At 57.0% G+C, this 203,226-nt stretch carries 182 protein-coding genes, 1 pseudogene and 6 riboswitches; of the genes and pseudogenes, 125 read left to right on the top strand and 58 right to left on the bottom strand.

Annotated elements, in window-relative coordinates:
* Nucleotides 1-297 precede the first annotated feature (297 nt).
* From tsaE to tsaD, 4 genes are read left to right on the top strand one after another with little or no spacing between them, the layout of a single operon-like run.
* On the top strand, nt 298-750 hold the full coding sequence (tsaE, locus tag B0B07_RS13710) for a tRNA (adenosine(37)-N6)-threonylcarbamoyltransferase complex ATPase subunit type 1 TsaE (protein WP_076759800.1): 453 nt from the start codon (nt 298-300) through the stop codon (nt 748-750).
* Complete coding sequence (tsaB, locus tag B0B07_RS13715) at nt 747-1,463, top strand: tRNA (adenosine(37)-N6)-threonylcarbamoyltransferase complex dimerization subunit type 1 TsaB (protein ID WP_076759802.1); 717 nt, start codon at nt 747-749, stop codon at nt 1,461-1,463. Before tsaE ends, tsaB begins: the two co-directional genes overlap by 4 nt.
* Complete coding sequence (gene rimI, locus B0B07_RS13720; protein WP_076759803.1) at nt 1,453-1,920, top strand: ribosomal protein S18-alanine N-acetyltransferase; 468 nt, start codon at nt 1,453-1,455, stop codon at nt 1,918-1,920. The genes tsaB and rimI overlap by 11 nt, the downstream gene beginning before the upstream one ends.
* Complete coding sequence (tsaD, locus tag B0B07_RS13725; RefSeq protein WP_076759805.1) at nt 1,917-2,957, top strand: tRNA (adenosine(37)-N6)-threonylcarbamoyltransferase complex transferase subunit TsaD; 1,041 nt, start codon at nt 1,917-1,919, stop codon at nt 2,955-2,957. Before rimI ends, tsaD begins: the two co-directional genes overlap by 4 nt.
* Nucleotides 2,958-3,293: 336 nt before the next feature.
* Here tsaD and B0B07_RS13730 read toward each other — a convergent pair whose 3' ends face one another.
* The gene (locus tag B0B07_RS13730; RefSeq protein WP_076760074.1) at nt 3,294-5,237 is read right to left on the bottom strand and encodes an ABC-F family ATP-binding cassette domain-containing protein; all 1,944 of its coding nucleotides are present in this window, start codon (nt 5,235-5,237) and stop codon (nt 3,294-3,296) included.
* 129 nt (nt 5,238-5,366) lie between these two features.
* Here B0B07_RS13730 and B0B07_RS13735 point away from each other — a divergent pair, with 129 nt between their 5' ends.
* From B0B07_RS13735 to tatC, 3 genes are all read left to right on the top strand, one after another.
* A complete protein-coding gene (locus B0B07_RS13735) occupies nt 5,367-6,011 on the top strand; it encodes a redox-sensing transcriptional repressor Rex (RefSeq protein ID WP_076759808.1) in 645 nt (214 codons plus the stop codon).
* Between the two features lie 73 nt (nt 6,012-6,084).
* A complete protein-coding gene (locus tag B0B07_RS13740) occupies nt 6,085-6,276 on the top strand; it encodes a twin-arginine translocase TatA/TatE family subunit (RefSeq protein WP_076759809.1) in 192 nt (63 codons plus the stop codon).
* Between the two features lie 30 nt (nt 6,277-6,306).
* Nucleotides 6,307-7,110, top strand: a complete 804-nt coding sequence (gene tatC, locus B0B07_RS13745; RefSeq protein WP_076759811.1) for a twin-arginine translocase subunit TatC — start codon at nt 6,307-6,309, stop codon at nt 7,108-7,110.
* 24 nt (nt 7,111-7,134) lie between these two features.
* Here tatC and B0B07_RS13750 read toward each other — a convergent pair whose 3' ends face one another.
* Nucleotides 7,135-7,863, bottom strand: coding sequence for a CPBP family intramembrane glutamic endopeptidase (locus B0B07_RS13750; protein ID WP_076759813.1), 729 nt, complete (start codon nt 7,861-7,863; stop codon nt 7,135-7,137).
* Nucleotides 7,864-8,060: 197 nt separating this feature from the next.
* Between B0B07_RS13750 and groES the strand changes: the two genes are divergently transcribed.
* Nucleotides 8,061-8,345 carry a co-chaperone GroES gene (groES, locus tag B0B07_RS13755; RefSeq protein ID WP_076759815.1) on the top strand — a complete coding sequence of 95 codons (285 nt, stop codon included), beginning with the start codon at nt 8,061-8,063 and terminating at the stop codon, nt 8,343-8,345.
* Between the two features lie 61 nt (nt 8,346-8,406).
* Nucleotides 8,407-10,035, top strand: a complete 1,629-nt coding sequence (gene groL, locus B0B07_RS13760; protein ID WP_076759817.1) for a chaperonin GroEL — start codon at nt 8,407-8,409, stop codon at nt 10,033-10,035.
* Nucleotides 10,036-10,250: 215 nt separating this feature from the next.
* Here groL and B0B07_RS13765 read toward each other — a convergent pair whose 3' ends face one another.
* A complete protein-coding gene (locus B0B07_RS13765) occupies nt 10,251-11,006 on the bottom strand; it encodes a SurA N-terminal domain-containing protein (protein WP_076759818.1) in 756 nt (251 codons plus the stop codon).
* A 555-nt stretch (nt 11,007-11,561) separates the two neighbouring features.
* Here B0B07_RS13765 and B0B07_RS13770 point away from each other — a divergent pair.
* Nucleotides 11,562-15,740: a tetratricopeptide repeat protein gene (locus tag B0B07_RS13770; protein WP_076759820.1), complete on the top strand. Its 4,179-nt coding sequence runs from the start codon at nt 11,562-11,564 to the stop codon at nt 15,738-15,740.
* 68 nt (nt 15,741-15,808) lie between these two features.
* Here B0B07_RS13770 and B0B07_RS13775 read toward each other — a convergent pair whose 3' ends face one another.
* The gene (locus B0B07_RS13775) at nt 15,809-16,861 is read right to left on the bottom strand and encodes a YkvI family membrane protein (protein ID WP_076759821.1); all 1,053 of its coding nucleotides are present in this window, start codon (nt 16,859-16,861) and stop codon (nt 15,809-15,811) included.
* Nucleotides 16,862-17,183: 322 nt separating this feature from the next.
* Here B0B07_RS13775 and hpaB point away from each other — a divergent pair, with 322 nt between their 5' ends.
* The 6 genes from hpaB (at nt 17,184) to ahpF (ending at nt 24,426) form a co-directional block, all read left to right on the top strand.
* Nucleotides 17,184-18,635, top strand: a complete 1,452-nt coding sequence (hpaB, locus tag B0B07_RS13780; RefSeq protein WP_076760076.1) for a 4-hydroxyphenylacetate 3-monooxygenase, oxygenase component — start codon at nt 17,184-17,186, stop codon at nt 18,633-18,635.
* Between the two features lie 26 nt (nt 18,636-18,661).
* Nucleotides 18,662-19,165, top strand: coding sequence for a hypothetical protein (locus tag B0B07_RS13785; RefSeq protein ID WP_076759822.1), 504 nt, complete (start codon nt 18,662-18,664; stop codon nt 19,163-19,165).
* Between the two features lie 720 nt (nt 19,166-19,885).
* Nucleotides 19,886-21,331 (top strand): Msr family ABC-F type ribosomal protection protein, encoded by a 1,446-nt coding sequence (locus tag B0B07_RS13790; RefSeq protein WP_076759824.1) that lies wholly within the window; start codon nt 19,886-19,888, stop codon nt 21,329-21,331.
* 133 nt (nt 21,332-21,464) lie between these two features.
* On the top strand, nt 21,465-21,887 hold the full coding sequence (locus B0B07_RS13795) for a cupin domain-containing protein (RefSeq protein WP_076759826.1): 423 nt from the start codon (nt 21,465-21,467) through the stop codon (nt 21,885-21,887).
* A 404-nt stretch (nt 21,888-22,291) separates the two neighbouring features.
* Nucleotides 22,292-22,861, top strand: coding sequence for an alkyl hydroperoxide reductase subunit C (gene ahpC, locus B0B07_RS13800; RefSeq protein WP_076759828.1), 570 nt, complete (start codon nt 22,292-22,294; stop codon nt 22,859-22,861).
* 14 nt (nt 22,862-22,875) lie between these two features.
* Nucleotides 22,876-24,426 carry an alkyl hydroperoxide reductase subunit F gene (gene ahpF / locus B0B07_RS13805; protein ID WP_076759830.1) on the top strand — a complete coding sequence of 517 codons (1,551 nt, stop codon included), beginning with the start codon at nt 22,876-22,878 and terminating at the stop codon, nt 24,424-24,426.
* A 719-nt stretch (nt 24,427-25,145) separates the two neighbouring features.
* Here the strand turns inward: ahpF and B0B07_RS13815 are convergent.
* Both B0B07_RS13815 and B0B07_RS13820 read right to left on the bottom strand, forming a co-directional pair.
* Complete coding sequence (locus B0B07_RS13815) at nt 25,146-26,903, bottom strand: GMC family oxidoreductase (RefSeq protein WP_076759833.1); 1,758 nt, start codon at nt 26,901-26,903, stop codon at nt 25,146-25,148.
* A 17-nt stretch (nt 26,904-26,920) separates the two neighbouring features.
* The gene (locus tag B0B07_RS13820) at nt 26,921-27,775 is read right to left on the bottom strand and encodes a gluconate 2-dehydrogenase subunit 3 family protein (protein WP_076759835.1); all 855 of its coding nucleotides are present in this window, start codon (nt 27,773-27,775) and stop codon (nt 26,921-26,923) included.
* A 265-nt stretch (nt 27,776-28,040) separates the two neighbouring features.
* Here B0B07_RS13820 and B0B07_RS13825 point away from each other — a divergent pair, with 265 nt between their 5' ends.
* The 6 genes from B0B07_RS13825 to gltS all read left to right on the top strand — a co-directional run bounded on the left by B0B07_RS13825 (nt 28,041) and on the right by gltS (nt 36,335).
* Nucleotides 28,041-30,494, top strand: a complete 2,454-nt coding sequence (locus B0B07_RS13825) for a DUF2339 domain-containing protein (RefSeq protein WP_076759837.1) — start codon at nt 28,041-28,043, stop codon at nt 30,492-30,494.
* Nucleotides 30,491-31,192, top strand: a complete 702-nt coding sequence (locus B0B07_RS13830; RefSeq protein ID WP_076759838.1) for an SDR family oxidoreductase — start codon at nt 30,491-30,493, stop codon at nt 31,190-31,192. Before B0B07_RS13825 ends, B0B07_RS13830 begins: the two co-directional genes overlap by 4 nt.
* Before the next feature lie 195 nt (nt 31,193-31,387).
* Entirely contained in the window at nt 31,388-31,906 is a 519-nt protein-coding gene (locus B0B07_RS13835; protein WP_076759840.1) for a hypothetical protein, read from the top strand.
* A gap of 13 nt (nt 31,907-31,919) precedes the next feature.
* Nucleotides 31,920-32,900: an MBL fold metallo-hydrolase gene (locus B0B07_RS13840; RefSeq protein ID WP_144264369.1), complete on the top strand. Its 981-nt coding sequence runs from the start codon at nt 31,920-31,922 to the stop codon at nt 32,898-32,900.
* 208 nt (nt 32,901-33,108) lie between these two features.
* Nucleotides 33,109-34,743, top strand: coding sequence for a catalase (locus tag B0B07_RS13845; RefSeq protein ID WP_234982420.1), 1,635 nt, complete (start codon nt 33,109-33,111; stop codon nt 34,741-34,743).
* 407 nt (nt 34,744-35,150) lie between these two features.
* Nucleotides 35,151-36,335 (top strand): sodium/glutamate symporter, encoded by a 1,185-nt coding sequence (gene gltS, locus B0B07_RS13850; RefSeq protein WP_076759845.1) that lies wholly within the window; start codon nt 35,151-35,153, stop codon nt 36,333-36,335.
* A gap of 89 nt (nt 36,336-36,424) precedes the next feature.
* Here the strand turns inward: gltS and B0B07_RS13855 are convergent, their stop codons facing one another.
* Both B0B07_RS13855 and B0B07_RS13860 read right to left on the bottom strand, forming a co-directional pair.
* Nucleotides 36,425-36,991 carry an NADPH-dependent FMN reductase gene (locus B0B07_RS13855; RefSeq protein ID WP_076759847.1) on the bottom strand — a complete coding sequence of 189 codons (567 nt, stop codon included), beginning with the start codon at nt 36,989-36,991 and terminating at the stop codon, nt 36,425-36,427.
* Nucleotides 36,988-38,073 carry an LLM class flavin-dependent oxidoreductase gene (locus B0B07_RS13860; RefSeq protein ID WP_076759848.1) on the bottom strand — a complete coding sequence of 362 codons (1,086 nt, stop codon included), beginning with the start codon at nt 38,071-38,073 and terminating at the stop codon, nt 36,988-36,990. Before B0B07_RS13860 ends, B0B07_RS13855 begins: the two co-directional genes overlap by 4 nt.
* Nucleotides 38,074-38,213: 140 nt before the next feature.
* Between B0B07_RS13860 and B0B07_RS13865 the strand changes: the two genes are divergently transcribed.
* Nucleotides 38,214-39,113, top strand: a complete 900-nt coding sequence (locus tag B0B07_RS13865; RefSeq protein WP_076759850.1) for a 3-hydroxyacyl-CoA dehydrogenase — start codon at nt 38,214-38,216, stop codon at nt 39,111-39,113.
* Nucleotides 39,114-39,247: 134 nt separating this feature from the next.
* Here the strand turns inward: B0B07_RS13865 and B0B07_RS13870 are convergent, their stop codons facing one another.
* The 5 genes from B0B07_RS13870 to B0B07_RS13890 form a co-directional block, all read right to left on the bottom strand.
* On the bottom strand, nt 39,248-41,173 hold the full coding sequence (locus B0B07_RS13870; RefSeq protein WP_076759851.1) for a GTP-binding protein: 1,926 nt from the start codon (nt 41,171-41,173) through the stop codon (nt 39,248-39,250).
* Nucleotides 41,174-41,246: 73 nt separating this feature from the next.
* Nucleotides 41,247-42,314, bottom strand: a complete 1,068-nt coding sequence (locus B0B07_RS13875; RefSeq protein ID WP_076759853.1) for a DUF871 domain-containing protein — start codon at nt 42,312-42,314, stop codon at nt 41,247-41,249.
* A 97-nt stretch (nt 42,315-42,411) separates the two neighbouring features.
* On the bottom strand, nt 42,412-43,776 hold the full coding sequence (locus tag B0B07_RS13880; protein ID WP_076759854.1) for a PTS transporter subunit EIIC: 1,365 nt from the start codon (nt 43,774-43,776) through the stop codon (nt 42,412-42,414).
* Nucleotides 43,777-43,791: 15 nt separating this feature from the next.
* Nucleotides 43,792-44,676: an N-acetylmuramic acid 6-phosphate etherase gene (gene murQ / locus B0B07_RS13885; protein ID WP_076759856.1), complete on the bottom strand. Its 885-nt coding sequence runs from the start codon at nt 44,674-44,676 to the stop codon at nt 43,792-43,794.
* 578 nt (nt 44,677-45,254) lie between these two features.
* A complete protein-coding gene (locus tag B0B07_RS13890; RefSeq protein ID WP_076759858.1) occupies nt 45,255-46,103 on the bottom strand; it encodes a MurR/RpiR family transcriptional regulator in 849 nt (282 codons plus the stop codon).
* 204 nt (nt 46,104-46,307) lie between these two features.
* Here B0B07_RS13890 and B0B07_RS13895 point away from each other — a divergent pair, with 204 nt between their 5' ends.
* The gene (locus B0B07_RS13895; RefSeq protein ID WP_076760077.1) at nt 46,308-47,006 is read left to right on the top strand and encodes an RluA family pseudouridine synthase; all 699 of its coding nucleotides are present in this window, start codon (nt 46,308-46,310) and stop codon (nt 47,004-47,006) included.
* A 142-nt stretch (nt 47,007-47,148) separates the two neighbouring features.
* On the top strand, nt 47,149-48,330 hold the full coding sequence (locus B0B07_RS13900; RefSeq protein WP_076759860.1) for an MFS transporter: 1,182 nt from the start codon (nt 47,149-47,151) through the stop codon (nt 48,328-48,330).
* A gap of 241 nt (nt 48,331-48,571) precedes the next feature.
* Here B0B07_RS13900 and B0B07_RS13905 read toward each other — a convergent pair whose 3' ends face one another.
* The 3 genes from B0B07_RS13905 to B0B07_RS13915 are packed head-to-tail and all read right to left on the bottom strand — an operon-like array spanning nt 48,572 to nt 50,802.
* Complete coding sequence (locus B0B07_RS13905; protein WP_076759861.1) at nt 48,572-49,600, bottom strand: TolB-like translocation protein; 1,029 nt, start codon at nt 49,598-49,600, stop codon at nt 48,572-48,574.
* Between the two features lie 15 nt (nt 49,601-49,615).
* The gene (locus B0B07_RS13910) at nt 49,616-50,482 is read right to left on the bottom strand and encodes a permease prefix domain 1-containing protein (RefSeq protein ID WP_076759863.1); all 867 of its coding nucleotides are present in this window, start codon (nt 50,480-50,482) and stop codon (nt 49,616-49,618) included.
* On the bottom strand, nt 50,479-50,802 hold the full coding sequence (locus tag B0B07_RS13915) for a PadR family transcriptional regulator (protein WP_076759865.1): 324 nt from the start codon (nt 50,800-50,802) through the stop codon (nt 50,479-50,481). Before B0B07_RS13915 ends, B0B07_RS13910 begins: the two co-directional genes overlap by 4 nt.
* Nucleotides 50,803-50,989: 187 nt before the next feature.
* On the opposite strand from B0B07_RS13915, the gene B0B07_RS13920 reads away from it, so the two are divergent.
* Nucleotides 50,990-52,243, top strand: coding sequence for a dicarboxylate/amino acid:cation symporter (locus B0B07_RS13920; protein WP_076759866.1), 1,254 nt, complete (start codon nt 50,990-50,992; stop codon nt 52,241-52,243).
* A gap of 96 nt (nt 52,244-52,339) precedes the next feature.
* Here the strand turns inward: B0B07_RS13920 and B0B07_RS13925 are convergent, their stop codons facing one another.
* The 10 genes from B0B07_RS13925 to B0B07_RS13970 form a co-directional block, all read right to left on the bottom strand.
* Complete coding sequence (locus B0B07_RS13925; RefSeq protein ID WP_084186708.1) at nt 52,340-53,392, bottom strand: S1C family serine protease; 1,053 nt, start codon at nt 53,390-53,392, stop codon at nt 52,340-52,342.
* Between the two features lie 122 nt (nt 53,393-53,514).
* Nucleotides 53,515-53,730, bottom strand: coding sequence for a hypothetical protein (locus B0B07_RS13930; protein ID WP_076759868.1), 216 nt, complete (start codon nt 53,728-53,730; stop codon nt 53,515-53,517).
* A 208-nt stretch (nt 53,731-53,938) separates the two neighbouring features.
* Nucleotides 53,939-54,694, bottom strand: a complete 756-nt coding sequence (locus tag B0B07_RS13935) for an amino acid ABC transporter ATP-binding protein (protein WP_076759869.1) — start codon at nt 54,692-54,694, stop codon at nt 53,939-53,941.
* Nucleotides 54,695-54,707: 13 nt separating this feature from the next.
* A complete protein-coding gene (locus B0B07_RS13940; RefSeq protein ID WP_234982419.1) occupies nt 54,708-55,421 on the bottom strand; it encodes an amino acid ABC transporter permease in 714 nt (237 codons plus the stop codon).
* Between the two features lie 15 nt (nt 55,422-55,436).
* Nucleotides 55,437-56,147 (bottom strand): amino acid ABC transporter permease, encoded by a 711-nt coding sequence (locus B0B07_RS15185; protein WP_076759871.1) that lies wholly within the window; start codon nt 56,145-56,147, stop codon nt 55,437-55,439.
* Nucleotides 56,148-56,162: 15 nt separating this feature from the next.
* Entirely contained in the window at nt 56,163-57,014 is an 852-nt protein-coding gene (locus tag B0B07_RS15190; protein WP_076759872.1) for a transporter substrate-binding domain-containing protein, read from the bottom strand.
* 45 nt (nt 57,015-57,059) lie between these two features.
* A complete protein-coding gene (locus B0B07_RS13955) occupies nt 57,060-58,244 on the bottom strand; it encodes an acyl-CoA dehydrogenase family protein (RefSeq protein WP_076759875.1) in 1,185 nt (394 codons plus the stop codon).
* A gap of 215 nt (nt 58,245-58,459) precedes the next feature.
* Nucleotides 58,460-59,914, bottom strand: coding sequence for an MFS transporter (locus B0B07_RS13960; protein WP_076759876.1), 1,455 nt, complete (start codon nt 59,912-59,914; stop codon nt 58,460-58,462).
* An 82-nt stretch (nt 59,915-59,996) separates the two neighbouring features.
* Nucleotides 59,997-60,099, bottom strand: a riboswitch (SAM riboswitch).
* 74 nt (nt 60,100-60,173) lie between these two features.
* On the bottom strand, nt 60,174-61,313 hold the full coding sequence (locus B0B07_RS13965; protein WP_076759878.1) for a 5-methyltetrahydropteroyltriglutamate--homocysteine S-methyltransferase: 1,140 nt from the start codon (nt 61,311-61,313) through the stop codon (nt 60,174-60,176).
* Nucleotides 61,314-61,385: 72 nt separating this feature from the next.
* Nucleotides 61,386-62,534, bottom strand: a complete 1,149-nt coding sequence (locus B0B07_RS13970; RefSeq protein WP_076760082.1) for a PLP-dependent transferase — start codon at nt 62,532-62,534, stop codon at nt 61,386-61,388.
* 82 nt (nt 62,535-62,616) lie between these two features.
* Nucleotides 62,617-62,726, bottom strand: a riboswitch (SAM riboswitch).
* 196 nt (nt 62,727-62,922) lie between these two features.
* Between B0B07_RS13970 and B0B07_RS13975 the strand changes: the two genes are divergently transcribed.
* Entirely contained in the window at nt 62,923-63,483 is a 561-nt protein-coding gene (locus tag B0B07_RS13975; protein ID WP_084186709.1) for an NADPH-dependent FMN reductase, read from the top strand.
* A 370-nt stretch (nt 63,484-63,853) separates the two neighbouring features.
* Here the strand turns inward: B0B07_RS13975 and B0B07_RS13985 are convergent, their stop codons facing one another.
* The gene (locus tag B0B07_RS13985) at nt 63,854-65,308 is read right to left on the bottom strand and encodes a DHA2 family efflux MFS transporter permease subunit (RefSeq protein ID WP_076759882.1); all 1,455 of its coding nucleotides are present in this window, start codon (nt 65,306-65,308) and stop codon (nt 63,854-63,856) included.
* Nucleotides 65,309-65,619: 311 nt separating this feature from the next.
* Here B0B07_RS13985 and B0B07_RS13990 point away from each other — a divergent pair, with 311 nt between their 5' ends.
* The 8 genes from B0B07_RS13990 to guaA all read left to right on the top strand — a co-directional run bounded on the left by B0B07_RS13990 (nt 65,620) and on the right by guaA (nt 77,046).
* Complete coding sequence (locus tag B0B07_RS13990; RefSeq protein ID WP_076759883.1) at nt 65,620-67,077, top strand: carbon starvation CstA family protein; 1,458 nt, start codon at nt 65,620-65,622, stop codon at nt 67,075-67,077.
* A gap of 416 nt (nt 67,078-67,493) precedes the next feature.
* Nucleotides 67,494-68,198: a hypothetical protein gene (locus tag B0B07_RS13995; RefSeq protein WP_076759885.1), complete on the top strand. Its 705-nt coding sequence runs from the start codon at nt 67,494-67,496 to the stop codon at nt 68,196-68,198.
* Between the two features lie 216 nt (nt 68,199-68,414).
* Nucleotides 68,415-69,899, top strand: coding sequence for a nicotinate phosphoribosyltransferase (locus B0B07_RS14000; protein ID WP_076759886.1), 1,485 nt, complete (start codon nt 68,415-68,417; stop codon nt 69,897-69,899).
* A 59-nt stretch (nt 69,900-69,958) separates the two neighbouring features.
* Nucleotides 69,959-70,786: an ammonia-dependent NAD(+) synthetase gene (nadE, locus tag B0B07_RS14005; protein ID WP_076759888.1), complete on the top strand. Its 828-nt coding sequence runs from the start codon at nt 69,959-69,961 to the stop codon at nt 70,784-70,786.
* A gap of 150 nt (nt 70,787-70,936) precedes the next feature.
* Nucleotides 70,937-71,887: an AAA family ATPase gene (locus B0B07_RS14010; RefSeq protein WP_076759890.1), complete on the top strand. Its 951-nt coding sequence runs from the start codon at nt 70,937-70,939 to the stop codon at nt 71,885-71,887.
* Nucleotides 71,884-73,080, top strand: a complete 1,197-nt coding sequence (locus tag B0B07_RS14015; RefSeq protein WP_076759892.1) for a DUF58 domain-containing protein — start codon at nt 71,884-71,886, stop codon at nt 73,078-73,080. Before B0B07_RS14010 ends, B0B07_RS14015 begins: the two co-directional genes overlap by 4 nt.
* Nucleotides 73,077-75,251, top strand: a complete 2,175-nt coding sequence (locus B0B07_RS14020) for a DUF4129 domain-containing transglutaminase family protein (RefSeq protein WP_076759894.1) — start codon at nt 73,077-73,079, stop codon at nt 75,249-75,251. The genes B0B07_RS14015 and B0B07_RS14020 overlap by 4 nt, the downstream gene beginning before the upstream one ends.
* A gap of 35 nt (nt 75,252-75,286) precedes the next feature.
* A riboswitch (purine riboswitch) is annotated at nt 75,287-75,388 on the top strand.
* 104 nt (nt 75,389-75,492) lie between these two features.
* A complete protein-coding gene (guaA, locus tag B0B07_RS14025) occupies nt 75,493-77,046 on the top strand; it encodes a glutamine-hydrolyzing GMP synthase (protein WP_076759896.1) in 1,554 nt (517 codons plus the stop codon).
* Nucleotides 77,047-77,176: 130 nt separating this feature from the next.
* On the opposite strand, the gene B0B07_RS14030 is transcribed toward guaA, so the two are convergent.
* The gene (locus B0B07_RS14030) at nt 77,177-77,560 is read right to left on the bottom strand and encodes a multidrug DMT transporter permease (RefSeq protein ID WP_076759898.1); all 384 of its coding nucleotides are present in this window, start codon (nt 77,558-77,560) and stop codon (nt 77,177-77,179) included.
* A 364-nt stretch (nt 77,561-77,924) separates the two neighbouring features.
* Nucleotides 77,925-78,026: riboswitch (purine riboswitch) on the top strand.
* Nucleotides 78,027-78,117: 91 nt separating this feature from the next.
* On the opposite strand from B0B07_RS14030, the gene B0B07_RS14035 reads away from it, so the two are divergent.
* The 15 genes from B0B07_RS14035 to B0B07_RS14105 all read left to right on the top strand — a co-directional run bounded on the left by B0B07_RS14035 (nt 78,118) and on the right by B0B07_RS14105 (nt 94,560).
* A complete protein-coding gene (locus B0B07_RS14035; RefSeq protein ID WP_076759899.1) occupies nt 78,118-79,458 on the top strand; it encodes an NCS2 family permease in 1,341 nt (446 codons plus the stop codon).
* A 130-nt stretch (nt 79,459-79,588) separates the two neighbouring features.
* Nucleotides 79,589-80,110, top strand: a complete 522-nt coding sequence (locus tag B0B07_RS14040; RefSeq protein ID WP_076760085.1) for a DUF2179 domain-containing protein — start codon at nt 79,589-79,591, stop codon at nt 80,108-80,110.
* Entirely contained in the window at nt 80,107-80,298 is a 192-nt protein-coding gene (locus B0B07_RS14045) for an NETI motif-containing protein (RefSeq protein ID WP_076759901.1), read from the top strand. The genes B0B07_RS14040 and B0B07_RS14045 overlap by 4 nt, the downstream gene beginning before the upstream one ends.
* Before the next feature lie 425 nt (nt 80,299-80,723).
* Nucleotides 80,724-80,824, top strand: a riboswitch (purine riboswitch).
* 148 nt (nt 80,825-80,972) lie between these two features.
* Nucleotides 80,973-81,461, top strand: coding sequence for a 5-(carboxyamino)imidazole ribonucleotide mutase (gene purE, locus B0B07_RS14050; protein WP_076759903.1), 489 nt, complete (start codon nt 80,973-80,975; stop codon nt 81,459-81,461).
* Nucleotides 81,458-82,579, top strand: a complete 1,122-nt coding sequence (gene purK, locus B0B07_RS14055) for a 5-(carboxyamino)imidazole ribonucleotide synthase (RefSeq protein WP_076759905.1) — start codon at nt 81,458-81,460, stop codon at nt 82,577-82,579. The genes purE and purK overlap by 4 nt, the downstream gene beginning before the upstream one ends.
* An 8-nt stretch (nt 82,580-82,587) precedes the next feature.
* A complete protein-coding gene (gene purB / locus B0B07_RS14060; protein WP_076759908.1) occupies nt 82,588-83,886 on the top strand; it encodes an adenylosuccinate lyase in 1,299 nt (432 codons plus the stop codon).
* A 413-nt stretch (nt 83,887-84,299) separates the two neighbouring features.
* A complete protein-coding gene (gene purS, locus B0B07_RS14065) occupies nt 84,300-84,554 on the top strand; it encodes a phosphoribosylformylglycinamidine synthase subunit PurS (protein WP_076759909.1) in 255 nt (84 codons plus the stop codon).
* Nucleotides 84,551-85,237, top strand: a complete 687-nt coding sequence (purQ, locus tag B0B07_RS14070; RefSeq protein WP_076759911.1) for a phosphoribosylformylglycinamidine synthase subunit PurQ — start codon at nt 84,551-84,553, stop codon at nt 85,235-85,237. The genes purS and purQ overlap by 4 nt, the downstream gene beginning before the upstream one ends.
* A complete protein-coding gene (purL, locus tag B0B07_RS14075; protein WP_076759913.1) occupies nt 85,221-87,452 on the top strand; it encodes a phosphoribosylformylglycinamidine synthase subunit PurL in 2,232 nt (743 codons plus the stop codon). Before purQ ends, purL begins: the two co-directional genes overlap by 17 nt.
* On the top strand, nt 87,428-88,846 hold the full coding sequence (gene purF / locus B0B07_RS14080) for an amidophosphoribosyltransferase (protein ID WP_076760087.1): 1,419 nt from the start codon (nt 87,428-87,430) through the stop codon (nt 88,844-88,846). Before purL ends, purF begins: the two co-directional genes overlap by 25 nt.
* Before the next feature lie 15 nt (nt 88,847-88,861).
* Nucleotides 88,862-89,938 carry a phosphoribosylformylglycinamidine cyclo-ligase gene (purM, locus tag B0B07_RS14085; protein WP_076759915.1) on the top strand — a complete coding sequence of 359 codons (1,077 nt, stop codon included), beginning with the start codon at nt 88,862-88,864 and terminating at the stop codon, nt 89,936-89,938.
* Nucleotides 89,935-90,522: a phosphoribosylglycinamide formyltransferase gene (gene purN / locus B0B07_RS14090; RefSeq protein WP_076759917.1), complete on the top strand. Its 588-nt coding sequence runs from the start codon at nt 89,935-89,937 to the stop codon at nt 90,520-90,522. Before purM ends, purN begins: the two co-directional genes overlap by 4 nt.
* A gap of 104 nt (nt 90,523-90,626) precedes the next feature.
* A complete protein-coding gene (gene purH, locus B0B07_RS14095) occupies nt 90,627-92,162 on the top strand; it encodes a bifunctional phosphoribosylaminoimidazolecarboxamide formyltransferase/IMP cyclohydrolase (RefSeq protein WP_076759918.1) in 1,536 nt (511 codons plus the stop codon).
* A gap of 180 nt (nt 92,163-92,342) precedes the next feature.
* Nucleotides 92,343-93,602, top strand: coding sequence for a phosphoribosylamine--glycine ligase (gene purD / locus B0B07_RS14100; protein WP_076759920.1), 1,260 nt, complete (start codon nt 92,343-92,345; stop codon nt 93,600-93,602).
* A 172-nt stretch (nt 93,603-93,774) separates the two neighbouring features.
* Nucleotides 93,775-94,560 carry an HAD-IIB family hydrolase gene (locus B0B07_RS14105; protein ID WP_076760089.1) on the top strand — a complete coding sequence of 262 codons (786 nt, stop codon included), beginning with the start codon at nt 93,775-93,777 and terminating at the stop codon, nt 94,558-94,560.
* A gap of 87 nt (nt 94,561-94,647) precedes the next feature.
* On the opposite strand, the gene B0B07_RS14110 is transcribed toward B0B07_RS14105, so the two are convergent.
* Together B0B07_RS14110 and B0B07_RS14115 are read right to left on the bottom strand one after the other, a co-directional pair.
* The gene (locus B0B07_RS14110; protein ID WP_076759921.1) at nt 94,648-95,325 is read right to left on the bottom strand and encodes a GNAT family N-acetyltransferase; all 678 of its coding nucleotides are present in this window, start codon (nt 95,323-95,325) and stop codon (nt 94,648-94,650) included.
* A gap of 242 nt (nt 95,326-95,567) precedes the next feature.
* A complete protein-coding gene (locus B0B07_RS14115; protein WP_159438451.1) occupies nt 95,568-96,158 on the bottom strand; it encodes a YgaP-like transmembrane domain in 591 nt (196 codons plus the stop codon).
* A 102-nt stretch (nt 96,159-96,260) separates the two neighbouring features.
* Between B0B07_RS14115 and B0B07_RS14120 the strand changes: the two genes are divergently transcribed.
* The 16 genes from B0B07_RS14120 to B0B07_RS14195 all read left to right on the top strand — a co-directional run bounded on the left by B0B07_RS14120 (nt 96,261) and on the right by B0B07_RS14195 (nt 114,903).
* Nucleotides 96,261-97,991 carry an adenine deaminase C-terminal domain-containing protein gene (locus B0B07_RS14120; RefSeq protein WP_076759924.1) on the top strand — a complete coding sequence of 577 codons (1,731 nt, stop codon included), beginning with the start codon at nt 96,261-96,263 and terminating at the stop codon, nt 97,989-97,991.
* Nucleotides 97,992-98,047: 56 nt separating this feature from the next.
* Complete coding sequence (locus tag B0B07_RS14125; RefSeq protein ID WP_076759926.1) at nt 98,048-99,076, top strand: DUF3048 domain-containing protein; 1,029 nt, start codon at nt 98,048-98,050, stop codon at nt 99,074-99,076.
* A 35-nt stretch (nt 99,077-99,111) separates the two neighbouring features.
* The gene (locus B0B07_RS14130) at nt 99,112-99,414 is read left to right on the top strand and encodes a YerC/YecD family TrpR-related protein (protein WP_076759928.1); all 303 of its coding nucleotides are present in this window, start codon (nt 99,112-99,114) and stop codon (nt 99,412-99,414) included.
* Nucleotides 99,411-99,980 (top strand): DUF3885 domain-containing protein, encoded by a 570-nt coding sequence (locus B0B07_RS14135; RefSeq protein ID WP_076759930.1) that lies wholly within the window; start codon nt 99,411-99,413, stop codon nt 99,978-99,980. Before B0B07_RS14130 ends, B0B07_RS14135 begins: the two co-directional genes overlap by 4 nt.
* A 50-nt stretch (nt 99,981-100,030) precedes the next feature.
* The gene (locus B0B07_RS14140; RefSeq protein WP_076759931.1) at nt 100,031-100,882 is read left to right on the top strand and encodes an AraC family transcriptional regulator; all 852 of its coding nucleotides are present in this window, start codon (nt 100,031-100,033) and stop codon (nt 100,880-100,882) included.
* Between the two features lie 228 nt (nt 100,883-101,110).
* Nucleotides 101,111-101,860, top strand: a complete 750-nt coding sequence (locus tag B0B07_RS14145; protein WP_076759932.1) for an arylamine N-acetyltransferase family protein — start codon at nt 101,111-101,113, stop codon at nt 101,858-101,860.
* Between the two features lie 306 nt (nt 101,861-102,166).
* Nucleotides 102,167-102,868 carry a heptaprenylglyceryl phosphate synthase gene (gene pcrB / locus B0B07_RS14150; RefSeq protein WP_076759934.1) on the top strand — a complete coding sequence of 234 codons (702 nt, stop codon included), beginning with the start codon at nt 102,167-102,169 and terminating at the stop codon, nt 102,866-102,868.
* 224 nt (nt 102,869-103,092) lie between these two features.
* Nucleotides 103,093-105,345 (top strand): DNA helicase PcrA, encoded by a 2,253-nt coding sequence (pcrA, locus tag B0B07_RS14155; RefSeq protein WP_076759936.1) that lies wholly within the window; start codon nt 103,093-103,095, stop codon nt 105,343-105,345.
* Between the two features lie 267 nt (nt 105,346-105,612).
* Nucleotides 105,613-107,619 carry an NAD-dependent DNA ligase LigA gene (ligA, locus tag B0B07_RS14160; protein WP_076759938.1) on the top strand — a complete coding sequence of 669 codons (2,007 nt, stop codon included), beginning with the start codon at nt 105,613-105,615 and terminating at the stop codon, nt 107,617-107,619.
* A 15-nt stretch (nt 107,620-107,634) separates the two neighbouring features.
* The gene (locus tag B0B07_RS14165; protein ID WP_084186710.1) at nt 107,635-108,747 is read left to right on the top strand and encodes a CamS family sex pheromone protein; all 1,113 of its coding nucleotides are present in this window, start codon (nt 107,635-107,637) and stop codon (nt 108,745-108,747) included.
* Between the two features lie 176 nt (nt 108,748-108,923).
* Nucleotides 108,924-109,214 carry an Asp-tRNA(Asn)/Glu-tRNA(Gln) amidotransferase subunit GatC gene (gene gatC / locus B0B07_RS14170; RefSeq protein ID WP_076759940.1) on the top strand — a complete coding sequence of 97 codons (291 nt, stop codon included), beginning with the start codon at nt 108,924-108,926 and terminating at the stop codon, nt 109,212-109,214.
* A gap of 21 nt (nt 109,215-109,235) precedes the next feature.
* Complete coding sequence (gene gatA, locus B0B07_RS14175; RefSeq protein ID WP_076759941.1) at nt 109,236-110,702, top strand: Asp-tRNA(Asn)/Glu-tRNA(Gln) amidotransferase subunit GatA; 1,467 nt, start codon at nt 109,236-109,238, stop codon at nt 110,700-110,702.
* Entirely contained in the window at nt 110,699-112,132 is a 1,434-nt protein-coding gene (gene gatB / locus B0B07_RS14180; protein WP_076759942.1) for an Asp-tRNA(Asn)/Glu-tRNA(Gln) amidotransferase subunit GatB, read from the top strand. The genes gatA and gatB overlap by 4 nt, the downstream gene beginning before the upstream one ends.
* A gap of 269 nt (nt 112,133-112,401) precedes the next feature.
* Entirely contained in the window at nt 112,402-113,055 is a 654-nt protein-coding gene (locus tag B0B07_RS14185; RefSeq protein WP_076759944.1) for a superoxide dismutase family protein, read from the top strand.
* Nucleotides 113,056-113,165: 110 nt separating this feature from the next.
* Complete coding sequence (locus B0B07_RS14190) at nt 113,166-113,735, top strand: thioredoxin family protein (RefSeq protein ID WP_076759945.1); 570 nt, start codon at nt 113,166-113,168, stop codon at nt 113,733-113,735.
* Between the two features lie 229 nt (nt 113,736-113,964).
* On the top strand, nt 113,965-114,903 hold the full coding sequence (locus tag B0B07_RS14195; protein WP_076759947.1) for a diacylglycerol kinase: 939 nt from the start codon (nt 113,965-113,967) through the stop codon (nt 114,901-114,903).
* Between the two features lie 510 nt (nt 114,904-115,413).
* On the opposite strand, the gene B0B07_RS14200 is transcribed toward B0B07_RS14195, so the two are convergent.
* Nucleotides 115,414-115,842: an NUDIX hydrolase gene (locus tag B0B07_RS14200; protein WP_076759948.1), complete on the bottom strand. Its 429-nt coding sequence runs from the start codon at nt 115,840-115,842 to the stop codon at nt 115,414-115,416.
* A gap of 403 nt (nt 115,843-116,245) precedes the next feature.
* Between B0B07_RS14200 and B0B07_RS14205 the strand changes: the two genes are divergently transcribed.
* From B0B07_RS14205 to B0B07_RS14235, 8 genes are all read left to right on the top strand, one after another.
* Nucleotides 116,246-117,613, top strand: coding sequence for a cytochrome ubiquinol oxidase subunit I (locus tag B0B07_RS14205; RefSeq protein WP_076759950.1), 1,368 nt, complete (start codon nt 116,246-116,248; stop codon nt 117,611-117,613).
* The gene (locus tag B0B07_RS14210) at nt 117,610-118,638 is read left to right on the top strand and encodes a cytochrome d ubiquinol oxidase subunit II (protein WP_076759952.1); all 1,029 of its coding nucleotides are present in this window, start codon (nt 117,610-117,612) and stop codon (nt 118,636-118,638) included. The genes B0B07_RS14205 and B0B07_RS14210 overlap by 4 nt, the downstream gene beginning before the upstream one ends.
* Nucleotides 118,639-118,660: 22 nt before the next feature.
* On the top strand, nt 118,661-118,786 hold the full coding sequence (cydS, locus tag B0B07_RS15515) for a cytochrome bd oxidase small subunit CydS family protein (RefSeq protein WP_268753131.1): 126 nt from the start codon (nt 118,661-118,663) through the stop codon (nt 118,784-118,786).
* Between the two features lie 753 nt (nt 118,787-119,539).
* Nucleotides 119,540-120,070: a hypothetical protein gene (locus B0B07_RS14215; protein WP_076759953.1), complete on the top strand. Its 531-nt coding sequence runs from the start codon at nt 119,540-119,542 to the stop codon at nt 120,068-120,070.
* 53 nt (nt 120,071-120,123) lie between these two features.
* Nucleotides 120,124-120,660, top strand: coding sequence for a hypothetical protein (locus B0B07_RS14220; protein WP_076759955.1), 537 nt, complete (start codon nt 120,124-120,126; stop codon nt 120,658-120,660).
* 55 nt (nt 120,661-120,715) lie between these two features.
* Nucleotides 120,716-121,222: a hypothetical protein gene (locus B0B07_RS14225; protein WP_144264370.1), complete on the top strand. Its 507-nt coding sequence runs from the start codon at nt 120,716-120,718 to the stop codon at nt 121,220-121,222.
* Nucleotides 121,223-121,528: 306 nt separating this feature from the next.
* Entirely contained in the window at nt 121,529-122,893 is a 1,365-nt protein-coding gene (gene rlmD, locus B0B07_RS14230) for a 23S rRNA (uracil(1939)-C(5))-methyltransferase RlmD (protein ID WP_076759959.1), read from the top strand.
* Nucleotides 122,894-122,962: 69 nt separating this feature from the next.
* A complete protein-coding gene (locus tag B0B07_RS14235; RefSeq protein WP_144264371.1) occupies nt 122,963-123,376 on the top strand; it encodes a VOC family protein in 414 nt (137 codons plus the stop codon).
* A gap of 83 nt (nt 123,377-123,459) precedes the next feature.
* Here B0B07_RS14235 and B0B07_RS14240 read toward each other — a convergent pair whose 3' ends face one another.
* Complete coding sequence (locus B0B07_RS14240) at nt 123,460-124,332, bottom strand: LysR family transcriptional regulator (RefSeq protein ID WP_076759963.1); 873 nt, start codon at nt 124,330-124,332, stop codon at nt 123,460-123,462.
* A gap of 227 nt (nt 124,333-124,559) precedes the next feature.
* Here B0B07_RS14240 and B0B07_RS14245 point away from each other — a divergent pair, with 227 nt between their 5' ends.
* The 3 genes from B0B07_RS14245 to B0B07_RS14255 all read left to right on the top strand — a co-directional run bounded on the left by B0B07_RS14245 (nt 124,560) and on the right by B0B07_RS14255 (nt 127,692).
* On the top strand, nt 124,560-125,150 hold the full coding sequence (locus tag B0B07_RS14245; protein ID WP_076759965.1) for an ankyrin repeat domain-containing protein: 591 nt from the start codon (nt 124,560-124,562) through the stop codon (nt 125,148-125,150).
* Between the two features lie 70 nt (nt 125,151-125,220).
* A complete protein-coding gene (locus tag B0B07_RS14250) occupies nt 125,221-126,444 on the top strand; it encodes an amidohydrolase family protein (RefSeq protein ID WP_076759967.1) in 1,224 nt (407 codons plus the stop codon).
* 21 nt (nt 126,445-126,465) lie between these two features.
* Nucleotides 126,466-127,692: an amidohydrolase gene (locus tag B0B07_RS14255; protein ID WP_076759969.1), complete on the top strand. Its 1,227-nt coding sequence runs from the start codon at nt 126,466-126,468 to the stop codon at nt 127,690-127,692.
* 242 nt (nt 127,693-127,934) lie between these two features.
* On the opposite strand, the gene B0B07_RS14260 is transcribed toward B0B07_RS14255, so the two are convergent.
* Complete coding sequence (locus B0B07_RS14260) at nt 127,935-129,308, bottom strand: sensor histidine kinase (protein ID WP_076760092.1); 1,374 nt, start codon at nt 129,306-129,308, stop codon at nt 127,935-127,937.
* A gap of 8 nt (nt 129,309-129,316) precedes the next feature.
* Complete coding sequence (locus B0B07_RS14265) at nt 129,317-130,018, bottom strand: response regulator transcription factor (protein WP_076759970.1); 702 nt, start codon at nt 130,016-130,018, stop codon at nt 129,317-129,319.
* Between the two features lie 152 nt (nt 130,019-130,170).
* On the opposite strand from B0B07_RS14265, the gene B0B07_RS14270 reads away from it, so the two are divergent.
* Genes B0B07_RS14270 through B0B07_RS14280 form a run of 3 tightly spaced genes read left to right on the top strand, consistent with a single transcriptional unit; the run spans nt 130,171 to nt 133,131 of the window.
* Nucleotides 130,171-130,938, top strand: a complete 768-nt coding sequence (locus B0B07_RS14270) for an ABC transporter ATP-binding protein (RefSeq protein WP_076759971.1) — start codon at nt 130,171-130,173, stop codon at nt 130,936-130,938.
* The gene (locus tag B0B07_RS14275) at nt 130,925-132,778 is read left to right on the top strand and encodes an ABC transporter permease (protein ID WP_076759973.1); all 1,854 of its coding nucleotides are present in this window, start codon (nt 130,925-130,927) and stop codon (nt 132,776-132,778) included. Before B0B07_RS14270 ends, B0B07_RS14275 begins: the two co-directional genes overlap by 14 nt.
* A 2-nt stretch (nt 132,779-132,780) precedes the next feature.
* Nucleotides 132,781-133,131 carry a YxeA family protein gene (locus B0B07_RS14280; protein WP_076759975.1) on the top strand — a complete coding sequence of 117 codons (351 nt, stop codon included), beginning with the start codon at nt 132,781-132,783 and terminating at the stop codon, nt 133,129-133,131.
* A 111-nt stretch (nt 133,132-133,242) separates the two neighbouring features.
* Here the strand turns inward: B0B07_RS14280 and B0B07_RS14285 are convergent, their stop codons facing one another.
* Nucleotides 133,243-134,859: a thiamine pyrophosphate-binding protein gene (locus B0B07_RS14285; RefSeq protein ID WP_076759977.1), complete on the bottom strand. Its 1,617-nt coding sequence runs from the start codon at nt 134,857-134,859 to the stop codon at nt 133,243-133,245.
* A 193-nt stretch (nt 134,860-135,052) separates the two neighbouring features.
* Here B0B07_RS14285 and B0B07_RS14290 point away from each other — a divergent pair, with 193 nt between their 5' ends.
* The 7 genes and pseudogenes from B0B07_RS14290 to B0B07_RS14320 all read left to right on the top strand — a co-directional run bounded on the left by B0B07_RS14290 (nt 135,053) and on the right by B0B07_RS14320 (nt 142,756).
* The gene (locus B0B07_RS14290; protein WP_076759978.1) at nt 135,053-135,463 is read left to right on the top strand and encodes a DUF1259 domain-containing protein; all 411 of its coding nucleotides are present in this window, start codon (nt 135,053-135,055) and stop codon (nt 135,461-135,463) included.
* A gap of 109 nt (nt 135,464-135,572) precedes the next feature.
* Nucleotides 135,573-136,553 (top strand): tRNA dihydrouridine synthase, encoded by a 981-nt coding sequence (locus B0B07_RS14295; protein ID WP_076759980.1) that lies wholly within the window; start codon nt 135,573-135,575, stop codon nt 136,551-136,553.
* A gap of 67 nt (nt 136,554-136,620) precedes the next feature.
* Nucleotides 136,621-137,021: pseudogene (locus B0B07_RS14300) on the top strand (hypothetical protein).
* Between the two features lie 68 nt (nt 137,022-137,089).
* Nucleotides 137,090-137,509, top strand: a complete 420-nt coding sequence (locus tag B0B07_RS14305; RefSeq protein ID WP_076759982.1) for a hypothetical protein — start codon at nt 137,090-137,092, stop codon at nt 137,507-137,509.
* A 743-nt stretch (nt 137,510-138,252) separates the two neighbouring features.
* Nucleotides 138,253-139,542, top strand: coding sequence for an Nramp family divalent metal transporter (locus B0B07_RS14310; protein ID WP_076759983.1), 1,290 nt, complete (start codon nt 138,253-138,255; stop codon nt 139,540-139,542).
* 183 nt (nt 139,543-139,725) lie between these two features.
* On the top strand, nt 139,726-140,310 hold the full coding sequence (locus tag B0B07_RS14315) for a helix-turn-helix domain-containing protein (protein ID WP_076759985.1): 585 nt from the start codon (nt 139,726-139,728) through the stop codon (nt 140,308-140,310).
* Nucleotides 140,311-140,701: 391 nt separating this feature from the next.
* On the top strand, nt 140,702-142,756 hold the full coding sequence (locus B0B07_RS14320; RefSeq protein ID WP_076760094.1) for a catalase: 2,055 nt from the start codon (nt 140,702-140,704) through the stop codon (nt 142,754-142,756).
* Nucleotides 142,757-142,824: 68 nt separating this feature from the next.
* Here the strand turns inward: B0B07_RS14320 and B0B07_RS14325 are convergent, their stop codons facing one another.
* Nucleotides 142,825-143,505 carry a manganese efflux pump gene (locus B0B07_RS14325; protein ID WP_084186712.1) on the bottom strand — a complete coding sequence of 227 codons (681 nt, stop codon included), beginning with the start codon at nt 143,503-143,505 and terminating at the stop codon, nt 142,825-142,827.
* A 36-nt stretch (nt 143,506-143,541) separates the two neighbouring features.
* On the bottom strand, nt 143,542-143,733 hold the full coding sequence (locus tag B0B07_RS14330; protein ID WP_076759987.1) for a hypothetical protein: 192 nt from the start codon (nt 143,731-143,733) through the stop codon (nt 143,542-143,544).
* A gap of 298 nt (nt 143,734-144,031) precedes the next feature.
* Here B0B07_RS14330 and B0B07_RS14335 point away from each other — a divergent pair, with 298 nt between their 5' ends.
* On the top strand, nt 144,032-144,598 hold the full coding sequence (locus B0B07_RS14335; RefSeq protein WP_076759988.1) for an NADPH-dependent FMN reductase: 567 nt from the start codon (nt 144,032-144,034) through the stop codon (nt 144,596-144,598).
* A gap of 45 nt (nt 144,599-144,643) precedes the next feature.
* Here B0B07_RS14335 and B0B07_RS14340 read toward each other — a convergent pair whose 3' ends face one another.
* Entirely contained in the window at nt 144,644-145,405 is a 762-nt protein-coding gene (locus B0B07_RS14340; RefSeq protein WP_084186717.1) for a YtvA family blue-light photoreceptor, read from the bottom strand.
* A 150-nt stretch (nt 145,406-145,555) separates the two neighbouring features.
* Here B0B07_RS14340 and B0B07_RS14345 point away from each other — a divergent pair, with 150 nt between their 5' ends.
* On the top strand, nt 145,556-146,344 hold the full coding sequence (locus B0B07_RS14345; protein WP_076759990.1) for an HAD family hydrolase: 789 nt from the start codon (nt 145,556-145,558) through the stop codon (nt 146,342-146,344).
* A gap of 215 nt (nt 146,345-146,559) precedes the next feature.
* Here the strand turns inward: B0B07_RS14345 and serA are convergent, their stop codons facing one another.
* Together serA and B0B07_RS14355 are read right to left on the bottom strand one after the other, a co-directional pair.
* Nucleotides 146,560-148,179, bottom strand: coding sequence for a phosphoglycerate dehydrogenase (serA, locus tag B0B07_RS14350; RefSeq protein WP_076759992.1), 1,620 nt, complete (start codon nt 148,177-148,179; stop codon nt 146,560-146,562).
* On the bottom strand, nt 148,176-149,339 hold the full coding sequence (locus B0B07_RS14355) for a pyridoxal-phosphate-dependent aminotransferase family protein (protein WP_076760099.1): 1,164 nt from the start codon (nt 149,337-149,339) through the stop codon (nt 148,176-148,178). Before B0B07_RS14355 ends, serA begins: the two co-directional genes overlap by 4 nt.
* Before the next feature lie 622 nt (nt 149,340-149,961).
* Between B0B07_RS14355 and B0B07_RS14360 the strand changes: the two genes are divergently transcribed.
* Together B0B07_RS14360 and B0B07_RS14365 are read left to right on the top strand one after the other, a co-directional pair.
* Complete coding sequence (locus B0B07_RS14360) at nt 149,962-150,585, top strand: hypothetical protein (RefSeq protein ID WP_076759994.1); 624 nt, start codon at nt 149,962-149,964, stop codon at nt 150,583-150,585.
* A gap of 131 nt (nt 150,586-150,716) precedes the next feature.
* Nucleotides 150,717-151,757 carry a tellurite resistance/C4-dicarboxylate transporter family protein gene (locus B0B07_RS14365; protein ID WP_076760100.1) on the top strand — a complete coding sequence of 347 codons (1,041 nt, stop codon included), beginning with the start codon at nt 150,717-150,719 and terminating at the stop codon, nt 151,755-151,757.
* Between the two features lie 40 nt (nt 151,758-151,797).
* Here B0B07_RS14365 and B0B07_RS14370 read toward each other — a convergent pair whose 3' ends face one another.
* Nucleotides 151,798-152,292 (bottom strand): TspO/MBR family protein, encoded by a 495-nt coding sequence (locus B0B07_RS14370; protein ID WP_076759996.1) that lies wholly within the window; start codon nt 152,290-152,292, stop codon nt 151,798-151,800.
* Nucleotides 152,293-152,460: 168 nt separating this feature from the next.
* Here B0B07_RS14370 and B0B07_RS14375 point away from each other — a divergent pair, with 168 nt between their 5' ends.
* Nucleotides 152,461-153,309, top strand: a complete 849-nt coding sequence (locus B0B07_RS14375) for an STAS domain-containing protein (RefSeq protein ID WP_076759998.1) — start codon at nt 152,461-152,463, stop codon at nt 153,307-153,309.
* Nucleotides 153,310-153,492: 183 nt separating this feature from the next.
* Nucleotides 153,493-154,356, top strand: a complete 864-nt coding sequence (gene ypfJ, locus B0B07_RS14380; RefSeq protein WP_076760000.1) for a KPN_02809 family neutral zinc metallopeptidase — start codon at nt 153,493-153,495, stop codon at nt 154,354-154,356.
* Between the two features lie 58 nt (nt 154,357-154,414).
* On the opposite strand, the gene B0B07_RS14385 is transcribed toward ypfJ, so the two are convergent.
* Both B0B07_RS14385 and B0B07_RS14390 read right to left on the bottom strand, forming a co-directional pair.
* The gene (locus B0B07_RS14385; RefSeq protein ID WP_076760001.1) at nt 154,415-155,905 is read right to left on the bottom strand and encodes a peptide MFS transporter; all 1,491 of its coding nucleotides are present in this window, start codon (nt 155,903-155,905) and stop codon (nt 154,415-154,417) included.
* Between the two features lie 233 nt (nt 155,906-156,138).
* Entirely contained in the window at nt 156,139-157,428 is a 1,290-nt protein-coding gene (locus tag B0B07_RS14390) for a M48 family metallopeptidase (RefSeq protein WP_076760003.1), read from the bottom strand.
* A 227-nt stretch (nt 157,429-157,655) separates the two neighbouring features.
* Between B0B07_RS14390 and B0B07_RS14395 the strand changes: the two genes are divergently transcribed.
* The 8 genes from B0B07_RS14395 (at nt 157,656) to B0B07_RS14430 (ending at nt 166,448) form a co-directional block, all read left to right on the top strand.
* Complete coding sequence (locus tag B0B07_RS14395; protein WP_076760004.1) at nt 157,656-158,876, top strand: carboxylate--amine ligase; 1,221 nt, start codon at nt 157,656-157,658, stop codon at nt 158,874-158,876.
* Nucleotides 158,877-158,934: 58 nt separating this feature from the next.
* Nucleotides 158,935-159,975 (top strand): lipid II:glycine glycyltransferase FemX, encoded by a 1,041-nt coding sequence (locus B0B07_RS14400; protein WP_076760006.1) that lies wholly within the window; start codon nt 158,935-158,937, stop codon nt 159,973-159,975.
* Between the two features lie 149 nt (nt 159,976-160,124).
* Nucleotides 160,125-161,204 carry a calcium/proton exchanger gene (gene cax / locus B0B07_RS14405; RefSeq protein ID WP_076760008.1) on the top strand — a complete coding sequence of 360 codons (1,080 nt, stop codon included), beginning with the start codon at nt 160,125-160,127 and terminating at the stop codon, nt 161,202-161,204.
* A 106-nt stretch (nt 161,205-161,310) separates the two neighbouring features.
* A complete protein-coding gene (locus tag B0B07_RS14410; protein ID WP_076760010.1) occupies nt 161,311-161,466 on the top strand; it encodes a Fur-regulated basic protein FbpA in 156 nt (51 codons plus the stop codon).
* Nucleotides 161,467-161,550: 84 nt separating this feature from the next.
* The gene (locus B0B07_RS14415) at nt 161,551-163,008 is read left to right on the top strand and encodes an amidase family protein (RefSeq protein ID WP_076760012.1); all 1,458 of its coding nucleotides are present in this window, start codon (nt 161,551-161,553) and stop codon (nt 163,006-163,008) included.
* A 181-nt stretch (nt 163,009-163,189) separates the two neighbouring features.
* Nucleotides 163,190-163,891, top strand: coding sequence for a cysteate racemase (gene cuyB, locus B0B07_RS14420; protein ID WP_076760014.1), 702 nt, complete (start codon nt 163,190-163,192; stop codon nt 163,889-163,891).
* 245 nt (nt 163,892-164,136) lie between these two features.
* Nucleotides 164,137-165,387: a DEAD/DEAH box helicase gene (locus tag B0B07_RS14425; RefSeq protein ID WP_084186713.1), complete on the top strand. Its 1,251-nt coding sequence runs from the start codon at nt 164,137-164,139 to the stop codon at nt 165,385-165,387.
* On the top strand, nt 165,384-166,448 hold the full coding sequence (locus B0B07_RS14430) for an SGNH/GDSL hydrolase family protein (protein ID WP_076760016.1): 1,065 nt from the start codon (nt 165,384-165,386) through the stop codon (nt 166,446-166,448). Before B0B07_RS14425 ends, B0B07_RS14430 begins: the two co-directional genes overlap by 4 nt.
* A 435-nt stretch (nt 166,449-166,883) precedes the next feature.
* On the opposite strand, the gene thiT is transcribed toward B0B07_RS14430, so the two are convergent.
* Nucleotides 166,884-167,471, bottom strand: a complete 588-nt coding sequence (gene thiT, locus B0B07_RS14435; RefSeq protein ID WP_076760017.1) for an energy-coupled thiamine transporter ThiT — start codon at nt 167,469-167,471, stop codon at nt 166,884-166,886.
* An 85-nt stretch (nt 167,472-167,556) separates the two neighbouring features.
* Nucleotides 167,557-167,663: riboswitch (TPP riboswitch) on the bottom strand.
* A 178-nt stretch (nt 167,664-167,841) separates the two neighbouring features.
* On the opposite strand from thiT, the gene B0B07_RS14440 reads away from it, so the two are divergent.
* Both B0B07_RS14440 and map read left to right on the top strand, forming a co-directional pair.
* Nucleotides 167,842-168,183, top strand: coding sequence for a hypothetical protein (locus B0B07_RS14440; RefSeq protein ID WP_076760019.1), 342 nt, complete (start codon nt 167,842-167,844; stop codon nt 168,181-168,183).
* A gap of 67 nt (nt 168,184-168,250) precedes the next feature.
* Nucleotides 168,251-168,997, top strand: a complete 747-nt coding sequence (gene map / locus B0B07_RS14445; protein WP_076760020.1) for a type I methionyl aminopeptidase — start codon at nt 168,251-168,253, stop codon at nt 168,995-168,997.
* A 64-nt stretch (nt 168,998-169,061) separates the two neighbouring features.
* On the opposite strand, the gene B0B07_RS14450 is transcribed toward map, so the two are convergent.
* On the bottom strand, nt 169,062-169,808 hold the full coding sequence (locus B0B07_RS14450) for a hypothetical protein (RefSeq protein ID WP_076760022.1): 747 nt from the start codon (nt 169,806-169,808) through the stop codon (nt 169,062-169,064).
* Nucleotides 169,809-169,974: 166 nt separating this feature from the next.
* Here B0B07_RS14450 and B0B07_RS14455 point away from each other — a divergent pair, with 166 nt between their 5' ends.
* Entirely contained in the window at nt 169,975-171,777 is a 1,803-nt protein-coding gene (locus B0B07_RS14455) for a M3 family oligoendopeptidase (RefSeq protein ID WP_076760024.1), read from the top strand.
* Nucleotides 171,778-171,784: 7 nt separating this feature from the next.
* The gene (locus B0B07_RS14460) at nt 171,785-172,330 is read left to right on the top strand and encodes a GNAT family N-acetyltransferase (RefSeq protein ID WP_076760026.1); all 546 of its coding nucleotides are present in this window, start codon (nt 171,785-171,787) and stop codon (nt 172,328-172,330) included.
* A 239-nt stretch (nt 172,331-172,569) separates the two neighbouring features.
* Here B0B07_RS14460 and mreBH read toward each other — a convergent pair whose 3' ends face one another.
* From mreBH to B0B07_RS14480, 5 genes are all read right to left on the bottom strand, one after another.
* The gene (mreBH, locus tag B0B07_RS14465) at nt 172,570-173,574 is read right to left on the bottom strand and encodes a rod-share determining protein MreBH (RefSeq protein WP_076760027.1); all 1,005 of its coding nucleotides are present in this window, start codon (nt 173,572-173,574) and stop codon (nt 172,570-172,572) included.
* 240 nt (nt 173,575-173,814) lie between these two features.
* Nucleotides 173,815-173,967 carry a hypothetical protein gene (locus B0B07_RS15365; RefSeq protein WP_200805827.1) on the bottom strand — a complete coding sequence of 51 codons (153 nt, stop codon included), beginning with the start codon at nt 173,965-173,967 and terminating at the stop codon, nt 173,815-173,817.
* A 142-nt stretch (nt 173,968-174,109) separates the two neighbouring features.
* Nucleotides 174,110-175,342 (bottom strand): aminopeptidase, encoded by a 1,233-nt coding sequence (locus tag B0B07_RS14470; protein ID WP_076760102.1) that lies wholly within the window; start codon nt 175,340-175,342, stop codon nt 174,110-174,112.
* An 835-nt stretch (nt 175,343-176,177) separates the two neighbouring features.
* The gene (locus B0B07_RS14475; RefSeq protein ID WP_076760029.1) at nt 176,178-176,399 is read right to left on the bottom strand and encodes a DUF1128 domain-containing protein; all 222 of its coding nucleotides are present in this window, start codon (nt 176,397-176,399) and stop codon (nt 176,178-176,180) included.
* Nucleotides 176,400-176,476: 77 nt separating this feature from the next.
* On the bottom strand, nt 176,477-177,859 hold the full coding sequence (locus B0B07_RS14480; RefSeq protein ID WP_076760030.1) for an alanine/glycine:cation symporter family protein: 1,383 nt from the start codon (nt 177,857-177,859) through the stop codon (nt 176,477-176,479).
* Between the two features lie 211 nt (nt 177,860-178,070).
* On the opposite strand from B0B07_RS14480, the gene B0B07_RS14485 reads away from it, so the two are divergent.
* Entirely contained in the window at nt 178,071-178,520 is a 450-nt protein-coding gene (locus tag B0B07_RS14485) for a hypothetical protein (RefSeq protein ID WP_076760103.1), read from the top strand.
* A gap of 25 nt (nt 178,521-178,545) precedes the next feature.
* Nucleotides 178,546-179,523, top strand: coding sequence for a YihY/virulence factor BrkB family protein (locus B0B07_RS14490; protein ID WP_076760032.1), 978 nt, complete (start codon nt 178,546-178,548; stop codon nt 179,521-179,523).
* Between the two features lie 174 nt (nt 179,524-179,697).
* On the opposite strand, the gene B0B07_RS14495 is transcribed toward B0B07_RS14490, so the two are convergent.
* Nucleotides 179,698-179,877 carry an SE1561 family protein gene (locus B0B07_RS14495; protein ID WP_076760034.1) on the bottom strand — a complete coding sequence of 60 codons (180 nt, stop codon included), beginning with the start codon at nt 179,875-179,877 and terminating at the stop codon, nt 179,698-179,700.
* Between the two features lie 338 nt (nt 179,878-180,215).
* On the bottom strand, nt 180,216-180,599 hold the full coding sequence (locus tag B0B07_RS14500) for an OsmC family protein (RefSeq protein ID WP_076760036.1): 384 nt from the start codon (nt 180,597-180,599) through the stop codon (nt 180,216-180,218).
* A gap of 93 nt (nt 180,600-180,692) precedes the next feature.
* On the opposite strand from B0B07_RS14500, the gene B0B07_RS14505 reads away from it, so the two are divergent.
* On the top strand, nt 180,693-181,856 hold the full coding sequence (locus B0B07_RS14505) for an MFS transporter (RefSeq protein WP_407643882.1): 1,164 nt from the start codon (nt 180,693-180,695) through the stop codon (nt 181,854-181,856).
* 94 nt (nt 181,857-181,950) lie between these two features.
* On the opposite strand, the gene B0B07_RS14510 is transcribed toward B0B07_RS14505, so the two are convergent.
* Together B0B07_RS14510 and B0B07_RS14515 are read right to left on the bottom strand one after the other, a co-directional pair.
* Nucleotides 181,951-182,748, bottom strand: coding sequence for a polysaccharide deacetylase family protein (locus B0B07_RS14510; protein ID WP_076760039.1), 798 nt, complete (start codon nt 182,746-182,748; stop codon nt 181,951-181,953).
* A gap of 50 nt (nt 182,749-182,798) precedes the next feature.
* Nucleotides 182,799-183,698 carry a TIGR01777 family oxidoreductase gene (locus tag B0B07_RS14515; protein WP_076760041.1) on the bottom strand — a complete coding sequence of 300 codons (900 nt, stop codon included), beginning with the start codon at nt 183,696-183,698 and terminating at the stop codon, nt 182,799-182,801.
* Between the two features lie 114 nt (nt 183,699-183,812).
* Between B0B07_RS14515 and recX the strand changes: the two genes are divergently transcribed.
* Genes recX through B0B07_RS14530 form a run of 3 tightly spaced genes read left to right on the top strand, consistent with a single transcriptional unit; the run spans nt 183,813 to nt 185,225 of the window.
* Nucleotides 183,813-184,625 carry a recombination regulator RecX gene (gene recX, locus B0B07_RS14520; protein ID WP_076760042.1) on the top strand — a complete coding sequence of 271 codons (813 nt, stop codon included), beginning with the start codon at nt 183,813-183,815 and terminating at the stop codon, nt 184,623-184,625.
* Entirely contained in the window at nt 184,622-184,951 is a 330-nt protein-coding gene (locus tag B0B07_RS14525) for a YfhH family protein (protein WP_076760044.1), read from the top strand. The genes recX and B0B07_RS14525 overlap by 4 nt, the downstream gene beginning before the upstream one ends.
* 4 nt (nt 184,952-184,955) lie before the next feature.
* Nucleotides 184,956-185,225: a YfhJ family protein gene (locus B0B07_RS14530; protein ID WP_076760046.1), complete on the top strand. Its 270-nt coding sequence runs from the start codon at nt 184,956-184,958 to the stop codon at nt 185,223-185,225.
* A gap of 57 nt (nt 185,226-185,282) precedes the next feature.
* Here B0B07_RS14530 and B0B07_RS14535 read toward each other — a convergent pair whose 3' ends face one another.
* Nucleotides 185,283-186,269, bottom strand: a complete 987-nt coding sequence (locus tag B0B07_RS14535; protein ID WP_076760048.1) for a metal-dependent hydrolase — start codon at nt 186,267-186,269, stop codon at nt 185,283-185,285.
* A gap of 101 nt (nt 186,270-186,370) precedes the next feature.
* Between B0B07_RS14535 and mutY the strand changes: the two genes are divergently transcribed.
* The 9 genes from mutY to B0B07_RS14580 all read left to right on the top strand — a co-directional run bounded on the left by mutY (nt 186,371) and on the right by B0B07_RS14580 (nt 196,192).
* Complete coding sequence (gene mutY, locus B0B07_RS14540) at nt 186,371-187,426, top strand: A/G-specific adenine glycosylase (RefSeq protein WP_084186715.1); 1,056 nt, start codon at nt 186,371-186,373, stop codon at nt 187,424-187,426.
* Nucleotides 187,427-187,671: 245 nt separating this feature from the next.
* Nucleotides 187,672-187,842 carry a gamma-type small acid-soluble spore protein gene (locus B0B07_RS15580; protein WP_076760107.1) on the top strand — a complete coding sequence of 57 codons (171 nt, stop codon included), beginning with the start codon at nt 187,672-187,674 and terminating at the stop codon, nt 187,840-187,842.
* Nucleotides 187,843-187,977: 135 nt separating this feature from the next.
* The gene (ntdP, locus tag B0B07_RS14550; RefSeq protein WP_076760050.1) at nt 187,978-188,523 is read left to right on the top strand and encodes a nucleoside tri-diphosphate phosphatase; all 546 of its coding nucleotides are present in this window, start codon (nt 187,978-187,980) and stop codon (nt 188,521-188,523) included.
* A gap of 77 nt (nt 188,524-188,600) precedes the next feature.
* Nucleotides 188,601-190,337, top strand: a complete 1,737-nt coding sequence (locus B0B07_RS14555; RefSeq protein ID WP_200805828.1) for an ABC transporter ATP-binding protein — start codon at nt 188,601-188,603, stop codon at nt 190,335-190,337.
* A gap of 239 nt (nt 190,338-190,576) precedes the next feature.
* Nucleotides 190,577-191,593 carry an ABC transporter ATP-binding protein gene (locus tag B0B07_RS14560; RefSeq protein WP_076760054.1) on the top strand — a complete coding sequence of 339 codons (1,017 nt, stop codon included), beginning with the start codon at nt 190,577-190,579 and terminating at the stop codon, nt 191,591-191,593.
* On the top strand, nt 191,568-192,587 hold the full coding sequence (locus B0B07_RS14565) for an ABC transporter ATP-binding protein (protein ID WP_076760055.1): 1,020 nt from the start codon (nt 191,568-191,570) through the stop codon (nt 192,585-192,587). The genes B0B07_RS14560 and B0B07_RS14565 overlap by 26 nt, the downstream gene beginning before the upstream one ends.
* On the top strand, nt 192,584-194,200 hold the full coding sequence (locus B0B07_RS14570; protein WP_076760057.1) for an ABC transporter substrate-binding protein: 1,617 nt from the start codon (nt 192,584-192,586) through the stop codon (nt 194,198-194,200). Before B0B07_RS14565 ends, B0B07_RS14570 begins: the two co-directional genes overlap by 4 nt.
* Nucleotides 194,201-194,281: 81 nt before the next feature.
* Entirely contained in the window at nt 194,282-195,286 is a 1,005-nt protein-coding gene (locus B0B07_RS14575; protein WP_076760059.1) for an ABC transporter permease, read from the top strand.
* A gap of 15 nt (nt 195,287-195,301) precedes the next feature.
* Nucleotides 195,302-196,192 carry an ABC transporter permease gene (locus B0B07_RS14580; RefSeq protein ID WP_076760061.1) on the top strand — a complete coding sequence of 297 codons (891 nt, stop codon included), beginning with the start codon at nt 195,302-195,304 and terminating at the stop codon, nt 196,190-196,192.
* 92 nt (nt 196,193-196,284) lie between these two features.
* Here the strand turns inward: B0B07_RS14580 and B0B07_RS14585 are convergent, their stop codons facing one another.
* Complete coding sequence (locus B0B07_RS14585; protein WP_076760063.1) at nt 196,285-197,370, bottom strand: FUSC family protein; 1,086 nt, start codon at nt 197,368-197,370, stop codon at nt 196,285-196,287.
* A 93-nt stretch (nt 197,371-197,463) separates the two neighbouring features.
* Complete coding sequence (locus B0B07_RS14590) at nt 197,464-198,759, bottom strand: glutamate-1-semialdehyde 2,1-aminomutase (protein WP_076760109.1); 1,296 nt, start codon at nt 198,757-198,759, stop codon at nt 197,464-197,466.
* 125 nt (nt 198,760-198,884) lie between these two features.
* Here B0B07_RS14590 and bcp point away from each other — a divergent pair, with 125 nt between their 5' ends.
* The 4 genes from bcp to perR all read left to right on the top strand — a co-directional run bounded on the left by bcp (nt 198,885) and on the right by perR (nt 201,460).
* The gene (gene bcp, locus B0B07_RS14595) at nt 198,885-199,361 is read left to right on the top strand and encodes a thioredoxin-dependent thiol peroxidase (protein WP_076760065.1); all 477 of its coding nucleotides are present in this window, start codon (nt 198,885-198,887) and stop codon (nt 199,359-199,361) included.
* A gap of 23 nt (nt 199,362-199,384) precedes the next feature.
* On the top strand, nt 199,385-200,332 hold the full coding sequence (locus B0B07_RS14600) for a D-2-hydroxyacid dehydrogenase (RefSeq protein WP_076760066.1): 948 nt from the start codon (nt 199,385-199,387) through the stop codon (nt 200,330-200,332).
* Nucleotides 200,332-200,880: a cob(I)yrinic acid a,c-diamide adenosyltransferase gene (locus B0B07_RS14605; RefSeq protein WP_076760068.1), complete on the top strand. Its 549-nt coding sequence runs from the start codon at nt 200,332-200,334 to the stop codon at nt 200,878-200,880. Before B0B07_RS14600 ends, B0B07_RS14605 begins: the two co-directional genes overlap by 1 nt.
* A gap of 130 nt (nt 200,881-201,010) precedes the next feature.
* Complete coding sequence (perR, locus tag B0B07_RS14610; protein ID WP_200805830.1) at nt 201,011-201,460, top strand: peroxide-responsive transcriptional repressor PerR; 450 nt, start codon at nt 201,011-201,013, stop codon at nt 201,458-201,460.
* A 58-nt stretch (nt 201,461-201,518) separates the two neighbouring features.
* On the opposite strand, the gene B0B07_RS14615 is transcribed toward perR, so the two are convergent.
* The gene (locus tag B0B07_RS14615) at nt 201,519-201,881 is read right to left on the bottom strand and encodes a YgzB family protein (RefSeq protein ID WP_076760070.1); all 363 of its coding nucleotides are present in this window, start codon (nt 201,879-201,881) and stop codon (nt 201,519-201,521) included.
* A 157-nt stretch (nt 201,882-202,038) separates the two neighbouring features.
* Here B0B07_RS14615 and B0B07_RS14620 point away from each other — a divergent pair, with 157 nt between their 5' ends.
* A complete protein-coding gene (locus B0B07_RS14620; RefSeq protein ID WP_076760072.1) occupies nt 202,039-202,914 on the top strand; it encodes a nucleotidyltransferase-like protein in 876 nt (291 codons plus the stop codon).
* Nucleotides 202,915-203,226: the final 312 nt, after the last annotated feature.

The following is a 203,226-nucleotide window of genomic DNA, read 5'->3' on the forward strand; positions in this document are numbered from 1 at the left end:
TAAGCTCTTCAGCGCCGATGGTAGTCGGGGGCTTCCCCCTGCAAGAGTAGGACATCGCTGGGCACAAGGCCGTCTCCAACCGGAGACGGTTTTTTCATGTTTTATAAAGGTTCGGCGGGAGAAGAAGAGGATCGCACGGAACGTCCCCAGCGTTTTTTTCGACTGGGACGGAAGAATACTCTCCCTCCACTTCGCCGTTGATAGCAAATCAGTACAAAATCCCCGGCTGTTCCGGTACACTGGGTTCAGCAGAAACGACCAATTGCCGCCGGGCGGCCTGGAAGATGGAGTGAGAAGATGGAATGGACGATAGAAGTAACGGGACTCCGGGAGACGGAGCAGCTGGCTTTGCGTTTGGCTTCCCTGCTCAAGGGCGGTGAAGTGATCACGCTTGAAGGGGATCTGGGTGCCGGAAAGACGACATTCACGCAGGCCCTGGCGAAAGGGCTGGACATCCGGCGTACCGTCAACAGCCCGACCTTCACAATCCTCAAACAATATGAAGGGCGGCTGCCGCTGAATCATCTGGATGTCTACCGGCTGGCGGACAGCGATGAGGATCTCGGCTGGGACGAACTGTTCTTCGGAGACGCCGTGTCGGTCATTGAATGGGCGCGCTATATATCCGAGGAACTCCCGGACGAGCGGCTCGACATCGAAATCGCGCGTACCGGGGACGAGGGACGGCTATTCCGCTTCCGTCCGTCCGGGAGCCGCTATGAAGCATTGGTAAAGGAGATCGGATTATGATCTGGCTGGGTCTGGATACATCGAATCTGCCGCTTTCCGCCGCCCTTGTGCGGGACGGTGAGCTGCTTGTTGAATTGAATTCCGCTGTGGGCCTCAATCATTCCGAGGGAGCGATGCCGGCCGTGGACGAGCTGTTCGGACGGGCCGGGCTTGCCCCGTCGGACATCGATGCCATCGCGGTTGCCGAAGGCCCGGGATCCTATACCGGTGTCCGGATCGGCGTCACCATCGCGAAAACGCTCGCCTGGACGCTCGATAAGCCGCTGACCGGCGTCTCGAGCCTCCGGGTCCTCGCCGCCAATGTCCTTTCGCCGGACGTGACCATCTGTCCGCTGATCGATGCGCGCCGCGGCAATGTGTTTGCAGGTCTTTACAAAAGGACGCGGCAAGGAACGATCGAAGTGGTGGAGGAAGACCGCCATCAGGCCTTCTCCGACCTTCTTGACCGACTTGGAGAAGGGGAAGGCCCCGTCGTCTTTCTCGGTCCCGGCGCGAGCGTGCACTGGGAAACTGCCGGCGAGGCGCTCGGTCACCGGGCGGTCCGCGCACATGCCGGGCAGGACATCCCGCGTGCTTCCCTTCTGATCGATGAGGCGCAGAACCTGCCGCCTGTCGGGGATCTGCATTCGTTTACGCCGGAGTACCGCCGGATCCCTGAAGCCGTGTCAAACTGGCGCAAATCGCAGGAAGGGAATGTCCCGGATGGACGATAAGCCGCAAACCACGGTCACCTTCCGCAAAATGGTGCTTACTGACGTGCCGGCGGTCTACCGGGTGGAGACCGATGCCTTTACGGCACCCTGGTCGCTCGAGGCATTTGAGCAGGAGATGCTCCGGAACGAATATGCCTATTACGTGCTCGCTGAAAAGGAAGAGGAAGTCGTCGGGTATGCGGGGATGTGGCTGATCCTCGATGAGAGCCACATCACAAACGTGGCGGTGCTCGGTTCCTATAGAGGAACCGGCATCGGAGAGGCGCTCATGCGGGAGATTATGCGCCGGGCGTCCGGCCACGGTGCCCGGACGATGACGCTCGAAGTGCGGGTGTCCAATGAGCCGGCACGGAATCTTTACCGAAAGCTCGGTTTCCGTGAAGGCGGCATCCGCAGGGGTTATTACACAGACAACGGGGAAGATGCCCTCGTCATGTGGACGGAGTTGACAGCATGAAGGACATTTATATTCTTGGCATTGAGACAAGCTGTGATGAAACGGCGGCATCCGTCGTTCGGAACGGACGGGAGATCGTCTCCAACGTAGTGGCCTCCCAGATTGAGAGCCATAAGCGTTTCGGAGGCGTCGTGCCGGAAGTGGCTTCCCGCCACCATGTCGAGCAGATCACGCTTGTCATTGAACAGGCACTCCGCGAAGCCGGAATCACGCCCGGTGGATTAAACGCGGTGGCCGTCACCCAGGGACCCGGACTGGTCGGAGCCCTTCTGGTCGGAGTGAATGCCGCGAAGGCATTTGCGTTCGCCCACGGACTGCCGGTGATCGGTGTCCATCATATCGCGGGACATGTCTATGCCAACCGCCTCGCAGGCGGGATGGAGTTCCCATTGGTGGCGCTCATCATTTCAGGAGGGCACACCGAGCTTGTCTACATGGAACGGGACGGTTCCTTCGAACTGATCGGGGAGACGAGGGACGATGCGGCGGGCGAAGCCTATGATAAGGTTGCCCGCATCCTCGGACTGCCCTACCCGGGCGGACCGCATATCGACCGGCTCGCCCATGAGGCAGAGGAGTCGGTCAAGTTTCCGAGGGCATGGCTGGAAGACGGGTCGTATGATTTCAGTTTCAGCGGTCTGAAGTCGGCGGTCATCAATTATGTGCATAATGCCAATCAGAAGGGCGAGACCGTCGACCCGGCCAAAGTGGCCGCAGGATTCCAGGAGAGCGTCGTGGAAGTCGTGACGGGGAAGACGGTCCGGGCAGCGAAGGCGTTCGGTGTGCAGCAGGTGATCGCGGCCGGCGGTGTTGCGGCCAACCGGGGTCTCCGGGACTCTCTTGCCGAGGCACTCGGGAAGGAAGAGATCGAATTCCATGTTCCCCCGCTCAATCTCTGCACGGACAACGCGGCGATGATCGCAGCGGCAGGTTCGTCGATGTTTGAAGCAGGGGTGCGGGGCGATCTCCGGATGAACGGAAAGCCGGGGCTGGAACTGCTCGGCTGGACGGCTGAAAATGAACAGAAAAATAGGTGAACAGAGAGGAGCCTGTCATTCGACAAGCTCCTCTCTCGTTCTTCATAATCCTCAAAGTCTGTCAAGAGGGAACGTCTGTACTTATGCACATTTGTTGATAACTTGTTGATAAGTTGGGGATTTATGCGCCGGTTATCCTCTGCTTTTGAAAAAATAGTGTGCAAAACTCAGATGGTTTCTGTGGATATAGTGGATAACTGTGTGCATATCCCGTTTTCATGCGGTCGGCCGTGTGAATAAGTTTGTGGAAAATCTCATCGCCATGGCGAGATTCTGCAGGAAAATGAAAAGCTGCCGGCCTGTCTGCCCGGCAGCTTGCATCGTTGTTTTCATCAGTCAGGCTTCTTCCAGGGAGGCCTGCAGTTCCATCCACCGTTCCATGCAAGTTTCATGGAGTTCGTGCCGGCGGTCAAGATCCGCCTGGATTTCCGAAAGCTTTACATGGTCGTCGGAGTGCGCTGGATTGTTCAGTTCTTCCTCGAGTCTGCCGATTTCGGCTTCAAGAGATTCCATTTCCTGCTCCGCTTCCTCGAGGGCCCGCTGGAGCCGCCGGCGTTCCCGCTGCCGTTCCTTGCTCTCGGGCACCGGCTTCCCGGGGACCGGAGCGGCTTTCCGGGACTGGTTGGCCTGCTGCTCGGCAGCGAGCTCAAGCAGCAGCTCTTCCTGTTCTTTCTTCTTTTCCACATAATAATCGTAGTCGCCGAGGAATTCTTCGGATCCTTCCGGTGAGAGCTCGATCACCTTTGTCGCAATCCGGTTGATGAAATACCGGTCATGCGAGACGAACAGGAGCGTCCCGGGATAGTCCAGCAGCGCATTTTCCAGCACTTCTTTGCTGTCGAGGTCCAGATGGTTCGTCGGCTCGTCGAGGACGAGGGTGTTCGATTTCTCAAGGACCAGCTTGGCGAGCGCGAGACGCGCCTTCTCTCCCCCCGAAAGGGAAGCGACCGGTTTCGTCACATCATCCCCGCTGAACAGGAAGCGTCCGAGGAGTGTCCGGACGTCTTTTTCATTCATGAGCGGCCATTCATTCCAGATCTCCTGCAGGACCGTACCTGAGCCGGTGAGTTCGGCCTGCTCCTGGTCATAAAAGCCGTATTGGACATTCGTCCCCACTGCGATCTCTCCTCCGAGAACAGGCAGCCGGTCCGTCAATGTCTTCAGGAGGGTCGACTTGCCGACGCCGTTCGGCCCGATGAACGCAATCCGGTCTTGCCGGTAGACCCGGAAGTCCAGATGCTCGGAGACGGGCGTGCCGCCGTGTCCGATGGCTAGGTCATGGACGGCGAGGACATCGTTGCCGCTTTTGCGGTCGATGCCGAACGTGAAGGCGGCGGATTTTTCATTGCCGTCCGGTGCGTCCATCCAGTCGGTCTTCTCGAGCACTTTCCGTCTGCTCTGGGCCATTTTCGTCGTGGAGGCCCGGGCGATGTTCCGCTGGACGAATTCCTCGAGCTTTGCTTTCTCGTCCATCTGCTTTTCATACAGTTTGCGGTCCCGTTCATAGTTCTTCGCCTTCTGGTCGAGATAGGCGCTGTAGTTTCCGACGTATTTCGTCACTTTTCGACGGGATACTTCATAGACGATCGTCACGACCTGATCCAGGAAGTAGCGGTCGTGGGACACGATCAGGATGGCGCCCTCATAGCCCTGCAAGTATCGCTCAAGCCAGGACAGCGCTTCGATGTCCAGATGGTTTGTCGGCTCATCGAGGATCAGCAGGTCCGGCTTTGACAGCAGGAGCCGTGCAAGGGCGAGGCGGGTGCGCTGCCCGCCCGAAAGCGTGTGGATCTTCTTGTCCCGGTCTTCGGGATAAAAGCGCATGCCGTGCAGGACGGAGCGGGTTTCCGATTCATACTGATAGCCGCCGGCTTCCTGGAACCGGTGCTGCAGATCGTCGTAGGCTTCCATCACCTTCCGGTAGGACTCTTCGTCCCCGTAGACGGAGGGATCCGCCATCCGCTGTTCAAGTGTCCGGAGTTCATGCTCCATGTCATGGAGCGGCTGGAAGATGGTCATCATCTCTTCCCAGATCGTCCGGTCGGAGTCGAGTCCGGTATGCTGGTCGAGATAGCCGATCCGGACGTCTTTCGGCATGATGATATCTCCCTCATCCCGGCTCAGCTCCCCGGTGATGATTTTCAGGAGGGTCGATTTTCCGGCTCCGTTGCGGCCGACGAGCGCCACCCGGTCCCGGTGCTGCACTTCCAATTTGACGCCTGAAAGAATCTCTTCTCCGGCGAATGATTTTGTCACATTGTTCACTTGAAGGACGATCATGATTTCCACCTCTATTCCTCTCCAGTTTAATCGATGGGACCGCACGGCGCAACGGCTCGCCTTTACATGAGAAGGGGACTGCTGTAAGATGGAAGCGGTTCAAGAAGGAAGGTTCCACAGGAGGAAAACATGGACGAAAAAACTAATAAAGTCCCGCAGGCGACATCCAAGCGGCTTCCCCTCTATTACCGGTTCATCCAGAAGTTCGCCAACTCCGGCAAGGAGAGAGTTTCTTCCCAGGAACTGAGCGATGCGATGAAGATCGACTCTGCGACGATCCGCAGGGACTTCTCCTATTTCGGTGCGCTCGGGAAGAAGGGCTACGGATATGATGTCAGGACGCTGCTGGAGTTTTTCCGGAAGACGCTCGATCAGGACGAGGCGACGAATGTGGCGCTTGTCGGTGTGGGAAGCCTCGGGAACGCCTTTTTGAAATATAATTTCCACAAAAACCATAACACCCGGATTGTCGTGGCGTTCGATCCGAACGCAGGCGACGGCGGAACAATCGTCAATGACATTCCGATCTTCAGGCCGGACGAGCTGGAAAAGCGGCTCGGCGAATACCATGTCGAGATGGCGATCCTGACGGTACCGTCCAGGGCCGCACAGGAGATGGCCGACCGGCTGGCGGCACTCGGCGTCAAGGGCATCCTGAACTTCGCGCCGGTCCGGCTCTCCGTGCCCGAGGGAGTCAGGATCCACTCGATCGATCTGTCCGTCGAGATGCAGGCGCTCATCTATTCCATCCGCAATGACGAAAAATCGACATAAACCGGCTCCTGTATAAATGGAATTATGGGCTGGAATCATGTAGAATTGTGTTATTAACAAGGGAGGTGTCGGCATGTCACCAGGTCCAATGAGTCTTGTGCTGATTGCCATCGTCGCTTTGATCATCTTCGGTCCTAAAAAGCTTCCTGAATTCGGCAAGGCAGTCGGTTCATCACTGCGCGAGTTCAAGAATGCGACAAAAGGCCTCGTAGACGATGACGAGGACAGCAAAAAAGAAGCTGCCGAACAAAAAGACGTCAAATAAGACGCCTCATCAGTTAGGAAGTCATCTTTCATGAATGATAAACAACTGTCGATCATCGAACATATAGAGGAACTGAGAAAACGGCTGATGGTTATCGTCGTTTTCTTTGTTATTGCGATCATCGGCGGATTCTTTCTCGCGAGGCCGATCATCCAGTTCCTCCAGAACAGCGAAGAGGCCAAGCAGTTCCAGCTGAACGCATTCAGCGTGGCCGATCCGATGTTCATCTACCTGAAGGTGATCATCTTCATCGCCATCGTGATCATTTCCCCCGTCATCCTCTACCAGCTCTGGGCGTTCGTCTCTCCGGGGCTTTCGGAGACGGAGCGGCGGGTGACGCTGAGTTATATCCCGTTCGCCTTCGTGCTTTTCCTGGCGGGCATCTCGTTTTCTTATTTTGTCCTGTTTCCGTATCTGATCTCGTTCATGACAAACCTGTCCGACAACCTGGACATCCAGCAGACGATCGGGGTCAATGAATACTTCAACTTCCTGTTCCAGATCACCTGGCCGTTCGGTCTGGTGTTCCAGCTGCCGGTCGTCCTGCTGTTCTTTTCACGGCTCGGGGTCCTCGATCCGGCATTGCTCGTCAGGTTCCGGAAGTTTGCCTGGTTCGGCCTGTTCGTGCTGGCAGCGTTCATCACGCCGCCGGACCTGTTCTCCCATCTGTTCACGACCGTCCCGCTCATCATCCTTTATGAGATCAGCGTACTGATCTCGCGTGCGGGCTACCGGAAGTACCTGAAGGCCGAACAGCAACGGCAGCAGGAAGAGATGCAGGCGGAACGCGAGCGGATCCTGGAAGAACAACAAAAGCGCCTCCACGCGGACTGAGTTTCCGCGGGAGGCGTTTTTTGCTTATTGGATATTGGAAAGGCGTTCCATCGTCCGGATGAACTCCTGGATCTTGTCCATATTGAGCTGGACGATCATGACGAATCCGTTCAGCAGCATGTGGGCGATGATCGAGGTGGTGATCCGTTTCGTCCGGTGATAAAGGAATGCAAAGATGAATCCGGATGCGGCGTAAAGCAGGATGTGCGTGAACTCCATATGCATCGCGGCGAAGGCGATGGAGCTCACGGCCGCCGCCACAAAGAAGTTCGTCCGGTCGACGAGGCCGCCGAACACGATCCGCCTGAAGATGAACTCTTCCAGGATCGGGGCGAAGAAGACGATGGCGAAGATGGCGGGCTTCGCTGTATCCGCCACCGTCACGAGTGCGGCCGTGTTCTGTGATCCGGCTTCGACTCCGAGCATCTGCTCGATCATGCCGGCCAGCCCCTGGCCGAACAGGACCATGAAGAATCCGGCAACCCCGAGCAGGACGGACACGCCGACGGAGGCCTTTGGGCCCTTGGGCGTCCTTAGATAGGTTTTATCGGAGCGGACGAGAAGCAATGTCGCTGCCACGGCGACCCCGAACGAGATGAAGATCCACCATCCGGTCGCAAGAAGTGCGGCTTCCCGTTCCTCGTGGCCCGCTGCGACGAGCCGGGGGATGATCTGCTCAAGAACCGGTCCTCCGGAGAGCTGCGCCGCGGCATAAACGAGAAATATCCAAAGTGAAGTATGGCGTTTTTTCAAGGTCAGAATCCTTTCTTCCAGCAGGTCGTTATGATCTGATTGTAGAGGGAAGACCGTAAAACTTCAAAGCCCGGACCTTGCGCGTCCCGCTTGCAAAACCGGAACGGATTGATTATTATAATACTTGTGTTAGCACTCCTGGTTAGCGAGTGCTAACAAACGACAATCATCGACAGATCAAGAGGAGGGTGTTTCACGTGTTGAAACCATTGGGTGATCGCATCATCATTGAATTGATCGAAGCGGAGGAAACCACTTCGAGCGGCATCGTACTTCCTGATTCCGCAAAGGAAAAGCCGCAGGAAGGAAAGGTCATCGCAGTCGGAACCGGCCGCTACCTCGACAACGGCACGAAAGTGGACCTGGAAGTCAAAGAGGGCGACCACATCATCTTCTCGAAATATGCAGGCACAGAAGTCAAATACGGCGGGGAAGAGTACCTTATCCTCCGCGAAAACGACATTCTGGCCATCCTTGGCTGAATAAAAACCGGGTGGATTGAAACCACATCAGAACGAAACGATTATCAGGAGGGACTCATCGATGGCAAAGGAAATCAAGTTCAACGAAGACGCACGCAGCCTGATGCTGAAAGGCGTCGACAAGCTTGCAGATGCAGTTAAAGTTACACTTGGGCCTAAAGGCCGCAACGTTGTGCTCCAGAAGAGCTTCGGCTCGCCGCTCATCACGAACGACGGCGTGACGATCGCAAAGGAAATCGAACTCGAAGATCCGTTTGAAAACATGGGTGCCAAGCTCGTTTCCGAAGTTGCATCCAAGACAAATGACGTTGCCGGTGACGGCACGACGACTGCGACGGTCCTTGCACAGGCCATGATCCGTGAAGGCCTCAAGAACGTCACCGCAGGCGCCAATCCGGTCGGCATCCGCAAAGGCATCGAAAAAGCGGTTGACGCTGCAATTGATGAACTGAAGAACATCTCGACCGAAATCGAAGGCAAGGAATCGATTGCCCAGGTGGCAGCCATTTCTTCCGGCGACGACGAAGTCGGCGAACTGATTGCAGAAGCGATGGAACGTGTCGGAAACGACGGCGTCATCACGATCGAAGAATCCAAAGGCTTCGCGACGGAACTCGATGTCGTGGAAGGGATGCAATTCGACCGCGGCTATGCTTCGCCTTACATGGTGACGGATTCCGACAAGATGGAAGCTGTCCTTGAAAATCCGTACATCCTCATCACGGACAAGAAGATCTCCAATATCCAGGAAATGCTCCCGGTTCTCGAGCAGGTAGTCCAGCAGGGCCGTCCGCTTCTAATGATCGCTGAAGACGTGGAAGGCGAAGCCCTCGCAACGCTCGTCCTCAACAAGCTCCGCGGCACGTTCAACGTGGTTGCAGTCAAGGCACCTGGCTTCGGAGACCGCCGCAAGGCCATGCTCGAAGACATCGCCATCCTGACCGGCGGCCAGGTGATCACGGAAGACCTCGGCCTTGAGCTGAAGTCCGCTGACGTGACACAACTCGGCCGCGCTGCGAAAGTCGTCGTCTCCAAAGACAACACGACGATCGTGGAAGGCAGCGGGGATCAGGACAATATCGCAGCACGCGTGAACCAGATCCGTGCGCAAGTGGAAGAAACAACTTCCGAGTTCGACAAAGAGAAGCTCCAGGAACGCCTTGCGAAACTCGCCGGCGGCGTTGCGGTCATCAAAGTCGGTGCCGCTACGGAAACGGAACTCAAAGAACGCAAACTCCGCATCGAAGACGCGCTGAACGCGACACGCGCAGCCGTCGAAGAAGGCATCGTGTCGGGCGGCGGTACTGCGCTCGTCAACGTTTACAACAAAGTGGCCGAGATCCAGGAAGCTTCTGAAGGCGACGTCGCGACCGGCGTGAAGATCGTTCTTCGCGCACTCGAAGAGCCGGTACGCCAGATTGCCGAAAACGCCGGCCTCGAAGGCTCCATCGTGGTGGACCGTCTGAAGCGCGAAGAAGTCGGCATCGGCTTCAACGCAGCGGAAGGCACTTGGGTGAACATGACCGAAGCCGGCATCGTCGACCCGACGAAAGTGACGCGCTCCGCGCTTCAGAACGCCGCATCTGTCGCAGCCCTCTTCCTCACGACGGAAGCAGTCGTCGCAGACATTCCGGAACCGCCTGCAGCAGGCGGCGGCATGCCGGACATGGGCGGCATGGGAATGATGTAATCTTTTCTGACCCTTGGGCCGCGATGGGGTCGGTCATGTGACTGCTGCCCCATCATCATGCTCACAGTTAGAAATAGAAAGACCTCTTACATTTCATGTAAGAGGTCTTTTGCATTTTAAATAAGGTATACACGCTTAAAAGGGCAGAGGACGCGATAAGGCCAAGAAAAGAGGCCAACCATAGAAAAAATGGTTCACCTCTTTTGTATCATCTCTTATATCTTGATGTCGATCTTCGCATGTTCCTTCAGCTTTTCAACCTGCTGAACCAGTTGTTCCTGCTGTTTTTGCTGTTGAATAGACTGCTCGATCTGTGGTTTCATTTCATCAAGTTTCGGAACTTCCTGACCTGCACCCTTTGCTTGTTCCGCATATTGATCGTAGGCTTTTTGGATTTCTTCGTCGGAGATTTCACCTGCCGGCACTTCTTTCTCAACATACTGCTGAAATTTAAGGTCTTCGGCGATTTGAGTTTTAAGTGATTTCATGTCCATGCCGGATTCTTTAAGAGCGGCTTCGAATTCTTTTTCAGTTTTAAATTGCTTTTTCACTTCGTCCAGCCGCTGATCAATATCGGATTTTGTAGCCTGATAGCCTTTTTTATCGGCCTCTTGCAGAAGAAGAGTCTGTCCGACCAGGTTGTCGAGGGTTTGTTTTTTTAATTGCTCTGCCGCTTCTTTGGAAGTGGGGTCTTGTCCCATTTGCTGCATTTGTCCCTGTGATGAAGCCAATGCACCATTGTATTGGTTCCCGAGGATTTCTTGCTCATTCACGACGGCGACGGTTTTCTTCTCATCGATTTGCTGTGCTTCCAATTTCTTTTGCATGTCTTCCATTTGCTTCTGCTGATCGTTTTCCGCTGTCTTGGCTTTATCATCATTGTCCGTTCCACTGCTTTTTTCATTACCCCCACAAGCCGCTAAAGCAACAGCCAAAAAGCTGATCATTATAATAGACATCATTTTTTTCAAACATACCGATCTCCTTCCTTGGAAGTGTCTCATCTAGTGGCATTATAAAGGAAAACCTTTGGAAAAGGGCCGATATGAGCGATTCTTAATTTGATTGTAAACAGATTGCAATACCATGAATATCTGTAATGAATCTGACTACGGCGGGATAATTCGCCACCTGCACGGATGTACCCCATGCCAAATCCAGCTGTAGGTCATTCCGGAGGTTCTGACTTTGAACCGCCGACTTCACTTGGTCAGCAACTCAACTCGCCTTTCATTAATCGAACCGGCCTTTAATAAATTGAGACACAGGCAATCGGTGAATCCTCCGGTACCGGGGAAAGAATTGAAGTCTTGATCTGTTTTGAGGAGTCCGTTCTTGCTGCCGCTTGCCTGAGGTTTTAGCCGTTCGCCAGATGGCTGAAATCTTTTTGTGTAACGGCTGCAAAAAAAGAATGGCAGAGTCATAGAAATGGTTTATATTAGTTTTAATTCATATTCAATGAAGACGTATTGGCTGCCGGGATTGTGGAAAAGAGAGGGAACAGGGGACCTATGGAGACTACACGGATGATTCAAATGCTTGAAAGCCGGCAGTACACGGAAGCGCTGGCGCTTTTTTCAGAGTCTCTAAAACAGGAGGGGCTGAGCCGCCTCTCCGATGTCCGGAAATTCATGGACCGTCCGGAAGGGCAGATCCGCGATCTTCTGAAGATCATGGATACAGCGATGATGGACACCTGGAGCCGGATCGTCGCGCGCTTCAGCCACAGAAGGCTGAACAGCCCGAATACACTGGTCTGGCACTGCGAGGAACTGATCGATGATCAGAAGGTCGTCGAAGCGGAAATCCTCCTGAAGCGGCTGGAGGAAGACGAGCCGCCGGCAGAAACGGCCGAGAAGCTGTATTTCAACTTGGCGGTCCTGCTTGTCCGGATGCGCCGGTTCCATGAGGCGTGCACCTACATGGAGAAATGCGAAAGGATTTCCAAAGAACCCATGAATGTGAGATGGGCTTACTATTTCCTGCTTAAAGACGACTGGGAAAACGCCATCCGCCTGTTGGAGAGGGGGAAACAGGACAGGGAAGACGGGGTTTACGCCTATCTCCTGCTCGCCCAGCACTACAGCCTCCGCGGAATGCAGGATGCGGCGGAAGCTTGTGTGGCCGAAGGATTGCAGTCCCATCCGTCCTATCCGAAGCTGCTGGCCGAGAAGATCCGGATCCTCTATAACGGGAAACGATGGCCGGAAATGAGGGCCGGCATTGCCGAACTTCTCGCGGTTTCGCCTTTTCATGATCTCCGGGACATGTGTGATTATTATCAGGCGGTCAGTCTGTATGAGGAAGAACAATGGACAGAACTGGAAGAGCACCTGGCTGCCCATCCTGCCCTGAGAAAAATCCCCCGCTTCAAGAACTATTCGGGGGATGCGGGAAAACCGTGCAGAATGCTGGTCTACAAGCGGGTCATCCAGAAATATAATTACTGTCTGCCCGCCGGCTCGGAAATGCTGTTCAGCATGTTCTCAACGGAAATCGGCCAGGACGAGGTGGCGGAGAAGATATTTGAATCTGACGGCTCCCGGGTGTCCCGGGCGATCGATTTCTTCCGTGAGAACGGTTTCCATTGCGTGCTCTTCCACGGGGATGAAGCGCGTTATAAGCGGCTGATCGACGTGGAGGCGGGTGTCCTGATCACGCTTGACTATCCGACGGAGGCCCATGTCCAGTTGCTGGCCGGCTACGATGACCGCCTGGGCGTGTTCTTCATCCAGGATCCGAACCTCGGGGAACCGCATGCCGTCGAATACTCCGGCCTTGAAAGGGAGTTTGGAAACAACCGGGCTCTCTCGGTGGCGGTTGTGCCTGTTCAGAACCGGGACAAGCTCGCGTTCCTGGATGAACAGGAGCATGCGGTGCTCGCACGGATCCTGCATCTGACCGAAAACTGTGACCGGCCGCTGAGCCGCGAGGACACCGAGTTTCTCCGGACCCATCTTGATCGACCCGTCGTGTCGGTATACGGGGCCAAATATCTTGCCGGCATGTTGGAAGAAGACGTGCTGACCGAGATGGTCCGCACGGTGGACGGAACGATCTCCGACCCGCTCTACCGGGACCTGGCGGTTGCGCTCGCCTATACCCAGGCGGGCAAGGACGGGCTGGCGAACGCCCGCCTGGAAGGGATGTCATCCGGTTCCCGTTCGGCGGATTACTGGTACCTGAAGGGCCGGGTCAATCTGAATCTGGAAGAGTTCCGGCGTGCGGCCCGGGACTTTGAACAGGCGGTCTTGCTGGAACCCGACCGGGCCCATCTCTGGTCCTACCGGGGGCTCGCCCTGTCCGATGCCGGAGAATCGGAAGAGGGGCTGAAATTCTCGGAGATTGCGCTGGATATCCTGGCGGAAGATGATTTCACCCAGGCCAGCCACGGCCGCATCCTGTTTGATGCCGGACGTTACGGGCAGGCACGGGAATGCTTCACACGGGCGATCCGCCTGAAGAACGACCAGCCGCATTTCTGGTATGAACGCGCACGATGCGATATGCAGATTGGCCGGTTCCATCAGGCAGAGAGAGGATTTTCGGTGGCGATCCGCCTCGATCCTTCCCATCCTGTTCTGTATAAGCAGCTCGCGGATATCTGGGAATTTGTCCGCGGGGACACGGCTGCGGCTGAATCGGTACTGAAAAGGGGGCTGGCGGCAACGGAGGAATCCGGCATCCTCCTCGGTGAACTGGGGGAACTGCATGAACGGGCAGGAAACCTGAAGGAAGCCCAAATCTGGTACACCAAGGCATTGGAGAAAGAGCCTGAGAACCCCATCGCCGCCCTGAACGTGGTCTCCCTTCTGAAAGAAGTAGGGCAGACAGACGCATTCTTCCGGGAGATGGACGGTCTGGAGGCACGGTTCGGCGAAGACAGTGAGTTCCTGATCAACGGAGGGAAACTGATTTTTGAAGCAGCCGGAGATTCGGGCACGTCAGAGCACCGGGCTGCGCAGGGGCTTTCCTGGATGGAAAAGGGATTGCACATGGCCGGATCGGCATTGGAGGAAGCGCTTGAACTCTATGTTTCCCTCATCGGGGATACTCCCCACTACAGAAGGGGAGCGGCGTTTCTCGAGGAACAGCAGGACCGGACAGACGGGGGCATCTTCCTGTGTCATGCCGGCATTCTCCACGAGCAGAATGGGTACCCGGAGAAAGCGAAAGGGGCCTACGGGCGGGCGCTGGAGCGGAAAGAGGAGGTCCAGCCGCTGTACCTGCTCGGGGAACTCCATGTCAAAATGGAGGACATGGAGAAGGCAGCATCTTATTATGAGCGCGTCCTCCGCCTGAATCCGTCTCATGGGCCGGCGCTTCTGGATCTCGCCGGCATCTTCCGCGAGCGGGGGGAGGATGACAAGGCGCTTGAGCTCTTGCTGAAAGCCTTCAGGCTCAACCCCCGTGCCGTGGATGTGGAGGCGGCTGCCGAGCTCATGGACCGGGCGCAGCTCGAACACTTTTTGGAAGAGTTCCAATCACTGGACAAGAAAGGGAATGGCGCCGATTTCCTGTACAGCCGGATGGCGGTCCTCCACGGAAAACTCGGCTCCCCGGAGAAAGAGGACGAATACTTGGCCAAGGCCCTTAAAGCATCCCCGGAATCCCCGGAACTCCTCCACCAGCAGGCAAAGGCAATGTACCGTCGGGGTGAAGCGAAATCGGCCCGGAAGCTTCTGCTCGGACTGATGGAGGCCCACTATGATGACCGGGAGTACTATGACACGCTCATCGGGTTCCTCGGGAAATCCGCAGGCAAGATCAAGCCATCCCTGGACGGTCTGAAGCTGTCCAGGGAAGAAAAGAGCCGCGCCTTCATGTACGGGGCCGCAGCATTTGAAAAGGCGCTGCAGCCCACGCTGGAGGCGCACAGTCAGCGGGAGGAAAAAGGGCTGATCCGGAAGCTGAAGAACCTCACCCATGTCACCATCCAGATCGGTGTCCTGGTCGATTTATATGAATCGGCGATCAAGTGCGACCGGGAAAACATGGAGGCCGCCGTTTGGCTGGCCGATTTCTATATGGCCGTCTCCCTGCCCGAAGATGCCATCAAGACGCTTGTACAAACGCTCGGCCGACACTGGGATGACGAGATTGCGTATCGGCTTGCGTTGCTGTATATCAATGAGCGGGAACCCTTCAGCGAGAGAAAGCAGGCCATCCATATACAAAAGGCACAAGAGCTGCTGGAGAACCTGATGAACAGGCGCAACGATCCTGCAGATCTGCATCTGCTCGGTTACTCGCTTTTCCTTCAGGGAAGCTGGCCCGAGGCGGAAACGGCATTTCTGCAATGTCTGGAAGTAGAGCCGGAAATCGAAAACGGCTTCTTGCTGCTCGGAAAAACATATGCCGAGATGGAAAGGTACCGTGATGCGGAGCAGGCCATGAGAAAGGCGGTGGAACTGTTTCCGGACGACCCTGAAGGATGGGATGAGCTGGGCATCCTGTTCGGGAGGCAGGGCAAAAATGAAGAGGCACTGCGATATGCCGAACATGCCTTGGAGGCAGATCCCGCCCATCTGTTCGCCCGGTACAACCGGGCCTGCTATCTGTCGCAGCTCGGCCGGTTTGAAGAATGCGTACAAGAGCTGGAAAAGGTATTTGAACTGGATGAGGATGGCTTCTTCATTGAACTTGCCGGCGGGGACGAAGATCTGGATCCCCTCAGGCAGTCGGGTTATTTCGCCCATGCCTGAATAAATGAGCAATCAAAAAAGCCCCTCCTCCATGCGATATGGAGGAGGGGCCTCTTCGGAGTTCAGCTTTATTTCCCTTCCCGTTTCAGCTTGAACGGTGCGTAGATGAGGGCCACCATCAGGAACAGCCCCAGATAGCCGATCAGCGAATAAAACTTGGAAACCAGCGTGGTGAAGCCGACAAAGCTCAGGACGAATCCGGTGGCCACGGTGATGATCGTCGCCGTATGGGCTTTTTTCGTATCCATTTCAAAGAATCTGGCGACAAATCCGTAGAACATGCCAAGCGCCGTATTGAAAATCATCCCGAACAGGACGATGGACATCAGGATCGCCAGGACGGGTGAGATGTCCTCCACAATCTTCAGCAGCGGCAGGTCATACGACGCCACTTCTTCGATCTTGGCGAAGATGGCGAGGTGGGACAGGACGATCATCACGCCGATGGCAAGCCCGCCGAGCAGGCCGCCGAAGCCCGCGATCCGCGGATTCTTTTCCGATCCCCCTGTCACCAACGCCATTCCGGCACCGAGCGCAATATTGAAGGAGACATAGTTGATCGCAGAGACAAACCAGTTCGGAAACGACTTTTCCTGACTTTCCGCGACCGGGTTCAGTGCTGCAAAAGATGCGTCCATCGTGCTCAGGCTGTACACCGAAATGATGACGATGAACACGAGGAGGAACGGTGTGATGCTCGCAATCACCGCGATCACCTTATCAATCTTGAGCATCATGGCAAGGACGACAAGGACCGACATGATGATGCTGCCGACAAAAACAGGCAGTCCGAATTGCTGATTGACCGTCGCACCCGCACCCGCGATCATCACGACGCCGACGCCGAACAGGGTGAAGATGATGATCGCATCCACGATCACGCCGAGATAGCGTCCGCTGATCGCATAGATGGCGGATTTATGCGAATCTGCTTTCAGCCGGCTTCCGATATTCGTCAGGATCATGCCGAGATAGGCAAACAGCGCAGTCGCGACAACCGCTGCAATCGTCCCTTTGTAGCCAAAGCTGGTAAAGTACTGCAAAACCTCTTGTCCCGATGCAAAGCCTGCACCGACAATGACGCCGACAAAAGCTCCGGCGATTTTTAAAATCCTTAGCATCTTAAATCCCCATTTAACTGATTGATGTATGATCCGACGGATGGATCTCTTATCATAGTGTAACAATGAACAGCAACATTCCAATAGTTCAAATCTCTCAATCTTCATCAAATCGGTGCGGCCGTTGCATCCGGAGCACTTTGGACCAACCTCCAAAGTGGATGGATGCACAAAGCTGCAGGCGAGGGAAAGGACGAAGTTCAACACTGAATATCATTGTCTTCCTGATTTGCCAAGGTTCAGGAATAGCGGGCTGATGCATAGCATAGAAAGGGCGGCCATCCGGTGCTGTCGCCTCCAGACTTTAATTAGGAGTGACCAAGTGGGAGCCATCAACGGGAAGGCGTATATTGAGCGAATAGACAGCCTGGACAATGAAATCTGGCTCGACGGCAAAAGAGTGGAAGGGCCGATTTCCAGTCATCCTGTCTTCAAGGGAATCATCCAGGAAAAAGCGGCTCTCTACGACATGCAACTCGATCCCCGGTACAAAGATAAGATGACGTTTCGTTCGCCTGAAACGGGTGAGCCGATCGGTCTGTCGTATATGCAGCCAAAAAGCATGGAAGATCTGAAAAAAAGACGGGAAATGATGGAACACTGGGCTACCCGAAGCTTTGGGATGATGGGAAGAAGTCCTGATTATTTGAATTCTGTCTTAATGAGCTTTGCTTCTTGCGCGGGCTTTTTGGAGGGAAAGGAAAATAGTTATCCGCAAAATCTTGTCGCGTTTTATAAAATGGCCAGAGAAAAGGACTTATCGTTCACCCATACATTCGTCAGCCCGCAGATAAACCGTTCTCAAATCTATGTCGAAACGAGCAAAGAACCCATCGCAGCGAAAGTGGTGGATGTGAATCCGGACGGGATTGTCATCAAAGGTGCACGTTTACTTGCCACGCAGGGCGGATTGACCGATGAGGTCCTGGTTTTTAGTGTCGGCAAATTTCTATTCAATGAAGACGAGGCATTTGCATTCTCGATCCCGTCGAATACGAAGGGGTTGAAATTCATTTGCCGGGACACATTTATCGGAGGTGCCTCGCCGTTCAATCATCCCTTAAGCTCGCGATACGAGGAAATGGATTCTGTTGTCGTTTTCGACAATGTTTTGGTCCCTTGGGACCGGGTGTTCTATTACAATGATGGTGAAGTGGCCGAAGAATTCATCAAGCAAAGTTCTTTTCACGCATTTGCCAAGCATCAAGTCGTGACGAGGCAAATTGTGAAGACCGAATTTATTTTAGGGATCGCCCAGTTATTGACCGAAACCATCAAGGTGAATGGCTACCAGCATATACAGGAAAAAGTTTCAGAGATCATTGTAGGCCTGGAAACCATGAAGGCATTGCTCGAGAAGGCGGAAAATCATGCGTCCACAGATAAGCATGGAGTGATGCGTCCCGATGTGATCCCCCTGAACACAGCCAGTGCGGTGTACCCAAAATTGTATCCCCGCTTTACAGAAATCATCCAGATCATCGGTGCCAGCGGAATGATTACGATTCCGACGGAAAACGCCTTCCAATCCAGCATTCGGTCAGATCTGGATCAGTACCTTCAAGGCGCCACGAAGTCCGCAGAAGATCGGGTAAAGATTTTCCGGCTGGCATGGGATTTGACGATGAGTTCTTTCGGCATGCGGGGAATGCAATATGAGCGGTATTTTTTTGGTGATCCGATCCGGATTGCCAGTATTTTATACGATGAATATCCTAAAGAGCCGTATGTAAAGGCCGTCAAGGAATTCCTGCAGCTCAAAGAGGATCAGTAATCCATTATGGTTTTTGGAGGGACGGCATGACCAATTTTTATTCGTTTCATGGAACGGTCACTGCGATCAGTGACTTTGGCATTGGCCAGAGTCGTGAAAGTGAAGGCTGCTATCAACTGTTCACCGTTGAGAATGATTCCGGTTTGATCGTGAACTTCGTCGTCTCGCCTTCCACTTATTTCGTGAATCATGAAATCGTCCGTGTGGGGGACCGGGTAACCGGTTATTATGACGGGGATTTACCGGTGATCCTGATTTATCCGCCGCAATATCATGCGCTTGTCATGGTGAAAGATGACCCGGCACAAAACGTGAAAGTGGATCACTTCGACAATCAATTGGTGAGCAGCGATCAAATGCTGAAACTCAATTTATCCCCTACGACCGAATTGTTATCAACAAATGGGCAGCTCTTTACAAAGTATCCGGCAAACCGTGATTTGATCGTGCAGTATGGACCGTCCACGAGAAGCATCCCCGCCCAGACGGTCCCGTACCGCATCATTGTCTTATGTTCGGCACATCTATAGCCAAGTCATCGGCTGCTGGCGGCAGCCGCCCAAACCGGGTCTTTCACCAGTGCCGGAAGCTGATGAAGGACCTTGTTCAATCGTTTGGAATGTCGGTCATGAACTTGTCATGGAGGAATTCTTCAAACAGGGTCTACATATAAACATTTTGACTTTTCCGGAAAGCACTTGTACGAAGGACATAACAATCTGAACGTCAGGAGGACCATTAAAAATGACACACGCCATGAAACGCTGGATCCTATCTTTTTAACCAGTAACTGAATAAGGTTACAGGCTCTGTATATGATTGCAGGGTAAACGGGATCAGTCTGTTCATTTTTCAATGGTCTTCATTCGAAAAATCAATGATGCAAAATGGAGAAAGGGGATTGGAATGCCTTTCTTCTTTTTGTGCGCTCCTTTCCAACAGGATGATGTTGGGGCATAGATCAATTCAATCAAATAGGGATTCCCTTTTACTCCAGATCACAGCGGGACCGACTGTGGTCTTTTTTGTTTTTGAAAGGCAGGTGCATTGATCCATGCCGCGGGTGTGGCTGCGCTGTTTTCGGTTATGGGCATTTTAATCTTGATAAACGGGGTAGTTGCAGCGAAAACCGAATAGGAGGAAAAGCATGATGCAGATATTATTGTTCTTTTGATACGGGCTTGTTCCAGAAGCTCGTATCGATGGGTGGCTATCGATACGAAATGAACAAATTTCGGGAGGTAGCGAAGATGGAACAAGTATGTTTTGAATTAGAGAATGTGGAAGTGACCTTTCTTGACCGAAAAGTATTGGAGATCGATCGGCTGGCGGTCCATCAGTTTGACCGGATTGGGATCATCGGGAAAAACGGAGCAGGGAAGAGCACGTTGATAAAACTGCTCGCAGGAATTGTCCGACCCTCCAAGGGGGAAGTAAAACGCCATGTGAATGCAGGGTATCTTGAGCAAATGGAGGCGCCGGAAGCCGTTGAGGCGGATCCCCGGCTGCTCGGGAAATTGCATGTGCGGGATGCAGCCGACGGGATGAGCGGCGGTGAACAGACCAGGCTGAAGATCGCCCAATTGTTCACCCACTACAACGAATGTTTGTTGATCGATGAACCGACGACGCATCTGGATCAAGAGGGGATCTCCTTTTTGCTCGATGAGCTGAAGCATTACTATGGCTCGCTCGTTTTGATCAGCCACGACCGGTCTGTGCTGGACGAATTGGTCGGGACGATCTGGGAAGTGGATGAAGGAAAAGTAAACGTGTACGCCGGAAATTACAGTGCGTACATGGAACAGAAGAATCTCGAGCGGGAACAGCAAGGCAAGGCCCACGAACTCTACAGGAAGGAAAAGAACCGCCTAGAAAAAGCGGCCAGGGAAAAAATGAAGAAGGCCGAGAAAATAGCCAAGTCTTCGAAGAAGGAACCGAAGGCAAAGGCGAACCGAATGATCGAGACCAAGTCAAAGAGCACAAGTCAAAAAGCAATCCGGCGTGCCGCAAAATCTATCGAGCAAAGGGCAGAGAAACTGGAATTCGTGGAAGCTCCGAAGGAAGAAGGCGTCATCCGCTTCCGCCAATCCAAATCGCTGGAGCTGCACAATAAATTCCCGATCATGGCAGATCGGCTGACACTGACCGCAGGAGATAAACTGCTTCTGAGCGAAGCGAATTTTCAGTTCCCAGCGGGCCGGACGATTGCCATTACGGGGAATAACGGCACGGGCAAGACCACGCTTCTCCGGCATATTTTGACCAGCGGTGACGGGCTCACCGTTTCTCCCAAAGTGGTGTTTGGGTCCTATGAGCAGCTGGGCTACCAATTCACCCAGGATGAAACGGTCGTCGGGTACGTCAAGGACAGGAGTGACTATGAAGAGAGTGAGATCCGTTCTGCTATTCACTCCATGGGTTTTGCGGGAAACGACCTGAAAAAGAATGTCCGGCATCTGAGCGGCGGTGAAGCGATCCGCCTTGTGCTGTGCCGCTTATTTTTGGGCAGATACAATGTGCTGATTTTGGATGAACCGACCAACTTCCTCGATGTGTCTTGCATCGAGGCGCTGGAACAATTTCTTGGGGGATATGAGGGGACTGTTCTTCTCGTATCCCATGATCGGACTTTTGTAGACCGGGTTGCCGATGATGTGTATGTACTCGAGGAACAACAACTGAAGCTTCACTAACCTCCCGCAATACGAGAAAACTTCAGCAAAGCGCCGCCCCATCGGGGACGCGCTTTTGTTGATTGTCCTGAACGTGTTTAAGTTTAGTTTTTGCCCGGCAAGTGTATAGATAAGCATAGGGAGGGATTTATCCATGTCCATCGATTTCAAAGACCATGGGAAACAACCGTATGTACTCAATATCGAAGAAGCCACACGTCAGAACGAAAACTTCCGGACGACGATCTGGACGGGCGAAAAACTTCAGGTGACCTTGATGAACATCCCGCCGGGGGATGATGTCGGCCTGGAGATCCATAAAGGCATCGACCAGTTCCTGCGGGTCGAGAGCGGGAAGGGCCTCTGCCAGATGGGGCCGTCCAAAGATGATCTGAATTTCGAGAAGGAAGTGGGCGATGACGATGCCATCCTCGTGCCCGCAAACACGTGGCACAACATCACGAACAAGGGCGATGAGCCGCTGAAGATCTATTCCATCTATGCGGATCCCGACCACAAACCGGGGACTGTGCATGAGACGCATGAAGATGCCAGGAATGATCCGAACGAGCAATAATAGAAGAAACGGCAGTGCGGTTCCTTTCCGGAGCGGCACTGCCTTTTTTCGCCTTGGGAAGCTGGATGCCGCCCCCGGTGATGGGACCAAAGTAGTCTGTCCCCGGACAGGGGCATCAAAAAATGGGGAATTGCAGACAGCAGAGCCACAACTGAAAATAAATATGCTTATTGAGAAAAGGAAAGGGAGGGGAAGACATCTATTGCACGGCCCGAAGACCGGATCACTTTCCCCAAATTCGAACAATCCGTGTCTTTCGGGAGATGGACGGCATATCGGTTGACTAACGGGGGAATTCATATAATAATGAATGTGTAATTAGAATAATTATAGTTAAGTAGAGAGCCTTCACAGAGGGGCCCTTCCGAACAACTATAAATACATACGAGCAGGAGGAATTTTCAATGTCACTCATCGGCAAGAAAATCGAATCATTCAACGCACAGGCTTACAATGCAGGCACAGGCGAATTCATCGAGGTGTCGGACAACAACATGCAAGGAAAATGGAGCATCGTCTGCTTCTACCCTGCAGACTTCACGTTCGTCTGCCCGACTGAACTGAGCGACCTTCAAAAAGAATACGCAACACTGAAAGACCTCGGCGTCGAAGTCTACTCCGTATCGACGGACACTCACTTCACCCACAAAGCATGGCATGACCACTCCGATGCGATCAGCACGCTCGAGTATGTCATGATCGGCGACCCGTCCCAGAAAATCTCCCGTGCATTCGACGTCCTCGATGAGGAAGCGGGCCTCGCGCAGCGCGGTACGTTCATCATCGACCCGGACGGTGTTGTCCAGGCGGCAGAGATCAACGCAGACGGCATCGGCCGCGATGCAAGCACGCTCGTGAACAAAATCAAGGCAGCCCAGTATGTGCGCAACAACCCGGGCGAAGTTTGCCCTGCAAAATGGCAGGAAGGCGAAGAAACACTCAAGCCTAGCCTCGACCTCGTAGGCAAGATCTAAGGAGACGGATCAGCATGGCATTGGATAAAGACATCAAACAACAGCTGGCACAATATCTTGAACTGATGGAGGGCGACGTCGTCCTCAAAGTGAGCGCAGACTCCGGGAAGGCTTCCCTCAATATGCTGGAGCTGACAGACGAACTGGCCGCCATGTCATCGCGCATCAAGGTGGAAAAGGCCGAGCTGGACAGAACTCCGAGCTTCAGCGTCAACCGACCGGGCGAAGAGACCGGCATCGTGTTTGCCGGCACTCCGCTCGGCCACGAGTTCACTTCCCTCGTCCTTGCGTTGCTCCAGGTGAGCGGACGTGCGCCGAAAGTGGACGGAAAAGTGATCGAGCAAGTGAAGAACATCAAGGATGAACTCCGCTTTGAGACGTACATCAGCCTCACTTGCCAGAACTGCCCTGAAGTCGTTCAGGCGCTGAATACGATGAGCGTCCTCAACCCGAACATCACCCACACGATGATTGACGGTGCGGTGTTCAAGGATGAAGTCGAGCGCAAGAACATCATGGCCGTTCCGACCGTTTACCTGAACGGCGAGCCGTTCACGAACGGACGCAAGACACTCGAGGAAATCCTTGCAGAACTCGGAAGCGGTGCGGATGCATCCGAATTCGAGGGCAAGGAACCGTTTGACGTCCTCGTTGTCGGCGGTGGCCCGGCAGGAGCAAGCGCGGCGATCTATGCGGCGCGCAAAGGCATCCGGACCGGCATCGTCGCTGAACGCTTCGGCGGGCAGATCCTCGATACGGCAGCAATCGAGAACTTCATCAGCGTGAAGCACACGGAAGGCCCGAAACTCGCGGCCGGCCTGGAAGAGCATGTCAAAGACTACAATGTCGACGTGATGAACCTCCAGCGTGCAACACGCCTTGAGAAGAAAGACCTCATTGAGATCGAGCTTGAAAACGGAGCCGTGCTCAAGAGCAAATCCGTCATCCTCGCGACCGGAGCGCGCTGGCGCAACATCGGCGTGCAGGGCGAGGCCGAGTTCCGGAACAAAGGCGTCGCCTACTGCCCGCACTGTGACGGTCCCCTCTTTGAGGGCAAGGACGTGGCGGTTGTCGGCGGCGGAAACTCCGGCGTCGAAGCGGCCATCGACCTCGCGGGCATTACGAACCACGTCACGGTACTGGAATTCGGTTCTGAACTGAAGGCGGACTCCGTCCTTCAGCAGCGGCTGCGCAGCCTGCCGAATGTGACCGTCCTGACAAATGCCCAGACGACGGAAATCACCGGGACCGATAAAGTCGACGGGATTTCCTACATCGACCGGTCGACGGGTGCAGAGCATCATGTCGAGCTGGCCGGCGTATTCGTCCAGATCGGGCTCGTCCCGAACACGGACTGGCTCGGCGACTCCGTCGAGCGCAACCGGGCCGGCGAGATTGTCGTCGACAAGCGCGGTGCCACCAATGTACCGGGCGTCTTCGCGGCAGGAGACTGCTCCGACAGCGCCTTCAAGCAGATCATCATTTCGATGGGCAGCGGTGCAACTGCATCCCTCAGCGCATTCGACTATCTCGTCCGCCATCAGACCGAGACGGTCAACGCGTAAGGATCACAAAGAAAAAGGAACAGGCCTGAACTAGGCCTGTTCCTTTTTGTTTCGGACAAAGGTTCACCGCGATGATCGCCAAGATAAAACGAGAAACGAAGCGGAGAACAGACGGTTATCACCCACCATTCGATAACGCTTCCCTCAAAGAGGTTCCCGTGTTGTCCTTTTTTCTCTAAAATACAAGAGACCATTGAACAAACCGAATAATAGTGTCAATGCAAGGATGGGAATAAAAATGTTCCTTGGGTCCACCGTGAAATAAACAATTGCAAGGATCATCAAAAACACCGCGTAGCCCATGTTGAATATTTTCTTGGTCTGGACAGACACAAACATCCCTCCCTATCTCTCTTCGCACACCTTTCCATAATCAAAATATGCATGGCCGATGACTGCCTCGTTGAGGTTGTAACATCCCCATTACAAACCTATAATGAAAAACATTTAATTACAACTACTTTTTATTTTCGGTGAATTGGGATGAATCTCCTCAATGAGGACGCCGGGGCGGCTCCTGCGGGTGTTTCGCCAGGAATGGAGGATGCCCCTGATGCAGGGGCTTTATAGCTAAGAGACCGATTCACTCTCCTAAAATTCCGATCGCGCTCGCTAAGAGTCCGATCGCATAGACACGGCCCGGCGGCCGGTCCTGTGGGATAGCCGTCAATAAAGAGAAAAGATCCGCGGGCCCTTGCCCGCGGATCTTTTAAGCTTCATTACGCATTCGCCTTGGCGGATTTCCCCTGGACGAGAAGGCCGCCGCCTTCTTTCAGGTAATTGATCACGCCTTCTGCCGCACGGTATCCGAGTGCACCGATCGTCGGGGTCGGGTGGTGGCTGCCGAATTGAGGGAAGGCAGACCCGCCCACGACGAACAGGTTCTCCATGTCCCACATCTGCAGGTACGAGTTGACTGCCGACGTTCCCGGTTCCGGCCCCATCATGACGCCGCCGGTGTAGTGTCCGCCGTCGTAGATGTGGTCGAATTCCTCATCATCGGCGACCGTGTCCTTGTCGATGATGTCCGCGCCCATCTTCTCGACGACTTCGGCACATTTCTCGATACCGAATCTCGCAAGATTGCGCTCCTGGTCGGTATACTTGTTCGTCACGCGCAGGAGCGGATCTCCGTAGTCGTCCTTGTAGGTCGGATCGAGGCTCAGATAGTTGTGCCAGTAGGACATGACTGCCATCGTGTACCAGACGACCAGATTCCTGTAGGCGTAGTGTAGCGACTTCTGCTTGAACTCGGCGCCCCACTTCTTCGTGTCTCTCGGAACGTGGTTAAGGCCGACCGCTGCATAGCCGTATTGCCTGAGCTCGATTCCGCCGCCGTGGATGAAGTCCAGATTCGTATGATCGAATTCGTCTGCATCGTAGTCACTGTATCCGGCGCCGAGCGCACCTGCACCTGCGTACAGGTTGAATTTCTTGTCTTCGAAGAACCCTCGGGCTCCGAGGAATGTAATATCGCCCTGGATGGTGAAGTTCTTGCCGATCACGCCCTTGCGTGTTTTCGGATCATACGGCTCCCCGATTTCCGAAAGGAGCAGGAGCCGGTTGTTCGAGAAGGTGAATGCGGCCAGCACCACGACGTCTGCGGGCTGCTCATATTCCGCTCCCGTCATGACATCCGTATACAGGACGCCCGTCGCCTTGCCGCCTTTGTGGAGCACCCTGCGGACGAGTGCATTTGTGCGAAACTCCGCATTGCCCGTTTTCTGGGCAGTGGGGATGACCGTCGCGAGCGGGTCGGATTTGGCGCTGAAGTCGCATCCGTACATGGTGCAGTAGGAACAGTACATGCACGGGTTGAGCGTCTCGCCGTCCGGGTTCGTATATGCCTGCGAAAGGTTGGAGGCGGCCAGCTGGTATGGATGGTAGCCGAGGTCCTTCGCTGCCTTCTTGAACAGTTTGAGGGGCGGGGATTCCTTCAGCGGCGGGTTCGGCCAGTCATTTTTCCGCGGCGGGCCGAGCGGGTCCTTCTCGCCGGATACGCCGGCCGTTTTTTCCCACTTGTCATAGTAAGGTTCCATTTCATCGTAGGTGATGCCCCAGTCGTCGATCGTGCTGTCTTTCGGGATTTTGCCTTCGCCATAGCGCTCGATCGTCTTGGAACGGATCTCAAAGTCATACGGACGCCAGCGGTAAGTGGAGCCGGCCCAGTGCACGCTCCCGCCCCCGAGGTCATTGCCGACCATCATTTCCGTCTGGGTTCGGACAGGCAGTGCCACGTCGTCGATGTTCACCCGCGAAGTGATCGTTTCCGATGACAGGGGCTGCATCAGGTCAAAGCGGTCCGTGTAACGCAGCTCGTCTTTTGAACCGATGAAGTCGGAACGCTTCTGATTCTTGCCCCGTTCGAGGACGACGACTTTATGTCCGGCCTTGGCAGCCTCGGCTGCGACGATGCCGCCGGCCCAGCCGCTGCCGACTACGACGACATCGACTTTCTCCAGTTTCCTAGTAACCATTTACTCTCCTCCAGTCATTAGTGTCCCTGATAGTCCTTCAGGCCCTTCGGTTCAAGAACGATGAATTCATCCGGCTCGATCTGGTCGGCGTAGCTTGCGCGCGGCCCCGGATACTCCATCATCCTCCAGCCGTCCATATTGCGGTTCCCGCCGTACACCGGATCGGAGTAACAGCCTTCGATGGTCGTCTGGACGAGCAGATTGAAGAAAGTCGAGGAAGAGACACTCGGCATATGCACTTCGTCCTTTTCAAAGTGGGTCAGGATTTCATCCTGCTGTTCGGGTTCCAGCGAAGTGAATCCATTCTTGAATTTCTCGCGTGCCGCCTCGTCGATCGCACGCACGCCGACGACGAACATCTCGGCGCGGGTCATGCGGCTCTGATACCGTGGTGTCGGCAGCGGGTTGAGCGTGTCGCCGCTCGGTCCCTGGTCGGACCGCCCTTTGTCGGTTTTGCTCAGGTCTTCGTATTCGTTGGATTCCGGAATATTCAGGAACGGGCCCTTCATATACTCACGGGCATTGAGCCCCCATTCGCCGGCAAGCTGGCGGTCGATGAAATACGGGACCCCGAGTTGGATGGCACCCGGCCCGTTCTTGTCCTCGGGATAGATCCGTTCAGTGGCGGCCGCAAGGATCTGGAAGTCTTCCTCGCGGCTGAAGAAAATCCGGGCATCCGACAGATGGTCGGCCCCGTTTTTTCCGCCTGTAGTACCGGATTGGGTCCCTTTCTTTGAATCCTTCACCTCGTTCGTCACGAGGCTTCCGAGCAGTCCGCCTCCAATGAGCCCGCCTGCAAGCAGTCCGCTGTTTTTGAGGAATTGCCTGCGGTCCATGCCCTTTTTCTCGGGTGTTGAATTCGGATCAGCCATAGTATCTGCCTCCTTGTAAAAATAATGGTTGTAAGGGGTGCCTGGACCAAACCCCTATGTACACCTGCCTTTTCCGGCAAGCAAGGAAGCCGGGAATGGTCTACCATCCACTCTTTCCTAATAATCATTCTTTAAAACGTTCTGGTTGTTTTTTCGGCTGAAAAAAGGTCTTCCGGAACGGCTGTTGCCGGACCATGCATGAAAAAAGTATGATAATAGTGAAGTTCATAGCGGAATCGTACGAAATCAGTCAAGGAGGTGTGTCATGGACAACGAACTGCAGATTTTGCTCAGGCGCCTGGAAAGAACGGAAGAGGAGATGCGTGCGATCAGGAGCCTGCTGGAGGCGATGCAGGCTGATGCGGTTCCGGACGTACAGCCGGAACCGGAGAAGGCCGGCGAACCGGAGGAACCGGAAGGGCTGCCCGGAGCCCGGGAAGGGCGTCTGCATCACGGTATGGAGCTCGGGGAAGAGGATGAACGGGAATCCGGACACCCGGACATCACGGCGGACGATGATGATCCTGAGAAGCCGGCAGATGCACAGGGGGAAGCGGGCCGCAAGGAAGACGGACAGGTACGGGCACCTTCACTTTCGGACATGATGGCAAGCATCGGGATGGTGCCCGGCGGACCGTCCGGCGAAGCGGTCCGGCCGGCCGGGGGCGTCCCTGCTGAAGGCAACGGCAACAAGGACCGGATGCCGGCCGATCGAAAGTGGATAGACCGGTATGTCCCGGACCATGATCACGGGAGGCTGCAAACCCCTGCATCAGAGTCCAAGCGGCCGCCGGAGCGTCCTTTGGCGACACCGGAAAAACAGGCATTTCCAAAGCAGCAGCCGTTTAATTTCGAACAACAATTCACGATCTGGCTGCCGCGTGTGTTCATGTTCATCCTGCTCCTCGGCGTTCTCTGGGGACTGAAGGTCAGCTTTGATATGGGGTGGATCACGCAGGGGACCAGGGTGATGCTCGGTTACCTCGCCTCCATCCTTCTCGGCTACCTCGGTTACCGGTCCATCCGCCGGGACAGACGCGGATTCGGACTTACGCTCTGGGGCGGGACGATCGCGCTCGGAATCCTGACGACCTTTGCGGCCAACCAATTGTATGGCTTCCTGCCGCTCATCCCGGCATTCGTCATCGGCATCGGATATATCGCTGCAGGCCTGTATGCATCGGTCCGAACGGACTCCGAGACACTCACCGTATTCACTGCAATAGCCGGCTTCCTTCTTCCGTTCCTGCTGGAAGGGGAAGGGGCGTCGGCCGTGATGTTCTGCGTTTATGTCCTGATCCTGTTCCTCGCATTGTTCGGCGTATCCATCCGCAGGCACCACAGGGTGACCTTTTATATCGTGTTTGTGCTGTCCAATCTGACCCTGTTCTCTTATCTCGTCATGGAAGGTCTGCGGGACGGGCACGAGAATCTGGTTGCGGGCACTGCACTCGTCCAGCACCTGGTCCTGCTTTTCTTCTACCTGAAAGGGAGCATTCCGCGGCATATATTCACGGAGGTCCTACTGTATCTGAATTTCGCAGCGGGCCTCATATGGATTGCCGCGCTTGCCGGTCCGGTCGAGCAGGCGGCATACGGGGTGCTGGCAGTGCTCTATGCGGCACTGGCGGTCTATGCGAAACTTCTGCAGGATCCGCCGTTGCAGGATGTCCTTTCGGCGATGGCCGTCGCGGCTTCCGCCATCTTCATCCTGAGCTTCAGCCCGGATGATCCGTCCGTCATCCTGATGGCGCTGCTCATCATCGGAGCGGCGGGCATCTGGACGGCGCTCAGGCTGCGGGCAAACCGGACGCTTGCGGTGTCCGGATTGCTGTATGCAGTGAATGCAGCGACCACAGTCGCCTTCAGATGGTTTGACGCCGTCTGGTCTCCGGAACATGCCGCATGGCTGATGCTTCTCGGGACGTCTGCCGTCATTTATGCCGCGTTTTACAAATACCGTCCGGCCTGGGCGAAGCCGTCCGAACTCGATGGTTCGCTCATCGCGGGCCAGCTGATCCTGATGCTCTATCTGTTCAGGCTGTCCGGTGTATTCATGCAGGATGCCGGCCTGGCGTTCGGTCCGGAATGGCATATCCGCATCGGACTTCTCGGACTCCTCGCATTCGGCAGCTTCAGTCTGCAGCGGACCGCACACGGCAGGTACGTAGCCTTTGCAGGGGCGATCGAACTCCTGCTGCTCGGCGCCGTACTCCTCGTTTTGCCGATGAGCAACTGGGGTGGCGGCGGCTACTGGATCAGCCTGGCCGTCGGACTGCTGTTCACGGCCGGCTTCACCTACCTGTTCCGTGCCGCGGCGAGAAAGCGTTTTGCAGCCTTGCCGGAACTCAAGCCGTCAGCCCTCGCCTTTGCGCTCCAGGCGATCTACTTTGTCTTCCTGAATAAATGGTTCTTTTCAGCCGTCGGGGAATTCAACTGGCATGGCGAGGCCATCCTGTTCACGCATACGGTCCTTCTGTTCCTGTTTGCCTTCGCATCGATCACCGCGGGCAGACAGAAGAAATGGAAAGCGGTCGGTGCGGCTGGGTTCACCTTGCTCGTTCTGTCATTTTTCAAGTTGTTTGTCGTCGACATGGCCGCCGTCTCGGTCATGATCCGCGCCGTCCTGTTCACCGCGGTCGGTGTGGCCGGACTTATTTACTCACGGACACTTCTGGGTAAACAAAAAGGGAATGACCAGGAGGAGGGAAACCGATGACAAGTTTACAGGGCAAAACCGCAATCGTCACAGGGGCGAGCAGCGGAATCGGAAAGGCGATCGCAGTCCGGCTCGCAGAAGAAGGGGCCAATGTGATCCTGGCTGCCCGCAGCATGGATAAGCTGGCCGAACTGGAGGAGAAGATCAACGGTGCGGGGGGCGGCGAAGCGATCGCCGTGCCGACCGACATGGCCCTGCGGGAAAGCGTCGAGGCGATGGCGGGGAAGGCGAAGGCAGCATACGGGGCGGTCGATCTCCTCGTCAACAACGCGGGTCAGATGCTGTCCGGGACAGTCCGTTCAGGAAAGACGGACGAATGGGAGAACATGATCGATGTCAACATCAAGGGTGTCCTGTACGGCATCCACGCCGTGCTGCCCCACATGATCGGGCGGGGGACCGGCCACATCATTAACATCGATTCCGTTTCCGGGCATGAAGTGACGAAGACGAGCACGGTCTACAGCGCAACGAAGTTTGCGGTCCGTGCCATCTCGATGGGTCTTGAGAAGGAGCTTGCCCGCACCGGCGTCCGGGTGACGAACATTTCACCGGGCATGGTCGATACGCCGCTCATGGGAGCCCGGAGCGTGGACCGGAAAATCCTTGATCCCGAAAATATCGCCCAGGCGATCGTGTATGCGGCCACGCAGCCGCCTCACGTAAATGTGAATGAAATCACGGTCCGTCCGGTCTGAATGAAACCGGCCTGTTCAATGGTCACCTGTTTCCCGAAGGGGGAGCAGGTGACTTTTTTGATGCAGGACCGGATTCTCTTTAAATGAGGGCCGGGGCTGTCCGAACTCATGAAAATGACCATTCAGAATTATTGAACTCCTCGGCCGCCTTCCGTAAGATGGAAAGGGAAGAACTTTTGATAGGGGGCGGCCTCGATGTCCGATCCGACGATATATGAAAATTTGAAGGTCGCGTTTGAAAACCATCTTTACGATCTGGACAATCTGGAAGGGAGGATCCGGATCCAAAAACGCTCCGACCTGATGGATTTTGCAGATCTTTCGCGCCGTCTCACCCTCCGGTTTGTCCGGACGGACGTTCCCGAAGTGCCTGCGGAAGTGATGCTGACGGCTTCCGCAAAAGATCTGTCAGATGAAATTCTGGAAGTTCCCGGTACGGAGCCGGGGGTCACGCTGGGCGTCCGTTTTGACGTGAAGGTAATCGATGCTGCCCGCCAGTGCGAGGAGATCGGGCGGCTGCTTGCGGAGCTATGGGAGCATGATATCCGCATCAGCCAGACACTGAGCTTTGAATATCCCCACGGCGGGAAAGGATGGACCAACCGGGTCGAGGCGGAATTCCGGACACGGCTGGATGAATCCCATATGACGGAAATCGGCGGTTTTCTGGAATCCGTGGTGGACGCAATGGGCAGATTATCAGAGATCCGATAGGGGGGAAGGGAATTTGATCAGTGCTATGGAAGATAAGATCAAACCGGTCCATCCGGTGGTGGTGCCTTCGGAATTTGCCTCGCTGAGCACCTTTAATTTCTTCCTTGTGGAAAGGGAGGGCCGGCTGATCCTGATCGATGCAGGCATCGGCTCCGAACGAAGCATGGAGAGTCTTTCAGGTGAGCTTGGACGGATCGGCGCCGGAATCACGGACTTGGACGCCATCTTGCTGACGCACCACCATGAGGACCATATCGGACTCGTTCCGCGCATTCTGGAAGAAAAGCGCGTTCCGGTCTATGCCCACGGGGATGCAGCCCCGAGGCTTCTGATGGACACGGATTTCCTTGGGATGCGGCTGGAGTTTTTCAGGCGCCTGTACCGGGAGGCCGGCTGCGGGGAAATGGGGTCCGTCCGTTTTGAAAAACTCGAACAGACCATCCGGGAAGCCGGGCAGAGGTCGCTCCGGACCGAGATCATCGAAATCGGGGAAGGAGACAGCATTTACGGATTTGAGGTGATCGGCACGCCGGGTCACTCCCCCGACTGCATCACGTTCTTTGATCCTGAAGCCCGGATCGCGTTCACCGGGGACGTGCTGCTCGGCGGTTCATCCGTCAATGCGATCATCGACCCGGATCCCGGAGGAAACCGGCTGCCGTCCGTCCTTCAGCAGCGGGAATCCTTGAAGAAGATCGGGGCACTCGATGCGGATGTGCTTTATCCGGGCCACGGAGAGCCGATCACCGGCCAGCGGAGGCTTGTCGCGGACCGGCTCGGGAAGATGGACCGGAAAGACGCACGGATCCTCGATCTGATCGCAGGGGGGAAGACCGTGCCGGCAGAAATTGCAGCGGCCTATTACGGGGATAAGTACCGGACCCTGTTCTCCCTGGTCATGTCGGAGATCATCGGCCATCTGGACTGGCTGGAATCCGGGGGCCGGGTAGAAAAGCAAATGTCCGGGGGCATCTGGCATTACCGCCTCGCGTGAAGCCGCCATGGATCGGAAGGATCCGGCCCATATCGGTTGCAAGGCGGAGGCTGGTTCGTTTATACTGTGTCTATAGTTATTTAGAATGATTCTCGAAAAGAATTCATTCTTAATAAATACCCTTTCTGCTTTAAAATTATTCAGAAAAAAGGTAGGATGGGAGTAAGCAAACCAAGAGGAGGTTTTCATTTTGGCGGAAGACAAAAAGATGAATGCTTCAAACGAACAGGTTGAACGTGAGACGATCACGACGAGACAGGGACATCCGGTGACGGATAACCAGAACATCAAGACACTCGGCAACCGCGGACCTGCAATGATGGAGAACTACCACTTCATCGAGAAAATCTCCCATTTTGACCGGGAAGAAGTCCCTGAACGGGTCGTCCACGCCCGGGGAACCGGCGCGCTCGGCTATTTTGAGACATACGGAAAGGTCGGCGACGAGCCGGTCGAAAAGTACACGCGCGCAAAAGTGTTCCAGGGCGCGGGCAAGAAAACGCCTGTCCTCGTACGCTTCTCGACGGTTGCCGGCTCGAAGGACGCGCCGGAGACAGACCGTGATCCCCGCGGGTTTGCCGTGAAGTTCTACACGGAAGACGGAAACTGGGATCTGGTCGGCAATAACCTGAAGATCTTCTTCATCCGGGATGCGATGAAATTTCCGGACATGATCCATGCCTTCAAGGCGGATCCGGCTTCGAACGTTCCGGATCCTCGCCGCATGTTCGACTTCGTGTCGCGTTCGCCTGAAGCGACCCATATGATCACCTTCCTGTTCTCGCCTTGGGGCCGTCCGGCGACATACCGCCACATGCAGGGTTCCGGCGTCAACACGTACAAGTGGGTCAACGACCAAGGGGAGGCAGTCCTTGTCAAGTATCACTGGGAGCCGAAGCAGGGCATCCGGAACCTGACAACGAAAGAAGCCCAGGAGATCCAAGGAAAGAACCATTCACATGCGACACAGGACCTTTACGAGGCCATCGAGCGCGGAGAGTATCCTGAATGGGAACTGTATGTCCAGATCATGGAAGACGGCTACCATCCTGAACTTGATTTCGATCCGCTTGATGACACGAAGCTCTGGCCGGAGGATCAGTTCCCGTGGATGCCGGTCGGCAAAATGGTCCTGAATGAAAACCCGACGGACTTCCACGCTCAAATCGAGCAGGCGGCGTTCGGGACGGGCGTCCTCGTCGACGGCATGGACTTCTCCGATGACAAGATGCTGCAGGGCCGCACGTTCTCCTATTCGGATACGCAGCGTTACCGGATCGGTGCGAACTATCTTCAGCTCCCGACCAATGCGTCCAAAGCGAAGGTCCGCACCAACCAGCACCGCGGCATGATGAGCATGCGCACGCCGGAAGAAGCCGGCGGCAATCCGCACATCAATTATGAGCCGTCGATGGTGGGCGGCCTGCAGGAAGCGGATATCGAAGGCCGGACTCCGCATAATCCGGAGTACAGCGGCAAGGTGATGAGCGAGCCGATCGACCGTCCGAACAACTACGGACAGGCCGGCGAGACATACCGTGCGTTCGAAGAGTGGGAGCGTGAAGAACTCATCTCCAATCTGTCGGACGTGCTCGCCATCTGCGATCCGCGGATCCAGGAAGCCATGATCCATCACTTCACAGAAGCGGATGAAGACTATGGCCGCCGCGTTAAGGAAGGCATCCAGGCAAAAATGAAAGAACTGGACGAGCAGGGCGCGGACGAGCGTCTGCCGGGCCACGAAGCCGGCACGAAGTCGAAGTACGGCGAAGGCGGCACGGTCCAGCAAAACGAGGCGGTGGACGAAGCCGTTCAAAAGGGCCACGAAGCCGATCCGTATTAATCGGCAACAGCGGCCGTGCAAATCATATCAGGCGGGGGAAGCGTTGCGCTTCCTCCGTTTTTTGTTTGAGCGGGAGCCGCACGGGGAAAATCAAAGTGGGAAACATGCCTTCCGGCCTAACGCCCGGAAGGCTTTTTATTTTTGCGGTCCATGGGAACCGGGATGAAATACAGACAAACATATGATTGACTATTTCATCTTTACTAAAAAGACAGGCTTTGTCATTATCTATTGATTTTGATCGGTTCCTTGCTGTATGATTGTCAATCAGTGCATTTATGACTGAATGATTTATCCTACATAAATTGTGAATCCGGTTACACGCAAAGAAGAAAGCGATTCCATTCATATTTGGGCTTGGATGGATCCTGCCCTTTTAATACCGGCTCTTCAGAAAGGGGTACCTCATGATTGAGATCAACCAGATTACAACTCTTTTCCTGGCGGTCGCGCTTTATCTGCTTGGCATGGCGCTCATCAACCGAATCGGGATCCTGGACCGGTTCCTGATCCCTGCGCCGGTCGTCGGCGGCCTGATCTTCGCGATATTGGCGTTGGTGCTGCAGACTACCGGGGTTGTCGAAATTTCGCTGGATACTTCACTCCAGACGCTGTTCATGATTGCATTTTTCACGACAGTCGGGCTCGGAGCGAGCTTTAAGCTGATCAAAATGGGAGGAAAGCTGCTCCTCATCTACCTGCTCCTCTGCGGAGTGACCGTCTTCATGCAGAATCTGATCGGCGTGTCGCTTGCAGAACTGTTCGGCATCGACCCCCTGCTCGGCGTCATGAGCGGAGCGGTGACGATGAGCGGAGGTCATGGCGGGGCTGCCGCCTACGGGCAGACGATCGAGGAGCTGGGCATCACTTCAGCCGTGACGATCGGGATGGCCGCGGCCACGCTCGGCCTGATTTGCGGCAGTCTTTCCGGGGGTCCGATTGCCAGGCATCTCATCAAAAAACATGACCTGAAGCCGGCTGAAGGCGAAATCGAAGAGTACGTGGAAAAAGATGAGAAGCCGATCCATGAGCGGTCGTTCATGGTCCAGATTGCCCTCATCACGCTTTCGATGGCAGGCGGCACTTATCTCGGAGACTTGTTCACCGAGGCGACCGGTTTTGTCCTGCCGGCTTACATCGGTGCGATGTTCGTCGCGGTCATCGTCCGCAATATCATGGACCGCCTGTTCCCGGGAACGATCAATATGAAGGAAATCAACCTGATCGGCGACATCTCGCTCGCGATTTTCCTCTCGATGGCGCTTATGAGCATCAAGCTCTGGGAACTCGCGGGTCTGGCCCTTCCGCTTGTCGGCATCGTGATTGTGCAGGTCTTCTTCATCATCCTGTTTGCCGTATTCGTCATGTTCCGCTTCCTCGGCAAGGATTATGATGCGGCCGTCATGATCTCCGGCTTCCTCGGCCACGGCCTCGGCGCAACGCCGAATGCCATGGCAAACATGGGGGCCACCGTCAATAAGTATGGCCCTTCCCGCACCGCATTCCTTGTCGTCCCGATTGTCGGCGCGTTCCTGATGGACGTCGTGTTCAGCGCCCCGATCATCATCACGACGATCAATATGCTCAAGTGACGGATGCCCGCTGAAGCGGGACTTCATCCGGGACAAGAAAAAACCTTCCGCCCGTTTGTTCGGGCCGGAAGGTTTTTCTGTTTCAGGGCTCAAAAATCATAGGCGGCATCTTTTTCCTCGCGGATTTTTGCATACGCCTCTGCAAACAGGAGGGTGTCCTCGGCGAGCCGGTCCAGCCTGAAGTGGATGTCATCATTGATGATTTCATCCCGGATGAAATCCTTCTCCTCAATGAATACATACGTCGGCACGATCTGGGCTTTCATGTAGCTCAGGATCGGTTTGAGCTGCTGTTCCGCGACGAGATAATGTTTTGCCGATCCGGCTGTGACGATGATGGAAACGGTTTTGTCGCGGAAGGCATTGACCGGCAGCAGATCGAACACATTTTTCAGGGTCCCGGGGATGGAGGCCTGGAATACCGGCGTTCCGATGATGAGGGCGTCTGCTGCCATGATGGCCTCCGCCAGACGGGATGTGTCTCCTCCATAGTCCCGATAATCCCGGCCGTCGCTGAACGCGATCTGCAGTTCGGCCAGGTCCATCACGGTCACATCATGTTGCGGATTTGCGTTTTTCAGCCGGGACGCAGCCGCTTCGACGGCGGTCCGGGTCTTGCTTCCGACCGTTGAGCCGGAAAGGGCGATCACATTCATCGGGGATGCACTTCCTCTTCGTCTTCTTTTGTATATTTCTTCACGGCCGGCATGATCTCCGTCGCGATCAATTCAATGTTCCGGGCCACTTTTTCATACGGAACTCCGCCGAAGTCGATCTGGGCGATGAACCGCTGCTGGCCATACAGTTCGTATTGATAAAGCAGTTTCTCGATGATCTGCTGCGGACTGCCGATCATGAGGGCATCGCGGTAATCGACGGCCTGGGCAAACTGCTGCTTCGGATAACCGGTTCCCCGGATCGCGAGAAAACCGTGGTGAAGATGCGGATAGTATTCCCGCAGCGCATTCTGTGTGGTGTCTGCCGCGTAGAACAGGCTGGTCGTCCCGATCGGAAGCGTTGCCGGGTCATATCCCGAACGCTGTGCCGCTTCCCGGTAGGCATCCACCGACACGGTGAAGTTCATCGCCGGGCCGCCGAGCGTCGTGAGCATCATCGGGATTCCCGCATATCCGGCTTTGATCGCACTTGCGGGAGGCCCGCCGACTGCACGCCAGATCGGGAGCCTGCCGTTTTTCGGCCGGGGCAGGACCTCCGCATTACGGAGCGGCGGCCTGAATTCGCCTTCCCAGTCAATCGGGCCATCCGCTTCATTCAGCTTCCGGAGCAGGTCCAGCTTCTCCTCGAACAGTCCTTCATAATCATCAAGGTCGTAGCCGAGCAGGTCGAATGCGCCTGTCCGGGAGCCGCGGCCCGCGATGATTTCGGCCCGTCCGTCCGAGATGAGGTCGATCGTTGCGAAGTCCTCGAATGCCCGCACCGGGTCCCAGACGCTGAGCACGGTCGATGAACTGGCGATCTTGATCCGCTTCGTCGCCTGTGCGATGGCGCCGAGCACGACGCTGTGTGCCTGTGTCGTGAAATAGCGCTGGTGGCTTTCGCCGACCGAAAAGACATCGAGCCCCGCGTCATCCGCGAGCTTTGCGGCGTCAATGATTTCCCGGATGCGCTGCCCGGCGCTGATCTTTTCGCCGTCATGCGGATTCATCATATGGTCACCGAGTGAATAAAGTCCGATTTCCATGCCGGCCGCACGGTCGATCCCATAAATGTCTTTCATTTGGCACCATCCTTTCTGTTCTCTCTAACTTATCCTTACCCGATCTCCACGGCAAACAAAATGACTCGAATTCAAGCTAATTGTTTTACTTTTAATGGAACCGGGTAGTAGAATCGTTAGTGAAAGGAGAGCGATTCAAGATGGGATTCAATCATATTACGGTGGCGGGAAGCGGGGTACTCGGAAGCCAGATCGCCTTCCAGACCGCGTATAAAGGCTATCCGGTCAGCGTGTATGACATCAACGACGAGGCGCTCGAAAAAGCGAAGGACCGGATCCGGGAGTGGATGCCGTACTACAAGCGGGACCTTGGCGCGACCGATGAGCAGCTCCAGGCGGCATTTGCCCGGATGTCGTTCTACAGCGACCTCGCAGAAGCGGTGAAGGATGCCGACCTGATCATCGAGGCGGTTCCTGAGCGTACCGACATCAAAACCGATTTCTACAGCAGGCTTGCGAAAGTGGCACCCGAAAAGACGATCTTCGCATCGAACTCGTCCACACTCCTGCCGAGCCAGTTTGCAGAAGTGACGGGCCGTCCGGAAAAATATCTGCACCTTCACTTTGCCAATGAAATCTGGAAAAACAACACGGCGGAAGTGATGGGGCATGAAGGAACCGATCCGGAAGTGTTCGACCGGGTCATGGAGTTCGCCAAGACGATCGGCATGGTCGCCCTGGCAGTCAGGAAGGAACAGCCGGGTTATATCCTCAACTCGCTGCTCGTCCCGTTCCTGAACGCTGCGCAGGCCCTTCTTGCCAATGACGTGGCGGACGTCGAGACGATCGACAAAACATGGATGCTTGCCACAGGCGCTCCGAACGGTCCGTTTGCCATCCTGGATATCGTCGGTGTCACAACCGCCTACAATATTATCCAGGCAGAGGCGCAGGCCACACACAATCCGGACGCCCAGCGCATCGCCGACATGCTGAAGACGGAGTATATCGACAAAGGGAAGCTCGGCCGTGCGGCCGGCGAAGGGTTCTACAAATATCCGGATCCCGCCTTCCTCGATCCCGACTTCTTAAAAGCGTAAAATAAAAAAGCAAGGACGACAGGCAACGCTCCCCGGGGAGCCGCCTGTCGTCCTTTGCTTTTTGCCGTTCAGTTGAAAAGCCGGTTCCGCTTTCACGGGGCATTCCGGTCTTTTCCGGGATGCCCCTTTCCCTGTCACAGCAGATGCATCGCTTCCTCGGCTTCATCCCACGGGACGGTGTAGCCCTTGCCCTTTGCGCAGAAGACCGATGAGGACGAGTACTCCGGATCGGCATCTTTGTCATATCCGGCATGGCCGATCACGTCTTCCGTGTTGTGGCATTCCTCATAACCGCCCGGCCGGAGCGAGAGGGTGCCTTTTCCGTTCGTGAACGAAGCGAATGCAGCAGGATAGTCCATGAACGTGGCGACCGGGACACGGCCTTTGATGAGTGCCGCACCGCCTGCCTGTTCCGGTGCTTCAAACCGGCCGTGTGCCTGCTGGATGTCGGACAGCACCCGGCCCATCTGATCCGGGGAGACTTTCGCCTTCACGTCATAGACCGGCTCGAGCAGGACATTGTCCGCTTTCTCGAGGCCCTGCCGGAGTGCGCGGAGCGACGCTTCCCGAAAATCGCCGCCTGCCGTATGTTCATTGTGCGCCCGTCCATTCGTAAGGGTGATCTTCAGATCTGTGAGCGGTGCCCCGGCGAGAATGCCGCGGTGCGGCTTTTCGGTGAGCGTCTGGCCGACGAGGTTCTGATAACCGGGTGCAAGGGCATTCGGATGGCATTCGCTTTCAAACGAAATACCGGTGCCGCGCCCGGCGGGTTCAATCCGGAGATGGACTTCCGAATAGTGGCGAAGGGGTTCGAAATGTCCATAGCCGTTCACGGCGGACCGGATTGTCTCCTTGTAAAGGATCGACGGTTCGCCGAACGAGATTTCTGTGCCGAACCGTTCTTTCACGACTTCCTTCAGAACGTCGAGCTGGATCTTGCCCATCACCCGGACACGGATTTCGCGTGAAGATTCGTCCCAGACGACGGAAAGCGACGGGTCTTCCGCATCGAGTTTGCGGAAATGACCCAGCATGTCGGTCGCCGGGATTGACGGGTCGAACCGGACCGATGCGGACAGGGAAGGGATGAGCGTGAATCCGGCCCGGCTGCCGGCCCCGCCCATGATTTCTCCGGCATGAGCACCGGACAAGCCGGTCACCGCAATGAGTTCACCTGCATATGCAGCATCCCGTGCCTCATACCTATGGCCGTTGTACCGTCGGATCTGGGTGATCTTCTCGGCTTCGCCGTGGAGGGTGAATTCATCCCGCACGGACAGCCGCCCGGCGAGCAGCTTGAGGAACGTCACACGCTGTCCGCTGTCGTCATGGCGGATTTTATAGACACGGGCGGCGAAAGGGGCGTCCTGATCCCATGCGGTTTCGGTCAACAGGTCGAGCCAGCCGAGGAATTCGACGATGCCGGTGTCCTTCAGTGCGGAGCCGGTCATCACGGGGAAGATCCGCCTCTCCGCAATCATCCGCCTCATGGCGGCAATCCAGACTTCCTCATCATACCGGTCGTCGACAAACCGCTCGAGCAGTTCCTCGTCGCGTTCGGCGATCCATTCGGCGAGTTCGGAGGTCAGGCCGTCATCGAGGAGAAAGGCATCCTCACTGAGGGAGCTTCGGATCCCGGTGAGCACCTGCTGCGGATCGGCGCCTTCCCGGTCGGTCTTGTTCAAGAACAAAAAGGCCGGCACGCCTTGTTTTCCGAGCAGTTCCCACACGGTCTCGGTATGGCCCTCGACCCCGTCGGCGGCACTCACGATGACGATGGCCGCATCCATCACGCCGGTCGCGCGTTCCATCTCCGGCGAGAAATCGACGTGGCCCGGCGTATCGATGAGCGTGTAATCCGTGCCGTTGTATTGAAAAACGGCCTGATCGGCGAACACTGTGATTCCCCGGTTTTTCTCGATCTCATGGCTGTCGAGGAACGCATCCCGGTGATCCACCCGGCCGCGTCTGCGGATGGCCTCGGTATGATAGAGGAGCTGTTCGGAAAATGTCGTTTTGCCGGCATCCACATGGGCGAGCACACCGATCGTTCTATGCATGGAAATCACTTCTTCCTGATCCTATAAGAGTGATCCTATTATAGCAGAGGGCGGGGCAGCCGGCCCCGGCGGATCACCGGACCCATCGGATGCGGAACGGCTGGCCCCCGCCGATATGCCGCAGGAGCGGCAGGTCTTCGTCAATGACCCGGCCGAGGACGTTCACCTTTTCATCTGCGGTCAGGTCCCGTTTCGTGATCTGGACCTCGCCTTGGTAGCGGCCGTACAGACGGTTGTCGACAGTGATCGAACCTGCGGGACGGGGGCCCGCAGAGAGAGGTTCCACCGGCAGGTCAACGAGGCCCTCAAGCCGGGATTCGGCAGAACGGATGACGTCCCTGGCCGGATCGGGACGATTGGTCTGCACGCTTTCGAGCTGTTCCAGGAGCCGGGCATCCGATGTGGCGGGGCGTGCCCGGAGCGGGATGGCGCCGCCACATCGGATGCGGAATTGTTCAAGTGTTTCATCGTTGATCGATGGATCGCCGATGAGGATCTTGCCGACGGCCGGTTCTCCAAGCAGGTCCAGATAGGCGGCGAACGGAGAAGTGCCGCGGTGATCTTCCAGCGTCGGCAAACCGAGCTGGAGCGGGCCGCGTTTCAGGCCGTCTCCCGGGATGAACGCCATGACCTGCAGGCCTTCGGACCGCAGCCAAGCATTCCGGCGGTTGAATTCCTCGCGGTCAAGTCCGGTTTCAGGGCGGGGGTAGAAGTTATGCCAGGCTTCGGCCGAGGAGAAGGAAAGTCCGGCACTCCGGAGCTTGTCGATGTTCTCCTGTGTCAGGGTGCTGGCGTTCAGTGCGACTCTCATCCCTTTTGACAGGGAAGCGATCGTTTCTTCGCTGATGCCGTAATCCAGTCTGAGACCGGATACCCCCCACTCCAGCAGGCCCGAAGCAGTGTCCCATGTGAACCCCAGGTGACCGAGGGAGCCGGGGGAGATGTCCGCGAACAGCTCCATCCCGTGCATCCGGGCAAGTGAGCCGAGCGTCTTCAGGCGCCCGGCGTACAGTCCGGGATCGTCTTCGGGGATGTGCAGGGAAGTGAAGATGCTCTTGAAACCGGCAGCACTCATTTTTATAATGATTTGTTCTTGCTCGTCGGCGGATTGCTCCGACAGATAGACGGATATTCCAAGCATGGGTCAGTCTCCTTCCGGGTGGCAAAATGTAAAGACGGCAGGAGGGGATCGATGAGAAATCCCGCTTGCTCCTGCCGTCTCCCTTGTTTAATTGTTTTTAGAAATTCTCGTCCATTTCCTTCGTGAAGCCGAAAAGGTACGTGAAGATGAAGCCGGCCGTGTAGGTGATGAGCAGGCCGAAGAAGTACAGCAGGTATTTGTTGTCGACGATCACCGGGATCAGGGAGAGGCCGGAAACCCCGACGCTGCCGGCAGCGGTATGCATCATCGCCTGGAACGCACCGCCGACGGCTGCACCCATACATGCGGTGATGAACGGCCGGCCGAGCGGCAGGGTGACCCCGTAGAGAAGCGGTTCTCCGATCCCGAGGAACCCGACGGGCAGACCGCCCTTGATGACGTTGCGCAGCCGCTTGTTGCGGGCTTTGACGAAGATCGCGATGGACGCCCCGACCTGTCCGGCACCCGCCATGGCGAGGATCGGAAGAAGTGACGTGTAGCCGACCGAGTTGATGAGTTCCATATGGATCGGCGTGAGCCCATGGTGAAGCCCGACCATGACGAGCGGCAGGAAGAACCCGGCCAGCACGGCACCCGCGAACGGACCGCCGACCGAAAGGATGCTGTGGATCCCTTTTGTGATGAAGTCGGCCAGCACGCCGGCAGCCGGCATGACCGCCACGATCGTCAACAGCCCGACGGTCAGTACGGTGAGCAGCGGAGTGAAGATGATATCCACTGCGCTCGGGATAAATTTCCGGTACAGGCGTTCAAAGACGACCATCAGCCATGCGGCAAAGATGGCGCCGAACAGGCCGCCCCTGCCCGGCAGCAGGTTCTCGCCGAACAGGACAATGTCTGCAAGGCCGGGGTTGATCGTGATGATGGCGGCAATCGCCCCGAGTACAGGCGTCCCGCCGAATTCCTTCGCCGTGTTCCAGCCGACGAGGACGGCCAGATAAGCGAAGATGCTTCCGCCGAGTACGGAGAAGATCTGGATCCAGGCAAGTTCCTCTGAATAGCCCGCGTTTTTCGCGAATCCGGCAATCCCGTTTATGATCCCCGAAGCGACGAGCCCCGGAATGAGCGGGATGAAGATATTCCCGATGCGCCTCAGCAGGTTCTTGACCGGCGTGTTGTTCTTTTTCTTGAGTTCCGCTTTTTTGGCGCTGACGGCATCACCCTCGTCCACGTCCAGCGTTTCCCCCATCCGCTTGCCGGTGATTCGGGTGATTTCGGCAGAAACTTTATTGACCGTGCCCGGTCCGACGACCACCTGAAGCGTGTCGTCTTCGATGACGCCCATGACGCCGTCTGTGTTTTTGAGGCCCGTGATGTCTGCAAGGCTTTCGTCTTTCAGATCCAGTCGCACCCGGGTCATGCAATGGGTGAACGAGCGGATGTTGTCCCCGCCGCCGATGTGATCCAGTATCCCCCTGGCGAGCTTCTCCTCTTTCTTCATCTTTTCCCCTCCAGATTAGTTGATCTCTCTGATGATCCCCTTTGATTTTTCCAATTGCCCGACTGCCTCTTCATATGAACATCCGAGGAGGATCATGACAATGGCGGTCTTCACCTGACCGTCCGCTTTTTCATACATTTCTTTTGCTGTTGACGCATCGCATCCGGTCGCTTCCATGATGATGTGCTTGGCCCGCTCGATCAGCTTCTGGTTCGTCGGCTGCACGTCGACCATCAGGTTTCCGTACACTTTCCCGATGCCGGTCATGGCGATGGTCGTGATCATGTTCAGCACGAGCTTCTGTGCGGTGCCCGCCTTCAGCCGGGTGGAACCGGTAATGATCTCCGGCCCCGTCACGACTTCAATGGCGACGTCCGCGGCTTGGCCGATCTTGGAGTCCTTGTTGTTGCTGACGGCCACTGTTTTTGCGCCGGCTTCCTTCGCTTTTTCCAAAGCGCCGATCACGTAGGGCGTCCGGCCGCTTGCGGCGATCCCGATGACGACGTCCCGGGGATCGGGCGAGAGAGCCTCCAGATCCGAGCGGCCCAGCCCCTCGTCATCTTCCGCCCCTTCGATGGCGGTCGTGATCGCCCGTTCCCCGCCGGCGATCAGCCCGCGGACCATTGCAGGGTCCACTCCGAATGTCGGCGGGCATTCGGAGGCATCGAGGATACCGAGACGACCGCTCGTCCCGGCACCGGCGTAAATGAGCCTTCCTCCGTTTTGGAATGCCTGGACGACCAGGTTGACAGCGCTCTCAATTTGGTCGATTTCGCTGCGGACCGCCGCGGCCACTCCGGCATCTTCATCGTTCATCAGGAGAAGCCGGTCCCGGACGGGCAGGGTGTCGATTTCTGCGCTTTTCGGGTTCCTCATCTCTGTTGTCAGTCGATTCAGCACGTTTTCACCCGCTTTGTGAAATTTTATTTCATAATTTAATTCTAATAAAAAGAAACTTCATGTCAATATATTAAATATTTATTTTCTTATTCCAATAAAAAGACCTGTCGGCGGGGGAGATGGCTGAAAAAAGTTCATGATGAATCAACAAAGTCGGTTCCAGGGGTTGATCTTATTGCTTCCAAGGGGTGTGAAGTTGATTTCCGCTGCGGAAATCAAGTCCCGCTTTTCCTGCCGGAGGCAAGCTCCTTCCGCCTCCATATAGGACGATTGCCGAGTCGCAACCTCTTGCCCGCGAGTCCCTACCAATCATGCTCGAGTCGCAACCTATTGCCCGCGAGTCCCTACCAAATCCCCGTGAGTCCCTACGTATTGTGCGCGAGTCCCTACCAATCAACCGCGAGTCCCTACCAATACGCTTTGAGTCCCTACCAATCCCCCGTGAGTCCCTACCAAACGTCCAGTCAAAAGGCGCACACTAAAAAGGGGCGAGATTACGGCCCGGTCAACGGGTGTAATCTCGCCTCTGATTCAATCTGCCTCAAACGTTTATCAGCGGCCTTCGGGCCGGGAGGGGGCTAGCGCCGGAGACGGATGGCTTCATCGCGTGCGTCCTGATAGCGGCCGATGACCTGCACGCCCTTCTGATGGAACAGGCTGAGATAGAGCGCATCAATGATGGTCAGCTGGGTCATGCGGGACGGGATGCTGCCGATCCGGTGATCGTGTTCCACAATCGGTGTGCAGAGCCGGATGTCGGCCTCTCTGTACAGGGGGGACTTGTCCAGATTGGTGATGGCGATGACCGTGGCCCCCTTTGCTTTTGCGAAGCGGGCAAGCTCCAATACGTCTTTCGTCTTGCCCGAGATGCTGACGGCGAAGAACACATCCTTCGCATCCAGATGGGAAATGGCCGACAGCATGAAGTGGAAGTCCTGGTTGGCCAGGCTGTGGTATCCGAGCTTCGTAAACTTGTAATGGGCGTCGATCGCCGCGGTCGCCGAGCCGCCGACTCCGAAAAAGAAGATCCGGCCGGCCTGCAGGAGCGCGCCGATCGCCCGTTCGAATTCTTTCCGGTCCAGCACCGAAGGGATGGCTTCGATGGCCGATTTGTTCACATGGGTGACCTTTTGGAAGAGGTCATAGGGCTCGTCCTTTTTCTGGAGGATGTTGAAGTCCGTCAGATTCATGCCGGAGAGGGTCAGGTCTTTCACCAGTTCCATCTTGAACGATTTATAGCTGCCGATTCCGATGGACTTACAAAATCGGACAATGCTCGACTCGCTCACGCCGCTGTTCTTCGACAGGTCCCTCGTGGTCATATTGGGGATCATTTCAGGGTGGCCGAGCACGTATTCGGCGATTTTTCGCTCGGCGTCCGACAACTGGTTCAGGTTTTGTTCGATTCGGATGAGTAATGAGGTCATGGTCAATTCCTCTCTGAAGAAAGGTTCCAAATATCCCGCCGGGAAAAAGGCCCGGCAGGTGTCGTCAGAATGGCTCCCGTCCAGTATAGCAGAGCGGCCGCCGGTTGGAATCTGCCGGTCTGGCGGAGCGGCGGGGAATGCTCGCTTTTTCTCTGGGAATGGGGGAAGATGGTGCTGGAAATCATCATAAGGAGCTTGAAGCACATGGAAATTCCAGTTATTTATGAAGACAATCATCTGCTCGTCGTCGAGAAGCCGGTGAATGTGCCGGTGCAGGAGGACCAGTCCGGGGATCCGGACCTGCTCACCCTCCTGAAGCAATATCTGAAGGTCCGGTACAATAAGCCCGGCAATGTATACCTCGGCCTCGTGCACAGGCTGGACCGGCCGGTCGGCGGTGTAATCGTGTTTGCGAAAACGTCGAAGGCGGCGTCCAGGCTGTCGGATGCATTCCGGAGGCATGACGTCGGGCGGGAATATATCGCGGCCGTCCGCGGACGGATGGGGCAGAAGGCGGGCCAGCTTGAGCATTATCTGGCGAAGGACCGGAAGGAGAACCGGGTATCGGTCGTCGGGCGCGGACATCCGGAAGGAAAAAAGGCGATCCTAGATTATGAGACGGTCGGACAGTCCAAGTCACTGAGTCTGCTGAAAGTCCGTCTCCTGACCGGCCGGCCGCATCAGATCCGCGTGCAGCTGTCTGCGTCCGGATGCCCGCTCTATGGGGACCAGAAATACGGCGCCAACATAAACCGTCCCGGGCAGCAGCTGGCACTCTGGGCCCGCACGCTGTCATTCGAGCACCCGGTGAAAAAAGAGGAGATGGTCTTCGAGTCGCTCCCGCCGCCGGCTGAACCGTGGACCCGCCTGCTGCTTTCCCCGGAAATGTCCGGCAAACGGTAGGAGAACGGGAGCCGGTTCAGACCGCTTTCCGGCCGTGAATCTTCAATCCAGAATGGATTTGCTCTTTGTACATGCCTATGACTGGCCTCTTGCAGGCGCCCCCTGTATCATAGAAGGAATCGGGTAAAAGGGGAACATACTGATGAAAAAGAAAATGAACATCACGCTTGCGACATTGCTCATCAATTTATTTATCGCCTTCATGGGCATCGGTCTCGTCATCCCGGTGCTCCCATCAATCTTGAACGAACTCGGGATGACCGGATCTGCGGCGGGGAACCTCGTGGCCGCATTCGCCATCACACAACTCTTGGCATCCCCGATCGCCGGGCGGCTGGTCGACCGCATCGGGCGGAAGCCGATGATCGTCTTTGGTCTCATCCTGTTCAGTGCGTCGGAGCTGCTGTTCGGGCTCGGACAGTCGGTGTGGGTGCTGTTTGCTTCACGGCTCATCGGCGGTGTGAGCGCGGCATTCATCATGCCGGCCGTCACGGCATTCATCGCGGACATCACGACGATGGAGGAGCGTCCGAAGGCGCTCGGCTACATGTCCGCCGCCATTTCGACCGGATTCATCATCGGGCCGGGGATTGGCGGATTTCTCGCAGAAATCGGGACAAGGGTGCCGTTCTTCGCCGCGGCCGTCCTCGCATTCGTGGCGGCTGTCTTCTCATTCCTGTCCCTCCGGGAGCCGGATCGGCAGGGACAGCAGGAGGAAGCGGTGGCAGGCTCCGGATTCCGCCGGATCTTTGCACCGATTTACTTTATCGCATTCCTTATCGTGTTCATCCTGTCATTCGGTCTGTCTTCGTTCGAATCGTTGTTTGCCCTGTACGCAGACCATAAATTCGGCTTCACGCCAAAGGATATCGCCATCATGGTGACCGGCGGTGCAGTCATCGGGGCGGTCGCCCAGGTATGGTTGTTTGACCGGCTGGACAAGTGGCTGGGGGAAATCCGCCTCATCCGCTGGTGCCTCATCGTTTCGGGGGCGCTCGTGTTCTGTGTGACGCTCGTTTCGTCCTACATGCTCATTCTGCTTGTGACGATGACCGTGTTCATCGGCTTTGACCTCGTGCGGCCGGCCGTCACGACTTATCTGTCGAAAGTGGCGGGGAACGAGCAGGGCTTCGCCGGCGGGATGAACTCGATGTTCACGAGCCTCGGCAACGTGTTCGGACCGGTCATCGGCGGGAAACTGTTTGATATCCAGCTTGATTTTCCGTTTTATTTTGCCACGCTCGTCTTGTTTGCCGGGGTGGCCCTGTCCTACTTCTGGAAAAGGCCGAAGGCGGAACAATTGCCGCCGGCTCCGTCAGAATAATCACGGGGTTCCATGTCCGTTGTCCGTCAGGGCCGGACGCCGGCGGCGCAACGGCATATAATAAAGTCACAAGAGTCATCACTCCGATTATTGGGGTGGTGGCTCTTTTCATGTTCACGATTGTCCGGTCTGCGGCCATACAAAAAGACGGGGCTGCACCCTGTTTGTCAGGTGCGCCCCGCGTCTCTATTGGCCTTGAACCGGCGGTGTTCCGCGGCCTCTGTCATCCGTCGTTCATTGCTTATTCGGCGGGGAACAGCGCTTCCGGAGTTCCGCCGTCCGCAGGCATCCGGTACAGATGGAAATCAGGCCGTTCCTTCCCGAAGTTCCGGTCTTCGACGAACCAGAGCGTCTTGCCGTCCGGGCTGAGCACCGGGTTTCCGGCATGGGTCCGCATCCGGGTCAATTGCCTGCCGTTTCCTTGCCCGGAATCAGATCGGAATAACTCGTACTCAAAAATCCCTTCGTCCGACGTTTTGCTGACGGCCTGATAAATCGCTCCTCCATCCGGGATGATGGCGAATCCGTAGACGTCACGGGGATAGCCGTCTCCTGCCGGCTCGGGCGTGCCTCCTTCTTCAGGAATCCGGTAAATCTGCTGGGTTGCGTCGAACGTTTCTTCTGCAGATTCATATTCTTCATCTCCGAACATGGAAAAGTAGACCGAATCCGATCCGGCGGGCACGTCGAGCGATTGCATGTCATACGCTTTGAGATCGGTAAGCGGCCGCGTGTTGTTTTCCGACAGCCGATATTCATGGACGTCGAAATCATGCGGGTGCTGAGCGGCGACCGGCGAATAGTTTTCAAATACGCCGGCCCGCAGAAAATATATCAGGTCCGGGTCGTCCGGGCTGAATGTCAACTCCGTGATCAACCCCTTGTCCTGAAAGACCGCCCGTTCCGTTCCGCTTTCCAGATCCAGCAGGCGGATTATGCTTTTCAGCCCGCCGGCTGCGGGGTCTTTCGGTGAAACGGTGAACGCGATCGAGCGGCCGTCCGGAGAAAAGGAGAGGGAGTTGATCCGGCTGTCGGTTCCGCTTTCTGCGAGCGGACCGGAAGAGGCGGCTTCCTCGTCCAATAGATAGATCCCCGGACGACCTTCGGTAAAGGAAACCACGGCGATCGAGCCGTCGGCTGTGACGTCATAGACACCGGAAAAGCCTTCCTCGGTTTCGTTTTCCGGCTTCTGGAGGGCCAGGCCGGCCGCAGCCGACGCGGCCGTGGCTGCCCCGATTAAAATGAGGGCGATCAATAATGGACGCTTCATCAGACTTCATCTCCTTCAGGTAATCCGGAAAAACAGGGCAAGCGCCGCAGCGATGACGGCAATCTGAAGCCCGGTGATCCCGTACGCAGTTTTCACCCGGCCTTTTGCAAGTAGCAGCCATTGTGCCGCATAAGTGAGCGCCCAGAACAGGGCGGGGATGAGCGCGAACATCCAGACCCGGTCGGTCCCGTCCGAGAAGGCCAGATAGGCCCAGAGGATGAACAGGGAAATGCTGACTGAAAGGATGCCCGTCGTGACGTTCGCGGCATTGATCGCCATATCGTGTTTTTCCAGCCGGACTCTTCGGGTGCGGTAATCATAGGCGCTCGTACGGTAGACGAGCGCCATGGCCAGCAGGATGAGCAGCCACCCGGCCATGGCCAGGATGCTCCCGGCATTCCCGGGAACAGCGGACGTCAGGAGTATGCCCGAGAGCAGAACGCCGGTCTGGAGCAGGAACAGGCCGTTCAGGACAAACCGCCTGTTCAGGGAAGCCGGAGGATCCACTGCCAGTGCAAGGAGGGCGGAACCGGTCAGGGAACACAGGATCAGCCACGGGATATAGGCACTCCATGCCGTCAGAAGGACCGAAAAGAATACGGCAAATCCGAAGAGCAGGGAACCGGCGGAAAGTCCAAGGATCATTTCGCGGCGGTACGGATAAAGGGCCTGCTGGATCTGCCGCCCGATCCTCTTGCCGTCCCCGAACCGGGACATCGCCAACTCCTCCGCTTCCTGTTCGGTATGCCCCTCTTCGATCAGCCGGCTGAATGTGGCTTCAAGATGGCCGGCCATCTCTTCTTCCAGATCCTGCCGTTCCATTCGGGTTCCGTCTGTTCTCCGGGAAATCTCGCGCGCAAAGCGGAGCAGGGCAGGCCTCATCGGTATCCCTCCGCAGTTTTGCGGATCAGTGCGTCCACCCGGTTCCAGCTTTCCAGCTTTTCTTCTGCCGTCTCGCCGCCTTTGTCGGTGAGACGGTAATATTTGCGTCTCTGACCGCTCCCTTCGACCCAGTACGACTCGACCCAGTTTTTCCGCTCGATGCGCTTCAGTGCCGCATAGAGTGTGCCTTCGCTCATCTCATAGGCGCCGTCGCTCAGTTCGTGGACAAGCTGGACAATCTCATAGCCATAAAGGTCTTTCTTCCGCAGCAGCGAGAGGATCAGCAGATCGATGCTGCCTTTGAGCATTTCCTTTTCCAATGGACTCCCTCCAGATCAGTTTTGGTTATATACATTGTAATACGAGGTACATCGCATTACAAGGTGAGGTAAAAAACTGAAATTTTAGCCAACTCATTGACAAACTGGGCGCCATTTCAATATAATCGCAGAAAGCGCTTTCATTCTTTCAGGGGGAAACGAAGAGAAAAAGAATGGAGGGATTCTGATGAAACTGGCTAGGAATATCCTGATTGCCCTGATTGCCGGTGTCATGGTCGGTCTTGTTCTTAATCTGTTTGCGCCGGGCGTGTTCTCGAAAGCTGATCTGTTCCTGTTCAAGCCGCTCGGCACCATTTTCCTGAACTTGATGAAGATGCTCGTCGTGCCGGTCGTGTTCATCTCGATCGTGCTGGGGACCGTCGGGATCGGGGATCCGAAAAAACTTGGAAGGATCGGTGCCAAGACAATTTCGTACTTCCTGATCACTACGGCTGTGGCCATTTTCATCGCACTGGCGTTTGCACTCGTGGTGAAGCCGGGTGCCGGAGGCGGTTTTGAGACGGAAGGGATTTCCTATGAGGCGAATGAGGCGCCGCCTGTGTCCGACACGCTGCTCGGGATCATTCCGACAAACCCGGTGACGGCCATGGCGGAAGGGAATATGCTCCAGATCATCTTCTTTGCGGCGCTTGTCGGGTTCGGGCTCGCCATGCTCGGCAAGAAGACGGACCGCCTGGTCGTTCTGTTTGAGCAGGCGAACGGGCTCGTCATGTATCTGATCACATTCATCATGAAGTTCGCCCCGTACGGAGCGTTCGGCCTGATTGCCTCCGCCGTCGGAAGCCAGGGGTTTGATGCACTCCGTGCGATGGGCCTCTACATGGGCGTCGTGCTCGGTGCGCTCGCGATCCATTCCGTGATTGTTTACGGTGGTTCGGTCGCGCTGCTCGGAAAGCGGAATCCGGTCTGGTTCTTCAAGAACTTCTTCCCGGCTCAGGTGGTCGCGTTCAGCACGGCCAGTTCCGCTGCGGCCCTGCCGATCTCCCTGAAGACGGCACAGGAACGGCTCAAGGTGCCTGAGTCGATCAGTTCGTTCACCCAGTCCCTCGGCGCGACGATCAATATGGACGGCACGGCCATCATGCAGGGGGCGGCAGTCGTCTTCATCGCCCAGGCGTTCGGCGTCGATCTGACGATGGGGCAGTTGGTCACCGTTGTGCTGACGGCTGTCCTGGCGAGCATCGGGACGGCAGCGGTTCCGGGTGCGGGCCTGATCATGCTCGCGATGGTGCTGACGTCAGTCGGCCTGCCGGTCGAGGGCATCGCGCTCGTGCTCGGGGTGGATCGTCTGCTCGACATGGTCCGTACGGCCGTCAACATCACGGGTGATGCGGCTTGTGCAGTCGTCGTTGCCCAGTCCGAGGGGACACTTGGCGATCCGGCCATGGAAGGTGTGCCGGCTGAAGCAAAGACAATCTGAAGCCAATAAAGCAGGGAGAGAAACGGTGAGTTTCTCTCCCTGCTTTTTGTTTGCCCCGATCGCTCAATCCCTGATTTTCAACGGACGTTTCCGGCGTCACCCGCCGTCCCGCTGGCGGTACAATTCATCGACGGGTACAAACAGGCCGACCGTCCCTTCCGATTCATGGTTCAGTGTCGCGAAAATGATGCCGATCACATGCCCGTCCCGGTCAAGGACCGGACTGCCGCTGTTTCCCCGGTAGACCGGCGCCTTGATCATGATGACCGGCTGCCCGAGACCGTCCACCCGGATCGGTCCGATGACGGTTCCTTCATTGGCTACGCCCCGGAAGCTGAGAGGATTTCCGATGAACGTAACGGGATCTCCTTCGATGAGGTTCATTGATTCGGCCAATACCAGCGCAGGCAGTCCCTCTTCGCCGGTTTCCAGAACCGCCATGTCCGCTTCCGGATACTCTTCGGTGACGTCCGCCATGAACCGCCGGTCGTCCGGAAGCACGACCGAGACCCGGTCATGTCCCTCGATGACGTGGTGATTTGTCAGGATTGTTCCGCTGTCGGAGATGACGAAGCCCGTTCCGGCACCGTCTGGGGTGACGACCGAGACGATGGATTGCTTTTGTGCCTGTATAGTCTCTTGTTCAGACAACTTGGTCGAAGTGCGGAGGAAATCCACCGCGGCGATCGGATACAGCTCAAAGATGAACGCGAATGTGCTCACGAACATGGCAAGGGAGATGAGCCAGATCATCGCCTTCGTGCCGAACGAAGGCTTTTTCGGTGCGCCCTGCTCCCGGACCTCGTTCTGGAGCGCCTCGCGCTGGGCCTCCAGAACGAGCCGGCGGATCTCTTCATCTTCCGGATCGACGGGCTCCGGATCCGGAAGATTGTCCCGATCCTCCATCTCCTCCAACGGCCCCTCAAGCCCGTCATCATCGATCGGTTCCCTGGAGCCTTCCGCGATTGAATCCCAGATCACCCAGTCATCGGGTTCCCAGATTTCCTCGTCTTCCCATCCCTCATCTTCCCATGTCTCTTCTTCCCGATCCGTACCGGTCTGCTGTCCGTTGGACGGATCCTCCGGTCTCTCCGTTTTCCGGATATCTTCCCCGGGCGCGTCCCCCCGCTTGCCGTCATGTCGTTCCATCGTTTCCCACCCTTAAGCGTTCTTTGAATTCATTATACATGAGGGAGAGGACGGGGGTCTTTCCGGACCGGAAGGGGGAAATGAGAAAGCAGCGGTTCCTGTAGGAACCGCTGCCGTGGGCCTTACTTGCAGCCCTTAAATAATCGGGCCAGTGCCTTGAGGATGATGACGATCGCAAAGAGCGCGATCAGCAGCACCACAATGATGGCCAGAATGCCAAGCAAGCCGCCGATTGCCAGAAGAATCGGCAAGAGCAAAATCAGCCCGAGCAGCGCAAAGCCGGCCAGGATCGCTGCGAGCAAAAGGCCGACCAGGCCGTTGCATGACCATTGTGTCATTGTATTCACCTCCTCCTCTTACCGTATGCCGTGCCGCCCGAGCAAGCGGGGCGATTGGACGGGGGAGGAAGTAATTAATGCTTGCCGGGAGAGGGCTGCAGAGAACAATGCAGCAGCCGGGACAACTCCCGGAATGTAAATGACGGCCGGCCCGGATGGCGGGCGGCCGTCGTTCATCCATCATCATCCGGAAACACCGGACGGGCATTCAAATGGAATAGTTGTATTCATCGGGAAGGACCCTGCGGAGGAACCGCTTTGTCCGTTCTTCCGCCGGACGGTCGAAAATCTGTCCCGGCGTGCCCGCCTCGACAATGACCCCGTCGTCCATGAACACAACCTGGCTGGCCACATCTTTGGCAAACTGCATTTCATGCGTCACTACGAGCATCGTCGTGCCGTCCGCGGCAATCTGGCGCATGACCCCGAGCACTTCTCCGACAAGTTCGGGATCCAGTGCGGAAGTCGGTTCATCGAACAGGATGACTTCCGGATCCAGCGCAAGGGCGCGGGCAATGCCGACCCGCTGCTGCTGCCCGCCGGATAGCTGCACCGGATAGGCATCATATTTATCGGACAGCCCGACTTTATCCAGCGCTGCGGCCGCCTTTTTGCGTGCCGTCTCCTTCGGCTGCTTCCGGCCGGTGATCAGTCCTTCCATGACGTTTTCCAGTGCTGTTTTGTTGTTGAACAGATTATAGTTCTGAAAGACGAATGCGGTCTTTTGGCGGACGGCATGCACTTCTTTTTTCGTGGCGCGGTTCAGGTCGACTTCCAGGCTGCCGAGGCGTGCCGTGCCGGCATCCGCCCGTTCCAGGAAGTTCAGGCAGCGGAGCAGGGTCGTCTTGCCCGAGCCGCTCGGTCCGAGGATGACCACGACGTCCCCCTTGCCGATCTCCACGTCGACCCCCTTCAGGATCTGGAGCGGCCCGAAGGATTTCCGGACGCCTTTGAATTCAAGCATGTCGGTGCTCCTTTCATACGTGCTGCACCCTAAAGCGCGCTGCACGCTGTTCGTATTTCTTGAATGCGAATTCCACGACGCTGCACAGGATGAGATACACGAGGAAAATGTCGATATAGGCTTCGATGTAGTTGTATCCGGCGTTGGCGGCGACCTTTGCCTTCAGCGTGATCTCCTGCAGGGAAAGCGCATAGCCGAGAGAAGTGGCCTTGATCAGGTTCACCGTCGCGGTGGCCAGGTTCGGCAATGCCGAGACGAGGGCCTGCGGAATGATGATCCGCCGGAACGACTGGAAGCCGGTGAGGCCGACCGACCACGCAGCCTCCAGCTGTCCGCGGTCGACCGTGGACAGGGCGGAGCGGAACACTTCCGACAGGATCGCCGTCGTGCTGAATGAAAACACGATGAACGCATACCAGATCGGATTGAGTTCATAGACGTTTGCCTGGATCCCGTATTTCTCGAACAGTGCCGTCAATATGAGCGGCACGCTCGCATACGTGATGAAGATCTGGACAATGATCGGAGTCCCCCTGACGAACGACACATACACTTTTGTGATTTCCCGCAGGACCGGCACTTCATTGACCCGGGAGAGGGCCAGCAGGAAGCCGGCGGGAACCGCGATGAGCATGGCGACGGCCGTCACGGCAAGCGTGATGGGCACGCCGGAAAGCGCGGTGAAAAAGGTGTCGATCAGAAATGGGATGTTCAAGCTTTGCTGCACGGAGAGGCGCCTCCTTTAAGTGGTCTTGATGGTCCGCTTGCCCCTGCCGAGCCAGCGTTCGAGAAGGCTGAAAAACTGCTCGATCAGGATGGACAGCACCCAGTAAATGAGTGCCAGGGCGATGAAAATTTCAAGCGCATGCGCGTTGAAGTTCGCCGCCACGATGAGATTCGCCTTTCCGACGATGTCAATGAGCCCGATCGTATAGGCGAGCGCGCCTTCCTGGAGAAGGGCGATGAGCCCGTTTGCGAAGTTCGGGAGTGCGACGACGACCGCCTGCGGGAACACAATCCGCCTGTAGGCCTGAAGCGGGGAGAGCCCCACGCTGACCGCCGCTTCATACTGTCCGCGGTTCACCGACAGGATGGCGGACCGTGCCACCTCAGACATGATGGCTGCGAATTGCAGGGTGAACGTAATGACGACAAACACTGCGGTATGGACATCATGCAGGTTCAGCCCGAACTGTCCCGCGAGGAACGGGACACCGTAATAGACAAGAAACAAGAGGACGATCGACGGGGTGCACCGCATGATCGTCGTATAGGCATCGGCCAGTTTCCTGGCAGCGGTGCTTTTGCCGAGTTTGGCTGCAGCCAGGAGAAGGCCGAGAAGTGTTCCGAACAGGATGGACAGGCCGGAGACCGCAAAGGTCACTTTCAGAAAAGGCATCAGCTGGGAAAAGGCGGTCCAAATATAAGAGGGGTCAAAATATTTTTCGATCATCGGTGTTCCCGCCTGTCACCGGTCGACGCTGTCGAGGACATCGAACAGATTGCGCCCGTAGAATTCCTCGCTCAGCTCTTCGAGTTTCTTTTCTTCCTTCAGTTTCTTGACGGCACCGTCGTAGGCGGCGGCCAGTTCTTTTTCTTCCCGGTTGAACAGTGGCCAAGTCTTGATGACGTCAAATTCGTTGTAGACCACTTCCTCCTCCAGATGATGGTAAGGGCCGTCTTTCGCCGTGACCTGCTTTTCGAATGGCCCCTCGATCATCACTCCTCCGTCAACACGCCCCTCATTGACCCACTGGACGACGTCGACCGTGAACGAGTCGCCGGCCTGGAGCTTCACCGGATTGTCCGGGTGGGCATTGTTGTATTCTTCGATGACGGTGTACTGGGCATTATTGGCGGCAATCGGGGCAAGCGAATATCCTGCAGAGGCGAAGTCTTCGAGTGACTTGATGTTTTCGTCTTCCTTCCGGAGGACGAGGCCTGCACTGCTCAGGCCGAGGAACTCTTCGGGATACAGGAATTTTTTCGTGCGTTCCTCGGTCCAGAAAGCATTCTTCACGCCGGCCTGGAATTTGCCCTGCTCCACGCCGATGAGGAGGTCATCGCTGGTCGTGCCGACGAATTCAAATTCATAGTCGGGCAGGAGCTCGTCGACCAGCTTCATCACTTCCACGTCGTAGCCGGTCGGCTTTCCGTTCTCATCGATCCAGGACATCGGCTTTGATGCCTGGTCATAGGCGATTTTCACTTTCCTCACCGCGTCATCGCCTTCCGCGTCATCTCCGGATCCGCAGGCCGCGAGAAACAGCGCGGCGGATGTTCCGAGGAGAAGCATTTTAATCGATTTGCCGATTTTCATTTGGGTGATCCCCCTTTTTAATCTGAACGTCTTCTTTGATGCCGGTTATCCCTGGCTGTCTTTGACCGAGCGGCGGGAACGGGATTGTTCAACGGCGGTTTCTGCGAGAGAACGGATGGTCATGTCATCCGCCGGCGGGTTGTGCAGCCCCGCCCGTGCATTGCGGTAGTAGCGCTGGAGCGGGTTCGTCCGCTGGAGGCTCTGTGCCCCGGCAATCCGCATCGCCTTGTCGACGATGGAGATGGCCGCGTTCGTGACGGACGTCTTTGCGGCGGGTACCTCACCCGTCATGAGCGGCCGCCGATTCTCATCGTCATAGGCCTCGGCCACGCTGTACAGCACGTGCCGTGCCTGCATCAATTCCAGCTCGATTTCGCCGATGAGCTGACGGACATTCGGAAGCCCGCTGATCGGTCCTTTCACGCTGTTCGGCGAATGGCGGTCGGCAAAGGCGATCACCCAGTCCCTGGCTGCCTGGGCGATGCCGAGATAGGCGGCGGGGAGGTGGAGGAGCCAGCCGTCAAATGCGGGCCCGCCGGCCGGCTTTTCAGGAAGTTCCACGAGGGCACCTTCCTCCACGCTCACGCCGTCGAGGACCAGGTCATGGCTTCCGGTTCCCCTCATGGAGACCACATCCCAGGTTTCATCGACTGACAGGCCGTCGAGGTCTTTGTGAAGCAGGAAGAAACCGATCCGTTCCTTGTCTTCGATCCATGCGGAAGTGAGGAAATAGGTGAGGGCGGGGGAGCCGGTCGTGAAAGACTTGCGTCCCGAGATGACGTATCGCTCACCGTCACGTACAGCGGTCGTGCCGGGACGCCCGCCCCGTGACGGGCTGCCGGTCAGCACTTCGCTCACGGACCGATTGACGAGCGCGCCGCCGATGAGTTCGTCGGCGAAAAACCGGAGAACCCCCGGGTCCCAGTCCTTCTTTTCAAAGACGGCTCCGGGGACACCGAGATTCCAGCCGACCGAAAGTGCGAGGTTTTCGTCGTATTTGGCGATCGTCTCCTGGAACAGCACCATCTCGTACACACCGATCCCTGCGCCGCCGAATTCCGGAGGGACTGCAAGCGCCGTGTAGCCCGAGGCGGCGAGTTCCCGGATCTGGCTGACGGGATATTCTCCCCGCTCATCCCGCTCCTGGGCATCCTCGGCAAACCGGCGTCCGATCTCATCGAGCCGTGCCACCCATTGCCGCTGCAGTTCTGTCCGAATGAATAAATCCATCGTTGCATCTCCTCCTGATTGTCTATCATATTAAAAGAAAAGCGGAATAGTCGGGATTAAATCAAATATTTACGGGCCGTCCAAGGCCCGTAAATGGTTATGTGACTTTTTCAACATGCCCACACTATATAAAATAAAACATACAAAGTCAATAAGAATTAAGGGTTTAAGCGGGCCGGCATCCCTGCCATCAAGAAAATTCTCCGGGAGCAGTGTCAGGCGGCGGTTGGAGCCGGCTTAAAGGCTTTTGCCGAAACCGCTATGACCAAGAAGAAGGCGGCCGCCATGAGTCCCGCATCCAACAGCAGCGGGACCCCCCAGTTCCCGGATGCATCGCGGATGACGCCGGACACAACGGGTGAGAGAATGGCGCCGATCTCGGCAATGAGGTTCAGCATGCCGAACATCGAACCGCGCTGTTCGGCGGGGGCCAGGTCATTCGCCAGCGCATGGGCGACCGGGTGGGAGGAAAAGAAGAACAGGCCCGAGACGAACAGCAGAACGGACAGGACGACCGGATTGTGGAAACCGGCCATCACATAACCGGCGAAGATGAAGGTCAGGACCGTCACGATGGCCAGCTGGGCGGCCAGGACATTCCGGCGTCCGTTCGTCCTGACGGCCGCCCGGTCCGAGATCATCCCTCCGAGCGGGAAACCGATGATGCCGGCGAGCCCGTTGAAGGAAGCCACGAGCGCAGCGGTGACGAGCGCACTGCCACCGAAGTCCTGGACGATTGACACTGCCCAGAAACCATAGAACCAGAGATGCCACATGATCGGGATGAAGACGAGATAGATGAGGAACAGATTGCGGTTTTTTAGGATCGGTCCGATTTCTTCCTTCTTCCGCCTGTACAGGAAGAGGATCAGGATCGGGCAGAGCGCGGTCAGCATGAACGCAATGCCGATGTCGGATACACCGAACCGTGTCGCGATCACATAGATGCCGAGCACGATGGCGAGGAAGACCGCACAATAGCCGAAGAGGGGGGGCAGGGCCTTTCTGTATTCGGCCTTGATGCCCGGCGATGCGGGATCGGCACCCGGCGCCCATCGCTTCGGCTTCAGGAACCGGGCGATGACCAGTCCCGAAACGATCGTGATTCCGCCAAGGACAAAGAACGGAATCCGCCAGGCGTTCTTTCCGAAGTGGGGTTCCGCCCAGCCGAGCAGGAGCGGCACGCCGAGTGTGGCGACCGTCAGTCCCATCGAAACGCCGATCAGTGCGATGCCCATCCCGAGGCCGACTTTCTCGGGCGGGGAATGATAGGCGATATACGACCGGTCATTGGAATAGAAGACCCCTTCCCCGAGGCCGAGCAGCACGCGGAAGATGATGAATGCCAGGAGCCCTCCGGCGAGCCCGGTCAGAATGGTGGCCACACCCGCCCAAAAAACACTCAGGACGATGATGGCCCGGTAGCCGAACCGGTCTCCGAGAAAGCCTCCGGGGAACTGGGTCAGCATGAATCCTGCGAAGAACAGGCTGCCGATCAGCCCGCCGATCGCATGGGGATTCGCCGCCCCTGCAAAGAACGCCACTTCATGTTCGATCATGTACGAGATGATCGGCCCGGTCGCCGTACGGTCGATGTATGAAACGAACCAGCCGAGGAACAGCATGCCCCAGATCGTATGATAATGTTTCAATCCTTCTTTTCTGCTCATCTTATGTCACTCCATCCGATTGGTTGTCTGATCGGAGCGAATGGAAAATGCCCCGCTTGGCGCGGGGCATGGCCTTCCGTCGCTCTCATGTCCGGCGCAGCAGCGCCTCCGGAATTGGCACCTTGCCCTGTTCGGGTGGTTGCCGGGCATCATCGGGCCGGTCCCTCCGCCTCTCTGCATAAGAGTATTAAGTCTGGAATGCGGTTCTTGGCTGACCGGACGGCAAGCAACATCGAAGCCGTTCGGCCATAAAGGGCTGTCACCGCGGGTCTTTCCCCCAGATGTCTTCCGCGATCTTTACCGCATGGCGGATCTTGGCCCATTGCTCCTCTTCCGTCAGATTGTTGCCTTCCTCGGTAGAGGCGAAGCCGCATTGCGGGCTCAGCGCAAGCTGTTCGAGCGGGACATACCGGGCCGCTTCACGGATCCGGGCCTTGACCTGCTCTTCGTCTTCCAGTTCGGGACGTTTCGAGGTGATCAGGCCGAGCACGATCGTCAGGTCCGGCCGGTTGACGAAGCGGAGCGGCTCAAAGCCGCCGGAACGGTCATCGTCAAACTCCAGGAACAATCCGTCCACGTCGAGCCCGCCGAAGATGACCTCCCCCGCGCGCTCATAGCCGCCGCTCGTGAAGTACTGGGACCGGAAGTTGCCCCGGCAAATATGCATCGTGACGAGCAGGTCATCCGGCCGTCCGGCGATGGAGCCGTTGATGGCCCGGGCAAATTGATGGATCAGTTCGTCCGGGTCGGAGCCCAGTTCCCGGACCCGGTCGCGTTCGTCTTCCGTGAAGAAGGAAGTCCATGCCGTGTCATCAATCTGAAGGTACCGGCAGCCCGCTGCGTACAGATCCTTGATCAACGCATTGTAGGCGGCAGTGACGTCTTCGTAGACGTCTTCATGCTTTGCGTACACATCGGTTTCGAGCGCCGCCCGGGCAAACACCAGGTTAGGGCTCGGTATCGTAAATTTGACGGTCGCCCCTTCACCGGCGATTTCCTTCAATGACTTGAAGTGGTCGATGAACGGATGGTGTCCGCCGTAGCCGACCTTGCCGACGACCCGGATGCCGACGGGACGCGTCTGCACGGCATTGAACTTGCGGACGCCGTCCGGTGTCTCATACAGTTCGATGCCGTCGAGCCCGGAGAGGAAGTCGAGGTGCCACCAGCTGCGCCGGAATTCCCCGTCTGTGACGCCCTGGATGCCGTTGGCTTTCTGGGCTTCCACAAGCGCCTTGATCTCCTGATCTTCAATTTTGGTCAGCTCTTCGCGTGAAAGGAGCCCTTCCTTGAATTTTTCCCGTGCTTCTTTGAGCCGGGCCGGGCGGAGGAAGCTCCCGACATGGTCGGCTTTGAACGGCGAGCGGATTTTCTTCGTTTCGTCAGTTTTCGTGGTCATTTGGATTCCTTCTTTCTGTTTGTTTTTATATTTTCCGGATTGACGGTCTTCCGTCCCGGTCTTTCAACACGATCAGTTGGCGTTCACGACGGTTCCGGCGGCGGAGTTCTGTGCGTGCAGCCGGGACAGCCCGAATGCCTGCCGGAGATCATCGATGAGATCTTCCGGGTCTTCGATGCCGACTGACAGCCGGAGGAGCGAGTCATCGATTCCCCGCCTCGACCGTTCCTCATACGGGATGTCGGCATGGGTCTGGGTCGATGGGTACGTGATGAAGCTCTCGACCCCGCCGAGGCTTTCGGCAAACGCGATCAGTTCCAGTTCTTCAAGAAGCGGTGCGACGATGGCAGGGTCTTTCACCCGGAACGAGAGCATCCCGCCCCGTCCCGGGTAAAGGACTTCCGATACCGCCGGTTCGGTGCGCAGCCAACCTGCGAGCCGCCGCGCATTTTCTTCATGCTGCTGCATCCGGAGCGGCAAGGTCTTCAGTCCCCGGATCACAAGCCAGGAATCGAAGGGAGAGAGGACCGCCCCTTCCGCATTGTGCTGGGCGGCCAGCCGTTCGCAGAGTTCCCGGCCTTTGGCCACGACGAGGCCTGCCAGGACATCGTTATGGCCGCCAAGATATTTGGTCGCGCTATGGACGACGATATCGGCACCCGACTCGATCGGCCGCTGGAGGATCGGCGTATAAAAGGTATTGTCGACAATGAGCAGAAGCCCGTGCTTCCCGGCCAGCTCTCCGTAGGCGCGCAGGTCGATTTCCTGCAGAAGCGGATTGGTCGGGGTTTCGATGAACAAGGCCTTCGTCCCCCCCGTGATCGCCCGCTCGACTTCCGCGGGGGCGTCGAACGGCAGGTAGTCGACGGGGATCCCGTACTGTTTGCGGTAATGTTCGAACAGCCGGTAAGTCCCGCCGTACAGGTCTTCCGGAGCGAGAATGCCGTCTCCGGGCCGGAACAGCGACAGGACCAGGCCGATTGCCGCCATTCCGGAACTACAGGCGAAGGCGGCGTCCCCGCCCTCAATCTCGGCGAACCCTTCTTCGAGAAGGGCACGGGTCGGGTTTTTGCTCCGGGAATAATCATAGCCTGTGGACTGCCCGAGGCCGGAGTGCTCGTAGGCCGTTGAAAGGTGGATCGGAGGATTCACCGCCCCCGTGCGGGAATCAGTGCGGTTTCCGAGCTGGGCCAGCAAAGTGGAAACTTTTCTCTTGGTCATGTACATCGTCCCTTTCTTTTTTTCAGAAAAATAAAAATGGACCCTCAAATAAGAAGAGGGTCCGGCCGGTCGCGGAGTCATCTTCTCATCTTTCGGACCCGAAAATCAGGTCCGCTGGAATTAGCACCTTTGCCGGTTCGGCAGGTTGCTGAGACATCAAAGGGCCAGTCCCTCCGTCTCTCTCGATAAGAAATCCATGATTTAATTGTTTGACAACTTTCGATGAACCAACCTTATCATGCTTGGCGAAGATTCACAAGCCTGATTTTAAAGAATTTTCATGTAAGCGCTGCCAACCGCGAAACCTCGGTTTCAAGGCATATTCCGGGAAGAATCGGGCACAATCCTGTATCATAGGACAAGAAATCTAACAAAAAGGAGTTTCATCATGACAATCAAAGTAAAAGCGATCATCGGGAGCACGAGCTCCAATTCCTATAATCTGAAAGTCGTTGAATCCATGCGGAAGCGCTATGCGGACAAGCTCGAAATCACGCCTGTCTTCATCAATGCGCTCGACCCGTTCGCGATCGACATCGAGAACAACCCGACGGCGGACGTGCTCGACTTCAAGGCGGATGTTGCAGACTCGGATGCAGTGCTGTTTGCCGTTCCGGAATACAACTTCTCCATCCCGGGCACGTTGAAAAACGCGATTGACTGGATGTCGCGCGGCGAACTGGTTCTCCAAGGCAAGCCGACATTCATCGTGGGCGCCTCCATGGGACTGCTCGGATCCGTCCGTGCCCAGCAGCATCTCCGGGAAATCCTGTCCAACCCGAACCTCGCTCCGGCACTCCTGCCGCAGAACGAAGTGTACATCGGCGCCGTCCATACGAAACTGGATGAAAACGGACTGCTGAACGATGAAGCGACCCTGGCGTTCCTCGACACGGTCGTGGACAACTTCATCAAGTTCTACGAAAAAGAAACGGCTTCGGCCAAGTAATCTTCCCATCCCGTACTTCCGGCAACGGAGCGTGCGGGATTTTTGATTGCCCTCCCCGGGATCCGGGTAAAGGAGGTCTAGAAGAGGAAGGGGAGAGCGGAATCGACGACAACAAAAAGCAGGAAAACCGTCCCGTCAAAGAAGAGGGAAGACATTCGGAAGATCCGGAGAAGCTGGCACTCGGACCGGACGGGGATGACGGGTTCACCGGCATGCCGGACGCCGGGATGCCTGATCTGGAACCGGAGCAGAGCGGCCGGGGGCAGATGAAGCAGGCGAAAAAAAGCACCGGCGAACAATAACCGGTTTTCCGGACAAATAAAGAAGGCGGAGAAAAACAAGATGTTTTTCTCCGCCTTCTATTTTTGATTTATGATCCCGGATGAGCCACTTCGACGCGTTTGACGAACAAACCGATGATGAGGCCGATCACGGCAACGACAATCCCGAAAATAAATGCATCCTGGACACCGGATGTAAAGGCAAGCAGCGGGGTTTGCGGATTTGCCAAGTCCGCTGCAGTGTCCATGTATCTGGCTGTCCCTGCGGACAGGATCGAGATGGCAACGGCCGTCCCGATCGCACCGGAAACTTGCTGGAGTGTATTCATGATCGCCGTGCCGTCCGGGTACAGCTCACGCGGCAACTGGTTCAGGCCATTGGTCTGCGCCGGCATCATGACCATTGAGAATCCGATCATCATGAGAATATGCATGGCGATCAAAAACCCTGCCGGCGTATCGACGTCGATGGTCGAGAATCCGATGAGGGAACCGAGCACAATGAACAGTCCGGGAATGACGAGCCATCTCGGGCCGAACTTGTCGAACAGATTCCCCATGATCGGCGACAGCAATCCGTTTACCACACCGCCCGGCAACAAAAGGAGGCCCGCCGCAAATGTGCCGAGTGCCAGTGACGTCTGCAAATAGAGCGGGAGCAGGATCATCGAGGAGAGAAGGACCATCATGCAGACAAGCACAAGGACAAGTCCGATCACGAACATCGGATACTTGAACGCCCGGAGATTCAGCATCGGCTGCTTCATCCGAGTCTGGCGGATGGTGAAGAGGAGCAGTCCGATGAACCCGGCAGCAATCGATCCGATGACGAGCGGGTCTCCCCAGCCGCTTTCGCCTGCGTTGCTGAAACCAAACACGATGCCGCCGAATCCGATCGTTGACAGGACAATCGACAGCACGTCAATTTTTGGCTTCGTCAGCGTCGAGACATTCTGCATATAGACCATCCCGAATACAAAGGCTGCCACCAAGACCGGTAGGGAAATCCAGAAAATCCAGTGCCAGGTGAGGTTGTTCAGGATGAGTCCGGACAAAGTCGGCCCGACGGCGGGCGCGAAGGAGATGACGAGTCCCATCAATCCCATGATGCGTCCCCGCTTGTACGGCGGGACGATCAGCAGGATCGTGTTGAACATGAGCGGCAGCATGAGTGCGGTACCGATCGCCTGGATCACGCGTGCAGCCATGAGGAATGCGAATGAAGGGGCGATCGCCGCAATGAGCGTGCCTATTATAGAAAAAACAAGTGAAGTGCCAAACAATTGTCGCGTTGTAAACCATTGAAGAATGAGTCCCGACACGGGTACGAGAATGCCGAGCGTGAGCAAATAGCCGGTGGTCAGCCATTGGACGGTCGTCTCATGGACACCAAAGTCCCTGATCAACGTACCGAGTGCCATGTTCAATGCGGTTTCGCTGAACAAACCGATGAATCCGGCGATCAAAAAAGAGGTGATGATCGGGACCACCCGATACTGCTCGGTGCTGTCTATCTGTTGTTCCGGTTGCGTTTTGCTGTTCATAGTAACCTCCGTCTGTTGTATGGGCGACAGCCATCGGACGCCTTCATTTTGAAGTGAAGTATTCACGTAAGAGGCATCCTGTCTACGTCATTATACGGAATGGCATCGGTTTTTCTAATGAAACGCAAAAAGATTGTTTTGTTCGACTAATTCGAATAGGGGTCGGGGTGTCCTCCGATTCCATTCGGAAAAATGACCGGTGAGGATGCGGGGGGAATCCGGCATCCGGAACATAGTTTTCAGAAAATATGGTTGTAATTTACACGGGGAGGCTGATAAAATCTGAAATAAAGAAAAATGGAGGTGGGGGAATGATTACGTTTCTGCTCAGCATTCTGCTTTTGATCGTCGGGTACTTCACATACGGCAAGTACGTGGAGAAAGTGTTCGGTCCCAAAAACAATCGGCCGACGCCCGCGTATGTAAACGGGGACGGCGTCGACTACGTTCCGATGTCGACACCTAAAAATTCAATGATCCAGCTGCTCAACATTGCGGGGACGGGTCCGGTGTTCGGCCCGATCGCCGGGGCCCTCTACGGCCCTGTCGCCTTTATCTGGATCGTCGTCGGATGCATCTTCGCCGGTGCGGTCCATGATTATCTGACGGGCATGATCTCAATCCGGAACAAGGGCGCCCACCTGCCGGAACTTGCGGCGAAGTTCCTAGGGAATTTCATGAAGCATGTTGTAAACGTTTTCGCCCTGCTGTTGCTGCTCCTGGTCGGCACGGTGTTCGTCACGTCGCCGGCCATGCTGATCAATACGCTTGTTGACGGCAAAGTGGCGCTCGGCGTTATTGTCGGCATCATTTTCCTCTACTATATTCTCGCTACGCTTCTGCCGGTCGACAAGATCATCGGAAGGCTTTATCCGTGGTTCGGCGCGCTCCTGGTCGTCTCGGCGGCAGGCGTCGGGATCCGGCTGGTCATGACGGGTGCACCGATCCCTGAACTTTCATTCACCAACATGCATCCGGGCAACCTGCCGATTTTCCCGCTGATCTTCTTTACGATCACTTGCGGGGCCCTGTCGGGGTTCCATGCCACACAGACTCCGATCATTTCGCGCACGACCAAAAAGGAGAATGAAGGGCGCAAAATCTTCTACGGCATGATGATCGCCGAGGGGGTCATCGCCATGATCTGGGCAGCGGCCTCGATGAGCCTGTTCGGAGGCTACGGCGGGTTGAATGAACTGATCGCAGCCGGAGGGCCTGCCGCCGTCGTCAGCGAAGTGTCGACCCTGATGCTCGGCGCATTCGGCGGGACCCTCGCAGTCCTGGGTGTGATCGTTCTTCCGATCACTTCGGGAGACACGGCTTTCCGCGCGGCCCGGATGATCATCGCCGATTACTTCCGCCTCGGGCAGGCGAAGCTGCTGAGCCGTCTCTGGATCGCCGTGCCGCTGTTCGTCTTTTCCTATGTCCTGACGAAAATAGACTTCAACCTTCTGTGGCGCTATTTCTCATGGGCCAACGGCGTGACGGCGGTCATCGCACTCTGGGTCGGGGCGATGTATCTGTTCCTGCAGCACAAGAACCACTGGATCGCAACGGTGCCGGCCATCTTCATGACATCGATGGTGTTCGTGTATATCCTGTACGAACCGACGATGGGCTTTGGCATCGAGTTGTCCTATTCCTATATCGGCGGTGCCATCGCATCCCTCTTCATCACGGCGTCGTTCTTCATCTCGGCGCACAAGAAGCGCGGCACGGACTTCCTGCTCGATGAAGATGTCACAGCCTTCAAGGGTGTATCCCTCTGACTTGAAACCGGCACGGACAGCGGAACATTCGCTGACGTGCCGGTTTTTGATTTGGAAAATTCGTCTTCAGTCTGAAGACCGGGGAAAAGCGGGAGACTCCCTGCGGAATGCGGGATATTGCGCCCGGCCATCCAGCCCGCATTGATTGAAGCAAACGATTCTCGGACCAATCTGCCTGCGCCCGTCCCGCTTCTATCGCCGGGCGCGGGCAATGAGACCCGGGTGCAGGCGAATGACCTTTCCGTCCCTGATGAATCCGCACAGTGGAGCGCGCTGCCCGCTGTGCGGATTTCTCTTTTGGGAGAAATCAGGGCGAAAGAACCGGCGGGCATTGGAAGATTCGCCCGTACATAAACGGAACGATTGAATAGATTGATAAAGCAAGACCAAAAACGAACTGAAAGGAGGTGATAGACTTGAACAACGCAGATTTGATGAAGCACATCCAGCAGGAAATGCCGGAAATGCTGCAAAATCTCGATGCCCAAATCTCCAAAGCACGTCAGGAGGGGAAACATGACGAGGCCCGCGGTCTCCTGATGATCCGGACACGACTCGCCCAGACCGATACCGATTTGATCGACCGGCTCGTGTTTGACCTCGCCACGATCACGCTGCCGGAGAGATCGATTGTCGATCCGGATCAGATCCCGGGGGCGGCTGTGCTCAATAACGATGCCTCCGACCTGGAATGCTGCCTCGTGGACGATACCGATCCGACGCCTCCGTACGATCCATGCGGCTGCGGGCACAAGCACGGGCACAAGCACGGGCACAAGCATAAGAACGGCGCCGGCACAGACCCCGAAGCCGACGTCCGTGTCTCCGGAGAGATCAACTGGTACTTCAACTTCAGTCTCGACACGACTCTCAATAATCCATGGCAGACCTGCGAAGATGTCAACACCCTTCCGTTCTCGCTTTCGGGTTCGACCTGTGTCGGACAGACGCTGTGTGAAGACGTTGACCCGGATACATTCACTTGTCCGGACTTCTGTGACGTCATCTCCGTGGCCATCCGATGCAAAGTATGTCCGACTGCGCAGCTCTTCGTAGAAAACAAGCTGATCGTCGCTTATCTGATCATCCATGTCCTGCCCGAATGCGATGATGACGTGTGACTGAGTTCATCCTCCATCCGGTGAGCCGCTAAAGCGGGCCGTCCAGATCATCCTGGACGGCCCATTTCTTTTTATCCGGGATGATGAACCGGCGGTGCACGGGCCGGGATGCCGGGATCCATGGTTGTCCCCGTGCTGGACGGGGTATGTGGAGGACAGGGGACGTGATGGATGGTGTATACTAATCGAAAACACGTTTCGGAAGAAGGGATTTTCATGTCGACGAACTACGCAGATGACAGCCTGATGCTCCATACCGATCTGTATCAGATCAACATGGCCGAGTCCTACTGGGCAGATGGCATCCATGAGCGGAAGGCGGTGTTTGATCTGTATTTCCGCAAACTGCCGTTCGGGAACGGATATGCAATCTATGCGGGACTGGAGCGGGCGCTCGCATACTTGAATGACTTCCGGTTTACGGAAAGCGACATCGGCTATCTGCGGGATGAACTGGGTTACAGGGAGGACTTCCTGGCCTATCTGGCGGACCTCCGGTTCACGGGGGATGTGTACTCGATGGCGGAAGGAGAGGTCGTGTTCGGGAACGAACCGCTCATCCGTGTGGAGGCGCCGCTCATCCAGGCCCAGCTCATCGAGACGGCGCTCCTGAACATCATCAACTACCAGACGCTCATCGCGACGAAGGCGAGCCGGATCAAGCAGGTCGTCAAAGGCGACGTCGTCATGGAGTTCGGTTCGCGCCGTGCACAGGAACTGGACGCGGCGATCTGGGGTGCAAGGGCGTCGGTCATCGGCGGCGTCGAGGCGACGAGCAACGTCCGGGCCGGGAAGCTGTTCGGCATCCCGGTTGCCGGCACCCATGCCCATTCGATGGTCCAGGCGTATGAAAGCGAGTATGAAGCGTTCCACGCCTATGCCCGGCGGCACAAGGACTGCGTGTTCCTCGTCGATACGTACGACACGCTGAAGATCGGCGTGCCGACCGCCATCCGGGTGGCAAAGGAACTCGGGGACAAGATCAACTTCCTCGGCATCCGCCTGGACAGCGGGGACATCGCCTATCTGTCCAAGGAATCACGGCGGATGCTCGACGAGGCCGGATTCCCGGAAGCGAAGATCATCGTCTCGAATGATCTGGACGAGTACACCATCATGAACCTGCACCTCCAGGGGGCCAAGGTCGACCAGTGGGGCATCGGCACGAAGCTCATCACCGCGTATGACCAGCCCGCACTCGGAGCGGTCTATAAGCTTGTATCCGTGGAAAATTCCAGGGGTGAGATGGAAGACCGGATCAAGATCTCCTCGAGCGCCGAGAAGGTCACGACACCGGGCGTCAAGAAGGTCTACCGGATCATCGACCGTGAAAACGGCAAATCCGAAGGGGACTACATCACGCTCGCCGATGAAGAGCCTGAAAAGGAGCAGCGGCTCAAACTGTTCCACCCGGTCCATACGTTCATCTCCAAATTCGTCACAAACTTTGACGCCGTCAATCTGCACACGCAGGTTGTCCGGGACGGGGAGCTCGTCTATGAACTGCCGACACTCGATGAGATCGTCGAATTTTCCCATGCCCGGCTCGACCTGTTCTGGGACGAGTATAAACGCTCGCTCAACCCGGAAGAATATCCGGTCGACCTGAGCCAGAAGTGCTGGGACAACAAGATGCGCAACATCCACGAAGTGCGTGAGCGCATCCATGACTTTGAACTTCATGAGAAGGAAGCGGAATAAATCCGCCCGGTCCGGTTTGGTGCGGACCGTGAACAATGAACATGGAGGAGGAACCGCTGATGACTTTGCAGCAGGAGATCATAAGTGAACTGAAAGTGAAACCGGAAATCGATCCGGCTCAGGAGATCCGGGTATCGGTCGACTTCCTGAAAGCGTATGCCCGCCGGCATCCGTTCCTTGAAGGCTTCGTGCTCGGAATCTCAGGCGGGCAGGATTCGACGCTTGCCGGGAAGCTGGCCCAGCTTGCAGTGGATGAGCTGAACGGCGAAGACGGGGGAGACCGGTACAAGTTCCACGCCGTCCGCCTGCCGTACGGCATCCAGTTCGACGAGTCGGACGTCGATGACGCCATCGAATTCATCTCGCCTTCCGTCACGTACCGGGTGAACATCAAACCGGCGGTCGATGCGAGCGTGGCCTCGCTGTCGGAAGCGGGCGTCACCCTGACCGACTATGTAAAAGGCAACGAAAAGGCACGCGAGCGCATGAAGGTCCAGTACTCGATCGCCGCCATGAAGAATGCGGTCGTGCTCGGCACCGACCAGGCGGCTGAGGCGCTCACGGGCTTCTATACGAAATTCGGGGACGGCGGTGCGGACCTCATGCCGCTTTTCCGGCTGAACAAGCGTCAGGGCAAAGCGCTGCTGAGAGAACTCGGCTGCCCGGAGCACCTGTACACGAAAGTGCCGACCGCCGATCTGGAAGAAGACAAGCCTGCCCTTCCGGATGAAGTGGCCCTCGGGGTTACGTATGACCAGGTCGATGACTTCCTTGAAGGCAGGGAAATCCCGGAAGAACCACGCAAAAAACTCGAGGACCTCTACATGAGATCACGCCATAAAAGACATCTGCCGATCACGGTGTTCGACAACTTCTGGAAAGAATGAAGCAGATGGAGAAGCGCCCGCTGCCCATGGAGGGCAGCGGGTTTTTTGATCCCCGATTGACCGGCTGCCTCTCCTTCCTTTAGACTAGATCTATACTATAAATTTTCCAAATAGGACGGCCGCGAACCGGCAGGAAGACAGGTGGACCCGATGGATGAACAGCAAAAATTAATCCGTGTAATTGATAACATTGAACAGGTGATGATCGGGAAACGGGCAGTGGCGGAGCTGAGCGTGACGGCGCTGCTGTCGGGCGGCCATGTTTTGCTGGAAGACGTCCCGGGCGTCGGGAAGACGATGATGGTCCGGGCGCTGGCCAGGTCGGTCGGCGCAGACTTCAAGCGGATCCAGTTCACGCCGGACCTCCTCCCGTCGGATGTGGTCGGCGTATCGATCTACAACCCGCGGGATATGGAGTTCGAATTCAGGCCTGGACCGGTCATGGGCAATATCGTCCTGGCGGATGAGATCAACCGGACTTCGCCCAAGACACAGTCCGCCCTCCTGGAAGGGATGGAAGAGTCATCCGTGACAATTGACGGCAAGACCCTGCCGCTGCCGGATCCGTTCTTTGTCATGGCCACCCAGAACCCGATTGAATACGAAGGCACATACCCGTTGCCGGAGGCGCAGCTCGACCGGTTTTTATTCAAGATCCGGATGGGCTATCCGACCCGTGAAGAAGAGCTTGATGTGCTCCGGCGCTCCGAAGGGCAGGCGCCGATCGAGCGGATTGAACCGGTCCTTTCGCTTGAAGAACTCGTGGAAGTCCGGAGCAAGGCGGAGGAAGTGCTGATCGATGATACCGTGAAAGGGTACATCGTCGATCTTGCCGAAGCGACGAGGAACAGCCAGGATATCCGGCTGGGGGTCAGCCCGCGCGGATCCATCGCGCTCATGAAAGCGGCCCGGTCGTACGCATTCCTGCGCGGCCGCGGCTATGTGACCCCGGATGATGTGCAGTATCTCGTCCCGTATGTGTTCGGCCACCGGATGATCCTGCAGCCTGAAACCCGCTACGAAGGGATCACGGCGGAAGAATTGATCGAACGGCTCGTCATCAAGACAAAAGTGCCGGTGAGGAGAGCGGGCACACGATGAGCCGGCTCCGCAAAGCGGCGCCGGTGCTGCGCCTGGCCTGGCTGATCCTGCTCCTTGCCGGAACGTTCGCCTACGCCAAGTTCCAGGGCGGGCGGGTGAGCTGGACGGTGTTTTACATGCTGCTCCCATTCGTCCTTTATGGAATCTTGCTGTTTTTCTATCCGCTCCGGGACATCGGTTTCAGGCGGGAACTGGAAAGGCGGGAGCTTCCGTTCGGCGGGACGCTCAAAGCCGAAGTGACACTGGCACGGAAGATCCCGTTTCCGCTGCTCTATGTTTCGGCGGCTGAAGAACTCCATAACGGCGGGACGGCCAAAAGATCCGCGGTGCTCCTCCTCCTGGGTATGCGGAGGCGGAAAACGTGGCAATACGAAACCGCCCCTCTCCGGAGGGGGGAACATGTCCTGGAAGGGCTGACGATCGAGGCATCCGACTTTTTCGGCTGGATGAAGAAAAAGGTGTTCCTGCCGGGCAGGGAGACGGTCCTCGTCCTCCCGAAGATATTGGATCTGCGGCAGCTGCCGGTCTCGGCGGCGGATGACCGCGGGGCCGCCGCTTCATCCGCCGCGGCCGTCAGGGACCCCGCGTCGGCTTCCGGCATCCGCGAGTACGAGCCGGGTGACCGGATGTCCAGGATCCACTGGCCGTCTTTTGCGCGTACCGGCAGCCTGCATACGAAAGAATTCGAGGATCGGCGCTCCCAGGACCTGCTTCTCGTCCTGGACGGCCGCAGTTCCGGCACGTTTGAAGAGCAGGTGAGCCTGGCCGCGTCCGTTCTGAAAATGTCCGCTGCAGACCGTTCTGCTTCCGGTTTCGTCTCGCTCGGACCGTCCGGTGCGGCGTTCCCGCGAGTGGAAGGATTGGACGGCCACCATGAAGTTCTCCGCCACCTCGCACGCCTGCAGCCGTCCGCAGAGGGGGCGATCCCGTATGAAGGCCGAGGCCTGCTTGCGGGTGCCGCGACAATGACGATCATCACCGGCAAAATCACCCCCGGCTGGACGGATGCGCTGCTGGCGGACTGTGCCGGGCTCCGCAGCGGGATCCTGCTGTCGGTGCTCGGTCCGGGTGAACGCCCGGATGAACAAGCGCTGTCCGCAGCAAAAAAAGCGTCTGCACGCGGACTGGATGTCCGGTTTGTGACAGAGCGCGACTTTGTGGCGGTGCGAAGGGAAGAGGGGAGGGCGTCATGAACGGCAAATGGCAGAAACGGCTTTTCCTCGCCGTCATCTATACGCTCGTCTTCCTTCTCGTCCGGGAATGGCTGATCCCGATCGCCAAATTGACCGGGACCGGACATCTCGGACTGTTTCTCATCTTTGTCGGACTTTGCTTCGCCCTTCCGCTTGCCGGCACGCCCCGGTGGCTGTCGGCTTCACTGAAAGTCGTCTTTTCCGCCTGGTTCATCACCAGGGCCTACCTGGAGGGACCGACGGGCATCGGCGCGGTCCTCCGGTTCTTTGCGGAGGAATTCAGGGTGAACACACAGGCATTGCTGTCGGGGGATTTCGCGGGGATCACGGACTCGTTCCGGACCGTCCTGTTCCTCGCCCTGATCTGGATGGCGTCGTATCTGATCCAGTTCTGGATTGAAACCCGGATGTCGGTCCTCCTGTTCTACGGCATGACGCTCATCTTCATCACGGTGCTCGACACATTCAGCCCGTACCGGGCGGATGCAGCCATTCTCCGGATCCTTGTCATCGGCCTGCTCCTCGTCGGCCTATTGTCTCTTGCCAAGCTTGCGTCTGGCCAGAGCCGGATGCCGTCGCTTCCCTCGGCCGTGCTCATGGCCGTTCCGCTCGTGCTGATCGTCGGTGTGTCCGGCGCGCTGAGCCAGATGCTGCCGAAGTCCGAGCCGGCCTGGCCGGATCCCGTTCCGTTCCTGCGTTCGCTTGCGGACGGTGCAGGATCCGGCGGGCCGGGGGAAGCCGGAAAGATCGGCTATGGCGAGGACGACTCCATGCTCGGGGGTCCGTTCATCGGCGACAACACCGTCGTCTTTCAGGCCAACGTGAAAAGCGGACAGTACTGGAAAGTCGAGACGAAAGACACTTACACGATGCGCGGCTGGGTGAACTCAGCCGAAGAGCAGGAACTTATTCCGGTCGGCAACGGGACGCCGATCGCCGATCCGCTGCTCGCCGGGAAGTCCCGCGACGAGGACACGGCAGAGCTGACGATGACCCACGATTTCAAATTCATCGTCCAGCCTTACGGGGCACAGGAGCCTGCACCCGTCGAAGGCGTACAGTTCCTGAAGGAAAGCGTGACCGGGAAAGTCGTCCCGTTCCGCGACCGTGCGCCTGTTTCCCTCGAACGATATTCGGTCAGCTACAGCGAGCCGGCCTACAGTCTGACCGCCCTGCGGCAGACCATGCCGGACAAGCTGCCGGAAAGCGGCTTCGAGCGGTATCTCCAGCTCCCTGACGAACTGCCGCAGCGGGTCCGTGACCTGGCGGCCGAACTGACCGAAAACGAACCGACCCTTTACGGGAAGGCCCGTTCCGTGGAGCGGTACTTCTCGCAGAACGGCTATGTGTACGACCAGCTCAACGTCGCCTCCCCGGGGGCGGGCGATGACTATGTCGACCATTTCCTGTTTGACAGCAAGAGGGGCTACTGCGACAACTTCTCGACGTCGATGGTCGTCCTCCTGCGATCCGCCGGAATCCCGGCCCGCTGGGTGAAGGGATTCTCGGAAGGGGAGGACACCGGGCGGAAAGGGGAGACCCGACGCTTTGAAATTACAAACAACAACGCCCACTCCTGGGTGGAAGCATACATGCCGGGCGTCGGCTGGATGCCGTTTGAGCCCACCGTCGGGTTCAACGGTGCCGGCGGCATTGATTATGACCTTAATATTGATGACCAGCCTGAAGAACAGCAGGAAACCCCGGAGCAGGCCGAAAAACCCGAGCAGCAAAAAGAGGAGAAGCAGGCCGCTGCCGCCGGATCGGATTTCTGGAAATCCGCAGGGGAGTTCTTCTCCAATCACCGGAATTTCTTCTACGGCGCAGCTGCAGTCCTCCTGGCCGCGGCAGTGTTCGCCTGGCTGACCCGTTCCAAATGGCTGCCGAAATACCTGGTGGCCCGCTACCGCCGCCGGCAGTTCGACCGGGAAGGGTTTGAACGGGCATACGGCCGGCTGCTCAAGCAGCTCCGGAAGTACGGGCTGACCCGGGCAGACGGGAAGACGCTGTCCGACTATGCAGACGAGGTGGATGCCCACTTCGGCGGAACGGACATGCGCCGCCTGACCGGGGCCTACGAGGAGAACCTGTACGGCGGCCGCGAGACGGTGCCGCGCGCGGACAGCCTCCGGGAAAGTTGGGAAAATTTAATCTACAGGACTGGCGGTTGATTTTCGGCGCCCAAAACGGTAAACTGACTTAAAATCGGATAGACCGGGTCGCCCCTCATATAAGTCCGGAAATAAGGTCCGGATGTCTCTACCAAGCCACCGTAAACGGCTTGTCTATGAAGGCGGGTGCTTTTGTGCATACAGGGGCGCCCGCCTTTGTGGAGAGATGAGAACGCGCGGAAGCAGGTTTCTGCGCGTTTTTCATTTGGCCCGGTCTTCAAATGGAAAAGGTGGAATCCACATGTCCGCAGACTCACTCTTGTTGGAAGAGGAAAAGATCGTCGTCCTTGACTTCGGCAGCCAGTACAACCAGCTCATCACCCGGCGCATCCGGGAATTCGGCGTATACAGCGAGCTTCACCCGCACACGGTGACCGCGGAAGACATCAAGAAGATGAACGCAGTCGGCGTCATCTTCTCCGGAGGCCCGAACTCCGTCTACGGAGAAGGATCGTTCCGTCCGGACCCGGCCATCTTCGACCTCGGCATCCCGGTCCTCGGCATCTGCTACGGCATGCAGCTCATGGCCCATCACTTCGGCGGCAAGGTCGAACGCTCGTCCCGCCGCGAATACGGAAAATCGGAAATGACGATCACGGAAGGCGCCCGCCTGTTTGAAGGCCAGCCGCAGTCCCAGATCGTCTGGATGAGCCACGGCGACCATGTGACGGCCGTTCCGGAAGGCTTTGAACTGATCGCGACAAGCCCGTCCTGCAAGATTGCCGCGATGGAAAACACATCCCTCGGCATGTATGCAGTCCAGTACCACCCGGAAGTCCGGCATTCGATCAACGGCAACGAACTCCTCCGCGAATTCGTCTTCGGCATCTGCGGAGCGAAGGGCGGCTGGACGATCGAGAACTTCATCGATCTTGAAATCGAGAAGATCCGCAGCGAAGTCGGAAACAAAAATGTCCTCTGCGCACTGAGCGGCGGGGTGGACTCGTCTGTTGTCGCGGCGCTTATCCACCGGGCGATCGGCGATCAGCTCACCTGCATGTTCGTCGACCACGGCCTGCTCCGCAAAGGCGAAGCCGACAGCGTCATGGAAACCTTCGTCGGCAAGTTCGACATGAAAGTCGTCAAGATCGACGCGCGCGAACGCTTCCTCACGAAGCTCGCAGGCGTCTCCGATCCCGAGAAGAAGCGCAAGATCATCGGCAACGAGTTCATCTATGTGTTCGATGAAGAAGCCGCGAAGCTCACGGACATGGACTTCCTCGCACAGGGCACGCTCTACACGGACATCATCGAGAGCGGCACCGCGACCGCCCAGACGATCAAGTCCCACCACAACGTCGGCGGCCTGCCGGAAGACATGACATTCAAGCTCATCGAGCCGCTGAACACGCTGTTCAAGGATGAAGTCCGCGAACTCGGATCCCAGCTCGGCCTCCCGGATGAAATCGTCTGGCGCCAGCCGTTCCCGGGCCCGGGCCTCGGCATCCGTGTCCTCGGCGAAATCACCGAAGAAAAGCTGGAAATCGTCCGCGAATCCGACTACATCCTGCGCGAAGAAATCGCCAAAGCCGGCCTCGACCGCGACATCTGGCAATACTTCACGGTGCTCCCGGACATCCGCAGCGTCGGCGTCATGGGCGACGAACGCACCTACGACTACGCCATCGGCATCCGCGCCGTCACCTCGATTGACGGCATGACCTCTGACTGGGCGCGCATTCCTTGGGACGTCCTCGAGAAAATCAGCACCCGCCTCGTGAACGAAGTCGAACACATCAACCGCGTACTGTACGATGTGACGAGCAAGCCACCTGCAACGATTGAGTGGGAATAAACCTTAATCTGATATGATCAGCTGCAATAAAAAACCCTCTTTCTTCACATCTTTTGTGAAGAAAGAGGGTTTTTTTATAGTGGGAATTACAGAACTCGCTAGGCGAGGTCATTGCGTGAGACAGACAATTTTATTGATGGCTTAAAGGATTCGAACGCAGAACCAACGTAAACCAGACGGCAAACCCGAGATAAAGGACTGCCAAAATAGCGAACAGGAAATGAAACTGCTCCGCCAACTGCCGGAACAGGGCAAAAAAGACAACGATGTAATGCATCAGATTTCCCAATACGACAGGTTTGTTATAGATGCCGCCGATCCGGGCAGAACGGGTAAACCAGTTCAACATGGCGAACCCCAAATATAAGCCTCCGATGATTTGCAGGAAAATAAGAATAACGGGCGAAGGGTCAACCCCTAAAGCTTTTGCGATTTCTTCGGGAATAAAGGTTCCTGCCAACCCCAACACACCCATCATCACGGCACTGCTGCTCAAAAGCCATTTTGTTTTCATTTATTCCCCTCTAACTATTGGAGTTTATATAAAAAAAGGCAAACCAAAATGATTGGTAATTTAGTTTATTATATTCGACAATCCTCCGTGAAAGCCTGATTTTGATTAATCTTTTTATCATAATTTTAGTTTCGTACGGTGTTTGATCTCGTGGAACCGTGTTGAAGGTGGATGGATTGGAGTGAGGAAATCGTTAGTGTTTGAATTGCAGAAAAGATGGAAGTGCGGAACGGTATGGTTTATAATCTCGAGTCGTTTGCGCTGTATGAGGATATGGAAACGAACATTACCTTTTAAATTATGGATAATGTTCGTTTTCTATTGCGGATTTTTTATTATTCCGCTATACTCTTCTTATTATCAAACACAACATAACCCAACCCGTCGTATATCCCCGGAGATAAGGTCCGGAAGTTTCTACCGAGCTGCCGTAAATGGCTCGACTACGATCGGGGGCGTTCTCATTAATTCATGCGCCCCCATTCGTCAGGACATGCGGCTTTTCGACCCATGTCCTTTTTCTTATTCCGGGAGAGACGGGCAAAACGGAGGAAATCATGAAAAACTATTTCAATTTCGATGAGCTCGGCACGAATTACCGCCGTGAGATCATCGGGGGCCTGACCACGTTCCTGTCGATGGCGTACATCCTTGTCGTCAACCCGCTTACGCTGTCGCTTGAGTCTGTGCCGGACCTTCCGGCTGACATGCGCATGGATGCAGGGGCTGTGTTTGTGGCCACCGCGCTTGCGGCTGCCGTCGGTTCCCTTTTTATGGGGCTCATCGCCAAATATCCGATCGGGCTCGCGCCGGGGATGGGGCTCAATGCCTTCTTCGCCTACACGGTCGTCCTCACGTACGGCATCCCTTGGCAGACTGCGCTCACGGGCGTCCTGTTTTCGGGAATCATCTTTATTGTTCTTTCCTTGTCCGGGCTGCGTGAAAAGATCATCAATGCCATCCCTTCTCAACTCAAGTTCGCGGTCGGCGCGGGGATCGGCCTCTTTATTGCTTATCTCGGTTTCCAGAACTCAGGAATCATTGCGAACAATGACGCGACGCTCACCGGTCTTGGCGATCTGTCGCAGCCGGCTACGCTGCTTGCCATTTTCGGTCTGGCTCTGACCGTCATCCTCATGGTGCTGAATGTGAAGGGTGCCATCTTCTTCGGGATGCTGATCACGGCAGTTGTCGGCATGGTTTTCAAGGTCGTTCCGCTTCCTGACGGCGTGGTCGGATCCATTCCGGACGTGAGCCCGACATTCGGCGCTGCGTTCCAGCCGCTCATGAACGATCCGGGATCGCTCATGACCATCCAGTTTCTCGTCATCGTCCTCACCTTCCTGTTCGTCGACTTTTTCGATACGGCGGGAACCCTGATTGCCGTTGCCCAGAAAGCCGGGATCATGAAGGGGGACAAGCTGCCGCGTGCAGGCAAGGCGCTGCTTGCTGACTCCCTCGCAACCGTGACCGGTGCCATTTTCGGTACCTCGACGACCACTTCCTATGTCGAATCGACCGCGGGAGTGGCCGCGGGTGCCCGTACCGGATTCGCAGCCGTTGTCACCGGTGTCATGTTCCTCGTCTCGCTGTTGTTTTATCCGCTTCTGTCGGTCATTACTTCGGCAGTCACAGCCCCGGCGCTCATCATCGTCGGCGTGCTCATGGTGTCCGCGCTCGGCCTCATCGAGTGGAATCGCTTCGAGATCGCCGTGCCGGCATTTCTGACGGTCATCATGATGCCGCTCGGCTACTCGATCGCCACGGGGATTGCGATCGGCTTCATCTTCTATCCGATCACGATGATTCTCGCCGGCCGCCGCCGGGAAGTCCATCCGATCATGTACGGCCTGTTCTTCATCTTTGTTGCGTATTTCGTGTTTGTTCAGGGTAAATAACGGATAATGCCGCTCCCCAGCCGGACAGTCGGCGGGGAGCGGATTTTTTTGTTGTCCATCGGGAGGGGCATCCGATACCATTGGGGGAAGGCTGGCAGCCGGATCTTGAAAGGAGGTTCTGCCGTTGAAGATGGTGCTCATCATTTTCGCCATCAACGTCATTTACGTCACGTTCTACACGGTCCGCCTGATCCTGACGATGAAAGGCTACCGCTGGGTCGCGGCCGGGCTCAGTGTGATCGAAATCGTCATCTATGTGGTCGGCCTCGGGCTCGTGCTCGACAACCTGAACCAGATTCAAAACTTGGTGGCCTACGCGATCGGATACGGAACCGGGGTCATCATCGGCTCGATCATTGAGGAGAAGCTGGCGCTCGGCTATGTGATGGTCAACGTCATCACGGAAGACATCGAACGCAAGATGGTCCGCGTCATCCGGGAAAACGGCTATGGCATCACCGACTGGGAGGCGAACGGCCGGGACGGTTCCCGCCACGCCATGCAGATCCTTACGCCGAAGAAGTATGAACTGAAACTCTACATGCTCATCAAGGAGCTGGACCCGAAAGCATTCATCATCACCTATGAAGCGCGCAACATCCACGGCGGCTTCTGGGTGAAACAAGTACGGAGAGGAAAGTTATTTCGATGACCAAGAAGAAAACAGTCTGGTTTGAAGTGGCGGAAGGCGAATCGATCGGAGACTGCCTCGCGCGCATGGAGCAGGAAGGCTACATGGCCGCAGGCAGGAAAGAAGAACCGATCTTCGAGGAACGCAACGGCGAACCGGTCCCCGTCCGGCAGCGCATCCGGTTCAAGGGTGTATTAAGAGAAGAATGAAAACCGGAAGGGCTGCGGCTCTCCCGGTTTTTTGATGCCCGGATCTGGGCAGTGGGGCGGAATTGGACGATTGGGGGAGAGAATCGGTCTATTGGCAGGGGGAATCGGTCTATTCAGACGCATAATCGATCTGCCCGGACAACGAATCGGACGATTCAACCTTTAACAGATGGCGTCCGGATTTCTGCGACAGATGAAGTTACACCATACAATGGGCACAATTTTCACATCGGCACAGATTCTACTAAACGAATTCCGTGTGGAAATCGGTCTCTTAGCCGGCCAAATCGGACTCTTAAACAGCGGAATCGGTCTCTTTGACGGTAATCGGCCTCGAGCAACGCCTGAAAGACGAACATTTAACCTTTAATAAAATTCAACGTTCGTTTATTCCGTTGACTTCCCGCTTCTCCGCTGTTAAAATGGAAAAGGTTAAGAAATCCCCCCATATATGCTGAGGAATCGGCCTCGGCGTCTCTACCACGGCACCGGAAATGCCAGGACTATGAGGGAAAGCGGATCAAGGAATCGGAACGAAAGGTGTGGGCATCTATGTGCACAAACATCTTGTTCGAACATGTTCGGGTCCCCGGATCGATTGCTTTCCTTTAATGGAAGCAGTCTATTCGGGGACCTGTTAATTTTGCGGGAACTGCCGGAAGGAGCGGATCGGAATGGACGTGAAAGTGGGCGTCATCATGGGAAGCAAAAGCGACTGGGAAACGATGAAGAAGGCATGCGACATCCTTGAGGAACTGGAAGTCGGTTATGAGAAGCGGGTCGTGTCGGCCCACCGGACACCGGATGAAATGTTCCGCTACGCCGAGGAGGCGCAGGAACGCGGCCTTGAGGTGATCATCGCAGGTGCGGGCGGCGCCGCCCATCTGCCGGGCATGGTCGCCGCCAAGACACTCGTGCCGGTCATCGGCGTGCCGGTCAAGTCACGCGCGCTGAACGGGCAGGATTCACTTCTGTCGATCGTCCAGATGCCCGGCGGTGTTCCCGTCGCGACGATGGCGATCGGCGAATCGGGTGCGACAAACGCGGGTTTGTTCGCCGCCCAGATGCTCGCTGTTCATGATGAAGTCCTTCGCGGCCGACTCGAAGAACGACGCAGCCGGCTCGCCCGTCAATCCATCGAAAGCACAGGTGATCTTTCATGACGATGATTCTCCCCGGACAGACAATCGGCATCATCGGCGGCGGCCAGCTCGGCCGCATGATGGCCCTTTCCGCAAAAGAGGCGGGCTTCCGCATCGCGGTGCTCGACCCGGCGGAAGATTCGCCGTGCGGCCAGGTGGCCGATGTGAAAATCGTCGCTGCCTATGACGATGAAGCGGCGCTTGGACGACTCGCGGAAGTGAGCGACGTCATCACGTACGAATTCGAGAACATTGACTACGAAGGGCTCAAGAAGCTCTCCGGGCAAGCCTATGTGCCGCAGGGAGCGGAACTCATCCGGATCACCCAGGACCGCATCGCCGAGAAAGCGGCCATCCGGGAAGCTGGCGCACCGGTCGCTCCTTATATAGAAGCAACGGATTTTGGGGAACTGAAATCCCGCGTCGGCGAGATCGGGTTCCCGTGTGTCGTAAAGACCGCCCGCGGCGGGTACGACGGCAAGGGCCAGGTGATTGTGAAGGAAGAGTCGGCGCTCGCCGAAGCCGAGGGGCTCTTCGCCCATTCGGCCTGCGTGGCCGAAGCGTTCGTTCCGTTTGAGAAGGAGATCTCGGTCATCGTCCAGCGCGGTACGGACGGCAGTACGGAGTGCCTGCCGGTCCAGGAGAATGTCCACAAGAACCACATTCTGCATGAGACGATCGTGCCGGCCGGAATCAGCGGCCGCACGGAAACGGCGGCCCTTGAAGCGGCCCGGCAGATCGCTGATCACCTGGAGCTTATCGGGACGCTCGCGGTCGAGATGTTCGTCCTCGAAGACGGCGGCGTCCTCATCAACGAACTCGCGCCGCGCCCGCACAATTCGGGCCACTATTCGATCGAAGCGTGCACGATCTCCCAGTTCGGCCAGCACATCCGCGCCATCTGCGGATGGCCGCTCCGCAAGCCGGAACTTGTCCGGCCGGCGGTCATGGTGAACGTGCTCGGCCAGCATGTCGAGCCGCTGCTGAAGGCGATTCCGGAAAATCCGGACTGGTCGGTCCACCTGTACGGCAAAGCCGAAGCGAAGCACAACCGCAAAATGGGCCATGTGACGATCCTATCCGAAGAGAATGAAGAGACGCTGCGCCGGGTCGCGAAGACCGGCATATGGGAAGGATGACAAGATAAATGATCGAACGCTATACACGCCCCGAAATGGGCAATGTCTGGACGGAAGAAAATAAATACAATGCCTGGCTCGACGTCGAGCTGCTCGCCTGCGAAGCCTGGGCGGAACTCGGGGACATCCCGAAGGAAGATGTGAAAAAGCTCTGGGACAACGCCTCGTTCTCGGTGGACCGCATCCAGGAGATCGAACAGGAGACGCGCCATGATGTCGTCGCCTTCACCCGTGCCGTCTCGGAGACGCTCGGCGAGGAACGCAAATGGGTCCACTACGGACTGACATCGACCGACGTGGTCGACACGGCGCTGTCGTACCTCATCAAGCAGGCGAACATGATCATCCGCAAAGACCTCAAGAACTTTATCCAGATCCTTGCCGACAAGGCAAAAGAACATAAATTCACCGTCATGATGGGCCGCACGCACGGCGTTCACGCGGAGCCGACGACGTTCGGCGTGAAGATGGCCCTCTGGCACGAAGAGATGAAGCGCAACCTCGAGCGCTTCGAAGCGGCCGCGAAGGTGATCGAGACCGGCAAGATGTCCGGCGCGGTCGGCACGTTCGCCAACATCCCGCCGTTCGTCGAGGAGTATGTGTGCAGCAAGCTTGGCCTTGCCGCCGCGCCGGTGTCGACGCAGACCCTCCAGCGCGACCGCCACGCCCAGTACATCTCGACGCTCGCCCTGATCGCCACGTCGATCGAAAAGTTTGCGATCGAGATCCGCGGCCTCCAGAAATCGGAGACGCGCGAAGTCGAGGAATTCTTCGCGAAAGGGCAGAAAGGCTCGTCCGCGATGCCGCACAAGCGCAACCCGATCGGCTCGGAGAACATGACCGGTCTGTCGCGCCTCATGCGCGGCTACATGGTCACCGCCTACGAAAACGTGCCGCTCTGGCATGAACGCGATATCTCGCACTCGAGCGCGGAACGCGTCATCATCCCGGATGCGACGATCATCATCAACTACATGCTGAACCGTTTCGGCAACATCGTGAAAAACCTGACCGTGTTCCCGGAAAACATGAAGCGCAACATGGACAAGACGCTCGGCCTCATCTACTCCCAGCGCGTCCTGCTTGCCCTGATCGACAAGGGCATGGCCAGGGAAGCCGCATACGACACGGTCCAGCCGCTCGCCATGCAGGCATGGGAAGAACAAGTCCCGTTCCGCGGACTGGTCGAAGCCGACCCGGTCATCTCCGGGAAGCTCAGCAAAGACGAACTTGACGACTGCTTCGACTACCACCACCACCTCCAGCGCATCGACGACATCTTCGACCGCTGCGGGTTGAATGACTGATTGATTGACTGAGTGTGCAGTTGATTTCCGTTGCGGACGGACGCTTTCCGCGGGCATGGCTTTAGTCTCCTCAACGCTGCGCGTCTGCGGGGCCTTCAGCTCATGCTTTTCCCGCAGGAGTCGCCGTCCTTCACTCCAATCAACCGGCTATATGTTTTAACAGTTGAGACTGCAAAGAATATTGAGTAATCGAAGCGCAGGCCGAGACTCCTGCGGGAAAGCAAGTGCGGAGAGACCCCGCAGGACGGCGAAGCCGGACGAGGAGGCTCGATGCCTTGCCCGCGGAAAGCGAGGCCCGGAGCGGAGATTACCTTCATCTGCAAGCACGCCCGGAGATATAAGATTACCCGCAATACCCGCAAACCGATTTGATTCACATGAAAGCATTAGAACCGATTGGGAGGCCAACCGAAATGACTAAAGTGAATGTGTTCGTTACGCTGCGTGAAAGTGTTCTTGACCCGCAGGGGGTCGCCGTGAAAGATGCGCTCCACTCGATGGGCTACGCCGAAGTGTCGGATGTCCGCATCGGCAAGTTTCTGGAACTGACGATCGACGAGTCGGAACGTGATCTGGACACCGCCGTCCGGGAAATGTGCGAAAAGCTCCTCGCGAACACCGTCATTGAAGACTATCGCTATGAGATCAAGGAGGAAGAGCGGGCATGAAATTTGCCGTGATCCAGTTTCCGGGCTCCAACTGCGACCTCGATATGTACCACGCCGTGAAAGACGTGCTCGGCGAAGAAGCGGAATATGTCTGGCACGATGAAGCGGACCTGTCGGGCTTCGACGGCGTCCTCGTCCCGGGCGGCTTCTCGTTCGGCGACTATCTCCGCTGCGGTGCGATTGCGCGCTTCTCGAACATCATGAAGGAAGTCGTCAAGGCGGCGGAGGCCGGCAAGCCTGTCCTCGGCGTCTGCAACGGCTTCCAGGTGCTCACCGAAGCCGGCCTCCTGCCGGGCGCGCTCCTGCGCAACCGGGACCTGAAGTTCATGTGCCGCAATGTGACCCTCAAAGTGGAAAACGCCGGAACAATGTTCACAGCCGAATATGCGGAAGGCGACGAGCTCACCATTCCGATCGCGCACGGCGAAGGGAACTACTACTGCGACGACGAGACGTACAGCAAGCTGAAGGAAAGCGGACGCATCGTCTTCACTTATTCGGGAGACAACCCGAACGGTTCGGTCGGCGACATCGCCGGCATCCTGAACGAAAAAGGCAACGTGCTCGGCATGATGCCGCACCCGGAACGCGCGGTCGAGAAACTGCTCGGCTCCGATGACGGACTCAAGATGTTCCAATCGATCGTGAAAGAGTGGAGGGAATCCCATGCCAACTATGCTTGAACCGACTGCCGAACAGATCCGTGACGAGAAGCTCTACCAGCAGATGGGCATGACCGACGAGGAATTCGCGATGGTCGAAAAGATCCTCGGACGCCTGCCGAATTATACGGAAATCGGCCTGTTCTCCGTCATGTGGTCCGAGCACTGCTCGTACAAAAACTCGAAGCCGGTCCTCCGGAAGTTCCCGACGGAAGGCCCCCAGGTGCTCCAGGGACCGGGCGAGGGTGCGGGGATCGTCGACATCGGCGACAACCAGGCCGTCGTCTTCAAGATGGAATCCCACAACCACCCGTCCGCGATCGAGCCGTATCAAGGTGCGGCAACCGGCGTCGGCGGCATCCTGCGGGACGTGTTCTCGATGGGCGCCCAGCCGATCGCGCTGCTGAACTCGCTCCGTTTCGGTGAACTCGACCATCCGCGCACGCGCTACCTGTTCGAGGAAGTCGTAGCCGGCATCGCCGGCTACGGCAACTGCATCGGCATCCCGACGGTCGGCGGGGAAGTCCAGTTCGACCCGTGCTATGCAGGGAACCCCCTCGTCAACGCGATGGCGGTCGGCCTCATCAACCACGAAGACATCCAGCGCGGCATCGCGTCGGGTGTCGGCAACACGGTCATGTATGTCGGGGCGAAGACGGGACGCGACGGCATCCACGGCGCGACATTCGCTTCCGAGGAACTGACCGAGGATTCGGACGAGAAGCGCCCGGCCGTCCAGGTCGGCGACCCATTCATGGAGAAGCTCCTCATGGACGCGTGCATCGAGCTCGTGAAATCCGATGCGCTCGTCGGCATCCAGGACATGGGCGCGGCCGGCCTCACTTCGTCTTCCGCCGAGATGGCATCGAAGGCGGGCTACGGCGTCGAGATGAACCTCGACCTGGTCCCTCAGCGCGAGACGGGCATGACGGCCTACGAGATGATGCTGTCCGAGTCACAGGAGCGGATGCTCATCGTCGTGAAAAAGGGCCGCGAAGAAGAGATCAACGAACTGTTCCATAAATATGGCCTCGATGCGGTCGCAATCGGCCGGGTCACCGACGACAAGATGCTCCGCCTGTACCATAACGGCGAAGTCGTCGCCGAAGTGCCGGCGGACGCACTCGCGGAAGAAGCGCCGGTCTACCACAAGCCGTCCGCGGAACCGCAATACTTCCGCGACTTCCAGGCAATGGCTGCAGCCGAGCCGAAAGTGGAAGACCTCGGCGGGACGCTCGTGTCCCTCCTGCAGCAGCCGACGATCGCGTCGAAGGAATGGGTGTACGACCAGTATGACCACCAGGTGCGTACGAGCACGGTCGTCAAGCCGGGTTCCGATGCGGCGGTCGTCCGGGTGCGCGGCACGGACAAAGCGCTCGCCATGACGGCGGACTGCAATTCCCGCTACATTTACCTCGATCCGGAGACGGGCGGAAAGATTGCCGTCGCGGAAGCGGCACGCAACATCGTCTGCTCCGGTGGCAAGCCGCTCGCGATCACCGACTGCCTGAACTTCGGCTCGCCGGAACGCACGGACATCTTCTGGCAGATCGAGAAGTCCGCAGACGGCATCAGCGACGCCTGCCGGGCACTCGATGCACCGGTCATCGGCGGCAACGTGTCCCTTTACAACGAACGGAGCGGCGAAGCGGTGTATCCGACGCCGACGATCGGCATGGTCGGCCTCGTGGAGAAGCTCGACCACGTCACGACCCAGCATGCGAAGGAAGCCGGAGATCAGGTTTACCTCATCGGTGAAACGCACACCGAATTCGGCGGCAGCGAACTGCAAAAATTAACCGATGGCAAGATTTCCGGCAAGTCCCCGGCGATCGACCTCGGTGTCGAGGCAGCACGCCAGGAAGCACTCCTGTCGGCGATCCGGGACGGCCTCGTCCGCTCGGCGCACGACCTGGCGGAAGGCGGATTTGCCGTCGCCCTCGCGGAAAAGCTGTTCGGAACGGAAGGACTCGGGGCGGATGTGGAAATCACCGGATCCCCGATTACGGCCCTGTTCAGCGAAACGCAGTCCCGTTTCCTCGTCACGGTGAAACCGGAAGACGCAGAGAAGTTCGGGCAGAGAGTAAAAGACGCAAAACACATCGGAACCATCACGGATGACGCCCGCCTTGTCATCAGAAGCGCGGACGCAGGCACACTCATCGAAGAAGAGATCAACCGACTCGAAACCGCCTGGAAAGGGGCCATCCCATGCTTGCTGAACTCAGCGGAATGAACGAAGAATGCGGCGTCTTTGGAATATGGGGGCATGACAATGCCGCCCAGCTCGCGTACTACGGCCTCCATGCCCTGCAGCACCGGGGGCAGGAAGGGGCCGGCATTTGCACGGTGAACGACGGCCACCTGCTCGTCGAAAAAGGGGAAGGCCTCGTCAATGATGTGTTCCAGGGGAACCGGCTGAACAAGCTGACGGGCCGCGGCGCCATCGGCCATGTCCGCTACACGACGGAAGGCGGCCGGGCATTTGAAAACATCCAGCCGCTCGTCTTCCGTTCAACGACCGGAAGCCTTGCTCTCGCCGTCAACGGCAACGTGATCAATGCCACGGAACTGAAACGCCATCTCGAGAAACAGGGGAGCATCTTCCAGACGACCTCCGACACTGAAGTGCTCGCCCACCTGATCAAGAAAAGCGGCAGCTACCCGCAGACGGAGCGCATCAAAAAGGCGCTCTCCCTCCTGCAGGGCGCGTTCGCGTTCGTCATGCTGACGGAAGATTCCCTCATCGTCGCGCAGGATCCGAGCGGCATCCGGCCGCTTTCGCTCGGCCGGCTCGGGGACTCTTGGGTCGTCGCCTCCGAAACGTCGGCATTCGACCTGATCGGGGCGGAACCGGTCCGTTCGGTCGAACCAGGCGAACTGCTCATCATCAACGACGAAGGGCTATCGAGCGAGCGGTTTGCACCGAAAGCCCGGCGCGGCATCTGCTCGATGGAATATATCTACTTCTCCCGTCCGGATTCGGACATCGACGGCATCAACATCCATATGGCCCGCAAGCGCCTCGGCAAGAAGCTCGCCCAGGAAGTGACGATCGATGCGGACGTCGTGACCGGCGTGCCGGACTCGAGCATCTCAGCCGCGATCGGCTACGCAGAGGAAAGCGGCATTCCGTATGAAATGGGCCTGATCAAGAACCGCTACGTCGGCCGGACATTCATCCAGCCGTCACAGGAACTACGTGAGCGCGGGGTCAAGATGAAGCTGTCGCCGGTCCGCCAGGTGGTCGAAGGCAAGCGCGTCGTCATGATCGACGACTCGATCGTCCGCGGCACGACGTCGAAGAAGATCGTGAAGATGCTCCGCGACGCCGGTGCCAAGGAAGTCCACGTTGCGATCAGCGCACCGCCGCTCATCGCCCCGTGCTTCTACGGCGTCGACATCAGCACCGATTCCGAACTGATCGCGACCGGCCGTTCGATCGATGAGATCCGGGAACTGATCGGGGCCGACTCGCTGTCGTTCCTGTCGACCGAAGGACTCGTCGAAGCGGTCGGCCGCCCGGACACCGATCCGGACTGCGGCCACTGCCTCGGCTGCTTCACCGGCAAGTATCCGACCGACATCTACGCGGACACGAAGCTGCCGCATGAAAAGGAACTCGTCTAAGGGGGACCCTCAACCATGTCAAAAGCATATGAACAGGCCGGCGTGAACATCGAGGCCGGGTACGAATCGGTCGAACGCATGAAGTCGCATGTTGCGCGCACCGAACGGAAAGGCGTCATGGGGGCGTTCGGCGGATTCGGCGGAATGTTCGACCTGTCGCAGCTCGGCCTGAAAGAGCCGGTCCTCGTATCGGGGACGGACGGCGTCGGCACGAAGCTCAAAGTCGCCTTCATGGCGGACCGGCATGACACGATCGGCATCGACTGCGTCGCGATGTGCGTGAACGACATCGTCGCCCAAGGTGCGGAGCCGCTGTACTTCCTCGATTATGTCGCACTCGGGAAAGCGGTCCCGGCACGCGTCGAGGCGATCGTCAAAGGCGTCGCCGACGGCTGCGTCCAGGCGGGCGCCGCACTGATCGGCGGCGAAACGGCCGAAATGCCGGGCTTGTATGAAGAGGACGAATACGACCTCGCCGGTTTTGCAGTCGGTGCGGCCGAGAAGAAGGACATCGTGACCGGAGGGGCGATCCGCGAAGGCGATGTGCTCGTCGGCCTCACCTCCAGCGGGATCCACTCGAACGGCTACTCCCTCGTCCGCAAGATCGTCTTTGAACAGGAAGGCTACCGTCCCGACGAGCGCATCGCAGGCTACGAGGAACTCGGAACGGCGGCGGAAGCCCTGCTCGTCCCGACGAAAATCTACGCCAAGCCGGTCTTGGAGATCAGTCGGAAACTCGACGTCCACGGCATGGCGCATGTGACGGGCGGCGGATTCTATGAAAATGTGCCCCGCATGCTCCCGGAAGGTCTGGCTGCGGAGATCGACCTCGGATCCTGGCCGGTGCTTCCGGTGTTCCGGATGCTGAAGGAGAAAGGCCGGCTTGCCGACCGCGACCTGTACAGCGTGTTCAACATGGGCATCGGGTTCATCATGGCCCTGCCGGAAGCGGATGCGAAGGAAGCCGTCCGCCTGGCTGCGGAACACGGTGAAGACGCGTCGATCATCGGCCGCGTCGTCCGTGGTGAAGGCGTGGTCTTCAACGGAGCACATGACGGGACGCTCAACCCCGAAGGGAGCGGGGAGGCATGAGCCGAAAGCCCCGCATCGCGGTGTTCGCCTCCGGCAGCGGATCGAACTTCGAGGCGATTGCAGAAGCGGTCCGAACAGGCGAGCTCGACGCCGAAATCCCGATCCTGCTCACCGACAAACCGCTGGCGGCCGTGATCACGCGTGCCGAACGGCTCGGCATCCCGGCCGCAGCCGTCAATCCGAAGGCGTTCCCGGACAAGGCTGCGTACGAACAGACCATCCTTGCCCGGCTCCGTGACGAGGAGATCGACTGGATCATCCTCGCCGGCTACATGCGCCTCATCGGCCCGACGCTGCTCGAGGCGTACCCGAACCGGATCGTCAATATCCATCCGTCGCTCCTCCCGGCATTCCCGGGCAAGGATGCGGTCGGCCAGGCTTTGAATGCCGGGGCAGAGACGACCGGCGTCACCGTCCACTTTGTCGATGAAGGCATGGACACCGGCCCGGTCATCCTGCAGCGGGAAGTCCCGGTCGTCCCGGGCAACCGCGAGCTGACCGAAGCCGCCATCCACGAAGTCGAGCATGTCCTGTACAAGGAAGCTCTGCAGAAACTATTGGCGGAGGAACAGACCCGGGTCTGACCGGCTGTTCGCACCCCGCACTTGTCATCATTCCCAGTACGCCGGCCCGATCAGACCGCCGGCGTTCTGCGTTTATTTTCCCCATACATAAGGAGGCCCTACCCGTGAAAAAGAGAGCACTGCTCAGCGTATCGGACAAGACCGGCATTCTGGAGTTCGCAAAAGAACTGGAATCGCTCGGCTACGAGATCCTGTCGACCGGCGGGACGATGAACCATCTGAAGGAAAACGGCGTTGCCGTCACGGCAGTCGATGAAGTCACCGGCTTCCCGGAAATCCTCGGCGGCCGTGTGAAAACGCTCCATCCGTTCGTCCACGGCGGCCTGCTCGCCAAGCATGACGATCCGGATCATCAGGCCCAGCTGGAAGAGCACGGCATCCTTCCGATCCACATCGTCTGCGTGAACCTGTATCCGTTCAAGGCGACGATCTCAAAGCCGGACGTCACGGTCGAAGACGCCATCGAGAACATCGACATCGGCGGCCCGACGATGCTGCGCGCTTCCGCGAAGAACCACCGGTATCTCACGGTGCTCGTCGATTCCGCAGACTACCCGTCCGTTCTGGAAGAGCTGAAAGGGGAAGGAGAGACGACGCCTGAAACGCGCCGCCGCCTTGCCGCAAAAGTGTTCCGCCATACGGCCGCCTACGATGCGCTCATCTCGGGTTATCTGACCGATCTCGCCGGCGAGGAATTCCCGGAGAGCGTCACGCAGACGTTCGAGCTGAAGCAGCCGCTCCGCTACGGAGAGAACCCGCACCAGAAAGCGGCGTTCTACAGCAAGCCGCTCGGCGGCGAGTTCTCGATCGCCCGCGCGGAGCAGCTCCACGGGAAGGAACTTTCCTACAACAACATCCAGGATGCGAACGCCGCAATCGGCATCGTCCGCGAGTTCGGCGATCCGGCGGCCGTCGCGGTCAAGCATATGAACCCGTGCGGCGTCGGCACGGCGGCCACGCTCTCCGATGCGTTCAAGGCCGCATATGAAGCTGACCCGGTCTCGATCTTCGGCGGCATCATCGCCCTCAACCGGGAAGTGGACGCCGCCACGGCCGGGCAGCTCGCCGGCATCTTCCTGGAAATCATCATCGCGCCGGGCTACACGGACGAGGCGCTTGAAATCCTCACGAAGAAAAAGAACATCCGCCTGCTGAAGCTCGGCGGCTCGGAAGGCAAGCGCGACGAGTGGACATCTGTCACCGTCGAAGGCGGACTCCTCATGCAGAAACCGGATACGGCTTCTCTGGACGATGCGGAAGTACGTGTCGCCACGAAGCGCGAGCCGACGGCAGAAGAGTGGGAAGCGCTCAAGCTGGGCTGGAAAGTCGTCAAGCATGTAAAGTCGAACGCGATCGTCGTTTCGGACGCCCACCGCACGCTCGGCGTCGGCGCCGGCCAGATGAACCGCGTCGGCGCGGCGAAAATCGCCCTCGAGCAGGCCGGTGAACGTGCGAATGGTGCCGCCCTCGCATCGGATGCGTTTTTCCCGATGGACGACACCGTCGAAGCCGCCGCCAAAGCCGGCATCACGGCGATCATCCAGCCCGGCGGCTCGAAAAAAGACGAAGACTCGATCAAGAAAGCCGACGAATACGGCATTGCGATGGTCTTCACGGGCATCCGTCACTTCAAACATTGATCGGGATTTGCCGAATGTTAAGCAACGGGCGCTGAGTGTTAAGCAAATGCGGTTGAATGTTAAGCAAACGGCTGTGAGTGTTAAGCAAAGGCCTCCGAGTGTTAAGCAAACAGGGTCATAACCCACCATCACAGAAAACAACCTGCCGGAAAGCAGGTTGTTTTCGCAAGGAGTGGAAAAATGGACGTTCTCGTAATCGGAAGCGGCGGCCGGGAGCATGCGCTCGTGCGGCAGTTCGCCAAATCTCCGTCGGTCGGCAAAGTATATGTGGCACCCGGAAACGACGGCATGAGAAATGACGCCGAACTCGTGCCGATCGGCGTCATGGAGTTCGACAAACTCTCGGACTTCGCCAAAGATCATCAAGTCGGACTCACATTCGTCGGGCCGGAGCAGCCGCTCGCCGGCGGCATCGTCGATCACTTCAAAGAACAGGGCCTCCGCGTGTTCGGACCTGACCGAGCGGCCGCGCAGCTGGAAGGATCGAAGGCATTCGCCAAAGAACTGATGAAGAAATACGGCATCCCGACGGCCAAGTACGAAACGTTCACCGACGCGGACGAAGCCAAGGCATACATCCGCGATGAAGGCGCACCGATCGTCATCAAGGCGGACGGACTCGCTGCCGGAAAAGGCGTCGTCGTCGCCATGACGCTCGACGAGGCGCTCGAAGCGGTCGACGACATGATCGGCAACCGCAAATTCGGCGATTCGTCCGCCCGGGTCGTCATCGAGGAATTCCTCGACGGGGAAGAGTTCAGCTTCATGTCATTCGTGCACGGCGGCCGGATCTTCCCGATGCCGCTGTCGCAGGATCACAAGCGGGCATTCGACGGGGATGAAGGGCCGAACACGGGCGGCATGGGCGCCTACTCGCCGGTCCCGCATATCCCGCAGGAAGCGGTACGCACCGCATATGACCAGATCGTCGAACGCACCGTCCGGGCGATGGAATCGGAAGGCACGCCGTTCACTGGCATCCTGTACGCCGGCCTCATCCTTACCGAAGACGGACCGAAAACGATTGAATTCAATGCGCGCTTCGGCGACCCGGAAACCCAGGTCGTCCTGCCGCAGCTCAAATCGGACCTCGCTGAATTCCTCGCCGGACTGCTGGATGGCAATCCGGCAGAACCGGAGTGGGAGGAAGGCGCCTGCCTCGGCGTCGTCATCGCCGCGGACGGCTATCCCGGAGACGTGCAGAAAGGCTCTCTTCTTCCGGAACTGAACCGCCTTGAAGAAGCGGGACTCGACGTGTTCCACGCCGGAACAAAAGCTGAAGGCGCCCGCTTCGCCGGCAGCGGGGGCCGCGTGATCCTCGTGTCCGCCACTGCGGAGTCGCTGCAAGAAGCAGGCAAAAAAGCATACGCCGCACTCGACTCGGTGGAATGGCCGGGGTTCTTCTACCGGTCCGACATCGGCCGGCGTGCGATGGATTGAGAACCGCGATTCGCTTATTCTGATCGCCGATTGCACACCAAATTGAGCACAAGAAGCAATGCTGTTCACCGGCGCTTCTTGTGCTTTTAACGTCATGGGCAAAGATGGCCGTCCGGGCCGGCTGCAGAAAAGCCAGGCGGCTTCAAAAACGAACAGTCAGGAGTCATGGAAAATGAATTTTGTATTTGATTTGGACGGAACAATTTGTTTTAAGGGGCAGCCCGTATCAGACAAAATCCTCGATGCCCTTGCAGAACTTACGGAAAAGGGGCATCAGGTGATCTTCGCATCTGCCCGGCCGATCCGGGACATGCTTCCGGTCCTGCGCGGGGATTTTCATCGCCATGTCCTGATTGGAGGCAACGGGTCGCTGATCTCAGACCGGGGAGAGATCGTTCATTCGGCAGCGTTCTCACCCGAAGAATTCATTGAGATCACACGGCTGATTGATGAATTCGAGGCCACCTTCCTGATCGACGGGGATTGGGACTATGCCTACACCGGCCCTGCAGATCATCCGATCTTACAGAATGTGGATCCTGCAAAACTGGCTGAACGGGTGGCACTGGATACCTTGGCTTCGGTTGTCAAAGTATTGATTCTGACTTCAAGGGATCATGGGCAACTGGCTGAACGATTGACCCAACTCGACGTGTATGTGAACAGGCACGGCAATGAGGAGGTGCTGGACATAAGCCCGAAAGGCATCCATAAATGGAGTGCGCTCAAGACGCTCGGAATCGAGAAGGAAGGGTATGTGGCATTTGGCAATGATGCAAATGATATCACGATGTTCGAAAATGCAGTCCACACCGTGATGATCGGCCATCACGATCAGCTTGCACCTCTTGCCAAAGAGTCCGTTATCGGGGAGGGGGAATTGGAGCAGAAAATCGCGGAAAAGATCAGGGAAGTGGCTGAGGGGCATTCCTCTGCAGACCGGCCGGTCATCGTATGAGGTCAGGATGCGGGAAACCGCAATTGGATGGTGAATTAATAAAGTCCGGATGCGGATCCGGACTTTTGATCGTTTTTCGGGACGCGGTCAACCGCCGGTCAACCTGAACGGATTCCGCCATTCCATAAGCACCGCGTGGTCGGCGGATTCTTCGTCTTCCAGATAATCGGCGACAACCCGGAGAGGGGTCCGGCCGCTTTTCAGCATGAAGGTGATGACCGGGTCCTGACGAGTCCCGGCGAGCACCTGCCGGATGTATTCGTCGGGGGCGGCTTCGTGGGCGCATGCCGCATAGCCGGACATGCGCCCTCCGCCGAGCAGGCGGTCCATCCCGTCTGCGACGACGCGCTCGTACAGGCTATGAAGGAGCAGGCGGCCGATCTGCATCCGGCGGAAGGCGGGGCGCACGCTGATGTCGACGACGTAGAGCGTGTTGCCGTCCGGCACGTGCGTATGGATGAACCCGCCGCCGGTCACGTCTTCCCAGCAGTGATCCGGATCGTCCTCTTGGAAATGAATCCGGAGCGACGTGACCGAGCCTGCGAGTTCACCGTCCACTTCGGCGCACAGTGCGCCCTCCGGATAATGCCGGATGTGGCTCTCCAGTTGTTCCATCGACCAAAGCAGTTCTTCGGGAAACGGCGGCGGGAAACATTCGCGCTGGATGTCGATGAGCCCATCGAAATCTTCTTCCTTGTAGAGCCGGATCACAGCGGGGAGCGGCCGGTGCCCGCTGAACACGAACTGATCCTTCCGGTAGACCATGCTGAAATCCTCCCGTCATTTGTTTTAAATATTCTAACATATGGATGCGGGATATGATAAAATGAGGGAAAGGAGCGGGGACGATAATGGGCCTCAGCTTCCGCATCCCGAGAGTCGGCTATATTCATACAATCCGAACCCGTGCCGTGCTCTCCGTGATGGCTGCCTGGGCTCGCTTTTGCCGGACCGGCGGGCGCACACGAAACCGGACGGCCAGGCCGTCCGGTAAAGGGTTGTCTGATTCAGATCGATTGCATCGGGTCATTTTTCTTGGCGGATGAAGAATCGTTTTTGCCGGAGCCCTGTCCCTGCTTCCCGCTTTGTCCAGAATTGGAGGATTGAGCGGAATTGGAGTTTTGACCGGACTTGGAGCTCTGTCCGGAATTGGAGGGTTGGCCGGATTGGGCGTTTTGTCCCGAGTTGCTGCCGGTCTGACTTGGTTTCGAGCCCTGATTCGGGTTGGAACCTTGGCCGGAACCTTGGCCCGACGCTCCGTCGTTGCCGCCCTGCAGGAATGCCTGGATGATCGAGCCGGTGTCGCCGGAAGAGGACCCGCTGCCCGAGCCGTCCGCCGGAGACACTTTCGGGAGGGTGCCGCCGCTCACGTTCGGCTGCATGAGGGACTCGGCACCGCCGTTCATCATTTCCTTCATCGGGCAGTAGCGGGCGACGCCTTCCGCCGCTTTGCAGGCGCCGAACAGGACGAGAAGCGGTCCGGCCATTTCATCCGGCTTGCGGATCATGCGCACGGTGCCCCAGGCGAGCATTGCCATGCCCGATCCGAACCGCATGTAAGCACTTTTTGTGCCGATGTTGATTGTCTGATCGTTCATCATTCATTCAACCTTTCCGTACGCGCAGCCAGGCAGCGCGTCTTTTTTTCGCTTTCACACTGTGATAAGATAAAGCAAGCAGAGAGACAGGGGGGACGAACGTTGGCTCATTCTTCATGGAAAATCCACGAGCTCCGGAAACAGGCCGCGGTCATCGACGGCAAGCGGGCGCCGGAGCTCGTCATTCATAACGCGACGTACCTCCACGGGGTCCTGAAAAAATGGATCGGAGGGAACATCTGGATCTCCGGTGACCGGATCGTCTATGCCGGGCCGGACATGCCGAAAAACACCGACGGCACGGAGTTCATGGATGCCGCGGGCAAGGTGATCGTGCCGGGCTATATCGAGCCGCATGTCCACCCGTATCAGCTTTATAATCCCCTCAAGTTTGCCGATTATGCATCGAGGCGGGGAACGACGACCTTCATCTCTGACAACAGCGTGCTGTTTTTGTCGATGGAAAACTGGAAAGCGTTTGCAATCCTCGATCAGCTCAAGGAATTGCCGTTTTCATTTTACTGGTGGTCGAGGTTCGACTCGCAGACGCAGCTTGACCGGGAGGAAGAGCTGTACACCCACCAGTCGGTCGGGGAATGGATCGCCCGTCCGGACGTGCTCATGGGCGGAGAGCTGACGGCGTGGCCGCGGCTGGTCGCGGGCGACGACCAGATGCTGCTCTGGATGCAGCAGGCCAGAGATGCCGGCATGAAAGTGGAAGGCCATTTTCCGGGAGCCTCGGGCCGGACGCTTGCAAGGCTGAAGCTGCTCGGCGCCGACGGGGACCACGAGGCGATGACGATCGACGAAGTGGAAAACCGGCTGCTCCACGGCTATGCGGTGACGCTCCGTCACTCGTCGATCCGTCCGGATTTGCCGGACCTGCTGAAGGGCGTCCTCGAACGGAAACTCGACGTGTTTGATCAGCTCATGATGACGACCGACGGCTCGACGCCTTCGTTTCATGAAGACGGCGTCATGGACAAATGCATCCGGGTGGCGCTCGAAGCCGGTGTGAAACCGGAAGACGCCTATGCGATGGCTACATATAATATTGCCCGGTATTACGACATGGATGACCTGCACGGACTCATTGCGACCGGCCGGTATGCGAATTTGAATTTCCTCGAGAGCATCGACAACCCGGTGCCGACGGATGTCCTTTCAAAGGGAGTCTGGCTGCGCCGCGACGGGAAAGACACCGAACCGTTCAAGGACATTGACTGGTCGTGGCTCGGCGGATTCGATGTGCCGTACGAGCTGGATGACGGCGACTTCCAGTTCTCCTTCCCGTTCGGGATCGAGATGGTGAACGACGTGATCACGAAGCCGTACAGCGTCGATGTCGACCCGTCCGACCAGCGGCTGCCGTCCGGTCAGGACCAGAGCTTCCTCATCCTGATCGACCGCGCGGGGAAATGGCGTGTGAACACGCTCATCAAAGGATTTGCGGACGAGGTGCAGGGATTCGCCTCCTCTTATTCCAGCACCGGCGACATCATCATGATCGGGAAAAATTCGGCCGACATGAAGCTTGCGTTCGACCGGATGAAGGAGATCGGCGGCGGGCTCGTGCTCGCGGAAGGCGGCGAAGTCGTCTCGGAACTCCCGCTCGGACTGGCCGGCGTCATGTCGGACAAGCCGATGGAAGCGCTCATGGAAGACGAAAAGACGATCAAGGCCGAGCTCCGTGCACGCGGCTACAAGCATGGCGACGCCGTCTACACGCTCCTGTTCCTCATGTCGACGCATCTGCCGTACGTGCGGATCACCCAAAAAGGGATCTATGACGTCATGAACCGGAAAGTGCTGTTCCCGGCGCTCATGCGCTGACTCGGACGTGACATAGACTGGATAGAGAGTGAATGGTTTAGGGGGAATTTGAGTAGATGAAGAAAGGTTGGATGCCGGCTTTGGCCGTGATTTGCCTTCTGGCGGGGTGCCAGGACAAAGACGGACCGGAGACGGCGGAACCCGGAGACGACGGGACCGTGACGACGGGGGCTCCCGCGGAAAATTCATATACAGCGCCGTATACGGGGCTCGGCATGGCGGAAGCGCCCGACATGAGGCCGGTGCTCGTGACGGTCAACAATCATCCAAAGGCCCGGCCGCAGTCGGGGCTGTCCGGAGCGGATATCGTCTATGAAATGCTGGCAGAAGGGGAGATCACCCGGCTGCTCGCACTGTATCAATCGGAACTGCCCGACCGGATCGGTCCGGTCCGGAGTGCACGGGACTACTTCGTCGATCTGGCAGCCGCGCATGATGCGCTCTACATCGCGCACGGCTACAGTCCGGATGCCCAGACGATGCTGGAATCGGGAGCGGTCGACCATCTCAACGGCATGAAGTACGACGGTTCGCTGTTCAAGCGTTCGTCTGACCGGGTGGCTCCGCACAATTCCTACATTTCCGGCGATGCCATCCTGAAGGGCGCAGATCAAAACGGATTCCGGATGAACGGACCGGCGGACCCGGATTGGCGGTTTGACGAGGAATTGCCGGACGCGGCCGAAAATGCGGCCACGATCGAAATCTCGTACGGCCGCAACCAGGCATTCGAAAGCCGGTACACATACGATCCGGCCGAAGGAACGTATGCCCGGTCGTCCGGGGGCGAGGCGACAGCGGACGCCGAAACGGGGGAGGAACTTGCCCTGTCGAACATCCTCGTCCTGGAAGCCCCACACCGGATCATCGATGAAAAGGGACGGCGGGCCATCGACTTCGGCACCGGCGGAGCGGCCTACGTATTCCGTGACGGCTTGTTCCAAAAGGCCGAGTGGAAGAGCCTCGGCGGCGTTCCGACTGTCATGGACGGCAGCAAGCCGTTCCCGCTCGCACCAGGAAAGACGTGGATCCACGTCGTGCCGGACTCGCCGGGCCTGTCCGGCAGCGTCGGCTACACAGAGTAACAGTATTTGAAATAGACATAAAGGAGGGGCCGCCCGTGGCACTCGATAAACTGCGCGGACCACAGACCGATGCACTGTTTGAAGCCATCCTGGAGCTCCGCGATCTCGATGAATGCTACCGGTTCTTCGACGACCTTGCGACAATCAGCGAGATCCAGTCGCTGTCCCAGCGGCTCAACGTTGCCCGCATGCTCAAAAAAGGCTACACCTATGAAAACATCAAGAATGAAACCGGCGCCTCCACTGCCACCATCTCCCGCGTGCGCCGCTGCTTCGACTACGGTTCCGGCGGCTACAACGAGATCCTGAGCCGGATGGGAGAGGAGGACGGGGAATGAAATCCCCCGCCGCCCAGAGGCTGTCAGAAGTCATGAAGAATTTCCCGGGAGTCAGGCTGCTCCCGGGTTTTCACGTTCACTGGCGGGAAACGGTCCACGTTCCGCTCAATGAAGGACTGGACCCGTTGGGAGCGGATGGCAGGCTCGCTCCCGGATACTTCGAAGAAGTGGCCCGCCGGGCGTTCGTGTTGCTCAGCAGGCAGACGGACGCGGACGATGAACTGATCCTCGTCATGAACGGCTATCCGGCCAGGCCCGGCGTGATTGGAAAATACCTGAAACACCCGAAATTGAAATACCGGATGGATTCGGGACGGGAAATCTGGCATGACGGCGAAGAACGCATCCCGGTTTGCCGGCTCATCCTCCCATGCAGGAAGGGGGATGTACGGTGGCGCCCGCTTCTGTGCGCCATCTCCGGCCGGGACTTCGCGGGACAACCCCGTCTCCGGCACGCCGGCAGCCTGTATCCGCCGGATGTGTTCGTCGTGAACGAAACGAAACGGTCGATTTTTCATATGTACGACGACCGGGGCGTCGACCTGTTCAAGCAAAGCACGGAATGACAGGATTCAGCGGTGAAGCGCGGATAAGATGTAAACAAGGGGTGACGGACATGACGTGGGTCGGATCTTTACAGGCCGCAATCGATTATATGGAAGACCATTTGCTCGATGATCCTTCGATGGAGGAGATCGCGCAGCAGGCGAACTTTTCGGCGTTTCACTTCCAGCGTACATTTGCGATCTTGACCGAGATGTCGGTCGGTGAGTATTTGAGGCGCCGCCGCCTGACATTGGCTGCGCAAGAGCTGACGAGTTCAGACACGAAAATTATCGATCTTGCCTACAAGTATGGGTACGAAACCCCCGAGGCTTTCTCAAAAGCGTTCCGCCGGCAACACGGGGTCACCCCGTCGGAAGCACGGAAGTTTATGGGGAAGCTGACATCTTATCAACGCCTGGTCGTCCAGGTGAATCTGAAAGGGGCAGAACCGTTGAATTACAAGATTGTCGATCGTGATGCTTTTGAGGTAGCCGGGGTGAAGCGGGAATTTTCACTGGTCAATGAACAGAACCTTGCCGGCATCCCGAAAATGTGGGATGAGGTCAATGCAGACGGAACCGACGAATTATTGTTCAAGCTGAACAATGGCCCGATCAAGGGAGTGCTGGGGGTATGCGTCGGCAAAACTGCCAGCGCCATTGACTATTGGATCGGCACGGCGTACGAGGGGGAGCGCGTCGACGGATTGTCCGTACTGGAGATCCCCGCATCCAGATGGGCGGTATTCGAGGTCCACGGACCGATGCCGGATGCCATGCAAAAGGTGTGGAAGCAAATCTTCTCCGAATGGTTCCCCTCGAGCGGCTATGCGCATGCAGGAACACCGGAGCTGGAAGTTTATTCAGATGAAGATCCATCGAGCCCGGACCTGTATTCGGAAATCTGGATCCCGATTAAATAAGATTGCGGAAATGCGGCGGATGAGTAAATCCGCTTGGACTGCAGGCAAAGTGAGGCCCTTCCTCCTTGTCTGCAGTTTTTTGTTTGGGAGCCGATCGGGGCCGGCAGTCCGAGGCCTTGCGCGCCAATCCGCCGGCAGCACATTGAAGGGGATTCTCTTATATAATTGGATTTATAGATAAGCGGATGAGGATGCAGGCAGCGGCCCGCTGGAAAAGGAGACGTGAATATGGACATCAAGCGTTATTTGGCACGGATCGGTGTGGAAGACACCGGTAAAGCCGATCTGGAACTGCTCGGTCGGCTGCAGGAACAGCACATGCTTCACATTCCGTTTGAGAACCTGGACGTCATGCGCAAGGTCCCGATCGGACTGGATCCGGCCGGCTATTACGAAAAGGTGGTAGAACATCACCGCGGCGGATTTTGCTACGAACTGAACGGCCTGTTCAACTGGCTGCTGGGCGAGCTCGGCTACAACACGCGTCTGATCGCGGCGACCGTCCTGAGGCCTGACGGTACGTGGGCAATGGAAAAAAGCCATGCAGCGCAGATTGTGGAGCTGGATCAGCCGTACCTCGTGGATGTCGGATTCGGCGACTCCGCACGGGTACCGATTTCGCTGACCGGTGAAGCGAAAGAAGATGTCAGCGGAGTCTACCGTGCCGTGGAAGTGGAAGAGGGAACCTACGAACTGCAGCGGAAAGGGGAAGGCGGCTGGCATGCGCTGCTCAAGTTTGACCTGACGCCGAGGAAGCTGGACGAGTTCGAAGAAGCCTGTGGGTTCAACCAGACTTCCCCGGAATCGAACTTCACACAGAAACAGATCGCCACGATTGCCGTGCCGGACGGCCGGATCACGCTGTCGGATGACAAACTGACGATCACGCGGAACGGGGAAAAGGAAAGCAGAGACATTGAGGACGGTGAGAAAACAGCCATTCTTGAACAGCACTTCGGCATTCGGCTTCACTCATAGAGAGTATTAAAAACGCCGGCGCAATGCCGGTGTTTTTTATTGTCTGAACGGGATCGATTGGACCAAAAGCCCGTGAATCGGGAAAACTCACCTCACTCAAGCTGAAACTCTCCTCACTCGTGGTCAAACTCTCCTCACTCAAGACGAAACTCTCCTCACTCGGCCCCAAACTCTCCTCACTCGCAACTTTTCAGGGTATCTTTGCCCTTGGGAGGAAGTCCCGTCGGCCGCGTCCCTTTTGAGCGGCCGGAGCGGCCGTTTTTTTGTTATAATGGAGGGACGCAAACAAAGACAGGTGGGTGCAAGATGAAGGACTTTCTGGAATGGCGGCATGCGTTCAAGCTGGACCCTGCCAAGGAGTTGGATGATGAGGCGCTGGAGCGGGTGTGCGAGTCGGGGACGGACGGGATCATCGTCGGGGGAACCGACGGGGTCACGCTCGACAATGTCCTCGCCATCCTCATGCGCATCCGGCGTTTTTCGGTGCCGGTCATGCTGGAGGTGTCGGACCCCGATGCGATCACGCCGGGCTTCGACGGCTTTCTCATCCCGTCCGTGCTGAACACAAATGATGCCAGGTGGATCAAGGGCCATCAGCATGCGGCGATCCGGGAGTTCGGGGAACTGATGGATTTTGAAGAGGTCATCCCGGAAGGCTATGTCATCCTCAACCCGGACTGCAAGGCGGCGAAGCTCACCGGGGCGGACGCCGCGATCGACGAAGAAGACATCCTTGCCTATGCGCGGATGGTGGAGCATTTCTTCCGCCTGCCCGTCCTGTATCTGGAGTACAGCGGTACATACGGAGACCCGGAAACTGTCCGCGCGGCAGCCGGTGTCCTCCATCAGACCCGCCTCGTCTATGGCGGGGGGATCCGAGGTCCGGAACAGGCCGCCGAAATGGCCGCACACGCCGACCTCATCGTCGTCGGAAACGCCCTCTACGACAACCTTGCCGCCGCCCTTAAAACCGTGCGTGCGGTGAAAGAAACCGATAAAATGACCTGACTTGAATGATAACGGTCTGATTTGATTGATATAGGGTGAATGATTGACTTTGAAAGTTGATCGGAGTGCAGGGCACGAGACTCCTGCGGGAAAAGCATGAGCTGAAGGCCCCGCAGAGCGAAGCTCGAGGAGACTGAAGCCATGCCCGCGGAAAGCGAGTGCCAGGCACGCAGATCAACACGCTCTCCATTACCATTCACCAGCCACGAACGAAAGGAGCCAACATGGAAACCATTTCAAATAATCTTCTCAACGGCATGAACCCGGAACAGGCGAAAGCCGTCCGGACGACGGAGGGCCCGCTGCTCATCATGGCCGGCGCCGGATCCGGAAAGACACGCGTCCTGACGCACCGGATCGCTTACCTCATCGTCGAAAAGCAGGTATATCCGTCGAAGATCCTCGCCATCACATTCACGAACAAGGCCGCGCGCGAGATGCGCGACCGGATCGACGGGCTGCTCGGGCCGGGGACCGGCGAGCGGATGTGGGTATCCACGTTCCACTCGATGTGCGTACGCATCCTGCGCCGCGACATCGACCGGATCGGCTTCTCGAAGACATTCTCGATCCTCGATGGCTCCGACCAGCTCACGGTCGTCAAGAATGTCCTGAAGGAACTGAACCTCGATCCGAAGCAATACGACCCGCGCTCGCTCCTGAACGCCATCTCCAATGCGAAGAACGAATGCATCGACGCCAAGTCGTTCGCGGAAACGGTGAACCCGTTCAATCCGATGGAGAAGATCGTCTCAGACGTCTACCAGGCCTACGAGAGGCGGCTCCGGAAAAACCAGTCGCTCGACTTTGACGACCTCATCATGGTGACGCTCAAGCTGTTCGAGCAGGTCCCGGAAGTGCTTGAATTCTATCAGAACAAATTCCAATACATCCACGTCGACGAGTACCAGGATACGAACAATGCGCAGTACCGCCTCGTCAACATGCTGGCGGGCAAGTTCAAGAACCTGTGCGTCGTCGGCGACTCCGACCAGTCGATCTACCGCTGGCGGGGCGCGGACATCCAGAACATCCTGTCCTTCGAGAAGGACTACCCGGATGCGGAAGTCATCCTGCTCGAGCAGAACTACCGCTCCACGCAGCGGATCCTGAAAGCCGCGAACGACGTCATCAAGAACAATGCGAGCCGCTACGAGAAGAACCTCCGCACCGACAACAGCGAGGGCGAGCACATCTATGTCTACAAGGCATCCGACGAGAAGGACGAGTCCCAGTTCGTCGTCTCGAAGATCCTGGAGCTCATGAAGACGGAAAACCGCAAGCTGTCCGATTTTGCGATCCTCTACCGGACGAACGCCCAGTCGCGGATGATGGAGGAATACCTCGTCAAGTCGAACCTCGAGTACACGATCGTCGGCGGCACGAAGTTCTATGACCGGAAAGAGATAAAGGACCTCCTGGCCTACCTCCGGCTCATTTCAAACAACGACGACGACTTGTCGCTTGCCCGGATCATCAACGAACCGAAGCGCAGCATCGGGGCGACCACATTCGAGAAGATCGCCTCCCATGCGATCATCAACGACATGTCGGTCTTTGAGGCATTGAAAGAGATTGACTTCATCCAGGGGCTCACCCCGCGGGCGATCAACCAGGCGGCCGCTTTCCGTGACCTCATCTCCGGGTTCACCCGGATGCAGGAGTATCTGAGCGTCACCGAACTCGTCGGGGAAGTGCTCGACAAGTCGGGCTACCGCGACATGCTCCGCAACGAAAAGTCGATCGAGTCGGAGAGCCGGCTGGAGAACATCGAGGAATTCCTGTCCGTCACGGAAGCGTTCGAGAAGCGTGCGGAAGAAGAGGAGGGGGACAAGTCCCTTGTCGCCTTCCTCACCGACCTGGCGCTCATCGCCGACATCGACTCGCTCGACAAGGAAGAGAACGCCTCGTCCGAACAGGTCGTCCTCATGACGATGCACTCGGCGAAGGGGCTTGAATTCCCGGTCGTCTTCATCATCGGGATGGAGGAGAACGTCTTCCCGCACTCCCGGTCGATCGGCGACGAAGAAGAGATGGAGGAAGAACGCCGCCTCGCGTACGTCGGCATCACGCGTGCCGAGGAAAAGCTGTTCCTGACGAGCGCACAGTATCGCACGCTGTACGGACGGACAAACTATAACAGCCCGTCCCGCTTCATTTCCGAGATTTCGGATGACGTGACTCAGTTTATCGGATCCGGCGGCTCCGCTTCCGACTCCGGCCGCACGCCGATCTCCGGCGGCTTCGGCAGCCGGCGCCAGGCCCGCCCGGCGGTCAAGCGCCCGGCCCAGCAGACGACCGGTGGAGAATCCGTGGGCTGGAAGGCCGGCGACAAAGCGAAGCACAAGAAATGGGGCGAAGGCATGGTCGTCAGCGTCCGCGGCGAAGGGGAAAACAAGGAACTCGACATCGCCTTCCCGGAACCCGTCGGCATCAAGCGCCTCCTCGCCAAATTCGCCCCGATCGAAAAAGCCTGACCGTTCGGTGGGGCAAGTTGCGGTGATCCGGTTCACTGTCAGTCAAACTGGACTGAAAAGAAGTCACTCACTATGTGTCTGATTGAAGTGAAGGGCACGAGACTCCTGCGGGAATAGCATGAGCCGAAGACCCCGCAGCGGCGCAGCGGCGGGGAGGCTAAGGCCATGCCCGCGGAAAGCGAGCGACCGGTACGGAAATCACTGATTTAATTATTCATTTCTGCCGGAATTGGCACACCAAATAGCGACCGATCCGGAGGGATCCGAATGGAAGATAAACTTGCACTGGAACAGCGCGTCAAGGAACTGCATAAGCTCCTGAACGAATACGGGCACGCGTACTACGTGCTCGACCGGCCGATCGTGCCGGACTCCGAATATGACGCGCGCCTGAAAGAACTGATTGGGATCGAGGAGGCTCATCCCGACCTCATCATGCCGGACTCCCCGACGCAGCGGGTCGGCGGGGAAGTGCTCCCCGGATTCAGCCAAGTCGTCCACGACACGCCGATGCTCAGCCTTTCGAACGTCTTCAATGAAGAAGACATCCGGGAATTCGACCGACGCGTGCGTGCAGATGCCGGAGATGTCCGGTATGTGTGCGAACTGAAGATCGACGGTCTCGCGATTTCATTGAAATACGAACAGGGCCGGTTCGTGCAGGGCTCGACGCGCGGCGACGGGACCGTCGGCGAGGACATCACGATGAATCTCCGCACAATCCGGGCGATCCCGCTCACGCTCACCGAACCAGTCGACATCGAGGCGCGCGGCGAAGCCTACATGCCGAAGAAAAGCTTCATGAAGCTGAACGAGGCCCGTGAGGAAGACGGGCTCGACGTGTTCGCCAACCCGCGAAACGCCGCGGCCGGCTCACTCCGCCAGCTCGATCCGAAGATTGCGGCGAGCCGCAACCTGTCCGTGTTCATGTACGGTATGGGCGGCAACGGCGCGGACTACGGCCTTTCCGCCCACTCCGATTCCCTTGAATACCTGGCGAAGCTCGGATTCCGGACGAACCCGGAGACGAAGCGTTGCCGGGACATCGAAGAAGTGCTCAAATTCGTCGAGTCCTGGCAGGACCGACGGCCGGATCTGCCGTATGAAATCGACGGCATCGTGATCAAGGTCGACCTGTTCCACAAGCAGGAAGAGCTCGGATTCACGGCAAAGAGCCCGCGCTGGGCGACCGCTTACAAATTCCCTGCGGAAGAGGTCGTGACGAAGCTGACCGATATCGAGCTGACCGTCGGCCGGACGGGCGTTGTCACCCCGACCGCCATCCTTGAGCCGGTGCGTGTTGCCGGCACGACCGTCTCGCGCGCCTCGCTCCACAACGGGGACCTGATCCGCGAAAAAGACGTCCGCATCGGCGATGAAGTCGTCGTCCGCAAGGCGGGAGACATCATCCCCGAAATTGTCATGACCCTCGCCGAGCGCCGGACCGGGAATGAGGAACCGTACGAGATGCCGACCCATTGCCCGGCTTGCGATTCGGAACTTGTCCATCTCGAGGAGGAGGTCGCCCTCCGCTGCGTGAACCCGCAGTGCCCGGCACAGCTGCAGGAATCAGTCATCCACTTCGTCTCCAGAAACGCGATGAACATCGAAGGCGTCGGCGAGAAGGTCGTCGCGCAGCTGTTCGGGGAAGGGCTGATCAAGGATGCGGCCGACCTGTACAGCCTCACCGAAGAACAGCTGATCGGCCTTGACCGGATGGGCGAGAAGTCGGCGTCCAATCTCATCGCCGCCATCAGCCAATCCAAAAAGAATTCGCTCGAGAAGCTGCTGTTCGGCCTTGGCATCCGCCACGTCGGGCAGAAGGCCGCCCAGATCCTTGCGAGGGAATTCGGAACGCTCGATGCCCTCCGGCTGGCGACCGGGGAACAGCTCACCGCGATCCATGAAATTGGCGAGAAAGTCGCCGATTCGGTCGTGACGTACTTCAGCAACGAAGACGTCGGGAAGGTGCTCGGAAAGCTCGAGGCCGCCGGCGTCAACACAGAATATACGGGACCGCGCAAGCGGGATATCCCGACGGACGGTCCGCTTGCCGGCAAGACCGTGGTGCTCACCGGGAAGCTCGAAGGGTTTACGCGCAATGAAGCGAAAGCCGCGCTTGAATCGCTCGGCGCCTCGGTGACCGGAAGCGTCAGCAAAAAGACAGACCTGCTCGTGGCAGGCGAAGACGCCGGCTCCAAACTCGAAAAGGCAGAGAGCCTCGGCATCGAAATTTGGGACGAGGCGGCACTTTCTCGGGCAATCAGTGAATAAAGGGGTTCTACTTCGTTGAAAATCAAGCTAATCACTGCGGCGGCACTGTCCGCCGTGCTGCTCTCCGGATGCCTGCCGGCGAAAAAAGAGCCGGATGTCGTGAACAATCCCGAACAGGAAACGGAGCAGCGGGTCATCATTCCGAATATGCAGCTCAGCGATGAGTATTACCGGACGCTTCTCCCATACAAGAAAAGCGCATCCCGTGGCCTCGTCGTGAACAACCTGAATTCCAAGTACAATGTCATCGAGGCGGAAAGCGGCCTGATGAGACTGTCGCACCGGAAGTATCCGACCGAAGATTTCTTTTTCCAGGAAGGACAGTACCTTGATGAAAAGACGGTCCGCTCCTGGCTTGCCCACAAGTCCGAGGACTATCCGGAAGGCCTGAATCCCCAGGCATCCGGATCCGCCGAGGAAACGAGACGGAAAGTTCCGGTGTATGTGGCGCACATCATCGAGCAGAACTACCTGAAGCGCACTTCCGAGGACAAGATCCGGCTTGAGGGCATCTCAATCGGAATCGCGCTCAACTCGGTCAACACGACGGAAGGCGGGGGAGCCATCCCGCAGAAGAAGATCGAAGAGGAAGGCAAGAAGGCCGCCGCGGAAGTCGTCAAGCGGATGCGGAAGATCGAGGGGCTCGCCCAGGTGCCGATTGTGGTCGGCCTATACCGCCAGAGCAGCAAGAACGACATCTCTCCGGGCTCTTACTTCGCCGTTTCCACAGCGGAGAAAGGGAAGGACGTCCTGTCGGGCTGGGATGCGATCGACGAGGAATACGTCATCTTCCCGACGTCGACCAATGCAGACAAGTACCGGGACATGGATACGAAGTTCCGGAACTTCAAGCAGGACGTCGACAAGTACTTCAGCAGCTTCGTCAACGTGATCGGCACCGGCTTCTATCAGAACGGGACGATCGCCTCGCTGAAGATCGACGTGCCGATCGAATTCTACGGGGAGGCTGAAGTGATCGGATTCACCCAGCATCTCTCCGGCCTCGTCGTCGACCACTTCCCGGCGACGAAGGTGGAAGTGAGCGTCACTTCGGTCAACGGGCCGGTCTCCGTCATTGTGAAGGAACCGGGCAGCGACGAACCGTACACCCACATCTACGGCAACTGACCGTCAGGAGGAAAGAACCTGGACGGCACGGTCCGTTCCGCCGGGCTCCATGCCAAATGGAATCAGCCGGCCTCCGGACGGGAACGGGCCGGATCAGCAACTGCGGAAGCCGGCGGTCCGTGATATGATGGACAAGGCCAAAACAGACAGACAGTTAAGAGAACGGAGGAGACGACATGGCGGATATTACAAAAGACCAGGTGAAGCACGTCGCCAACCTTGCACGGCTAGCCATCACCGATGAAGAGGCAGACTACTATGCCGACAAGCTGGGCGCCATCATCGAGTTTGCCGAGCAGCTGAATGAAGTCGACACGGAAGGCGTCGCACCGACAACTCATCCGGTGCCGCTCATCAATGTGCTGCGTGAGGACAAGCCGGTTCCCGGACTTGACCGTGACCTCATGATGAAGAATGTACCCGAACACGAAGACGGCATGGTCAAGGTGCCATCGATTCTTGACTGACGGACAGAGGAGGAGAAACAGATGACCCTATTCAACAAATCCGCGAAGGAGCTCCAGTCTCTGATACATAAAAAGGAACTGTCCGCAGCGGAACTGACGGCCGAATCGTTCCGGCGCATCGGGGCGGTCGACGGTGACGTCAAGGCGTTCCTCGCACTGGACGAGGAGCGTGCATCCGCACGTGCGAAAGAACTGGACAACACACCGATGGAGGACCGCGGGCCGCTCCACGGACTGCCGATCGGCGTGAAGGACAACATCGTGACGGAAGGACTCGAGACGACATGCGCCAGCCGCATGCTCGGCGGGTTCGACCCGATCTATAACGCAACCGCTGCGACGAAGCTGGACCAAGCCGGCCTCGTCACCGTCGGGAAGCTGAACATGGACGAATTCGCCATGGGCGGATCGACCGAGAACTCCTTCTATAAAAAGACGGCCAACCCGTGGAACCTGGACTATGTGCCGGGCGGCTCGTCCGGCGGCTCCGCCGCTGCCGTTGCAGCCGGTGAAGTTCCGTTTTCACTCGGTTCCGATACGGGCGGATCGATCCGCCAGCCGGCGGCCTATTGCGGCGTCGTCGGCATGAAGCCGACCTACGGCCGCGTGTCCCGCTATGGCCTCGTGGCGTTCGCCTCTTCGCTCGACCAGATCGGACCGGTCACGCGCACGGTCGAGGACAACGCGTTCCTCCTTTCTGCCGTTTCCGGCCATGATCCGTACGACTCGACTTCGTTTGGTGTGGACGTCCCGGACTTTGCCTCGGCGCTCACGGGCGACGTCAAGGGCCTGAAGATCGGCATCGCCTCCGAGTACCTCGGCGAAGGCGTCGGCGATGCATCGAAAAACGCCGTGCGGGAAGCTGCGCGCGTCCTGGAATCGCTCGGTGCGGAAGTATCGGAAGTGTCGCTTCCGAACACAAAGTACGCACTCCCTGCGTACTATCTCCTCAGTTCGTCCGAGGCGTCGTCCAACCTGGCACGCTTTGACGGCATCCGCTACGGCTTCCGTGCGGACGACGTCCGGACGCTCGAAGACCTGTACAAGAAAACACGTTCCGAAGGATTCGGCGACGAAGTGAAGACCCGGATCATGCTCGGCACGTTCGCGCTCAGCTCCGGCTTCTACGATGCCTATTACAAGAAGGCCCAGAAGGTCCGCACGCTCGTGCAGGGCGACTTCATGAACGCCTTCGAAGACTACGATGTCATCATCGGACCGACGACGCCGACGCCGGCATTCAAGCTCGGCACCCAGGTCGACGACCCGCTCACGATGTATGCCAATGACATCCTGACGATCCCCGTCAACCTCGCGGGCGTCCCGGCGATTTCCGTGCCGTGCGGCTTCACGGAAGGCCTGCCGCTCGGCCTGCAGATCATCGGCCGCCACTTTGACGAGTCGACGGTGTACCGCGTGGCCCATGCGTTCGAACAGGCGACGGACCACCATAAAGTGATGCCCGAAATCCGGGAGGTGCAAGCATGACGAACTTTGAAACGATCATCGGTCTGGAAGTGCACGTCGAACTGAAGACCGATTCGAAAATCTTCTCTCCGGCGCCTGCTCACTTCGGCGCTGGCCCGAACACGAACACCCATGTGATCGACCTCGGCTATCCGGGCGTCCTCCCGGTCCTCAACAAGCGGGCCGTCGAGTTCGGCATGAAGGCCGCCATGGCGCTGAACTGCCAGATCAACCAGGAAACGAAATTTGACCGTAAGAACTACTTCTATCCGGACAATCCGAAAGCCTACCAGATCTCCCAGTTCGACAAGCCGATCGGCGAGCACGGATGGATCGAGATCGAAGTCGAAGGCAAGAAGAAGCGCATCGGCATCACGCGCCTTCACCTCGAAGAGGATGCCGGCAAGCTGAACCATACCGATCAAGGCTACTCCCTCGTCGACTACAACCGACAGGGAACGCCGCTTATCGAGATCGTGTCCGAACCGGACATCCGGACGCCGGAAGAAGCGTACGCATACCTCGAGAAGCTGAAGTCGATCATCCAGTACACGGGCGTCTCCGACGTGAAGATGGAAGAGGGCTCGCTCCGCTGCGACGCGAACATCTCGCTCCGTCCTTACGGCCAGGAAAAGTTCGGCACGAAGGCGGAACTGAAGAACCTGAACTCGTTCAACTTCGTCCGCAGGGGTCTGGAACATGAGCAGAAGCGCCAGGCGGAAGTGCTCCTCTCCGGCGGCATCATCGAGCAGGAGACCCGCCGCTTCGACGAGTCGACGGGCAAGACGGTTCTCATGCGCGTCAAGGAAGGCTCCGACGACTATCGCTACTTCCCTGAACCGGATCTGACCGACCTGTCCATCGACGATGAGTGGATGGAGCGAGTCCGCGCGGAAATTCCAGAACTGCCGGATGCCCGCAAAGAGCGCTACGTGAACGATCTCGGCCTTCCGGCATACGATGCGATGGTCCTGACGCTCACGAAGGACATGTCGGACTTCTTCGACGCGACCGTCGGGGCAGGGGCTGACGCGAAGCTGGCGTCCAACTGGCTCATGGGCGAAGTGTCCGCCTACCTGAACACGAACCAGAAGGAGCTCGGCGAAACCGGCCTCACGCCGGAAAACCTGGCTGCCATGATCAAGCTGATCGAGGAAGGAACGATCTCCTCGAAGATCGCGAAGAAAGTGTTCAAGGAGCTCGCCGACAACGGAGGGAATCCGGAACAGATCGTCAAGGAGAAAGGCCTCGTCCAGATTTCCGACGAAGGTGCCCTTTTGAAGATCGTCACCGAAATCCTCGACAACAACGAGCAGTCGATCGAGGACTTCAAGGCCGGGAAAGACCGCGCCATCGGCTTCCTCGTCGGCCAGGTCATGAAAGCGACGAAAGGCCAGGCGAACCCGCCGCTCGTCAACAAGCTCATCAACGAAGAAATCAGAAAGCGCTGATTGGAAAGACCGCCGAAAAGGCGGTCTTTTTTGTGGGGCGGAGCTGTCCGAACCGGTTGTTGTCTGGATATTTGTGTCTCCATGATGGCGGATATTGGATGGGGCTTCCGACGAAGGGACGAGTCTGCCGGATTGATCCGCCGGTCAGGGCTGCTTCCGGTGACTTTACACCCTCCTTGGTGGCTGCGAAAAACAGGCCGTGCCGCCCAGTTTAGAAGCGTTTGTAAGGTGAAAACAAAAGATGAATACATAGAAGGGAGATGAGAGAGATGAATAAGTGGAGACTGTTGATGGCGGGTGGCCTTCTGGCGGCCCTTCTGGCAGGCTGCGGCGACAAAGAAGCGGAACCGTCTGACGACACGGGCAACAATGGCACGGACACATCCGAAGACCAGGCGACCGATGAGGGAACCGGCGGCACGGGAACGGCAGAGGAAGGGACAGACACCGATGACGCCGTGGAAGGTGCACAGGAAGTGAACGTCCCGCTGAAAGATGCAGACGGGGCAGAAGTGGCGAATGCCGTACTCAGCGAAGGGGAGGACGGGATGGTCCATGTGGATCTGACCGTCAAAAATCTCCCGCCTGGCAAGCATGCGTTCCATATCCATGAGACGGGCATGTGTGAAGCGCCGGACTTTGAATCGGCCGGAGGCCATTACAATCCGGAAGACAAGGAACACGGCAAGGACAGCACGGACGGGAAGCATGCCGGCGACTTCGACAACATCGAGGTGAATGAAGACGGCAAGGCCGAGGTCCAGTTCGATACAGACCAGGTGACACTCAAGGAAGGTGAAGACAACACGGTGTTCACCGAAGACGGCACGGCGCTCGTCATCCACTCCGGCGAAGACGATTACACCTCACAGCCGGCAGGGGACGCCGGTGACCGGATCGCCTGTGGCGTCATCGAGAAGTAACCGGAAGCACAGGCTGCAGACAAGTTCTGCAGTCTGTTTTTATTATGGTTCCTGTGTTCCATTTGCCTAAAGGTTTGGCAATCCGTACAATTTAGGAAGGAGGGGATAGCATGAAGACGGAACAGCAGTATTTCGAAGAGGGGATTCCGCTCGGGACGTACATGGAAGGCATGACGACCCACAAGGAAAACAGCCAAAAGGTCTATGAAGGATTCAAAATGCCGCAGGGTGATGAGTTCATCGGGCTCTTGCAGGAGAAGAAGCCGCATATCCTCGTCATCACCGAAGACTGGTGCGGGGATGCGATGATGAACAATCCGATCCTGCGCCATATTGCGGAAACTGCCGGAATCGATGCGCGTGTCGCATACCGGGACGCGGACACGGAACTGATCGATCGCTGGCTGACTAACGGGGGCCGGTCGATCCCGGTTTATCTGTTAATGGATGATGCCGGCGAGGTTCTTGCGAAATGGGGGCCGCGGGCGCCGCAGCTGCAGGAGTTTGTCATGGAGCAGAAGAACTCCCTGCCGCCCAAGGAGGATCCGTCCTTCGAGGAAAAGCAGAAGAGTATGTATGCTTCGATGATGGAGCAGAATACGTCAAACGGGGATTTCTGGCTCTGGGTATATGAAGATATCCGGAAAACGTTCATGGCCGCCCTTCAGAAACAGGACTGACGGGACCGGCCCGGCAAGGCGTTCATCTCCAAAGGATTGGACGTGCGTTCAATTCATGGACTTCCCTGGGAAATGTTTGCGGGTTGCGAATTTGGCCCGGCAGGAATAAGATGGAGATTAGGGGGAGCCGGACGTGGGTCGGCTCCTTTTCGTGGGGACCGGAACATCCGTATCCCCGGGGCGTCATATGAAGCAACAGAGAATTTTGTAAAGCGAGAGGACAGTCCAGATGAAACGTGCACGGATCATTTATAACCCGACATCGGGGCGGGAAATTTTCCGGAAGCATCTCCCAGAGGTGCTTGTCCGGCTGGAGAAGGCTGGATATGAGACATCCTGCCATGCGACGACTTGCGAGGGAGATGCGACAGAAGCGGCGAAGCGAGCGGTCGAGCGGGGATTTGAGACGGTCATTGCAGTCGGCGGTGACGGGACGCTGAATGAAGTCGTGGCCGGCATCAGCAGCTTTGACGAAGAGAAGCGCCCGGTCATCGGCCTGATCCCGACCGGGACGACGAACGATTTTGCCCGGGCCGTCCATATCCCCCGCGATATCGATGAAGCGCTCGATATCATCATCGCCGGCGAAACGATCCCGGTCGATGTCGGCGTGGTCAATGGCCGGCATTTCATCAATATTGCAGGCGGCGGCAAGATCACCGAACTGACATACGAGGTGCCGAGCAAGCTGAAGACGGTGCTTGGACAGCTGGCGTACTATTTGAAGGGGATCGAGATGCTGCCGTCGATCCGGGCGTCCCAACTGCGCGTGGAATATGACGGCGAAGTGTTCGATGATGAAGCGATGCTGTTCCTCGTCGGATTGACCAACTCGGTCGGCGGGTTCGAGAAACTCGCGCCTGGCGCGAGCATCAATGACGGCAAGTTCAGCATGTTCATCCTGAAGAAGTGCAACATTGCCGAATTCATCCGCGTTGTCTCACTTGCACTCCGGGGGGAGCACGTGAATGATCCGCTCGTCGTGCATGCGAAGCCATCGAAGATCAAGGTGACGTCCGACGAGAAGGTCCAGCTCAACCTGGACGGAGAATTCGGCGGTCTGCTGCCGGCCGAATTCACAAACCTCCCGCGGCATATCCGCATGTTTGTTCCGCTCGACCAAATTCCGGAGAAGGACCGGGTGCACGCGGCAGGGATGATTGACTGAATGAATGAACGCACGCTCCCGTAGGGGGGCGTTTTTTTGTGTTGGATCCTCAATCCAGGCCGGTCGTCACGGTGAGAAGGGCTCAACCAGGCCGAAATGGACGTTATTCAATTCCTGGTTGAGTGGAGGTAGGGATTCGGGAGGGAAAGGTAGTGACTCGTTCACAAAAGGTAGTGACTCAACCGTGATAGGTAGCGGTTCGCACGCGTTTGGTAGGGACTCGTCGTCCGAGCTGTTTTCTTGAGCCTCCTATGCTCTCTGCCGGGCCTCGCCTGGCTGTATGTTAAGCAAGAGGGCCTGTAGGTTAAGAAGGAAAGGCTGTATGTTAAGCAAGAGGGGCTGTAGGTTAAGAAAGAAGGGCCGTAGGTTAAGAAAGTCCCTCTCTAAGTTAAGTTACGCCCACCCTCAACCTTTAAGGAACCAAAAAAAGGCGGGATTGCGAACCGATTTACGGTTGCAATCCCGCCTCTTTAGTAGACCCCGATGGATTGGATAGGAGTCCTTTTCCTGTTAAAGCGCATCAAGCGCCATGTCCTGCCTGCCTGCGAGTTCCGGGATGTGCTCGACCGGCGTCCAATGGAGCGCAAGCACTTTGCCCCGGTCCTTTCCGCGTCCGGTGACGATATGTTCCCATTCCTCCGGTCCCTTGCCGGTGTATTTGAGCTGGAAAATGTTGCGTTCATATTTGCGGTCCCGGTGCCTCGGGAAAAATGTGTTTTTCGCCAGTTTGCCGACGAGGACGAGATCGTTCTTCGAAATGCCCGTCTCTTCCTCAATCTCCCGGTAAAGGGCGTCCATCAGCAGTTCTCCGCGATCGATCGTCCCGCCGGGTACTTGTGCGCCGGATTCGGGATGGTTCTTCTCGGTATAGACGAGCAGCTGCTGGTCCGGCCCTTCTCCGCGTGTGATATATGCCAGTACTTTTCTTCTTAGTTCCATGGCCGGCACCTCCTGTAAGTTGATTTAATCAGTATACCAAATGATCCGAACATTCTCAATGCTATTGTCATAAATTTGTCACTGGACATCCACCGATTTGTCATGGCGTTTCCACGTTTCCGACATCATTGCACGTTAGCGGCTCTCTGTCTCGGGGTATAATAGTGGGAGACAAGGAGGGGCGCCGATGTACAAGAAACAGGAACGGTGGCTGATGTGGCTGGCCTTTGCAGTGGGCGCCATCATGCTGCTTTCAATAGTCGGCAGGATTTTCGGCGGCTGAGCCCCGGATGACGCGGGCATAGAGAAGAAGCCGGAACTGCCTGGTTTATATACCCGGATTATCGGACCGAAAAACCCGGTCAGATCCTTATTCGTTCCACTATGAAGGAGGGAAACCTGCATGGGCAATGAAGAAGCGGTGTTCTTTTCACGGGCACTCACCGAGCTGACCCTGAGCTTCCATATCATTTATGCGACAATCGGTGTCGGCGTCCCGCTCATGATCATGATCGCCCAATGGGTGGGCATCAAGAAGAACGATGAACATTACATCCTGCTCGCACGCCGGTGGGCACGCGGGTTTGTCATCACGGTGGCGGTCGGTGTCGTCACGGGGACCGCGATCGGTCTTCAGCTCTCGCTTTTATGGCCGAACTTCATGGAGCTCGCCGGACAGGTGATCGCGCTGCCGCTGTTCATGGAGACATTTGCATTTTTCTTCGAGGCAATCTTCCTCGGAATTTACCTGTACACTTGGGACCGGTTCGACAACCAGAAAAAGCACCTGCTGCTGCTCGTCCCGGTCGCACTCGGAGCCTCGTTCTCCGCGGTGTTCATTACAATCGTCAACGCATTCATGAACGCGCCGCAAGGGTTTGACATCGTCGACGGGAAACTCGTCAACATCCGGCCGATCCTGGCCATGTTCAACCCGGCGATGCCGACAAAAGTGGCACACGTCGTCGTGACCGCCTATATGACCTCGGCGTTCGTCCTCGCCGCAATCGCCGCGTTCCGTCTGCTTAAGGGTTCGGATCATATTTATCACAAGAAGGCCCTGCATCTGACCGTGAAGCTCGGACTCGTCTTTTCACTCGGCGCGCTGCTCATCGGTGACCTGTCCGGCAAGTATTTGGCGGAGTACCAGCCGGAGAAACTCGCTGCAGCCGAGTGGCACTTCGAAACGGAAGGCGAGGCGCCGCTCATGCTCTATGGCGTGCTCGACGGCCAGGAAGTGAAATACGCGATCAAGATCCCGTTTGCGCTCAGCATCCTCGCCCACTCGAATCCGATGGCGGAAGTGAAGGGGCTGAATGAGTATCCGGCCGATGAAATTCCGCCTCTCTACATTCACTACCTGTTCGATACGATGGTCTCGATCGGCATGCTCATGATTGCCGTTTCCGGCCTGTACTGGCTCGGCAGCCGCCTAGGCTGGGCCTTCATCCGCTCCCGGTGGTTCCGCTGGATCCTCTTTGCAGGAGGGCCGCTGTCGGTCCTCGCCGTTGAGGCCGGCTGGTGGTATGCGGAAGTCGGCCGGCAGCCTTGGATTCTCCGGGGGATCATGAAGACGCCGGAGGGGGCGACTACGAGCGGACAGGTGGATCTCATGCTGTATCTGTTCGCCCTGCTGTATCTCGTCCTCGGCGTCGGAAGTGTCGTCGTGCTGCGCAGGATGTTCCGCCGCAATCCCGTGGAACGGGAAATCGCGGACCGCGAAGCGGAGCGCATCGCTGAGGAGAAAGCGAAAGGCGGTGACCCGGCATGACCCTGGAGATCCTCGGAATTTCGGTGCTTTGGACATTCCTGTTCGGCTACCTGATTGTTGCCTCGATCGATTTTGGGGCAGGATTCTTCAACGCCTATAGCGTGCTCACCGGGAAGGAGCGCATCCTGACGAATGTCATCCAACGCTATCTGTCCCCGGTTTGGGAAGTGACGAACGTGTTCCTCGTGTTCTTCTTCGTCGGCATGGTCGGCTTCTTCCCGTCCTCGGCGTACTACTACGGGACGACACTGCTCGTACCTGCGAGCCTGGCGATCATCCTGCTCGCAATCCGCGGATCATATTATGCGTTTGAAACGTACGGCGCCCGCGGCCATAAGGGCTACTCATTCATGTACGGTGCAGCCGGGCTCCTGCTTCCGGCCTCGATGTCGATCGTACTCACAATTTCCGAAGGCGGCTTTGTCGATATCGTCGGCGGCAATCCGGTGCTCGATTACCGCGCGCTGTTTACGAGTCCCCTAACCTGGTCGATCGTCGTCCTGAGCCTGGCGGCCGTCCTCTACATCTCGGCGGTGTTCCTCACCTGGTATGCGAACAAGGCAGGTGACCGGGAAGCGACGGACCTGCTCCGGAAGTATGCGCTCATCTGGTCGCTTCCGACGATCATCACGGCCGGCGGGATTATCTGGGAACTGCGTGCGCATAACCCGGAACACTACGCCCGACTGCTTGAATTCGGATGGATGTTCGCCGTCTCGGCTATTCTGTTTGTCGGCACGGTCTGGCTGCTCTGGAAACGCCGAAACTATGGGCTCGCCTTCTGGATGCTGTTCGGCCAGTTCGCCTTCGCCTTCTACGGATACGGCTTCTCGCATTACCCGTACTTGCTGTACCCGCACCTGACGATCTACGACAGCTTCACGAACCCGGCGATGGCGACCGCCCTCATCGTGGCATTCATCCTCGGGCTCTGCCTGCTCGTCCCGTCACTCTACCTGCTCCTGCGCCTGTTCCTGTTCAACAAGGACTACGTGAAGGGCAAAAAGAGCGACGAGCACGCCTGACGGAAATGAAGGAGGAAACCGCATGAACGAATTTCTCATCTTCTACGCCCCGTTCATCGTCCTGATCGGCGTGATCATCGCCGCCTTCGTCATCTCTCCATTTGATGACGCGGTGACGAAAGGACCGAAGGAACGGAAGAAAAAATAATAGCGAAGTGAACCGCCCCGGCGAATGTGCCGGGGCGTTTTTTTTTGTGAGGCCGGGTGCGGCTTCGATTGCGAAGAGGACGGTTTTATCTATTCGCGGGGGGATTCTATCTATTCGGGGGACGGTTCTATCTATTCATGGGAGGATTCTATCTATTCGCGGAGGCAGCGATTGATTGACCTGCCGACGTCATGAAACGAATGAGACCAAATGATGTGCGCGTGGGTGTAAAGGTGACCCAAGTGGAGTCGTTCGTTGTATGAGTGGGAGCGCATACCCGGTGAGTGGGTTCGTCACGCTCCGCGAGCTCTGGGGTTGTATACATTCCTCTATATCCTTCTTCTGTCGGTTCTCACGTGGGTCATGCTTAAAAAGCAAAAAGTGGCCATGCCCTAACTATATAAACGGACAAAAGACGTTGTGTTCCGACGTCTTTTTTTCTGCATGTCGGTCAAGATGCCTTCAAAGACGCGAGGCCGCAATAGCGTCGGAACGCCATTCCGTATGCCCCAAAGCAAGACGGAAAACGACGGGGATCTTTCGGTACCTGCCGTTTTTCCTGCACCTTCATTCCTTTTACTTTGTTATGATAAAAGTAACTGAATTGGAAAAGGGCTGCGGAGCGGGTAAGGCTGGCAGACTGGCGTGCAGGAACGCGAAACGGCATCTGGCTCGGTGCAAAGAACCGGGTGCAATGGTCTGACTGTAGCCGATGCTGTTTTCCTCGTCCGTTCTGGATTGGAGAGTGGAATGATGAAAAAAGAGTGGGCATTGGTCAAGCTGATGTTGTTTGTGATGATCTTTCTGGCTGCCTGCACCGGTTCGGAAAGCGGGAATGGCATTGAACCGGCTGATGAGTTTGAGACGTATAAGACTGAAGGAATCGAACCGCTTTATGAGCGATCGTTGAAGCTTGCCGAAATGAGCGGACATTTTAATTCCATGATCGCCGAAACGGAAAACGCCCGGACCTATATCATTGACGAGATGATTCCATATGCAGAAGAAACAAAAGAACTTGCAGAAAATTTACAGGATGAGCTGGTTACTAAAGAAATTCAAGATGTGAATAAAGTCACGAACGAACAACTGGATCTGATGATTCAATCTTTCAACAAACAAGCGGAATTTTTAGAGCTCCATATTCCGCCTGTCAGCGATGGATCCTACGCCAAGTCCGAAGAGGTGTATGCTGAAGTCATGGAACTGCAAGAACAGATCGATGAAAAAACAGCAGAGTCCAATAAAAAAGTTGAAGATCTTGAATCAGAATATGGGTCTTGAATTGAAATGAAATGTTACATATGACGATGGAAATTGCAGAGGGAAGGCTGATCATGGAAAAACAACCATCATATCTAAAATTAACGCTTATGTTGTTTTTGATAGGGTTACTCACCGCCTGCAACAGTGGCAACGGAGCAGAATCAAAGAATATCAGTGTGGAAATAGAATTTGATGAATATAGAGAGAATGTCCTCGAGCCTCTGGATGAGCGATCAATTAAGATTGCAGAAATGCTCAACCATTATGCATCCATCGTCGAACAAACCGAGGAAGCCCAGCGCTATCTGGAGGAAGAAGTGATTCCGTTTATGGAAGAAACCAAAAAAATCGCTTCTGAAGCCCATGATGGACTGGTGAATGAAGAGATCAGGGAACTGAACGAGACGACTATCGAGTATGTGGATCTGAATCTCGATTCACTTCGGAAGACCGCAGGCTTGTCGGCACTCGAACTTGAACCGGCGACCGAAGAAACGTACCAAAAGGCCGTCAAGCTGAATGAGGAGAACATAGAGTTGCAGGAGAAAATCGATCAAACTGGAGAGGAAATGGACCGGCAAATTGACGAACTTGTGAATAAACAATGATTTAGGCTTTATGACTGGCACAGCGATTAAAAGAGCGGTGAATTGGAGGTGCATCATGAAAAAATTAATCCGACTAATGGTGCTGTTGCTGGTCGTTGCACTTGCGGCCTGCAGCAGTCCGGGGATCGCCGCCGAATACAAGGAATACAAAGACGAGGGCATCACCCCGATGTACCAGAATTCCATGGAACTGATCATGATGGGCAATCAGATGAATTCCATGCTGGACAATCCGCAGCAAGCGGATCAATACCTAAAAACAGAAATGATCCCGATGCTCGAGGAATCGAAGGCATTGTCGGAAGACTGGCAAGGCCGGCTGACCCACGAAGAGCTCAAGGAACTGAACGGGCTGAAAGACAAAGAACTGGGCCTGCTGATTGATTCCTTTACGAAGCTCTCCGAGTTACTGGAACTGACCGCCGATCCTGGTGAAGACTTTGAACAGAAAACGGCTGAACTGTCCGGGGAAATCAGCGATAAGCAGGAGCAGCTCGAGAAAATCACGGATGAGTATACAGCCAAGTATGAGAAATTGGATCAAGAATACGGATCTGAGTAACCGACCGAAGCCCGGGCAGCGATGATTCCCGGGCTTTTTTACATAAGAGTTGAAATGCTCGATTACCCCGGGAAGGAAAAGGGCTGGTCTTTTCTGTTCTGTTCTGGGGAACACAGTGAGCCCCGGATCGGGTTTGCCCCCAAAAGACAAGCTCACTGAAACGTGAACTGCTTATTCAAGGGGGAATCGATCCGTTTTCAACTCAGGCAGCCAGACAAGTAGTGAGGCCCGGGTACCGCCAGCTCTGCTTTCCCCAGCTTTTCTGGTAAAATGAAGGCAACAGCCCTATTACGGAGGAACCCATCCATGACTTATGCAGTCCAGCAGAACGACCGGCTCACCGCCGAAATCATCGACCTCACACATGACGGAGCGGGGGTCGCGAAAATCGGCGGCTATCCGCTCTTCATTCCCGGTGCCCTGCCGGGGGAGACCGTCGAATTCAAAGTGACAAAAACACTCAAGAAATATGGCTTCGGCAAGCTCCTGAACGTGCTCGAGGCGTCCGAATCCCGCGTCGAGCCGCCTTGCCCCGTGTTCCCTGAATGCGGCGGCTGCCAGATCCAGCACCTGTCGTACGACGGGCAGCTCGAGCGGAAGCGCAAGATGGTCCGCGACGTGATGGACCGGATTGCAAAATTGCCGGACGTCCCGGTCCATCCGGTAAAGGGGATGGAGCACCCGTGGCGCTACCGCAATAAATCCCAGATTCCGTACGCCGAGCGTGACGGAAAAGTCGTCGCCGGATTCTTCCGGAGCGGGACGCACTCGATCATGGACACCGAAACATGCCTCATCCAGTCGACCGAGGCGGACGTCGTCATGCGCACGATCAAGCATGGCCTCCATGAACTCGGCATCAAGGCATACGATGAGCACAAGGACAAAGGCTTCCTTCGGCATGTTGTCATCCGTACAGGGAAGGCAAGCGGCGAAACGATGGTCGTCCTCGTCACGCGCAAGCGCAAGTTCCCGCAGCGGGATGCCGTCGTCTCGCTCATCCAGGGCGTGCTGCCGGACGTCACATCCATCATCCAGAACGTCAACGACCGGAAGACGAACGTCATCATGGGCGATGAAACGATCCCTCTCTATGGTCCGGGAGTGATCACCGATGAAATCGGCGGCATCCGGTTTGAAATCTCCGCACGCTCGTTTTATCAGATCAACCCGGACCAGACGGAAGTGCTCTATTCCCAGGCGCTCGAGTATGCGAACCTCACAGGCGATGAGTCCGTCATTGACGCCTACTGCGGCATCGGCACGATCTCCCTCTTCCTCGCGAAGAAGGCGAAGGAAGTGTACGGGGTCGAAATCGTCCCGCAGGCGATCGAAGACGCGAAGCGCAATGCGGAAGTGAACGGCTTTGCGAACACTCACTTTGAGGCCGGCGCTGCCGAAGACGTCATCCCGCGCTGGTACAAAGACGGCAAGCGATTCGACGTCCTCGTCGTCGACCCACCGAGAAAAGGCTGCGACGAGCACCTGCTCCGCACCATCCTCGACTACCGTCCGAAGCGCATCGTCTACGTGAGCTGCAACCCGGCCACACTTGCCCGCGACCTGCGGATCCTCGAGGACGGCGGCTACAGGACGAAGGAAGTCCAGCCGGTGGACATGTTTCCTCAGTCGAGTCATGTGGAAGCCGTCACATGGCTGGAATTGAACTGAACACAACCCATTAGGGCAATCATTCCTCTTGGATGAACGTTTTGAAAAATGTTGAGTGGGGGGATTTTGTTGAGCGCTCTGTTACAGAGAGTCGGAACGATCTATATTCCAGTTGCTGACCCGGAAAAAGCCTCGAAGTGGTATCAGGATATGCTGGGGGCAGTCGAGAACTTTAGAAATGAGGATCAGGCGATTCTTGACCTTGCGAATCAAAGCTTTTTTTGCGTAAAGGCCAAGGCAGGGGAGAGTTCCGGTTTTATTGACCATTACGGAAACCAACATTTTTCAGTAACCTTTGAAGTGGATGGACTCGGACAACTAAGGGAACTTCATTCCTCTTTAGCTTCAAAAGGAGTCGCCGTAGGGAAGATTGAAGACCGCGGGCATCCTGGTTACAATTTTGTTTTCAGCGACATCGATGGGAATAAGTTTGATGTATGGAGCGAGTTAAGTTCCGTATTTAAAGAAAAATTCGGTGTTTAAATGGCCCGCTCCTGCGCTCGCCCTCATTTCTCCGCATTAGAAAAAACCGGCTGACTTCCTGCAGGAAGGTCAGCCGGGTTTTTTCATATTTTCATCATCTCTATAAAATTCTGCGCGGCTTTGGACAGGGTGTGATCTTTGAGCCAGATCAGTCCGACGGAGCCGGTCAATCCATCGGCGTCGGATAGCCGGTAAGCATGGATGGGATAGCCCTGATATCGGTCCAGCAGCGTTTCCGGGACGATCGAAGCGGCAAAGCCTGCTGCGGTGAGATCCATCAGGAGGCTGATGTCCGAGCATTCTCCCACAACAACAGGCTGCATTTTGGAGCGGGAAAAGGCTTCCAATATCAAATAGTGCACGCCCAGTCCTTCTGTGCTCGGAAACAGGAGGGGTTCCTGCCCGATATCAGCAAGTGAGATGTCGTGCCCCCATGCGTCCTGTTTCGTTGAAGTGATGAAATAAAAGGGCTCATTGCACAGATGCAGCACCGTGAAATCATCCACTTTCAGCGGCAGCCGGATGAACGCCAGCTCCACGACCCGGTCCCGGACCAATTGGCAGAGATGGGCGGATTCATTTTGCTGGATCTTGTACGTGATGTTCGGGAACCGTTCTTGGAACTGTTCCAGTATGCGGGGCAGCCCCGCAACGGAAAAGGTGTTGACGCCGATGGCCAGTTTTCCGTGCACGCCCTTGCTGACATCCATGACCTCTGTTTTCGTTTCTTCCATCAACTGAACGATCTGCAAAGCGTTTTTATAGAGGGCTTTTCCCGCCTCGGTCACCTCCAGAAACTTGCCGCTTCTCTCCACTAACTTGGAACCGAGTTCCTCTTCCATCGATTTCAGCTGCTGGCTTAAAGGCGGTTGGGACATATGGAGCCTCTTCGCCGCAGCCGAAATTTTCCCTTCTTCCACGATCGCAATAAAATAGCGCAGTTGCCGGATATCCATCCTCCGCCTCCTCTGGTGCATATGATAAAGATTGCAAAAGCTTATTTTTTTAATATTTTTCATATAGTCGTCCTCATGATAGCCTAATGTCAGAGGGGGTGCACGCGATTAGGACACTGAGCGCAATCGTCATCAGTTTGCTTGCCGTCGCAGTTGCCGGATGCAGCACCGCTCCGGACAATGAACACAGTTTACCCGTACAATCAGAAAAAAAGGATGGTGGGGATTTGGAACAGAAGCTGATAACTGCAGCGGCAGAAGGGGATACGAAAGCGGTTTTGGAGTTGCTGGAAGCGGGCGCCCCGATTGATGCAACAGATTCCGACGGAGTGACGGCCGTCATGGCGGCAACGCAGAGAAATGAAGTTGACACGGTCAGGAAGCTGATCGAACGGGGAGCCGACATCGATATCCGAAATCACCGGCAGGATAATGTGCTGTTGTACGCAGGAGCAGAAGGATTGCTTGAGATCGTCCAGCTTGCCCTGGAGGCCGGTGCCGATCCTGCATTGACCAATCGTTACGGCGGCACGGCGCTCATCCCGGCTTCGGAACGCGGTCATGTGGCGGTCGTGGAAGAGCTCCTGACGAACTCGGAGATCGATGTGAACCATCTCAATGACCTGCATTGGACCGCGTTGCTGGAGGCGGTGATCCTAGGCAACGGCGGGCGGGACCATCAAAAAATCGTCCAATTGCTCGTTGATCACGGGGCGGATGTCGACATCGCCGACCGGGACGGGATAACGCCATTGCAGCATGCCGAGCGCCATGGATATGAGGAAGTCGCCGGCATTTTGAAGAAGGCAGGGGCATAAATCCACCTGGAAGCCCGACAGGCCGCTGGAAGAATGCAATCGCAAAGACATCATGTTAAGGAGGGACAACATGACCGGACGACATTACTGGATAACGAATGTGACATTGGAGACAGGATATGAATTTGAACAGGATTCCGTAACCGGAACAAACACGGCATTGTTTCATGTAAGGATCGAAGAGGGGACAATCCAAGAAATCATCCCCGGGGAGCAGCCGTTGCATACGGAACTGCCTGAGCTGGATGCCAACCAGTACTTAATGCTTCCTTCATTCAGAGATATGCACATCCATCTCGACAAAACGTACTACGGGGGTCCTTGGAAAGCGCCGACCATTCCGGCAAAAGGGATTCTTACCCGGCTGGAAGAAGAGGAAGAATTGCTTCCGCGCCAGCTGCCCGTTGCCGAGGAACGGGCGAAGCACTTGCTGGATCTTCTGGCAGGCAACGGGTCGACGCATATCCGCACCCACTGTAATGTGGATCCGTTCATCGGACTCAAAAATCTCGAGGCCACAATGCGTGCGGCAGAAGCGTACAAAGGGAAGGCTTCGGTCGAAGTGGTCGCCTTCCCCCAGCATGGCCTGCTCCGGAGCCAGTCGGTTTCACTCGTCCGGGAAGCTTTGCGAAACGGCGCCACCCTCGTCGGCGGTGTGGATCCGGCGACGATCGACGGAAACATAGAGAAGTCATTGAATACCGTGATGGATCTGGCGGTGGAGGCCGATGCAGACATTGATCTTCACATCCACGATCCGGGTCATCTTGGCATTTTCACATTCAAGCGATTGGCCGCTTTGACGGAGGAAGCGGGATGGCAGGGGAGAGTGACCATCAGCCACGCACTCGCACTTGCGGACGTCCCGCTTGAAGAAGCGGCGGAAGTGGGGGAAATGCTTGCCTATCATGGGATATCGATCGCTTCGTCGGTTCCCGTCGGACGAACGATTCCCATTCCGCTATTGCGTGAAAAAGGAGTCAGGATTTCCCTTGGGGATGACAGCATCACGGATCACTGGTCCCCGTTCGGGAAAGGGGACAGCCTGGAGAAGGCGGGAACGTTGGCGGAGCGCTTCAGGCTCAGTGATGAACGTTCGCTCGGACAAACACTGGGTTATATCACGGGCGGAACAACGGCCTTGCATGAGGATGGCCGCAGGAATTGGCCACAGACAGGCGACACCGCGGATTTCGTTTTCGTAGATGCCGCTTGTTCGGCAGAAGCCGTCGCAAGGAGAGCGGACAGAGTCGCCGTCTTCTTTAAAGGGGACCTGGTTGCCGGCACATTGTAAAAAAATTAAAGGAGCGATCATATGCATACTGCCTATTGGCTGACGAATACAACATTGGAAACCGGTTATCAATCTCATCAAGGTGTCGTGACCGGTACCGATACTGCGCGCTTTCATCTGTTGATTGACGGCGGGCACATTTCAAAAATCATCCCTGACTCCGAAACGATCACGGATGATCTTCCGCAAAAGGATGCAAACGGCTTGCTGATGCTCCCGTCCTTCATCGAAAAGCATTGCCATCTGGACAAAACGCTGCTCGGTGACCGGTGGCGTCCGGTCACGCCTGTGAAGAGTATTTTTGACCGCCTGGAAATCGAGAAGGACGTCCTGCCTTCGTTGGAGACGACCACACAAGAGCGTGCGGAAACGCTGCTCACCCGTTACGTGGAGTCCGGTGTGACTCATGTGCGGACCCATGTGGACATTTATCCGGAAGCAGGCCTGAAGAATCTGGAGGAAGTCAAAAAAGCGCTGCGTACATTCGAGGGGAAGTTAACCTATGAAATCGTCGCGTTTCCCCAGCATGGACTGCTGCGCACGGATGCGAAAGAGCTCGTCCGAGAAGCCCTTCGCGAAGGGGCGGACTTTGTAGGCGGTGTGGACCCGGCGACTGTGGACGGCGACATCGAGGCTTCCCTCCAGCAGATGGTCGAGCTTGCCGCAGAGGGCAATGCGGGGATCGACCTGCACTTGCACGACGCCGACCACCTCGGGATTTTCACGATGAAGCGACTGGCCCAATTAACGAAAGAAGCCGGACTCCGAGGAAAAGTCGCAATCAGCCATGCGTTCGGCCTCGGGGACATCCCGCTGGCCCAGGCGGAAGGGATGGCGGACATCCTCGCTGATGCCGGAATCACAATCATTACGAGCGTGCCGATCAACCGCAAGTTCCCGCCCGTCGGACTCCTGCACAAGAAGGGGGTATCGGTGGCAGTCGGGTGCGACAACATTTTTGATGTCTGGTCCCCGTTCGGAAACGGAGACATCCTGGAACGCGCAGGTCGCCTCGCCGAAATTTCAGGATGGACAGACGAACGTTCATTGGCCCAGACCCTGTCCTTCATCACGGATGGAAAAACACCGCTGAACCGCGAAGGGGAACAAGTGTGGCCGAAAGCGGGAGACGAGGCAAGCGTCGTCCTGGTGGACGCCACCTGCTCTGCGGAAGCCATCGCCAGAAGGTCGAGGCGGGTGCTGACGATGCACAAAGGAGAAATCACATCAGGTTCTCTTGTACGATAAAAAGAAGACGCGGTGACCGATGTTTCGGCCACCGCGTCTTTTTTTGTGTTTCCTAATTCAATCGATTCGCGTCGTGATTCGGTCTGCCCAAGGGGAGAATTGGTCGATTCACGCCGTGTTTCGGTCTACTCGAAGAGTGTTTCGGTCTGCTCAAAGGGAGAATCGGCCGATTCGCCGCCCGAAACGGATCTTCAGACCAGAAATCACTCCTGATCAAATCCCCCGATTCGCCGGCCCCTTAACTAAAGCAAAACCTCCACTTTCGTGCCTTTGCCGATCTCGCTCGTCAGGGTGACGCTTCCTCCGTGGGCTTCGATGATGTCTTTGGAGATGGCAAGGCCGAGTCCGGTCCCCTCGATGTTCTCCGTATTGGATCCCCTGTAGTAGCGGTTGAAGATTTGTTCGATGTCCTTCTTGGCGATGCCTTTGCCGTTGTCCTCGATTGTGATCCCGGTTTCCGTGACGGAGACGGTGATTTCGGTGTCCGGATCGTTGTGGACGATGGCATTGTTGATGAAGTTCAAAATGGCCCGTTTCATCAGATGCCGATCGATTTGCCGCATCGAATCTTCTCCGCTGCTTTTGAATGTAATGGCGTGTTCGCTGTATTTCGAGTCGTTCAATACTTCGATGACCAGCTCGCGGACGAAGCGTTCCAGCCGGGTGCCCTCGCGGTTGAGCGGCATTTCCTGATTGCGCAGCCGCATCGTCAAATTGAAGTCATCCAGCAGTTCCTTCATATAAATCGATTTCTGTTCGATGATTTCCGCATAATCCGCGCGCTCCGATTCCGTGATGTCCGGCTCCTTCAGTAATTCCGAAAATCCCTGGATGGAGGCGAGGGGCGTCTTCAGGTCATGTGAGACGTTGCTGATCCATTCTTCCCGCATCTTCTCCAGCTTCCGGCGCTCTTCCTCATGGGCCTCCAACGTTTCGGAAACGGCATTCAAGTTTGAAAAGACCGGCTTGAAAATACCATGGCGGGTCGTCTTCTGAACGGAGAAATTCCGCTTTTTCAGTTGGCTGATCCGGTCGATCATGTACGAAACCGGTTTCGTGATGATCGAGCTGAACAGCAATCCGATGAGCATCGCGATGAGCAGGTCCGCAATCGTAATCCACATGATTGCCTTTGACACATAGGTGGTGACGGACTGGGCATTAAACATGATGACGAAGCGTTCTTCCGCGGAATGTTGGACACCCAGCAGATAGCTGTAATCTTCAAATTGGCCAATATAATGGGTCGTGTACTGTTCATCCAGGTATTTGTATTTGTGTACAAGTTCCACGGGACTGTAGTGCGAAGGGGCTTCATCGGGTGCCAGGGCTGAGGTGACGACCTGCCCGTTTTGGTCCAGCACCTGCAGCCATCCCCCAAATTTCTTCAGTTCTTCGATTCCCTTTTCTGAAATGGCGGGTTGTCCGTTTTCCATCGACAGGTATTGGGAAAATTGCCGCGTGAACGTTTCTCCGGTTTCATCCGACAAGCTGTCATTGCCGTGGGTCTGCTGGTAAGCAAGCAAGCCGAGGAGGACAAGCAGATTGACGAAGATGACGACAAACACGATGAACAATATCGAGATCAAATATTGGACTGTCAGTTTCCACTTCATCAAAACACCTATTTCGAAATGAATTTATAACCTAGCCCTTTTACCGTTGTGAGATGGACGGGCTTCGACGGGTGATCTTCAATCTTTTCGCGAAGGCGCCGGATATGGACCATGAGCGTATTATCCGCCCCGAAGAAGTCTTCTCCCCAGACCCGCTGGAACAGCGTCTCTTTGCTGAGGATCTGGTTCGGATGATGCAGGAAGCAAGCCATCAGGCCGATTTCCTTTGCCGTCAGTTCCAATGGTTTGCCGTCTTTCATCACTTCGGTTTCCGACTCATCCATCGTAAACGGGCCGACAGAGATCTTTTTGGGCTGTGCGGCCATCTCTTCCTCATAATAGCCTGCCCGCCTCAGCTGGGCTTTCACCCTGAACGCAACTTCCTTCGGGCTGAATGGCTTCGTAATGTAATCATCGCCACCGATGGCAAGACCCAGGATTTTATCCGTCTCGTCGGATTTCGCAGACAGGAACAAAATCGGAATCCGGGAAACTTCCCGAATGCGTTTGCATAAATCATAGCCGTCCCCGTCCGGAAGCATGATGTCCAAAATGGCGATATCGGGGGAGAACGTCTGGAATTGCTCCCAACCTTCACGTGCGGTTCCCGCCGTTTCAATTTCAGAGAACCCTTCCTTCATGAGTGCAGTTTTTATCAGAAGACGCAGATCGCTTTCATCATCCACGACCAGGACCCGTGGCTTCTCCAATTCATTCACTCCCTTTCGCACCGGGTGTTTCTTTGCTCAAGTATAAATCAAATTACCGTGATCCGCCGGATTTAAGGATAATGTAAGACCGGAGTTAATTTGGGTTAAGGTTCGCTCGGTATAGTGAAGGCATACGAAAGAGGTGCTGACATATGGAGCCATTGCTGCTCGTGAAAAACGTTGAGAAAAGCTATAAGAAGAGCGTCAATACAGCCAAAGCGCTTGAACAGGTTTCATTTGAAATTGATCATGGAGAGTTTGTCGGGGTCATGGGGCCTTCAGGCGCGGGGAAATCGACGCTGCTGAACGTGCTGGCGACGATCGATACGCCTACTAACGGAGACATTTTCATCGGGAGAGACAATATCGCGAAAATGGACGAGGAGAAGCTCGCAGATTTTCGGCGTGACCATCTGGGGTTCATCTTCCAGGACTACAATCTGCTGGACTCCCTGACCGTCCGGGAAAATATTTTGCTCCCGCTTGCCATCGCAAAGAAGAAACCGGCGGAAATTGCAAAGCGCGTCGATGAGATCGCTGCGACATTCGGCATTTCGGATCTGCTTGATCAGTACCCGTACCAGATTTCTGGCGGGCAGCGGCAGCGCACCGCCGCGAGCCGGGCGTTGATATCGAATCCGAAAATCATCTTCGCGGATGAGCCGACCGGCGCACTCGATTCGAAGTCGGCGACGGACCTGCTTGAGAGCATGAGTTCCCTGAATGAGCAGCATGAGACGACCATCATGATGGTGACACACGATGCCTATGCGGCAAGCTTCTGCCGCCGGATCCTGTTCATCAAAGACGGCCGGCTGTCCAAGGAGATCACACGCGGCAATCGGACGCGCAAGCAGTTTTTCCAAATGATCCTCGATGAGTTGGCTCAAATGGGTGGTGCAGCAAATGACGCTATTTGACCTGGCGCTGAAAAACATCCGCCGCAACATGAAGAACTACTCGCTGTACATCGGGTCCACCGTCTTTTCCATCCTGATTTATTTTACGTTTGCCACGTTGAAATATAGTGGGGACATCGGCGGCATGGCCGAAGCATCGAAACAGATCCAGGCGGTGATGGGGGCGTCGGCGTTTGTGCTCATGGTCTTCGTCGCGATCTTCATCGTGTATTCAAACTCGTTCTTCATGAAAAAGAGGAAGAAGGAAGTCGCGCTTTATTCCTTGCTGGGCGTCCGCAAGAAGTCCATCGGGTTCCTGCTGTTCTTCGAAAACATGGTGATCGGACTCGTATCGCTCATCATCGGCGTGGTCCTCGGATTCCTGCTATCCCGCGGATTGCTCTCCATTCTCCTGAAGCTGATGGGCATGGAGGTCGTGGCGGGATTCACCTTCTCGATGGATGCGCTCATCAATACATGCCTTGTATTTTTCGTGATTTTCCTGTTCACATCTCTTTTGGGATACCGCATCATCTACCGCTTCAAGCTGATTGACCTGTTCCATGCGGAGAAAAAGGGCGAGGAAATCCCGAGGGTGAGAGTGATCACCGCGATTGCCGGCGTGGCGTCGCTCGCGGCCGCATACTATATTGCACTTCAGGATGTTCTTGAGTCTGAAGTGTGGAGACTGCTGGGCATTGGCACGCCGCTCGCCGTCATTGCATTGACGGTGCTGGGCTCGTATCTTCTGTTCGACAGCGTATTGGTCTATGTGCTGTCCGTCCTGAAAAGAAATCCGCGCTGGGCCTGGAAAGGGCTGAACCTCATGACGGCCTCCCAGCTGCTTTACCGGATCAGGGGGAACGCGAAAACACTGACGATCATCACGGTGCTAAGCGCCACGACGATCACTGCTGGCGGCGCGGTATTCGGGGTTTATTACAACGCCGAAAAAGACGTCCAGAAAATGACTCCCTACACATTCATGTGGGAAGGGCAGAAGCAGGATATCGACCCGGCCATCGTCGAGTCCCAAACATCGTTCAACAGCAAACTGCTCCGCCTGCCGTACGATGAGACCGAAATGGAATATGCCGTGATCGATGAGTCGACTTTCGATGAATTGGCGAAGAACCTGGAGTGGACCGATATACAGAAGCTCCATCGGGATGAGGTCTTTGCAATCGACGGCTTTTATGATGAACGCTGGTCGGATAAATTGGAGTCCGTCACGATCAACGATACGGATTATCCGGTCGCCCATTTCTACGAACAGGCACCGTTCAATACAGGGACGCTCGGATCAACGGCGATCGTCGTGCCGGACGAACTGTATGGAGACATCCAATCGGAAGAGAAATTGGTGCAGGCCGTCCAGGTCTCGGACTATAAAAAGCGGGCTGACCTGTCGGACAAACTGGCAGCCGCTACGGACAACTTCTCCAGCAGGACTGCGGATTACAAGGCTGTCGTGGAATCATCGGGTGCGCTGCTCTTTGTCGGAAGCTTTTTGGGGCTGGTGTTCCTCGTCGCAACAGGAAGCATCATTTTCTTCAAAATGATGACCGAAGCGGAAGAGGATAAAAGCAAATATGCGGTCCTCCATAAAATCGGCGTATCGAACGCCGACATGAAAAAGACCATCCGGGGCCAGATCGGCATCATCTTCGCCGTTCCGCTCGCCCTTGGCCTCATTCACGGGGGCGTGGCGCTGGCATCCGTTTCCAATCTGCTGTCGATGAACTTCCTCGTACCGGTCATCATCTGGATGGCGGCCTACACGCTGATCTATGGAATCTACTATTTTGCCACTGTACGGAGCTTCAACAAAACCATCAGAAGAGAATATATGGAGGGCTGATCATGAAAAAAGGATTGATTGCAGCAGGTGTCATCGTGGTCGTATTAATCGGCGCCGTTGTCACGGTCGGAAGACTGGACTTCAACCGGATGGGAAAAGGGAACGCCTACTATCAAATCGGCGAGCCTTCTTCAGTGGAAGAAGATAAACTGGATTCCGGTGAAATCATGAAACGATATGTGTACACGGGCCCGGCCTACGAAGAGAATGGAAAAGAGATCGACGTGGAGTTCACGGCAATGAAACAGCTGCGGGAAGGCGCTTATCTGAAGCTGTATTTGAATAAAGACAAAGAAGTCACCTCCTATGATGAAGTGCAGCAAGCAGACATTCCGGAAGCGGTGAAATTCTGATCGACGGAGAAGGCCCGGCCACACAATTGTGGGCGGGTCTTTTTGATTTGCACGGATTTCCCGATCACAGAAAAGAAAAGCGGCCGCCGATGCTCCAGCCGCCGTTTCTGTTTATTCTGTTTCGGGGAAGAACTCCCGGGCCGTTCGAATATCAACGAGTGACGGGCCGTCCGAATGCAGCGCTTGTTCCAGCACCGGCTCCAGCTCATCATCCGATCCCGGCCGGAATGCTTTCCAGCCGCATGCTTCCGCCAGCTTCACGAAGTCGGGGTTCGTCAGGTCGGTTCCGGTGCCCTTTGCGCCGAGGACTTTGAGTTTGTCGACTTCCATCTGCAGCGATCCGTTGTTCAGGACCACCACCGTGATATTGAGTCCGTATCTGGTGGCGGTCAAAAGATCCGCGAGCACCATCTGCAGCCCGCCGTCCCCCACGATCGCCACGACCTGCTTGTCGGGGCTGACCAGTTTGGCCGCCATGGCGGCGGGCAGTCCGAAGCCCATCGTCCGCCAGTATCCGGAGAATACGGTCGTCTGGTTTTTCTGGCGGAAATTGCGGTTTGTCCAAACGGTGTTGTCTCCGGTATCCAGCGCAAGCACAGCGTCCGGAGCCACCGTACGGTCGAGGGCACGCATGATCCGCGAAGGATGGACGGGAAAGCCTTCGGTGCCGCCTTCCTGTTCGTTTTGTGTGGCCCATTTCTCTTTGACGTCCCGGCAACGGCGCATCCAGTCGTCGGAACGGGAGAATCCTTCCAGGCTGTCCGCCAGGATCGGGAGGACCTCCTCCGCTTTGCCGGTGATGCCGATTTCAACAGGAATGTTCTTTTCGATCTGGTTGAAGTGCGGGTCGATCTGGATCACCCTGGCGTCCGTCGGCACATGCCCTTCAGGCCACCAGGTCGTGCCCGCGAGAAGGACGACATCCGCTTCTTTGAATAGATCTGACGCATGCGGATTGCCGCCTTCGCCGATGCCCTGGAGCATGTGGGGGGAGTCGTCTTCTACGAGCCCTTTTCCGCCCAGGCTGGCCAGGATGCCGGCGCCCCATGACTCAGCGAGCTTTTGAAGATCCTGTGCGGCACCGGCAGCCCCGGACCCCGCCAGGATCATCGGCCGTTTCGCGGACTTCATCACCGCGGCGGCGCTTTCCAGGCTCTCTTCCGTAAAGACGGAGGCCCCTTCGATCACGTCGGGCAACGGCCGAGGCTTGGCGCTCGCATTTGCCATGAACAGATCCTTCGGTACGGACAGATGGGTGACTGCACGCTGACCGAGTGCGGTCCCGACCGCTTTTTCCAGCAGGTCAAGCGCTGCATCAGGGCTCGCCAGGTTCGCAGAATACGCAGCGAAGGGCTTTACGAGATCCTGCTGATTGATGAACTGCGGAAAGGCCGTGCCGATCTTGTCGGTCGGGGCCTGTCCGGTGAGCGCCAGGACAGGGGCCCGGTCCGCATGCGCATCCCCCAGCCCGTTGAGCAGGTTCGTCGCCCCCGGTCCCATCGTCGCCGTGCATACGCCAAGGCCCCCGGTCAGTTTTGCTTCAGCGGATGCCATGAAGGCAGCGGTGGATTCATGTTTGCATGCGATGAACTCGATCTCATCTTGTCCGGCCAGCGCGTCGATGAGGCCGAATGTGGCGTCGCCCACCACACCATAGATCCGTTTCACGCCGTATAGGGACAGCTGGTGAAGCATCAATTCCGCCACGGTTTGCCCGGTTTTCGCCACAACAGATAACCTCCTCCATGAATGGTGCCGTTTCCATTAGTTCTTCCACCAATGATGGCCGGACAAACTCGGAACGAAACACCACTATCCCTGATCACTTCTCAGGGACCCCGGAACGTCCTGTCACGCACAGATCCCGGAAGGCTTCCGTATGCTGTATTAATCAAGCGGAATATGCAAAGGGGACGATAAAATGATGATGGACGATCAGCTGTGCAGGCAATTCGGACAGATTCTCAACGGGCAGGGCAAGCCGGAAAAAGGAGGATGCTCGGTTTCTCTGCACCGGGCATTCGAAACGACCGTGCAAGGGAAAAAAAGCACCCGCGTCATGCCGGCCGACGTGTCGTTCGAATCCCTCGATCCGCATGGCCATGCACTGAATCTGGCGGAGGTGGCCGTTCTCCAGGAGGAGATTCCTGCATTCATCCAGGCATTGTCACAGTACGGGCTGACCATCAGTGCGGTCCACAATCATTGGATCTTCACAAAACCATTGATCATGTATGTTCATATTCAGTCAGTTGAGCCCCCTCTCGACTTCGCAAGGAAGATCGCGTACGCTTTCCAGTTCTTGAGCAGTGCACCTATTTCGGATCACTGATCCCCCGGGCATGCGGGCAGGCCGGATCCGGATGATTTCGTTGACCTGATCTGTACAATTAATTAAGCTATAATGAGTCTAATGCTTTGAAGCGAGAGGAATTGAAACAATGAACGAGAATTTTTGGCTTGACCTGCCGCGGCCGTTTTTTGTGCTCGCCCCGATGGAGGATGTGACGGACGTGGTGTTCCGCCATGTCGTCGCGGAAGCCGGGCGGCCGGATGTATATTTCACGGAGTTCACGAACTCGGATAGCTACTGTCATCCGGAAGGGATCAACAGCGTTCAGGGCCGTCTGCTGTTCACGGAAGATGAACAGCCGATGGTTGCCCATATATGGGGAGACAAGCCCGAGTATTTCCGGCAAATGAGCATCGGCATGGCGGAAATGGGCTTTAAAGGCATCGATATCAACATGGGCTGCCCCGTCCCGAATGTGGCGGAGCGGGGCAAGGGAAGCGGCCTGATCCTGCGCCCGGACGCTGCGGCCGAATTGATCCGGGCAGCCAAGGCGGGCGGGCTGCCCGTCAGCGTAAAAACACGGCTCGGCTTTGAGGATATCAATGAGTGGGAAGCATGGCTGACCCATATTTTGAAACAGGACATCGCGAACCTGTCGATCCACCTCCGGACCCGGAAGGAAATGAGCCAGGTCGATGCCCACTGGGACATGATCCCCGAGATCAAGAAGCTGCGTGACCGCGTGGCGCCGGATACGCTCCTGACGATCAACGGGGATATTCCCGACCGGAAGACCGGCCTGGAACTCGTGGAACGGTACGGAGTGGACGGTGTCATGATCGGGCGTGGGATCTTCAAAAATCCGTACGCCTTTGAAAAAGAGCCGAGGGAACACAGCAGCAAAGAACTGCTCGACCTCCTCAGGCTGCACCTCGATCTCCACGACCGGTACATCGATCAGATCCGGCGTCCGATCACCGGCCTTCACCGCTTTTTCAAGATCTATGTGAAGGGGTTTCACGGAGCCGGCGAGCTGCGGAACCGGCTGATGAACACGAAATCGACCGATGAGGCGAGGGCTTTGCTGGCGGCGTTCGAACAGAATGCGGACGGATCCCACGCAGGTTAATCCTATTCTTTTATCATGACGAATCCCGGGAACGGGGTTCGTTTTTTGCGGAAGGGAGGCTTCCGGTATGGAGGCAGTACCAGAACAAGTGAAGATGGAGTCAATCCGGTCGTTCGAATCGACCATCCGGAAAACCGAAAAAGCCTTTGAAGGGATGGCCCGAAAAGCGCGAATACGACACTGATCGAAAAGCGGCTCAGCGCCCTGCTGGCCGGCCTCGACGTGCTGGAAAACGCCTGGCATCAGAAGCCGCTCGTGCATGCTCCAGAAGAATATGCCGATTTCCGCGCAACGCTTGCAGGGTTACTGCCGACCGTTGAAGAAGCCTTCGCCAAGTCGAAGGAAGGCGGTCCGCAGCGAACACTGCTGAGGAGGCGAATCCGCTCCATCGAACTGGCCATCGGGGCGATGGATGACTTGATCGAGACCGGAGCTGTTGGTAAGCTGCCTGGAAGCAGGTCCAAATGACGACGAACCATGCTTCTAATGGAATCTCAGGCGGACGGTGCCGGCACAAATATAAAGGGGGCTGACAGATGGGCAGAAAGATCGAATCCATCCGGTTTGAAATGTATGCAAGCGGTCCGCTCCGGCCGGATGAGGAGCGTGGACACGAAGTGGAGGTCCTGCGCAGCGGGCAGATCACCCATGAAGTCCTTTCAACGAAGGAGGCCGGTGACGGAGGAATGGAGTTCCGCAAGGATGCCTACCGGATCGATCCCGAAAAATCGGCGGAATTTCTGGATGCCCTCGTCACCGAATTCCATGTCGACGAGTGGGTCAAAGATTACGGATCGCCCGTGCTGGACGGCTGGAGTTACGAGGTGACGATCCGGTATTCGGACGGCCGTGTGCAGGGGATCCGGGGCTCGGTCGATCCGCCGCCCGGTGCGGAAAATGTGGCCGGGGCGGTCAAGGAGCTCGTCCCGTTTCTGAAAGAGCCGTGGATCTTTTAGGGGAATGGATAGTTCCATCATCGGCAGGAAGGCAGCGCAGGCTGTCTTTTTTTGTTTGCACAAAAAATCCCTTGGTTCACAGGGACCACTGAAAAAGTCCATTTAGAATCAACGTAGCTGTCCCGGGAGAGGCTACTGAAAAGCTGTATGTGAAGAAAGAGGCGCTGTAAGTTAAGAAGGATGCCCTGTAGGTTAAGAAGGAGAGGCTGTAGGTTAAGAAGGACGCCCTGTAGGTTAAGAATGACCGGCTGTTAAGAAAGGGGCTGTTCGAAAAGTACTGAAACGCCCCGCGAGACAGCAAATAGCAAGGTCGTCGAAAGAACGTTACGGGAGATTCGCCAAGAATGAAGGATGACCCTGCGACAGTGTTGAAGGAGGGCGATCTTTCCGCTAAGAGTCCGTTTCGCTCACCTGAGAGTCCGTTGTCACCACGTTGAAGTGCAGAGGACGAGTCGGAGGTAGGGATTCACTGGCGATAGGTAGGGATTCGAACACGATTGGTAGGGACTCGCGGGGGGAAGGTAGGGATTCAAACATGGAAGGTAGGGATTCAGGAGGGAAAGGTAGGGATTCACACGCACAAGGAACCGATTCGTCCTGCCAAGAGACCGATTGGATTGGCGCGCCCGGCAGCCGGGACAAGCGGAGAGTTTGACATCCGAATTGGAAGTAAATTATAATAAATCCCATCAGAAAGTTTCCCTTGCGCAACTCGCGGGATTCAGAAGGATTGAGGGATTTCGATGGAGCCTAGAAACATCGAAGAAGAGAATATTAATAATGCGGCTCTGCAGAAAAACGCGGGAACTGTCCTGAGCGGAGAGACGAAGGGCATCCGGCAGCTCCTGCCGTTCCTGGGCCCCGCCTTCATCGCGGCGGTCGCCTATATCGATCCCGGCAACTATGCGACCAATATTTCCGCGGGTTCGGCATACGGGTACAAGTTGCTCTGGGTGGTCCTGGCATCGAACTTGATGGCGGTGCTCATCCAGATGATGTCCGCCAAGCTCGGGATCGCCACCGGCCGGAACCTGCCGGAAATCAGCCGGGAGCGGTTCTCGAAGAAAACGTCCGTTTTCCTCTGGATCCAGGCGGAGCTTGTCATCATGGCGACCGACCTCGCCGAGTTCATCGGGGCGGCCCTCGGTCTGTATCTCGTGTTCAATATCCCGATGGTGGCAGCGGCGCTCATCGCGGCTGTCGGTTCGTTCGCCATCCTGGAAATGCAGCGGCGGGGTGTCCGCTCCCTTGAAGCGATCATCGCCGGCATGATCTTCGTCGTCGTGATTGCGTTCGGCGTCCAGGTGTTCGTCGCGAAGCCGGAGGCCGGTCCGCTGCTCGCGGGTCTCTTCACACCGAGGTTCGAAGGAGTGGACAGCATCCTGCTGTCGGCGGGGATGCTCGGTGCGACCGTCATGCCGCATGCCATCTACCTGCACTCGGGCCTGACGAACAAACGGATTGTCGGTCGGAACGAGGCCGAACGGAAGAAGATCTTCAAGTTCGAAACGGTCGACGTCATCATCGCCATGGTCATCGCAGGTGCCATCAATGCGAGCATGCTCATCGTCGCTGCGGCGCTGTTCCATAAGGCGGGCATTCAGGTCGATGATCTCGAAGTCGCCTATGACCAGTTCGGCTCAATGCTCGGGACGCATGTGGCCATCCTGTTCGGAATCGGGCTGCTCGCAGCTGGCCTGTCCAGTTCATCCGTCGGCACGCTCACCGGTGACATCGTCATGCAGGGCTATATCAAAAAACGGATTCCGATCTATCTGCGGCGGGTGATCACGATGCTGCCGCCGATTGTGATCATCATGCTCGGTGTGAACGCGTCCAAGGCGCTCGTCATGAGCCAGGTCGTCCTTTCATTCGGCATCGCGTTCGCCCTCATTCCGCTCATTCTGTTCACGAGCGACAAGAAGCTCATGGGCGGGCTCGTGAACAAAAAGATCACGACCGTGACGGCCTGGCTGATCGCCGTCCTGATCATCGCCCTCAACCTGTTCCTGCTTTATGAGACGGTCTTTTGATTTGTTGCCATGCAAAATTGAGGAACCGGCATCTTGTGAAAGAAGGTTCTCGGGGGAAATCCCGGAGAACCTTTTTTCATTTGAGAAAGGGGTCCGTCCGGATACGGGCAGCCACTCTACGGAACGTTTGTTGCGGGCCGGGAAAGAACCGGCTAACATGAAAGCAGTACGGGAGGCGATGGTATGGACAGCAGCAAGATGGGCTCGCTGATTTCGCGGCTGCGCAAAGAGAAGGGACTCACACAGAAAGAACTGGCAGACCGGTTGAATCTCTCGGACCGGACCATTTCAAAATGGGAACGGGGGAAGGGGTTTCCGGATGTCTCCCTGCTGCCGGACCTCTCATCCGTTCTCGGCACAAATATAGAAGACATTCTTGGCGGTGAATTGTCCGTCAATGAATTTGTAGGAGGAAATATGAGGAAATCCAATTATTATAGCTGTCCGTCGTGCGGGAATATCGCCGTTTCATCAGGAAATGCGAGCGTCTCCTGCTGCGGAAGGAAGCTTGAAGCCCTGGTTCCGCAGAAAGAGGGAGAGGACGAAATGCTCAGCGTGTCCGAAGTGGACGGGGAGTGGTACATCACAAGTGATCACCCGATGGAGAAGGAGCATTATATTTCGTTCATCGCTTTTGCCACGGGCGACCAGGTGACACTCCTGAAGCAGTATCCGGAATGGGCATTGCAGGCACGGCTGCCCAAGCGCCGGCACGGAACGCTATTGTGGTATTGCACGCAGCACGGACTGTTTTACCGGAATGTCTGATATCCGGGACGGCCGGGAAATTTCCGTCACGGACCGAGCTCTTGCACCGGTCACGTCCGGCACACCTGCTAAAATGCATCGATTCGATTGTAAACCCGCCGGGTCCCTCCCCGGCGGGTTTTGCGTTCCGCCGGTCGCTTCCGGACGGCCTGCGGACTGAAAAATCGTGATGACTCATACGGCCGGTCCGCGCCGCTGCCTGTTTTCTTGTCTTCCTCTCATTCTGCGGTTTGTCCGCCCGATATAAGGGTAGAAGTCTATGGACTGGCCGGGGAATGATAGACTCCGGCAGCCTGCAAGGATTTCGGGTGCCGGCTGCCGGAATGGATCCCTTGCCCTGCGGTCCGGAAACGGGCCGTCGCCATACGAACGAGAGGAGCTGTGTGAAGAGATGGATCATGACAAACAAGACAACCAGATGCACCAGAACAAGAAAGACCGACAGCTGGATCAGTTCCGCCGACAGAACACAGGAAATCCGATGACCGACATCAATGGCCAGAAGGTGGCAAACGACCAGAAAACGCTGAGGGCCGGCAAGCGCGGGCCGCTGCTCATGCAGGACTTCCATTTTTACAAGAAACAGTCGCACTTCAACCGGGAACGCATCCCGGAAAAAGTCGTCCATGCACGCGGCTTCGGAGTCCACGGCGTTTTCGAAGCCACGGAGTCGCTTGAAGAGTATACGATGGCGAAGTTTCTGGAGCCGGGCACGAAGACGCCGGTGTTCGTCCGGTTTTCCAACTTCATCGGGAACCGCGGTTCGAAGGATACGGCCGTCGATATCCGTGGATTTGCCACGAAGTTCTATACCGAACAGGGGAACTACGACATGCTCGCCCTGCAGTTCCCGGTATTCATCCTTGCCGATGCCATGAAGTTCATGGACGTCACGCATGCGGCCAAGCCAGAGCCCCGGCAACATATGCCGCAGGCGACGGTGGCACACGACAACTTCTGGGACTACGTCGTGAGCAACCCGGAATCTGCCCATATGGTCATGTGGGTCATGTCGATGCGCGGCCGGCCCCGTAGCTGGCGCATGATGGAAGGTTATCCGATCAATACATTCCGGTTCATCAACAAAGAGGGCAAGTCCACATTCGTCCGGTTCATCTGGAAGCCGAAGCTCGGCGTCCACTCGCTCATGCTCGATGAAGCAAATATCATCGGCGGCGTCGATCCGGACTTCCACCGCCGGGACATTGTCGAAGCAATCGGGAACGGAGCCTTCCCGGAATATGAGCTGTGCGTCCAGCTGATCGACGAAGAAGACGAGTTCAAGTTTGATTTTGACATTCTCGACGACACGAAGTTCTGGCCGGAAGAAGAAGTTCCGCCGAAAGTCGTCGGCAAGATGACCCTCAACCGCCTCATGGACAACTTCTTCGCCGAGAATGAACAGTCCGCGTTCAACCCGTCGAATCTTGTGCCGGGCATCGAGTTCACGAACGATCCGGTTCTCCAGGGCCGTTCGTTCGCATACCGGGACACGGAACTGCACCGCCATCATTCGGCCAACTATGAAGAGCTGCCGATCAACCGCCCAATTTCCGACGTGAACCACAACCTCCGGGACAGCTATTTGAAGTACCCGATCGAACAGGACTCGGTTCATTTCCATAACAATATGCAGGCGGAGAATACGCCGGCCGAAGTATCGCCGGAAGAGGGCGGCTACGAAAACTATCCGGGCCAGGTCGAAGGCCATGTGACGCGGGAGCATCCGAGTGAATCGTTCCAGGATTATTACTCCCAGGCCCGGATGTTCTGGAACAGCCTGTCCATGCCGGAGAAGCAGGACCTTGTCGATTCGTTCAGCTTCCACGTCGGCAGTGTGAAGAACAAGGACATCCGCCAGAAAACGGTGGAGATGTTCGGAAACGTGGACACGGACTTTGCGACGATGCTCGCCGAAAACATCGGTGTCGAGCCGCCGCAGACGGCCCATGTGGACTATGAAAAGAGCTCGTCCGCACTCAGCCAGCTGAACACCCCGCACTCGGCGTGGACGTCGAGAGTCGCCGTTCTCATCGGGGATGAATTCAACGGGGAAGAGCTGAAGAAGGTGCTCGACGCCTTGGCAGGCGTGAAGGCGAAGGTCGATATCGTCTCCGAGACGCTTGCGCCGGTCAAGGGCTCGGACGGCCTCGAGCTCACACCGACCCAGACTTTCCTGACCGTCCACCCGACTCTGTACGATTCCATCTTCGTCGCAGGCGGCAAGGCGAAAAACCAGATGAAGTTCGACCAGGCGGTCATGGACTTCTTCAAGATGCAGTACATGCACATGAAGCCGATCGCCGTGTCGGCAGATGCCGAACAATATGTCCTGCAGACAGAGGACAACAACATGGAGGGCGTCGTGCTCGCATCCGCAAATCCGGAGTTCGCCCGGCAGTACGTTGATGCGCTTGCCATAAAACGCTTCTGGGACCGCACCTGACCCACACGAATCGCCCGACCGGCGAAACATAACCGGTCGGGCTTTTTTTGTTTCCGGATCATGACGGGTCAGATGATCATCTCCGCCATTCCGATCAGGATGAGCAGCCCGCCTGCAATCTCTGATGGATACCGGCCGAACCAGGTGCGCGTGAGGAGTCCGCCGAACCGGTGTCCGCAGCCGACCGTCAGAAGGGAAAAGACCCCGATGGCCAGCACCGTTGCCGCCATGGGTCCGCCGCTGACCCCCATGCCGAAGCCGCCTGCCAGGGAATTCGCCGACAGGAGAAAACCGAGCGGCAGGGCTTCCCGGACCGACAGCACCCGGTCGCCGTCCGTATCCGAGGCGTCTGGATCGTCCAGGAGGTTGGGCCGCGGCGACTGGTTGTGAAACAGCATCCACGCCCCGATGGCGCACAGCATGCCCCCGCCGAGCCGGTTGGCCGTTGTCTCGGAGAGGAACAGGGTCACATATTCCGCCGCCAGCATGGCGACGAGCGCCATCGCCATCGAGACGAGCGCGATGGCGAAATTGGACCGGAACGGAATGGCCGTTTTCCGGATGCCGAATGCCAGGCCGATCCCGAGATTGTCCAAGTTCGCCGCAATTCCAAGAAATACAATCGTCAACCATTGCAAAACATCCGCCTCCCGATTACCCTGCAGTTTATGAAAAGCTGCGGGGATTGGCCGGGCGGCACCATTTGGTGAGATTGCAGGGGCGGGTTCATTTCTCCTGTTCAAACCCATCCAAAAAGAGCAGGCCAATTTGCCTGCTCCTTCATACTAACCTTTGCCGTCCAAGCGCTGCCGCAATACGAGGGCCGAGACGGCGAACACTGCAAAAGCCACTGCCGAGGCGGCCGCCATCGGCAAGGCGTTTCCTGTCGGGGAGTTGAACAACAGGGGGACCGAGATGATTAGAAGGGCACCGGTCAAACCCATGCCCAGGATCGAGAAAGCCAAAACCTTGTTCATCGGATCACCTCACCTCATAGAAACTGAAAGCACGTTATGTTCGCCAATGACTTTACCGGGAAGGCGGAGACTGTCAGTTGTACCCAAAGGATAGCGCACATGTTCCGCGGGTTTCAAGGAGACCATGCACTTCTTTGTTAAAGGCTGACACGAAGCCCATATTAAACGGTGAACTCCTTGCGTTACTTGGAATGGCAATAAAAAATCTATAATTCGAGATAAAAGGCTTGTAAGGGAAGGAGATCCGGGTTATAGTGGTAACTGAAAGTAACCAACGACAATGATGGAGGTCATCAATATGACAGAAAAACTGAACATCGGGATTATTCTCGGAAGCACGCGTGACGGACGGGTGAGCCCGCAGGTCGGCGAGTGGGTGAAAACGATCGCGGATGCGCGCGGCGATGCAAATTATGAAATCGTCGATATTGCGGACTATCAGCTTCCGCTTCTCGGAACGACAGACGGCACAGAGCCGGGAATCGGGGCCTGGAACGAAAAGCTCGCGAGCCTTGACGGATTTGTCTTCATCGTCCAGGAGTACAACCACAGCATCACCGGCGCGCTGAAAAATGCCCTCGACCTGGCACGCGAAGCCTGGAATGACAAGGCTGCCGGCATCGTGAGCTACGGCTCGACGGGCGGTGCACGCGCAGCGGAACACCTTCGCGGCATCATGGGCGAACTGAAGATCGCTGACGTCCGCACCCATCCGACACTCTCGCTCTTTACGGACTTTGAGAATTTCTCCGTCTTCAAGCCGCAGGAGCTTCATCTCACAAACATCACGGTCATGCTTGACGAAGTGAACGCTTGGACGGGGGCACTGAGAACCCTCCGCGTGGCAGCGCCTGTCGCAAACTGACTCATGCATTTCAAAACCCCGATCCGGCTGACGGATCGGGGTTTTTTATCTGACCAGCTTCATCGCCTGGCGGATGGAGGCGAATGTATGCAGTTCATCGGCCGGACCCAGCGTTTCGGCGAGCTTGCGCGCAATCATCGGGGAGATGCCGGTGACGTAGAGGCGGCAGCCCATCAGTTTCAGCACATTCTGGATATGCAGGAAATTGACCCCCGGCGTCCCTTCTTCCCAGTACATGCCGGTCACATCGATGATGACGTTGGTGATAAGGTGTTGCTGGACATAGTCGCTCAGCTTCATATTGAGCAGGCTGAATCGTTCCTGGGACATGACGCCCGTAATGGCAACCGCGGCCACGCTGTCTTCAATGGCGAGGATGGGGAGGGCGAGCTGTTCGATCAGGGCTTCCTTCTCATCGATTTCCCGGCGCTGTTTCCGCTCAACGGTGACATCGGTCTGCGTACCCGAAAAATACAGCTTTCCGTCCACCCGGATCGGCTCGATTTGCAGACGATTCCAGAACGGGGTTCCGTCCTTGCGATAGTTTTTCAGTGTAAGGGTAATGGCCTTTTCGTTCTGAATGGCCTCCCGCATTTTCCGGACGTCCGCAGGATTTGTTTTCTCCCCCTGCAGAAATCGGCAGTTCCGCCCGATCGTCTCTTCTGGCGGATAGCCGGTAAGTTCCTCAAATGTCCGGTTTGCAAAAATGATCGGATTATCCTTCTGGGAAGGATCGGTGACGAGTGCGGCCGTCTTGCTGCCGTCGAGCATCGCCTTGAGCAGCCGGTTCTGCATGACATTATCCATCGTTAGAATCATCCCCACCCCTTTCCTACTGACTTTTCTATATATTATCATATTAGGAGAATTAAAAGGACCAATCGGGGCGGAAAGCCCGGAACCGGCTGTCATTTCACCGGGCTTCCTGTACAATCGGAGGGAAAGGGGGCATCCTACATGATCCGGACGATCATTTTTGACTTGGATGATACATTGATTTGGGACAAGAAAAGCATCGGGACGGCATTTGATCGAACGTGCCGGTATGCCGCGGACAAAGCCGCCGTTGATGCGGCCGCACTGGAACTCGCAGTGCGAGAGGCGGCCCGCGCGCTGTATTCTTCGTATGATACATACGATTTCACACAGATGATCGGGATCAACCCGTTTGAGGGGCTTTGGGGATCCTTCGACGACCCTGGCGAGGAGTTCGGGCGGATGAAGGAGATCGTTCCGGCCTACCGGCGGGAAGCCTGGACAAACGGACTCCGGGCACTCGGTGTCGATGATCCGGCACTCGGCGGGGAACTCGCCGGACGTTTCATCGAGGAGCGAAGGAATGCGCCGTTCATCTATGAAGAAACGTTCGATGTCCTCGACCGGCTCCGGGAGGACTATCAACTAGTGCTGCTCACGAACGGGGCTCCTTCTCTCCAGCGGGAAAAGCTCGCCATCACGCCGGAACTTGAACCGTACTTTGACCGGGTCGTCATCTCGGGGGCGTTTGGCCGGGGGAAGCCGGACGAGTCGATCTTCCGTCATGTGCTGGAAGAGACGGGCACCGGTGCATCGGAAGCCCTCATGGTCGGCGACAACCTCATGACCGACATCCTTGGTGCCGGCCGTGCCGGCATCCGGTCGGTCTGGATCAACCGGGAAGGGAAGAAACGGCTTCCGGATGTCACCCCGGACTATGAAATCAGCCGGTTGGACCAAATTGAAACGATTCTGAAAGAAATGCGATGAACGAAACTGGGGCTGTCCAGTTATTGCTGAAGGGCCCCGTAAGATAGCAAAAAGCAAGGACGTCGGGAGACTCCTGCGGGATGGCCGGTTGTCCGGGACCCCGCACGGCTGTATGCCGGAGGAGGCTTGGCGACCGGCCCGCGGAAAGCGGCCTTAGTCCTTGCTTTTTGCTTTTTTTGTTGTGAAATTACTTTTGGGACAGCTCTTTTTCTAATTTAGAGATCGACGGTCCGTACCGCATAAATATCGTCGATCTTGAGGAGCCGGCCGATTTCCTCCGGCTTCACTTCGTTGTCGACCGTCAGCATCATGATGGCTGCGCCGCCGGCTTCGGAGCGGCCGACCTGCATCGTGGCGATGTTGATGTTCTCCTCGGCGAGCAGCATGCCGACCCGGCCGATGGCCCCCGGCTGGTCCTTATGCCGGATCAGGAGGAGATGGCCCTTCGGCACGACGTCCACCACATAGTCATCGACTTTCACGATCCGTGCGCCGAGCCCGTTCAACAGGGTACCGGCGACACGGTGGAATTCATCACCCATCTTCGCCTCGACGGTAATGAGCTGCTGGAAGCCTTTGCTGTTGGGGCTTTTGTGCTCATCCACACTGATATGGAACGAGTCCGCCAGGAATTTGGCGTTCACATCGTTCACATGAGTGCCCAGATTGCGCTTCAGCAGTCCCTTCATGGCATTGCGGGTGAGCGGCCGGACATCGAAGTCGGCCAGATCGCCACCATACCGGACCGTGACATCGGTGAGCGGCTTGTCTGACAGGCGGGACAGGAACAGTCCGAGGTTTTCCGCAAGGTCGAAGAACGGCTCGATCTTGGCGAGAACTTCCTTTGAGACGGACGGAAGGTTCACCGGGTTTTTGACAGGCTCTCCGTTCAGGAAGCGGATCACGTCCCGGCCGACATCGATGGCGACACTTTCCTGCGCCTCGATCGTGCTTGCCCCGAGGTGGGGAGTGGCGATCACCTGCGGCAGCCCGAGGAGGCGATGGCCGGTGAACGGCTCGGTTTCAAAGACATCAAGTGCTGCGCCGGCGACTTTTCCGCCTTCAATCGCCTCATAGAGGGCATCTTCGTCGATGATTCCGCCGCGAGCACAGTTGACGATTCGGACCCCGTCCTTCATCTTGCCGAACGCTTCGGCGTTGATCAGGTGGCGGGTCTCTTTCATGAGGGGCGTATGGACGGTGATGAAATCAGCGGCCCGGATCACTTCCTCGAATGTGCCGGCCGTGATGCCCATCTCCTTTGCCCGTTCTTCGGTGAGGAACGGATCGAATGCGATGACATTCATCCGTTGCCCCTTTGCACGGCGGGCGACTTCCGCACCGATCCGGCCTAGTCCGACCACGCCGAGTGTCTTGTCCTTGAGCTCGACTCCGACGAATGCCTTGCGGTCCCATTTGCCTTCCAGCAATGAACGGTGGGCCTGGGGGATATTGCGGGCGAGCGAGGTCATCATCGCGATCGTATGCTCGGCCGCGGAATTGGTGTTGCCGTCCGGTGCATTCACGACGATGATGCCCCGCTCGGTCGCCGCGTCCAGGTCGATGTTGTCGACGCCGACGCCGGCACGGCCGATGATCTTCAGGTTTTCCGCTGCTTCGATCACCTCGCGGGTGACCTGGGTCCCGCTGCGGACTATCAGGGCATCGGCAGTTTTGATGGCCTGAAGAAGTTCAGCGTGCGGGAGGCCGGGACGGATCTGCAGCTCTGCAACGGAGGCTTCGCGGAGCGGCTGCAGCCCTTCTTCGCTGAGCGGGTCGGTGATGAGGATGACGGCTTGACGGGTATCTGGCTTGGTCTCTGCAATGGCATTCATTGGTTCGGTTCCCCTTTCCGGAGGTAAATCTGCTGTGCGGCCGTGACCCCTTTGCCCGGCTCGATCTGCTTTCCGGCTTTTATGATCCCGAGCTCGAAAATCGCGATCATCTGGAGTACGTCGGCAGGGGAGCAATAGCCCATATGGCCGATCCGGAAGATCTTCCCGGCGAGCTTGCCCTGTCCGCTGGCGACTGCCAGGCCGAACTCGGTTTGGAGGATACGGCGGAACTCTTCCGCATCAAAGTCATCGGGCCGGACGGCCGTGACCGTCGGGGAACCGGCCTCAGCGGAAGTGAGAAGCGGGATTCCGTGGGCTGCAAAGGCGGCCCTCGTCATGTCGCGCATCAGCTCATGCCGCGCGGCGACTTCTTGGATGCCTTCTTCTTCAATGAGATCAAGCGCCTGGTCGAGGCCGTAAAGCAGGGAAGTCGCAGGCGTGAACGGTGTCGTGTTTTTGCGGATGCTTTCCCGGTACTGGACCAGGTCAAGGTAGAAGCCGCGGTCCGGGTTCGCTTCAATCTGCTTCCATGCCCGTTCGCTCACTGCCGCGAACATGAGTCCCGGCGGCAGCATCATCGCCTTCTGGGAACCGGTGACGAGGACGTCGAGTCCCCATTCGTCCATCTTGGCTTCCACGCCGCCGATGATCGATACGCCGTCGGAAATGACGAGTGCATCGGATTCCTCCCGGACGACCTTGGCCAGTTCCGCAACCGGATTGACCACACCGGTTGATGTTTCGCAATAAGTCGAGATGACCGCCTTCACATCCGGGTGCTCTTTCAGCATCGTGCGGACATGTTCCGGATCAAGCGCTTCGCCCCATTCCGTCTCATAACGGTGGACGGTGATTCCGTGGGCCAGGCAGATCTTCTCGAAACGGGCCCCGAACGAGCCGGAGATGATGACGATCGCTTCTTCGCCGCGCCGGACGGTATTGACGGCGGCGGCTTCCAGTCCGGACGTTCCGCTTCCGGCCACGATCAGGACATCCTGTTCCGTTCCGAACACTTTTTTGATCCGCGGCTGGATCTTTTCCTGCAGGTCGTCGGTCACTTTTGCCCTGTGGCCCACCATCGGCTTGGTCATGGCGCGCTCTACGCTCGGCGGGATCGGCGTCGGTCCCGGAATCCGCAAATATTGTTGGTCTTGAAGCATCATGAATCTCCTCCTTCTGAAAATGAAAAAAGCCATTCGTCCCCTGCATCATCCGTGCAAGGGGCGAATGGCCTGAAGCCTCGCGGTGCCACCCTCATTTGCTGCCTCCTTCCGGAAGGCAGCCTTCATTGGCATGCGTAACGGGCATGTGCCGGACGGGCCTACTGTCTTCGTTTCAGCCCGCCAATCTATCCGGAGCGGAACGGATGGCGGGGAATGCCGGCTCGCACCTGCCGCCGGCTCTCTGAAAATCCCTCGGTCCATCCGCATGTCTCCATCGCAATTGTTCGTTCAATTATGAAATTATGAATAATCTTAGCATGTACTCCGGAGAAGTCAACCCTTTTCCTTCGTTCGGGATTAAGAAATTATTGAGGGGAAAAGGGTGGGAATTCAGAGAAACATTGATGAAACACGATTGTAAACGTTTTTATGAACAGATAACATTCGTGTTTATTGATGGGCTGCTGAGGGGGCGGGGAAGGTTTCCGCACGGGTCTGACAGGGATCAAGTCAACGTCCGGCGAGCAATGGATCGGGTCGGATTTTCCGGTTGCTTGAGTTCCCTTCAAAACGGGAATACCTAAGCCGATCACTTTTTATCCGGAAAGGGGAAGATTTTGTGGAAAACGTAGTCATCAGTTATTTCCGTGTGGAAAGCGAGGCGTTCCAGGCGCTTTCCGAACTCAAAAAGCTGTCTGAATATGAGGATGAAGCGGTCCTCTCCCAGGTCGGGGTGCTGAAGAAGGAACACGGCAACATCCTGCTGAAGGATTCGTTCGATACGGGCAAGGTTTCGGCGGATGATACGCTGATCGGCAGCATCGTCGGGGGACTGGCCGGAATTATCGCCGGCCCGCTCGGCGTGCTTCTCGGCGTCGGCATCGGCGGCTCTGTCGGACTGCTTGCCGATGCGGCCGACATGAAGAGGGAAGCCGGCCTGTTCTGGTCGATGACGCTGCGCATGAAAGACGGGGACGTGGCCATCGTCGCGGTTGTCCAGGAAAAGTCGGAGGAACCGCTCAACCGCATATTCGGCAAGTTCGAAACAGTGGTCGAGCGATACCCGGCGGCAGAAATCCAGGAAGAGATCGAACATGCGCGCGAGGTGCAGGACGATCTTGAAAAACAGGCGAGGAACAAGATGGCCGAGGAACGGTCCGCCATGCGGGAAAAGAAAGTGGACGAATACAAGAAAAAGATGCAGGACGACTTCTTGAAGCTGAAGGAACGGTTCAACGGCTGAACCAGAGATGGCCCCGGACAGGATTCCGGGGCCTCTTCCTCTTGTGGCAAATAATCGGTGTCGCGGAGCATCCTGATATACAATGAAAATGGCCCTGTCACAGGGCGGAACACTTTTTGGGAGTGGCATTCATGCTGGAGTTCATCAAGCGGCAAACCGAATATTTGTTTACAGGGTATTTTGCCGTTGTCATGGCGACGGGCGCGCTGTCGATTTCCGCTCATCTGCTCGGTTACGGTCGGCTGTCGGCTGCCTTGCTGGCGGTCAATGCGGTCCTGTTCATCCTGCTGTGGGTGCTGACCGGGGCCAGGCTCGTCTTCCATCCCCGCCGCATGGCAGCGGATATTGGGAATCACATGTCCGGACCCGGATTTTTTACAATTGTGGCCGGGACGGCCGTGTTCGGGAGCGAGCTCATCGTGATCACGGGCAGGACCGGCCCGTCCGCTTTCCTGTATGGGCTTGCCGCACTCCTGTGGGTGCTCATCATGTATGCTTTTTTCACCGCCGTCATCGTCCGGGAAGAAAAGCCGGATCTCCCGTCCGGGATCGGCGGGGCATGGCTCATCGCCGCTGTGGCCACACAGTCGCTCTCCATCCTCGGGGTGCTCCTCTCGGGACACAGCCCGGCGCCCCGGAACTGGGTGTTTGCTTCTCTCTGCATGTTTTATCTCGGATTCATGCTGTATCTGCTCATCATCATTCCGATCTTCCACCGGCTCGTCTTCGCAAAGCTGCGTCCGAGGCAGTTTGCGCCGACTTACTGGATCAGCATGGGTGCGGCGGCCATCACGACGCTTGCCGGCTCGATGCTCATCACGGAGACGGACGGCGGGGATCTGACCGCCGGAATGATGCCGTTCCTGAAGGGGCTGACGCTCATGGCATGGACCTTCGCGACGTGGTGGATCCCGCTGCTGGCTTCCTTGGCTGGCTGGCGTTATTTCATCAAGCGGGATCCGATCACATACGATCCCCAGTTTTGGGGGATGGCGTTTCCGCTGGCGATGTACACTGCCGCGACCTATCAGCTGGCCGGCGCGGTGGACATGCCGGATCTCCGTGTCCTTTCACGGTGGTTCTTCCCGGTCAGCATCACTGCCTGGGCTCTTTTCTTTCTCTGGATGTGCCGTCATCTGATCGGGATGCTCATCAGGAGCCGGGACAGATAAATGCCCCTGGCCGGCCGGTGCCGGGTCAGGGGCTTTGCCGTCACTTATTCTTTTCCCAGATCGAGGCATTCAGCGCAAGGGCGTAGGCGACCCAGACGACGTACGGGATCATGAGGACGCCGGCGGTTTTGTCTTCACGCCGTAACTCGGCCATGGACAGGATGATGGCACCGAGCAGGACGGTCATCTCGACAAGTGCCGTTCCGCGGAGCCTCCATTTGAAGAACAGGAAAGACCAGAGGAAGTTCAGTCCGAGCTGGATGTCGTAGGCGGTGAATGATCCGGCGCGGCCTTCCTCTCTGCGGGCCTGGCCTGCCCGGTACCGGGCAACGCCCATGACCGTGTACAGCGAGGTCCAGGCGATCGGGAATGCAGCCTGTGGAGGGGCGAAACCCGGTTTTTCGAGCCGTTTGAATTCATCCTTCGAACTTTTGGCCGTCAACAATCCGACAATCGTGCCTCCGATGACCGGGACGGCAATGGCCTGCATGAGTTTCTTTCCGTCGACTTTACCGTTCACTTTAATCAAATCCATTTTCTACCCTCTTTCCATCTGTTTTATGACAATTTTCCCTCCTATTAAACCTGTAAACAATAAGAATCTTTTCATGTGCCCATTCAGGTGGTAGACTGTTGGAAAAGGGGTCGTTTTAAAAGGCCGGCGCCGCAGCACATGCCGGCACGAAAGGAAGCGTGTGTCCCAATGGCAGAGATTAATCGTGCGTTGTTTGACTACTTGAAGGAACATACGGAGGAGATCACGGATGAATGGCTCGCCCGTCGCGACGGAAAGCAAGGATCGATCTATGCTCCGACTGCAGACGGCGTTACGAAACAGGCACTCCGTGAGCAAAACCGTCTGACGAACCTCGCTCTGGCGACCTGCCTGCTCGGAGACCAGGACCAGTTCGAGAAGCGGAAGGATGAGTGGGCCGAACTGGTGGCCGGCAGCCGGGTGAAATCCGGCACGCCGATCCACGAAGTTCTCCGGGCGCTCGGTTCTGCTAGGCTCGTCTTCTGGTCCTTCGTGGAAAAATTCATTATAGAAAACGACAGCTCCGTGAAACGGGAAGATCTGCTTCGCTGGAGCGAAGAGCTGAACAGCTCTTTTGACGAACTGGTCGTGGCGTTCTCCTCCGAATATCATGATTTGATGCAGGGTCGCCTGAAGGCACAGCAAAGCCTGATCGATGAGCTCGGCAGCCCGGTCATCAAAATCGACTGCGAACGGGGAATTCTTCCGCTCGTCGGCGACATCGATACGAACCGTGCCCAGATCATCAAATCCCTGGTGCCCCTGAGATGTTCACAGGAAGGGATCGTCCAGCTGTTCATCGACCTGTCCGGGGTCACGATCATCGACACGATGGTCGCCCACCAGTTGTATGAGCTCACCCAAATCCTCGGGCTTCTCGGCATCCGGGCGACGATCACCGGCATCCGGCCGGAGATCGCCCAGACATCGGTTCACCTCGGTCTGAACTTCTCGGGTCTCGCCACGTACAGTTCCCTCCAGCAAGCGCTCCAAAGCAGTCCGGTTCCATGGGATTGACCGTCCAACGAAGACAAGCCGCCGCGTGCGGCTTTTTTCGTGCCCGGAAAATCAGGGCGGGCAGCGGGACATCATGGGGATCAGGTAATTGTGCACTGTTTTTCATCGTCCGTCTTATCCCGCCGGAAATTGGGGTATAGGAAAGTCAGAAGTACGATGCAAAGCGCAGGGAGGAAACATTCCATGAAGACAAGAGGGAGACGGGGCAGTTCAAATATCGAGGACCGGCGGGGACAGGGCCCCGGTGTCGGGGGGCCGATCGCCATTGGCGGAGGCGGTCTCGGCATCATCGGAATCATCCTTTTCCTGCTGCTGGGCGGAGACCCGGGAAGCCTGCTCGGCGGCGAAGAGCCGTCGTCCGGTGTCCGGGACGGAGGGTCCGGGGAATATGCCGGCACCGAGCAGGAAGAAGAGCTTGCCGATTTCGTATCGGTCGTTCTCGCGGATACGGAAGATGTATGGAGTGAGCTGTTCAGGCAGGAGGATATGACATATGAGGATCCGAAGATGGTCCTGTATACGGGAAGCGTTCAGTCGGCATGCGGGCTCAGCAGTGCGGCGGTCGGGCCGTTCTACTGTCCGGGAGACCACAAGCTTTACATCGACCTGAGCTTCTACAACGAATTGCAGACTCAGTTCCAGGCACCCGGTGATTTTGCGATGGCCTATGTCGTGGCGCATGAAGTCGGCCATCATGTCCAGACACTCCTCGGCATCAGCGATGAAATGGCCAAGGTCCGCCAGCGGGTGAGCGAGGAGGAATACAACAAGTATTCGGTTGCCATGGAGCTGCAGGCCGATTACCTGGCCGGCGTTTGGGCGAAACATGACCAGGAGAGCGGCTATCTAGACCCGGGCGACTTCGAGGAAGCCCTGCGTGCCGCCAGCGCGGTCGGCGATGATACGATCCAGCGGCGTGCCCGGGGCTACGCCGTTCCGGAAAGCTTCACGCACGGGACATCCGAACAGCGGATGTACTGGTTCAAGCGGGGCTACCAGTACGGCGACCTGGATCACGGGGACACGTTCAAGGAACTTGGGCTTTGACAGAAAAAACCCGTTGCCGGCTATTAAGCGGCAACGGGTTTTTGGGGTTGAATCCGGATCAATGGGCATTGTTCATGAAACGCACGAGCTTCGGTGCGACCAGGAACAGGATGATCCCGAGTACGATCGACAGTCCGCCGATCGTACCGAAGTAAAGTGTTTCTGTTTCCGGCGTGTTCAGCTTGACGATCTGTGCGTTGATCGCCTGGGCTGCGGCGTTCGACAGGAACCAGAGGCTCATCGTCTGTGCAGAGAACGCGGCAGGCGCAAGCCGTGTCGTGGCAGCGAGGCCGACCGGTGACAGGCAGAGCTCGCCGACGACGACGAGGAAGTAACTCAGGACGAGCCAGAGCGGGTTGACGAGTGCGTCCGCGCCGCCGAGCTGGCCAGGCAGCAGGATGACGAGGAATGACAGCCCTGCAAAGAGAAGACCGATCGAGAATTTCTTCGGAATCGACGGCTGGCGGTCACCGAGCTTCACCCAGAGCCATGCGAACACAGGCGCAAGCGTGATGATGAAGAGCGGGTTCAGTGACTGGAACCAGGCCGGCGAAATGTGGAAGCCGAATGCATCCAGATCCGTCCGCTTGTCCGCAAACCGGGCGAGGATTGTGGATCCCTGCTCCTGGATGGCCCAGAACATGACGGCTGCGATGAACAGCGGAATGTACGCGAGAAGCCGCGATTGCTCGGCAGACGTCGTTTTCGGGCTGCGGTACATGACGATAAAGTAAATCGTCGGAATCAAGATACCGAGAACGCCGACGAGTGCGACCATGCCTTCGATCGTCACCCAGCCCCTTGGAATCATGACAGCGAGTGCGATGCCGATGACCGCTGCGGCGACGACAATGTAAATGCCCCACTTTTTCTTCTCCTCGGAAGAGAGCGGGTTTGGAACTTGTGTTCCGGCAAGGCCGAGGTTCTTCTTCTTCGTGATGAGGAAGAGGACGAGCCCGATGAACATTCCGACCGCTGCGACTCCGAAGCCGAGGTGGAAGCTTTTCTTCATGAGTTCGCCGACAATCAGAGGCGAGATGAACGCCCCGAGGTTGATCCCCATGTAGAAGATGCTGAAGCCGGCATCGAGGCGGTTGTCGCCTTCCGGATAGATATCCCCTACGATCGTCGAGACGTTCGGCTTCAGAAGTCCGGTCCCGATGACGATGAGCACCATGGAGATGAAGAACATTGTAAGCTGGCCGGGAATGGCGAGCGCAATGTGTCCAAGCATGATGAACACTCCGCCGAAGAACACGGCGCGGGATGTTCCGAACACCCGGTCGGCAAGCCAGCCGCCGATGATTCCGGACATATATACGAGAGAGCCATAGATGGACATGATTGACAGGGCCAGTGGTTCGCTTAGGCCGAGGCCGCCGTTTTTCACTTCATAATACATATAGAAAACGAGGATGGCCCTCATTCCATAGTAAGAAAAGCGCTCCCAAAACTCAGTGAAGAACAGTGTAAACAGGCCCTTCGGATGGCCGAAGAATCCTCTTTGCGGGACACTTGCCGCAATTTCCTGTTTGGTCAGGCGTGACATTCATGTAACCTCCTTTTAGATTTATTTATGATAACCCTTAACGTTTTCAATTGTCAAAAATAACTTTTACCAATTGATATGTTAAGAATTCACTATAAATTGTGATCAATTTACTATATAAGAATAACATAAATTATCAATTAATTTTATGGCAATATATTCATCGAAATGTTTTTGGGTATGGAAAAACCCGGCATAAGCCGGGTTCGTCAATCGTCCGGGCCAGATAATCTTCATTGCCCGTTCAATTCATTTTCAAACTCTTCTATCGTCTCCGCACCGAGCGAGTCGAACGCCGTGTAGCCGCCCGCATCCGTTGCATACGGGTCGGCCCCGTGTTCATAGAGCAGGCGGGCCATTTCGTAGTCTCCGGAATCAAGCGCGGTGATGAGTGCGGTCGAATGGATGTCTTCGGCATTCGGATCCGCTCCGGCCTCCAGGAGCAGGGCGGCCGCATCGGTGTTTTCATAATATGCGGCATAATGGAGGGGAGTCGTTCCTTCCGTATCTTCCTCTTCGATGTCCGCCCCTTCTTCAATCAGGGTTTTCAGCTGTCCGAGGTCGCCGTCAATGACCGCCTCCGAGATCGGCGGGGGTTCCGGATCATTAAAATCATCGAATTCCGGACCGCTGAAGACCGCCGGCAACAGCGTGCCGTAAACGATGCCGCCTCCTGCAAGCGCGGCGGCAGTCCCGATATAGACCGCGATGAGAATCCCGGCAATGCCGAATGCCCATGCGGTGATCCGGCCGTTGTTCTGGCTGTACCGCGGCGTCCCCTCGACCTCCATGTATCCGCCGACCGCCTGTACGCGCTTTGGCAGATTCGGATGGGAAGAGAGGATTTCGCTCAGCCAGACCGCTCCGTTCGACTCGCTCCTGATCTGTTCGAGCCAGGCATCCCGGTCGACTTCCCGGTACATTTTTTTGCCGGCGCCCAGGAGGGTGAGGGCCCTCATGGAGGCTTCGCCGTCACCCGTGATCCATGCCGCTTCACGGTCACAGGTGTATTCGCAGGACCGGCTGTAGGCCTGGGACAGAAACGGGATGAACCTCGCAGGCATGACGAGGATGCTCTTCCAGATATGCCGCCTGCGGATATGGGCGAGTTCGTGGGCGATGATGAAATCAAGTTCCGCCTGCCCCTCTTCACGGGCAAGTTCAAACGCCTCCGAGTACAGCACCACCATGTTCCGGCCGAAGAATCGGGCGGCAAACGCGTTCAATGCGCCTTCGGACTGGATGAGGAAAATATCAGGCACGGACCGGAGGCCCATCCGCTCCGACAATTCCGCCGTTCTTGCGTAGACATCCGGGAACTGGCGCTCGGACAACTGGATGCCATTGCCCCGGATCGAACCGAGCATGAGGGCATTTGACAGCAGGACAAATGCGAAAATGACGAGTGCGATGGCGATCCCGATGATCGAGATGGCCGCAATCACGTAAAGCAGGACGCTGAAAACCGCCGATAAGACAAAGTAGAGCGTTTCGCGCGTCGAGGTGAGACCGTGCTGGTTCATGTAAATCCCCTTTTTCAGTTGTTTAAGTTCCGGCAGTTTCTCTGTGGCCGGAGGCTTTCCCTATAAATGTAGAGGAGGGGGGCGGGCGCGTCAACAAAGTTTTGGGAAGGCAGGGGTGCCGTAATGCCGGGTGCCGCCTTGACTTGACACGACTGCTGGGATAGACTGAAGGGTGATTTTGCGCGGTCCGGACAATCGGCCGTGCGACCACCGAAGGGGTTAAAAATATGCCGAAAATGGACTTTCTGCCGGTCATTCTCGGATCGGACGACAATGCATACGGAATGGCTCGCGCCTTCCATGAACAGTACGGCATCAAGAGCATCGTGGCGACAAAAGGCCATCTTCTGTCGACCATGCACAGCAAGATCGTCGAAAAGCGGATTTATGAACGGTTTGATGAACCGGAAACGTTCGCGGAAAGCCTGCTGGAGCTGAAGGACGAGCTTCTCGGACGGGCGGACAAGCTTCTGCTCATCGCAAGCAATGAAAACTACGTGGAGCTCGCGGTCCGGGCACGCCCGGTACTCGAGCCGCATTATATCCTTCCATTCGTATCCGAAGAGATGATGGATGACGTCATCTTCAAAGAGAAATTCTATTCGATGTGCGAGGAATACGGACTCGACTACCCGGGCACGGTCATCTTCAAAAAAGGGATGGACCCGAATATGGAGTTGCCGTTCGACTTCCCGGCGGTCGTCAAACCGTCCGATTCGATGCGGTACTTTAATGCCCAGTTCGAAGGAAAGAAGAAGGCCTACATCGTGGACGGCAGGGAAGAATTCGTCGATGCCATCAATGCGATCTACGGCTCGACCTACGACGGGACGCTCATCATCCAGGATTACATACCGGGCGGCGACGATACGATGTATGTGCTGAACGCCTACTGCGACCGCAATGGCAAAGTTCGCATGATGTGTCTCGGCCACGTCGTCCTTGAAGACCCGACACCGATCCTGATTGGCAATTATGTCGGCATCGTCGGTGACCGCAATCAGGAGTTGTATGATCAGTACAGACAGTTCCTCGAAGCGATCGGGTTTACGGGATATGCGAACATTGACCTGAAGTACGACCGCAGGGACGGCAAATTCAAGATTTTTGAGCTCAACATCCGTCAGGGCCGGAGTTCGTTCTTCGTGACGGCGAACGGCTACAACATGGCGAAGTATCTCGTCGAAGACCGTGTCTACCACCGGGACAACCCGGTCGTCTACGGGGACAATGAAGTCCTCTGGCATGGCATCCCGCTGAAGATCCTCGTGCAGTACACGCAGGATCCGAAGCTGAAAGCACAGGTCCGCCGCCTCATCAAAGAAGGCAAGACGGCCTCGACGCTCTATTACAACAAGGACATGAGCCTCATCCGGAGGTTCAAGCTGCATTCCTATTACAAGACTTACCATCAGCGGTTTGCGCAGTACTTCAAACCGGAAGCATGATCCCGCCCTCCCGTGACGGCGGGATCATTTGCCGATGGAAACTGGAGGTATTCAAGCGGTGCCGATTTTAGATCAGAAAAACAAGGAAATGACGGAACGTTACGAGCGCTTTGTCGCCGGCTCCCCGCATCGCGCCCTCACGCAGGACCTGCAGTGGGCGCATGTGAAGGACGACTGGGGCAACGCCCAGGTGTACGTGGAGCGAGACGGCGAGATCGCGGCGGCGATGTCGCTGCTCATCAAGAAAGTGCCGGGCGGGTTTTCCCTTCTTTATGCACCCCGCGGCCCGGTGTGCGACCTGAACGACAAGGAGCTGCTCGCGGAACTGCTCGCCGAAGCGGACAAGGTGGCGAGGCAGCATAAGGCGTTTGCCCTGAAATTCGACCCGGAAGTGCGGTACTCGGAAGAACTGGAGAAACAGCTCTCCGGGATGGGCTTCAAAGTCCGCAACCGGGAAGAGGAGAAGGAAGCGCTCATCCAGCCGCGTCTCAATATGATCCTTTACTTTGATGATTGCGACGAAGAGTCGATCATGATGAAGTTCTCGAAAAAGTGCCGGAACATCATCCGCGGTGCCGTGAAAAAAGGGGTCACCGTGAGCTGGGGAGACGACGACCGGTATTTGGAGGATTTCTATCGGATCTACCGGACGATGGCCGAGCGCAATGAAATCACGACCCGATCCATCGATTACTTCAAGAAAATGCGGGAGGCGTTCGGCAAGAACCTGCGCATCTACATCGCCGAGCACGAAGGCGACCAGCTTGCCGCGGGCCTGACGATCAACTACAGCGGCAAGCTGTATTATCTGTACGCCGGAAGCACGAATGAAAAGCGGAATCTGAACCCGAACCACCTCATGAACTATGAGATGATCAAATGGGGGATATCCGAAGGTGCGGAGCAGTACGACTTCGGCGGCGTCTTTGAACTGAGCCCGAAAGACGGCCTGTATCTGTTCAAGAAAAGCTTCTGCGACAAGGACGGCCATACCGAATATATCGGCGAGGTCGATAAAGTGTACAAGCCGTTCCTCTATTCCATGTTCGTCCACGTAGTTCCGAAACTCCAGAAACTGAAAAAGAAGCTCAGAAACTAACAGTGACGCCCCGGCCGGGTTTTCCCGGCCGGGGCGTTTTTCCTTATGTGGCGGCGGCCGGCGGATCCCGATTTTCTGGACGCTGCGGGTTATCCATCGCCCCGAGGGGGTATCTTTTTAAGGATAGCCATTGATCGGAGGGTTGCAGATTGAACAGGGTTTTTACAATCATCGTTTTCATCGGAGTCCCGCTCGTGCTCGCGGGTTCGTTCCTGCACTGGTCGAGCCTGATCATGTTCATCCTGTGCTGTGTGAGCATCATCGGGCTGTCTGCGATCATGGGAAGGGCGACCGAATCGCTCGCCATCGTGTCGGGTCCCCGGATCGGCGGACTCTTGAACGCAACATTCGGGAATGCGGTGGAACTCATCATTTCCATCTTCTCGCTGAAGGCCGGCCTCGTCGGCATCGTGCTGGCCTCCCTCACTGGTTCGGTCATCGGTAACCTGCTGCTCGTACTCGGGCTTTCATTCTTCCTCGGCGGGCTGAAGCACAAACGTCAGAATTTCAGCCTCGTCGATGCCCGATACAATGCGGGGCTGCTCGTCTTCGCCATAGTTGTCGCCTTCGTCATCCCCGAAATCTTCTCACAGGGCATGGGGGACGGGGGGACGATCAAGCTCAGCGTCGGGATTTCCGTCATCATGATCGCACTCTATCTTGCCGGACTGTTCTTCAAGCTGGTCACGCACCGCGGCTTTTTCGCCGGATCGGATAAAAATGATTCCGGAGAGTCCGGTGGGTCCGGTGAGTCCGTCGAAGAGGAACCGGAATGGACAAAGGGGAAGTCGATCCTCATCCTTCTGCTGGCGACCCTCGCCGTGGCCTTCGTGTCGGAAAACCTCGTCCATACGTTCGAAGATATCGGGGCGCAGTTCGGCTGGTCGGAGCTCTTTATCGGGGTGATCATCGTCGCCATCGTCGGGAACGCTGCGGAACATGCTTCCGCGCTCATGATGGCGTTCAAGAACAAGATGAATGTCTCGGTTGAGATTGCGGTCGGCTCGACGCTGCAGGTGGCGATGTTCGTCGCGCCCGCACTCGTCCTCGTGTCCCTGATGATGCCCGAACAGATGCCGCTCGTCTTCACGGTGCCCGAGTTGGTCGCAATGATCACGGCCGCCCTGCTCACGATCATGATCTCGATTGACGGCGAATCCAACTGGTTTGAAGGGCTGACGCTCGTCGCCGCTTATCTCATCATGGGGATCGGGTTTTATTTCCTTTGACCGTCCTGTTCAGGAACTTCCCGGGTTTTGAAGCCGTCCTATAAGGGAATAAAGACAGCGGGAAACATAACTTCGGAACAATAGACAACAAGGAGCAGGTCACACCATGAAGCAACTACACGAAAGCCCGATGGACGAGAAGAAACAGGTCATCATCGACCGGCTCGTCGACGAAGGGGTCTTTAAAATTGACGGAAAACAACTGTATGAACTTCCCATTTACGCATTGATCAAGGAATATACAGAACGGAACACCCAGTGACTGAATTGCCGCCTGGCGGGGATGCCCCCGCCGGCCGGCTTTTTTGGATGAATTTATTTTAGCGATGAGGACGGGGGAACTGTGATGGAAAACAAGAGACTGGACAAGCTTCGGAAAGAATGGCTGCCGGAAGCGACGATCCGTGACATGCAGGAGAAGATGGAGCGGGAGGAAGTGACTGCCGAGGAATTGGTCACGATGTACCTGGCCGAAATATCGGAGACGGACCGCAACGTGAATTCTGTGCTCGAAGTGAATCCGGACGCGATGCAGATTGCCCGGATGCTCGATTACGAACGGCGCATGACGGGCCCGCGGTCCGGCCTTCACGGCATTCCGGTGCTCCTGAAAGACAATATGGATACGGGGGACAGGATGCATACAAGTGCCGGCTCGCTTGCGCTGAAGGAGCATTACCCGGGCGAGGATGCCTTCCTCGTCAAAAAACTCCGCGACGCGGGAGCCGTCATCCTCGGCAAGACGAATATGACCGAATGGGCGAATTTCATGTCGGATAAGATGACGAACGGATGGAGTTCCCGCGGCGGACAGGTGAAAAACCCATACGGCCCGTTTGACGTCGGCGGCTCGAGCTCCGGCTCGGCGGCCGCAGTGGCGGCGAATCTGGCAGCCGCATCGGTCGGCACGGAAACGACGGGATCGATCATCGAGCCCGCATCGCAAAACAGCCTGGTCGGCATCAAACCGACCGTCGGCGCGGTCAGCCGGACGGGGGTCATTCCGCTGTCGGTCACGCAGGATACGCCGGGGCCGTTCGGTCGGACGGTGGAAGATGCGCTGATGGTATTCCGTGCGCTGACGGGCACTGATCCGGAGGACCCGGTCACGGCGCTGAGTGCAGTCTGGGCAGGGACCGACTGGGATGCGGTGCTCGATCCGGAAGCGCTGAACGGTGTCCGGATCGGAGTCGCCCGGAACATTTTCGAACGGGAAGCGGACACCGGGGTGATGAAGCGGTTCGACGAGGCGCTCGGCGCGCTGCGGGACTGCGGGGCCGAGGTCATCGACGACATCGATCTCGGCGTCATGGAGGACGACCTCGGCTATGATGTGCTGCTTCACGAATTCAAGTCGGCCCTGAACGGGTACCTCGGACGGACGGAGCCGGGCAATCCGATCCGGTCGCTCGCCGATGTGATCGAGTTCAACAACTCCCATCCGGACGAAACGCTGCGGTTCGGGCAAAATCTTCTCGAGGAAAGTGAGCGGACGTCCGGGACACTGACGGAACGGGGCTATCTGGAGGCGCTGGAGAGGAACCGGCATCTGGCGGCGGAAGTGGCGCTTGAGTCCGCATTCCGGAAGCATCGGATCGACGCGCTTGTCTTTCCGAAAAGCCACGGCTGCAGCTTCGGCGCGGCGGCCGGCTACCCGGGAGTCGCCGTCCCGTTCGGAGCGGGAGAGGGAGGGGAGCCGTTCGGCATCACGTTCTACGGGCGCGCATTTGCGGAGCCGGACCTGATCGGATATGCGTTTGCCTTCGAGCATCGGGTCCGGGGCCGGATCAAGCCGGAGCTCTGAAGGACGGCGCCGGGACTCGAGTGAGGAGAGTTCGGCTCTGAGTGAGGAGAGTTCTGCCCTGAGTGAGGAGAGTTCGGCCCCGAGTGAGGAGAGTTCGGCTCTGAGTGAGGAGAGTTTGGTCCCCGGGATGTGATATAATGGTCCACTGTAAAGAAAACGGTTTGCTAAAGGATTGGACAGCATGAATAAAAAAACATTAGGCATACTCGGCGGTGTCGGCCCGCTTGCAACCATGTATCTCGGTGAGATGATCGTCCGGCGGACCGGGGCGGCCTGTGATCAGGATCACGTGAACATGGTGATCACGAATAACACGGATATCCCCGACCGCACCGAATATATTCTCGACCGGTCGAAGCCGGATCCGGTACCCGTCATCATTTCCGATACGGAGCGGCTGGCTGCGGCGGGCGCGGAACTGATCGCGATCCCGTGCAACACCGCCCACACATTTTACAACGAAATTTCATCCGCCTCGCCGGTCCCCGTACTCAATATGATCGAAGAGACCATCGCACGCGGGGAGAGGGACGGCGCCCGGACGCTCGGAATCCTCGCGACGGACGGGACGATCGCGTCCGAAGTGTACCAGGAGGCTTGCCTGCGGCGCGGCATCGAGCCGATCCTGCCGTCGCCGGACATCCAGCGCGACGTCATGTCGGTCATCTATGACCATATCAAGGCCGGGCGACCGGCAGACCCGGCCGTCTGGGACCGGATCGACCGCCACATGGCCGAAAAAAACTGCGACCGCATCATCCTCGGCTGCACCGAACTGTCGGTCGTGAAGCAGGAGCTGACACTGGGCGACCGCTATCTCGACTCGCTCCGGGTCCTGGCCGAGGCGGCGATTGAAGCATGCGGCCACCGGCTGAAGGAATAGACACGGATAGCGGATCCGGGCCGGTCAAACACATTTTTGACGGCACTCAAGAAAAATGAGCTATACAGAGAAGGGGACGCTTTTAAGCGTCCTCTTGTTTTTTATCAAAGGGAGAGAAGGGGCTCGGAAACGGGCTAAAAGAAAAAGGACGGACTGGAAGCCGTCTGTTTCTTCCCGGGCAGTGAGAAGGGCTCGCCTATGTGATAAAATGGAACTATCAATGTAATTGAAACGGGGTATGACAGATGGGATTTCTGGAACGGCTGGATCCTGAACTGAAGAAGAAATGGACATTTGAAGAGGAAATGCCGATCCAGGCGCAGATGATTCCGGCCATGCTGGACGGCCGGGATATCGTGGCCGAATCGCCGACCGGTTCGGGAAAGACACTCGCCTATGTCATTCCGCTCCTGATGCTCGTCGACGGGGGCTCGAACCGGACGGAAGCGCTCATCATGGCGCCGTCCCAGGAATTGTGCATGCAGATCGTGGAAGTGCTCCGCGACTGGACGGAAGGGACCGACGTCACGGTGACCCAGCTGATCGGCGGAGCGAACAAGCAGCGCCAGATTGAAAAGCTGAAGAAAAAGCCGACGATCGTCGTCGGGACGCCTGGCCGTGTGTGGGAGCTTGCGAATGACCGGAAGCTGAAGATGCACGACATCCGCCATATCGTCCTTGACGAGGGTGACCAGCTGCTGGGCCGCGACCACCGGACGGATGTCAAGTCGCTTATCGGGGCGGCCTCGCCGGACAGCCGGGTCGCTGTCGTTTCCGCGACCGTGACCGATGAGATCCGGCTCGTGGCGGAGCGGTTCATGGAAGATCCGCTCCATTTGAAGGTGAGCACGGACGAGATGCCGGCTCAGGGAACAGTCGTGCATTCATTCGTGAAGGTCGAGGAGCGGGAAAAAACGGATCTGGTCCGGAGACTGTCGCACCAGGAAGGCATCCGGGCACTTGCCTTCATCAACAACACCGACCAGCTGCTCATGAAGGAATCCAAGCTGAAATTCGGGGATGCACCGGTCGCCGTCCTCCACTCGGGGATGAACAAAATGGAACGCAAGAAAGCGCTCGATGACTTCCGTGACTGCAAAGTCCGCATCCTGATCGCGACGGACGTGGCGGCGCGTGGGCTGGACATCACCGGACTGAGCCATGTGATCCACATCGATGTCCCGCGGACCGCGGAGCAGTACACCCACCGTTCCGGCAGGACGGGACGTGCGGGAGCAGACGGTGAGGTCCTTTCATTCGTATCGTATCCGGACGAAAAGACGTACCGGAAGCTGACCCGTGAGCTTTCGGAGAAGCCCGTGCAGAAGGTTTGGCACAAAGGGGCGCTCACGGAGGGCTCATCGAAGACGGTCGCAGCTGCAGGCGGCAACAAGTCCCGGACGGGAAGCGGCAAAACACCTTCGTCCAAAAACGGAGGAAAGGTGAAAGGAAAATCCGGCGGCCATCCGGGAGGAAAGCGAAGCGGGAAGCGATGAAAAAAATCGCGGCCGCCCTACTCGCCGTCATTTTTCTCATCCCTGCAGCCGGGCCGGCCAGCGCCGCACGGCCGGTCGTTTATGTGGCGCTCGGCGATTCGCTCGCTGCCGGCCAGACGCCGGCCCGGGCGATCGATACCGGCTATTCGGATCTGATCGCCATGAAGCTGAAGCGCTACGCCGGATTGGCTTATTATTCGAAAGACCTGAGCTTCCCGGGCTTCACGACCGCCCAGGTGCTCGACAGGGTCAGATCCGAAGAGTCCCGGCAACTGCTCAAACAGGCGAATCTCATTACAATTTCGGCGGGGGCGAATGACCTCCTCCGGCTATTCCGGCATGATCCGGTGAGCGGTACCCTGGCATTTGACCAGATCCCCGCGGACTATGCACTGAACAGCGTCCGCAACAACATGGCCAAGATTCTCGGCGAGCTGAAAGACCGTTCACCGGGAGCCAAAGTGTACGTCATGGGCTACTACTTCCCGTATCCCCATGTGGCGGAGAAGATGAAGCCGGGCACGCGGGCGCAGCTTGACCGGCTGAACGCAATCCTGAAGAAGGAAGCCGAGGCGGCCGGTGCCGTCTTCGTCCCCGTTGCAGAACGCTTTGAAGGAAAGGCGGCAAAGGCGCTCATTCCAAATCCCGGTGATGTCCATCCGTCCGGCGAAGGCTACCGCCAGATGGCGAATGCATTTTTTGACGCATCGCCGTACCGGATGAGCGTCACGAAATGGGAGCTCCCGCCGCCGAATCCGATTTCATTTGCAGAAATGCGCAAGCGGATGGACGGCAAAGCGTCCGGTTTGGACGATCGCCGGGCATCGGCGGACCGCCCGTCCGACGATCCGCAATACAACCGAACAAGGGGCATCCACGCCATCCTGCCCGAAACCTCCGGAAACCCGGAGGTTTTTTCTTTGGGGAATTTTAGGGCCCGTAGTTTCCGCTCGAGTGAGGCGAGTTGCCCCTCGAGTGAGGAGAGTTTCCGTCTGAGTGAGGAGAGTTTCCGTCTGAGTGAGGAGAGTTGCCCCACGAGTGAAGAGAGTTCCTCCGAGTGAGGAAAGTTGCCCTTCGAGTGAGGAGAGTTTCCGTCCGAGTGAGGCGAGTTGCCCCTCGAGTGAGGAGAGTTTCTGCTCGAGTGAGGCGAGTTTCTGCTCGAGTGAGGAGAGTTTTCGCTCGAGTGAGGAGAGTTTCCGTCTGAGTGAGGAGAGTTGCCCCTTGAGTGAGGCAAGTTCCCCCGAGTGAGGAAAGTTGCCCCTCGAGTGAGGCGAGTTTCCGTCCTAGTGAGGCGAGTTACCCCTCGAGTGAGCAAGAGTTTCCGCTCGAGTGAGGGGAGTTTCCGCTCGAGAGGAGAGTTTCCGTCTGAGTGAGGAGAGTTTCCGTCCGAGTGAAGGAAGTTCCATTAGGCGGACCGGACTTCCGGAAATCAAAAACCCCGCCGGGTGGGCGGGGTGGTCCATTCTGAATGAGTGCGGCCGGTTTAGCCGGGCCGCTTATCGGGCAGACTGCAGCTTAAGCTGCGTTTGCTTGAGAAGCCGCGGGGCGGAAGAGAAAAGAAGCGCGTTGACCGCGGCGGTCAGGATGATCGACGGAATCATATAGCCGGCGTTGTAGACGATCGAGTACCACCAGACGTTGTCGCCGAGCTCCAGTGCGGTGGCCCCGAAGAAGACGACGCCCGAAAGGACGTGGCAGGCATACCGCAGCAGGCCGCCGAGAAGGGTGCCTGCAGAGATGGCCCAGATCATCGCGGCCTTATTGTCCTTCTTTGCCGCAGAGGCGACAAAGCGGGCGAAGAGGCCGGCAAAGCCGATGACGGTGAACGCGGCAGGATAATCGAGGAAGCCCTGCACCGGATGGATGATATAGGCGCCGGCGAACATCTGGAGCACGCCGAGGACCAAGCCGGTGAGCAGGCCGCCTCCGAGGCCCCAGCGGAAGGCCATCAGGATGATCGGCACCATCGTCAGGCTAATGGAGCCGCCCTGGAACCACAGTTTAATCGAGATCTGGTCAAGTACAAAACCGATGGCGGAGAAAATCGCCACTTCAATCAAGAATTGCAGTTTGCTTCGTTGCATGGATTGATATCCCCCAGTTGAAGTTGTCGCAAGATGGGGATGCATAATAAAAAGGCGTCCGGGACAGAACCGGACGCCTTCGGGCATCGTTTTCCATCCACATCCCTGCGCAAGAATGATCTTACAGGTTCGAAGAGTCTGGACCGTTGCCGTCCACTCTCAGCCGCGCCGGCGGCTCCCCTTGTGGTTTCAATATTCAGTATGGACGCTTCCAGTGTAGTACATAAGACGGATGATTTCAAGTCTCTCCGGTTCCCCGGTCCCGGCGGTTCACGCTTTCCGTCAGGCCGCCGTACGATGAAACAGGCTTCCAGCCGCAGACCGGCTGTGGAATCCGGCCCTGCCGAAACGAGAAAGGAGGAATTCCCCTGTGGACACATCCCGCCTGCTGTCGTCACTCAACTATTTCAGCATCGCGTTTGCGCCGTTCCTGTTTCCCGCCATTGTGTTTTTCACATCGGGCGAGCCGTCCGTCCGGCGCCATGCGAAGCGGGCATGTCTCATCCAGCTCATCCCGGCCGTTCCGTTCGCAGCCCTTCTGATTGTGACGGTCATGGCGGCAAATGCATTCCGGCAGGCGCCGTTCACGGGAGGAGTTCCGGCGGTCGGCCATGCGGGGGTACAGCTGCTGCTTGCCCTTTTATTCGCGGGGGCGCAGGGCCTGGCGTTCCTCTGGTGTGTGGCGGCGGGAGTGCGGGCACTCCGGAGCTGACCGTTTTTTGCAGTGCCCGGTCTGTGGTATAGTGGAAGATGGAAACCATAGAAGGAAGTGCTGATAAATGATCGCAAAGACGAGAGAGGATTTCGAGTCGCTCCGGAAGGCGGGCCGCATCATGGCGGAGATCCGCGAAGCGATGAAGGCGGCAACGAAGCCGGGCGTGACGACAAAGGAACTCGATGAGATAGCGGGGAAGATGTTCGAGGAAGCGGGAGCGGTGTCCGGACCGATGGGCGAGTACGATTTCCCCGGGTATACATGCATCAGCGTGAACCATGTGGTCGCGCACGGCATCCCCGGAAACCATGCCATCCAGGAAGGGGACATGGTCAACATTGACGTTTCCGGTTCCTGGAACGGTTACTTTGCGGATACGGGCATTTCGTTCGTCGTCGGCGAGCTGGATGAGCGCAAGCAGAAGCTTTGCGATGTCGCGAAAAGTGCGTTTGACCGGGCGATGACGAAAGTGAAGCCCGGCGGCCGGCTGAATGCGATCGGCAAGGCCGTGGAGCGCGAGGCACGCGACAACAGCCTGCATGTCATCAAGAACCTCACCGGACACGGGGTCGGACGGTCGCTTCATGAGCCGCCCGAGCATGTGCTCAACTACTATGAGCGCTGGGATACGACGATCTTGAAGGAAGGCATGGTCCTTGCCGTCGAGCCGTTCATCTCGGAGAAGGCGGAGCATATCATCGAGGGCGGAGACGGCTGGGCGTTCATCACGCCGGACAAGTCGCTCGTCGCCCAGATCGAGCATACGGTGATCGTGACGAAAGACGGTCCCGAACTTATCACCGAGCTGTGAAAATTTAAAAGTCAGTACAGAAAAACGGCCCCGGAATCAGTCCGGGGCCGTTTTGATTATGGGGTTATTTGTCCTCGGCCGGTTCCAGCCGCCGTGCAGGTTTCCGCATGTCCAGAAACACCCAGACCACCGCGACGGCTGCCAGGAACAGCGAAGCCGCCGTGACGAACGGCTCTTCAAAAAGGTTGTGGAACGCCACCATGGCTGCGTTCCAGGCGAAGACGAGTGCGAATGTCCGGTCTCCATAATGATGGAGGAAGTGGAGTGCAACTGCCCCGACGAGCGTATTGGTGATGATGGCCCAAAGCGGGTCGCTCAGCCCAAAACCGCTCCAATCGTAATATTCCAGTGTATAGTGAATGACTGCGAACAGACAGAACAGGCTCCATGAGAACATCGCTGATATCGGAATCCGGCCTGCCGGCGAGTTTTCCCGGCGCGGATAGCTGAAGTACAGGACGGCCAGCAGAATGATCTGAACAAATCCGGCCAGAAGCGCGGTGAACAGGTTCACTTCCTGCCAGGCGGTGAGTTTGACGATCTGCGCGAGGCAGATGCCGATGAATAACCCGGCCCGCATCGTCAGGACCCCGCTGCCGGCACCGTTTTTTCCGAAGCGGATCACCCAGAGGGCGAGGAGCGGGTAGACGGCCAGCAGGAGCACTGCCGAAAACTGGGCCGGCATGAAAATGACCGGAAGACGTCCGGCAATCTCGGCCGCCGGATGGCCGCCTGCGGGCATCAGGTAGAAAGCCGCCTGGAACCCGGCTGCAGCGAGCAGCGCGACGCCCATGATCAGTTGTCGGATCAATCATCTTCACCTCCTACTTAGAATAGTATACATACGTTTGAGGATTTGTACGCCGGAAAGTGTGACATCTTATTGCCAGTTGGAACGTTTCGCCAATCGAATAACCGTGATATAATGGAGGGGATCGATTTTTGTGAAAATTGGCAAACGGGCAGGGGGAATTTTGATGACAACCAAGACTTATCCGGTCACTTGGGACCTGGAAACCTTCTTCAAGGGCGGCAGTGCCTCTTCGGAACTTCGGAGCCATCTCGACGAGGCCTCGGATCTCGTGCAGGGCTTTGCGGACCATATTTCCGCCTTCCACACTCCGGAGAGCACTTCGGACGCCGGACGGGTGGCAGAGCTCCTGGAAGAGACGAAAGAGACGATGAACCATCTCCGGGAGGCGGGCGCGGTCATCGGATGCTACCTGGCACAGGACACGACCGACAAGCAGGCGCTTCTGCTGCAGGGAGAGACCTCTGCGCTCGGCGCGAAATTCCAGACTGCGTTCATGTCATTCCAGCAAAAGCTCGCCAAGACGGACGGCCCGGTCTGGGATGAACTGCTCCGGCAGGACGGTCTGAAGGAATTCGCCTTCATCCTCGGAGAGTGGCGCAGAAAATCCGCCGACAGGCTGCCGGAAGCGGAGGAAGCGCTCATCACGGCGCTGTCGGTCGACGGCTACCACGGCTGGGGCGAGCTGTATGACCTGCTCGTCGGGGATACGAAAGTGACCGTGACGGTCGACGGGGAAGCGCGCGAGCTGTCGGTCGGGCAGGCGAACAACCTCAGTTCCCACCCGGACGCTGCGGTGCGGAAGGAAGCATTCGAGAAACTCGAGGCGGCCTGGGCGGAGAAGGAAGAGTTCTTTGCAAAGGCGCTGAATTCGATCGCCGGCTACCGTCTGGCCGTCTATGAAAAACGGGGTTGGGATCACGTTCTGAAGGAGCCCCTTGAGTATAACCGGATGAAGGAAGAAACACTCGACGCGATGTGGGGGGCCATTTCTGCGAACAAAGAACCGTTTGCCCGCTATCTCGGGCGGAAGGCGGAACTGCTCGGCAAGCAGAAGCTTGACTGGTATGACGCCGACGCGCCGGTGACGGAATCGACGGCGACGATCGGCTACCAGGAAGGGGCCGAGTTCATCATCGACCACTTCGGCAAATTCGGGCCTGAGCTGCAGTCGTTCGCCCGCATGGCGCTGGAGGACGGCTGGGTCGAGGCGGAGGACCGCCCGAACAAGCGGCCGGGCGGCTTCTGCACAGGCATGCCGCAATCCGAACAATCGCGGATCTTCATGACGTACAGCGGCTCGATGTCGAATGTGGCCACGCTGGCCCATGAGCTGGGCCACGCGTTCCATTCATACGCACTCCGTCCGGTCCATTCCCTCAATCGCGGATATGCGATGAATGTCGCCGAGACCGCGTCCACGTTCGCGGAGATGATCGTGGCCGATGCGGCAGTGAAGGAAGCGAAGACAGAAGAAGAGAAACTTTCGCTGCTTGAAGACAAGATCCAGCGCAGCGTGGCGTTTTTCATGAACATCCATGCCCGCTTCCTGTTCGAGACGAGGTTCTACGAAGAACGCAAGAAAGGCATCGTTTCTTCCGACCGTCTGAACGAACTGATGGAAGAGGCACAGCGCGAAGCGTATGCGGGCGCACTGGGCGAAGCCCATCCGCACTTCTGGGCATCGAAGCTTCATTTCTATATTACCGGTGTGCCCTTCTACAACTTCCCGTACACGTTCGGCTATCTGTTCTCCCTGAGCATCTATGCGAAAGCGCTCGAGGAAGGCGAGGCGTTCGAAGAGAAATACATGGCGCTTCTCCGGGATACGGCCGTCATGACGGTGGAAGACCTGGCCATGAAGCACCTCGGGGAAGACATCATGAAGCAGGAATTCTGGGAGAAGGGCGTCCGGCTCTGTGTCCGCGACGTGGAAGAGTTCCTTGAATTGACTGCACGTAAAGGATGAATGCGCCGTGATTACGCTGAGAGGCGAGAATGTCGTGCTCCGTGTCCTCAATGATGACGACGCGCTTGCGATGACCAATCTCGTATCACGCAATAAACTGTATTGGTCGGTTTATGAGCCGCGCCATGACAGTTCTTATTATACGGTCGCCGTACAGCGGGAAAAAATCCGGGAATCCCTCCAGCAGCTGAGGGAGAAAAGGGAATACAGCTTCGGCATATTCCGTGCGGACAACAACCGGCTGATCGGCCATATTTCCCTTTACGGGATCAAGCGGCTCCCGTTCCTGAGCGGATTCGTCGGTTACTCAATCGACCAGGTTGAAACAGGCAAAGGCCTCGCCACGGAAGCGGTCCGGCTTATTGTCCGGTTCGGCTTCGAGCGGGCGGGCATCCACCGGATCGAAGCCTATGTGTCTCCGAGGAATGCCGGCTCCGTCCGCGTCCTGGAGAAAGCGGGCCTCCAGCAGGAGGGGCTGCTCCGTCAACTGCTCTTCATCAACGGTGAATGGGAGGACCACTACCTGTACGCCATCCTTGAAGACGACCATTGAAAGGGCAAGGCCGCCCTGCGGAGACATCTGTCCAAACTGAGAAACCTGTTCCGGTGAGCCGGAACAGGTTTCTTTGGGTGAAGGGGGAGGAAAGGGAAGAGGCGGGTGCATGAGCGGGGGAACAGGGGGCCCTGGAAAGCCTCGCGACCTCCGCCCTCAGCATGCACCCGAGGAAGCTGCAGTCCCAACCAAAAACCCGTTCCGCCACAAAGGCCGGAACGGGTTTCTTCTTCCTTCTATCACAATGCCACTTTTCTCAAGGTCATGATGGTGCCGAGCGCTTTACCGGTGCCGACCGCGACGGCTGCCATTGGTTCAGGCGCGGTATGGACCGGGACGGAAATGACTTGGGAAAGCCAGTCCTGAAGCCCGTTGAGTAGAGAGCCTCCGCCGGTGAGCACGATGCCCTGGTCGACAATGTCGCCGGACAGTTCGGCGGGGCACAGTTCCAGTGTAGTCCGGATGGCTTCCAGAATCGTTTCCATTCCTTCTTTCAGGCAGTGCTGGATATCACGGGAATGGAGCGTGATCGTCTTCGGTAGGCCCGTGACGACATCCCGTCCGCGGACTTCCATCGTCTTCGCTTCATGGGCGACGGGGGCATATCCGATTTCCTTCTTGATCGCCTCGGCAGTTTGTTCGCCAATCAGGACATTATGGCGCTTCCGTACATACTGGATGATTTCCTCATCCATTTTGTCCCCGGCAAATTTGACGCTGTTGGACGAGACGACTCCGCCGAAGGAGATGATGGCGACTTCGGTCGTGCCGCCGCCGATATCGACGATGACATTGGCGATCGGTTCATCGACCGGCAGATCGGCACCGATTGCGGCGGCGACGGGTTCCTCGATGAGATGGACTTCCTTCGCGCCGAAAGACTTGATCGCGTCCACAATGGCGCGCTGTTCGACGGAAGTCGCGCCACAAGGGACGGCCGCCACAACGCGGGGCTTCCGGACGGATTGTCCGATCGCCTTGGTCGCCTTGGCCATGGCGGATTTCAGCATGACCGCAGTCATGTCATAATCGGCGATGACGCCGTCCCGCATCGGGCGGATAGCCCGGATCTGGCCCGGTGTCTTGCCGATCATCACTTTGGCTTCGTTGCCGACTGCGATGATGGCACCGCTTTGATCCACGGCGACAACGGCAGGTTCATTGAAGACAATTTCTTTCGAGCTCGTATAAATGAGCAAATTGGCTGTGCCAAGATCTATTCCAATATCAGTAGAGTTCCACATGGTGAAATGCCTCCCGGTGACCGTGATTTCTGCTTCTCATAGTATAGTGGAAAGCCTTCACAAGGCAAAATGGTGAATGTTGGATTATGACAGAAGAAATGAGGTCAAAGGGATAATTTTTCCTTGATAAAGGAAAAAAATAGAGACCAAAGGCCTCTTTTGTTACAGACTTTTCATCGTAATGAAATCAGTTCGTAAATAAAATATCATGTAAAAAGCTGCCGTTGCCGGCAGCTTTTTTTATAGATCGAAGTTATGATCGTGTTCAGGTTTCGGATCGATGATGTTGGAGTCCTCAGCCACCATTCCTTTTTTGAGGAAATGCATGATGAAGAGTCCGACGAACAGAAGGATGACCATATAACCGATGACGGTTGTATACATGAGCCACATGCGGGAACACTCCTCTCTAAATCAGGTTCTGTCGTAGTCTATAGCCAGTATACTACAATTCCCGCACAAATTTAAGAGGGGGTTAATGGAACCGTTCCGAATTGTGACAGATTTGTACACAGGTCAGCGCCGGTCAATCCAATCAGAATGCCCACTCGCCGCCGCGGAAAATCGGCTCGCGTGTACCGTCATCCAGAATGCCGTCGATGTCCATCTGATCGGAGCCGATCATGAAGTCAACGTGCGTGATGCTTTGGTTGAGCCCATGCGCTTCGAGTTCAGCCCGGTCCATCTCCTTGCCGCCTTCCACGCAGAAGGCATAGGCACTTCCGATTGCAAGGTGGTTGGACGCATTTTCATCGAACAGCGTGTTGAAGAACAGGATGCCGGAAGTCGAAATCGGTGAGGAATGGGGAACGAGCGCCACTTCTCCGAGCGACTTGGCTCCTTCGTCCGCCTCGATGAGGTGCTTCAGCACATCTTCGCCCTGTTCAGCTTCCACCGCGGAGATCCGGCCGGACTCGAATGTGATCTTGAAGTTGTCGATGATGTTGCCGCTGTAGCTGAGCGGCTTCGTGCTGGAAACATAGCCGTCGATCCGGTCTTTATGCGGGACGGTGAACACTTCTTCCGTCGGCATATTGGCCATGAATTCGTTGCCCTTCGCGTTGATGCTGCCGGCACCGGCCCACAGGTGGCCTTCAGGAAGGCCAATCGTCAGGTCCGTTCCCGGTGCAGTGTAATGAAGCTTGGCATACTTGCGCTCGTTCAGATGCTCGACTTTTTCGTGCAGGGTTTCATCATGTTTCTTCCATGCGGCGACCGGATCCTCCGTGTCCGCGCGGACGGCCTTGAAGATGGCGTCCCAGAGTGCCGGCACCTGATCCGCTTCCGGCTTGTCCGGGAAGACCTTTGCCGCCCAGGCCGCGGACGGAGCGGCGATGACCGTCCAGCTGACCTTGTCGGACTGGACAGCCTGGCGGTAGCCCTCGAGCGCCTGGCCGGCCGTTTTCTGGAACGTGGCGATCTTGTTCGGATCCGCGTTCTTCAGCAGGTCGGGGCTTTGGGAGACGATGTTCATGAATGCCGCATTCATGTCGATGAGCTCCTGGCGCATCGCGGGAATCCAGTCAGGGAACTCGGAAAACGATGCTTCCGGTGCGAGCTCGTAGCGGAGGCGGGTCACTTCGTCATCGCCCCAGTCCACGATCACGTGGCTGGCTCCGGCTTCGTATGCTTTTTTCACGACGAGGCGGACGAACTCCGCCGATTCAATCGACGCCCCGATGTACAGCGGCTGGCCCGGCTGGACATTGACACCGACCTTCACTGCCAGTTCCGCATATTTTTCAAGATTTTCTTCAAAAGTCGCCATCATTCAAAACCCCTTTCTGTTCTATGAATAGTCTACCAATTCCGGCGGGTTTCCGCCAACGTGCGAGTGGACAGATCCTCAAACTTTTTGGGAGGGTTTTTTAGCCGGGGCCGTGCGGCTTCAGGGGGTTATGTCCGATGCGGTGGCGGTTCGGGTTTTTAACGGCCGATCGTGGGAAGTTCACGCCCGATGTGATGTAGTGCCCGAGATTCGTGTACGATCGAGGAAGGTTCGCGGCCGATGTGGAGCGGTCCGGCAATTCGTGTCTGATCGTGGGTGTTTCGCGACCGATGTTGCACTGTGCCCGAGATTCACGGCCGGTCTTGGGAAGTTTGCGCCCGAGCTCTGCGGCCGATGAGGAGCCGTCCGGCAATTCGCGTCTGATCGGGGGTGTTTCGCGACCGATTTTCCACAGTGCCAAAGATTCACGGCCGATCGTGGGAAGTCTGCGCCCGATCGTGTGAAGCTCGCGACCGATGTGATGCAGTGCCCGAGATTCGCGTCCGATCGAAGAAGGTTCGCGCCCGATGTGAAGCCGTCCGGCAATTCGCGTCTGATCGGGGGTGTTTCGCGACCGATGTTCCACTGTGCCGAAGATTCACGTCCGGTCGTGGGAAGTCTGCGTCCGATTGAGGAAGGTTCGCGACCGATGTGAAGCCGTCCGGCAATTCGCGGCCGATCGAGAAACGTTCACGCCCGGTACGCCCTGTGCCAGAAATATACGCCTGATCCGTCACCCGCTCCGAAAGCCACCCCGAATCCGTCACCACTCAAAAAAATCAAAAGAAAACCGGGTCGCCTTTGGCGGCGCCCCGGCTTTCCCGTGTTCACGTCATCATTTTCTCATGTTGCCGAGTTCGGCCGCAATGGCCTGCATTTCATTCGGGCTGAAGCTGTCCCGTTTCATGACCATTTCGTAGAGGTCCAGCAGATCTTCGTAGTCGCTTCCGTTGAAGTGCTCCGATTTCATGGCGTCCACGTTGACCATGCGCAGCTTTTCTTTGATGGCGGTGATCATGTATTCAATATTTTCGCTTGACGGGTTTGTGAGATTCATAGGTTTCACGCCTTTCGTCTGACTCGAACCATTTTTGCACTAAATGGCGAGGGTGTCAAACTTGGCTCCGGCCGGGATCACTCGGCAGGTTCTGCTGCGGCAAGCCCTTTTTCCGCTGCTTTTTCCTCTCCGATCTTTGCGCGGAAACGCCGTGTTTCCGCCACGATGACGCCCGAGAGTCCGAGGAGGCCGATCAGGTTCGGGATGGCCATGAGTCCGTTCATGACATCCGAGAAGAGCCAGACCACGTCGAGTGTCGCCGTTGCGCCGAAGTAGATGACCACGACGAAGAACAGCCGATAGTAAATAAGAAGACCCGGCTTTTTCGGGAACAGGTACTGGAAGCACTTTTCCCCGTAATAGGCCCAGCCGAAGATCGTCGAAGTGGCAAAGAAGATGATTCCGATGCCGACGATATACTGTCCCGCTCCTCCGAAGAATGTACCGAACGCGGTCGCCGTCAGCGTCCCGGCCGTCACTCCGTCGTCCTGCCATGCGCCGGACATGACAATCGTCACGGCGGTGATGGAGCAGATGATGAGCGTATCGAACAGCACCTGGGTCATCGAGATGAGCGCCTGGCGTCCCGGCATGTCCGTCCGAGCAGCCGCTGCCGCAATCGGCGCGGACCCGAGGCCGGCTTCGTTCGAGAAGAGACCGCGCGCCACGCCGAAGCGGATGACCGCACCGATCGCTCCGCCCGTGACGGATTCAATGCCGAATGCATGCTTGAAAATCGTGGCGAACGCACCCGGCACGAGGTCGAAATTCGTGACCATGACGATGGCGCCCGCAATGAAGTAGAACAGAGCCATGATCGGGACGAAGAAGGCCGTGACCCGCCCGATCGATTTGATGCCGCCGAGGATGACGAGCGCCCCGAGGACCATCAGGACGAGGCCTGTCACCCAGTAAGGGACGTTGAACGTCATGTTCACCGCGTCGGCGACCGCTTTGGACTGGGTTCCGTTCCCGATCCCGAATGCGGCGAACGTGCCGAAGAGGGCGAACATGAGACCGAGCCATCGGGCCTTGAGCCCGTGCTCCAGGTAGTACATCGGTCCTCCGGCCATCTGGCCGTTCACATCGATCGTGCGGTACTTGACGGCCAGGATGGCCTCGCCGTATTTGGTCGCCATCCCGAAGAATCCGGCGAGCCACATCCAGAACACTGCACCCGGTCCGCCGAGCGTGATGGCGGTGGCGACCCCGACGATGTTTCCGACTCCGACCGTCGCGGCCATCGCGGTCATGAGCGCCTGGAACTGGGAGATATCCCCCTCTGCGCGCTTGTCATGCTTTCTGGAGAAGACTTGCCTGAGCGAGTAGGGCAGCAGCCGGACCTGAATGAATGCGAGACGGAATGTCAGGAAAATACCTGTCCCGACGAGCAGGATGAGCAGTGGCGGCCCCCAGATGAATCCGCTGATCGTGTCCAGAAACTTTGACAGAGCGTCCATTTTGTTTCCCCCTTTTTCTGTTGTTCTTTTTAATTATAAGAGGCCTCTGTTCTATATCACCTCTTATCTTTTAATATTCCGAAAAGTCGGCTCGTTAGTCAAGACCCAATTTTAAGTTGGTGCCCAAGTCCCCTTGTTTGTCGCCTGTGTACCGGGGGTATAATGGAATATGCAAATGAAGCAGAAAATTGATAAGACGGAGGGATCCATGATGGCAGGAAGTAAGTTTGGAAAGATGGTGGCACTCGGGGCGCTTGCAGGGGCTGTGATCAGCATGTTCGACCGGAATACCCGGGAGTCGATGATGGGCACTGCAAAGAAGCTCGGGGCGGACATGAGGTACTATGCGAAGAATCCTGACATCCTTCAGTGGAAAGTTCAGGAGCAGATGAATAAATACAGGGCGCTGTCCGACCAGTTCAGCTCCGACAAGCAATATCTGGTCGAAAAAGCGAACGAACTGAAAGAACTCACGCCGACTGTAAAAAGCCTCGTTGAGGACACGAAGGAAGCGTTCACCGATTCCAAGGATATGATCGTCCAGGCGAAGGGTGAATACAAAGACATCGCCAAAAAGCCGATGCAGGGCACCGATGAGACCTTTGTGCCCGAACAGGCATATCAGGACGGGACGGTTGACGAGAACGGCGCAAAAAACTGAACAAACGGAAAGGGGGGAGACCGCCATGGCGACTGACCGCAAAAAGCGGGAACATGGCAGGCGAGCAGTCAATGGGGAGGAAGGCCTGAAAGACAAAGTGAAAACGTTTGTCGAGGACGTGAATGACGGCGATCTGGTCCGGTTTGACGTGACGACCGGACAGGGATTCTTCAAGGAATTGCTGACCCGCATCAAAATGGTCGATGTGACCGGCCTCGGTTCCCAGCTCGCCTATTTCTTCCTATTGTCGATGTTCCCTCTCCTCATCTTTCTGCTGACCCTGCTGCCGTACCTGAACATCGACCAGTCCGCCATATTCAGCTTCCTTAAAGAATATGCGCCGGCGAACGTGTACAGCATCATCGACAGCACGGTCGGAGAAATTCTCGATACCCGGAGAGGCGGCCTGCTGTCCTTCGGGATCATCGGGACGATCTGGTCGGCGTCCAGCGGGATGAACCGCCTGTCCAAGGCGCTGAACCAGTCCTACTTCGCAAAAGAGAAGCGTTCATACTTCGTGACGCGGGGTCTGTCGGTCGTGTTTACGCTTGCATTGGTCGCCGTCGTGGCGGTGGCGCTTGCGCTGCCGGTGTTCGGCCAGCAGATCGGCCAGACGCTCTTTTCCTATTTTGGCCTGGAGCAAGGGTTCCTTACACTGTGGAACAGTATCCGCTGGGTCATCCCGCCGGTCCTGATCTTTACGGTGTTCACCTTGATCTACTGGCTTGTGCCGGATGCCAAAGTTAGATTCAAGGATGCCGTGCCGGGGGGAATCTTCTCGACCGTCGGATGGATCCTCACTTCTCTCGGATTCTCGTTCTACGTCGGAAACTTCGGCAATTATTCCAATACATACGGAAGCATCGGGGGCATCATCGTCCTGATGATCTGGATGTATCTGTCTGCAATGATCTTGATCGTCGGGGGCCAGATCAACGCAGTCATGCAGGAGAGGCGGGAAGTGAAAAGGGCAAAAGAAAAAAGCGGTGTCATCGGGGCCTGACCCCGGGCATCGCTTTTTTCCGTTCCGGAATGAAAACTTCGGCAACAGGATGACGCGACCGGCAATCCCTACAAAAAGCCGGCTTCCCCAAATGCGGAAGCCGGCTTCTGACGAAAATCGGGTCGTGATGTGTGGGTGCCCCCTAACGTATGGAGGGCTTCAGACTTCCGTGCTTCAGCCTTCGGAACGGGTGATCTGGGATACTTTCTCGTCGATTTCGTCAATCATGGAAATCAGCCGGTCGATCTCCTCGAGGTCCGCGGTTTCCGGCTCAAGATGTTCGAGTGTATCGAGGAAATCGCTCAAACGTTCCTTCAGGTATTCCACCTGCTGTTTGTGATCATGCTGCTTCATAACGTACACACACCTCAATTCTGGATGGTTTGATTGTAAAGGGAAATGCCGGGGATTTCAAACCGGATAGGACAAAAGCATTATTTTAAATAAAACAAAGGTTTTGAATATTTACAATGGTCTATTAACATGCTACAATGAATTCAACTTAAAGAAAGAGGGGAGGCCGTAGTGGAAGAGTCGGAACTGGCATCCTGAACGTAAGCGAAGGAGGGGATTCGGACTTTCACAGGCAGAACAGCCGCGAAATACGAGATGATGAAAAACTTAACATGGTGTACTCAAAAGTAGAAGGCTCAGCCGCCGGGAATCCGATGACTGAGCCTTTTTGCGTGCGGTCATTTCGTGATTTCGTAAGTCTCTTTCACATCAATCGAGTTTTCCACCGAGCGGACCATCGAGCAGTTTTTCTTCGTCAGCTCCATCACACGCGGCATTTTCGATTCGTTGACGTCACCTTTGATGGTGAAGTGCAGGTGGATCCGTTCGATCCGGTCGGCTTCGTCGGGGTTGCGGTACAGGTCTTTCACTTCGATCGTGATGTCTTCCGCGGGCATGCGCATCTTGTCCAGAACTTTCCGGAGGACGCCCCCGCTGCACACTGCAATCGAGGAGACCATCAGCTGATAAGGCCGGAACCCATATTCATCATTTGCCGAGACATCGAGTGTTCCAAATTGGGTTTCTGTCCGGAATCCGTGCTCTGTCATTGAATATTTCATAGCCATCCCTCCCTATATGATAGAATTGTACAGGATTTAAGTGCCGGAATCGAAGATCGTATACCGGCGGGGAGGAAACAGGTTTTGGCAAAAATTGAATCAGGCCGGGCGAGGTACTGGGTCCTCGTCATGATCGTGGCCATTTCGGGATTTTCCCAGGGGATGCTGCTGCCGCTCATCTCCGTCATCTTTGAACAGGACGGCGTGTCCTCGACGCTCAACGGGCTGAATGCCACCGGGCTTTATATCGGAACGCTCATCATCTCGCCGTTCATGGAAGCGCCGCTCCGCCGTTTTGGATACAAGCCGGTCATCGTGTTCGGCGGACTGGCGGTCTTCTTGTCGCTCCTGTTGTTCCCTCTGTGGAAGAGCGTCATGTTCTGGTTCGTTCTCCGGCTCATAATCGGAATGGGGGACAATGCGCTCCACTTCGCGACCCAGACATGGATCACGAGCACCACGCCGCAGGAACGGCTCGGCCGCAATATCGCGGTTTATGGCCTTATGTTCAGCGCCGGGTTTGCGGTCGGGCCGCTGTTCGTTCCGCTTATCCATGTGTTTGAAGGGTTGCCGTTCATCGTATCGGGCCTGCTCTGCATGGCTGCCTGGTCGCTCGTGTTCCTGCTGAAAAATGATTTCCCGGATATCATCCAGGGGAACGAGGCATCCCTGTCGTTCATCCGCCGCATCCGGGAAACGATGAAGGTGGCCTGGGTCGCCTTCATTCCGCCGTTCGGCTATGGATTCCTCGAGTCTTCGCTCAATGCCATCTACCCGGTGTATGCGCTCCGGGAAGGCATCGACGTTTCGTACATATCGTTCATTCTCGCCGCATTTTCCGTCGGTGCCATTACATCGCAGATTCCGCTCGGCATGCTCAGTGACCGGATCGGGCGCCGCTCGGTCATCATTTTCGCGCTTGGTGGCGGTGCGGCCGCTTTCTTCGGAGCAGGTTTTGCGGGATCGGAAGCTCTCGGAGTCCTGGTCGCCGTATTCATCGCCGGGATCTTTGTCGGATCGACCTTTACGCTCGGCATCTCCTACATGACCGATCTGACACCCAAGATGTTCCTGCCGATGGGCAACCTTCTATGCGGGATTTTCTTCAGCGTCGGCAGCCTGACCGGACCAATCCTCGGCGGCTACGTCGTCGGCCGGGAAGCGGGCATCGGCTACCTGACGTTCATTGCCATGTTTATCGCATTGCTGTTCATCGTTTTCCTGATCGGGCGTCCGCAGCCAAAACGTGCCGTGTGATTCCCGCATCCCGTAAACACAGTGCCGCCGCTCCTCTGTCCGGAGCGGCGGCATTTGTTTTGGATGGGGTTTCCGTTAGATCCGGAAGGTTGCCTCAATGGTCCTCGGGGAAGAAAGCCTCCTCGACCAGGTCATCGAGCGTCCCGAACGTATAGCCCTGTTTCCGTGCATCCCGGATGAATGCCGGCAGGTCGTCCGAGTTGTCGGGAGAGACGGTGTGCATGAGGATGACCGCACCCGGATGGAGCTGCCTCATCAGCTCGTTGTATGAGTATTGACCGCCTTTTCGCTGGTCCCGGTGCCAGTCGATGAAAGCGACCGACCAGAAAATATGCCGGTACCCGAGACGGTTTCCGACTTCGAGAACATTGGCATTGAACGTCCCCTCCGGCGGGCGGGCATAGTGCGTCCGTTCGACGCCTGCCACTTCACGCAGGCGGTCGTCGAATTTCTTCCATTCTGTCTCCAGCTCTGATGCGGACATTCGGGCCATGTTCGGGTGGCCGTAGGAATGGTTGCCGATCGTGTGCCCGTCCTTGACCATGCGCTTCACGAGATCGCCGGCACTTTCAAGGTAATGGCCGGTGAGGAAAAACGTCGCCGAGATGTTTTCTTTCTTCAGCGTATCGAGGATCGATTCGGTATACCCGGCCTCATATCCGTTGTCGAACGTGAGGTAAGCGATCTTTTTGTCGGGAGATCCCTTATATAGGGCACCATACTCTTCAAGCAGGCCGTTGAGCTCCGCCCCGGCATCCGGCGGGACACCGCCCGTCGCTTTCTTGAAGCCCCAGTGGAGTTCCCCGGCTTCGGCGCGGAACGGGCTCATCAGCAGACCGACCGCAAGAATGGCCGTTGCGATGAAAATTCCGGTCACGTGAGTCTTGGACATATGAAAACGCAACCTTTCTTTTTTCTATAGGTTGCGCCGTGAAAATTGTTTTATGCCTGATATATATATTCAAGGGCAGAACGTACTTCCGGAAATTGAAATTCGAAACCGGCTTCTCTCAGGCGGGCGGGCACGACATGCTGGCCTTTCAGGACAATTTCACTTTTTTGGCCAAGAGCGGCCTTCAGGGCAAATGACGGCGCCGGCATCCAGTGCGGGCGTCCGAGTGCCCGGCCCACTTCTTTTCCGAAGTCCTTCATCCGGACGGCTCCGGGCGCAACCGTGTTCACAGGTCCGGACAACGAGCCGGCTTCGATTGCAAACAGGATCGCCCGTGCAGCATCTTCCACGTGGATCCAGCTCACCCATTGCCGGCCGCTGCCGACCGTGCCCCCGGCAAACAGCCTGTATGGAAGCGAGATGAGCGGAAGTGCTCCGCCGCCCCGTCCGAGCAGGATGCCGAACCGCATGAAAACCGTCCGCACCCCGAATTCTTCCGCCGATCGGGCCTTCCACTCCCACTCCCTGACAACACCCGGGAGGAAACCGTCGCCCTGCCGGCTGTCTTCCGTAAAGACGTCCGTCTCCGAGTAAGGATAAACACCGACGGCGCTTGCGTTGACGAGCACCTCCGGCTTGACGGGAAGCGCACGGATGATCCGGAGCACTTCGGCAGTAGCCCGGATCCGGCTTTCACGGATGTCGGCTTTTCGTTCATCGGTCCACCTGCCGTCGTTGATCGACGTGCCGGCCAGATTGACGATGGCATCGGTTTCCCCGAGTTCAAGCTCCGGCCGGCTGCCGTCCCGCAAATATCCGATTTCGCGTGCCGGACCGCCGTAATTTCCGGGGTTCCTTGTCAGGATGACCGGTTCATGCCCATTTTCAATGAGCAGTCGGACGAGCGTCCGGCCCAGAAATCCGGTGCCGCCGGTGATGGCGATTTTCATTGCGCATCCCTCCATTTTCTATGAGTATACCCGTTCTGCCAGAGGAAGGCCCGCCGGGCGTGAAGGGCATTGCCAGAACAGGTATAATGGAAGAACAGGACGGGAGGTGCGTGTATGCCCGAAATCACAAAAATCGCTCTGCAGAAAAACAATGCCGAGCGCTATAATATTTTTTTGGACGGAAAATATGCTTTCAGCGCGGATGAGCAGATCCTGATCCGCTTCGGACTCATGAAGGGGAAAGTGCTCGACGATTGGGAAATCGATGAAATCATCTATGGGGATGAAGTGAAGAAAGCCTATAATAAGGCGATCCAGTTTCTCGGCTTCCGGATGAGAAGCGAGCACGAGGTGAAGGAAAAGCTGCTGTCGGGCGGTTTTGGCGAATCGGTTGCCCTTGAAGCGATCGTGAAGCTCCGCGAGCAGGGCTTCCTGGATGATGAATCGTTCTCAAAAGCGCTCCTTGAGACGCGCAAGCGGACGGCGAAGAAAGGTCCTGCCGCCATCCGCCAGGAACTTCGGCGAAAAGGCATCTCACAGGATCTGCAGGAAGAGGCGATGGCCTCGTTCCCGGAAGAGGAACAATTGAGGCTCGCCGAGGAGCTCGCGCGCAAAATGGCCGACAGGAGCGGGGGGCGGACGCCGCTGCAGCTGAAGCAGAAGATCCAGGATTCGCTCATGAGGAAAGGATACGGCCATGGCATCATTTTGACCGTGCTCGGGCGGATCGAAGACGACCTGCTGCCCGAAGAAGACGAATGGGACGAACTCACCGAAAAGTGGGGAGGAAAGGCCTGGCGGACCCACAGCGGAAAGCACACCGGTGCGGAAAGGCGGCGCCGGGTGAAGCAGGCGATGTACCAGAAAGGCATACCGGCAGACCGGATTGACCGGTTCATCGAGGAAAGAGAGGCAGAGGAACAATGAACGAAAAAAGCTACAGCGAGATGACAGAACATGAACTCCGGACGGAGGTCGCCCGGTTAAAGGAGAAGGCGCGGAAGGCCGAGCAGCTCGGCATCGTCAATGAATTCGCCGTCTATGAGCGGAAAGCGGTGATGGCGATGGCCTATCTGACGGACCCGTCCACCATCCAGCCGGGCGAAGTGTATCGCATTCTCGGGGACGAAGGGAACTTCTTCAAAGTGGACTATCTGAAAGGCCGGTTTGCCTGGGGCCACCGTCTCGGCGGGGAACTCGAACTTGAGGCGCTCCCGATTTCGATGCTGGAAAACCTGAAGAAAGGGAAGTGATCGGATGGGACATGACCAGATGGAAGCGCTCGCCGTCCGGCTGATGGAAGAGAACGGAAGCCTGTCTGCGGATCGGGCGAGGACTTGGAGCGAGCTGCTCGTGTCAGACATTGAGTCGTCATATGCCCGCGCCGGATACGGCATGATGGAAGACGAACAGACCGTGGCCATGGTCAACCGTTGGATCGATGCCTATGGCAGCCGGCTTGATGAATTCAAGGCCACCAATCTGAAGATTGCCGCACTGCTCGATGAAGAAGGACCGGTCAGCTGAATCCACTCCATGAAAAAACCGCCGGGCCCTGTCGGTCCGGCGGTTCTGATTGGTTCATCATCCTTCTTCATGGGCGAACTGGAGCTTTTTCCTCAGCTTATCCTCGCTGAAAATCCAGCCGGTGTAGGAGTTGCGGATCCTCATGCGGTCATCGATATGGGCGACCGCTACAAACGGATAGTATTCCTTGCTCCGGTAGCGGAGATCGATCAGCCGGACTTCGCATACTTGGCCGAGGTCGGTGATTTCCCACCTGTAGATCGGGGAAAAGCTCAGGAATGCCCGGAGGTTCGGGTCCTTGAACGCCGTCCGGACCAGTTCATTGTCCGGAATTTCCCTGCGGCGGAACTTGTCGTAGATGGTGACGGAGCGGCCATATGCACGGCCCACATAATGGTGGGAGCCGGAGCAGGCGGCGATCCGCCATTGCATGAACTTTATCGTCGGCGCGATGATGATTTCCTCGGCATCCGGAATCGTCCGTTTCACGGCACTTCGCACCGCGGACTGGACCGCAAAACGGACAATATAATAAACGACGAGGACCGCGTAAAGGACGACAACGGTCCTGACCGGATCGGCGCCGAGCAGCCAGGCGAGCAATGCCAGGACGTGAGTCCCGAAAATATAAGGGTCGAATGTATTGATGACGCCGAGAGCCACCCAGCGGTCTGAAAACGGACGCAGCGCCTGGGTTCCGTATGAGTTGAAAATATCGACAAACACATGCAGGAAGACCGCCAGCTGCGTCCACAGCCAGACATGGAGAAAGTCCGACCCAGGCACGATGAGCGAAAGCGGGACGGCAATGATGAGCGGCCAGGCAAGCATCATCGGAATGGAATGGGTGAAGCCCCGGTGATTCCGGATATAGACGGCATTGTTCCTGAGCTTCAGGACTGTATCGATATCAGGAGCCTGGGAACCGAGCATGAGGCCGGCGTAGACGACCGATGCGGTTGCCGTGTGTTCGGCAACGAGCGGGTCGGCGTGGGCAAGGCCGCAAAGTGCAAGCCCCATGACGATATGGGTGCCGGTATCCATGGCGTTTCCCCCTCTCGATGGCCCCGTCGAAAGCGGGGGCCGCTAAACAATTATATACCCCAAGAAGCTTTGCCTAATCGTAACACAACAGGAGGAAAATCGTGCGTTCAAACGACTGGAAAACAAAATTCAGGGAAGTGCTCACAGACTGGTACCGGCGGGAACGCCGTGACCTTCCGTGGCGCCGTACCTGCAATCCGTATTGGATCTGGATTTCGGAAGTGATGCTTCAGCAGACGCGCGTGGACACGGTCATCCCGTATTATTTGCGCTTTACGGAGCGCTATCCAACCATGGAGGACCTCGCCTATGCACCGGAGCAGGAACTGATGAAAAATTGGGAGGGGCTCGGTTACTATTCCCGGGTCCGGAACCTTCAGGCGGGCGTCCGTGAAGCTTATGAAACCTACGGGGAAGTGCCGGCAGATCCGGAGCGGTTCCGAAAGCTGAAAGGCGTCGGTCCCTATACGGCGGGAGCGGTCATGAGCATCGCCTTCGGCATCCCCGCACCGGCGGTGGACGGGAATGTCATGCGGGTGCTCTCAAGGGTGCTTCTCATCGAAGAAGACATAGCAAAGCCGAAAACGAGGAAGATCTTCGAGGCGGCGGTCATGGACCTGATCGACCGGGACGATCCGTCCTCGTTCAATCAGGGGCTGATGGAACTTGGCGCGACCGTATGCACGCCGACCCGGCCGAAGTGCCTTCTCTGCCCGGTGCGTGAATGGTGCGGCGCCTACCATGAAGGCAGGGAAGAGAGCCTGCCGGTCAAATCAAAAAAGAAAAAGCAAGAAACCGTGCCGCAGACGGTCATCGCCGTGAAAAGTCCTGACGGACGCTGGCTGCTCGAGCAAAGGCCGGATGACGGACTCCTCGCCGGCATGTGGCAGTTCCCGACGGCAGAGACCGGCGATCCGGCCGAAGCGGTCCGGCAGATCACCGAACGCCACCGACTCGATCTCGGTCCTTTAAAGGAGGCCGTCCGGTTCAAGCACATATTCACACATCGCATCTGGGAAGTCGAAGCGTTCGAAGCCACATCGTCAGCCGTCGGTGTTCCTTCCGGAAGGAGCGGATGGTTCCTGCCCGAAGAGATCAACTCCCTCACGCTGCCGAATCCGACGAAGAAAGTGCGGGATGCGGTGATCGGGGGATGATGAACGGGAAGCGCGTTGAAATGACTGATTGGGAGCGGCGGGTTTCAAGTAAGACTGAACCGTCCCGAACGGACCCATTTTAAAGAAAATTTTACCACCCGAATAAAAAAACGCTCCGTGCACACCATAATGAGCACGGAGGTGAGAAATCCATGACGAAGAACAACAACGACCAGCAGCGCAACCGCAACGAGCGGGACAATCGTAACGAGCGGAACAACAACAACAACCGCAACAACGATCAGCTGCAACGCGAAGAGTTTGGCTCTGAGACGGACATTCAGCAAGTCCGAAAGCAGATTCGGGGCGAAGAATTCGGATCTGAAACGGACGTGCAGCAAGTCCGCCGCCAGAACCAGAAGTCTGAACAGAACAAACAACAGGCTTCCTTCCGCGGGAACCGGAACAACAAATAACGGAATGGATTTTAACCACCAGCCGGAGGGGCATTTGCCCCTCCGGTCCTTTTCATTTATCTTTGGCCGGTTCATTGCTATAATGAAAAGATAACAAATAATCCGAACGGCCGTCTTGCAAGGGGGGTTGATACGATGGCAATCCCGAAAGAAGGAGAAAAGGTCCAGATCCACAGTTACAAGCACGACGGGAAGATCCACAGGGTCTGGCAGGAAACGACGGTGCTCAAAGGGACGAAGAACATCATCATCGGAGCGAATGAACGCACGCTCGTCATCGAGTCGGACGGGCGGACGTGGCTCACGCGCGAGCCGTCAATCGTCTACTTCCATGCGGAGCATTGGTTCAACATCATCTGCATGCTGAGGGACGACGGCGTCTATTACTACTGCAACATGAGTTCACCGTTCGTCTACGACAACAAGATGGTGAAGTATATCGACTATGACCTGGATGTGAAAGTGTTCCCCGACATGTCCTATAATCTCCTCGATGAGGATGAATATGAGGAGCATAAGGAACTGATGAAGTATCCGGACGTCATTGACAAAATCCTGAAGCGGAACGTCGATAAGCTGACCGGCTGGATCAAGCAGCGGCGCGGACCGTTTGCACCCGATTTCATCGATGTTTGGACGTCCCGCTACGAATTCCACAAGCAGTTACAGGCACGGAACTGACAGCCTGCCCCAAACGGGCGGGCTGTTCAGCTGTCTAAAAGGAAGGATGATGCACACTGGGCAGCATGAGACGCTATATGCAATTTGTCCGTCCGTACGGCTGGATGATTGCCCTCACACTGATCATCGGGATCGTGAAATTCGCCATCCCGCTCTTCATACCGTATCTGATCAAAATCGTCATCGACGATATCATCGGCTCCGATATCCTGAGTGCCGCCGAAAAGAAGGAGCAGCTCATCTGGTGGCTCGGGGGCACGACGCTCCTGTTCTTCCTGATGCGCCCGCCAGTCGAGTATTTCCGGCAATACTACGCGCAGTACACGTCGAATAAGATCTTGTTCGACATCAGGAGCCAGATCTATGACCACCTGCAGAAACTCAGCCTGAAATACTATTCCAACACACGGGCGGGGGAAGTCATCTCCCGCGTCATCAACGACGTGGAGCAGACAAAGAACTTCGTCATGATCGGCCTCATGAACGTCTGGCTGGACCTTGCGACCATCCTGATCGCGGTCGGCATCATGCTGACGATGGACGTGAAACTGACGCTCGTCACACTCCTCGCATTCCCGTTTTACGCGTGGAGTGTCAAATACTTCTTCGGACGCCTCCGGGAACTCACCAGAACCCGTTCCCAGAAACTGGCCAACGTCCAGAGCTATCTGCACGAGCGGGTTTCGGGAATGAGCGTCATCAAGAGCTTCGCGCTTGAAAAGCGGGAGAAGAAGCTGTTCGACGAAACGAACGGCGAGTTCCTGGATGCCGCGGTCGCCCATACGAAATGGAATGCGAAGGCCTTTGCCGTCGTCAACACGATCACAGACGTCGCCCCGCTGCTCGTTATCGGCTATGCAGGCTGGCATGTGATCGGCGGAAGCCTGTCCGTCGGAACGATGGTCGCCTTTGTCGCCTACATCGACCGGCTGTATAACCCGCTCCGCCGCCTCGTCAATTCTTCGACGACGCTCACCCAGGCGGTCGCTTCGATGGACCGGGTGTATGAACTGATGGACGAGGAATACGACATAACGGACAAGCCGGGCGCCGTTGAGATGCCCGAGGCTGCCGGCAAGGTCGAGTTCCGCAACGTCCGCTTCAATTATGAGCCGGACGGGGAACCGGTGCTCGACAATCTGAGCTTCACCGTGAACCCCGGCGATACCGTCGCCTTCGTCGGCATGAGCGGCGGCGGCAAATCAACGATCATCAGCCTCATCCCCCGCTTCTATGATGTGACGGACGGCGCCGTCCTGATCGACGGCATGGATGTACGGGATGTGAAGGTCGAGTCGCTCCGCCGCAACATCGGCATCGTGCTGCAGGACAACCTGCTGTTCAGCGACACGGTCATGTCCAACATTCTCATGGGCAAGCCGGAGGCGACGGAAGAAGAAGTGATCGCGGCAGCCAAAGCCGCGAACGCCCATGACTTCATCATGGGCCTCCCGTACGGATATGACACGGAGGTCGGGGAGCGCGGTGTCAAATTGTCGGGCGGGCAGAAGCAGCGGATCGCCATCGCGCGGGTATTCCTGAAAAACCCGCCGATCCTCATTCTCGATGAGGCGACTTCTGCGCTTGATCTGGAGAGCGAGGCGCTCATCCAGGATTCGCTTGACCGGCTTGCCCACGACCGGACAACGATTGTCGTCGCCCACCGGCTGTCGACGATCACCCATGCGGACAACATCTTCGTCATCGATCACGGCGAACTGAAAGAAAGCGGCACCCACATGGAACTGCTTGAATCCGGCGGCATCTACCATGACCTGTTCCTCGTCCAGGAACTTGATGTGCCGGAACATTAAACTGGATAACGGAAGCTGCGCGGAGACCGGAAAACGGCCTCCGCGCAGCTTCTTTTTTTTCGAGAAGAAGGAGTCCGTCCGGCCGGTGATGCGGGGGGATCTGCCGCCAAGAGAAACGGTGATGTCCCCGAATGTACGTTGTATGACTTCAGTGGGCCCTCTTGCATATTTGCACAACATTTGTATAATAAGATAACGCTGAACAGTCAGAAAAATGAAGAGAAAAAAGGGGGGACGGCATGGTCGGGAAACCGAAAGTGCTCAGTGTCAATGGGCTCCGGACGTCCTTTTTCACGGACGGGGGCATCGTGCCGGCGGTCGATGGCATCAGCTTTGATCTATATGAAGGGGAGATCCTCGGCATCGTCGGGGAGTCCGGCTGCGGCAAAAGCGTCACTTCTCTCTCCATCATGGGGCTCGTCCCAAGCCCGCCCGGCAAAATTACAGGAGGAGAGATCCTTTACGGGGGAAGGGATCTGACAAAACTGAAGGAACGGGAGATGCGCAAGGTCCGCGGGAATGACATCGCAATGATTTTCCAGGAGCCGATGACCTCCCTGAATCCCCTGTTCACGATTGGCAGCCAGATGACCGAGGCGCTTCTGATCCATACGAATCTCGGCAAGAGGAAAGCGCGCCGGCGGGCGGCGGAGATGCTGAAGCTCGTAGGACTTCCCCGCGTCGAGGAGATCATGGACGAATATCCGCACCAGCTTTCGGGCGGGATGCGCCAGCGGGTGATGATCGCGATGGCACTCGTCTGCGAGCCGAACATCCTGATAGCCGATGAGCCGACAACCGCGCTGGATGTGACGATCCAGGCCCAGATCCTGAAACTCATGAAAAAGCTGAATGAGCGCCTGGATACGGCGGTCCTGCTCATCACGCACGATCTCGGCGTCGTGGCGGAAACGTGCGGGCGGGTGATCGTCATGTACGCAGGCCAGATCGTCGAGGAGGGGCCCGTCACAGAGATTTTCCGCAATCCCCAGCACCCGTACACCGAAGGACTGCTCAAATCTGTTCCGGACATGCGATTCAAACAGGAGCGCCTGGAGCCGATCCCGGGCAACGTGCCGAGGCCCGGGGCCATCAGGCACGGATGCCGCTTCGCTGCGCGCTGCCCGTACCGGTTCGACCGCTGCACGGCGGAGGACCCGGAACTGTACGGCACGCAACCCGGCCATTTCGCCCGCTGCTTCCTCCGGGACAAAAAGGAGGAGACGGCACATGACGAAACCCTTGTTGAAAGTTGAAGGTCTGAAAAAATATTTCCCGGTGAAAAAAGGGCCCCTTGGCCGTGTAAGAGGCCATGTCAAGGCGGTTGACGGTGTGAGTTTTGACGTGTATCCGGGGGAAACGCTCGGAATCGTCGGGGAATCCGGCTGCGGAAAGTCGACGACCGGGCGGATGCTCATGCGGCTGCTCGAACCGACGGAGGGACGGATCGAGTTCGACGGGCGGGAACTGACGGGCCTGGGTCCGGAAGAGATGAGGAAAGTGCGGCGGGATATCCAGATGGTGTTCCAGGATCCGTTTGCTTCCCTCAATCCGCGCCATACCGTCGGGAAGATCCTTGAGGAGCCGCTGATCGTGCACGGAGTGAAGGATGCCGCCGACCGCAAGAAGAAAGTGCGCGAGTTCCTCGACATCGTCGGGCTGAGCGGTTACCACGCTTCACGGTATCCCCATCAGTTCAGCGGCGGCCAGCGACAGCGCATCGGGATCGCCCGCGCGCTCATGACGAACCCGAAGCTCATCATCGCCGATGAGCCGGTGTCCGCACTAGACGTGTCGATCCAGTCCCAGGTGCTGAATCTCATGCAGGACCTTCAGCGCGAATTCGGGCTCACCTATATTTTCATCGCGCATGATCTCGGCGTCGTGCGCCATATCAGTGACCGTGTCGGCGTCATGTACCTCGGCCGGCTCGTGGAGCTTGCGGACAGCGAGGCGCTCTACGACAAGCCGCTCCATCCGTATACGCAGGCTCTCCTGTCGGCCGTTCCGGTGCCGGATCCGGGTTTCGAGCGGGAGCAGATCGTGCTCGAGGGGGATATCCCGAGCCCGGCCAACCCGCCTTCCGGCTGTACATTCCATACACGATGCCCGTTCCGGATGGACGTCTGCATAACGACTGTGCCGATTCTCCGGCAAACCGATACCGGTCATTCTGTCGCCTGCCACCTCTATGGAGGGGAAGCGGACGGCAATGATAATAAAACTCTAGTGACGGAGGGGTCAATTTGAAAAAGGGGAAAATATGGTCGCTCATCGTCCTGCTCGTCTTCTCGATGATGCTTGCCGCCTGCTCATCGGGGGACAGCGGCAGCGAGGGAGAAAAGGGCAGCGGGGACGGCGGCTCAAGCGGAGGCAACAAAACGCTCGTCTTCGGGCGCGGCGGGGATTCCGTTTCTCTGGATCCATCGTCTGTGACCGACGGCGAATCGATGAAAGTCGCAGCCAACATCTTTGAAACGCTCCTCAACTTCGGCGAGCAGGACACGACGATCCACCCGGGCCTGGCCAAGGAATGGGAAGCGTCCGAAGACGGTCTCACGTATACGTTCCAGCTTGAAGAAGGCGTCAAGTTCCATGACGGTACCGATTTTAACGCGGAAGCGGTCGTCAAGAACTTTGAGCGCTGGGCAAACGGAGATGCCGATACGTTCCCTTATTATCAGTCGATGTTCGGCGGGTTCAAGGGAGACGAAGGGCATGTGATCGATTCTGTCACTGCGGACGGGGACTATACGGTCATCTTTAAGCTGAAGCGCCCGCAGGCCCCGTTCCTGAAGAATGTCGCCATGACCATGTTCGGGATCGGAAGCCCGACCGCATTTGAAAAAGACGGCGACAAGTTCGGCGACAATCCGGTCGGAACCGGGCCGTTCAAGTTCGTCGAGTGGAAGCGAAACGACTCCATCACGATCGAAAAGAATGAAGACTACTGGAAAGACGGTCTGCCGAAACTTGACCGCGTCATCTTCCGGTCCATTCCGGACAATGCGGCGCGTCTGAACGCGCTCATCAAAGGCGACGTGGACCTGGCCGACGGCATCAACCCTTCGGACGCAGGCACGATCGAGGGCGATGACAATCTCCAGCTGTTCGAGCGTCCGTCCATGAATATCGGCTACCTTGGCATGACGGTCACACGCGAGCCGTTCGGCGACGCGAAGGTCCGCCAGGCATTCAACCATGCGATCGACAAGCAGGCGATCATCGATGCCTTCTTCGAAGGTGCGGCCGAAATCGCGAAGAACCCGATTCCGCCGTCCGTATCCGGATACAATGATGCGATCGAAGGCTACGACTTCGACCCGGAGAAGGCGAAGGAACTTCTTGCCGAGGCCGGATATCCGGACGGTTTCGAGATGGACCTGTGGGCAATGCCAGTGCCGCGTCCGTACATGCCGGACGGCCAGAAGGTGGCAGAGGTCATCCAGAAAAACCTGGCCGACATCGGGGTAAAAGCGAACATCGTTTCGTATGAATGGGCAACCTACCTTGAAAAAGCGAGCAAGGGGGAGGCGGATGCATTCCTTCTCGGATGGACCGGGGACAACGGGGATGCGGACAACTTCATCTATGCGCTCCTTGACCGCGAAAGCATCGGCAGCAACAACTACACCTACTACGACAATGCCGAACTTCATGACATCCTGATCGAAGCCCAGACCGAAGTGGACGAAGACAAGCGCAATGAGCTGTATGCAAAGGCACAGGAGATTGTTCACGAAGATGCTCCTTGGGTCCCGCTTGCCCACTCGATCCCGCTGCTCGGCGGTTCTGCTGACATCACTGGCTTCAAAGCCCATCCGACGGGTTCGGACATTCTGACCAACGTGGATTTCAAGTGACGGATGAGGGGGAGGGCGGCTGACGTCCTCCCCCTTTGGGTTTGAAAAGACTTTGCAAACTGAACTCAGGGAGTGGTTCAAATGCTCCAATACATCGGAAAGCGGCTGCTGCAGCTCATCCCGGTCCTGCTCGGCATGACATTCATTGTCTTCATGATCATCCGTGCCATCCCGGGCAATCCCGCACAGGTCATCCTCGGCCAGCAGGCGTCCAAGGAGGCGGTTGCCGCACTGGAAGCCAAACTCGGCCTGGATCAGCCGTGGTACACCCAGTACTTCGAATTTCTCATGAACATCTTCCGCGGAGACCTTGGCGAATCCCTCCGCACCCGCTCGCCGGTCGCGGACGAACTTTGGCCATATCTCGCCGCCACGATCGAACTGGCCGTATTCGCGATGATCATCGCCGTCATCATCGGGGTCAATGCGGGCATCATCTCCGCCTGGTTCCAGAACTCCTGGTTCGACTACACGGCAATGATCCTTGCCCTGATCGGCGTATCGGTCCCGATTTTCTGGCTCGGCCTCATGGGGCAGTGGGTCTTCGGAATCGAGATGGACCTCCTGCCGACGACCGGCCGGGAGGATGTCAGGAATCCGGTGCATGCCATCACCGGCCTCTATGTGATCGACACGCTGATCCAGGGCCGGTTCGACCAGTTCGGCCAGGTTCTCCGGCACCTGATCCTGCCGGGCATAGCTCTCGCCACGATCCCGATGGCGATCATCGCCCGGATGACCCGGTCCAGCATGCTGGAAGTGATGCGCTCCGACTTCGTGCGCACGGCACGTTCGAAAGGGCAGAAAATGTTCCTCGTCGTGTACAAGCACGCCCTGAAAAATGCGATCATCCCGGTGCTCACCGTGATCGGCCTGCAGATGGGGATCCTGCTCGGCGGCGCGATCCTCACCGAGACGATCTTCGGGTGGCCGGGCATCGGCCGCTATATCTATGACGCAATCGGTTTCCGCGACTATCCGGTGGTCCAGTCCGGCATCCTCGTCGTCGCATTCATCTTTGTCATGATCAACCTGCTCGTCGACGTGCTGTACAGCGTAGTCGATCCGCGCATCAAATACGACTGAAGGAGGGACAATGCCATGACTCAGCTCGCCACCAACCAGTCACCGGACATTCCGGAGGGCAAAACAGCCGGCCCATGGCGCGAAGCATGGACCGGGTTCAAGAAGAGCAAGGCGGCGCTTGCGGGCGCATTCATCGTCCTGTTCTTCGTCGCGCTTGCGCTCGTCGGCCCGCTGATCGCACCGGAAGGGATCAACGAGCAGGACATCACCAAGCGTCTGATGGCACCGTCGTCCGCTCATTGGTTCGGGACCGACGATCTCGGCCGCGACATCCTCTCCCGGGTCATCCACGGATCCAGGATCTCGCTCTGGGTCGGATTCTTCTCGGTGATCGGATCGGTTGTCGTCGGCAGTGCGCTCGGCATCATCGCGGGCTACTACGGACGATGGGTCGACACGGTCATTTCCCGGCTGTTCGACATCATGCTCGCCTTCCCGTCGATCCTGCTGGCGATCGCCATCGTCTCGGTCCTCGGACCGTCGCTCCGCAATGCCCTGATCGCCATCGCGGTCATCAATGTCCCGAACTTCGGCCGGCTCATCCGCTCGAAGGTGCTCAGCATCAAGCAGGATGAATACATCACGGCTGCAAGGGGGATCGGGATGAGGGACACCCGGATCCTGTTCTCCCACATCCTGCCGAACTCGATGGCGCCGGTCATCGTACAGGGCACGCTCGCTGTCGCGACGGCCATCCTTGAGGCAGCGGCCCTGGGCTTCCTCGGGCTCGGTGCCCAGGCACCCGCTCCCGAGTGGGGCAAGATGCTTGCCGATGCACGGAATTACTTGCGCGATGCTCCGTGGACGATGATCTTCCCCGGACTGGCGATCATGCTGACGGTGCTCGGCTTCAACCTGATGGGGGACGGGCTCCGGGATGCCCTTGACCCGAGAATGAAAAACTGACAGAAAAAACCGCGGAACGGGCAATATTGCCCATTCCGCGGTTTTTGTGTTTTACCGGGGCCGGATCAGGCCTCATCCGGCTTCCGTACCGTTCAATAAACATCTTCCCTCAGTCGCTCATCCATCTCGGCCCCGTGCCGCTTGACGTAGCTGACGATGAGCCGGTCGAGGTGCTCCAGGTGCTCTTCATACCGCAGGATCGAGCTCAGCAGATGAAGCAGGTGGTAGGCGGAAAACTCTTCCTCTTCCTTCGTGACGGCAATTTCCTTGACGAAAATGTCCATCACTTCCTGCCTCGTGAGCGCAGAGTCCATCCCGGAGCGGGTCATCCGCTCGTCTTTCAGCTTTCCGGCGAACTTCAGCAGGATTTGTTCATGATAGGTGAGAAGCTCATCGAGCCGCTCCTGGATCATCATCCGGAAATGCGGCGGCAGGGTGAGCAGTTCATTTTCATACTGATGAAGGCGCTTGAGCACTTCATAGCCGCCTTTTGAGGTCTGGATCATCTGTCGGTAGATGACCAGCTTCCTGCCTTTGCGGTGGATGAAATGCTTTGTATAGCCGCGTTCTTCCTTGAACAATGAATAAAGCAGGTCAATGTTCTGGTAGCGGCCGTCAATTTTGTTCAGCGCCTTCTGGGTGGCCGAGTGCTCGGATGCCTGCCTTCCCGCCAGGCGGGTCCAGCGGATGATCTCATCCTCGGTGGTCTGGATCGACTGGAACAGCTTCGTTTCATATTTAGGCGGCAGGAACAGCATATTCACCAGAAAGGCGGCGAGGATGCCGGTGAGCATCGTGCAAAAGCGCAGGATGGCGTACATGACGAAATCCTCATTGCCCGGAAGCTCCATGATCCCGATCATCATGACGAGCGCCAGCGTGATGGCATTTTCGAGCTTGAACTTCAGCATGATCGCGATGATGACGACCGCTGCAAACCCGACGCCGATGAGATGGTCGCCGAAAATGAGGGCGAAAACGAACGCGACCACCGCGCCGATGATATTCCCCTGAACCTGCTGGACGATTGTCCGGTAAGAGCGGTAGATCGACGGCTGAATGGCAAAGATCGCCGCAATCCCGGCAAACAGAGGAGTCGGCATATGGAGAGTCTGCGCCAGGAACAGCGCCAGGATGATGGCGACACCCGTCTTTAAAATTCGTGCGCCGAGTTTCATGCAACAATTTTCCTTTCCGTGCGAATCGCTCTTTTTACATACTTTACCCGAACAACGGCACCCAAATCAATCCGCCGGTTGACGTCCGGCCCCTCAGCCGCGTGCCATTTCTGCAAACGAGGCGTCTGCCGCTTCGATCGTCTTCCGGATGTCCTCTTCGGTATGCGCGGTCGTGAGGAACCAGGCTTCATATTTGGACGGCGCAAGATTGACGCCGCGTTCCAGCATGAGACGGAAGAACCGGGCGAATTGTTCCCCGTCGCTATTTTCGGCCTGCTTGTAGTTTTCGATTTTCTCCTTCGTGAAGAACACCGTGAGTGCGCCTTTCAGGCGGTTGATCGTGATGTCCATACCGTGTTTTTCGGCAGAGGAGAGAAGCCCTTTTTCCAGGATCTCGCCGAGACGGTCCAGCTCTTCGTAGACGCCGGGTTCGCGGAGCACTTCCAGGCAGGCAATTCCCGACAGCATCGATGCCGGGTTCCCCGCCATCGTGCCGGCCTGGTAGGCAGGGCCGAGGGGAGCGACTTCATCCATGATTTCCTTGCGGCCGCCGTAGGCCCCGATCGGCAGGCCGCCGCCGATGATCTTGCCGAGTGCCGTGAGATCCGGCGTGAGTCCGAGCAGATCCTGCGCGCCGCCGTAGTGGAAACGGAACGCCGTGATGACTTCATCGTAGATGGTAAGGGCGCCGTGTTTCTTCGCCAGTTCATGGACAAGTGGCAGGAAGCCTTCATTCGGCTCGACGATCCCGAAGTTGCCGACGATCGGCTCGACGAGGATGCATGCCAGTTCATCGCCCCAGCGATCCATCGCCTCCCGGTACGCATCCGAGTCGTTGAACGGGATCGTGATCACTTCCTCGGCAATCGATTTCGGCACTCCGGCCGAATCCGGCGTGCCGAGCGTGGCGGGACCGGAACCGGCCGCCACGAGCACAAGGTCCGAGTGGCCGTGATAGCAGCCGGCGAATTTCAGCACCTTCGTCCGGCCGGTATAGGCGCGGGCAACCCGGATCGTCGACATGACTGATTCGGTCCCGGAGTTGGTGAACCGTACTTTATCAAGGGAGTGGATGGCGTCTTTCAGCATCTTGGCGAATTTCACTTCATGGCGTGTGGGTGTTCCGTACAGGACGCCGGTCTCGGCCGCATGCTTGATCGCCTCGGTGATGTGGGGATGCGCATGACCTGTGATGATCGGACCGTAGGCAGCCAGATAGTCGATGTATCGGTTGCCGTCGACATCCCAGAAGTATGCGCCTTCCGCGCGTTCCATGACCGTCGGGGCGCCTCCGCCGACCGCTTTGTATGCACGCGACGGGCTGTTGACGCCGCCGACGATATGTTCAAGCGCTTCGCTGTAGATTTCTTCTGATTTTGTCCGTTCCAATTTCAAGAGAATCCCTCCGTTCAAAGTGTCCATCCATCATTGTAGCAATGCATCCGCTGAACACCAAAAGAATTGTCACGCCCCGGCTGCTCCGGTACGATGAAGAAAACAGGAGGGGATCAGTGATGGAGAAAACTCTCGAAGGGCTAAGCGCCCCTGACTTTGCCTTGAAGGACAAGGACGGAAAAACGGTTTCGCTCGAAGACTACAAAGGGAAAAGCTATGTGGTCCTCTACTTTTATCCAAAGGACCAGACACCGGGCTGCACAACGCAGGCTTGCGATTTCCGTGACCGGAACAGTGAATTCGAAGCCCTGAACGCGGTTATCCTCGGCGTCAGCCCGGACAGCGCGGCATCCCACGAAAAGTTCACCGACAAGCACGGCCTGCCGTTCCGCCTGCTCGTCGACGAAGAACATGAAGCAGCGGAAGCATACGGTGTCTGGAAACTCAAAAAGAACTTCGGCCGGGAGTATATGGGGATCGAGCGGTCGACATTCCTGATCGATCCCACCGGGACAGTGGTGAAGGAATGGAGAAAGGTGAGCGTCAAGGGGCATGTGGAAGAAGCGCTTGAAACACTGAAAGAACTGACAAACTGACAAACTGACGAGGGGGAAGGGCAATGGACATCTTATTTCTATTTCCGTTGAAGGATCACCATGAACAGCGCCTGAAGGAGGCATTTCCGGATGTGAATTTCCTCTTTGACCGGAAGCCGGACGACCCGGCGATCGGGACGAGCGAGGTGATCGTCACCTACGGGGCGGACCTGGACGCAGCCCATATTGAAAAGGCGGAGGCGCTGAAATGGCTCATGGTTGCCTCGGCCGGCCTTGAGCAGCTTCCACAGGAGGAGATTTCAAAGCGGGGGATCACGGTCACGAACGTCAGGGGGATCCACAAGACGCCGATGGCCGAATCGATTCTTGCGCACATCCTGTCCGGAAAGAGGGGACTGAAGAGGATTTATGAACAGCAGGCGAGCAGGGAATGGAGCAAGAAGACCGGCAGCCGGGAACTCCGCGGCTCAACCGCCCTCATCCTCGGTCCCGGGGCTATCGGCGGCGAGGCCGGACGCCTTCTTCAGGCATTCGGCGTGAAGACATACGGCTGCAACCGTTCGGGACGGAAGGCCGACTACATGGATGAGATGCTTTCATTCGAAGGACTGACCGATGTCCTTCCTGAAATGGATTTCATCATCTCGGTGCTTCCGAGCACCCCTGAAACGAGGGGGCTTCTGAACAAAGAGCACTTCCTGTCGATGAAAGACACGGCTGTTTTCCTCAACTTCGGCCGCGGGGATCTGTATGACGAGCAGCATCTGATCGATGCGCTCAACGAGGGGCGGCCGGCTGCCGCCGTGCTCGATGTGTTTGAAACGGAGCCCCTGCCGGAAGACCACCCGTTCTGGGGGATGGATCAGGTGACGGTGTCGCCGCACGCATCTTCTCTCTCAGGCAAATACGTGGACCGTTCGCTCGACATCTTTATCCCGAACCTGAAGCTCTGGCTTGAAGGCAAGGCGGGTGACATGGACAATCTCATCGACACCGAGAGGGGATACTGATGAAGATCTACACGAAAACAGGCGACAAGGGAACGACTTCCCTGATCTATGGAAAACGGGTGGCGAAGACGGACCCGCTCGTGGAGGCGTACGGCACTTGCGACGAGGCGAACAGCGCCATCGGAATGGGGGTTTCCCATCTCCGCGGAGAGCAGTTCGAAGAGAAAGATGAACTGTTGAAAGCGTTCGGACGCATCCAGACCACCCTGTTCCATGTCGGCGCCGAACTGGCGACTCCGGAAGGGAAAGAAGTGAAATGGACGCTTGAACCGGAGGAAATCAGGGCGCTGGAGGAATGGATCGACAAGTACGATGCCGAACTGCCTGCGCTCCGGAACTTCATCCTGCCGGGCGGACACCCGGCTGCGGCCGGGCTCCACTTCGCGCGGACGGTCGTCCGGAGGGCGGAGCGGGCGGCCATTTCACTCGGCGGTCATGTGAACCCAGACGTCATTGCCTATCTCAACCGGCTGTCGGATTTCCTGTTTGTCGCTGCCCGCTATGTGAATATGAAACTCGGCTGCAGCGAAGACATCCTCCATTCCTGAATCGGCGGCCCGGCATGGAGGAAATCCGCCAGGCGCTGCGCGGCTTCATTGACAAACCTGCCCTGATTCCGATAAACTTATTGTAACGATTATTAATAAGGAATCTTTATGAAAAGAGGTGGGCATGTCCATGTCTGAAACTGTGCTGCAGGAAGCGCTGGAAACGTTGAAGACGACGGGTGTACGGATCACTCCCCAACGGCATGCAATTCTTGAATATCTCGTAAAATCAATGTCCCATCCGACTGCTGATGACATTTACCGTGCGCTCGAGGATAAATTCCCGAACATGAGCGTAGCCACTGTATACAATAATCTCCGTGTTTTCCGTGAAGCCGGACTCGTGAAGGAACTGCCTTACGGCGATTCTTCCAGCCGGTTCGATTTTGTCACAAATGACCACTACCACATCATCTGCAATGACTGCGGAAAGATCGTCGATTTCCATTATCCCGGCCTGGATGAAGTGGAGCATCTTGCCGCCCACGTCACGGGGTTTGAAGTGGACGCACACCGGATGGAAGTGTACGGAACCTGTCCGGAATGCACACAAAAGAAAACGGCAGCGCCAGTCCAGTGAAGCCGGAAAATAAAAACTCACGGGTCCCTGATCGGGCCCGTGAGTTTTTGTTTTATGATTATTTGCCTTCCCGCGCCGGTCTGTTCCGGTTATAGGATTCGTCGAATTCCTTGCCTTCAAGTTCAGGGTCAAGCGTGAGCGGCTCGCGGCAGTGCCCGCACATATCCACACGGCCGAGCACCTTCGTCGGCTTTCCGCAATTCGGACAGACAACCTGCACGGCTTTCGTGGAGAGCATCCCGATCCAGAAATAGACGATCGTGCTTGCCACGATGCTCAGGAGACCGAGGAGCATGAAAATCACCATGACAACCGGGTATTTCTTAAAGAAGATCCCGAAGTACATGATGACGAACCCGATGAAAATCAGAGCGAGGGCAAAGGATCGGATCCGGTTGATTTTATTCTTGTAAGGTTTCATTCCCGATTTTCCTCCCTTTGTCGGGGCCAGCCAGAGTGACTCTGCATCCCCGTATACTATAGCACATTTGAGGGAGACCGTCGTTTTTCGAAGATGCAAAGAAGGATTCGGGGCGGCGGTGTCGAACTTGCTACATGTGAAAAGGAGGAATCATCCCATGGAGCATCTGCTGCGGCCGATCTACCAGGAGCGGGCGGGGGATCCGGATACGCTTGCCGTCCTTCTCGTCGAAAAGAGGGGAAAGCTTGATCCGGTGACCGATACATTCGATGCAATCCTGCTCATCATAGCAAGAGATGCCGAACGTCCTGTTTACACAAAGCATTACACCGATGGTCCCGAAAAGGCAGCCATGCACATCATTTCGGAAAAACAGCTGAAGAAATGGCTTCTTCTCGGCACGAACCGTAAAATTGTCGACTGGCTCATCTTTGGACGGGTCTTGTTCGACCGCAATGAATATATAGAAACAATCAAGAGGGAAATGAAAGAATTCCCGTTCTACGGAAGGCAGATCAAGATGGGACTCGAATTTGCGCGTCTCATCCGGCACTATATGGAGGGAAGGATGTTCTTCGAACAGGAGAACCATCTGGACGCCTACAATGACGTGGTCCGTTCCCTGCATGGACTTGCCCGGCTTTCGGTCATCGAAAGCGGCCTGTTCCCGGAAGTGACGGTCTGGTCGCAGGTGAAAAAGATCGAGCCGGCGATCTATAAACTTTATGAAGAACTAGTGCTGAGCGATGAAACGCTTGAAAAGCGGCTCGAACTGCTTTTCCTTGCCGGCGAATTCTTCATCCATTCTCGGACAGCTGACGGAGCGCGCCACATCGTGTCGGTGATGTCCGAGCGTCCGGTCTGGACAATCCAGGAGCTTCATGAGCAGGAGGAACTGCGAAACTATTCCGCCGATCTGGAAGTATTCATCGAATACCTGATTGAAAAAGAGTATATAGAAGTGGTCCAGGAGCCGGCCAAGGACGGCCGGATTGAGCACCGCTATTACCGTGCGGCGTCCGGATCCGACTGAGGTCCGGACGCCGCCCTGAACATTCCCCGTCCAGGCGGGGAAGTTTTTTTAAAAAGGGTGTTGACGGTGGCAAGTAAATCGCTTATGATAGTAAACGTCGCTTGAGGGCGGCGCGGCGAAGAGCCGCCGGACGATGATTTAAAACCTTGAAAAATAGGGGTTGACTCGCCGGAGACACGCCGCTATAATAGAGAAGTCGCTTTCGGAGCGGCGGACATGAACCTTGAAAACTGAACAGCAAAACGCTGATAAAACTGTTCCCGGAACCCGGCCCCGTCGGGCGAACGGAACAACTGATTCGGACATATCAAG

Origin of the sequence: Edaphobacillus lindanitolerans (genome assembly GCF_900156305.1) — a bacterium.
Lineage (GTDB): Bacteria > Bacillota > Bacilli > Bacillales_A > Planococcaceae > Bhargavaea > Bhargavaea lindanitolerans.

Excerpts from the sequence above, each read along its gene's own strand:
- ypfJ (WP_076760000.1), top strand. The coding sequence starts at position 153,493 with ATGAAGACAAGAGGGAGACGGGGCAGTTCAAATATCGAGGACCGGCGG.
- B0B07_RS14145 (WP_076759932.1), top strand. The coding sequence starts at position 101,111 with ATGGACATCAAGCGTTATTTGGCACGGATCGGTGTGGAAGACACCGGT.
- purS (WP_076759909.1), top strand. The coding sequence starts at position 84,300 with ATGACTAAAGTGAATGTGTTCGTTACGCTGCGTGAAAGTGTTCTTGAC.
- B0B07_RS13795 (WP_076759826.1), top strand. The coding sequence starts at position 21,465 with ATGTCCATCGATTTCAAAGACCATGGGAAACAACCGTATGTACTCAAT.
- B0B07_RS14385 (WP_076760001.1), bottom strand. The coding sequence starts at position 155,905 with ATGTCACGCCTGACCAAACAGGAAATTGCGGCAAGTGTCCCGCAAAGA.
- bcp (WP_076760065.1), top strand. The coding sequence starts at position 198,885 with ATGGAGAAAACTCTCGAAGGGCTAAGCGCCCCTGACTTTGCCTTGAAG.
- ahpF (WP_076759830.1), top strand. The coding sequence starts at position 22,876 with ATGGCATTGGATAAAGACATCAAACAACAGCTGGCACAATATCTTGAA.
- B0B07_RS13965 (WP_076759878.1), bottom strand. The coding sequence starts at position 61,313 with ATGACCACGAAAACTGACGAAACGAAGAAAATCCGCTCGCCGTTCAAA.
- B0B07_RS14410 (WP_076760010.1), top strand. The coding sequence starts at position 161,311 with ATGAAGCAACTACACGAAAGCCCGATGGACGAGAAGAAACAGGTCATC.
- B0B07_RS13875 (WP_076759853.1), bottom strand. The coding sequence starts at position 42,314 with ATGCTTGGAATATCCGTCTATCTGTCGGAGCAATCCGCCGACGAGCAA.
- gatB (WP_076759942.1), top strand. The coding sequence starts at position 110,699 with ATGACGAACTTTGAAACGATCATCGGTCTGGAAGTGCACGTCGAACTG.
- ligA (WP_076759938.1), top strand. The coding sequence starts at position 105,613 with ATGGAAGATAAACTTGCACTGGAACAGCGCGTCAAGGAACTGCATAAG.
- B0B07_RS14240 (WP_076759963.1), bottom strand. The coding sequence starts at position 124,332 with ATGGATATCCGGCAACTGCGCTATTTTATTGCGATCGTGGAAGAAGGG.
- B0B07_RS14585 (WP_076760063.1), bottom strand. The coding sequence starts at position 197,370 with ATGAAACTCGGCGCACGAATTTTAAAGACGGGTGTCGCCATCATCCTG.
- B0B07_RS13930 (WP_076759868.1), bottom strand. The coding sequence starts at position 53,730 with ATGACACAATGGTCATGCAACGGCCTGGTCGGCCTTTTGCTCGCAGCG.
- purK (WP_076759905.1), top strand. The coding sequence starts at position 81,458 with ATGACGATGATTCTCCCCGGACAGACAATCGGCATCATCGGCGGCGGC.
- serA (WP_076759992.1), bottom strand. The coding sequence starts at position 148,179 with ATGAATGCCATTGCAGAGACCAAGCCAGATACCCGTCAAGCCGTCATC.
- B0B07_RS14575 (WP_076760059.1), top strand. The coding sequence starts at position 194,282 with ATGCTCCAATACATCGGAAAGCGGCTGCTGCAGCTCATCCCGGTCCTG.
- pcrB (WP_076759934.1), top strand. The coding sequence starts at position 102,167 with ATGAAGGACTTTCTGGAATGGCGGCATGCGTTCAAGCTGGACCCTGCC.
- B0B07_RS13975 (WP_084186709.1), top strand. The coding sequence starts at position 62,923 with ATGACAATCAAAGTAAAAGCGATCATCGGGAGCACGAGCTCCAATTCC.
- thiT (WP_076760017.1), bottom strand. The coding sequence starts at position 167,471 with ATGCAACGAAGCAAACTGCAATTCTTGATTGAAGTGGCGATTTTCTCC.
- B0B07_RS14620 (WP_076760072.1), top strand. The coding sequence starts at position 202,039 with ATGGAGCATCTGCTGCGGCCGATCTACCAGGAGCGGGCGGGGGATCCG.
- B0B07_RS14480 (WP_076760030.1), bottom strand. The coding sequence starts at position 177,859 with ATGGACGCTCTGTCAAAGTTTCTGGACACGATCAGCGGATTCATCTGG.
- tsaD (WP_076759805.1), top strand. The coding sequence starts at position 1,917 with ATGAAGGACATTTATATTCTTGGCATTGAGACAAGCTGTGATGAAACG.
- B0B07_RS14135 (WP_076759930.1), top strand. The coding sequence starts at position 99,411 with ATGAAATCCCCCGCCGCCCAGAGGCTGTCAGAAGTCATGAAGAATTTC.
- B0B07_RS14555 (WP_200805828.1), top strand. The coding sequence starts at position 188,601 with ATGCAATTTGTCCGTCCGTACGGCTGGATGATTGCCCTCACACTGATC.
- B0B07_RS13870 (WP_076759851.1), bottom strand. The coding sequence starts at position 41,173 with ATGCATAGAACGATCGGTGTGCTCGCCCATGTGGATGCCGGCAAAACG.
- B0B07_RS13735 (WP_076759808.1), top strand. The coding sequence starts at position 5,367 with ATGGACGAAAAAACTAATAAAGTCCCGCAGGCGACATCCAAGCGGCTT.
- B0B07_RS14365 (WP_076760100.1), top strand. The coding sequence starts at position 150,717 with ATGCTGGAGTTCATCAAGCGGCAAACCGAATATTTGTTTACAGGGTAT.
- purD (WP_076759920.1), top strand. The coding sequence starts at position 92,343 with ATGGACGTTCTCGTAATCGGAAGCGGCGGCCGGGAGCATGCGCTCGTG.
- B0B07_RS14030 (WP_076759898.1), bottom strand. The coding sequence starts at position 77,560 with ATGAAAACAAAATGGCTTTTGAGCAGCAGTGCCGTGATGATGGGTGTG.
- purE (WP_076759903.1), top strand. The coding sequence starts at position 80,973 with ATGGACGTGAAAGTGGGCGTCATCATGGGAAGCAAAAGCGACTGGGAA.
- B0B07_RS14335 (WP_076759988.1), top strand. The coding sequence starts at position 144,032 with ATGACAGAAAAACTGAACATCGGGATTATTCTCGGAAGCACGCGTGAC.
- B0B07_RS14340 (WP_084186717.1), bottom strand. The coding sequence starts at position 145,405 with ATGGATAATGTCATGCAGAACCGGCTGCTCAAGGCGATGCTCGACGGC.
- B0B07_RS13860 (WP_076759848.1), bottom strand. The coding sequence starts at position 38,073 with ATGAAAGACATTTATGGGATCGACCGTGCGGCCGGCATGGAAATCGGA.
- B0B07_RS13890 (WP_076759858.1), bottom strand. The coding sequence starts at position 46,103 with ATGACCTCATTACTCATCCGAATCGAACAAAACCTGAACCAGTTGTCG.
- B0B07_RS14455 (WP_076760024.1), top strand. The coding sequence starts at position 169,975 with ATGACAACCAAGACTTATCCGGTCACTTGGGACCTGGAAACCTTCTTC.
- B0B07_RS14500 (WP_076760036.1), bottom strand. The coding sequence starts at position 180,599 with ATGAAATATTCAATGACAGAGCACGGATTCCGGACAGAAACCCAATTT.
- B0B07_RS14200 (WP_076759948.1), bottom strand. The coding sequence starts at position 115,842 with ATGGAACTAAGAAGAAAAGTACTGGCATATATCACACGCGGAGAAGGG.
- B0B07_RS13730 (WP_076760074.1), bottom strand. The coding sequence starts at position 5,237 with ATGATCGTCCTTCAAGTGAACAATGTGACAAAATCATTCGCCGGAGAA.
- B0B07_RS14290 (WP_076759978.1), top strand. The coding sequence starts at position 135,053 with ATGATGATGGACGATCAGCTGTGCAGGCAATTCGGACAGATTCTCAAC.
- B0B07_RS13835 (WP_076759840.1), top strand. The coding sequence starts at position 31,388 with ATGTCCGATCCGACGATATATGAAAATTTGAAGGTCGCGTTTGAAAAC.
- groL (WP_076759817.1), top strand. The coding sequence starts at position 8,407 with ATGGCAAAGGAAATCAAGTTCAACGAAGACGCACGCAGCCTGATGCTG.
- B0B07_RS14320 (WP_076760094.1), top strand. The coding sequence starts at position 140,702 with ATGGATCATGACAAACAAGACAACCAGATGCACCAGAACAAGAAAGAC.
- B0B07_RS14565 (WP_076760055.1), top strand. The coding sequence starts at position 191,568 with ATGACGAAACCCTTGTTGAAAGTTGAAGGTCTGAAAAAATATTTCCCG.
- purM (WP_076759915.1), top strand. The coding sequence starts at position 88,862 with ATGTCAAAAGCATATGAACAGGCCGGCGTGAACATCGAGGCCGGGTAC.
- B0B07_RS14510 (WP_076760039.1), bottom strand. The coding sequence starts at position 182,748 with ATGTCCAAGACTCACGTGACCGGAATTTTCATCGCAACGGCCATTCTT.
- B0B07_RS14355 (WP_076760099.1), bottom strand. The coding sequence starts at position 149,339 with ATGCTTCAAGACCAACAATATTTGCGGATTCCGGGACCGACGCCGATC.
- ahpC (WP_076759828.1), top strand. The coding sequence starts at position 22,292 with ATGTCACTCATCGGCAAGAAAATCGAATCATTCAACGCACAGGCTTAC.
- B0B07_RS14260 (WP_076760092.1), bottom strand. The coding sequence starts at position 129,308 with ATGAAGTGGAAACTGACAGTCCAATATTTGATCTCGATATTGTTCATC.
- B0B07_RS14475 (WP_076760029.1), bottom strand. The coding sequence starts at position 176,399 with ATGAATCTCACAAACCCGTCAAGCGAAAATATTGAATACATGATCACC.
- B0B07_RS14035 (WP_076759899.1), top strand. The coding sequence starts at position 78,118 with ATGAAAAACTATTTCAATTTCGATGAGCTCGGCACGAATTACCGCCGT.
- B0B07_RS14140 (WP_076759931.1), top strand. The coding sequence starts at position 100,031 with ATGACGTGGGTCGGATCTTTACAGGCCGCAATCGATTATATGGAAGAC.
- B0B07_RS13825 (WP_076759837.1), top strand. The coding sequence starts at position 28,041 with ATGGACAACGAACTGCAGATTTTGCTCAGGCGCCTGGAAAGAACGGAA.
- B0B07_RS13770 (WP_076759820.1), top strand. The coding sequence starts at position 11,562 with ATGATTCAAATGCTTGAAAGCCGGCAGTACACGGAAGCGCTGGCGCTT.
- B0B07_RS14315 (WP_076759985.1), top strand. The coding sequence starts at position 139,726 with ATGGACAGCAGCAAGATGGGCTCGCTGATTTCGCGGCTGCGCAAAGAG.
- purB (WP_076759908.1), top strand. The coding sequence starts at position 82,588 with ATGATCGAACGCTATACACGCCCCGAAATGGGCAATGTCTGGACGGAA.
- B0B07_RS14195 (WP_076759947.1), top strand. The coding sequence starts at position 113,965 with ATGAAACGTGCACGGATCATTTATAACCCGACATCGGGGCGGGAAATT.
- B0B07_RS13920 (WP_076759866.1), top strand. The coding sequence starts at position 50,990 with ATGAAACTGGCTAGGAATATCCTGATTGCCCTGATTGCCGGTGTCATG.
- B0B07_RS13970 (WP_076760082.1), bottom strand. The coding sequence starts at position 62,534 with ATGACCAAGAGAAAAGTTTCCACTTTGCTGGCCCAGCTCGGAAACCGC.
- B0B07_RS13960 (WP_076759876.1), bottom strand. The coding sequence starts at position 59,914 with ATGAGCAGAAAAGAAGGATTGAAACATTATCATACGATCTGGGGCATG.
- B0B07_RS13820 (WP_076759835.1), bottom strand. The coding sequence starts at position 27,775 with ATGGCTGATCCGAATTCAACACCCGAGAAAAAGGGCATGGACCGCAGG.
- B0B07_RS13830 (WP_076759838.1), top strand. The coding sequence starts at position 30,491 with ATGACAAGTTTACAGGGCAAAACCGCAATCGTCACAGGGGCGAGCAGC.
- B0B07_RS14600 (WP_076760066.1), top strand. The coding sequence starts at position 199,385 with ATGGACATCTTATTTCTATTTCCGTTGAAGGATCACCATGAACAGCGC.
- cydS (WP_268753131.1), top strand. The coding sequence starts at position 118,661 with ATGAACGAATTTCTCATCTTCTACGCCCCGTTCATCGTCCTGATCGGC.
- B0B07_RS14535 (WP_076760048.1), bottom strand. The coding sequence starts at position 186,269 with ATGGATACCGGCACCCATATCGTCATGGGGCTTGCACTTTGCGGCCTT.
- B0B07_RS14115 (WP_159438451.1), bottom strand. The coding sequence starts at position 96,158 with ATGAACGATCAGACAATCAACATCGGCACAAAAAGTGCTTACATGCGG.
- cuyB (WP_076760014.1), top strand. The coding sequence starts at position 163,190 with ATGAATAAAAAAACATTAGGCATACTCGGCGGTGTCGGCCCGCTTGCA.
- B0B07_RS14580 (WP_076760061.1), top strand. The coding sequence starts at position 195,302 with ATGACTCAGCTCGCCACCAACCAGTCACCGGACATTCCGGAGGGCAAA.
- B0B07_RS15185 (WP_076759871.1), bottom strand. The coding sequence starts at position 56,147 with ATGATCGAAAAATATTTTGACCCCTCTTATATTTGGACCGCCTTTTCC.
- pcrA (WP_076759936.1), top strand. The coding sequence starts at position 103,093 with ATGGAAACCATTTCAAATAATCTTCTCAACGGCATGAACCCGGAACAG.
- B0B07_RS14485 (WP_076760103.1), top strand. The coding sequence starts at position 178,071 with ATGGCAGGAAGTAAGTTTGGAAAGATGGTGGCACTCGGGGCGCTTGCA.
- purL (WP_076759913.1), top strand. The coding sequence starts at position 85,221 with ATGCCAACTATGCTTGAACCGACTGCCGAACAGATCCGTGACGAGAAG.
- B0B07_RS14210 (WP_076759952.1), top strand. The coding sequence starts at position 117,610 with ATGACCCTGGAGATCCTCGGAATTTCGGTGCTTTGGACATTCCTGTTC.
- B0B07_RS14470 (WP_076760102.1), bottom strand. The coding sequence starts at position 175,342 with ATGGCGACTTTTGAAGAAAATCTTGAAAAATATGCGGAACTGGCAGTG.
- B0B07_RS14375 (WP_076759998.1), top strand. The coding sequence starts at position 152,461 with ATGGCAGAGATTAATCGTGCGTTGTTTGACTACTTGAAGGAACATACG.
- B0B07_RS14490 (WP_076760032.1), top strand. The coding sequence starts at position 178,546 with ATGGCGACTGACCGCAAAAAGCGGGAACATGGCAGGCGAGCAGTCAAT.
- B0B07_RS13955 (WP_076759875.1), bottom strand. The coding sequence starts at position 58,244 with ATGGATTTATTCATTCGGACAGAACTGCAGCGGCAATGGGTGGCACGG.
- B0B07_RS13895 (WP_076760077.1), top strand. The coding sequence starts at position 46,308 with ATGGAAATTCCAGTTATTTATGAAGACAATCATCTGCTCGTCGTCGAG.
- B0B07_RS14020 (WP_076759894.1), top strand. The coding sequence starts at position 73,077 with ATGAACGGCAAATGGCAGAAACGGCTTTTCCTCGCCGTCATCTATACG.
- B0B07_RS14040 (WP_076760085.1), top strand. The coding sequence starts at position 79,589 with ATGGTGCTCATCATTTTCGCCATCAACGTCATTTACGTCACGTTCTAC.
- B0B07_RS14045 (WP_076759901.1), top strand. The coding sequence starts at position 80,107 with ATGACCAAGAAGAAAACAGTCTGGTTTGAAGTGGCGGAAGGCGAATCG.
- B0B07_RS14515 (WP_076760041.1), bottom strand. The coding sequence starts at position 183,698 with ATGAAAATCGCCATCACCGGCGGCACCGGATTTCTGGGCCGGACGCTC.
- B0B07_RS14395 (WP_076760004.1), top strand. The coding sequence starts at position 157,656 with ATGCCGAAAATGGACTTTCTGCCGGTCATTCTCGGATCGGACGACAAT.
- B0B07_RS14295 (WP_076759980.1), top strand. The coding sequence starts at position 135,573 with ATGAACGAGAATTTTTGGCTTGACCTGCCGCGGCCGTTTTTTGTGCTC.
- B0B07_RS15190 (WP_076759872.1), bottom strand. The coding sequence starts at position 57,014 with ATGAAAATCGGCAAATCGATTAAAATGCTTCTCCTCGGAACATCCGCC.
- B0B07_RS13775 (WP_076759821.1), bottom strand. The coding sequence starts at position 16,861 with ATGCTAAGGATTTTAAAAATCGCCGGAGCTTTTGTCGGCGTCATTGTC.
- gatC (WP_076759940.1), top strand. The coding sequence starts at position 108,924 with ATGGCGGATATTACAAAAGACCAGGTGAAGCACGTCGCCAACCTTGCA.
- B0B07_RS14530 (WP_076760046.1), top strand. The coding sequence starts at position 184,956 with ATGGGACATGACCAGATGGAAGCGCTCGCCGTCCGGCTGATGGAAGAG.
- tsaE (WP_076759800.1), top strand. The coding sequence starts at position 298 with ATGGAATGGACGATAGAAGTAACGGGACTCCGGGAGACGGAGCAGCTG.
- B0B07_RS14125 (WP_076759926.1), top strand. The coding sequence starts at position 98,048 with ATGAAGAAAGGTTGGATGCCGGCTTTGGCCGTGATTTGCCTTCTGGCG.
- rlmD (WP_076759959.1), top strand. The coding sequence starts at position 121,529 with ATGACTTATGCAGTCCAGCAGAACGACCGGCTCACCGCCGAAATCATC.
- B0B07_RS13900 (WP_076759860.1), top strand. The coding sequence starts at position 47,149 with ATGAAAAAGAAAATGAACATCACGCTTGCGACATTGCTCATCAATTTA.
- B0B07_RS14525 (WP_076760044.1), top strand. The coding sequence starts at position 184,622 with ATGAACGAAAAAAGCTACAGCGAGATGACAGAACATGAACTCCGGACG.
- B0B07_RS14255 (WP_076759969.1), top strand. The coding sequence starts at position 126,466 with ATGCATACTGCCTATTGGCTGACGAATACAACATTGGAAACCGGTTAT.
- map (WP_076760020.1), top strand. The coding sequence starts at position 168,251 with ATGATCGCAAAGACGAGAGAGGATTTCGAGTCGCTCCGGAAGGCGGGC.
- B0B07_RS14190 (WP_076759945.1), top strand. The coding sequence starts at position 113,166 with ATGAAGACGGAACAGCAGTATTTCGAAGAGGGGATTCCGCTCGGGACG.
- gatA (WP_076759941.1), top strand. The coding sequence starts at position 109,236 with ATGACCCTATTCAACAAATCCGCGAAGGAGCTCCAGTCTCTGATACAT.
- B0B07_RS14205 (WP_076759950.1), top strand. The coding sequence starts at position 116,246 with ATGGGCAATGAAGAAGCGGTGTTCTTTTCACGGGCACTCACCGAGCTG.
- B0B07_RS14015 (WP_076759892.1), top strand. The coding sequence starts at position 71,884 with ATGAGCCGGCTCCGCAAAGCGGCGCCGGTGCTGCGCCTGGCCTGGCTG.
- B0B07_RS14280 (WP_076759975.1), top strand. The coding sequence starts at position 132,781 with ATGAAAAAAGGATTGATTGCAGCAGGTGTCATCGTGGTCGTATTAATC.
- ntdP (WP_076760050.1), top strand. The coding sequence starts at position 187,978 with ATGGCAATCCCGAAAGAAGGAGAAAAGGTCCAGATCCACAGTTACAAG.
- purN (WP_076759917.1), top strand. The coding sequence starts at position 89,935 with ATGAGCCGAAAGCCCCGCATCGCGGTGTTCGCCTCCGGCAGCGGATCG.
- B0B07_RS13865 (WP_076759850.1), top strand. The coding sequence starts at position 38,214 with ATGGGATTCAATCATATTACGGTGGCGGGAAGCGGGGTACTCGGAAGC.
- B0B07_RS14415 (WP_076760012.1), top strand. The coding sequence starts at position 161,551 with ATGGAAAACAAGAGACTGGACAAGCTTCGGAAAGAATGGCTGCCGGAA.
- tatC (WP_076759811.1), top strand. The coding sequence starts at position 6,307 with ATGAATGATAAACAACTGTCGATCATCGAACATATAGAGGAACTGAGA.
- B0B07_RS13815 (WP_076759833.1), bottom strand. The coding sequence starts at position 26,903 with ATGGTTACTAGGAAACTGGAGAAAGTCGATGTCGTCGTAGTCGGCAGC.
- B0B07_RS15365 (WP_200805827.1), bottom strand. The coding sequence starts at position 173,967 with ATGTGGCTCATGTATACAACCGTCATCGGTTATATGGTCATCCTTCTG.
- B0B07_RS13740 (WP_076759809.1), top strand. The coding sequence starts at position 6,085 with ATGTCACCAGGTCCAATGAGTCTTGTGCTGATTGCCATCGTCGCTTTG.
- B0B07_RS14220 (WP_076759955.1), top strand. The coding sequence starts at position 120,124 with ATGGAAAAACAACCATCATATCTAAAATTAACGCTTATGTTGTTTTTG.
- B0B07_RS14560 (WP_076760054.1), top strand. The coding sequence starts at position 190,577 with ATGGTCGGGAAACCGAAAGTGCTCAGTGTCAATGGGCTCCGGACGTCC.
- B0B07_RS14430 (WP_076760016.1), top strand. The coding sequence starts at position 165,384 with ATGAAAAAAATCGCGGCCGCCCTACTCGCCGTCATTTTTCTCATCCCT.
- B0B07_RS13855 (WP_076759847.1), bottom strand. The coding sequence starts at position 36,991 with ATGAATGTGATCGCCCTTTCCGGCTCAACGGTCGGAAGCAAGACCCGG.
- B0B07_RS14215 (WP_076759953.1), top strand. The coding sequence starts at position 119,540 with ATGAAAAAAGAGTGGGCATTGGTCAAGCTGATGTTGTTTGTGATGATC.
- B0B07_RS13910 (WP_076759863.1), bottom strand. The coding sequence starts at position 50,482 with ATGAGGCCTGCCCTGCTCCGCTTTGCGCGCGAGATTTCCCGGAGAACA.
- B0B07_RS14605 (WP_076760068.1), top strand. The coding sequence starts at position 200,332 with ATGAAGATCTACACGAAAACAGGCGACAAGGGAACGACTTCCCTGATC.
- B0B07_RS13990 (WP_076759883.1), top strand. The coding sequence starts at position 65,620 with ATGATTACGTTTCTGCTCAGCATTCTGCTTTTGATCGTCGGGTACTTC.
- nadE (WP_076759888.1), top strand. The coding sequence starts at position 69,959 with ATGACTTTGCAGCAGGAGATCATAAGTGAACTGAAAGTGAAACCGGAA.
- B0B07_RS13925 (WP_084186708.1), bottom strand. The coding sequence starts at position 53,392 with ATGGAACGACATGACGGCAAGCGGGGGGACGCGCCCGGGGAAGATATC.
- purF (WP_076760087.1), top strand. The coding sequence starts at position 87,428 with ATGCTTGCTGAACTCAGCGGAATGAACGAAGAATGCGGCGTCTTTGGA.
- B0B07_RS14305 (WP_076759982.1), top strand. The coding sequence starts at position 137,090 with ATGGGCAGAAAGATCGAATCCATCCGGTTTGAAATGTATGCAAGCGGT.
- B0B07_RS13905 (WP_076759861.1), bottom strand. The coding sequence starts at position 49,600 with ATGAAGCGTCCATTATTGATCGCCCTCATTTTAATCGGGGCAGCCACG.
- B0B07_RS14330 (WP_076759987.1), bottom strand. The coding sequence starts at position 143,733 with ATGAACAAGGTTTTGGCTTTCTCGATCCTGGGCATGGGTTTGACCGGT.
- B0B07_RS14495 (WP_076760034.1), bottom strand. The coding sequence starts at position 179,877 with ATGAAGCAGCATGATCACAAACAGCAGGTGGAATACCTGAAGGAACGT.
- B0B07_RS14370 (WP_076759996.1), bottom strand. The coding sequence starts at position 152,292 with ATGGATTTGATTAAAGTGAACGGTAAAGTCGACGGAAAGAAACTCATG.
- gltS (WP_076759845.1), top strand. The coding sequence starts at position 35,151 with ATGATTGAGATCAACCAGATTACAACTCTTTTCCTGGCGGTCGCGCTT.
- B0B07_RS13790 (WP_076759824.1), top strand. The coding sequence starts at position 19,886 with ATGGAACAAGTATGTTTTGAATTAGAGAATGTGGAAGTGACCTTTCTT.
- B0B07_RS14225 (WP_144264370.1), top strand. The coding sequence starts at position 120,716 with ATGAAAAAATTAATCCGACTAATGGTGCTGTTGCTGGTCGTTGCACTT.
- rimI (WP_076759803.1), top strand. The coding sequence starts at position 1,453 with ATGGACGATAAGCCGCAAACCACGGTCACCTTCCGCAAAATGGTGCTT.
- recX (WP_076760042.1), top strand. The coding sequence starts at position 183,813 with ATGCCCGAAATCACAAAAATCGCTCTGCAGAAAAACAATGCCGAGCGC.
- B0B07_RS14000 (WP_076759886.1), top strand. The coding sequence starts at position 68,415 with ATGTCGACGAACTACGCAGATGACAGCCTGATGCTCCATACCGATCTG.
- B0B07_RS14270 (WP_076759971.1), top strand. The coding sequence starts at position 130,171 with ATGGAGCCATTGCTGCTCGTGAAAAACGTTGAGAAAAGCTATAAGAAG.
- B0B07_RS14010 (WP_076759890.1), top strand. The coding sequence starts at position 70,937 with ATGGATGAACAGCAAAAATTAATCCGTGTAATTGATAACATTGAACAG.
- B0B07_RS14310 (WP_076759983.1), top strand. The coding sequence starts at position 138,253 with ATGGAGCCTAGAAACATCGAAGAAGAGAATATTAATAATGCGGCTCTG.
- B0B07_RS14615 (WP_076760070.1), bottom strand. The coding sequence starts at position 201,881 with ATGAAACCTTACAAGAATAAAATCAACCGGATCCGATCCTTTGCCCTC.
- B0B07_RS14105 (WP_076760089.1), top strand. The coding sequence starts at position 93,775 with ATGAATTTTGTATTTGATTTGGACGGAACAATTTGTTTTAAGGGGCAG.
- mreBH (WP_076760027.1), bottom strand. The coding sequence starts at position 173,574 with ATGTGGAACTCTACTGATATTGGAATAGATCTTGGCACAGCCAATTTG.
- tsaB (WP_076759802.1), top strand. The coding sequence starts at position 747 with ATGATCTGGCTGGGTCTGGATACATCGAATCTGCCGCTTTCCGCCGCC.
- B0B07_RS14250 (WP_076759967.1), top strand. The coding sequence starts at position 125,221 with ATGACCGGACGACATTACTGGATAACGAATGTGACATTGGAGACAGGA.
- guaA (WP_076759896.1), top strand. The coding sequence starts at position 75,493 with ATGTCCGCAGACTCACTCTTGTTGGAAGAGGAAAAGATCGTCGTCCTT.
- B0B07_RS13785 (WP_076759822.1), top strand. The coding sequence starts at position 18,662 with ATGACCAATTTTTATTCGTTTCATGGAACGGTCACTGCGATCAGTGAC.
- perR (WP_200805830.1), top strand. The coding sequence starts at position 201,011 with ATGTCTGAAACTGTGCTGCAGGAAGCGCTGGAAACGTTGAAGACGACG.
- B0B07_RS14390 (WP_076760003.1), bottom strand. The coding sequence starts at position 157,428 with ATGAACCAGCACGGTCTCACCTCGACGCGCGAAACGCTCTACTTTGTC.
- B0B07_RS14185 (WP_076759944.1), top strand. The coding sequence starts at position 112,402 with ATGAATAAGTGGAGACTGTTGATGGCGGGTGGCCTTCTGGCGGCCCTT.
- B0B07_RS14325 (WP_084186712.1), bottom strand. The coding sequence starts at position 143,505 with ATGGGTTTGAACAGGAGAAATGAACCCGCCCCTGCAATCTCACCAAAT.
- B0B07_RS13985 (WP_076759882.1), bottom strand. The coding sequence starts at position 65,308 with ATGAACAGCAAAACGCAACCGGAACAACAGATAGACAGCACCGAGCAG.
- purQ (WP_076759911.1), top strand. The coding sequence starts at position 84,551 with ATGAAATTTGCCGTGATCCAGTTTCCGGGCTCCAACTGCGACCTCGAT.
- B0B07_RS14110 (WP_076759921.1), bottom strand. The coding sequence starts at position 95,325 with ATGGTCTACCGGAAGGATCAGTTCGTGTTCAGCGGGCACCGGCCGCTC.
- B0B07_RS13845 (WP_234982420.1), top strand. The coding sequence starts at position 33,109 with ATGAATGCTTCAAACGAACAGGTTGAACGTGAGACGATCACGACGAGA.
- B0B07_RS13880 (WP_076759854.1), bottom strand. The coding sequence starts at position 43,776 with ATGAAGAAAGAGGAGAAGCTCGCCAGGGGGATACTGGATCACATCGGC.
- B0B07_RS14425 (WP_084186713.1), top strand. The coding sequence starts at position 164,137 with ATGGGATTTCTGGAACGGCTGGATCCTGAACTGAAGAAGAAATGGACA.
- B0B07_RS14345 (WP_076759990.1), top strand. The coding sequence starts at position 145,556 with ATGATCCGGACGATCATTTTTGACTTGGATGATACATTGATTTGGGAC.
- B0B07_RS13935 (WP_076759869.1), bottom strand. The coding sequence starts at position 54,694 with ATGCTTGAATTCAAAGGCGTCCGGAAATCCTTCGGGCCGCTCCAGATC.
- B0B07_RS14275 (WP_076759973.1), top strand. The coding sequence starts at position 130,925 with ATGACGCTATTTGACCTGGCGCTGAAAAACATCCGCCGCAACATGAAG.